Source organism: Leifsonia aquatica H1aii, assembly GCF_000633535.1.
GTDB lineage: Bacteria > Actinomycetota > Actinomycetes > Actinomycetales > Microbacteriaceae > Leifsonia > Leifsonia aquatica_A.
Window position 1 is genome coordinate 448,677 of sequence record NZ_AYMR01000009.1, and the last position, 189,781, is coordinate 638,457.

General features: G+C 70.4%; 191 protein-coding genes, 3 tRNA genes, 1 pseudogene and 1 riboswitch (1 of these 196 running past the window's edge). Of the genes and pseudogenes, 133 read left to right on the plus strand and 62 right to left on the minus strand.

Annotation, left to right across the window (positions count from 1 at the left end; genetic code table 11):
- On the minus strand, positions 1 to 158 hold the 5' end (the start) of the coding sequence (locus tag U870_RS0110750) for a DUF1684 domain-containing protein (protein WP_025157393.1). Its footprint begins 676 nt before the window's first position; the window shows 158 of its 834 coding nt (coding positions 1-158); the start codon lies at positions 156 to 158; its stop codon lies off the left edge, out of view.
- 138 nt (positions 159 to 296) lie between these two features.
- Here U870_RS0110750 and U870_RS0110755 point away from each other — a divergent pair, with 138 nt between their 5' ends.
- Together U870_RS0110755 and sufU are read left to right on the plus strand one after the other, a co-directional pair.
- Positions 297 to 1,574 carry a SufS family cysteine desulfurase gene (locus U870_RS0110755; protein ID WP_025157394.1) on the plus strand — a complete coding sequence of 426 codons (1,278 nt, stop codon included), beginning with the start codon at positions 297 to 299 and terminating at the stop codon, positions 1,572 to 1,574.
- The gene (sufU, locus tag U870_RS0110760) at positions 1,571 to 2,014 is read left to right on the plus strand and encodes a Fe-S cluster assembly sulfur transfer protein SufU (RefSeq protein ID WP_025157395.1); all 444 of its coding nucleotides are present in this window, start codon (positions 1,571 to 1,573) and stop codon (positions 2,012 to 2,014) included. The genes U870_RS0110755 and sufU overlap by 4 nt, the downstream gene beginning before the upstream one ends.
- Positions 2,015 to 2,121: 107 nt before the next feature.
- Here the strand turns inward: sufU and U870_RS0110765 are convergent, their stop codons facing one another.
- From U870_RS0110765 to U870_RS0110785, 5 genes are all read right to left on the minus strand, one after another.
- A complete protein-coding gene (locus U870_RS0110765) occupies positions 2,122 to 2,403 on the minus strand; it encodes a hypothetical protein (RefSeq protein WP_025157396.1) in 282 nt (93 codons plus the stop codon).
- 113 nt (positions 2,404 to 2,516) lie between these two features.
- Positions 2,517 to 3,536, minus strand: a complete 1,020-nt coding sequence (locus U870_RS0110770; protein ID WP_025157397.1) for a transporter substrate-binding domain-containing protein — start codon at positions 3,534 to 3,536, stop codon at positions 2,517 to 2,519.
- Between the two features lie 45 nt (positions 3,537 to 3,581).
- Positions 3,582 to 4,340: an amino acid ABC transporter ATP-binding protein gene (locus U870_RS0110775; protein WP_025157398.1), complete on the minus strand. Its 759-nt coding sequence runs from the start codon at positions 4,338 to 4,340 to the stop codon at positions 3,582 to 3,584.
- The gene (locus U870_RS0110780; RefSeq protein ID WP_025157399.1) at positions 4,337 to 5,362 is read right to left on the minus strand and encodes an amino acid ABC transporter permease; all 1,026 of its coding nucleotides are present in this window, start codon (positions 5,360 to 5,362) and stop codon (positions 4,337 to 4,339) included. The genes U870_RS0110775 and U870_RS0110780 overlap by 4 nt, the downstream gene beginning before the upstream one ends.
- Positions 5,359 to 5,877 (minus strand): GNAT family N-acetyltransferase, encoded by a 519-nt coding sequence (locus U870_RS0110785; RefSeq protein WP_025157400.1) that lies wholly within the window; start codon positions 5,875 to 5,877, stop codon positions 5,359 to 5,361. The genes U870_RS0110780 and U870_RS0110785 overlap by 4 nt, the downstream gene beginning before the upstream one ends.
- Positions 5,878 to 6,032: 155 nt before the next feature.
- Between U870_RS0110785 and U870_RS0110790 the strand changes: the two genes are divergently transcribed.
- Entirely contained in the window at positions 6,033 to 8,036 is a 2,004-nt protein-coding gene (locus tag U870_RS0110790; protein ID WP_025157401.1) for an FAD/NAD(P)-binding protein, read from the plus strand.
- 590 nt (positions 8,037 to 8,626) lie between these two features.
- On the opposite strand, the gene U870_RS0110795 is transcribed toward U870_RS0110790, so the two are convergent.
- Positions 8,627 to 9,136, minus strand: a complete 510-nt coding sequence (locus U870_RS0110795) for a MarR family winged helix-turn-helix transcriptional regulator (protein ID WP_025157402.1) — start codon at positions 9,134 to 9,136, stop codon at positions 8,627 to 8,629.
- A 39-nt stretch (positions 9,137 to 9,175) separates the two neighbouring features.
- Here U870_RS0110795 and U870_RS0110800 point away from each other — a divergent pair, with 39 nt between their 5' ends.
- Positions 9,176 to 10,093, plus strand: coding sequence for a DMT family transporter (locus U870_RS0110800; protein ID WP_025157403.1), 918 nt, complete (start codon positions 9,176 to 9,178; stop codon positions 10,091 to 10,093).
- On the opposite strand, the gene U870_RS0110805 is transcribed toward U870_RS0110800, so the two are convergent.
- Positions 10,003 to 10,971 carry a Dyp-type peroxidase gene (locus U870_RS0110805; protein WP_025157404.1) on the minus strand — a complete coding sequence of 323 codons (969 nt, stop codon included), beginning with the start codon at positions 10,969 to 10,971 and terminating at the stop codon, positions 10,003 to 10,005. The genes U870_RS0110800 and U870_RS0110805 overlap by 91 nt on opposite strands.
- A gap of 322 nt (positions 10,972 to 11,293) precedes the next feature.
- Between U870_RS0110805 and U870_RS0110810 the strand changes: the two genes are divergently transcribed.
- Together U870_RS0110810 and U870_RS25105 are read left to right on the plus strand one after the other, a co-directional pair.
- Entirely contained in the window at positions 11,294 to 12,643 is a 1,350-nt protein-coding gene (locus U870_RS0110810; RefSeq protein ID WP_043709862.1) for a quaternary amine ABC transporter ATP-binding protein, read from the plus strand.
- On the plus strand, positions 12,640 to 14,355 hold the full coding sequence (locus U870_RS25105) for a glycine betaine ABC transporter substrate-binding protein (RefSeq protein ID WP_025157406.1): 1,716 nt from the start codon (positions 12,640 to 12,642) through the stop codon (positions 14,353 to 14,355). Before U870_RS0110810 ends, U870_RS25105 begins: the two co-directional genes overlap by 4 nt.
- Here U870_RS25105 and U870_RS0110820 read toward each other — a convergent pair.
- The gene (locus U870_RS0110820; RefSeq protein WP_240183672.1) at positions 14,345 to 15,541 is read right to left on the minus strand and encodes an alpha/beta fold hydrolase; all 1,197 of its coding nucleotides are present in this window, start codon (positions 15,539 to 15,541) and stop codon (positions 14,345 to 14,347) included. The genes U870_RS25105 and U870_RS0110820 overlap by 11 nt on opposite strands.
- Positions 15,542 to 15,588: 47 nt before the next feature.
- Here U870_RS0110820 and U870_RS0110825 point away from each other — a divergent pair, with 47 nt between their 5' ends.
- Positions 15,589 to 16,464 carry a metal-dependent hydrolase gene (locus tag U870_RS0110825; protein ID WP_025157408.1) on the plus strand — a complete coding sequence of 292 codons (876 nt, stop codon included), beginning with the start codon at positions 15,589 to 15,591 and terminating at the stop codon, positions 16,462 to 16,464.
- Positions 16,465 to 16,480: 16 nt separating this feature from the next.
- Here the strand turns inward: U870_RS0110825 and U870_RS0110830 are convergent, their stop codons facing one another.
- The gene (locus U870_RS0110830) at positions 16,481 to 17,242 is read right to left on the minus strand and encodes a nuclease-related domain-containing protein (RefSeq protein ID WP_240183673.1); all 762 of its coding nucleotides are present in this window, start codon (positions 17,240 to 17,242) and stop codon (positions 16,481 to 16,483) included.
- 65 nt (positions 17,243 to 17,307) lie between these two features.
- Positions 17,308 to 17,574 carry a hypothetical protein gene (locus tag U870_RS24365; protein WP_025157410.1) on the minus strand — a complete coding sequence of 89 codons (267 nt, stop codon included), beginning with the start codon at positions 17,572 to 17,574 and terminating at the stop codon, positions 17,308 to 17,310.
- 39 nt (positions 17,575 to 17,613) lie between these two features.
- Here U870_RS24365 and U870_RS0110840 point away from each other — a divergent pair, with 39 nt between their 5' ends.
- A complete protein-coding gene (locus U870_RS0110840; RefSeq protein ID WP_240183674.1) occupies positions 17,614 to 17,877 on the plus strand; it encodes a hypothetical protein in 264 nt (87 codons plus the stop codon).
- 51 nt (positions 17,878 to 17,928) lie between these two features.
- On the opposite strand, the gene U870_RS0110845 is transcribed toward U870_RS0110840, so the two are convergent.
- Positions 17,929 to 19,311 carry a cryptochrome/photolyase family protein gene (locus U870_RS0110845; protein ID WP_025157412.1) on the minus strand — a complete coding sequence of 461 codons (1,383 nt, stop codon included), beginning with the start codon at positions 19,309 to 19,311 and terminating at the stop codon, positions 17,929 to 17,931.
- Entirely contained in the window at positions 19,308 to 19,946 is a 639-nt protein-coding gene (locus tag U870_RS0110850; RefSeq protein WP_025157413.1) for an MBL fold metallo-hydrolase, read from the minus strand. Before U870_RS0110850 ends, U870_RS0110845 begins: the two co-directional genes overlap by 4 nt.
- A gap of 112 nt (positions 19,947 to 20,058) precedes the next feature.
- Between U870_RS0110850 and U870_RS0110855 the strand changes: the two genes are divergently transcribed.
- The 3 genes from U870_RS0110855 (at position 20,059) to U870_RS0110865 (ending at position 23,407) form a co-directional block, all read left to right on the plus strand.
- Entirely contained in the window at positions 20,059 to 22,257 is a 2,199-nt protein-coding gene (locus tag U870_RS0110855) for a copper-translocating P-type ATPase (protein WP_025157414.1), read from the plus strand.
- 91 nt (positions 22,258 to 22,348) lie between these two features.
- Positions 22,349 to 23,251, plus strand: a complete 903-nt coding sequence (locus U870_RS0110860; RefSeq protein ID WP_025157415.1) for a diacylglycerol kinase family protein — start codon at positions 22,349 to 22,351, stop codon at positions 23,249 to 23,251.
- 80 nt (positions 23,252 to 23,331) lie between these two features.
- Positions 23,332 to 23,407 (plus strand) — tRNA-Glu (locus U870_RS0110865).
- Positions 23,408 to 23,498: 91 nt separating this feature from the next.
- On the opposite strand, the gene U870_RS0110870 is transcribed toward U870_RS0110865, so the two are convergent.
- Entirely contained in the window at positions 23,499 to 23,711 is a 213-nt protein-coding gene (locus U870_RS0110870; RefSeq protein WP_025157416.1) for a KTSC domain-containing protein, read from the minus strand.
- Positions 23,712 to 23,922: 211 nt separating this feature from the next.
- Between U870_RS0110870 and U870_RS0110875 the strand changes: the two genes are divergently transcribed.
- From U870_RS0110875 to U870_RS0110920, 10 genes are all read left to right on the plus strand, one after another.
- Positions 23,923 to 25,044, plus strand: coding sequence for a TerC family protein (locus U870_RS0110875; RefSeq protein WP_025157417.1), 1,122 nt, complete (start codon positions 23,923 to 23,925; stop codon positions 25,042 to 25,044).
- Positions 25,010 to 25,783: a PP2C family protein-serine/threonine phosphatase gene (locus U870_RS0110880; protein ID WP_025157418.1), complete on the plus strand. Its 774-nt coding sequence runs from the start codon at positions 25,010 to 25,012 to the stop codon at positions 25,781 to 25,783. Before U870_RS0110875 ends, U870_RS0110880 begins: the two co-directional genes overlap by 35 nt.
- 120 nt (positions 25,784 to 25,903) lie before the next feature.
- Complete coding sequence (gene leuC / locus U870_RS0110885; RefSeq protein ID WP_025157419.1) at positions 25,904 to 27,394, plus strand: 3-isopropylmalate dehydratase large subunit; 1,491 nt, start codon at positions 25,904 to 25,906, stop codon at positions 27,392 to 27,394.
- The gene (gene leuD, locus U870_RS0110890) at positions 27,394 to 27,993 is read left to right on the plus strand and encodes a 3-isopropylmalate dehydratase small subunit (RefSeq protein ID WP_025157420.1); all 600 of its coding nucleotides are present in this window, start codon (positions 27,394 to 27,396) and stop codon (positions 27,991 to 27,993) included. The genes leuC and leuD overlap by 1 nt, the downstream gene beginning before the upstream one ends.
- Positions 27,990 to 29,360 carry a UDP-N-acetylglucosamine 1-carboxyvinyltransferase gene (gene murA / locus U870_RS0110895; protein ID WP_025157421.1) on the plus strand — a complete coding sequence of 457 codons (1,371 nt, stop codon included), beginning with the start codon at positions 27,990 to 27,992 and terminating at the stop codon, positions 29,358 to 29,360. The genes leuD and murA overlap by 4 nt, the downstream gene beginning before the upstream one ends.
- A gap of 31 nt (positions 29,361 to 29,391) precedes the next feature.
- Positions 29,392 to 29,628, plus strand: coding sequence for a type II toxin-antitoxin system Phd/YefM family antitoxin (locus U870_RS0110900; protein WP_025157422.1), 237 nt, complete (start codon positions 29,392 to 29,394; stop codon positions 29,626 to 29,628).
- Between the two features lies 1 nt (position 29,629).
- The gene (locus tag U870_RS0110905) at positions 29,630 to 30,034 is read left to right on the plus strand and encodes a type II toxin-antitoxin system VapC family toxin (RefSeq protein ID WP_025157423.1); all 405 of its coding nucleotides are present in this window, start codon (positions 29,630 to 29,632) and stop codon (positions 30,032 to 30,034) included.
- 44 nt (positions 30,035 to 30,078) lie between these two features.
- Positions 30,079 to 30,867 (plus strand): lysophospholipid acyltransferase family protein, encoded by a 789-nt coding sequence (locus tag U870_RS0110910; RefSeq protein ID WP_025157424.1) that lies wholly within the window; start codon positions 30,079 to 30,081, stop codon positions 30,865 to 30,867.
- The gene (locus U870_RS0110915) at positions 30,860 to 32,008 is read left to right on the plus strand and encodes an NAD(P)H-dependent glycerol-3-phosphate dehydrogenase (protein WP_029947477.1); all 1,149 of its coding nucleotides are present in this window, start codon (positions 30,860 to 30,862) and stop codon (positions 32,006 to 32,008) included. Before U870_RS0110910 ends, U870_RS0110915 begins: the two co-directional genes overlap by 8 nt.
- A complete protein-coding gene (locus tag U870_RS0110920) occupies positions 31,905 to 33,002 on the plus strand; it encodes a D-alanine--D-alanine ligase family protein (protein ID WP_025157426.1) in 1,098 nt (365 codons plus the stop codon). The genes U870_RS0110915 and U870_RS0110920 overlap by 104 nt, the downstream gene beginning before the upstream one ends.
- 254 nt (positions 33,003 to 33,256) lie before the next feature.
- On the opposite strand, the gene U870_RS0110925 is transcribed toward U870_RS0110920, so the two are convergent.
- Positions 33,257 to 33,781 (minus strand): DUF3515 family protein, encoded by a 525-nt coding sequence (locus tag U870_RS0110925; protein ID WP_115644429.1) that lies wholly within the window; start codon positions 33,779 to 33,781, stop codon positions 33,257 to 33,259.
- A 26-nt stretch (positions 33,782 to 33,807) separates the two neighbouring features.
- On the opposite strand from U870_RS0110925, the gene thiL reads away from it, so the two are divergent.
- Positions 33,808 to 34,809: a thiamine-phosphate kinase gene (gene thiL, locus U870_RS0110930; protein WP_025157428.1), complete on the plus strand. Its 1,002-nt coding sequence runs from the start codon at positions 33,808 to 33,810 to the stop codon at positions 34,807 to 34,809.
- A gap of 96 nt (positions 34,810 to 34,905) precedes the next feature.
- On the opposite strand, the gene rsmD is transcribed toward thiL, so the two are convergent.
- A complete protein-coding gene (gene rsmD, locus U870_RS0110935; RefSeq protein ID WP_025157429.1) occupies positions 34,906 to 35,478 on the minus strand; it encodes a 16S rRNA (guanine(966)-N(2))-methyltransferase RsmD in 573 nt (190 codons plus the stop codon).
- Positions 35,479 to 35,556: 78 nt separating this feature from the next.
- Here rsmD and U870_RS0110940 point away from each other — a divergent pair, with 78 nt between their 5' ends.
- From U870_RS0110940 to U870_RS0110990, 11 genes are all read left to right on the plus strand, one after another.
- Entirely contained in the window at positions 35,557 to 36,297 is a 741-nt protein-coding gene (locus U870_RS0110940; protein WP_025157430.1) for a hypothetical protein, read from the plus strand.
- Positions 36,294 to 38,510, plus strand: a complete 2,217-nt coding sequence (locus U870_RS0110945; RefSeq protein WP_025157431.1) for an ATP-dependent DNA helicase RecG — start codon at positions 36,294 to 36,296, stop codon at positions 38,508 to 38,510. The genes U870_RS0110940 and U870_RS0110945 overlap by 4 nt, the downstream gene beginning before the upstream one ends.
- A 55-nt stretch (positions 38,511 to 38,565) precedes the next feature.
- The gene (coaD, locus tag U870_RS0110950) at positions 38,566 to 39,048 is read left to right on the plus strand and encodes a pantetheine-phosphate adenylyltransferase (protein ID WP_025157432.1); all 483 of its coding nucleotides are present in this window, start codon (positions 38,566 to 38,568) and stop codon (positions 39,046 to 39,048) included.
- Positions 39,049 to 39,061: 13 nt separating this feature from the next.
- A complete protein-coding gene (locus U870_RS0110955; protein ID WP_025157433.1) occupies positions 39,062 to 40,123 on the plus strand; it encodes an AAA family ATPase in 1,062 nt (353 codons plus the stop codon).
- A 4-nt stretch (positions 40,124 to 40,127) separates the two neighbouring features.
- The gene (locus tag U870_RS0110960) at positions 40,128 to 41,435 is read left to right on the plus strand and encodes a DUF58 domain-containing protein (RefSeq protein WP_025157434.1); all 1,308 of its coding nucleotides are present in this window, start codon (positions 40,128 to 40,130) and stop codon (positions 41,433 to 41,435) included.
- Positions 41,428 to 43,692: a transglutaminaseTgpA domain-containing protein gene (locus U870_RS0110965; RefSeq protein WP_025157435.1), complete on the plus strand. Its 2,265-nt coding sequence runs from the start codon at positions 41,428 to 41,430 to the stop codon at positions 43,690 to 43,692. Before U870_RS0110960 ends, U870_RS0110965 begins: the two co-directional genes overlap by 8 nt.
- 77 nt (positions 43,693 to 43,769) lie before the next feature.
- Positions 43,770 to 44,267 carry a YceD family protein gene (locus tag U870_RS0110970; protein ID WP_052357689.1) on the plus strand — a complete coding sequence of 166 codons (498 nt, stop codon included), beginning with the start codon at positions 43,770 to 43,772 and terminating at the stop codon, positions 44,265 to 44,267.
- A gap of 2 nt (positions 44,268 to 44,269) precedes the next feature.
- Positions 44,270 to 44,473, plus strand: coding sequence for a 50S ribosomal protein L32 (gene rpmF, locus U870_RS0110975; RefSeq protein WP_021759817.1), 204 nt, complete (start codon positions 44,270 to 44,272; stop codon positions 44,471 to 44,473).
- 13 nt (positions 44,474 to 44,486) lie between these two features.
- Positions 44,487 to 45,215: a ribonuclease III gene (rnc, locus tag U870_RS0110980; RefSeq protein WP_025157437.1), complete on the plus strand. Its 729-nt coding sequence runs from the start codon at positions 44,487 to 44,489 to the stop codon at positions 45,213 to 45,215.
- Positions 45,193 to 46,104, plus strand: a complete 912-nt coding sequence (mutM, locus tag U870_RS0110985; protein WP_025157438.1) for a bifunctional DNA-formamidopyrimidine glycosylase/DNA-(apurinic or apyrimidinic site) lyase — start codon at positions 45,193 to 45,195, stop codon at positions 46,102 to 46,104. Before rnc ends, mutM begins: the two co-directional genes overlap by 23 nt.
- 11 nt (positions 46,105 to 46,115) lie before the next feature.
- Positions 46,116 to 46,877 carry an ATP-grasp domain-containing protein gene (locus U870_RS0110990; protein ID WP_029947480.1) on the plus strand — a complete coding sequence of 254 codons (762 nt, stop codon included), beginning with the start codon at positions 46,116 to 46,118 and terminating at the stop codon, positions 46,875 to 46,877.
- Between the two features lie 147 nt (positions 46,878 to 47,024).
- Here the strand turns inward: U870_RS0110990 and U870_RS0111000 are convergent, their stop codons facing one another.
- Positions 47,025 to 48,026: a GNAT family N-acetyltransferase gene (locus U870_RS0111000; RefSeq protein WP_025157440.1), complete on the minus strand. Its 1,002-nt coding sequence runs from the start codon at positions 48,024 to 48,026 to the stop codon at positions 47,025 to 47,027.
- A gap of 309 nt (positions 48,027 to 48,335) precedes the next feature.
- On the opposite strand from U870_RS0111000, the gene U870_RS0111005 reads away from it, so the two are divergent.
- From U870_RS0111005 to U870_RS0111035, 7 genes are all read left to right on the plus strand, one after another.
- Complete coding sequence (locus U870_RS0111005; RefSeq protein WP_025157441.1) at positions 48,336 to 49,556, plus strand: branched-chain amino acid ABC transporter substrate-binding protein; 1,221 nt, start codon at positions 48,336 to 48,338, stop codon at positions 49,554 to 49,556.
- Between the two features lie 113 nt (positions 49,557 to 49,669).
- Positions 49,670 to 50,677 carry a branched-chain amino acid ABC transporter permease gene (locus U870_RS0111010; protein ID WP_025157442.1) on the plus strand — a complete coding sequence of 336 codons (1,008 nt, stop codon included), beginning with the start codon at positions 49,670 to 49,672 and terminating at the stop codon, positions 50,675 to 50,677.
- A complete protein-coding gene (locus U870_RS0111015) occupies positions 50,674 to 51,915 on the plus strand; it encodes a branched-chain amino acid ABC transporter permease (protein WP_025157443.1) in 1,242 nt (413 codons plus the stop codon). The genes U870_RS0111010 and U870_RS0111015 overlap by 4 nt, the downstream gene beginning before the upstream one ends.
- Positions 51,912 to 52,844 (plus strand): ABC transporter ATP-binding protein, encoded by a 933-nt coding sequence (locus tag U870_RS0111020; protein WP_025157444.1) that lies wholly within the window; start codon positions 51,912 to 51,914, stop codon positions 52,842 to 52,844. The genes U870_RS0111015 and U870_RS0111020 overlap by 4 nt, the downstream gene beginning before the upstream one ends.
- Complete coding sequence (locus U870_RS0111025; RefSeq protein ID WP_025157445.1) at positions 52,831 to 53,544, plus strand: ABC transporter ATP-binding protein; 714 nt, start codon at positions 52,831 to 52,833, stop codon at positions 53,542 to 53,544. The genes U870_RS0111020 and U870_RS0111025 overlap by 14 nt, the downstream gene beginning before the upstream one ends.
- A gap of 102 nt (positions 53,545 to 53,646) precedes the next feature.
- Positions 53,647 to 57,207 (plus strand): chromosome segregation protein SMC, encoded by a 3,561-nt coding sequence (smc, locus tag U870_RS0111030; RefSeq protein ID WP_025157446.1) that lies wholly within the window; start codon positions 53,647 to 53,649, stop codon positions 57,205 to 57,207.
- Positions 57,208 to 57,223: 16 nt separating this feature from the next.
- The gene (locus U870_RS0111035; RefSeq protein ID WP_052357661.1) at positions 57,224 to 57,586 is read left to right on the plus strand and encodes a hypothetical protein; all 363 of its coding nucleotides are present in this window, start codon (positions 57,224 to 57,226) and stop codon (positions 57,584 to 57,586) included.
- Between the two features lie 6 nt (positions 57,587 to 57,592).
- Here the strand turns inward: U870_RS0111035 and U870_RS0111040 are convergent, their stop codons facing one another.
- Entirely contained in the window at positions 57,593 to 58,363 is a 771-nt protein-coding gene (locus U870_RS0111040) for a CHAD domain-containing protein (RefSeq protein ID WP_025157448.1), read from the minus strand.
- Between the two features lie 30 nt (positions 58,364 to 58,393).
- Between U870_RS0111040 and ftsY the strand changes: the two genes are divergently transcribed.
- From ftsY to ffh, 3 genes are all read left to right on the plus strand, one after another.
- Positions 58,394 to 59,269: a signal recognition particle-docking protein FtsY gene (gene ftsY / locus U870_RS0111045; protein WP_025157449.1), complete on the plus strand. Its 876-nt coding sequence runs from the start codon at positions 58,394 to 58,396 to the stop codon at positions 59,267 to 59,269.
- A 9-nt stretch (positions 59,270 to 59,278) separates the two neighbouring features.
- The gene (locus U870_RS0111050; RefSeq protein ID WP_025157450.1) at positions 59,279 to 59,779 is read left to right on the plus strand and encodes a DUF2004 domain-containing protein; all 501 of its coding nucleotides are present in this window, start codon (positions 59,279 to 59,281) and stop codon (positions 59,777 to 59,779) included.
- Between the two features lie 79 nt (positions 59,780 to 59,858).
- Entirely contained in the window at positions 59,859 to 61,430 is a 1,572-nt protein-coding gene (gene ffh / locus U870_RS0111055) for a signal recognition particle protein (protein WP_025157451.1), read from the plus strand.
- A 10-nt stretch (positions 61,431 to 61,440) separates the two neighbouring features.
- Here the strand turns inward: ffh and U870_RS0111060 are convergent, their stop codons facing one another.
- From U870_RS0111060 to U870_RS0111070, 3 genes are all read right to left on the minus strand, one after another.
- The gene (locus U870_RS0111060; RefSeq protein WP_025157452.1) at positions 61,441 to 62,145 is read right to left on the minus strand and encodes an SGNH/GDSL hydrolase family protein; all 705 of its coding nucleotides are present in this window, start codon (positions 62,143 to 62,145) and stop codon (positions 61,441 to 61,443) included.
- 86 nt (positions 62,146 to 62,231) lie between these two features.
- Positions 62,232 to 62,939: an SGNH/GDSL hydrolase family protein gene (locus U870_RS0111065; protein WP_025157453.1), complete on the minus strand. Its 708-nt coding sequence runs from the start codon at positions 62,937 to 62,939 to the stop codon at positions 62,232 to 62,234.
- Between the two features lie 84 nt (positions 62,940 to 63,023).
- Entirely contained in the window at positions 63,024 to 64,160 is a 1,137-nt protein-coding gene (locus U870_RS0111070) for a glutamate--cysteine ligase (RefSeq protein ID WP_025157454.1), read from the minus strand.
- Between the two features lie 182 nt (positions 64,161 to 64,342).
- Here U870_RS0111070 and rpsP point away from each other — a divergent pair, with 182 nt between their 5' ends.
- From rpsP to rimM, 3 genes and pseudogenes are all read left to right on the plus strand, one after another.
- Complete coding sequence (gene rpsP, locus U870_RS0111075; RefSeq protein ID WP_025157455.1) at positions 64,343 to 64,819, plus strand: 30S ribosomal protein S16; 477 nt, start codon at positions 64,343 to 64,345, stop codon at positions 64,817 to 64,819.
- A 4-nt stretch (positions 64,820 to 64,823) separates the two neighbouring features.
- Positions 64,824 to 65,054: an RNA-binding protein gene (locus U870_RS0111080; protein WP_025157456.1), complete on the plus strand. Its 231-nt coding sequence runs from the start codon at positions 64,824 to 64,826 to the stop codon at positions 65,052 to 65,054.
- 1 nt (position 65,055) lies between these two features.
- Positions 65,056 to 65,688 (plus strand): annotated as a pseudogene (rimM, locus tag U870_RS22555) (ribosome maturation factor RimM); the annotation flags it as partial.
- 178 nt (positions 65,689 to 65,866) lie between these two features.
- On the opposite strand, the gene U870_RS0111090 reads toward rimM, so the two are convergent.
- Positions 65,867 to 66,529: a GntR family transcriptional regulator gene (locus tag U870_RS0111090; RefSeq protein ID WP_025157458.1), complete on the minus strand. Its 663-nt coding sequence runs from the start codon at positions 66,527 to 66,529 to the stop codon at positions 65,867 to 65,869.
- A gap of 121 nt (positions 66,530 to 66,650) precedes the next feature.
- Between U870_RS0111090 and U870_RS0111095 the strand changes: the two genes are divergently transcribed.
- Together U870_RS0111095 and trmD are read left to right on the plus strand one after the other, a co-directional pair.
- Complete coding sequence (locus tag U870_RS0111095) at positions 66,651 to 67,871, plus strand: MFS transporter (RefSeq protein ID WP_029947487.1); 1,221 nt, start codon at positions 66,651 to 66,653, stop codon at positions 67,869 to 67,871.
- A 10-nt stretch (positions 67,872 to 67,881) separates the two neighbouring features.
- Positions 67,882 to 68,592 (plus strand): tRNA (guanosine(37)-N1)-methyltransferase TrmD, encoded by a 711-nt coding sequence (trmD, locus tag U870_RS0111100; protein ID WP_025157460.1) that lies wholly within the window; start codon positions 67,882 to 67,884, stop codon positions 68,590 to 68,592.
- Positions 68,593 to 68,631: 39 nt separating this feature from the next.
- On the opposite strand, the gene map is transcribed toward trmD, so the two are convergent.
- Positions 68,632 to 69,396 (minus strand): type I methionyl aminopeptidase, encoded by a 765-nt coding sequence (gene map, locus U870_RS0111105; protein WP_025157461.1) that lies wholly within the window; start codon positions 69,394 to 69,396, stop codon positions 68,632 to 68,634.
- Positions 69,397 to 69,551: 155 nt separating this feature from the next.
- Between map and U870_RS0111110 the strand changes: the two genes are divergently transcribed.
- The 5 genes from U870_RS0111110 (at position 69,552) to U870_RS0111130 (ending at position 72,427) form a co-directional block, all read left to right on the plus strand.
- Positions 69,552 to 70,046 carry a hypothetical protein gene (locus U870_RS0111110; protein ID WP_025157462.1) on the plus strand — a complete coding sequence of 165 codons (495 nt, stop codon included), beginning with the start codon at positions 69,552 to 69,554 and terminating at the stop codon, positions 70,044 to 70,046.
- Positions 70,047 to 70,230: 184 nt separating this feature from the next.
- Entirely contained in the window at positions 70,231 to 70,578 is a 348-nt protein-coding gene (gene rplS / locus U870_RS0111115; protein WP_025157463.1) for a 50S ribosomal protein L19, read from the plus strand.
- An 87-nt stretch (positions 70,579 to 70,665) separates the two neighbouring features.
- Complete coding sequence (gene lepB, locus U870_RS0111120; RefSeq protein ID WP_025157464.1) at positions 70,666 to 71,412, plus strand: signal peptidase I; 747 nt, start codon at positions 70,666 to 70,668, stop codon at positions 71,410 to 71,412.
- Positions 71,412 to 72,074: a ribonuclease HII gene (locus U870_RS0111125; RefSeq protein ID WP_025157465.1), complete on the plus strand. Its 663-nt coding sequence runs from the start codon at positions 71,412 to 71,414 to the stop codon at positions 72,072 to 72,074. Before lepB ends, U870_RS0111125 begins: the two co-directional genes overlap by 1 nt.
- Positions 72,075 to 72,103: 29 nt before the next feature.
- Positions 72,104 to 72,427: a DUF2469 family protein gene (locus U870_RS0111130; protein WP_018190696.1), complete on the plus strand. Its 324-nt coding sequence runs from the start codon at positions 72,104 to 72,106 to the stop codon at positions 72,425 to 72,427.
- Between the two features lie 30 nt (positions 72,428 to 72,457).
- Here the strand turns inward: U870_RS0111130 and U870_RS0111135 are convergent, their stop codons facing one another.
- Positions 72,458 to 72,646, minus strand: coding sequence for a hypothetical protein (locus U870_RS0111135; RefSeq protein ID WP_025157466.1), 189 nt, complete (start codon positions 72,644 to 72,646; stop codon positions 72,458 to 72,460).
- A gap of 150 nt (positions 72,647 to 72,796) precedes the next feature.
- Here U870_RS0111135 and U870_RS0111140 point away from each other — a divergent pair, with 150 nt between their 5' ends.
- From U870_RS0111140 to U870_RS0111155, 4 genes are all read left to right on the plus strand, one after another.
- The gene (locus U870_RS0111140) at positions 72,797 to 73,153 is read left to right on the plus strand and encodes a YraN family protein (RefSeq protein WP_025157467.1); all 357 of its coding nucleotides are present in this window, start codon (positions 72,797 to 72,799) and stop codon (positions 73,151 to 73,153) included.
- The gene (locus U870_RS0111145) at positions 73,153 to 74,694 is read left to right on the plus strand and encodes a YifB family Mg chelatase-like AAA ATPase (RefSeq protein ID WP_025157468.1); all 1,542 of its coding nucleotides are present in this window, start codon (positions 73,153 to 73,155) and stop codon (positions 74,692 to 74,694) included. The genes U870_RS0111140 and U870_RS0111145 overlap by 1 nt, the downstream gene beginning before the upstream one ends.
- Entirely contained in the window at positions 74,691 to 76,004 is a 1,314-nt protein-coding gene (gene dprA / locus U870_RS22560) for a DNA-processing protein DprA (RefSeq protein WP_025157469.1), read from the plus strand. Before U870_RS0111145 ends, dprA begins: the two co-directional genes overlap by 4 nt.
- Before the next feature lie 277 nt (positions 76,005 to 76,281).
- Complete coding sequence (locus tag U870_RS0111155; RefSeq protein ID WP_025157470.1) at positions 76,282 to 77,187, plus strand: tyrosine recombinase XerC; 906 nt, start codon at positions 76,282 to 76,284, stop codon at positions 77,185 to 77,187.
- A gap of 23 nt (positions 77,188 to 77,210) precedes the next feature.
- Here U870_RS0111155 and U870_RS23685 read toward each other — a convergent pair whose 3' ends face one another.
- Entirely contained in the window at positions 77,211 to 77,795 is a 585-nt protein-coding gene (locus tag U870_RS23685) for a murein hydrolase activator EnvC family protein (protein ID WP_240183675.1), read from the minus strand.
- Between the two features lie 326 nt (positions 77,796 to 78,121).
- Between U870_RS23685 and U870_RS0111165 the strand changes: the two genes are divergently transcribed.
- The 10 genes from U870_RS0111165 to U870_RS0111210 all read left to right on the plus strand — a co-directional run bounded on the left by U870_RS0111165 (position 78,122) and on the right by U870_RS0111210 (position 86,628).
- A complete protein-coding gene (locus tag U870_RS0111165) occupies positions 78,122 to 79,621 on the plus strand; it encodes a sugar porter family MFS transporter (RefSeq protein ID WP_081815256.1) in 1,500 nt (499 codons plus the stop codon).
- Positions 79,622 to 79,874: 253 nt separating this feature from the next.
- On the plus strand, positions 79,875 to 80,810 hold the full coding sequence (rpsB, locus tag U870_RS0111170; protein WP_025157473.1) for a 30S ribosomal protein S2: 936 nt from the start codon (positions 79,875 to 79,877) through the stop codon (positions 80,808 to 80,810).
- Positions 80,811 to 80,853: 43 nt separating this feature from the next.
- Entirely contained in the window at positions 80,854 to 81,684 is an 831-nt protein-coding gene (gene tsf / locus U870_RS0111175) for a translation elongation factor Ts (RefSeq protein WP_025157474.1), read from the plus strand.
- A 127-nt stretch (positions 81,685 to 81,811) separates the two neighbouring features.
- Positions 81,812 to 82,525 (plus strand): UMP kinase, encoded by a 714-nt coding sequence (gene pyrH, locus U870_RS0111180; protein WP_025157475.1) that lies wholly within the window; start codon positions 81,812 to 81,814, stop codon positions 82,523 to 82,525.
- A gap of 81 nt (positions 82,526 to 82,606) precedes the next feature.
- Complete coding sequence (gene frr, locus U870_RS0111185; protein ID WP_025157476.1) at positions 82,607 to 83,161, plus strand: ribosome recycling factor; 555 nt, start codon at positions 82,607 to 82,609, stop codon at positions 83,159 to 83,161.
- Between the two features lie 2 nt (positions 83,162 to 83,163).
- Complete coding sequence (locus U870_RS0111190; RefSeq protein WP_081815257.1) at positions 83,164 to 84,162, plus strand: phosphatidate cytidylyltransferase; 999 nt, start codon at positions 83,164 to 83,166, stop codon at positions 84,160 to 84,162.
- Positions 84,163 to 84,174: 12 nt separating this feature from the next.
- Positions 84,175 to 84,714 (plus strand): DivIVA domain-containing protein, encoded by a 540-nt coding sequence (locus tag U870_RS0111195; protein ID WP_025157478.1) that lies wholly within the window; start codon positions 84,175 to 84,177, stop codon positions 84,712 to 84,714.
- A 71-nt stretch (positions 84,715 to 84,785) separates the two neighbouring features.
- Entirely contained in the window at positions 84,786 to 85,493 is a 708-nt protein-coding gene (locus U870_RS0111200) for a lytic transglycosylase domain-containing protein (RefSeq protein WP_025157479.1), read from the plus strand.
- Between the two features lie 35 nt (positions 85,494 to 85,528).
- Positions 85,529 to 85,840, plus strand: coding sequence for a hypothetical protein (locus U870_RS0111205; RefSeq protein WP_025157480.1), 312 nt, complete (start codon positions 85,529 to 85,531; stop codon positions 85,838 to 85,840).
- Between the two features lie 50 nt (positions 85,841 to 85,890).
- Entirely contained in the window at positions 85,891 to 86,628 is a 738-nt protein-coding gene (locus U870_RS0111210) for an alpha/beta hydrolase (protein WP_025157481.1), read from the plus strand.
- A gap of 19 nt (positions 86,629 to 86,647) precedes the next feature.
- Here U870_RS0111210 and U870_RS0111215 read toward each other — a convergent pair whose 3' ends face one another.
- Complete coding sequence (locus tag U870_RS0111215; protein ID WP_025157482.1) at positions 86,648 to 87,685, minus strand: AI-2E family transporter; 1,038 nt, start codon at positions 87,683 to 87,685, stop codon at positions 86,648 to 86,650.
- 20 nt (positions 87,686 to 87,705) lie between these two features.
- Positions 87,706 to 90,474: a hypothetical protein gene (locus U870_RS0111220; RefSeq protein ID WP_025157483.1), complete on the minus strand. Its 2,769-nt coding sequence runs from the start codon at positions 90,472 to 90,474 to the stop codon at positions 87,706 to 87,708.
- 300 nt (positions 90,475 to 90,774) lie between these two features.
- On the opposite strand from U870_RS0111220, the gene U870_RS23155 reads away from it, so the two are divergent.
- From U870_RS23155 to U870_RS0111240, 4 genes are all read left to right on the plus strand, one after another.
- Entirely contained in the window at positions 90,775 to 91,197 is a 423-nt protein-coding gene (locus U870_RS23155; protein ID WP_025157484.1) for a hypothetical protein, read from the plus strand.
- 159 nt (positions 91,198 to 91,356) lie between these two features.
- Positions 91,357 to 93,246 carry a hypothetical protein gene (locus U870_RS0111230; protein ID WP_025157485.1) on the plus strand — a complete coding sequence of 630 codons (1,890 nt, stop codon included), beginning with the start codon at positions 91,357 to 91,359 and terminating at the stop codon, positions 93,244 to 93,246.
- Positions 93,243 to 94,229 carry a tetratricopeptide repeat protein gene (locus tag U870_RS0111235; RefSeq protein ID WP_025157486.1) on the plus strand — a complete coding sequence of 329 codons (987 nt, stop codon included), beginning with the start codon at positions 93,243 to 93,245 and terminating at the stop codon, positions 94,227 to 94,229. The genes U870_RS0111230 and U870_RS0111235 overlap by 4 nt, the downstream gene beginning before the upstream one ends.
- 50 nt (positions 94,230 to 94,279) lie before the next feature.
- Positions 94,280 to 95,080 (plus strand): SDR family oxidoreductase, encoded by an 801-nt coding sequence (locus tag U870_RS0111240; RefSeq protein WP_025157487.1) that lies wholly within the window; start codon positions 94,280 to 94,282, stop codon positions 95,078 to 95,080.
- On the opposite strand, the gene glgB is transcribed toward U870_RS0111240, so the two are convergent.
- Together glgB and U870_RS0111250 are read right to left on the minus strand one after the other, a co-directional pair.
- Complete coding sequence (gene glgB / locus U870_RS0111245) at positions 95,064 to 97,271, minus strand: 1,4-alpha-glucan branching protein GlgB (RefSeq protein ID WP_025157488.1); 2,208 nt, start codon at positions 97,269 to 97,271, stop codon at positions 95,064 to 95,066. The two genes, U870_RS0111240 and glgB, sit on opposite strands and share 17 nt — an antisense overlap.
- A 41-nt stretch (positions 97,272 to 97,312) precedes the next feature.
- A complete protein-coding gene (locus tag U870_RS0111250; protein WP_025157489.1) occupies positions 97,313 to 99,442 on the minus strand; it encodes an alpha-1,4-glucan--maltose-1-phosphate maltosyltransferase in 2,130 nt (709 codons plus the stop codon).
- A 58-nt stretch (positions 99,443 to 99,500) separates the two neighbouring features.
- On the opposite strand from U870_RS0111250, the gene glgP reads away from it, so the two are divergent.
- Positions 99,501 to 102,074, plus strand: a complete 2,574-nt coding sequence (glgP, locus tag U870_RS0111255; protein ID WP_025157490.1) for an alpha-glucan family phosphorylase — start codon at positions 99,501 to 99,503, stop codon at positions 102,072 to 102,074.
- A gap of 64 nt (positions 102,075 to 102,138) precedes the next feature.
- Here the strand turns inward: glgP and U870_RS0111260 are convergent, their stop codons facing one another.
- The 3 genes from U870_RS0111260 to U870_RS0111270 are packed head-to-tail and all read right to left on the minus strand — an operon-like array spanning position 102,139 to position 106,243.
- Complete coding sequence (locus U870_RS0111260; RefSeq protein ID WP_025157491.1) at positions 102,139 to 102,675, minus strand: hypothetical protein; 537 nt, start codon at positions 102,673 to 102,675, stop codon at positions 102,139 to 102,141.
- Positions 102,672 to 104,726: a primary-amine oxidase gene (locus U870_RS0111265; RefSeq protein WP_025157492.1), complete on the minus strand. Its 2,055-nt coding sequence runs from the start codon at positions 104,724 to 104,726 to the stop codon at positions 102,672 to 102,674. The genes U870_RS0111260 and U870_RS0111265 overlap by 4 nt, the downstream gene beginning before the upstream one ends.
- 14 nt (positions 104,727 to 104,740) lie before the next feature.
- Entirely contained in the window at positions 104,741 to 106,243 is a 1,503-nt protein-coding gene (locus tag U870_RS0111270; RefSeq protein ID WP_025157493.1) for an APC family permease, read from the minus strand.
- A gap of 201 nt (positions 106,244 to 106,444) precedes the next feature.
- Here U870_RS0111270 and U870_RS0111275 point away from each other — a divergent pair, with 201 nt between their 5' ends.
- Together U870_RS0111275 and U870_RS0111280 are read left to right on the plus strand one after the other, a co-directional pair.
- On the plus strand, positions 106,445 to 107,944 hold the full coding sequence (locus U870_RS0111275; protein WP_240183676.1) for an APC family permease: 1,500 nt from the start codon (positions 106,445 to 106,447) through the stop codon (positions 107,942 to 107,944).
- Positions 107,941 to 108,615: a helix-turn-helix domain-containing protein gene (locus U870_RS0111280; RefSeq protein ID WP_025157495.1), complete on the plus strand. Its 675-nt coding sequence runs from the start codon at positions 107,941 to 107,943 to the stop codon at positions 108,613 to 108,615. The genes U870_RS0111275 and U870_RS0111280 overlap by 4 nt, the downstream gene beginning before the upstream one ends.
- Positions 108,616 to 108,640: 25 nt before the next feature.
- Here U870_RS0111280 and U870_RS0111285 read toward each other — a convergent pair whose 3' ends face one another.
- Genes U870_RS0111285 through glgX form a run of 3 tightly spaced genes read right to left on the minus strand, consistent with a single transcriptional unit; the run spans position 108,641 to position 111,770 of the window.
- The gene (locus tag U870_RS0111285) at positions 108,641 to 109,174 is read right to left on the minus strand and encodes a GNAT family N-acetyltransferase (RefSeq protein ID WP_240183677.1); all 534 of its coding nucleotides are present in this window, start codon (positions 109,172 to 109,174) and stop codon (positions 108,641 to 108,643) included.
- A gap of 23 nt (positions 109,175 to 109,197) precedes the next feature.
- The gene (ybaK, locus tag U870_RS0111290) at positions 109,198 to 109,695 is read right to left on the minus strand and encodes a Cys-tRNA(Pro) deacylase (RefSeq protein WP_025157497.1); all 498 of its coding nucleotides are present in this window, start codon (positions 109,693 to 109,695) and stop codon (positions 109,198 to 109,200) included.
- Positions 109,695 to 111,770, minus strand: coding sequence for a glycogen debranching protein GlgX (gene glgX, locus U870_RS0111295; RefSeq protein WP_025157498.1), 2,076 nt, complete (start codon positions 111,768 to 111,770; stop codon positions 109,695 to 109,697). Before glgX ends, ybaK begins: the two co-directional genes overlap by 1 nt.
- Positions 111,771 to 111,839: 69 nt before the next feature.
- On the opposite strand from glgX, the gene U870_RS0111300 reads away from it, so the two are divergent.
- From U870_RS0111300 to U870_RS0111355, 12 genes are all read left to right on the plus strand, one after another.
- Entirely contained in the window at positions 111,840 to 113,018 is a 1,179-nt protein-coding gene (locus U870_RS0111300) for a cysteine desulfurase family protein (RefSeq protein ID WP_025157499.1), read from the plus strand.
- A 197-nt stretch (positions 113,019 to 113,215) separates the two neighbouring features.
- Positions 113,216 to 114,316, plus strand: coding sequence for a tRNA 2-thiouridine(34) synthase MnmA (gene mnmA, locus U870_RS0111305; protein WP_025157500.1), 1,101 nt, complete (start codon positions 113,216 to 113,218; stop codon positions 114,314 to 114,316).
- Positions 114,317 to 114,443: 127 nt separating this feature from the next.
- Positions 114,444 to 116,822: an NAD-dependent DNA ligase LigA gene (gene ligA, locus U870_RS0111310; protein WP_052357695.1), complete on the plus strand. Its 2,379-nt coding sequence runs from the start codon at positions 114,444 to 114,446 to the stop codon at positions 116,820 to 116,822.
- Between the two features lie 192 nt (positions 116,823 to 117,014).
- Entirely contained in the window at positions 117,015 to 118,274 is a 1,260-nt protein-coding gene (locus U870_RS0111315; RefSeq protein ID WP_043709981.1) for an alpha/beta hydrolase, read from the plus strand.
- A 110-nt stretch (positions 118,275 to 118,384) separates the two neighbouring features.
- Entirely contained in the window at positions 118,385 to 120,142 is a 1,758-nt protein-coding gene (locus U870_RS0111320; protein WP_025157502.1) for an alkaline phosphatase family protein, read from the plus strand.
- Between the two features lie 62 nt (positions 120,143 to 120,204).
- Positions 120,205 to 120,501, plus strand: a complete 297-nt coding sequence (gene gatC / locus U870_RS0111325) for an Asp-tRNA(Asn)/Glu-tRNA(Gln) amidotransferase subunit GatC (protein WP_025157503.1) — start codon at positions 120,205 to 120,207, stop codon at positions 120,499 to 120,501.
- A gap of 2 nt (positions 120,502 to 120,503) precedes the next feature.
- Positions 120,504 to 122,051 carry an Asp-tRNA(Asn)/Glu-tRNA(Gln) amidotransferase subunit GatA gene (gene gatA / locus U870_RS0111330; RefSeq protein WP_025157504.1) on the plus strand — a complete coding sequence of 516 codons (1,548 nt, stop codon included), beginning with the start codon at positions 120,504 to 120,506 and terminating at the stop codon, positions 122,049 to 122,051.
- On the plus strand, positions 122,051 to 123,550 hold the full coding sequence (gatB, locus tag U870_RS0111335; protein ID WP_025157505.1) for an Asp-tRNA(Asn)/Glu-tRNA(Gln) amidotransferase subunit GatB: 1,500 nt from the start codon (positions 122,051 to 122,053) through the stop codon (positions 123,548 to 123,550). Before gatA ends, gatB begins: the two co-directional genes overlap by 1 nt.
- A gap of 111 nt (positions 123,551 to 123,661) precedes the next feature.
- Complete coding sequence (locus U870_RS0111340; protein WP_025157506.1) at positions 123,662 to 124,219, plus strand: YbaK/EbsC family protein; 558 nt, start codon at positions 123,662 to 123,664, stop codon at positions 124,217 to 124,219.
- Positions 124,216 to 125,163 (plus strand): oxygenase MpaB family protein, encoded by a 948-nt coding sequence (locus U870_RS0111345; protein ID WP_025157507.1) that lies wholly within the window; start codon positions 124,216 to 124,218, stop codon positions 125,161 to 125,163. Before U870_RS0111340 ends, U870_RS0111345 begins: the two co-directional genes overlap by 4 nt.
- Before the next feature lie 81 nt (positions 125,164 to 125,244).
- Positions 125,245 to 126,978, plus strand: coding sequence for an APC family permease (locus U870_RS0111350; protein WP_025157508.1), 1,734 nt, complete (start codon positions 125,245 to 125,247; stop codon positions 126,976 to 126,978).
- A 53-nt stretch (positions 126,979 to 127,031) separates the two neighbouring features.
- Entirely contained in the window at positions 127,032 to 127,466 is a 435-nt protein-coding gene (locus U870_RS0111355; protein ID WP_081815272.1) for a PaaI family thioesterase, read from the plus strand.
- A gap of 5 nt (positions 127,467 to 127,471) precedes the next feature.
- Here U870_RS0111355 and U870_RS0111360 read toward each other — a convergent pair whose 3' ends face one another.
- Positions 127,472 to 129,157 (minus strand): long-chain-fatty-acid--CoA ligase, encoded by a 1,686-nt coding sequence (locus U870_RS0111360; RefSeq protein WP_025157510.1) that lies wholly within the window; start codon positions 129,155 to 129,157, stop codon positions 127,472 to 127,474.
- Positions 129,158 to 129,167: 10 nt separating this feature from the next.
- Positions 129,168 to 129,833: an SDR family oxidoreductase gene (locus U870_RS0111365; protein ID WP_025157511.1), complete on the minus strand. Its 666-nt coding sequence runs from the start codon at positions 129,831 to 129,833 to the stop codon at positions 129,168 to 129,170.
- 86 nt (positions 129,834 to 129,919) lie between these two features.
- Here U870_RS0111365 and U870_RS0111370 point away from each other — a divergent pair, with 86 nt between their 5' ends.
- The 5 genes from U870_RS0111370 to U870_RS0111395 all read left to right on the plus strand — a co-directional run bounded on the left by U870_RS0111370 (position 129,920) and on the right by U870_RS0111395 (position 132,817).
- Positions 129,920 to 130,225 (plus strand): DUF6412 domain-containing protein, encoded by a 306-nt coding sequence (locus U870_RS0111370; protein ID WP_025157512.1) that lies wholly within the window; start codon positions 129,920 to 129,922, stop codon positions 130,223 to 130,225.
- Positions 130,226 to 130,291: 66 nt separating this feature from the next.
- Positions 130,292 to 131,065, plus strand: a complete 774-nt coding sequence (locus U870_RS0111375; RefSeq protein WP_025157513.1) for a YidC/Oxa1 family membrane protein insertase — start codon at positions 130,292 to 130,294, stop codon at positions 131,063 to 131,065.
- A gap of 183 nt (positions 131,066 to 131,248) precedes the next feature.
- Positions 131,249 to 131,569 carry a hypothetical protein gene (locus tag U870_RS0111385; protein ID WP_240183678.1) on the plus strand — a complete coding sequence of 107 codons (321 nt, stop codon included), beginning with the start codon at positions 131,249 to 131,251 and terminating at the stop codon, positions 131,567 to 131,569.
- Position 131,570: 1 nt separating this feature from the next.
- Positions 131,571 to 132,107 (plus strand): DUF1697 domain-containing protein, encoded by a 537-nt coding sequence (locus tag U870_RS0111390; protein WP_025157515.1) that lies wholly within the window; start codon positions 131,571 to 131,573, stop codon positions 132,105 to 132,107.
- 50 nt (positions 132,108 to 132,157) lie between these two features.
- The gene (locus tag U870_RS0111395) at positions 132,158 to 132,817 is read left to right on the plus strand and encodes a hypothetical protein (protein WP_025157516.1); all 660 of its coding nucleotides are present in this window, start codon (positions 132,158 to 132,160) and stop codon (positions 132,815 to 132,817) included.
- 26 nt (positions 132,818 to 132,843) lie between these two features.
- On the opposite strand, the gene U870_RS0111400 is transcribed toward U870_RS0111395, so the two are convergent.
- Positions 132,844 to 133,848, minus strand: a complete 1,005-nt coding sequence (locus U870_RS0111400) for an aldo/keto reductase family protein (protein WP_025157517.1) — start codon at positions 133,846 to 133,848, stop codon at positions 132,844 to 132,846.
- A 43-nt stretch (positions 133,849 to 133,891) separates the two neighbouring features.
- Here U870_RS0111400 and U870_RS0111405 point away from each other — a divergent pair, with 43 nt between their 5' ends.
- A complete protein-coding gene (locus U870_RS0111405; RefSeq protein WP_240183679.1) occupies positions 133,892 to 135,178 on the plus strand; it encodes a DNA polymerase IV in 1,287 nt (428 codons plus the stop codon).
- On the opposite strand, the gene U870_RS0111410 is transcribed toward U870_RS0111405, so the two are convergent.
- Positions 135,175 to 136,092, minus strand: a complete 918-nt coding sequence (locus U870_RS0111410; protein WP_162819135.1) for an endonuclease/exonuclease/phosphatase family protein — start codon at positions 136,090 to 136,092, stop codon at positions 135,175 to 135,177. The genes U870_RS0111405 and U870_RS0111410 overlap by 4 nt on opposite strands.
- Before the next feature lie 105 nt (positions 136,093 to 136,197).
- Here U870_RS0111410 and U870_RS0111415 point away from each other — a divergent pair, with 105 nt between their 5' ends.
- The 6 genes from U870_RS0111415 to U870_RS0111440 all read left to right on the plus strand — a co-directional run bounded on the left by U870_RS0111415 (position 136,198) and on the right by U870_RS0111440 (position 140,523).
- The gene (locus U870_RS0111415; protein ID WP_025157520.1) at positions 136,198 to 136,527 is read left to right on the plus strand and encodes a GerW family sporulation protein; all 330 of its coding nucleotides are present in this window, start codon (positions 136,198 to 136,200) and stop codon (positions 136,525 to 136,527) included.
- A 14-nt stretch (positions 136,528 to 136,541) separates the two neighbouring features.
- Positions 136,542 to 136,652, plus strand: a riboswitch (TPP riboswitch).
- Between the two features lie 35 nt (positions 136,653 to 136,687).
- Positions 136,688 to 137,308, plus strand: coding sequence for an ECF transporter S component (locus U870_RS0111420; RefSeq protein WP_025157521.1), 621 nt, complete (start codon positions 136,688 to 136,690; stop codon positions 137,306 to 137,308).
- Between the two features lie 17 nt (positions 137,309 to 137,325).
- Complete coding sequence (locus U870_RS0111425; protein WP_240183680.1) at positions 137,326 to 138,831, plus strand: ABC transporter ATP-binding protein; 1,506 nt, start codon at positions 137,326 to 137,328, stop codon at positions 138,829 to 138,831.
- The gene (locus U870_RS0111430; protein ID WP_025157523.1) at positions 138,828 to 139,607 is read left to right on the plus strand and encodes an energy-coupling factor transporter transmembrane component T family protein; all 780 of its coding nucleotides are present in this window, start codon (positions 138,828 to 138,830) and stop codon (positions 139,605 to 139,607) included. The genes U870_RS0111425 and U870_RS0111430 overlap by 4 nt, the downstream gene beginning before the upstream one ends.
- Positions 139,591 to 140,247 (plus strand): ATP-binding protein, encoded by a 657-nt coding sequence (locus U870_RS0111435; protein WP_025157524.1) that lies wholly within the window; start codon positions 139,591 to 139,593, stop codon positions 140,245 to 140,247. Before U870_RS0111430 ends, U870_RS0111435 begins: the two co-directional genes overlap by 17 nt.
- Positions 140,248 to 140,256: 9 nt before the next feature.
- Positions 140,257 to 140,523, plus strand: a complete 267-nt coding sequence (locus U870_RS0111440; protein WP_025157525.1) for a hypothetical protein — start codon at positions 140,257 to 140,259, stop codon at positions 140,521 to 140,523.
- 51 nt (positions 140,524 to 140,574) lie between these two features.
- On the opposite strand, the gene U870_RS0111445 is transcribed toward U870_RS0111440, so the two are convergent.
- From U870_RS0111445 to U870_RS0111460, 4 genes are all read right to left on the minus strand, one after another.
- Entirely contained in the window at positions 140,575 to 140,928 is a 354-nt protein-coding gene (locus tag U870_RS0111445) for a metallopeptidase family protein (protein WP_025157526.1), read from the minus strand.
- 2 nt (positions 140,929 to 140,930) lie between these two features.
- Positions 140,931 to 141,995: a hypothetical protein gene (locus U870_RS0111450; protein ID WP_025157527.1), complete on the minus strand. Its 1,065-nt coding sequence runs from the start codon at positions 141,993 to 141,995 to the stop codon at positions 140,931 to 140,933.
- Positions 141,996 to 142,053: 58 nt separating this feature from the next.
- Positions 142,054 to 142,824, minus strand: a complete 771-nt coding sequence (locus U870_RS0111455) for a hypothetical protein (protein WP_025157528.1) — start codon at positions 142,822 to 142,824, stop codon at positions 142,054 to 142,056.
- Between the two features lie 317 nt (positions 142,825 to 143,141).
- Entirely contained in the window at positions 143,142 to 144,392 is a 1,251-nt protein-coding gene (locus U870_RS0111460; RefSeq protein ID WP_025157529.1) for an MFS transporter, read from the minus strand.
- 74 nt (positions 144,393 to 144,466) lie between these two features.
- On the opposite strand from U870_RS0111460, the gene U870_RS0111465 reads away from it, so the two are divergent.
- Positions 144,467 to 145,009 carry an ArsR/SmtB family transcription factor gene (locus U870_RS0111465; protein WP_025157530.1) on the plus strand — a complete coding sequence of 181 codons (543 nt, stop codon included), beginning with the start codon at positions 144,467 to 144,469 and terminating at the stop codon, positions 145,007 to 145,009.
- 174 nt (positions 145,010 to 145,183) lie between these two features.
- On the opposite strand, the gene U870_RS0111470 is transcribed toward U870_RS0111465, so the two are convergent.
- From U870_RS0111470 to U870_RS0111480, 3 genes are all read right to left on the minus strand, one after another.
- Positions 145,184 to 145,259: transfer RNA gene (locus U870_RS0111470), tRNA-His, on the minus strand.
- 49 nt (positions 145,260 to 145,308) lie between these two features.
- Entirely contained in the window at positions 145,309 to 145,932 is a 624-nt protein-coding gene (gene orn, locus U870_RS0111475; RefSeq protein ID WP_025157531.1) for an oligoribonuclease, read from the minus strand.
- 10 nt (positions 145,933 to 145,942) lie between these two features.
- Positions 145,943 to 146,761 (minus strand): SGNH/GDSL hydrolase family protein, encoded by an 819-nt coding sequence (locus U870_RS0111480; RefSeq protein WP_025157532.1) that lies wholly within the window; start codon positions 146,759 to 146,761, stop codon positions 145,943 to 145,945.
- Between the two features lie 95 nt (positions 146,762 to 146,856).
- On the opposite strand from U870_RS0111480, the gene U870_RS0111485 reads away from it, so the two are divergent.
- Positions 146,857 to 147,159, plus strand: coding sequence for a thioredoxin domain-containing protein (locus U870_RS0111485; RefSeq protein ID WP_043709868.1), 303 nt, complete (start codon positions 146,857 to 146,859; stop codon positions 147,157 to 147,159).
- Positions 147,160 to 147,249: 90 nt separating this feature from the next.
- On the opposite strand, the gene U870_RS0111490 is transcribed toward U870_RS0111485, so the two are convergent.
- Both U870_RS0111490 and U870_RS0111495 read right to left on the minus strand, forming a co-directional pair.
- A tRNA-Arg gene (locus tag U870_RS0111490) sits at positions 147,250 to 147,322 on the minus strand.
- 253 nt (positions 147,323 to 147,575) lie between these two features.
- Positions 147,576 to 148,880, minus strand: coding sequence for an MFS transporter (locus U870_RS0111495; RefSeq protein WP_025157534.1), 1,305 nt, complete (start codon positions 148,878 to 148,880; stop codon positions 147,576 to 147,578).
- A 170-nt stretch (positions 148,881 to 149,050) separates the two neighbouring features.
- Here U870_RS0111495 and U870_RS0111500 point away from each other — a divergent pair, with 170 nt between their 5' ends.
- The gene (locus U870_RS0111500; protein ID WP_025157535.1) at positions 149,051 to 149,905 is read left to right on the plus strand and encodes a LysR substrate-binding domain-containing protein; all 855 of its coding nucleotides are present in this window, start codon (positions 149,051 to 149,053) and stop codon (positions 149,903 to 149,905) included.
- Positions 149,906 to 149,923: 18 nt separating this feature from the next.
- Here U870_RS0111500 and U870_RS0111505 read toward each other — a convergent pair whose 3' ends face one another.
- Positions 149,924 to 151,141 (minus strand): cation:proton antiporter, encoded by a 1,218-nt coding sequence (locus tag U870_RS0111505; protein WP_025157536.1) that lies wholly within the window; start codon positions 151,139 to 151,141, stop codon positions 149,924 to 149,926.
- A gap of 81 nt (positions 151,142 to 151,222) precedes the next feature.
- On the opposite strand from U870_RS0111505, the gene nadE reads away from it, so the two are divergent.
- Positions 151,223 to 152,065 (plus strand): ammonia-dependent NAD(+) synthetase, encoded by an 843-nt coding sequence (gene nadE, locus U870_RS0111510; protein ID WP_025157537.1) that lies wholly within the window; start codon positions 151,223 to 151,225, stop codon positions 152,063 to 152,065.
- Between the two features lie 124 nt (positions 152,066 to 152,189).
- Here nadE and U870_RS0111515 read toward each other — a convergent pair whose 3' ends face one another.
- Positions 152,190 to 152,903 carry a hypothetical protein gene (locus U870_RS0111515; protein ID WP_025157538.1) on the minus strand — a complete coding sequence of 238 codons (714 nt, stop codon included), beginning with the start codon at positions 152,901 to 152,903 and terminating at the stop codon, positions 152,190 to 152,192.
- 312 nt (positions 152,904 to 153,215) lie between these two features.
- Here U870_RS0111515 and U870_RS0111525 point away from each other — a divergent pair, with 312 nt between their 5' ends.
- From U870_RS0111525 to U870_RS0111585, 17 genes are all read left to right on the plus strand, one after another.
- A complete protein-coding gene (locus tag U870_RS0111525) occupies positions 153,216 to 154,598 on the plus strand; it encodes a recombinase family protein (RefSeq protein WP_081815260.1) in 1,383 nt (460 codons plus the stop codon).
- Positions 154,599 to 154,662: 64 nt separating this feature from the next.
- Positions 154,663 to 155,064, plus strand: coding sequence for a hypothetical protein (locus tag U870_RS0111530; protein WP_025157540.1), 402 nt, complete (start codon positions 154,663 to 154,665; stop codon positions 155,062 to 155,064).
- A 435-nt stretch (positions 155,065 to 155,499) separates the two neighbouring features.
- On the plus strand, positions 155,500 to 155,718 hold the full coding sequence (locus U870_RS25110) for a helix-turn-helix domain-containing protein (RefSeq protein ID WP_345817874.1): 219 nt from the start codon (positions 155,500 to 155,502) through the stop codon (positions 155,716 to 155,718).
- A gap of 400 nt (positions 155,719 to 156,118) precedes the next feature.
- Positions 156,119 to 156,322, plus strand: coding sequence for a hypothetical protein (locus U870_RS24370; protein ID WP_162819136.1), 204 nt, complete (start codon positions 156,119 to 156,121; stop codon positions 156,320 to 156,322).
- Between the two features lie 182 nt (positions 156,323 to 156,504).
- Complete coding sequence (locus tag U870_RS0111535; protein WP_025157541.1) at positions 156,505 to 157,614, plus strand: AAA family ATPase; 1,110 nt, start codon at positions 156,505 to 156,507, stop codon at positions 157,612 to 157,614.
- An 83-nt stretch (positions 157,615 to 157,697) separates the two neighbouring features.
- Complete coding sequence (locus tag U870_RS24375) at positions 157,698 to 157,976, plus strand: hypothetical protein (RefSeq protein ID WP_162819137.1); 279 nt, start codon at positions 157,698 to 157,700, stop codon at positions 157,974 to 157,976.
- On the plus strand, positions 157,973 to 158,269 hold the full coding sequence (locus U870_RS0111540; RefSeq protein ID WP_025157542.1) for a hypothetical protein: 297 nt from the start codon (positions 157,973 to 157,975) through the stop codon (positions 158,267 to 158,269). Before U870_RS24375 ends, U870_RS0111540 begins: the two co-directional genes overlap by 4 nt.
- Entirely contained in the window at positions 158,266 to 158,736 is a 471-nt protein-coding gene (locus U870_RS0111545; RefSeq protein WP_025157543.1) for a hypothetical protein, read from the plus strand. The genes U870_RS0111540 and U870_RS0111545 overlap by 4 nt, the downstream gene beginning before the upstream one ends.
- A complete protein-coding gene (locus tag U870_RS25170) occupies positions 158,729 to 159,163 on the plus strand; it encodes a helix-turn-helix domain-containing protein (RefSeq protein ID WP_081815261.1) in 435 nt (144 codons plus the stop codon). Before U870_RS0111545 ends, U870_RS25170 begins: the two co-directional genes overlap by 8 nt.
- The gene (locus U870_RS0111550; protein WP_162819139.1) at positions 159,164 to 159,523 is read left to right on the plus strand and encodes a hypothetical protein; all 360 of its coding nucleotides are present in this window, start codon (positions 159,164 to 159,166) and stop codon (positions 159,521 to 159,523) included.
- Complete coding sequence (locus tag U870_RS0111555) at positions 159,524 to 160,273, plus strand: hypothetical protein (protein WP_025157545.1); 750 nt, start codon at positions 159,524 to 159,526, stop codon at positions 160,271 to 160,273.
- Entirely contained in the window at positions 160,266 to 160,745 is a 480-nt protein-coding gene (locus U870_RS0111560) for a hypothetical protein (RefSeq protein WP_025157546.1), read from the plus strand. Before U870_RS0111555 ends, U870_RS0111560 begins: the two co-directional genes overlap by 8 nt.
- Positions 160,742 to 161,053 carry a hypothetical protein gene (locus U870_RS0111565; RefSeq protein ID WP_025157547.1) on the plus strand — a complete coding sequence of 104 codons (312 nt, stop codon included), beginning with the start codon at positions 160,742 to 160,744 and terminating at the stop codon, positions 161,051 to 161,053. Before U870_RS0111560 ends, U870_RS0111565 begins: the two co-directional genes overlap by 4 nt.
- A gap of 69 nt (positions 161,054 to 161,122) precedes the next feature.
- Complete coding sequence (locus U870_RS0111570; RefSeq protein ID WP_162819140.1) at positions 161,123 to 163,819, plus strand: hypothetical protein; 2,697 nt, start codon at positions 161,123 to 161,125, stop codon at positions 163,817 to 163,819.
- Between the two features lie 2 nt (positions 163,820 to 163,821).
- A complete protein-coding gene (locus tag U870_RS24385) occupies positions 163,822 to 164,724 on the plus strand; it encodes a DUF342 domain-containing protein (protein ID WP_162819141.1) in 903 nt (300 codons plus the stop codon).
- Positions 164,725 to 164,811: 87 nt separating this feature from the next.
- A complete protein-coding gene (locus tag U870_RS0111580) occupies positions 164,812 to 165,303 on the plus strand; it encodes an ImmA/IrrE family metallo-endopeptidase (RefSeq protein ID WP_025157550.1) in 492 nt (163 codons plus the stop codon).
- Complete coding sequence (locus U870_RS0111585; protein ID WP_025157551.1) at positions 165,300 to 165,824, plus strand: hypothetical protein; 525 nt, start codon at positions 165,300 to 165,302, stop codon at positions 165,822 to 165,824. The genes U870_RS0111580 and U870_RS0111585 overlap by 4 nt, the downstream gene beginning before the upstream one ends.
- Here U870_RS0111585 and U870_RS24390 read toward each other — a convergent pair.
- Positions 165,821 to 166,375: a hypothetical protein gene (locus tag U870_RS24390; protein ID WP_162819142.1), complete on the minus strand. Its 555-nt coding sequence runs from the start codon at positions 166,373 to 166,375 to the stop codon at positions 165,821 to 165,823. The two genes, U870_RS0111585 and U870_RS24390, sit on opposite strands and share 4 nt — an antisense overlap.
- Before the next feature lie 525 nt (positions 166,376 to 166,900).
- Between U870_RS24390 and U870_RS23695 the strand changes: the two genes are divergently transcribed.
- From U870_RS23695 to U870_RS0111625, 7 genes are all read left to right on the plus strand, one after another.
- Positions 166,901 to 167,536, plus strand: coding sequence for a DUF4145 domain-containing protein (locus tag U870_RS23695; protein WP_162819143.1), 636 nt, complete (start codon positions 166,901 to 166,903; stop codon positions 167,534 to 167,536).
- A 363-nt stretch (positions 167,537 to 167,899) separates the two neighbouring features.
- Positions 167,900 to 168,256, plus strand: coding sequence for a hypothetical protein (locus U870_RS0111595; RefSeq protein ID WP_025157553.1), 357 nt, complete (start codon positions 167,900 to 167,902; stop codon positions 168,254 to 168,256).
- A 195-nt stretch (positions 168,257 to 168,451) separates the two neighbouring features.
- Positions 168,452 to 169,003 carry a recombinase family protein gene (locus U870_RS0111600; protein WP_025157554.1) on the plus strand — a complete coding sequence of 184 codons (552 nt, stop codon included), beginning with the start codon at positions 168,452 to 168,454 and terminating at the stop codon, positions 169,001 to 169,003.
- 628 nt (positions 169,004 to 169,631) lie between these two features.
- Positions 169,632 to 169,931: a hypothetical protein gene (locus U870_RS0111610; RefSeq protein ID WP_025157555.1), complete on the plus strand. Its 300-nt coding sequence runs from the start codon at positions 169,632 to 169,634 to the stop codon at positions 169,929 to 169,931.
- A 9-nt stretch (positions 169,932 to 169,940) separates the two neighbouring features.
- Positions 169,941 to 170,468, plus strand: coding sequence for a DUF6993 domain-containing protein (locus tag U870_RS0111615; protein ID WP_052357668.1), 528 nt, complete (start codon positions 169,941 to 169,943; stop codon positions 170,466 to 170,468).
- A 192-nt stretch (positions 170,469 to 170,660) separates the two neighbouring features.
- Entirely contained in the window at positions 170,661 to 172,343 is a 1,683-nt protein-coding gene (gene ettA / locus U870_RS0111620) for an energy-dependent translational throttle protein EttA (RefSeq protein WP_025157557.1), read from the plus strand.
- Between the two features lie 48 nt (positions 172,344 to 172,391).
- Complete coding sequence (locus U870_RS0111625) at positions 172,392 to 172,868, plus strand: acyl-CoA thioesterase (protein ID WP_025157558.1); 477 nt, start codon at positions 172,392 to 172,394, stop codon at positions 172,866 to 172,868.
- Between the two features lie 30 nt (positions 172,869 to 172,898).
- On the opposite strand, the gene U870_RS0111630 is transcribed toward U870_RS0111625, so the two are convergent.
- Together U870_RS0111630 and U870_RS0111635 are read right to left on the minus strand one after the other, a co-directional pair.
- Complete coding sequence (locus U870_RS0111630) at positions 172,899 to 173,411, minus strand: DUF2231 domain-containing protein (RefSeq protein WP_025157559.1); 513 nt, start codon at positions 173,409 to 173,411, stop codon at positions 172,899 to 172,901.
- Positions 173,412 to 173,417: 6 nt separating this feature from the next.
- The gene (locus U870_RS0111635) at positions 173,418 to 173,885 is read right to left on the minus strand and encodes a ubiquinol-cytochrome c reductase iron-sulfur subunit (RefSeq protein WP_025157560.1); all 468 of its coding nucleotides are present in this window, start codon (positions 173,883 to 173,885) and stop codon (positions 173,418 to 173,420) included.
- Positions 173,886 to 174,025: 140 nt separating this feature from the next.
- Between U870_RS0111635 and U870_RS0111640 the strand changes: the two genes are divergently transcribed.
- Together U870_RS0111640 and U870_RS0111645 are read left to right on the plus strand one after the other, a co-directional pair.
- Positions 174,026 to 174,538, plus strand: coding sequence for a sigma-70 family RNA polymerase sigma factor (locus tag U870_RS0111640; protein ID WP_025157561.1), 513 nt, complete (start codon positions 174,026 to 174,028; stop codon positions 174,536 to 174,538).
- Entirely contained in the window at positions 174,535 to 175,233 is a 699-nt protein-coding gene (locus U870_RS0111645) for an anti-sigma factor family protein (protein ID WP_025157562.1), read from the plus strand. Before U870_RS0111640 ends, U870_RS0111645 begins: the two co-directional genes overlap by 4 nt.
- 104 nt (positions 175,234 to 175,337) lie before the next feature.
- Here U870_RS0111645 and U870_RS0111650 read toward each other — a convergent pair whose 3' ends face one another.
- Positions 175,338 to 176,216 (minus strand): acyl-CoA thioesterase, encoded by an 879-nt coding sequence (locus U870_RS0111650; RefSeq protein WP_025157563.1) that lies wholly within the window; start codon positions 176,214 to 176,216, stop codon positions 175,338 to 175,340.
- Positions 176,217 to 176,255: 39 nt separating this feature from the next.
- Here U870_RS0111650 and U870_RS0111655 point away from each other — a divergent pair, with 39 nt between their 5' ends.
- A complete protein-coding gene (locus U870_RS0111655; RefSeq protein ID WP_025157564.1) occupies positions 176,256 to 176,942 on the plus strand; it encodes a hypothetical protein in 687 nt (228 codons plus the stop codon).
- A gap of 40 nt (positions 176,943 to 176,982) precedes the next feature.
- On the opposite strand, the gene U870_RS0111660 is transcribed toward U870_RS0111655, so the two are convergent.
- The 8 genes from U870_RS0111660 to pepN all read right to left on the minus strand — a co-directional run bounded on the left by U870_RS0111660 (position 176,983) and on the right by pepN (position 186,926).
- Positions 176,983 to 178,650 carry an FAD-binding dehydrogenase gene (locus tag U870_RS0111660; protein ID WP_025157565.1) on the minus strand — a complete coding sequence of 556 codons (1,668 nt, stop codon included), beginning with the start codon at positions 178,648 to 178,650 and terminating at the stop codon, positions 176,983 to 176,985.
- A gap of 33 nt (positions 178,651 to 178,683) precedes the next feature.
- Entirely contained in the window at positions 178,684 to 179,091 is a 408-nt protein-coding gene (locus U870_RS0111665) for a globin (RefSeq protein ID WP_025157566.1), read from the minus strand.
- A gap of 1 nt (position 179,092) precedes the next feature.
- A complete protein-coding gene (locus U870_RS0111670) occupies positions 179,093 to 180,346 on the minus strand; it encodes a mechanosensitive ion channel family protein (RefSeq protein WP_025157567.1) in 1,254 nt (417 codons plus the stop codon).
- 43 nt (positions 180,347 to 180,389) lie between these two features.
- Positions 180,390 to 181,067, minus strand: coding sequence for a response regulator (locus tag U870_RS0111675; protein WP_025157568.1), 678 nt, complete (start codon positions 181,065 to 181,067; stop codon positions 180,390 to 180,392).
- Positions 181,064 to 182,509: a sensor histidine kinase gene (locus U870_RS22565; protein ID WP_025157569.1), complete on the minus strand. Its 1,446-nt coding sequence runs from the start codon at positions 182,507 to 182,509 to the stop codon at positions 181,064 to 181,066. The genes U870_RS0111675 and U870_RS22565 overlap by 4 nt, the downstream gene beginning before the upstream one ends.
- Complete coding sequence (locus U870_RS0111685) at positions 182,506 to 183,363, minus strand: ABC transporter permease subunit (RefSeq protein WP_025157570.1); 858 nt, start codon at positions 183,361 to 183,363, stop codon at positions 182,506 to 182,508. Before U870_RS0111685 ends, U870_RS22565 begins: the two co-directional genes overlap by 4 nt.
- Positions 183,360 to 184,271, minus strand: coding sequence for an ATP-binding cassette domain-containing protein (locus tag U870_RS0111690; RefSeq protein WP_025157571.1), 912 nt, complete (start codon positions 184,269 to 184,271; stop codon positions 183,360 to 183,362). Before U870_RS0111690 ends, U870_RS0111685 begins: the two co-directional genes overlap by 4 nt.
- 108 nt (positions 184,272 to 184,379) lie before the next feature.
- Positions 184,380 to 186,926 carry an aminopeptidase N gene (gene pepN / locus U870_RS0111695; protein WP_025157572.1) on the minus strand — a complete coding sequence of 849 codons (2,547 nt, stop codon included), beginning with the start codon at positions 186,924 to 186,926 and terminating at the stop codon, positions 184,380 to 184,382.
- 99 nt (positions 186,927 to 187,025) lie between these two features.
- Between pepN and U870_RS0111700 the strand changes: the two genes are divergently transcribed.
- The 4 genes from U870_RS0111700 to U870_RS0111715 form a co-directional block, all read left to right on the plus strand.
- The gene (locus U870_RS0111700) at positions 187,026 to 187,514 is read left to right on the plus strand and encodes a ribose-5-phosphate isomerase (protein WP_025157573.1); all 489 of its coding nucleotides are present in this window, start codon (positions 187,026 to 187,028) and stop codon (positions 187,512 to 187,514) included.
- Positions 187,514 to 188,506: an Fpg/Nei family DNA glycosylase gene (locus U870_RS0111705; protein ID WP_025157574.1), complete on the plus strand. Its 993-nt coding sequence runs from the start codon at positions 187,514 to 187,516 to the stop codon at positions 188,504 to 188,506. Before U870_RS0111700 ends, U870_RS0111705 begins: the two co-directional genes overlap by 1 nt.
- An 8-nt stretch (positions 188,507 to 188,514) precedes the next feature.
- Positions 188,515 to 189,153, plus strand: a complete 639-nt coding sequence (locus U870_RS0111710; protein ID WP_025157575.1) for an FMN-binding negative transcriptional regulator — start codon at positions 188,515 to 188,517, stop codon at positions 189,151 to 189,153.
- Positions 189,150 to 189,781: amidohydrolase family protein (locus tag U870_RS0111715; RefSeq protein WP_025157576.1), on the plus strand; the 632-nt coding region annotated here is incomplete at its 3' end. The genes U870_RS0111710 and U870_RS0111715, both read left to right, overlap by 4 nt.

Here is a 189,781-nt window from a genome sequence, read left to right on the forward strand (position 1 = left end):
GGCACATCGTCGAAGCGCTCCGGCGCCGACGTGAGCCAGCGGAGGGAGGTGATGGCGAGGAAGCCGTGGGCGTCGGCGCGCGCGGCCTCGTGCGCGTCGTGCCAGTCGGACCACGCGGCCGCGAAGGCGGTGGTGTCGGTCTCGGATGCGATGCTCATGCCGCAGGACGCTACCGGCGGCGCACCGGGCGCGGGCAAGGGTCGCCGACACGCGGCGTAACCCCCGTCATACGGGGTCACGCGGGTTGCATGGCGCACGGCGGGATTGCAGGAGCCGCTTGTATGGTTGAGGACCGTATGCGCACCGACATCCTCGACCCGGCCCGCCTGCGCGCGGACTTCCCGATCCTCGCCCGCGAGGTCAACGGGCACCCCTTCGTCTATCTCGACTCGGGGGCCACCTCCCAGAAACCGCGGCAGGTCCTGGACGCCGAGCGCGCGTTCGCCGAGACCTACACGTCGGCCGTGCACCGCGGCGCCCACACGGTGGCGGGGGAGGCGACCGAGCTGTTCGAGGAGGCCCGCGAACGCGTGGCCCGCTTCGTCGGCGCCCGACCCGACGAGCTGGTGTGGACCTCCAACGCCACCGAGGGTCTGAACCTGATCGCGTACGGGATGTCGAACGCCTCGCTCGGCCGCGGCGGCGCGGCGGCGGCCCGGTTCGGGCTCGGCCCGGGCGACGAGATCGTCGCGACCGAGGCCGAGCACCACGCCAACCTCGTGCCGTGGCAGGAGCTCGCCGCCCGGACGGGTGCGACGCTGCGCATCGTCGGCCTCCACGACGACGGCACCCTGCGCCTGGATCAGGCCGCCGAGCTGATCGGACCGCGCACGCGGCTCGTCGCCTTCGCCCACGTCTCGAACGTGCTCGGCGCGATCGCGCCGGTCGCGGAGCTGGTGGCGCTGGCCCACGAGCACGGCGCCCTCGTCGTGCTCGACGCCTGTCAGTCGGTGCCGCACCTGCCGGTCGATGTCGCCGCGCTGGACGTCGACTTCGCCGTCTTCTCCGGCCACAAGATGCTCGGCCCGACGGGCGTCGGCGCGCTCTACGGCCGCGCCGAGCTGCTGAACACTCTTCCGCCCTTCCTCACCGGCGGGTCGATGATCACGACGGTCACCCTGGAGGGCGCCGAGTACCTCCCGGCGCCGCAGCGCTTCGAGGCGGGCACGCAGCGTGTCTCGCAAGCGGTCGCGCTCGCCGCGGCGGTCGACTACCTCGACGCGGTCGGGATGACCGCCATCGCCGCCCACGAGGAGGCCCTCGGCGACCGCATGCTCGCCGCGCTCGCGGAGATCCCGGGTGTGCGGGTGCTCGGACCGGGCGCGGGCACGCCCCGTGTCGGTCTCGCCAGCTTCGTCGTGGACGGCATCCACTCGCACGACGTCGGCCAGTTCCTCGACGATCGCGGCATCGCCGTGCGCGTCGGCCATCACTGCGCCCAGCCCGTGCACCGCCGCTTCGGCGCCACCGCGAGCACGCGCATCAGCACCTACCTGTACAACACCGCGGACGAGGTGGATGCGGCCGTCGCCGCCGTCGCCGACGCCCGCGCCTTCTTCGGAGTGGCCGCATGACCTCCAGCGATCTGCAGAACCTCTACCAGCAGGTGATCCTCGACCACGCCCGGGAGAAGCACGGCTTCGGGCTGCGCGACGACGCCGCGGCCAGCTCCCACCAGCTGAACCCGACCTGTGGCGACGAGGTCACCGTCGGCGTGCACACGACCGCCGACGGCCGCGTTGCCGCGATCAGCTGGGAGGGGCACGGCTGCTCGATCTCGACGGCCTCGGCGTCGCTGCTGAGCGACCTCGTCCACGATGTCGACCGCGCGCAGCTGGAGGAGGCCGTGGCCGCCTTCCGCGAGCTCATGCACTCCAAGGGCGCGCTCGAGGGCGACGACGAGCTGCTCGGCGACGCGGTCGCGCTCGCGGGCGTCTCGAAGTACGTCACCCGCATCAAGTGCGCCATGCTCCCGTGGGTCGCCCTCGAGGACGCCCTCCTGAAATCCGCCTGACCACGCGGTCGCCAACGGAGGAGATCCCGGCACATCCGTGCGGGAACTCCTCCGTTGCCGGCCTCTGGGCCGTGAGTCTCGCGTGATCTCCTCCGTTGCCCGCAGTGCTACGGGACGGGCGCGAGGTCGACCTCGTCGGCGATGGCCTCCAAGGCCGAGGGGAGCGACGGGAACGTGGTGCCGTAGATGAGTCCGGACGGGCCGGCCGCCGTCCAGGCGGCGGTGCCGCGCTCGACGGTGCCGACGAGGTAGCGCTTGTGGCCGCCGAGCACCTGGCGCTGCGCGATGGGCAGCGTGAGCGGGAACGCGTACACGTCGCCCTGGGGGCTGACCACCAGCTCCCACCGGGCCCTGCCGGGATTGAATTTACTCGTGAAGATGCGCGACATGATCGCTCGTTTCTACCCTCCTGACGGGTGCGGCCGCCATGTTCATGACGACCTGTTGCGAACGGCCCGTCCGCCCGGCGCGATGGCCGGGGCGAGCGGGCCGTCCGCGGTGCTCACTCGTTGCTGAGCGGCAGGCCGGCCGGGTTGACCTCGGAGGTCTCCACGGACTCGTTCGTGAGGTTGTACGCCTTCAGCACCGCCGCATACTGACCGTGCTCGATCAGGTAGTTGAAGGCTGCGGCGACGGGCTCGGCGAGGCCGCTGCCCTTCTTGGAGGTGGCGGCGATCAGACCCTTGACGGTCTCGCCGGCGCCGGAGAAGGTGCCGGCCGTGCGGATCGGGTTTGCGGTCTTCGCGGACTGCGTCTCCTGGTAGGCGACGCCGGGGTTGGGGGAGAAGTAGGCGTCGATCTTGCCCGAGTTGAGCGCCAGGTAGACGGCGTTGGTGTCCGGGTAGTACTTCACGTCGAGGGTCTTGCCCTCGGCCTGGAGCTTCTGCTGCCATTCCAGCAGGATCTTCTCCTGGTTCGTCCCGCGGTCGGTCGCGACGGTCAGACCCGCGAGGTTCTGGTAGTCGCCGTCGAACTCCCACGTGTTCTTCTTCAGCACGGCGAACGCGAGGATGTCCTGCCGGTAGGAGGCGAAGTCGTACTTCTGCTTGCGCTCCTCGGTCACCGTGATGTTCGAGAAGCCGGTGTCGATCGTGCCGTTGTCGATGCCGATGAACAGGTTCTGCCAGGTGGCGTTCTTGAACTCCGGCTTCAGGCCGAGCACCTTCGCGACCAGGCGCGCCAGGTCGGGGTCGGTGCCGGTGTAGGTCTTCTGATCGTCGCCGACATAGGTGATGGGCGGGAAGCCGGAGGGGAGCGCTCCGAGGCCGACGACCAGCGTGCCGCTCTTCTTCACGCTCTCGGGGAGCGTGTCCCGGATGCTGTCGACCTGCTTCACCTCGACGGTGCTCTCGGTGGCGACCCCGTTCGAGTGGGCGCCGATGGTGACGGTGTCGGATCCGCCGCTCGTGCTGCTCGCCGACGCCTGTCCGGAGCAGGCCGCGAGGGAGGCGACGAGGGCGGTGGCGACGAGCGCGGCGGACACGACGGTCCGTCGGCGACGCCGGGGGAGGTGCTGTGACATGGGATCTCCTGGGGTGTGCGGGTGGTGCGTCGGGCGGGTGGATGTTCAGAGCACGCGGCTCAGGAACTCTCTGGTGCGCTTCTCGCGCGGGGCGTCGAGCACCTCGGCCGGGGTGCCCTGCTCGACCACGAGTCCTTCGTCGAGGAAGACGACGCGGTCGGCGACCTCCCGGGCGAAGCCGATCTCGTGGGTGACGACGACGAGGGTCGCTCCGCTGCCGGCGAGGGAGCGGATGACCGCGAGCACCTCGCCGACGAGCTCCGGATCGAGTGCGCTGGTCGGCTCGTCGAAGAGCAGGACGTCGGGCTCCAGCGCGAGGGCGCGGGCGATGGCGACGCGCTGCTGCTGACCGCCGGAGAGCTGGCGGGGGTAGGCCGAGGCCTTCTCGGCGAGTCCGACACGCTCCAGCAGCGTGCGCGCACGCTCCCGGGCGGCGACCGGTGCCAGACCGTGCGCGATCGGTGCCTCGGTCACGTTCTCGAGGATCGTCAGGTGAGGAAAGAGGTTGAAGTTCTGGAAGACGAAGCCGATCCGGGCGCGCTGGGCGAGGATGCGGCGCTCGCTGAGCTCCTTCAACCGGCCGCGGTGCACGGTCACGCCGATCAGCTCGCCGCCGACGACGACGTAGCCCTCGTCGAGCGGCTCGAGATGGTTGATGGCGCGCAGGAGCGTCGACTTGCCCGATCCGGAAGGCCCGAGGATCACGGTCACGGTGCCGGCCTCGATCGTCAGATCGATGCCGCGCAGCACCGGGCGGTCGCCGAACGCCTTGGTCGCGTTGGCGATCTCGATGCCGGCGCTCACAGCGCACCGTCCAGGCGGTTGTTCTCCCGGCCGCGCACCCAGAGCCGCACCCGCTGGAAGGGGGTCGGCGGGAGGGCGCGCACCGAGCCGCGCGCGTAGTAGCGCTCGATGTAGTACTGGATGGTCGAGACGATGCTGGTGAGCACGAGATACCAGATGGTGGCGACGACCAGGAGGGGGATGATGTCGCCGGGGTTCGTGCTCCCGATGCTCTGCACCACCCCGAACAGGTCGAGCAGCGAGACGTAGAACAGCAGCGAGCTCGCCTTCAGCAGCCCGATGATCTGGTTCACATAGGCGGGGACGATCGACCGCAAGGCCTGGGGCAGGATCACCCGGCGGAACTGCCGCCCGCGGGAGAGGCCGAGAGCCTTGGCCGCCTCCTGCTGACCGGGGTCGACGGCGAGCACCCCGGCGCGCACGACCTCGGACGCGTAGGCGATCTCGCTCAGGCTCAACCCGATCACGCCCAGCGTGAGGTCGGAGAGCACGGTCACCGTCGGCACCGTCAGCTGCGGACCGAACGGGACCCCGACCCCGATCGACGGGTACAGGCTGCCCAGGTTGTACAGGAAGATCAGCACCAGGATGAGCGGCACCGACCGGAACAGCCACACGTACAGCCAGCTCACCGAGCGCAGCACCGGGTTCGGCGACAACCGCCCGAGCGCGACCACGACGCCGCCGACGAAGCTCACCACCGCGCTGATCGCCGTCGCCGTCAGGGTGAGCTGCAGTCCGGTCAGGATCGCCGGGCTGAACAGCCAGGTGCCGACCTTCGCCCACTCCCAGGACGGGTTCGTGAACAGCGACTGGCCGGCGTTCAGGAGCAGCAGCAGCACGACCGCCGCGCCCAGCCAGCGGCCGGGGTGGCGCAGCGCGAGCACGGGCCGGTCTGCGAGACGACGCAGTTCGTCGGCGCTCGGCAAGGGTGCCGCCCCGGTGCCCCGGATGGTCGCGGGCGGCGCGGCGCTCGTGGACGCCCCGGCGGTCTCGGCCGGCGCCGTCGTCGTCGCGCTCATCGTCGCACCGCCGCGGGGGTGTGCAGGGTCTTCTCGAACGGGTGGATGCCGACCTCCTCGGCGCTCAGCGCGGTGTCGTACAGCGGGGTGTACCCCGCCGCCAGATACAGCGCCTTCGCCTCCGGCTGCCGCGGGCCCGTCGTCAGGTACACCCGCGTGTAGCCGCGCCGCACGGCCTCGGACTCCAGCTCGGCCACCACTCGGCGGGCGAGCCCCTCGCGGCGATGGGATGCGCTGGTCCAGATGCGCTTGAGTTCGGCGGTCCGCTCGTCGTAGCGCTTGAACGCGCCTCCCGCGATCGGCGCTCCGGCGCGCAGCAGGAGCACGAACGCTCCGTGCGGCACCGCGAAGTCCTCGGCGGGGTAGCGGCTCAGCTCCACCGAGGCGCGCTCGCCGAAGAAATCTCCGTAGCGGGTGTCGTACTCGAGCTCGAGCTCGGCGAGCAGCGGGCGGGCCAGCTCGTCGGTGGCGTCGACGTAGCGGAACTCGTCGGCGAGGACGGGGGATGCGGGCATCGGCGGGCCTCCAATCGGATGGGAGCGGAAGGGATGCCGATGACCGTACGGGCGCCCGTCAAGCGGGCGGGAGCTCCCGTTACGGATTGCGACGCGGCCGTCACACGGCGCAACGGGGGCTTGGTGAACGCGTCCCGGCGGGCGACGCTGCTCGGATGCCGCCCACCGCCGACCTCGCCGCCTCCCCGGTCGCCGCCTCCGTCGTCCGGACCACCGCGGTCGCCGCCTCTGTCGCTCTCGTCGCCGCCTCTGTCGCTCTCGTCGGGGCCGGTCCGCGTGCGGCCGGGTGGCTGGAGCGGTTCGGTGCCGCGCGCTCGATGCGCGCCGCGCCGCCTCCCGTGACGGTGCACCTGATCGACCCGTTCCCGCCGGGTGCCGGCCGTATCTGGCGGCGCGAGCAGTCGCCGCTGCTCAAGCTGAACTCGATGGTCGAGGACGTCACGATGTTCACCGACGACTCGTGCACGCTCGAGGGCCCGGTGCGTCCCGGTCCCTCGCTGCTCGAGTGGATGGAGGCCGTGCGCTCCGGGTCCCTCGACGACGCCCGCATCGTCGATCCGCTCGTGTGGGCCGAGGTCGGCCGTCTGCGGCGGGGCGACTTCCCGACCCGACGGCTGCAGAGCCACTACCTGGACTGGTTCCTGCGCCTGGCGATCTCCGCCCTCGACGACGGCGTGACCGTCGTCGTCCACCGCGACCGCGTGCAGGCGGTCGCGGGCACGCACGGTCCGCAGACCGTGTCCATCGCCGGCGGCGGCAGCCTCGTGGTCGACGCTGTCGTCTATGCGCTGGGCCACGCGGGAAGCGACCCTGCGGGGGAGTCGGCCCGGTTCGCGGGGTTCGCCGCCCGGCATGGCCTCGACTACCTCGCTCCCGCCTTCACGGCCGACGCCGATCTGGACGCGTTCGGAGCGGGTCGCACGGTCGCCGTGCGCGGCTTCGGTCTTGCCGCGGTCGACCTGATCGTGCTGCTGACGGAGGGGCGGGGCGGCCGCTTCGTGCCGGACCGGGGCGGCGACGGTGTGCGCTACCTGCCGAGCGGGCGGGAGCCGCGCCTGCTGATCGGTTCGCGCCGCGGCGTCCCCTACCGGTCGAAGATCTCCTCGCGGCTCGTCGGCGATCCTCCCGCGCTCCGCCACCTGACCCCGGAGGTCGTGGCCGCGCTGGCCGCCTCCACGGAGAAGCTGGACTTCCGCGAGGCCGTGTGGCCTCTGATCGCCCGCGAGCTCGTGAACGGCTACTACCGGGAGCTGTTCACCGGCCATCCCGAACGGGTCCGCATCGCCTGGCCGGAGTTCGTCGCCGAACTCGACCGGGTCGGGCAGGAGGGCGACGGCTACCGCGCTCTCGTCGCGCGCGCCCTCCGGCATCCCGATGACGCCCTGCACCTGGACGCGTTCGACCGGCCGCTCGACGGGGCACGGTTCGCCGACGCCGACGCGGTGCAGGAGGGGGTCCGCGCCCACCTCCGCGCCGATCTGCGTCAGCGCACCGATCCGGACGGCAGCGCGACCCTCGGCCTGTTCACGGCGCTGCTCCACGCCCTCTTCGCGATCGCCCCGCACCTCGCGGGGGACCTCTGGACCGAGGAGTCCCGCCGGCGCGACGTCGTGGGATGGTGGCCCGGCTACTTCAGCTACGTCGCCTCCGGACCGCCCCCGCATCGGCTGGAGGAGCTGATCGCCCTCTCGGAGGCCGGGATCGTCCGCTTCGCCGGCGCCGGGATCGGCGTCACCGCGGACGAGGCCGCCGGCCGGTTCCGGGTCGGCAGTGCGAGCGTCGCCGGCGAGACCGAGGTCACCGCCTTGATCGACGCCTGGCTGCCGGCCGCGACGGCCGAGACGAGCGACGAGCCCGCCCTGCGCGACCTGGTCGCGTCCGGCGCCGGATCGGTGCGCCACGGCCAGGTGCGCGTCTCGGCGACCGATGCCCGGGTGCTGCGCCCGGACGGCTCCCCGCATCCCGCGCGCTGGGCGATCGGCCCCTTCACGACGGCACCCTTCGCCGGCGCCTTCTCCCGTCCGGGCACCGACGCCCTCGCCTTCCGCGAGAACGACCGGGTCGCCCAGGCCGTGCTCGACGTGCTCACCGCGCGCTCGCGCTCGCCGCTCGCGACCCCCGCTCCCGCCCCCGCTCCCGCTCCCGCTCCCGCGAGGTGAGAGTCGTTGCGGGTATTCCGCCCGTTTACCCGCAAGAACTCACCCTTCGCCGGCGGCACCGCACCCCCGCTCCGCGAGGTGAGGGTTGTTGCGGGTATTCCGCGCGTTTACCCGCAACGACTCACCCTTCGTGGTCGGCACCGCCCCCCCCGCCCCCGCGAGGTGAGGGTTGTTGCGGGTATTCCGCGCGTTTACCCGCAATTACTCACCCTTCGTGGGCGCACCGTACCCCGCTCCCGCGAGGTGTGAGTTGTTGCGGGTATGTCGCGCGTTTACCCGCAACAACTCACCCTTCGCGGGCGGCACCGCACCCCCCGCTGCGGCGAGGTGAGGGTTGTTGCGGGTGTTTCGCCCGTTTACCCGCAACTACTCACCCTTCGCGGGCGCACCGCACCCCGCTGCGGCGAGGTGAGAGTCGTTGCGGGTATTCCGCGCGTTTACCCGCAACTACTCACCTTTCGTGGGCGCGCACAGCGCCCGACTCAGGCGAGGTGTGAGTTGTTGCGGGTATGTCGCGCGTTTACCCGCAACAACTCACCCTTCGCGGGCGGCACCGCACCCGACGCCGGGGCGAGCGCGACGCAAGCGGGTCAGGGCTCCAGGGTGCCGAGCCAGCGGGTGAGGATGCGCTCGAGCGCCTGCGCGTCGGTCGGGGAGAGGTCGGCGAGGAGCCGCTGCTCGTTCGCCATGTGCGCGGTGAAGGCGGCGTCGATCGTCGAGCGTCCGAGGGGGGTCAGCGCGACCACCCGTCCGCGGCCGTCGCCGTCGGCGGCGCGGCGCGTCACGAGTCCGGCATGCTCGAGCCGGTCCAGGCGCTTGGTCATCCCGCCGGTCGTGATCATCGTGTGTTCGGCCAGGTCGCCGGGCGTGCGCTCGTAGGGGGCTCCCGAGCGGCGCAGCGCGGCGAGCACGTCGAAGTCGCCTTCGCCGAGGCCGTGCTCGGCGTAGACGGCCGTGAGCTCGTCGGTCAGCCGGGCGGCGACGCGGTGGAGGCGGCCGATGACCCCCTGCGGCGCGACGTCGAGATCCGGGCGCTCGCGCCGCCACTCCTGCTGGATCCGCGCGACGTGATCGGGATGCTCCGGGATGTCCTGCTGCATCCCACCACATTACCTTCCCGAGAAGCTAAACTATCTTCCATGGAAGCTAAATGGGGCTGGATCGCCCTCACCGCCGTCGCCCCGATCGCCTGGGGCTCCACCTACGTCGTCACCCGCGCCGTCCTCCCCGGCGAGCCGCTCTGGGGATCCGTGCTGCGTGCGCTGCCCGCCGGGCTGCTCCTCCTGTTGGTCAAACGGCGGATGCCGCGCGGCGCGTGGTGGTGGCGGTCGGCGGTGCTCGGGGTGCTCACCTCGGGCGGGTTCTTCGCGCTCGTCTACGCCGTGGCCCGGCTCCTGCCGTCCGGCGTCGCGTCCACGGTGATGGCCGCTTCGCCGCTCGCGATGATGGCGCTCGCCTGGATCGTGCTGGGCCAGCGGCCTCGCTTGCTCGCGTTGGCGGGCGGCGTCGCCGGCGCGATCGGGGTGGCGGTGATGCTCCTCGGTGCGGCGACGGGCGTCGATCCGCTCGGTGTCGTCGCGGCCGTGGCGGCGATGCTGCTGTCGTCCGTCGGCTATGTGCTCGTGACGCGGTGGGAGGGGGAGGTGGACGTGTTCTCGGCGACCTCCTGGCAGCTGATCGCGGGCGGCCTCCTGATGCTTCCGCTCGCGCTCGTGTTCGAGGGGGCGCCTCCCGCGCTCGACGGGCCGGCGATCGCGGGCTTCGCCTACGTGACGGTGATCGCGACCGCGGTCGCCTTCCTCGCGTGGTTCTCCGGACTGCGCCATCTCGGACCGGCGACCGTCGGGCTCATCGGCCTGCTGAACCCGGTCACGGGCGTGCTGCTCGGCGCCCTCGTCGCGGGGGAGACCCTGACCGGTCGGCAGCTGCTCGGTCTCGGGATCGTGCTCGCCGGGATCGCGGTCGGTCAGTCGGCCAAGGCGTCGAGAAAACCGCGGGTCGGAGCGAAGAACGTCGTGCCCGTGGCGGCGGTGGAGAAGTCCAGGATGCGGTCGTAGGAGCCCGCCGGGTCGCCGATGAACATCCGTTCCAGCATCCGCTCGATCACCCACAGGGCGCGGGAGTAGCCGATGAAGTAGGTGCCGAACTCGGCCTGACCCGGACGGCCGAAGGGCATGTTGTCGCGCAGGATGTCGTGCTCGACGCCGTCCTCCCCGGTGATCGTCGCGAGCGTCTTGTGCGCCTTGCGGCCCTCCGTCACATCGTCGAGCTCGATGTTCTCGACCTTGGTCCGGCCGATCACGGCCTCCTGGTCGGGCACGGGCAGGGCGTTCCAGGCGCCGAGGTCGTGCAGGTACTTCTGCACGACGACGTAGCTCCCTCCGGCGTGCTCGGGATCCTCGTCGCCGACGATGGCGGCGCCGGGCAGGTCGGACCCCGTCGGGTTGGCGGTGCCGTCGACGAACCCGAGCAGGTCGCGGGAGTCGAAGTACCGGAAGCCCGTGACCTCGTCCACGACCGTCACCGCGTCGCCGAGGGAGGCCAGCAGCAGCCGCTCGAACTCGAACGTGAAGTCGCCGCGCTCGGCCCGGATGTGGAAGAGCAGGTCTCCGGGGGTCGAGATCGCGGTGTGCGCGCTTCCGCGGATCTCGCGGAACGGGTGCAGCTCGCGCGGTGGCGCCACCGCGGTGAGCCGGGGCCAGACGTCGGCGCCGATGGCGACGGTGCAGGACAGGTGCGCGTTCAGATCGCGGAACCCGACGGTCTTCACCAGTCCGGCGAGGTCGCCGAGCACGTCCGTGACGGTTGCGACGGCGTCCGGCGTGTCGCCGACCGTCACGACGAGGAAGACCGCCGCCCGCGAGAGCGGGGCGTCCACGCTCTGCGGGTCGATCGGGACGCGCTGCCAGCTGTGCTCTCCGGAGGTGTCGGGCATGGCATCCACTCTGCCGTATCGCGGCCGTATCACGCATCGGCCGAAGAAGCGATTTGGCATCCGACCCGCGACCGCTGATACCGTCGAAGGCGCCCCGGTGTGCTCCGACAGCACGGAACGGGGCCGTGAACCCAGCCCGCGACCCGGGCGCGCGGCCGTCACCAGCGGCCCGCCCAGGACGTACGGTCGGCTGGGCGTGGGTGCACCCCGATGGTCGCGCCGGCGGTGGTGATTCGCGTGGAAGGTCCGCGCTCGAGTCGCCCGGTTACCGCAGCACGCCCACCACCCGGGCGCAACCACCGGCCGACATCGCGCCTGTGCGATGCGTGCCTGCGGAGAGCAAGTGAGCGAGTCTGTCGCCGTCGAGGCGAGGAACATCTACAAGGTATTCGGGCGCAAGCCCCAGGAGGCGGTCCGCCGCCTCCGGGACGGCGCCACCCGGAAGGAGGTCTCCGGGCAGGGGACCGCGGCCGTGATCGACGCGAGCCTGACGGTCAACCGCGGCGAGATCTTCGTCGTCATGGGACTGTCCGGCTCCGGCAAGTCGACCCTGATCCGCCTCCTGAACGGGCTCCTGGAGCCGACCGCGGGCGAGGTCGAGGTGATGGGGACGACCATCACCGGCCTGACCGGCAAGCGGCTGCGGGAGGTGCGCCAGCGCCACATCTCGATGGTGTTCCAGCACTTCGCCCTGCTGCCGCACCGCACGGTGCTCGACAACATCGCCTACGGGCTGGAGGTGCGCGGCACGCCGAGCGCCGAGCGCCGCGCCCGCGCCGAAGAGGTGCTGGAGCTCGTCGGCCTGGGCGGCTGGGGCGACAAGCTCCCCAGCGAGCTCTCCGGCGGGATGCAGCAGCGGGTCGGTCTCGGTCGCGCGCTGGCCGCCGACACCGATGTGCTGCTGATGGACGAGGCGTTCTCGGCCCTCGACCCGTTGATCCGCCGCGAGATGCAGGAGCAGCTGCTCGAGCTGCAGGGCACCCTCGGCAAGACGATCGTCTTCATCACCCACGATCTCAACGAGGCGATGTTCCTCGGCGACCGGATCGCCGTGATGCGCGACGGCCGGATCGTGCAGACGGGGACACCGGAGGAGATCCTCACCGACCCCGCCAACGATTACGTCGCCAGCTTCGTGCAGGACGTCGACCGGGCCCGCGTGCTGACCGCCGCGAGCGTGATGGAGCCGGCCCGCGCCCTCGTCACCGTCGCCGGAGGCCCGCGGGCCGCCATGCGCACGATGCGCGACCTCCAGACCTCCGCCGCGTTCGTCGTCGGCCAGGGGCGCACCCTGCTCGGCGCCGTGCGCGACCGAGACGTGATGCGTCAGGTGCGCGAGGGGCGCAGCGACTTGCGCGAGGTCATCCGGGAGGACATCGCCTCCGTCGACCGCGACGAGGTGCTGAGCGAGCTCGTCGAACCGTCGGTGGGCAGCGACCTGCCGCTGGCCGTCATCGACGACAAGCAGAGGCTGCTCGGGGTCATCCCGCGCGTCACCCTGCTCGCCGCGCTCGGCAACGTCTCGAGCGACACGATGGAGATCCCCGTCATCGTGGAGCCGCCGGCGACCGTGTCGGTGGACGCGATGACCCTCGCGCTCAGCGAGACCGCGGGCGACGAACCGTCCGGTCGCGACGAACCGTCCGCCCGCGGTGAGGAGGTGCCCGCGTGAACGGCTTCCGGCTCCCGCTCGGCGAGTGGGCCGACCACGTCGTCGACTTCGTGACCACGACCCTCGGCGGCTTCTTCGACATCATCCGGATGATCTTCACCGGCCTGTTCGACGGGATGGACTGGCTGCTGCAGACGCCGCCGTTCTGGGGCATCATCCTCATCCTCGCCGTGCTCGCCGTCTGGTTGCGCGGCTGGATCTTCGGCGTCGGCACCGTCGTCGGGCTGCTCGTGATCGTGAGTGTCGACCAGTGGTCGAACGCCATGGACACGCTCGCGCTGGTGCTCGTCTCCGCGGCCATCGCCATCGCGATCAGTGTGCCGCTGGGCATCCTGGCCGCGCGGTCCAAGACGGCGTCCGCGATCATCCGGCCGGTGCTGGACTTCATGCAGACGATGCCCGCCTTCGTGTACCTGATCCCGGCGCTCATCCTGTTCCGCGTCGGCGTCGTGCCCGGCATGGTCGCGACGATCGTCTTCGCGATGGCCCCGGGCGTGCGGCTCACCGAGCTCGGCATCCGCGGCGTCGACAACGAGCTGGTGGAGGCCGGACGAGCGTTCGGTTCGCCGCCGCGTCGCATCCTGCGCCAGATCCAGCTGCCGCTCGCGATGCCGTCGATCCTGGCCGGCGTCAACCAGGTGATCATGCTCTCCCTCTCGATGGTCGTCATCGCAGGCATGGTCGGCGCGGGCGGACTCGGGCGCGACATCGTCCAGGCGCTCAGCCGGGTGGATGTCGGGCTCGGCTTCGAGGCCGGTGTCTCCGTCGTGATCCTCGCGATCATCCTCGACCGCCTCACCGCGTCGGTCGGCCGCGCCCGCCTGCGCATGCCCAAGCGTGCGCTCGCGGTGCTCGGCGCCGCCGTGCTCGTCGCGGTCGGCGGGACGGCCGTGACCGCCGCCTCCACCGCGTCCGGAGGCGAGAAGGGCACTGTGAAGGTCGCGGTGTTCAACGGCTGGCCCGAGGGCGAGGCCGTGTCGTACCTGTGGAAGCACGTGCTCGAGAAGGAGGGCTACTCCGTCGACTTCGAGTACGCCGACGCCGGGCCCGCTTTCGCCGGCCTCTCCACCGGAGACTACGACATCGCGTTCGACGGCTGGCTGCCGACCACCCACGAGGCCTACATGAAGAAGTACGGCTCGAAGGTCACCGACCTCGGTGCCTGGAACGACGAGGCCAAGCTCACGATCGCCGTGAACAAGGATGCGCCGATCGATTCGCTGGACGAGCTGGCCGCGCACTCCGCCGACTTCGGCAACCGCCTGGTCGGCATCGAACCCGGCGCCGGCTTGACGCAGGCGACGCAGGACAAGGTGATCCCCGGCTATGGCCTCGGCTCGATGGACTTCGTCACCTCGTCCACCCCGGCCATGCTCGCCGAGCTGACCGCGGCGATGAAGAAGGGCGACGACGTCGCGGTGACGCTGTGGCGGCCGCACTGGGCGTACGACGAGTTCGACCTGAAGGATCTGAAGGACCCGAAGGGCGCCCTCGGCGACGCCGAGTCCATCCACTCGATCGGCAGCGCGGACTTCACGAAGAAGTTCCCGGAGGTCGCCGGGTGGGTGAAGGGCTTCCGGCTGGACTCCGACCTGCTCTACTCGCTGGAGAACGTGATGTTCAACAGCGGGGCGCAGTCGTCCGAGTACGACGCGATCGTCACGAAGTGGATGGACGACCACGCCGAATACGTGGAGTCCATCACCTCGTAGCGTCGAGCGTCCCGCTCACTCCGACGGCGTGCAGCCAGTCGAAGAGCGAGCGGAGCGAGCGCAGCGCGACGGTGGCGTGCGTGGCACCGGGGATCCGGTCATACGTCACCGTCGTGCCGTCCGCGCGCGCGGACGCCACGAACGCGTCGGTCGCGGACGGCCGCACGAGCTTGTCGCTCTCGCCCTGGGCGACGAACAACGGCATCGTGAGCGCCGAGCCGCCCGGCGTGTTCTGCGCGAGCAGACCCGACCACGGCTCCGCCGTCTCGGGATCGGACGTGAGGAAGCGCCCCACGAGCGGCTGCGCGATCGTGTGCAGCTCCTTGTTCTGCGAGAGCAGGCAGAGATCGTTCATCGCCGGCAGGGCGGTGATGGCGTGCGGGGTCAGGATGCTGTCGAGCGGTTCGTCGTACACCGTCGCGTACGCCTGGAACGCGTAGGAGCCGATCGTCACGCCCGAGACGTCGCCGATGTCGTCGCGCAGCAGGGACGCCAGGTCGGTGGCCGGCGCGGCGACGGCCGCGGCCCGCACGTCGAGCTCGGGGGCGTAGCTGCGGGCGAGCTGCGCCGCGAAGAGCACGGCCTGGCCGCCCTGCGAGTGGCCCCAGAGCACGACGCGGTCGCTCCCGTTCCGGCCGAGCACGGTGCGGGCCGCCCGTGCGGCGTCGAGCACATTGCGGCCCTCGGTGGAGCCGACCAGGTACGAGTCGGGGCCGGCCGTCCCCATCCCGGTGTAGTCCGTGTAGACGACGGCGTAGCCGCGGTTCAGGAAGTCGGTGAGCCCCTCGACGGTGTCATACGGGTCGAGCGAACGCGACGGCGCGCACTTCTCCGCCGCGCCGGTCGTCGGATGTCCCCAGGAGACGATGGTGCGGCCTCCCGCGGGGGCGGGGGAGTCGGGCTCGACCAGGAGCCCCGAGTTCACGACCGGCCGACCGTGCAGATCGGTCGAGCGGAAGAGGATGCGCGTGGCGACGGCGCCGGCGGGAGCCCCGAGCGTCGGAGCGACCCGGATGATGGCGCCGGGCGCCCCGGAGGGCAGCGGGGTGGGCTGCTCGTAGAATCGCGCGATGGACGGCGAGGAAGCGGCGTCCTCCTCCAGCCGGGCGGCCTGGAACGGCGTGCACGCGGAGAGGAGGCCGACGACGACGAGCGCCGCCACCGCACCTGCCGCTCGTCTGATCACGGCGTCAGCCTAGTGGCAGCTCCACGGCAGCCCCGTACGCTGGAGGGATGACCCTCCCGCGGACCGACACCGTCGTCACCTATCCCGACGGCGACCTCACCTCCACCGGCATCGTCGTGCATACGGCTCCGCTGCCCGACGGGCGCACCGCCGTCGTCCTCGACCGCACGGCGTTCCATGCCGTCGACCCGGTCTGGCCGGACCAGCCCGCCGATGTCGGCACGATCGCGGTGGACGGTCGCGCGCGCCCGATCGTCGACGCGGTGGTCGGTGCGACGGACGGCACCTCCCTCCATGTCGGCGACGCCCCGGTGCGCACCGGCACCGAGGGCTGGTCGTTCGTGGTGTGCCACCTGGTCGACGACGCCGCCGGGCTCGAGCCCGGCGCCCCCGTGACGGTGGAGGTGGACGCGGCGACCCGTCGCGCGCTCTCGGCCGGCCACACGGCGTGCCACCTCGCCTCCCTCGCGCTGAACGAGGCGCTCGCACCGCTCTGGACGAAGGAGGTGCCGGTCGACGGCCGTGGGCGTCCCGACTTCGACCGGCTGGCGATCGTGTCGTCGCGCATCCTCCCCGACGGCTCGCGCGACGAGTACCGCATCGGCAAGAGCCTGCGGAAGAAGGGCTTCCCGGCCGCCGACCTCCCGGCCCGGCTCGACGATGTCGTCCAGGCCGCGAACGCGTCGCTGGCGGGTTGGGTCGCCTCCGGCGCGGCGGTCGCGCTGCGGCGGGAGGCGGACGGCTTGGGCGACCGCCGCTTCTGGACGTGCGCGCTGCCCGAGGGCACCGCGTCCATCCCGTGCGGCGGGACGCATCTGCGGTCGCTGGCCGAACTGGAGGCGGTGGAGATCGCGCTGGAGGCCGTGGAGGCCGACGGGGCGCTGACCGTGGTGATGACCACGACCGCACGCCCGGCCTTCTAGGGGCCCGCTCGTCGTCTCAGCGCGGCAGGAGCGGCATCACCACGGCGAGCAGACCCAGCCCGGCGGCGATCGCCCAGCCGATCCGCACCAGCCGTGCGCAGCGGACCTCGCGCTCGATCGCCGCGAACCGGTCGGCGACGTCGGCGCGGGGCTCGGCCGCGCGCCACGTGCCCGGAGCGTCGGCCAGCCGCGCGACGGCCTCGACCGTCGCGGCATCGAGCACCGCGGGGCGTCGCACCAGCCAGCGCACGAGCGCCTCCCCGCGGACCACGTCCACGGCGCGCGGTCGGGCGCGCACCCGGAGCTCCTTCGCACCGAGGACCGCGACGATCGCACGCACGGGCGCTTCGATGCCCGCCGCCGTCAGCAGCCCACGCACCCGTGAGGTCTCCAGGTCGGCGTTGCGCAGGGCGGCGGTCTTCGTGCCGTTGACGAGCAGCGCGCGGTCGGCGACCCAGACGCGCGCGCCACGGTGGTGCTTGGTGTTGATGACGAAGACGCCGCCCGGACCCACGACCAGATGGTCCAGGTCCGCATCCCCGTTCCCGACGGGCAGCGCGTGGAAGACACGCCACCCGCGAGGCAGGTGGGTGAGGCGGGCGCCGATCTCGCGTTCGCCGAGGGCGCCGACGAACCACGGGACCGTCTCGTCCGCCAGGGGCGTCACGCCGAGGGCGCGCGCGAGCGGAGAGCGGGGCGGGGCGGAGTCGTGCAGGCGCACCACCTGCGCCATGACCGCCGCACCAGGCGCCCGCTCGCTCATCCGTCCGCTGTCCATCGCGCCACGGTATCGAGCGCCTGTGCGGCACCGGCAGTCCCCACTCCGGGCCGCTCCGGGGCGGCCTACCCCTGGTCGGGGGAGCCGTCCCGCGCGGCGTTGAGATCGTCGTCCGGGAGCCGGTCGGCGAGCGACGCGTTGCGCTCGGCCACGGTCTCCAGCTGATCCTCGGCGGTCTCGCCCAGACCGGCGACCGCGTCGGCCAGGGTGTCGGCCGGGGTGGCGCCGTGGGGGAGGGCGTCGGTGTCGGTCTCGGCGTCGGTGTCGGCGTCGGTGGGCGGGGTGGTGCCGGTCGGGTCGTCGTCGGCGGCGGAGGCGTGCGAATCGGTCATGCGGCGCACAGTACGCGCCCGCGGAGTAGCATGCGCGGCATGAGCCGCATCGAAACCGGGATCGTCTCCTACACCCTCTCGGGTGACTACCTCGCCCGCGTCGGCGCCGACTTCGACGTGCAGGCGGTCGACGACGCCATCCTCGCCGAGCTCAACCGCCGCCTCCCGGACGGGGTCGTCGTCGAGCGCAGCGGCCGGGTGCTGGCCGACGAGTCGCGCGCCGACGAGGCGCGTGCGCTCGACTGGACCGCGCTGCTGGCCGGAATCGACGTGGACCAGATCCTGGCCGACCACGGGCGCTGAGTCCGAGGCCGAGCGCTCGGCGCTTCGCCGCGCACACCGCGGCATGACTCCTCAGCGCGCCTTCTTCACCTGCTCGTAGGCCGCCAGCGCGGCCCGTCGGGTCTCGGCCAGGTCGACGATCGGCTCGGGGTAGTCGGAGGTGTCCCACTCGGGCACCCAGCGGCGGACGTAGTCGCCGTGCGGGTCGAACTTCGTGCGCTGCAACTCGGGGTTGAAGACGCGGAAGTACGGCGCCGCATCGGCGCCGCTGCCCGCGACCCACTGCCAGTTGAACGGGTTGCTTGCGGGATCGGCGTCGACCAGCGTGTCCCAGAACCACTGCTCGCCGCGTCGCCAGTCGATCAGCAGGTTCTTGATCAGGAACGACGCGACCACCATGCGCACGCGATTGTGCATGGTGCCGGTTCTCCACAGTTCCCGCATCCCCGCGTCCACGAGGGGGATGCCGGTGCGACCCTGTTGCCAGGCCCGCAACGCCGTGGGGTGCAGGCGAGGCCAGGGGAAGGAGTCGTACTCGCGATGGATGTTGACGGTGGACAGCTCGGGTTGTTCGAAGAGCGTGTGATAGGCGAACTCACGCCATCCCAGCTCGCTGAGGAAGGTGCTCGCGCCGTCGGCGTTGGCGCGGTCGCGGGCGGCGGCGGTCGTGTGCCAGACCTGGTGCGGGCTGAGTTCGCCCCAACGCAGATGCGGGGAGAGCCGAGAGGTCGCGTCGATGCCCGGGGTGTCGCGGTCCTCCCGGTAGCGACCGACGTCGTCCGCGAGGAACGCCGCGAGGCGTCGCCGGGCGGACCGCTCGCCCGGCTCCCACGTCTCGCGCAGGCCCGCCGCCCAATCGGGTCGGGTCGGCAGCAGTCCCAGGCCGTCGAGGCTCTCGCCGTCGATCGGATCGGCGGGCGTCACTCCCGTCGGAGTGGCGAGCGGCCGGCGTGGCGGGGGAGCGGCGAGGCAGGCGCGCCAGAACGGCGTGTAGACGGAGAACGGTGTGCCGGCGCCGGTCCGGATCGTCCACGGCTCGAAGAGCAGGGAGCCGGCGAAGCTCGTCGCCTCGCGGCCGTCCGCGCGCGCGGCGGTCTTGACCGCCTCGTCGATCCGCCGTTCCGCGGCGCCGTACCGCCGGTTCCAGAAGATCGCCGAGGCCCCCGTCTCACGCAGCACGGCGGCGATCTCCCGCTCGGCGGGGCCGCGCCGCAGCGTCAGCGTGGCGCCGAGACGGTCGAGCTCCTCGCCGAGCGCGCCGAGCGAGTGGTGCAGCCACCACCGGGCCGCACCGCCGGGAGCCCGCAGTCCCTCCGACTCCTCGTCCCAGACGTAGAGGCAGAGCACGGGGCGACCGGAATCGGCCGCCGCCCGCAGCGCGGGATTGTCCGCCACCCGCAGGTCGTCGCGGAACCAGACGACGACCGGGCCGTCGGTGCGATCCGTCGCGCTCACAGATCGAGGGTGTCGCCGGGCTCCAGGGCGAAGTGCTCGCCGCCGTTCTGCTCGGTCGCCCACGCGATCCGGGCATTCGACATGTCCTTGCCCGCCCGCGAGAGGACCATCTCGTGAGTCGGGAAGCTGCGCTTCGGCTTGACCGCCAGCACATAGTCCATCACGTCGGCCACCTTCATCCACGGCGCCCCCGACGGGGCGGCGAGCACGTCGACCTCCACGCCCTCCGGGATGGTGAACGAGTCACCCGCGTAGTACAGCTCGTCGTTGATGAGCACGCCGAGGTTGTCGACGGTCGGGATGCTCGAGTGGATCACCGCGTGCACCCCGCCGAAGAAGCGCAGGGTGAACGGGCCGGCCTCGACGGTGTCGCCGGCATGCACGACCGTGACGTCGAAGTCCGCCGCCGCCCGGGCGACGCCCTCGGGGGCGAAGATCTGCGCATCCGGGTTCAGCTCGAGCACCCGGTTCAACTGCTCGGGGGTCCAGTGGTCGGCGTGCTCGTGCGTGATGACGACGGCGACGGTGTTCGCCGTGTCCGTCAGGGGCGTGGTGAAGCTGCCCGGGTCCACGAACAGCTTCTTCCCGGAGTCCTCGAGGAGCAGGGCGGCGTGTTCGAACTTGGTGAGTCTCATGTCACAAGGAAATACCGATCCCGCGGACCGTGCAAGCCGGGGGCGGATGAGCAGCGCCGGATCGATCCGAGGGTGGCGGAATATACCCGGTGGGGGTATCGTTCGAGGTGTCATGGACAGCACGAACGCACACGAGGACCAGCGCACGGCGCACGAGCACGCGTCCGGCGAGCAGCACGCGCACGACCACGGGGGGCCTGGGGGCGACCCGCATGGGGCGGGCGGCAATGATCACGGCGCCCCTGAGCACGGATCGCACGATCACGGTGACCACGATCACAGCGTCCGCGATCACGGCGCTCCTGAGCACGGATCACATGATCACGGCGCCCACGATCACGGCGCGCACGCGGGACACGACCCGGCGATCTTCCGGCGCAAGTTCTGGCTCACTCTCGTCCTGACCATCCCGACGCTCGTGTTCTCGCACGGGCTGCAGGAGATCCTGGGGCTCTCGGGCCCGCGCTTCCCCGGAAGCCAGTACATCCCGGCCGTCTTCGGCATCGTGATCTTCTTCTACGGCGGACTCGTGTTCCTCCGCGGCGCGGTCGACGAACTGCGCACGCGCAGGCCGGGCATGATGACGCTGATCTCCCTGGCGATCGTCGTCGCGTTCGGGTACAGCCTCGCCGTGACGCTGGGGCTGCCGGGGATGGACTTCTGGTGGGAGCTCGCCACCCTCATCCTGATCATGCTGCTCGGGCACTGGATCGAGATGTCCGCGGTGATGGGCGCGCAGGACGCTCTCGGACAGCTCGCCAAGCTGCTGCCCGACACGGCGGAGCGCGTCGCCGACCCGCAGGCGGATCCCGACGTCGTCCCGGTGGGCGAGCTCCGCGTCGGCGACCTGGTGCGCGTCCGGCCCGGCGCGGCCGTCCCCGTCGACGGGGAGATCGTGGACGGCCGCAGCGACCTCGACGAGTCGCTTCTCACCGGAGAATCCAAGCCGGTCGGCCGGGGCCCGGGCGAGCAGGTCGTCGCCGGCAGCATCTCGGGGAGCGGATCGTTGGTGGTCCGCGTGGGCCGCACCGGCGGTGACACGGCGCTCGCCGGGATCATGCGACTGGTCTCCGACGCGCAGGCCAGCAAGTCGGAGACGCAGGTGCTCGCGGACCGTGCGGCGGCCTGGCTCTTCTACGTCGCCCTCGCGGTCGCGACGATGACCCTCGTCGCCTGGGTGATCCTTCGGCCGGGCGATCCCGCCTTCGTCCTCGAGCGGGTCGTCACCGTGCTCGTGATCGCCTGCCCGCACGCGCTCGGACTGGCGATCCCGCTCGTCGCGCAGATCTCCACCGCGATCGGCGCGCGCAACGGCCTGCTGATCCGCGATCGTCACGCGATGGAGGACGCCCGTCGCATCGACGTCGTCCTCTTCGACAAGACGGGCACGCTGACCGAAGGGCGGCAAGGCGTCGCTTCCATCGCGGCGGACGACGACCAGGAGGACGCGCTCCTGACCCTCGCCGCGGCCGTCGAGGCGCCGGCGGAGCATCCGATCGGCCGGGCGATCGTCGCCGCCGCCCGCGAGCGCGGACTCGCCGTCCCGCCCGTGGACGGATTCGAGGCCCTCGGCGGACGGGGAGCGGCCGCCACGGTCGACGGCGAACGGATCGTCGTCGGCGCACCGCGACTCCTCGTCGAGCAGGGCCTCACGGCCGACGGGCGCATCGCCGCCGCGGCGGAGGAGGCCGCCCGGCTCGGACAGACCGTGGTGTACGTGCTCCGGGGCGAGCGGGTCGCCGGGGCGATCGCCCTCGCCGATGTGGTGCGTCCAGAGTCCGCGGAGGCCGTCCGGGCACTGCGTGATCGCGGGATCCGCGTCGCCATGCTCACCGGCGACTCGCGCGCGGTGGGCGAGGCCGTCGCCGCCCGGTTGGGCATCGACGAGGTCTACGCCGAGGTGCTGCCCGGAGACAAGTCCGGGACGGTCGCCCGGCTCCAGAAGGACGGGTCGCGCGTCGCGATGGTCGGAGACGGCGTGAACGACGCACCCGCGCTGGCTCAGGCCGACGTCGGCATCGCGATCGGGGCCGGGACCGACGTGGCGATCGAGTCCGCCGGGATCGTGCTCGCCTCCAGCGATCCGCGGGGCGTGGCGAAGGTGGTCGAGCTGTCGCGCGCGACCTATCGCAAGATGCTCCAGAACCTGGCGTGGGCGACGGGGTACAACGTGATCGCCCTCCCGCTCGCGGCGGGTGTCGCCACGGGGATCGGCGTGGTCGTCTCGCCGGCGTTCGGCGCCGTGCTCATGTCGGTCTCGACCATCGTTGTCGCCCTGAACGCGCAGTTGCTGCGCCGCGTGCGGCTCTAAGCGGGGCAGCAGCGTCCGCGCGTCCGCGCGTCCGCGGGGCACCCGATCGGGGTCCCCGCGGACGCGCGCGCGTATGGGATCATCGTGCACTATGGCCGCACCCCAGAGAACCGTCGTGGTCGCGGTCAACCCGATGGCCTCGTTCGGGCACCGGCGCGAGGTGGGACCGCTCGTCGTCGAGCGCCTCCGCAGAGCGGGTTACGCCGTGGTCGCCGTCGACGAAGCCAACATCGAGCTCCTGCGGCGCGAGACCTCCCGGGCCGTGGCGGAGGGAGCCGACGCTCTCGTGGTGGTGGGCGGCGACGGGATGGCCAACCTGGGCATCAACATCGTCGCGCAGACCGCTCTGCCGCTCGGCATCGTCCCGAGCGGCACCGGCAACGACCTCGCCGACGGGCTCGGCATCCCGGTCGGCGACACGGAGGCCGCGATCGCCCACCTCCTCGCCGCACTCGAGCGCGAACCGCGCACCGTCGACGCCGGCGTGGTGCGTCACGGCGACCTGTCCACCTGGTTCGGCTCGGTGCTCTCGGCCGGCTTCGACGCCACCGTGAACGAGCGGGCCAACCTGATGACGCGACCACGCGGCCGCAGCCGGTACATCGTCGCGCTGTTCCGCGAGCTCGCGACGCTGTCGCCGCGCCCGTACCGGATCGTCGCGGACGGCGAGACGCTCGACGTCGACGCCATGCTGGTCTCCGTCGCCAACAACCGCTCCCTCGGCGGCGGCATGCGCATCGTCCCGCACGCGTCCATCGACGATGGCCGGCTCGACCTCTTCGTCGTCGGACGGATGTCGCGGATGCGCTTCCTGCGGGTGTTCCCGAAAGTGTTCCGCGGCGAGCACACCGAACTCCCGGAGGTCTCGTTCCGGTCGTTGACCAGCGTGCGGATCGAGGCGGCGGACGTCGTGGCCTACGCGGACGGCGAGCGGATCGGCCCCCTCCCGGTCGAGGTCGCGGTCGTTCCCGGAGCCCTCCGGGTGCTCGCCTGACCGGCGCGACACACCCGGAATCCGGGCTCGTTTTGGAGGATGCATCAGAACTGTGGCATGATCATTGAGTTGTAAAACACGGCCCCATCGTCTAGCGGCCTAGGACGTCGCCCTCTCACGGCGGTAACGCGGGTTCAAATCCCGCTGGGGTCACCACTCAGAAGAAGCCCTCTCGGACCATGTCCGGGAGGGCTTCGTCGTTGCTGCGGGCCAGCCTCCCCGCCGGACGCCTGCCGGGCGGGCGACCTCAGGGGAGCCACTCGGTGGGGAAGTGGTCCCGGATGCGCTCGCTGAAGTACTGGCCGGCGGAGGGCGCGGAGCGGAACTCCCGCCAGACCCGGTCCGACACGAGGCGGTACCGGTAGCGCGCACCCGACATGAAGACGATCTCGAGGATGTGCTCGCGGTTGTCGAACCCCGCCGCCGCCACCACCGCGCTCTCGAACTCGACCCAGTCCACGCGGCGAACTGTACGCGCGTGCACGACGGCTCGGGGAGTCCGGTAGAATAGGTCTTCGCGAAGGGGAGTATCCCGGACGGCCGCGGTCATGCACCGCCGCCGGCGCTGTGAACGTCATCACGGTCCGTTCAGGACCCGGGCACGGCGGCACCCGTCAGGGTGCGGGAGAGACTTTCGGCTCTTTGTCGACGCCCCTTCCGAAAGGTCCTTCATGGAACTCGCCCTCCCGCTCTGGTTCGAGATCGGCTCGATGGTCGTGCTGCTGCTCGTCCTCGCCTTCGACCTGCTCATCGTGTTCAAGCGGCCGCACATCCCGAGCCCGAAGGAGTCGGCGCTCTGGGTGTCGTTCTATGTGGCGCTCGCGCTGGTGTTCGCGCTGCTCATGCTGCTGATCGGAGACGCGGAGCACGCAGGACAGTTCCTGGCCGGCTGGCTGACCGAGTACAGCCTGAGCATCGACAACCTGTTCGTCTTCGTGATCATCATGAGCAGGTTCGCCGTCCCCAGGAAGTACCAGCAGGAGGTGCTCATGGTGGGCATCATCCTGGCGCTGATCTTCCGCGGGATCTTCATCGTCCTCGGCGCGAGCCTCATCGCCAGCTTCAGCTGGATCTTCTACATCTTCGGCGCCTTCCTGCTCTGGACGGCGATCAACCAGGCCTTCGGCAACCACGACGACGAGGGGCAGAACGACAGCTGGTTCATCCGCTTCACGCGCCGGCGCCTGAAGGTGTCCGACCAGTACGAGGGCAACAAGCTGCGCACCACGGTCAACGGCCGGCGCATGTTCACGCCGCTCATCATCGTGTTCGTCGCCCTCGGCACCACGGACCTGCTCTTCGCACTCGACTCGATCCCGGCGATCTTCGGCATCACCCAGAGCCCGTTCATCGTGTTCACCGCGAACGTCTTCGCCCTGATGGGCCTGCGCCAGCTCTACTTCCTGCTCGGCCACCTGCTCGACAAGCTGGTGTACCTCAAGTACGGGATCGCCTTCATCCTCGCGTTCATCGGCGTGAAGCTGGTGTTCCACGCGATGCACGAGAACGAGCTGCCGTTCATCAACGGCGGCGAGCACATCGCGTGGGCGCCGGACATCGACACGTGGACCTCGCTCGCCGTCATCGTCGGGTCGATGGTTGTCGCTACCATTGCAAGTCTGGTGAAGCTGCGGATGAGCGGCTCCACCCTCGCCGAGGCGATCCACGGCGATGATGAGGACGACGAGGCCGCCGAGGCCCCGGCGGCCGGGACCGGTGCGGTCGCGGCCCCGCGCGATCAGCAGGAGGACCCCGCACATGACCTCACACGTCGGAGTGAGCGCCCGGAGTGACATCGGGGCGGTGCGCCACGTGAACGAGGACGGCTTCCTCGCGGAGGACCCGGTCTACGCGGTCGCGGACGGCATGGGCGGCCACGCCCGTGGCGACCTGGCCAGCCGGACCGCGCTGGAGAGCCTCGCCCGCACCCTGCAGCCAGGGACCCGGCCGACGCCCGACGAAGTGGTGGCCGCCATCGACGAGGCGAACGCCGCGGTGCGGGCGCTCTCGGGAGCGGACGAGTCCGGTGCCGCCGTCGCCGGCACCACGCTGACCGGCGTCGTGCGCGTGCGCGTGCCCGAGCGGGCCGCAGAGCAGTGGATGGTCGTGAACGTCGGCGACTCGCGCGTCTACCGCTGGGACGGCAGCACCCTCGCCCAGCTCACCGTCGACCATTCCGCCGTGCAGGAGCTCGTCGACGCCGGACTGATCACGCCGGCGCAGGCCGCCGTCCATCCCGAGCGCAACGTGATCACACGGGCGCTGGGCGCGGAGGACTTCGTGGACACGGACGTGGAGGTGCTGCCGGACGCGGCGCACCAGGTGTTCCTGGTCTGCTCCGACGGGCTGACCCGCGAGTTGAGCGACGACCGCATCGCCGCGATCCTGGCGGAGCGGCCGGAGGACCCGGCGGGCGCCCTCGTGGACGCCGCGGTCGAGGCCGGCGGCCACGACAACGTCACCGTGCTCGTCGTCGAGGCGGACGACACCGCGGCCGCGGATGAGGCCGACGGACCGTCGGTGATATCCTGACAGGCGTGTACGCGGGTCGTCTCCTCCTTAGCCGCCGCGGCGAGTCCTAGCTCTCAGGCCACTCTCGCCGCGGAGTCCGTCGACGGCTGATCCGCACGCAAGCTAAGGAGTACGAGAACAATGACGACCGAAACCGATCGCTCTCCGCTGACTCTCGCAGAGAAGGTCTGGCGGGACCATCTGGTCGTGAAGGGCGAGGACGGCTCGCCCGACCTGATCTACATCGACCTGCACCTCGTCCACGAGGTGACCAGCCCGCAGGCCTTCGACGGGCTGCGGATGGCGGGCCGCCCGGTCCGCCGCCCCGACCTCACGATCGCGACCGAGGACCACAACACGCCGACCATCGGCATCGACCGGCCGATCGCCGACCTGACCAGTCGCACGCAGATCGAGACCCTGCGCCGCAACGCCGAGGAGTTCGGCATCCGCCTGCACTCGCTGGGCGACATCGAGCAGGGGATCGTCCACGTGGTGGGACCCCAGCTCGGTCTGACCATGCCGGGGATCACGGTGGTCTGCGGAGACTCGCACACCTCCACGCACGGCGCGTTCGGCGCGATGGCGTTCGGCATCGGCACCAGCGAGGTGGAGCACGTCATGGCCACCCAGACGCTGCCGCTGAAGGCGTTCAAGACGATGGCGATCACCGTCGAAGGCGACCTGCGCCCCGGCGTGACCGCGAAGGACATCATCCTGGCCGTCATCGCCAAGATCGGAACCGGCGGAGGCCAGGGCTACGTGCTGGAGTACCGCGGCAGCGCCATCCGCGCCCTCTCGATGGAGGGCCGCATGACGATCTGCAACATGTCGATCGAGGCGGGCGCCCGCGCCGGCATGGTCGCCCCCGACGAGACCACGTACGCGTACCTCAAGGGCCGTCCGCACGCTCCGGAGGGCGCCGACTGGGACGAGGCCGTCGCCTACTGGGACACCCTGGCCAGCGACGAGGACGCGGTGTTCGACGCCGAGGTCTATCTCGACGCGGCCGACATCGAACCGTTCGTCACCTGGGGCACCAATCCCGGCCAGGGCGTCTCGCTCAGCCAGTCCGTCCCGGACCCGGCGCAGATCGCCGACCCGAACGCCCGTGCCGCCGCCGAGCGTGCGCTGGAGTACATGGATCTGGAGGCCGGGACGCCGATGAAGAGCATCCCCGTCGACGCGGTGTTCATGGGCTCCTGCACCAACAGCCGGATCGAGGACCTCCGCGCCTTCGCCTCCCTGATCAAGGGCCGCACGAAGGCCGACAACGTGCGCGTCATGGTCGTGCCCGGCAGCGCCCGCGTGCGGATCGAGGCCGAGGCCGAGGGGATCGACAAGATCGTCGAGGAGTTCGGCGCCGAATGGCGCTTCGCGGGCTGTTCGATGTGCCTGGGCATGAACCCGGACCAGCTGGCTCCGGGGGAGCGGTGCGCCTCCACGTCGAACCGCAACTTCGAGGGCAGGCAGGGCAAGGGCGGACGCACCCACCTGGTCTCGCCGCTCGTCGCAGCGGCCACCGCGATCCGCGGAACCCTGTCCAGTCCCTGGGACTTGGATAACGATGGCGGCGACACGCCGGGGACCGGCGACGCGGACACCCGCGCGGGAGAGAAGGTGAACGCCTGATGGAGAAGTTCGAGACCGTGACCGGCGTGGCCGTCCCGCTGCGCCGTTCCAACGTGGACACCGACCAGATCATCCCTGCGGTGTTCCTCAAGCGTGTCACCAAGACCGGTTTCGAGGACGCCCTCTTCCACGGCTGGCGCCAGGATCCGGACTTCATCCTCAACCAGGAGCCCTACCAGGGCGCCTCCGTGCTCGTGGCCGGTGCCGACTTCGGCACGGGATCCTCGCGCGAGCACGCGGTGTGGGCGCTGCGCGACTTCGGGTTCCAGGTGGTGCTGAGCCCCCGATTCGCGGACATCTTCCGCGGCAACTCCGGCAAGCAGGGTCTGCTCGCCGGCCAGATCTCCGAGGAGGACGCGGAGCGCCTCTGGGCGGCCATCGAGGCCGAGCCGGGAATAGCGGCCACGGTCGATCTGGTTGCCAAGACTGCGACGATCGGTGAAGTCCAGGTGTCTTTCGACATCGACGATTACACTCGCTGGCGTTTGCTCGAAGGGCTGGACGACATCGCCCTCACCCTGCGCGACGAGGCGCGCATCTCCGAATATGAAAGCGGCCGCGCTGGTTGGCGGCCCACGACACTCCCGGTGAAACTTTGAACTCACTTCTTCAGGACGCTCAGGCAGCAGGAGCGCGCGTCGGCCTCAAGGGCGACCGCATCACGATCAACGGCGGCATCCCCCTGCGGGGCCGCATCGAGGTCCGTGGCGCCAAGAACTTCGTCACCAAGGCGATGGTGGCCGCGATCCTGGGCGAGGGCCCGAGCGTCCTGCGGAACGTCCCCGACATCAGCGACGTCCGCGTGGTGCGCGGGCTGCTGGAGGTGCACGGCGTCAAGGTGACCGACGGCGCCGAGGAGGGCGAGCTGCTGCTCGACCCGAGCGCCGTCGAGTCCGCCCACATGGCCGACATCGACGCGCACGCCGGCTCCAGCCGCATCCCGATCCTGTTCTGCGGGCCGCTGCTGCACCGTCTCGGCGAGGCGTTCATCCCCGACCTCGGCGGCTGCCGCATCGGCGACCGTCCGATCGACTACCACCTCGACGTGCTGCGCCAGTTCGGCGCCGTCGTCGACAAGCGCCCCAGCGGCATCCGGCTGAGCGCTCCCAACGGCCTCCACGGCGCGAAGCTCTCGCTTCCCTACCCGAGCGTCGGCGCGACCGAGCAGGTGCTGCTCACGGCCGTCCGCGCCGACGGCATCACCGAGCTCTCCGGCGCGGCGATCGAGCCCGAGATCATGGATCTGATCAACGTCCTGCAGAAGATGGGCGCGATCATCTCGGTCGACACCGACCGTGTCATCCGCATCGAGGGCGTCTCGAAGCTCGTCGGCTACAGCCACACGGCCCTGTTCGACCGCAACGAGGCCGCCAGCTGGGCCGCCGCGGCGCTCGCGACGAACGGCGACATCTACGTGGGAGGCGCGCGCCAGCCCGAGATGCTGACCTTCCTCAACGTCTTCCGCAAGGTCGGCGGCGCCTTCGAGATCCACGACGACGGCATCCGCTTCTTCCACCCGGGAGGCCCGCTCAAGCCCGTCGTGATCGAGACCGATGTGCACCCCGGCTTCATGACCGACTGGCAGCAGCCGCTGGTGATCGCCCTGGCGAAGGCCGAAGGCGTGTCGATCGTGCACGAGACCGTCTACGAGCAGCGTTTCGGCTTCGTCGACGCGCTCATCGACATGGGCGCGAAGATCCAGGTGCACAAGGAATGCCTCGGCGGACACGCGTGCCGCTTCGGTCAGCGCAACTTCAACCACTCCGCGGTCATCATGGGCCCGACGGAGCTCAAGGGCGCCGACATCGAGATCCCCGACCTGCGCGGCGGCTTCAGCCACCTCATCGCGGCACTCACCGCCGAGGGACGCTCGACCGTCAGCAACGTCGGCATCATCAGCCGCGGCTACGCGAACTTCATCACGAAGCTGGAGCAGCTCGGAGCGGACTTCGTCCTCGAAGGGTGACGCCGGTCTCACCGGTGATACACTCCCTTTCATGAGCACGGTCAGCGTTCGTGAACTGCGCAATCACGGCGGGGAGATCCTCGATCGCGTGGCTCGCGGCGAGCACCTGACGGTGACGCGGGACGGTGCGGAGGTCGCCGAGCTCGCTCCGATGCCGCGACCGCGACGGAGCCTGGCGGTCCTCATCGCTCGGCGCCGCGCGATCCCGGCGGTCGACCCGCAGCTCCTGCGCGCGGACATCGACGACGTCATCGATCAGGCCATCTGAGATGACCGTCGGGCTCCTCGATACGTCCACCCTGATCCTGTTGGCCCGCATCGACGATCCGTCGTCGCTGCCGGACGAGCCGGTGATCAGCGCGATCACACTCGCGGAGCTCTCTGTCGGACCGCTCGTGGCGAAGACGGAGGAGGAGCGCGTCGCACGACTCGCACATCTCCAGCTCGCCGAGGCGGATTTCGAGCCGATACCGTTCGACGAGCAGGCCGCGCGAGCGTTCGGCCGGGTGGCGAGCGCGCTCCGGGCGGCGGGTCGCAAGCCGTCTGCGCGGGCGTTCGATGCGCTGATCGCCGCGACCGCGATCTCACGCGACCTCCCGCTGCACACCTGCAATCCGTCGGACTTCGCCGGGATCCCGAGCCTCGATCTCCGACCCGCGACGGCGACTCCGTGAGACGTATGCAGTCCCCGGAGGGTGACGGCACGGATAATAGGGGTGTGTCACATCCCGAAGATCCCGCCGTCCCGCATCCGCCGACGAAACGCCAGCGCTCGGAGAAGAGCCGTCCGTCGATCTTCTGGGTCCTCGCCGGTCTGATCGTCCCGATCGGGAGCCTGATGGCCCGGTTCCGGATCGTCGACCGCGAGAAGATGCCGCGCCACGGCGCGTACATCGTCGCCCCGAACCACTACAGCGAGATCGACCCGGTCATGGTCGGCATCGTGCTGTGGAAGCTGGGTCGGCTCCCGCGCTTCCTCGCCAAGGACAGCCTGTTCCGCATCCCGGTCGCGGGCTGGTTCCTGCGCAAGTCCGGCCAGGTGCCGGTCTCGCGCGGGGGAGCGGCCCGCGGGTCGGCCCCGCTGGAGGCCGCCCAGAAGATCATCGAGGAGGGGCGCATCGTCGTCGTCTACCCGGAGGGCTCGCTGACCCGCGATCCCGACATGTGGCCGATGCGCGGCAAGACGGGCGCGGCCCGGATGGCCCTCGAGCACGGCATCCCGGTGATCCCGATCGCGCATTGGGGAACCCAGCAGGTCATGGCCCGGTACTCCAAGAAGATCAGCTTCTTCCCGCGCAAGACGATCGACGTCAAGGTGGGCGACCCGGTCGACCTGTCGGCGTTCGAGGGCCGCAACCTGGACACGGCCACGCTGGCCGAGGCGACCGCCGTCATCATGCAGGCGATCACCGCCCTGCTCGAAGACCTCCGCGGCGAGCAGGCCCCCGCGGAGCGCTGGGACCCGACACAGCACAACCAGAAGGAGACCGGCCGCTTCGATGGCTAAGACGGCTCGTAAGGCCCCGCCCACCCCGCCCCGCCGCATCGCGGTGCTCGGCGCCGGCAGCTGGGGAACCACATTCGCGAAGATCCTCGCCGACGGCGGCTCCGACGTCGTGCTCTGGGCCCGTCGGCCCGAGCTGGCGCGCGAGATCAACGAGGTGAAGCGCAACAGCGACTACCTGGAGGGGATCAACCTCCCGCGCACGCTGCGTGCGACCTCGAAGCTCGGGGAGGCGATGCGCGACGCGGAGGTCGTGTTCGTCTCCATCCCGAGCCAGACGCTGCGGGACAACCTGGAGGCGATGAAGCCGTACCTCGGGCCGTCCACGATCGTGGTCAGCCTGATGAAGGGCGTCGAGAAGGGCACCGGCCTGCGGATGAGCGAGGTGATCGCGCAGGGCCTGCCGATCGAGCCCGAGCGCATCGCCGTCGCCTCCGGACCGAACCTGGCGCTGGAGATCGCCCGCGAGCAGCCGACCGCGGCGGTCGTCTCCTCGGCGAGCCTGGAGACCGCGCAGCTGGTCGCCATGGCCGCCACCAACCGCTACTTCCGCAGCTTCGTCAACACGGATGTGATCGGCACGGAGTTCGGCGGCGTGCTGAAGAACCTGATCGCCGTCGCGATCGGCATCGTCGACGGCGTCGGCTACGGCGAGAACACCAAGGCGTCGATCATCACGCGCGGTCTGGTCGAGATGACCGACTTCGCGGTGGCGTACGGCGCCGAGGCCCAGACCCTCTCGGGGCTCGCGGGCCTCGGCGACCTGATCGCGACCTGCGAGTCGTCGCTCAGCCGCAACAACACCGCCGGGCGACTGCTCGGCCAGGGCTACAGCTTCACCGACGTGGTGAAGCAGATGAACCAGACGGCGGAGGGGCTGGCCTCGGTCGCCCCCGTGCTGAGCCTGGCAGAGGCGCGCGGGGTGGAGATGCCCATCGTGCGGCAGGTGAGCCAGGTGCTCGCCGGCACGCTCGATCCGAAGGACATCGCGCCGCACCTCACCACGGACTCGGACGAACCGCAAGGCGAAAGGACGACGGATGACGGACACGGCCACGGTGGCTCTTCTCTTCGGGGGGCGTTCAAGCGAGCACTCGATCAGCTGCGCAACGGCGGCCGGGGTCCTCGCAGCGATCGACCGTGATGCGTACCGTGTCATCCCGATCGGGATCACCCACGACGGGGCGTTCACGCTCCAGCCGGACGACGCCGCCCGTTTCGCGCTGAACGCGGACGCGCTGCCGCAGGTCGAGGACAACGGCACGCGCATCCACTGGCCCGAGAGCGTGGCCACCCGTGCGCTGACCGTCACCCACCCGGACGGCTCTGTCGAGTCCCTGGGCGACATCGACATCGCCTTCCCGATCCTGCACGGACCGTGGGGCGAGGACGGCACGATCCAGGGCATGCTCGAGCTCGTGGGCCTGCCCTACGTCGGCAGCGGTGTGCTCGCCAGCGCCCTCGGGATGGACAAGCACTTCACCAAGTCGGTCCTGCTGCAGGCGGGCATCCCCGTGGCGCCCTGGCAGACGGTCACCGCACATCAGTGGCGGACGGCCCCGGACGCGGTGCGCGCCGCCGCGGAGGCGCTGGGACTGCCGGCGTTCGTGAAGCCGGCGCGGGCCGGCTCGAGCGTCGGGGTGACGAAGGTCTCGGATCGGGCGGACCTCGGCGCGGCGATCGAGATCGCCCTGGCCGAGGACGATCGCGCCCTCATCGAGTCGGCGCTGGTCGGGCGCGAGGTCGAGATCGCCGTCCTCGGCGGACGGCCGGGCGAGCCGTCGCGCGCCTCCGTCGCCGGCGAGGTCGTCGTCTCGGGCCGCGACTTCTACGACTTCGCGGCGAAGTACCTGGACGCGCCCGGCATCGACCTCATCTGCCCGGCGGACCTGAGCGAGGCGGAGCTCGCCGACATGGCGGACCTCGCCGTGCGCGCGTTCGACGCGATCGGCGGCGAGGGACTGGCCCGCGTCGACTTCTTCCTCACCGCGGACGGCTTCGTCGTCAACGAGATCAACACGATGCCCGGCTTCACGCCGATCTCGATGTTCCCGCGCTGCTGGCAGGAGTCGGGGCTCTCGTACCCCGACCTCATCGACGAGCTGATCCAGGTGGCCCTGGCCCGCGCCGCCGCCTGACCGCCTCCGCAGCCGCGGCCTCGCCGCGTCTCGCGTGGGGGCGAGCGCTGCGGTTCGGGACGAACGCGGCGCGGCGCCCGACCGCGCACGTCCCGTGCGGCCGCGCACGTCCCGAGCGGCCGCGCACGTCCCGTGCGACCGCGGTCGCCGTGCTGTGGCGATTGGGGGCGGTCAGCGAGCGGCGGGTAGGCGGCCCGGTGCGCTGCGGTTCGGGACTTACGCGGCGCGGCGGCGCGTCGGCGACGCGGCGGCGGTCAGCCGGCCGGGGTGCTGGTGGGCGCGGGCGTCGGGGTCGCGGTCGGGGTGAGGCTCGTGTCCAGCGTGGAGAGGCACTGGCGGGTCTGCTTGATCGTCGAGACGGCGGAGGCGAACTCCGGCAGCACCGACGAGTCGGAGGCTCCCGAGACGTGGTCGATCACGACCTCCGTCGCCGGGGTGCGGCCGAAGGTCTGGTAGACGACGGTCTTGGCCGTCGGCTCGGTCATCAGGACCCAGTCCACGCCGTTCACGTTGACGCACGGTTGCGTGGTGGGGCCGATGGGAGGGACCCCGCAGCGCAGGATGACGGCGGCCGGGTCGCCCCAGGCGCCGGTGGCCTGGGCGTCGGTCACCCGCTTGTCCTTGCCGGCGACGGAGTCGGGCAGGCGCACGCTGATCTCCGCGCAGCCGGGGTCGTTGGCCGCGGCTCCGGGCTCGAGCGAGACGGTGGGCGCGCAGCCCGCGAGGGCGAGGGCGGCGGCGGCGAGGACGGCGGCGAGGGCGGTGCGGCGTACGGACACAATGATTCAGGCTAGCGTTTCCAGACATGGGAATGTCTGAGAGCACGGCGACCGGCGGCACGATCGGGGAGGCCTCCGAGCGGGAGGCGCTGCGCCGCATCTTCCCGCGGCTGCCCGGGTCGGCGGCGACGCTGGTCGGACCGGGGGACGACGCGGCGGTCCTGGCCGCTCCGGACGGACGGTACGTCGTGACGACGGACATGATGGTGCACGGCCCCGACTTCCGGCTGGCCTGGTCGTCGCCGGAGGATCTGGGCTGGAAGGCCGCGGCCACCAACCTGTCCGATGTCGCAGCGATGGGCGCCGTGCCGACCGCGCTCGTCGTCGCCATCGCAGCCCCGACCACGATGGCCGTCGCCGACCTGGAGGCGATCGCTGACGGGCTCCGCCTCGCCTGCGAGGCACTCGCGCCGGGCTGCGGGGTCGTGGGAGGCGACCTGTCGGTCTCGGAGACCCTGACCTTCGCGGTGACGGCCTTCGGCGACCTCCAGGGTCGTCCGCCGGTCCTGCGCAGCGGCGCACGCCCGGGAGATGTGGTCGCGGTGTCGGGCACGCTGGGCGCCGCGGCGGACGGACTGCGGCTCTTGTTCTCCGAGGCCGTCGACGGGCAGGGGGTGCCCAGCCGGGAACGGTTCCACGCGGTGGCGGCCGAGCATCCCGAGGCCGTCATGGCCCAGCTGCGCCCGCGACCGCCGATCCTGGACGGGCCCCGGGCGGCGGAGGCGGGGGCGACCGCGATGCTCGACCTCAGCGACGGCCTGGCGCTGGACGCCCGCCGGGTGGCCGAGGCGAGCGGCGTGGCCATCGATCTCGATCCGACGCTGCTCGGGGGAGCCCCCCGTGCGGCGCTGACCGGGGGAGAGGACCACAGCCTCTTCGCCGCCTTCCCGCCCGACGCCGTGCTCCCGGGCGGCTTCCGGCGCATCGGCACGGTGCGGGAGGGCGCGGGCCTCCTCGTCGCCGGCCGACCCTTCGACGAGCGAGGCGGCTGGGACCCCTATCTCGAATGGGACGGCGCGGCCGGCTGACCGCCGGCTCACCCCTGCCCGCTCGTACGGCGGGGGCGCAGTTCGTCGCTCGGGCCCCGTCTGAGCGACGGTTCGCGACCCCGCGGCTGCGCGCGGCTACGCCGCGACGGGCTCCAGCCAGAAGAGGACGGTCTCGCCGTAGTCCTTGCGGCGCACCAGCTCCAGCCCCGTGGGGAGCGACGGCTCGCCGGTGCGGGAGCTGCGCTCCACGCAGACCGAGGCCTCGGGGGCCAGCAGCGGGACGAGCGCGGTCAGGACGCCGAGCAGCTCGGCGTCGTCCACGTCGTACGGCGGGTCGATGAAGACGAGGTCGAACGGGCCGGAGGCTCCGCCGAGGTACGACTGCACGCTCGTCGCGCGCACGTCGACCCTCGGGCGGGCGGAGGCCGGCGCGGCCGCGGTGACGGCGGCGGCATTGCGCTTGCACACCTGGGCGGCCGCGGGACCGCGCTCGACGAGCGTCACGGCGACGGCGCCGCGGCTCGCCGCCTCGAGGCCGAGGGCGCCGGAACCGGCGTAGAGGTCGAGCACGCGTGCGCCGTGCACGGCCCCGCGTGCGTCCAGTGCGGAGAAGGCGGCCTCGCGCACCCGGTCGCTCGTCGGCCGCGTGCCGCTCTTGGGCACTTGGAGGGTGAGGGAGCCGGCGAAGCCGGAGACGATGCGGGTCATGGCATCCCGAGCCTAGCCGCACCGGATACGACCATCGCGCACTGGTCAACGGCGGGTGGTGCCACCAAGATAGGGGCCATGGTGGAGCGCCTCGATCAACCCGAGCTCGACGCGTTGTGGGACTTCGACGACCCGGTGGGGTCCGCGGAGCGGTTCGCGACAGCCGCGGCCGAGCCGGACCGCGCGGAACTGCTCCGTGCCGAGCTGGAGACCCAGCGGGCGCGGGCCCTCGGGCTGCAGGGCCGGTTCGCGGAGGCCGATGCACTGCTCGCCTCGCTCGAACCGGCGACCGGGACGCTCCAGGTGCGGATCCTGCTGGAGCGAGGCCGGCTGCGGAACACGGAGGGGCGCACGGCCGAGGCGACGGAGCTGCTGGAGGCGGCGCTCCATGCCGCGCGACGGGAGGACGAGGTTTTCCTCGCGGTCGACGCGGCGCACATGCTCGCCATCACCGACCCCGGCCACGGCGAGCAGTGGACGGAGGAGGCCGACGCCGACCTCGCGCAGACGGCCGATCCCCGCACCCTGCGCTGGCGGGTCGCGCTCCGCAACAACCGCGGCTGGGCGCTCCTGGACGCCGGTGAGCCGCAGGCCGCGCTGCGCGAGTTCGAGCGAGCCCGGGAGGCAGCGGTCGAATACGGCACCGCCGATCAACGTTTCGCGGCGCGGTGGGCGGTGGGCCGGGGACTGCGCGCAGCCGGGCGGGGGGACGAAGCCCTCGCCGTGCAGCGCCGGCTCGCCGTCGAACGCCCCGGCGACCCGCACGTCGACGCCGAGATCGCCGCGCTGACGGGGGCTGCGCCTACGATCGAAGCATGACCAACGCCTCCGTCCCGGCCGCCGAGGGCGCGATCACGCTCGACTCGCGGCTCAGCGGCGTGCTCGGCGGGCGCACCGCCTCCGCGTTCGAGAAGGCGTTCGGGATGCGCACGGTCGGCGACCTGCTGCACCACTTCCCGCGGCGGTACGCGCGCCGCGGCGAGCTCACCGCGCTGGCCAACCTCCCGCTCGACGAGAACGTGACCATCATCGCCGAGGTGCTGCGCGTGCAGGAGCGTTCGATGCGCGCCCGGCGCGGGTCGATCCTCGAGGTGAAGATCTCCGACGGCGAGGGGATCCTGACCCTGACGTTCTTCAACCAGTCCTGGCGGTCGAAGGACCTGGTGCCCGGCGTCCGCGGGATCTTCGCGGGCAAGGTCTCGGCCTACCGCGGGGCGCTCCAGCTGGCGCATCCCGACTACGAGCTGTTCGAGCCCGACTCCGACAACGCCGTCGACCCGGGCAGTGCGGCGGCGAAGTCGTGGGCGCAGACGCCCATCCCGATCTACCCGGCCACGGGCACGGTGGCGAGCTGGCAGGTGCAGAAGGCGGTCGAGCTCGCCCTCGATGCGCTCGACGCGGCCCCCGACCCGGTGCCGGCGTCCGTCGCCGCCGAGCGCGGCCTGGTGTCGTACCGGGACGCGCTCGAAGGCATCCACCGCCCGCAGAAGGATGCGCAGTGGCAGCGCGCCCGCGACGCGCTGCGCTTCCAGGAGGCGTTCGTGCTCCAGGCCGCGCTGCTGCAGCAGCGGGCGGCGGCCCGGGTCGTGGCCGCGACGCCCCGACGGGCGCAACCGGGCGGTCTGCTGGAGCGCTTCGACGCGGCGATGCCGTTCACCCTCACGGACGACCAGGCCCTCGTCGGCAGCGAGATCAGCCGCGACCTGGACGGCACGGCCGCGATGCATCGCCTGGTGCAGGGCGAGGTCGGCTCCGGCAAGACCCTGGTCGCCCTGCGCGCGATGCTCGCGGTCGCCGACTCGGGAGGCCAGTCGGCGCTGCTCGCCCCGACCGAGGTGCTCGCCGCGCAGCACCTGCGGTCGATCGCGGCCATGCTCGGCCCCGACCTCTCCGCCCAGCTCATGCCGACCCTCCTCACCGGGCAGCTCGGCGCGGCCGAGCGCAAGCGGGCGCTGCTGCGCACCGTCTCCGGGCAGGCACGCATCGTGATCGGCACGCACGCGTTGCTGGGTGACGCCGTCACCTTCTTCGACCTCGGTCTCGTCGTGGTCGACGAGCAGCACCGGTTCGGCGTCGAGCAGCGCGAGGCGCTGCGCGCGAAGGGCGGCACTCCGCCGCACGTGCTCGTGCTGACCGCCACGCCCATCCCGCGCACGGTGGCGATGACCGTGTTCGGCGACCTGGACGTCTCCACGATCGCCCAGCTTCCCGCCGGGCGGCAGGGGATCGAGAGCTTCGTCGTGCCGCTGGCGGACCGCCCCGGCTGGGAGCGCCGGATCTGGGAGCGCGCCTCGGAGGAGATCGCCAAGGGGCGGCAGGTCTTCGTGGTCTGCCCGGCGATCACCGGCAAGGAGGCCGAGGACGACGGCGAGGGCCAGGAGACGGACGATGCGGGCGCCGCCGACGGGCCGCCGCGCGCGGTCGCCAGCGTGGAGGCCGTGGCGGCGCAGGTGCGTGCCGATCCGCTGTTCGCCGCGTCCCGCATCGGCGTGCTGCACGGCAAGCTGCCGAGCGAGGCGAAGGACGAGGTCATGCGGGCGTTCGCCGCCGGAGACCTCGACCTCCTGATCGCGACCACCGTGATCGAGGTCGGCGTCAACGTTCCGAACGCCTCGGCGATGGTGGTGCTCGATGCCGACCGGTTCGGCGTGTCCCAGCTGCACCAGCTGCGCGGCCGGGTCGGCCGCGGCGACGTCCCCGGGCTCTGCCTGCTGGTCACGGCAGCGGAGGAGGGCTCGCTCGCCCGGGAGCGCGTGGAGGCGGTCGCGGCCACCCTCGACGGCTTCGAGCTCGCGAACGTCGATCTCGAGCTGCGCCGGGAGGGCGACGTGCTCGGGAGCCGGCAGTCGGGCGGGCGCTCGTCGCTGCGGCTGCTGCGGGTCGCCTCCGACGGAGACCTCATCGGCGAGGCGCGGGTCGCCGCCGCCGAGACGCTCGACTCCGACGGCGGCCTCGCCGGCCACCCCGCCCTCCAGGCCGCGCTGGCCCGGCGGCTCGACGAGGCCGAGCGCGCCTATCTCGGCAAGTCGTGAGAAGGTAACGGATTCACAACGAAATGACGGTTATCGCGGGATAGTCTGGTGCCCTATGAACAGGATCGCCGTAGTCCCTGGATCGTTCGACCCGGTCACCCTCGGTCACCTCGACGTGATCGAGCGCGCCGCTCGGCTCTGGGACGAGGTCCACGTGGTGGTGGTCCACAACCCGGACAAGTCGGCCCTGCTGCCCATCGCGCAGCGCGTCTCGCTGCTGGAGCGGTCGATCGAGGAGGCCGGGATCGCCGGCACCATCGTGGTCGCGTCCTGGTCGATGGGCCTGCTGGTCGACTACTGCACGGACGTGGGGGCGCACGTGCTGGTCAAGGGCATCCGGTCGCAGGTCGACGTCGCGTACGAGACGCCGATGGCGATCGTGAACCGCCACCTCGCCGACGTCGAGACGGTCTTCCTGCTGCCGAACCCCGCCAACGCGCACGTGTCCAGTTCGCTGGTGCGTCAGGTCTCCGCGCTGGGTGGCGACGTCAGCCCGTACGTCCCGCCCGCAGTCTTCGAACTGCTGTCATCGAGATGAGAGTGCAGGAGCCATGAACAGCTATGCGACGCGTCAGCCCACGGAGCCCTCGGTCGCACCGGAGGAGGATGACGGCCGCGTCGCGCCGACCATGGGTCTGACCGAGCTGCGCCGTGCCGCCGAGCAGATCACGGCGAACGTGGAGTCCGTGATCGACGGCAAGCACGACGCCGTGCGCACCGCCCTGGTGGTGCTGCTCGCCGAGGGCCACCTCCTGATCGAGGACGTCCCCGGGGTCGGCAAGACGATGCTGGCGAAGTCGCTCGCGAAGTCGGTGGACTGCACGGTCAGCCGCATCCAGTTCACGCCCGACCTGCTGCCGAGCGACGTGACCGGCGTCTCGGTCTACAACCAGGCCGAGCGGCGGTTCGAGTTCAAGCCGGGCGCGATCTTCGCGAACATCGTCATCGGTGACGAGATCAACCGCGCCAGCCCGAAGACCCAGTCGGCCTTGCTGGAGTGCATGGAGGAGCGGCAGGTCACCGTCGACGGGTCGACGTATCCGCTCGCCGCGCCCTTCATCGTCGTCGCGACGCAGAACCCGGTGGAGATGGAGGGCACCTACGCCCTTCCCGAGGCGCAGCGCGACCGCTTCATGGCGCGGATCGCCATGGGCTACCCGGACGAGGACTCCGAACTGGCCATGCTCACCACGCGGGACACCTCCAGCCCGCTCTCGCGGATCGGGCCGGTGGTGACGTCCGAACAGCTGCGCTCGATGATGACCACGGCGCGCAGCGTGTTCGCCTCGGCCCCCGTCAAGCAGTACGCGGTGGACCTCGTACGGGCGACCCGTGAGGATCGCGACCTGCGGCTCGGGGCGAGTCCGCGGGCCACCCTGCAACTGGTCAGGGCGGCGAAGGCGCTCGCGGCGCTCGACGGCCGCGACTTCGTGCTCCCGGACGACATCGACGCACTCGCGGTGCCGGTGCTCGGGCACCGGCTGCTCCCCACGAGCCGCGCGCTGGGCCACCACCACGAGAGCGCGCCGGTGATCGCGGACATCGTCCGGCGGATCGTCGCGGCGACGCCGGTCCCGGTGGGCTCGGGCGCGATCGGTGCGGGCGGGCGGTAGCGGCGTGCCGGCGCGCGGCCGGGCCTCCAGCCCGCTGACCAAGCCGCGGCCCACCGCGCGCGGATGGACGCTGGGCGCCGTGGGCGTCGTGGCGCTGGTGGCCTCCGCCGTCCTGGGACGCACCGACGTGCTGTTCGTCGGCGTCTTCCTGACGGTCCTCCCGCTGGCGGCGATGATCTCGGTGACCTGGGACCGTCCGCGCCTCGGCGTGTCCCGGAGCTTCCACCCCGACGTCGTCGCGGTGGGGGAGCAGACGACCGTCGTCACGACCGCGCGCAACCTCGTCGGGCGCCCCAGCCCGGCGGCCCGGTGGCGGGAGTTCGCCCCGGCCGGCATCGAGGTGCAGCGGAGGGCGCCCTTCCCCCGTCTCGGCCCGCACGAGCCGAGCGGCATGCACGGGCGCGACACCGTGGTCCTCCGTCAGGACGTGGTGGCCGAGAAGCGCGGATCGCACCCGATCGGCCCGCTGGTCATCAGCCGCACCGACCCGTTCGGGATCGCCTACGCGGAGTATGCGCTCGGCCAGCCGCGGTCGCTGCTGGTCACGCCGCGGGTCGTGCCGCTGACGCGCGGGGAGCTCGACATCGCGCACAGCGAGGGCACCGAGCACGAGCTGCTGCGGCACAGCATCCCGAGCGCCGACGAGCTGATCGCCCGCGAGTACCGGCCGGGCGACCCGCTGCGCCGCGTGCACTGGCGGGCCACGGCGCGCCACGACCAGTTGATGGTTCGGCAGGAAGAGCAGCGCAGCAACCCGGAGGCCTGGCTGCTGCTGGACACCCGCGGCGGTCTCGCCGGCGAGGCCGCTGTCGAGGCGCAGATGGATCTGGTCGCCTCGGTGGGCGTCCACCTGCTCGACGAGGGCTTCGCGGTCAACGTGGTCGAGACCGCCGAGCGTCAGCTGAACGGCCGCAGCGGCGCCGGTCGCACGGGGACCCTCGGGGCGACCAGCCCCACCTACGACCTCGGCGGGGCGGACCGCCTGCTGCTGGCGGACCTCGCGGGCGTGGAGGCGGGCGTGGCCCCGCGCGACGACGCCGTCGCCGAGCTCGCGACCGGGCTGCGGCGCGCCGGCCGTTCCGTCCCGGTCTTCGCCTTCTTCCTCGGCGGCACGGGGGAACTCGGATCCCTCGCCGCGCTGCGTTCGATGGGGGACCCGGCCGTGGCCTTCCTCGCCGCCTCGACGCCCGCGGACGTGGAGGAGGTGCTGGTGGATGCCGGCTGGCTCTGCGTCCCGTACGCGCCGGACGACGACCCGGCGGCCTGCTGGCAGCGGGCGCTGGTGCGGCAGCGGGCGGTGAGCCGTGGCTAGCGAGTCCGTCGTCCTCCCCGCCTCCCGCACGATCCGGCGTCGTGTCGGCTATTGGCGGCTCACCGGGGCCATGATCCTGCAGATGCTCGCGGTGTCGGTGGCGCTGGTGGGGCTCATCCAGGGCGTGGGCTGGTGGTTCGCGCTCATGCTGACCGCCGCCTTCCTGCTCGTCGCCGGAGCGGGTCTGCGCACGCTGGGCGTGCACCGGGGCCTGGTGCCCGTGCTGGAGATCGTGCTGGGCGGGTTCGTCATGACGGCGGTCTTCGGTGGCGGGACGGGTCTGCTGGCCGTCGTGCCGACGCCGGCGACGTTCGCGCACTGGTGGAGCCTGCTGCAGCAGGCGATGCTCTCGATCTACCAGCAGGGCACCCCGGCGGACAGCCTTCCCGAGTTCCTCTTCCTGGTGACCGGCGGGGCGTGCCTCATCGCCGTCATCCTCGACACGGTCGCCGTTGCGATCCGGGCGCCCGCCTTCACCGCGCTCGGGGTGGGGGCGGTGCTGGTGGTCCCCGGTGCGCTGCTCGGCGACGGCCTCGATCCGAGCGCCCTGGCGCTCTCCGCCATCGCCTACCTCTGGCTGCTGCGGGCGGATGTGCGCACGCGGCGCCCGGGTTCGCCCCGACCGGGCGCTGCGCTCGCGGTCGGGGCCTCCGCCACGGTGGTCGCCCTGCTCCTGGCGGCGACGGCCCCGGGATTCGACCGCGGCGGCGCGGCCTCCTTCACCGCGGGCGGCATCAACATCGGGGGCACCGTCACCCCGCTGATCGATCTCGGCAAGGACCTCCGACGCCCGACCGCGGTGCGGGCGCTGACCTACACGACGACCGCGCCCACCGGCCAGTACCTGAAGCTCGCGTCGCTCGACCAGTTCACCGGCTCGGTCTGGAAGCACCGCGAGCGCGACACGAAACGCCTGGCCGAGGGGATGCCGATCGGTCCGGTCGCGGGGCTGTCGGCCGCCGTGCCGACCACCAAGATCACGACGACGGTGTCGATCGACAACATGCAGAGCCGTTGGCTGCCCGTGCCCGCACCGGTGCAGTCGATCAAGGGTCTGACCGGGACGTGGTCGTGGGACCCGGACGATCTGACCATCGGCGGCATCAACACCACCACGTCGGATCAGAAGTACACGGCGACCAGCCTGCTGCTGCAGCCGACCGCCGAACAGCTCAAGGAGGCGGGCGGAGTCGTGCCGGAGGACGTGCAGCGCGACCTCTTCCTTCCGCCGAACATGCCGGCGATCATCCAGAGCACGGCGGTCGCCGCGACGGAGGGGGCGACGTCGGAGTACGAGCAGGCCGTCGCCCTGCAGGACTACTTCCGCGACAACGGGTTCGTGTACTCCACCCAGACGCCGCTCAAGCAGGGCTACGACGGCGACGGGGCCCGCGTGATCGCGGCGTTCCTGGAGGCGAAGAGCGGGTACTGCGTGCACTTCGCGTCGGCGATGGCACTGATGGCCCGTTCCCTCGGCATCCCGTCGCGTGTGGCGGAGGGATACCTCCCCGGTGCGACAGGCGGCGGCACCGCCAACAACCCGGGCGAGTACACCGTGACCAGCGACGATCTGCACGCGTGGCCGGAGCTGTACTTCGCCGGTGTCGGCTGGGTCCCGTTCGAGCCGACGGTGGGTCGGGGCACCATCCCGAGCTACACCCGGGCGGACACCGCGGCCGCCGCGCCGACGTCGGCCCCGAACTCCGGGGCCACCTCGGCGCCGAAGCGGATCGTGCCGACCGATCCGGCCCAGTCCTCCGGTGCGGCCGCCGTCTCCACGCCTTCGCCTCTGCAGCCCGTGCTCTCGGGCGTGGGCATCGCCGTCCTGGTGATCGCCGTGCTGCTCATCCCCGCGATCGCTCGCCGGGTGCGCCGCCGGCATCGGTTGAGACGACTGTCCGAGGCGTCGGGCGGTGCCGCCGTCGTCTGGGCGGAGCTGCGCGACACCGCGCGCGATCTGGGCTGGAGTGCTCCGGAGACCGAGACGCCGCGCGCCTTCGCGGGCCGGCTGGCCGTGGCCGTCGATGGGTCGCCGGGGCAGGAGGCCGTGCTGCGTCTGCTCGCCGTGCGGGAACGCGACTCGTACGGGCCGCCTGTGCGCGGATCGACGGTCGGCCTGCGCGACGATCTCGAGCGCGTGCTCAGTGCACTGGAGGAACGTGCCGGGCCCGGCCGGCGGCTGCGTGCGGTGCTCCTGCCTGTGTCCTTGCTGCCAGCAGGCTGGCCGGTCCCTGCGAGCCCGGGAAGCGCCGCGTAGACTAGCGGACCGTGACCACGTTCAAGAAGACTCCGTACACGGTCAATGTGTACGACCTCGTGCACAAGCCGGGGGCCATGCGCGAGCAGGAGCTGGCCATCCCCGTGCGGGAGAAGCTCGGCGAAGGACTGCTCGCGGTGCCGGAAGGGGCGAACCTCGATCTCGACCTGCGACTGGAGTCCGTGCACGAGGGGATCCTCGTCACCGGCGAGGGCTCGACGACCGCCACGGGTGTGTGCGGACGCTGCCTGATCGACATCGAACGGCCTGTCCAAGTCGATTTCCAGGAACTTTTCGCGTATCCTTCTGGAGAAGCTTTCGATTATGAGGTTCACGACGACCACGTGGATCTTGAACCTCTGATCAGGGACACGGTAGTGCTGTCACTGCCGTTTCAGCCGGTGTGCCGGCCGGATTGCCCAGGTCTTGACCCCGAGACCGGCGAACGGCTGGCGGATGTACCGGACCGGGAGCCCACCCAGCCCATCGATCATCGTTGGTCTGCGCTCGCGGCTTTCCAGGCTTCCGACACCGATGAATCCACCCCGTCCACCGGGAACACAGAAGAGAGATAGTCATGGCCGTTCCGAAGCGGAAGCAGTCTCGCGCCAACACCCGCGCCCGTCGTTCGCAGTGGAAGGCCGAGGTCCCCACGCTCGTCAAGACGGTCGAGGGTGGCAAGGTCACCTACAGCCTCCCGCACCGTGCGAAGGTCGTCGAGGACTCGGCGGGCACCGCCCTCTTCCTCGAGTACAAGGGCCGCAAGGTCGCTGACGTCTGATCGTCCCTCAGCAATGAGAGGGCACAGCGTCGTCGGGGAGAACTCCGACCGCACTGCACTCATCGAGAAGCTCGGAGTCGACATCGACCCCGAGCTTCTCGGGCTTGCGCTGACCCATCGCTCCTACGCGTACGAGCACGGCGGCATCCCGAACAACGAGCGCCTCGAGTTCCTCGGCGACTCGATCCTCGGCCAGGCCGTCACGGTCAAGCTGTTCCGCGAGAATCCCGACCTCGATGAGGGGGAGCTCGCCAAGCGGCGGGCCAGCCTGGTCAGCTCGGTCGCGCTGGCGGAGGTCGCCCGTGGCATCGGCTTGGGGGAGTACCTCCTGCTGGGCCGAGGCGAGAACCAGAGCGGAGGCCGCGAGAAGGCCTCCATCCTGGCCGACACGGTCGAGGCGATCATCGGCGCGGCCTACCTCGATGCCGGCGGCACCGAGGCGACGGCACTCGTGCTGCGCCTGGTCGAGCCGCTGCTGGGCGACCCGGCCCGCTTCGGTGCGGCGATGGACCCGAAGACGAGCCTGCAGGAGGCGGCCGCGCACCGCGGAGCCGGCCTTCCCGTCTACACGGTGACCAGCACCGGGCCGGACCACTCCAAGCTCTTCCACGCCTCCGTGGCGGTCGGCGAGCTCGTCACCGCCGAGGGCGAGGGGACCAGCAAGAAGCAGGCCGAGATGGCCGCCGCCCTCAACGCCTGGACCGAGCTGACGAGACGTCGTGCCCGAGCTTCCCGAGGTTGAGGTCGTCCGTGCCGGGCTCGCTCCCGCGGTCTCCGGTGCGACCGTCCTCGGCGTCGAGGTGCTCGAACCACGCTCGCTGAAGAGGCACGACCCGGTGGCGGGAGAGTTCGAGGCGCTGCTCACCGGCCGCGTGATGCGCACGCCTGCCCGTCGCGGCAAGTTCCTCTGGATCCCGTTGGACGGCGAACCCCGTCAGGCGATCGTCGCCCACCTCGGCATGAGCGGGCAGATCCTGCTGCGCGACCCGGGTGCGGTGGAGTCCGGCCTGCTGCGCATCCGGCTGCACCTCGAGACGGCTCCCGCACCCGACGGATCCCGTCGCGAGCTGTGGGTCCACTTCGTCGACCAGCGGATCTTCGGCTCGATGGCCGTGGACGCGCTCGTCCCCACCGCGGACGGCGCCCCGGCCGGTCTCGGCACCGACGAGCCCCTGGTGCCGACGCAGGTCGCCCACATCGCGCGCGACCCGCTGGACCCGGCGTTCGACGACCGTGCCTTCGCCGCTGCGCTGTCCCGCAAGAAGACCGGCATCAAGCGCGCCCTGCTCGACCAGACGCTGGTCAGCGGCATCGGGAACATCTACGCCGACGAGGCGCTCTGGGCGGCGCGCATCCACTACGCGCAGGAGGCGTCGACGCTGAGCCCGGCGAAGGTCCGCACCCTGCTCGCCGAGGTGCGGCACGTGCTCGAGAAGGCGCTGGCCGAGGGGGGCACCAGCTTCGACGCCCAGTACGTCAACGTCAACGGCAACTCCGGCTACTTCGCCCACAGCCTGAACGCCTACGGACAGCAGGGCAAGCCGTGCCCTCGCTGCGGGACGCCGATCGTGCGCGAGAACTTCATGAACCGCGGGAGCCACTTCTGCCCGCGCTGCCAGCGGGTGCGGTGAGCGACGTCGTCATGGCCAGAAGCCTGCTCCTCCCGCCGGATCTCACCCCGTCGGCGCGTCGGGTCCGCGACGCCGCGACGCGGCGCGGCCTGCTGGTCCGGCAGCCGGCACGGACGGACGACATGGGGCCGGCCGCCCACCACGTGCACGCCGGCCCCACCTTCGCCGACGCCGTCGCGCCACGGCACGGCATCGCGCTGCTCGAGCCGCCGATGACGTGGCTGGCCGAGCTCCCGCACGCGATGCTGGGGCGCGAGATCGCGGCCATGCCGATCGCGGAGGCCTGGCGACTGCGGTACCCGGCGTTCATCAAGTCGCCGAACGACAAGTCGCTGCGCGCGATGGTCTATACGGACGGCACGCGCCTCCCGGGGGCGGACGCCGTCGACCCGGCGACGATCGTGCTGGTCAGCGGAGTGGTCGCCTTCACGGCCGAGTACCGCTTCCACCTCCTGGACGGAGGGGTGCACGCGTCGAGTCAGTACAGCGCCGACGGCGGGCAGATGCTCGGGCCGGTTCCCGAGAGCATCGCCGGGCCCGCGGCCGCGCTGCTCGCCGAGGTCGCCGCGACGCTTCCCTCGGGAATCGTCGTCGACCTGGGAGTGCTGGACGGCCGGCTCGTGGTGATCGAGGCCAACGCCGCCTGGGCCAGTGGCATCTACGCCGCCGATCCCGAGAAGGCTCTCGACGTCATCCTGCGCGCGTCCTGCCCCGCCGACGAGGTGGCCGCGCGGGACCGGCGGTTCCTCCGGCCGGCCGCCGGTCCCAGCTGACCGGTTGGCGCAGATGCGTGCGATACGGCATCGGCACTCGTCTCGTCTTCTCCATCGCCCGTGCCGACGGTGTCGACGTGATCCGGATCCTGCACCAGCGGATGGATCCGACGTTCCACGTGTGAGCGGGTCCTTCGCTCGTCCGCCTCAGCCCAGCCGTTTCTGCCACGTCCCGGTCAGAGCGTGCGGGCGGAAGCCGAAGGCACGGTTGATCGCGATCATCGGCGCGTTCTCGTCGGCATTCCAGGTGAGCAGGCGTGTGATGTGCGGAGCGCGGTGCCCGAGCTCGTGGATGTTGTGGAGCTTGACGAGCGTGCCGAGCCGGTGGCCGCGATGGTCGGCCGCCACCAGGGTGTCGTACTGCTCGGCCTTCACCCCGTCCGACGGCACCGCGATCTCGGTGTACGCGGCGAGGTCGCCGCTCGCCTCGCACTGCGCGACCGTCACGAGCAGCGGCTCGCCGCGGGCGGCCAGCTCACGTTCCTGGGCGCGTACCCGGTCGCCGGTCCAGGCCTCGCGGTCGATGGCGATCCCGCTCTGCGGGACGTCCACCGCCATGCGCTCCTTGAGCGCGGCGAACCCGTCCAGCAGTTCGTCGGGCGCCGAGCCGAACCAGGAGACCACGCGGTAGCCGTCGGCCGTGGCGGCGGTGCTGGCGAGGGCGACCTCGCGCACAGCCGCCAACGGGAGCTCGAGCTGGCTGGAGCGCTCGATCTGGCCGAGCCGATAGCCGTGGCGCAGGGCGAAGCGCACGCCGGGGTCTTCGGCGGGCAGGCCGGCGGTGCCGACCGGCGCGTGCACCCAGGCGCCCTCCTCGGGCAGCGAGCGCACGGGGTGCTCGGTGTAGGTGCTCACGATCGTGCGGCCGCCGTCGGCCGCGAGCTCCTCGCCGGCCGCGAGCAGCGCCGACCCGATGCCGCGGCTGCGCAGGGCCGGGACCACGTCCACGAGCAGGGACACGGTCTCGGCGTCCTCGTCGAGGGGGAAGTCGGCCTCCACCCGCCCGACGATGGCGCCCTCGTCCATCGCGACGAGGATGATCTTCTCGTGGTAGTCCTGCTCGCGGAGGGCGGCGAGCGCCTCCTCGGCCGTCTCGACGAAGTCGTCGTCGCCCCAGAGCCGGTAGACGATGCCGTTCAGGACGCCCACGAGTTCTTCGAACGCGGCGGACTCGGGCGTTCCGAGCCGTTCGGGAGGCGGCAGCCGTCGGATCTCCAGCGCGCATCACCTCCGCCTCACGGGTCGTCGGGCAGCAGCGCCCGGCACCGGAACCACCCACCCTAATCCGCTCCAGGCCGCGTGTGAAGACGGGGGACGCGTTTGATTTCGATCGTGTAAATCCCGCCCGACGACCCGGTTGCAAAAGCTTGCATTGCATGTAGTCTCAGCACACATATTCGTGGTGCGACGTGGCAACTACGCCACGTTCGTGACGCATTTCACGTCGAGAGGCAGAAGATGTTACGAAACAGAGTCACCATCGGTGCGGCCGTTGCAGCGTCGGTCGCACTGCTCCTCGCAGGGTGTGCCAATCAGCCGTCCAGCGGGGGATCGACCGATTCGAACTCGAAGGTCGACATTCCGGCGATCACCTCGATCGACACCCCGAAGGACGCGGTCCTCCCGGCCGGCGACGGCAAGGCGACCTGTCCCGCGGGCCTGACGATCGGCTACGTCGGGGCGGAGACGGGTCCGAACGCCCAGCTCGGCATCAACATCTACAACGGCATCCAACTCGCCATCAATCAGCACAACGAGGCGAACAAGGACTGCCAGGTCGGCTTCAAGAAGTTCGACACCGAGGGCGACCCGAACAAGGCGACTGGCCCGGTGACCCAGGCGGTCAACGAGGCCGACATCGTCGGGGTCGTCGGCCTGCCGTTCTCGGGCGAGTCCAAGGCCACGGGCAACATCTTCGAGCAGCAGGGCCTGGTCCACATCACGCCGTCGGCCACCAACCCCGGCCTGACGCAGAACGGATGGAAGACCTTCTTCCGCGGCCTCGGCAATGACGCCGTGCAGGGCCCGGCGGCGGCGAAGTTCCTCACCGGCCAGCTCAAGGCCAAGAAGGTCTACCTGGTCCAGGACGACTCCGACTACGGCATCGGCCTCGGGACCCAGACCTCGCAGGCCCTGGGCGACGCTCTGGTGGGCACCGACAAGGTGACCACGGGTCAGAAGGACTTCTCGGCCGTGGTGTCGAAGATCCTCAACGCCAAGCCGGACGCGGTCTACTACGCCGGCTACTACGCCGAGGGCGCCCCGTTCGACCAGCAGCTGGTCAACAAGGGCTTCACCGGCACGTTCGTCGGCCCGGACGGTGTGAAGGACGACCAGTTCATCAAGCTGGCCGGCGACGCGTCGAGCAATGCCTACTTCACCTGCCCGTGCATCCCGGGTGAGCTGATCCCCGACTTCGAGTCCGCGTACAAGAAGCTCGCCAACGCCGAGCCGGGCACGTACTCGATCGAGGGCTACGACGCCACCACCGTCCTGCTCGCCGGCATCGACAAGGGCAAGACCACCCGTGCCGACCTGCTCGACTGGGTGAAGAACTACGACGCCGACGGTCTGAGCAAGCACTACAAGTGGGACGACAAGGGCGAGCTCCAGGCCCCGACCGTCTACGGCTACAAGGTCGACGGCGGAAAGATCGTGCCGATCGGCACCATCGGATAGCGCGACACCGTGAGGATGCCGCGGGCCACCGTGGCCCGCGGCATCCTTCATTCCCACTGTCCGCACCGAAGGGGATCGACGGCGATCCCTTCACGATGGATCTGGATGCCTGAATGCTCGAAACCCTTGTCCTCCACCCGGTCATCGACAATTCCTGGATCAACTTCGACGTTCCCTCGCTCATACAGAACTTCTGGGGCGCCACCTTCGACGGGCTCACGTTCGGCGCCATCTACGGCCTGATCGCCGTGGGCTACACCCTCGTCTACGGTGTGCTGAACCTGATCAACTTCGCCCACTCCGAGGTCTTCATCGTCGGCGCGTACGGCGTCGTCATCACCCTCACCTCGCTGGGCTTCGGACCGTCGATCCCGAACCTCTCGTTCGCGGCGATCGTCGGCGACATCCTGCTGGCCCTGCTGGTCGGCATGCTGGCGTCGGCGGCGACGGCCTTCCTGCTCGAGCGCATCGCTTACCGGCCGCTGCGAAAACGGAACGCCCCGCGATTGGCGTTCCTCATCACCGCCATCGGGGCCTCGTTCGCCATCCAGTCGCTGATCTTCGTCATCCGCGGGGCGAACGCCGAACCGGCGGTGACGATGTTCCGGCCGGTCGCCGTCTTCGACGTGTTCGGCACGATCATCAACAACCAGTCGCTGATCATCGTGATCGCGGCGGTCGTGCTCATGATCGTCACCGACATGTTCATCCGGCGCACCCGCACCGGTCGCGGGATCCGCGCCGTCGCACAGGACCCGGACACCGCGACGCTGATGGGCGTGAACAAGGAGCGGATCATCGTGATCACGTTCGTGCTCGGCGGCATCCTCGCCGGCGCCGCGGCCCTCTTCTACGTGATGCTGGTCCCGTCGGGGGTCATCTACACGGGCGGCTTCGTGCTGGGCATCAAGGCGTTCGCGGCGGCGGTGCTGGGAGGCATCGGCAACGTGCGCGGCGCCCTTCTGGGTGGACTCCTGCTCGGATTGATCGGAAACTACGGACAGATCCTGCTGGGCGACTCGCAGTGGACCGACGTCATCGCCTTCGTGGTGCTGGTGCTCGTCCTGCTGGTGAAGCCCACCGGAATCCTCGGTACCTCGCTGGGGAGGAGCAGAGCATGAGCACGACAGACGGACCGAAGGTCCTACCCGACGCGCGCAGCGCGCAAGCGACCGATGCGGCGGAGGCCCGGCGTACGAAGGGGGGACCCCTGCAGGGCTTCCGCGACCGCTGGAACCGGCTTCCCCGGCCGGTGCAGTGGCTGTGGATGCTCATCGTGGTCGCGCTCGCGTTCGCGTTGCCCTACCTCAACTTCTTCCCGCTGACCACCGAGCCGGGCAACGACTGGCCGCTGGCCTGTTTCAGCATGGCGGTCTACGCGCTGATCGCGGTGGGCCTGAACGTGGTGGTCGGCTACGCCGGGCTGCTCGACCTGGGCTATGTGGCGTTCTTCGCCGTCGGCTCGTACACCGCGGCCATGCTGACCAGTCCGGACTCGCCGTTCGTCAAGATCCCGTACCTGTGGACCATTCCGGTGGCCATGGTCGTCGCGATGATCTTCGGCGTGGTGCTGGGTGTGCCGACGCTGCGGTTGCGCGGCGACTACCTCGCCATCGTGACCCTCGGCTTCGGTGAGATCGTCCGCATCCTGGCGACGATCATCCCGGCGCTGAAGGGGCAGGTCGGCTTCCAGAACGTGGGTCACCCACCGGGGGAGGACGCCAAGGGCGTGCCGATCTTCTCCAACTCCAACGGCGTGCCGTGGTATTGGCTGACGCTGGTGATCATCATCATCGTGCTGCTGCTGGTCGGCAACATGGAGCGCAGCCGCGTGGGCCGCGCATGGATCGCCATCCGGGAGGACGAGGACGCGGCCGAGATCATGGGCGTCCCGACCTTCAAGTACAAGGTGTGGGCGTTCGCGATCGGCGCGGCCGTCGGCGGACTCTCCGGCGCCCTGTTCGCCGGTCAGGTCGGCTTCGTGAACAACCAGAAGTTCGACGTGCAGACCTCGATCCTCTTCCTCGCGGCGGTGGTCCTCGGCGGGACGGGCAACAAGGTCGGCGCGCTGCTCGGCGGTGCGATCGTCGCGTACATCCCGTTGCGCTTCACCGCCATCGCCGACTACAAGTACCTGATCTTCGGCGTCGCCCTGGTGGTGCTGATGATCTTCCGTGCGAAGGGCCTCGTGCCCGCCAAGCAGCGGCTGCTCGCCTACGGCCGGAACGCGTACAAGTACCTGGTGAGCAAACCGACGCCACCGCCGACGACCGGGAGCACCCCCTCCTCGTCGCCGACCCCGCCGGCGCCACCCGCTCCACCGAGCACCCCTGTCACGCCGAACGGAGGCGCATCATGACCGACGCCCGCGACGAGTCGCCCGAGGGTGCCGCCCTGCCCGAGGGCGCCGAGCTGCCCGAAGGCGCGGACCCCGAAGCCCTGGCCGACCTCGACGTCGACCTGGAGGTGGCCGCGGCCGCCGCTCCCGACCGCGAGATCGCGGTGGAGGTCGGCGACAAACTGGTGGAGGTGAAGAACCTCACCGTGAAGTTCGGTGGTCTGACCGCCCTCGACGACGTGAGCTTCGACATCAAGCGCGGCGAGATCCTCGGCCTGATCGGGCCGAACGGGGCGGGCAAGACCACCTGCTTCAACGCGATGACCGGTGTCTACAAGCCCACCAGCGGCGACGTGCTGCTGGAGGGGACCTCGATCAAGGGGCAGAAGCAGCACCGGATCACCCGGCTCGGACTCGCGCGCACGTTCCAGAACATCCGCCTGTTCGGTGAGATGAGCGCACTGGAGAACGTGGTGGTCGGCCTGGATGCCCGGCACCGCACCAGCGTGCCCGGCGCGCTCGTACGCTCCCCGCGGCACATCCGCGAGGAGAAGTCGTCGATCGAGCGCGGGATGGCGCTGCTCGAGTTCGTCGGCATCGCCGACCTCGCCAGCACGGCGTCGCGTCAACTGCCCTACGGGTACCAGCGCAGGCTGGAGATCGCGCGCGCCCTGGCGACCGACCCGAAGGTGCTCTGCCTCGACGAGCCGGCCGCCGGCTTCAACCCCGCGGAGAAGGAGGACCTGATGGACCTCATCCGCACCATCCGCGCCGACGGCTACACCGTGCTGCTGATCGAGCACGACATGCGGCTGGTGATGGGCGTCACCGACCGCATCGTGGTGCTGGAGTTCGGCCGCAAGCTGGCCGACGACGTCCCGACCGCGATCCGCAACGACCCGCGCGTGATCGCCGCCTACCTGGGGGAGCCCGAAGATGACGTTGCTTGAACTGAAGAACGTGAGCGTCTCGTACGGGCGCATCGAGGCCATCCACGACATGTCGTTCTCCGTCGAGGAGGGCGAGATCGTCAGCCTGATCGGTGCGAACGGCGCCGGCAAGTCGACCACGATGAAGACGATCTCGGGCATCCTGAACCCGTCGCAGGGCACGATCCACTTCGACGGCCAGGACATCACCAAGATGAAGGCGCACATCCGCGTGGTCCGCGGCATCTCCCAAGCGCCGGAGGGCCGGGGGATCTTCCCCGGCATGACGGTGATGGAGAACCTCGACATGGGGGCGTTCGGCCGCAAGGACCGCAGCGGGATGTCCGCCGACTTCGAGCGCGTCTTCGGGCTCTTCCCCCGGTTGGCGGAACGCAAGACGCAGGTCGGCGGCACCATGTCCGGCGGCGAGCAGCAGATGCTCGCGATCGGCCGTGCGCTCATGTCGAGCCCGCGGCTGCTGCTGCTGGACGAGCCGTCGATGGGGCTCGCGCCGCAGTTCATCAAGCAGATCTTCTCGATCATCTCCGAGATCAACCAGCAGGGGACGACCGTGCTGCTGGTCGAGCAGAACGCCAACCAGGCGCTGGCCAGGGCGAACCGGGCGTTCGTGCTGGAGACGGGGAGCATCACCCGCTCGGGGACGGGCAGGGAGCTGCTCGCCGATCCTGCCATCAAAGAGGCCTACCTGGGTGTCGGCTGACGCCCGGGTGCGGGTCGTCGCGTGGCCGCCGCCCGGCGGCCACCGCGGCGACTCACGCCGTGCAGCGCGGCGCAGCGTGGCCGTTACGGTAAATTCACCTGCGTGTATCTGAAGAGTCTGACGCTCAAGGGCTTCAAGTCGTTCGCGCAGCCGACGACGTTCGCCTTCGAGCCCGGCGTCACCTGCGTGGTGGGGCCGAACGGCTCCGGCAAGTCCAACGTCGTCGACGCGCTGGCGTGGGTGATGGGCGAGCAGGGCGCCAAGACGCTTCGCGGCGGCAAGATGGAGGACGTCATCTTCGCCGGCACCTCGACCCGCGGCCCGCTCGGCCGCGCGGAGGTGCAGCTGACCATCGACAACACCGATGGCGCCCTGCCGATCGAGTACTCCGAGGTGACCATCTCGCGCACCCTCTTCCGCAACGGCGGAAGCGAGTACGCGATCAACGGCCAGTCGTGCCGGCTGCTCGACGTGCAGGAGCTGCTGAGCGACTCCGGCCTGGGCCGCGAGATGCACGTGATCGTGGGGCAGGGGCAGCTGGACGCCGTCCTGCGCGCGAGTCCGGAGGAGCGCCGCGGCTTCATCGAGGAGGCCGCCGGCATCCTGAAGCACCGTCGGCGCAAGGAGAAGACCCTCCGCAAGCTCGACGCGATGCAGGCGAACCTGACCCGGCTCAGCGACCTGGCGGGGGAGGTGCGGCGCCAGCTCAAGCCGCTCGGCCACCAGGCGGAGATCGCCAGGGAGGCGCAGACGATCGCCGCCGTGGTGCGGGACGCCCGCGCCCGCCTCCTCGCCGACGAGGTCGTGGGACTGCGCCGCGTCCTCGACGTGCACACCCGCTCCGAGGCGGAACGGCACACCGAGCAGATCGTCCTGCAGGAGCAGCTGGAGCAGAAGCAGCTGCGGCGCGCCCGTCTCGAGCAGGCGCAGATCGGCGACGCCGTCGACGCCGCTCGCAGCGTCGCCTTCGCACTGGAGTCGGTGCAGGACCGCCTCCGCTCCCTCTACACGCTCGCCACCCAGCGGCTCGCGCTCCTCGGCAGCCAGGCCGAATCCACCGACGAGGGCCCGCGGGTCAGTCCGCAGATGGTCCAGGATGCGCACGAGGAGACGGAGCGTCTGCGCGCCGTCGTCGGCGAGGCCGAGGCGGCGTGGACGGCCTCGCAGGCCGCCACCCGTGCCGCGCGGGAACGGCTCGACGCGGTCGACGACGAGATCGCCGCACAGAGTGCGCTCGTCTCCCGTCACGACCTCGAGATCTCCAAGCTGAGCGGTCAGGCCGACGCCGCCGCCCAGCGGCTCGCCGCTGTGCGCGGGGAGGTGCTCCGCCAGCAGAACGCGCTCGATGCCGCCGCCGAGCGGCTGTCGCAGGCGCAGCTGGCCTTCGATCAGCGTGAGGCCGAAGCGGAGGAGTCCGATCTCGGCGAGGGATCCCTCGACGAGGCGTACGAACTCGCTCAGGCCGACGTCTTCGAGGCGGAGGGCGAGATCGAACGCCTCCGCGAGGAGCTGCACACGCTGGAGCGCGAGCGCGACGCGCTCGCCGCGCGAACGGGCGCGCTGTCGCTCGCCCTCGATCAGAAGGACGGATCGGCCGCCCTCGTGGCCGCCCGTCTCACGGGCGTCCGCGGGCTCGTGGCCGAGCACATCCGGGTGCACCCCGGCTACGAGGCGGCCATCGCGGCCGCGCTCGGCTCCCTCTCGGACGCCGTGCTGGCGGAGGATCGCGATGCGGCGTTCGACGCGGTCGCCCACGCCGCCTCCGACGACCTCGGCCGGGTGGAGGTGGTCCTCGCCGAGGCCGTGGTGCCGGAGGTCGACCTGAGCGGTGTCCCCAGAGTCGTGCCGGCCCGCAGCGTGGTGGACGCGCCTCCCGGGGTGCTTGGCGTGCTCGCCTGCACGGCGGTCGCCGACGACCTGGAGTCGGCGCGCACCGCGGCGGACGCGTTCGCCTCGCGCGATCTCGGCGGCCCGGTCACCCTGATCACCCGGGCAGGGGACGTGCTCACCCGATTCGTCCTGCGCGGGGGGTCCGGCGCCAAGCAGAGCCGCATCGAGCTCATCGCCGAGCGGGATGCCGCCGCCGACCGCCTGGGCGAGGTCACCTCGCTGATCGAGCGGGCCGGGTTCACCCTGGCCGAGCAGCGCGGCGTGCTGCAGGTGGCGAAGGAGCAGTCCCAGGCGGCGCTCGCCGCCCTCCGCGAGTTCGACGCGAAGCTCGCGGCGCGCACCGAGCAGCTCAACCGGGTGAAGGTGCAGCTGGAGGGGGCGCTCGCCGAGTCGGAGCGCCTCGGTCGTGCGCACGATCAAGCCGCCGAGCGCGTCGCCGAGGCCGAGGCGGCCGCTCAGGCGGCGTCCGCCGAACTCGAGACAGCACGCTCCCGCCCCCGGCCCATCCTCGACGTCAGCGCCCGGGACGCGCTGTCGGCCGAGCTCGACTCGGCTCGCGAGTCGGAGGTCGAGGCGCGACTCGGCGTCGAGACCGCCAAGGAACGCGTTCGTGCCGAGCAGGCGCGCGGGGAAGCGCTCGCCCGTCAGCTGGAGGCCGAGCGCGCCGCCGCCGAGGAGGCCGCACGACGCGCGGTGATCCGTCGCCGTCAGCTCGACGCCGCGCAGGGGGTCGTCGACGCGCTGCCGCCGGTGCTCGCCTCCGCCGACCGTTCCGTCGCTCAGGCCCGGCTCGAGCTCGCGACCGCGGAGGCCGAGCGCGCCAGCCAGAACGAGGAGCTCACGACCGTGCGCCGTGAGGAGAACGCCCTGCGGGAACGTCTGCACGGCGTCACCGAGAGCGTTCACGGTCTGGAGCTGCAGATCTACGAGAAGAAGCTGCACCTGTCGAGCCTGCTCGAGCGCGTCGGCAGCGAACTCGGTCTGGTGGAGGACGTGCTCGTCGCCGAGTACGGCCCCGAGGTGGGCATCCCGGTGGAGCGCGACCCCGACGGCGCCCGGGACGCGGCCGCCGGACCCGGCGCCGACGACGAGCCGCCGACCGTGCCGTTCGTCCGGGAGCAGCAGCAGAAGCGGCTCGCTGGGGCCGAGCGCAAGCTGGCGCAGCTCGGGCGGGTGAACCCGCTCGCCCTGGAGGAGTTCGCCGCTCTCGAGCAGCGGCACAAGTTCCTCACCGAGCAGCTGACCGATCTGACCAGCACCCGCACCGATCTGCTGACGATCATCGAGGAGATCGACGAGAAGATGCAGTCGATCTTCGAGTCCGCCTTCGCCGACACCAAGGAGGCGTTCGGCCGGGTCTTCCCGATCCTCTTCCCCGGCGGAACCGGCAGCATCGCGCTGACCGATCCGGACGACCTGCTCACCACCGGGATCGAGGTCTCGGTGAAGCCCGCCGGCAAGAAGATCGAGCGTCTCTCGCTGCTCTCCGGCGGTGAGCGGTCGCTGGCGGCGGTGGCCCTGCTGATCGCGATCTTCAAGGCGCGTCCGAGCCCGTTCTACATCATGGACGAGGTGGAGGCGGCGCTCGACGATGCCAACCTCGGCCGGCTGCTGACGATCTTCGAGGACCTGCGTGAGAGCAGTCAGCTGATCGTGATCACGCACCAGAAGCGCACGATGGAGATCGCGGACGCCCTCTACGGGGTGTCGATGCGGCAGGATGGGGTTTCGGCGGTCGTCGGCCAGCGCGTCGCGCAGGAGGAGGCGTCCTGACGGAGAGGGGGGCGCGATGCTGCGTCCGAGAGTCGTGCTGTGGTGGGGGATCGGCCTGACGGTCGCGTCCACGGTGATCAACGCGGTGGTGCCCGCCATCGTCTACGGGGCGTGGGCGGGCGGAACCGGGGCGACGGGATTCGATCAGGGCCTCGCCGTCACGGTGCAGACATTCCTCCAGGTCGTGACCGGAGCCATGCCGGTGCTCGGTCCGGCGCTGATCGCGGCGGCGATCGTGATGGCCTATGTCGGCCGGCTGGTGGTGCGCTCCCCGGAGCACGCCTTCCGGCTCGGACCGCACGGGGACGGTGTCTCCGGGCAGGACGGGCGTCCCGGTCCGGCCGGACAGGACGAGAGCCGGCGCGACGTCACCCGCTGAGTCCGGTCAGACGTCGATGGCGGCGAGGCGCTCGTCGAGGCCGTCGAGCGCTGCCCGTGCGCGCCGATCGCAGCGCAGCGCCGCCGCCTCGAAGCCGTTGCTGCGCAGGAACTCGGCGAGCAGGGTGTCGTCACGGTGGGCGCCGAGAGCGTCCTGGACCGCCTCGGCGGCGGCCGCGAGACGCACGGCGTCGCGGCCCAGGTCGTCGGCCACCGCCTCCGCCGCGTAGCGCAGCCGCCGGGCGGCCTTGCGCGTCTCGTGCCGCTCGTCGAGGGAGTCGCCGCGCTCGGCGTGCACCCGCCGCACAGCCCTCCGCAGCCCGTGCCGCGTGAGGCGCCGGGGGTGCCGGCGCCCCGCCTCGCTGAGAGGAGGATCAGCGGCGAACCCCTGCAGATCCGCCAGCAGGCGGCGGTGCGACCGTCTGCGCAGATGCTCCAGCAGTGCGGCACGTTCGCGGTCGTGCAGCGCGCGGGAGTCGGCGGCCAGAGCCTCCACCCCATCGACGAGCACAGGGTCGTCGTCCGCCTCGAGCACGCCGTCGAGCGCCGCCGCCCGCACCTCGGCGTCGCGCACGACGCCGAGTCGGTCTCCCAGAGTCTTCAGCCGTGCGCGCAGGTGCTCCGTCTCCGCGGGCTCGAACGCCCGCCGGTAGACGCCGAGCACGCTGCGCAGACGACGCACCCGCGTCCGTGCCTGGTGCACGGCGTCGTCCCCGTCGGATTCGATCGCCACCAGCTGCTCGGCGAGCTCGGCCGACACCGCCACGAGGGAGAACATGGCCCCACGCTAGCAACTAGTCTGAGTGGCATGGCAGACCGCACACCCTGGTCCTTGTCGGGCGCCCTCCGCGGGCTGTTCGCCAAGAAGACCATCGATGAGAACACCTGGGACGACCTGGAGGCGGCACTCATCACCGCCGACTTCGGGCCCGACGTGACCGAGGCGATCATCGACGACCTCCGCGCCAAGGTGGAGCGCTATCACACCACCGATCCGGCCGACCTGCAGCGCATGCTGCGGGAGACGCTGGAGGAGCGGCTGTCGAAGCTCGACACCACCCTCAAGCTGAGCGAGCGGCCGGCGATCGTCCTGGTCGTCGGCGTCAACGGCGTCGGCAAGACGACCACGATCGGCAAGTTCGCCAAGTTCCTCCGCACGTACGACCGCACCGTCGTCGTCGGTGCCGCCGACACGTTCCGCGCCGCCGCCGTCGAGCAGCTGGCCACCTGGGCGGAGCGCGCGGGCGCGGGCATCGTCCGCCCCCAGCAGCAGGGCCAGGACCCGGCCTCCGTCGCGTTCCAGACCGTCGAGAAGGCCAAGAACGACGGCACCGAGATCGTCATCATCGACACCGCGGGCCGGTTGCAGACCAAGGGCGGCCTGATGGACGAGCTCTCCAAGATCAAGCGCGTCGTCGAGAAGCAGGCTCCGATCTCCGAGGTGCTGCTGGTGCTCGACGCGACCACCGGCCAGAACGGTCTGGCGCAGGCCGAGGCGTTCCTGGAGCATGCCGGCGTCACCGGGCTGGTCCTGACCAAGCTCGACGGCTCTGCCAAGGGCGGCTTCGTGCTGGCGGTGCAGGAGCGCACGGGCATCCCGATCAAACTCGTGGGCCAGGGCGAGGGCATCAACGACCTCACCGGCTTCACCCCGCACGTCTTCGCACAGCAGCTGGTCGGCTAGGGGGAGCGCATGGCGATCGAGCACGACTTCTTCGGCATCATCGACGAGACCGCCTCCGGCGGTCTCGCCTGGTCCGACACCGTGGAGCTGGCCGAGCAGGCCGTCGAGGTGGAGCTGCTCGCCGACGACGAGACCGCCGTCAGCGAGTACGCCCTGGACGCGGCGGCGGCGCTGATCCAGGCGCTCGAGGGCTTCGACGCCCGCGCCAGGGACGCGCTGATCGCCGAGCTCAGTTCGCGGCAGTCGGCGACCACCCAGTACATCGACCAGCACGTCGACCGGATGGGCGAGAGCCTGGTCGACCTGCTGGTCCACAACTCGGGAGACATCGCGATCGACGTGCTGCGGTCGCTGCAGCTGCTGCACGTGGTCCTGCAGCCGGACAACGCCGACGAGGAGGAGGTCTTCGCCACCTTCGACTACTCGATCAGCCCCGACGAGACGGACGCCATCCTGACGGTCTCGTTCGACGTGCGCGGCGACGTGGTGGCGGTCGACACGCAGGGCTGAGCCCGGTCCGCCCACAGCGGACCGACGCACGGCCGACGCACGGCGAGTGCCCGGTGCGGCCCGATAGACTTGTCGGATCATGGCTACTTTCGGCACGCTGTCCGACCGTCTCGCGGACACCTTCAAGAACCTGCGCACCAAGGGCAAGCTGTCGCCGGCGGACGTCGACGGCACCGTGCGCGAGATCCGTCGCGCCCTGCTCGACGCCGACGTCGCACTCGACGTGGTCAAGGAGTTCACCGGCAAGGTCCGGGAGCGCGCCCTCAGCGACGACGTCAACAAGGCGCTGAACCCGGCGCAGCAGGTCGTGCAGATCGTCAACGAGGAGCTGGTGGGCATCCTGGGCGGCGAGCAGCGCCGACTCCAGTTCGCCAAGAAGCCGCCGACCGTCATCATGCTCGCGGGCCTCCAGGGTGCCGGAAAGACCACGCTCGCCGGCAAGCTGGGCAAGTGGCTGGTCAAGGACGGCCACACGCCGCTGCTGGTCGCCGCCGACCTCCAGCGCCCCAACGCCGTGAACCAGCTGCAGATCGTCGGCGAGCAGGCCGGCGTCCCCGTTTACGCACCGGAGCCGGGCAATGGTGTCGGCAACCCGGTGAAGGTCGCGAAGGACGCCCTGAAGTTCGCCGAGACCAAGCAGTACGACACCGTCGTCATCGACACCGCCGGCCGCTTGGGCGTCGACGCGGAGCTGATGAAGCAGGCCGCCGACATCCGCAAGGCCACCGATCCGGACGAGGTCCTGTTCGTCATCGACGCGATGATCGGCCAGGACGCGGTCGCGACCGCCAAGGCCTTCCAGGACGGCGTCGACTTCACCGGCGTCGTGCTCTCCAAGCTCGACGGCGACGCTCGCGGCGGTGCGGCACTCTCGGTGGCCTCGATCACCGGTCGGCCGATCATCTTCGCCTCCACCGGTGAGGGCCTCGACGACTTCGAGCCCTTCCACCCCGACCGCATGGCGTCGCGCATCCTCGACCTCGGCGACATCCTCACCCTCATCGAGCAGGCCCAGGAGGCCTTCGACGAGGAGGAGGCGCGCAAGGTCGCCGAGAAGTTCGCGACCGACAGCTTCACCCTCGACGACTTCCTCAAGCAGATGCAGCAGCTGCGCAACATGGGCTCCATCAAGAAGATGATGGGCATGCTGCCGGGCGCCGGGCAGATGAAGCAGCAGCTCGACAACTTCGACGAGAGCGAGATCGTGCGGACGGAGGCCATCATCCAGTCGATGACGAAGGCCGAGCGCACCACCCCGAAGCTCCTCAACGGCTCGCGTCGACTGCGCATCGCGAAGGGCTCGGGCACCACGGTGACCGAGGTCAACCAGCTCGTCAACCGCTTCGAGCAGGCGGCCAAGATGATGAAGACCGTCGCCAAGGGCGGCGTTCCGAACGTCCCCGGCATGGGCCCGATCCCCGGCGCCGGTTACGCCGGACGCAAGCCGCAGGCCAAGAAGAAGAAGGGCTCGCGCTCCGGCAACCCGGCGAAGCGCGCCGCGGAGAACGCCGCGCTGGCCTCGGGTGTCGACCCGAACGCCACCTCGGCACCGGCCGGAAGCGGCTTCGGCCTGGGCGGCGGGGGAGCGGCCCCGAAGGGCGGCCCCACCGAGGAGGAGCTGGCCTCGCTGCAGAAGTTCCTGGGCCGCTAGGCGCCAGGCGCTAGAGCGTCGCGGCCAGGGGCGCCAGCCGGTTCTCGATGCGCGCGGCCACCGCGCGCTGGCCGGCCGCGTTCGGATGGATGCCGTCGGCCTGCAGCAGATCAGCCTTGCCCTCCAAGGGGCGGCCCAGGTCGAGGAAGTCTCCGCCGACCGTCCGCACGGCCGCTCCGACGATGTCGTCCACCCGGTCCATCGTGGCGGGCTGCGGGTCGGCGCCCCAGATCCCGGTGATGCCGATGATGTGGGCCTTCGGGAAGGCGTCCCGCAGCTCGCCGAGCAGCCGGTCGGCCGAGGCGGTGACCGCGGCGGGATCCTGATCCCGGTCGTTGCGGGTGGCGGCGATGAGGATGTATTCCGGGTGCAGCTTCAGGGCGCGGTCCACCTGATCGCGGTAGGTGGTGCCGTTCCAGCCGGCCTTGATGAATCCCGATCCGGACACCGCCAGGTCGTCGAGCCGCCAGCCGTGCTGCTCGGCGATGAGGGCGGGCCAGGCCTCGCCGGGGCCGACGCCCTTGCCGAACGCGATGGAGTCGCCGATCGCGACCGCGGACGGCCGCTCGGCGGCGGCGGGGGCGGCGGCGGACTCAGCGGCGACCGGCTTCGCGGTCGCGGCGCAACCCGTCAGCGCCGTTGCGGCGACGGCGAGGGCGGCGACGGCGAGGGCGAGGCTCAGAGGGCGTCGCGTGCGGGGGCGGGTGATCTGCACGATGTGAGGATAGATCCCCGATGTTGCGTGAATGCTGAGTGCCGGTCGGCGCGTCCCGAACCCCCGGTCAGGGGTTGATTCGAGGGTCAGCTGTGCGCTGCGTCCGCCGCCGTCGAACGGGCCGCCACGAGACCGTCCAGGTCGGTCAGGGCGACGGCGGCGATCGCCTGCTGCCCGGCGGCGGTCGGGTGTTCGCCGTCGGCCTGGACGAGGCCGTCCTGGTCCCGGTAGGGCTCGCCCAGATCGATCCAGACGCCGCCATCGGCCGTCACGGCGGTCTGGAGTGCGGCGTCCAGAGGCGCGAGGTCGTCATCCGAGGCCGCGCCGCTCAGCGCGTCGTAGCCGATGATCCGCGCGTGGGGGAGCGCGGTGTGGAGCTTTCCGATCGCGGCCGTCATCGCCGCGGTGACGGTCGCGTCGTCCTGGCCGAGATCGTTGTCGGAGGCGCCGATCAGCACCAGCTGCGCGTTGTCGGCGATCGCCGCATCCACCTGCGAGGCGAAGGTGCCGCCGTCGGCGCCGGTCGCGACGAATCCGGCTCCGGACACGCTGAGGTTGTCCAGGCCCCAGCGCCGGTCCACCGCGAGCAGGTCGGGCCATGCCTCGCCGGGTGTGAGGCCGAGACCCGCCTCGATCGAGTCGCCGATCACCGCGACCCGGTAGTGCGGGTTGACCACCGGCGTGCCGAGCGCCACCGGGTCGACCGTGGAGGCGCACCCGCTCAGCGCCGCCGCGCCGATCGTCGCCACCGTGATGGCGGTGGCGAAGGCGGCGAGTGGTCGGTGAGCGAGCATGTCGGAAGCCTACGAGCGGAGGCTATGCCTTTGCTATGCGCCTGTGAGGGCGTCCCTGTGCGCGTGGCAGTGGGGTGGGGCGGTTCATCGCGGGAGGCCGCCGCGCAGCTCGTGGGTCAGCGAGCTGACCACCGCCTGGAGGCTCCCGCCGTTGGCCCCGGCCACCTGGAGCTGCCGCTGATAGCTGGCCCCGCCGTCCAGGATGCGGAGCACATCCTGCAGCTCCTGCGCGCAGCCGAGCCGGTCGGCGACAGGCTCCAACTCGTCCACCAGCTCACGCAGCGCCTCGGAGACCAGCCGTTCGCGCCCGTCGGGGGCGACGATGATCTCGGCGTCGAGACCGTAGCGCGCGGCGCGCCACTTGTTCTCGCGAACGAACCAGGGCTGCAGGGTCACCGGCTCCACGCCGTCGTCGAGGTCGCCCGCCATCCTGTCCGTCAGGCAGTGGATCAGGGCCCCGACGGCGCCGACCTCGTCCGCCGTCGACAGGCCGTCGCAGGCGCGCATCTCGACCGTGCCCCACTTCGGCGAGGGACGGATGTCCCACCGGACCTCGGAGTGGTCGGTGACGACACCGGTCGTCACCAGGTCCTGGACGTACTCCTCGTAGTTGGCCCACGAACCGAACTGCCAGGGCAGCCCGGCCGTCGGCAGCTGCTGGAACATCAGTGCGCGGTTGGAGGCGTAGCCGGTCGCCGCTCCCGCCCAGTACGGGCTCGAGGCGCTCAGCGCCTGCAGGTGCGGGTAGTACGTGAGCAGGCCGTTCACGATGGGCAGGGCCTTGTCGCGTTCGTCGATGCCCACGTGCACGTGCACGCCCCAGATCATCATCTGGCGCCCCCACCACTGGGTGCGGTCGAGCAGACGGTCGTAGCGGTCGTTCGGGGTGACCTTCTGGTCGTACCACTGGGCGAACGGGTGCGTTCCGGCGCAGAGCAGTTCGACGCCGAGCGGATCGGTCACCTCCCGCACCATGCCCATCAGCTCCTGGAGGTCGGAGACCGCCGCCGGGACCGTGCGGTGCACGCGGCTCACCAGTTCCACGGTGTTCAGGAGGAGCTCGTGAGTGATCTGCGGGTGCTCCCGGCCGTCCGGCGTGCCGAGCTCGCGGAGCACCTCGTCGGCGATGTGGACGAGGTCCCCGGTGGCGCCGTCGACGAGGGCGATCTCCCATTCGATGCCGACGGTGGAGCGCTCGGACTCCGAGAATTCGATCTGCAAGGGTGTCGTCCCGTCCGTCCGATTGTTCAAAGCAGGGCAGTATCTGACAGAATAGCTAGTTGAGTTCCGTCGTACCCGACCCTCTATCCGGTTCGGCGGGATACCAAAGACCTCCTGCCGAGTGTGCCCCCACGCTCACGGCAGTCAGTTCGACAAAACTCACTCATCAACACTGGAGAATTGTGGCTGTCAAAATCCGTCTGAAGCGCCTGGGCAAGATCCGCGCTCCGTACTACCGCATCGTCGTCGCCGACTCGCGCACCAAGCGCGACGGTCGCGTGATCGAGGAGATCGGTCTGTACCACCCCACCGAGGAGCCCTCGCGCATCGAGGTCGACTCGGACCGCGCGCAGTACTGGCTCAGCGTCGGCGCCCAGCCGTCCGAGCAGGTCCTCGTGCTCCTCAAGCTCACGGGCGACTGGGGCAAGTTCAAGGGCGACAAGGACGCCGTCTCGACCGTGAAGACGGCCGACGAGAAGGTCGCGTTCGTCGCCGACGAGAAGAAGAAGCCGGTCCTCAAGCCCAAGGCGGAGAAGCCCGCTGCTGTCGCCGCTGAGGCGGAGGCCGTGGTCGAGGCCGAGGTCGAGGCCGAGGAGGCCGCCGAGGCCGAGGTCGTCGCCGAGGCCGAAGAGATCGTCGCCGACGCCGAGAAGGCGTAACACCTTGCTCGCACCCGCGCTCACGCACCTGGTCAAGGGCATCGTCGACCACCCGGACGACGTGCACGTCGTGGCCAAAAGCTCCCCGCGTGGAGAGGTCCTCGAGATTCGTGTGAATCCCGAGGACCTCGGCCGGGTGATCGGCCGCTCCGGCCGCACCGCCAAGGCGCTCCGCACGCTCGTGTCCGCGCTGGCCGACGGCCGTCGCGTCCGCGTCGACGTCGTCGACGACTGAGGTGGCCGACCACAAGCTGCCCCGCAAGGACGTCGCACCGCGACCGGATCAGACCGAGCTCCGCGTCGGTCGGCTCACCAAGGCCCACGGGCTGAAGGGGGCCCTCAAGCTGGAGCTGTTCACCGACGAGCCGGAGAAGCGGTTCGTCTCGGGCGCCGAGTTCACCCTCCAGGTCCCCACCGCCTCCAAATGGCACGGCAAGACCCTCCGGCTCAGCGAGCTGCGCTGGTACAACGGTCACGCCGTCGGCTTCTTCGAGGGAGTGGACGACCGGGACGAGGCCGAGACACTGGTCAAGGCCATCCTCTGGGTGAGCCAGGATGTGAAGGAGCTCCCGGAGGAGGCGGACGCCTGGTACGACCACCAGCTGGTCGGCCTGAGCGCCGTCCGTGACGGGCACCCCGTCGGCACGGTCGCCCGGGTGGATCATCTTCCGGCGCAGGACCTGCTGGCGATCAAGACCGTGACCGGTGAGGTGCTCGTGCCGTTCGTGAAGGCGATCGTGCCCGAGGTCGATCTGGCCGCCGGGACCGTGACCCTGACGCCGCCGACCGGGCTCTTCGAGGAGATCCCGGAGGACGACGCCGCGTCCGACGAGGCCGGGGCCGTCGAGCCACCGTCCCAGGACGACGCCGCAGCGGACGATGCGGCAGCGGACGATGCGGCAGCGGACGATGCTGCAGCGGACGATGCTGCAGCGGACGACGCTGCAGCGGACGACGCTGCTGCGGCGGCTGTGGAGTCGCCCTCCGCGGACTGATCCCTCCCGCGACGCGAGAAGCCCCGACCTCGCGGTCGGGGCTTCTCGCGTCTCAGCCGACGATCGAGAGCCCGCGCGCCCGGAGCCCGCGCGCGTCGGCGTCGAGTGCCGCGGCGAGCCGCTCGTGGGTGGCGACGATGTGCCGGTGGATGTGCTCGGCGGCCGCCTCGGCGTCCCGGGCGGCGACGAGGTCGACGATGCGGCGGTGCTCCTGCCAGGCGGTGCGCCGGGACTCCTCGCTCCGCACCTCCAGCCAGCGGGTGCGCGCGAGCCTGGTCATCGCGGAGTCGACCGCGTCGGCGAAGAAGTGGTTGCCGCTCAGCGCGGCGAGCCGCACGTGGAAGCCTGTGCCGGCACCGACCGCGTCCTCGTGCGTGCGGGCGAGGTCGTAGGCGCCCAGCCGCTCGGCGAGCGCCGCGATGTCCGCGTCGGCAGCGCGCGCGCAGCTGAGCCGCACCGCGGCGGTCTCCAGAGCGTCGCGCAGCTCGCTGAGCCGGGCGATCTCGCCGAGATCGATGGGGGAGACCTGCCACGCGCGGCCGTCGCGCGCGACCAGGCCTTCGCTCTCCAGGCGCTGCAGCGCCGCGCGCAGTGGGGTGCGCGAGACGCCGAGATCGGTCTCGAGCCCGCGCTCGGTCAGCCGCGACCCCGGGACGCGGTCGAGGTCGAGGATCTCGGAGCGCAGGCGCTCGTAGGCGGTGGGCTGCGCGCTCATGGGAGTCCTCTCCTGGCCTGCCGGCCGGTGTCGAGCAGTCGATGCGGACCGGGCCGTGTCGACCAGTCTGGTGCATCCGTGTGGCGGGCCGTTTTGGTATACCACTAGGGTATACCGCATGATGCCCGTCCTCCAACGCTCCGGCCTGCGCCGTCCCCGGCCCTGGCTGATGCTCGGCTTCGGCGTGATCGCCCAGGCGAGCTCGACCGTGTTCGTGTCGACCCCGGCGTTCCTCATCCCGCTCCTGCACAGCGAGCGCGGGCTGAGCCTCGCCCAGGCGGGTCTGCTCGCATCGGCACCGACCCTCGGCCTCGTCCTCACGCTCATCGGCTGGGGTGCGTTGAGCGACCGGATCGGCGAGCGCTGGGTGATCGCCTCCGGGCTCGCCATCACCGCCCTCGCCGGGCTCGGCGCGATGTTCGTGTCGTCCTACCTGGCACTCGGGGCGTTCTTCCTGCTCGGCGGGATGGCGGCCGCCAGCCCGAACGCCGCGAGCGGACGGGTGGTGATCGGCTGGTTCCCGAAGGAGCGCCGCGGCCTCGCCATGGGCATCCGGCAGATGTGCCAGCCGCTGGGCGTCGCCGTGGCCGCGCTCTCGATCCCGCTGCTGGCCGCCGCCGGGGGGATCGGGGCGGCGCTGGTCGTGCCGACCGCGCTGTGCGCCGTCTCCGCGGTGCTCTGCGCCGTCGGCATCGTCGACCCGCCCCGGCCGCCGCGCACGTCGCCAGACGGGGCGGCGCCGCACCGGCAGGCCGCCTGGCGCCCCTACCGCGAGACCTCACTGCTGTGGCGTATCCACGCGGTGTCGATGCTGCTGGTCGTTCCGCAGTTCACGGTGTCGACGTTCGGTCTGGTGTGGCTGGTCACCCAGCTGCACTTCTCTGCGCTGGCGGCGGGCATCGTGATCGGGGTCAGCCAGTTCGCCGGCGCGATCGGGCGGATCGGCGTCGGGGTCCTGAGCGACCGGGTCGGCAGCCACCTGCGTCCCCTGCGGTGGGTGTCGCTGGCGGCGGTCGCGGTCATGCTGCTGATGGCGGTCGCGTCCGCTCTCGGCTCGGCGCCGGCCGCGGTCATCCTGATCGTCGCAGCGATCGTCACCGTCGCCGACAACGGACTCGCGTACACCTCCGTCGCCGAGATCGCCGGGCCGTTCTGGTCGGGTCGCGCCCTCGGCACGCAGAACACCGGGCAGTTCCTCGCGGCCTCCGTCGTGGGCCCGGCGGTCGGTGGACTGATCGGCTGGCTCGGCTACCCGCTGGCGTTCGCGCTCGTCGCCCTGTGCCCGGCGATCGCGACCCCGCTCGTCCCGCGTGACCGGGAGTTGGCCGTCGTGCCCGAATAGACTCGTGTGCATGCGCATCGACATCGTCACGATCTTCCCGACGTTCTTCGATGTGCTGGACATCTCGCTGCTCGGCAAGGCGCGTCAGTCCGGGATCATCGAGCTGGGCGTCCACGACCTCCGCGACCACACGCACGACCGGCACCGCACGGTGGACGACACCCCATACGGCGGCGGAGCCGGGATGGTGATGAAGCCCGAGCCGTGGGGCGAGGTCCTCGACGCGGTGCTGGGTGCGGGGGAGGACGCGCACGGCGCCGACGACTCCGACGGCCCGGTCGTGATCTTCCCCTCGCCGGCCGGCGAGGTCTTCACGCAGGCCATCGCCCGCGAGCTCGCCCAGGAGCAGCACCTCGTGTTCGGCTGCGGGCGCTACGAGGGGATCGACCAGCGTGTCTTCGACGACACCGCGGCGCGGGCGAGGGTGCGGCTGATGAGCATCGGGGACTACGTGCTCAACGGCGGGGAGGTCGCGACGATGGCCATGATCGAGGCGATCGGCCGGCTGATCCCCGGCGTCGTGGGGAACCCGGAGAGCCTGGTCCAGGAGTCGCACGAGGACGGGCTCCTGGAGTACCCGAGCTACACGAAGCCCGCCGAATGGCGCGGGCACACCGTGCCGCCCGTGCTGCTGTCGGGCAATCACGGAGCGATCGCGACCTGGCGGCGCGAGCAGCAGCTGGAGCGCACCCGTCGCGTGCGCCCGGACCTGCTCCCGTAGCGGCTGCGGCTCCCGTCGCCGCTACGGCTCCCGTGGCCGCTACGGAGCGGAGAGGACCAGCGGCCCGTCGTCCGTGATGGCGACGGTGTGCTCGGAGTGCGCGCCACGGGATCCGTCCGCACTGCGCAGCGTCCACCCGTCGGCGTCCGTCACGATCTCATCGGTGGTCTCGAGGAACCACGGCTCGATCGCGACCACGAGTCCGGGCTTGAGCGGGAAGCCGCGTCCGGCCCGTCCGTCGTTCGGCACGTGCGGGTCCCCGTGCATCGTGCGCCCCACCCCGTGTCCGCCGAACTGCGTGTTGATGGAGTAGCCCTCCGCGTGGGCCACCGCAGCGATCGCGGCGGAGATGTCGCCGATCCGGCCGCCCGGCCGTGCGGCGGCGATCCCGGCGGCGAGGGCGCGGCGTGTGGTCTCGATGAGCCGCAGGTCCTCGTCCCGGGCCGCCCCCACCACGAGCGAGACGGCGGAGTCCGCGACCCAGCCGTCGACGCTCGCGGCGAAGTCCAGGCTGAGCAGGTCGCCGTCGCGCAAGCGGTAGTCGTGGGGGAGCCCGTGCAGCACCGCGTCGTTGACGGACGTGCAGATGACCTTGCCGAACGGGCTCGCGCCGAACGAGGGGTGGTAGTCGATGTAGCAGGACTCGGCCCCGCGCGACCGGATGAGGTCGTGCGCGATCCGGTCGAGCTCGAGGAGGTTGACGCCCACCTTCGCGGCGGCGGCGGTCTCGGCCAGCACCTGGGCGACGAAGCGTCCCGCGGGCCGCATCTGTTCGATCTCCGCGGGGGTCCTCAGCTCGATCACGGGTGCGTCCTCCTCCTGTCGCCGCGCGCGCCGTGCACGGGCCGCTCACAGTCTTCCACGCTGCCGCGCGGTGGTTCCAGGCGGTCGGGTCGCGCGGATTCGGCCCACGGCGAACCCGCAGCCGCCGCACAGGCGTCCGCGGTTACGCTGGTCGCGTGATCATCCGCAAGGCGTTCTACTGGTGGCTCTTCCCGTCCGCCGTGGTGCTTCCGGTGTGGCTGCTGATCGGCTGGGCGGCGTTCAGCGCCGGCAGCGGGTGGAGCTTCGTCGGCCTCCTGATCCTGTGCCCGGTGCTCTTCCTGGCCCAGCTCGCGGTCGCGGGCGTGACCGTCGCCCGCCGCAGCGCGCGGGACGTGCGAGCGGTCTCCTGGCCGGACGTCGGCCTGCTCACCGCGTGGCATGCGGCCGTCATCGCCTTCGGCTTCTTCCCGGCCGGCGCGACCGGGTGGCTGGCGGTGGCCGCCGTCGTGTTCTTCCTCGGCACGTTCTGGCTCGTCCTCGGCGAGCTCGTCACCGACATGCGGGCCCGGGTGCAGCAGACCTTCGCCGCCTACGAGCGGGCGGCGCAGGCGCCCCAGGTCCCGCGTCCGGAGCCGCACTACGACAGCGTCGAGTACATCGTCGTCGAGGAACGGCACGACGAGCGCTGACCCGCTTTGGTGATCGCGGGGTCGGCATGGCAGAATTGATGCTTGTGCCGCGGCCAGGCTCTGCCACAGGGGAGCCAGCATCTCTCGCGCACACCCCAACCGAATGAACGGCCGCCACCGCGTGAGCGCGAGGCGGCCCCGAATCCGTCCCCGACCTGTCGGCGGGTACAGAGAGCGAAGAGCCATGCACATCCTCGACCACGTGGACGCCGCGTCCCTCAAGTCGGACATCCCCGCGTTCCGCGCCGGCGACACCGTCAAGGTGCACGTCAACATCATCGAGGGCACCCGCGCCCGCGTCCAGGTCTTCCAGGGCGTCGTCATCGGACGCTCGAACGAGGGCGTCCGCGAGACCTTCACGGTCCGCAAGATCAGCTTCCAGGTCGGTGTCGAGCGCACCTTCCCGGTCCACTCCCCGGTCATCGACAAGATCGAGGTCGTCACCCGCGGTGACGTCCGTCGCGCCAAGCTCTACTACCTGCGCGAGCTGCGCGGCAAGAAGGCGAAGATCAAGGAGAAGCGCGACAACTGAGCTGCCCCGCGCAGCGACTCGCGCGGCCCCTGCTGCCGTCGTCCTGAGCTCCCGGTCCTACACTGGACCGGGAGCTCAGGCGGTTAAATGACGGAAGACACGGTCCCCGCGGGTGCGCAGCCGGCGACGCGGGGCGAGCGCGACAAGCAGCGCTCGGCGCTGAGGTTCGTGCGCGACATCGCGGTGATCGTGGTCGTCGCGCTGCTGGTGTCGTTCCTGGTCAAGACCTTCGTGGTCCGATCGTTCTACATCCCCTCCGGGTCGATGGAGAACACCCTGCAGATCCAGGACAAGATCATCGTCAACGAGCTGCAACCGTCGCTGTTCCCGCTCGCGCGCGGCGACGTCGTCGTGTTCCGCGATCCCGGCGGCTGGCTGCCTCCTGCTCCGCCGACCCACCAGAACCCGATCGGGCAGGCCGTCGACACCGCCTTGACCTTCGTCGGCCTCTCCGCGTCCGACAGCGACGACCACCTGGTCAAGCGCATCATCGGCCTCCCCGGCGATCGGGTCGCCTGCTGCTCCACCACGGGTCACCTCACCGTGAACGGCGTGCCGATCGACGAGCCGTACATCATCGTCCCTCCGGGGCAGAGCAACGCCGCGACCCTGGCCTTCGACGTCACCGTGCCCGCGGGGGAGCTCTGGGTGATGGGGGACAACCGCTACGCGTCGCAGGACTCCTCACGCAACCAGTCGCTGCCGGGCCACGGTTTCGTCCCGCTCTCGAACGTCGTCGGGCGCGCGTTCGTCATCAGCTGGCCTGTCAGCCGATGGACCTGGCTGGACGACTATCCTGAGGTCTTCGCACGTGTGGAGGAGAGCTCAGGATAATGGCCCCGGTGACGCCGACCCTCCGGTTCGAGAAGGCGCTCTACCGCGACGGCGTGACGTCCATCGTCGCGGTCGACGAGGTGGGCCGCGGTGCGCTCGCCGGACCGGTCGCGGTGGGCATGGTGGTGATCGACACCGCGGTCAAGCGCATCCCCGTCGGGCTGCGCGACTCGAAGCTGCTCCCGGAGCCCGCGCGCGAGGCGCTCGAGCCGGCGTGCCGTCGCTGGGCGATGTTCCACGCCGTCGGGCTGGCATCGGCCGCGGAGGTCGACGCGCTCGGCATCATGAAGTGCCTGGGTCTGGCCGGTGCGCGCGCGCTCGCTCAGCTGGAGGAGCAGGGGGCGCAGGTGAACGACAGCACCCTGATCCTCGACGGCAACTACGACTACCTCAACCCGGCGCTGATGCGACCCGCCCGGGTGGTCACCCGGGTGAAGGCCGATCGTGACTGCGCGTCGGTGTCGGCGGCGTCCGTCATCGCCAAGGTGCACCGCGACCGGCTGATGATCCGGCACGACGCCGAGTACCCCGGCTACGGCTGGGCGAACAACAAGGGCTACTCGTCGCGCGAGCACTTCGCCGCGCTGGACGAGCTCGGGCCGAGCGCGCTGCACCGGTTGACCTGGCTGAAGCAGTCCTCGATGCTCGACATTCCGCTTTGAGGCCCGGTCCGGCATAGACTTGACGAACGATGGATGAAGACGAGTTCGACGACTACGACCGCGAGGTCGAGTTGGCTTTGTATCGCGAGTACCGGGACGTCGTCTCGCAGTTCAAGTACGTGATCGAGACGGAGCGCCGCTTCTACCTCGCGAACGAGGTGGAGTTCGTGCGCCGGGACACCGAGCACGACTTCTACTTCGAGCTGACCATGAACGACGTGTGGGTGTGGGACGTCTACCGCGCCGATCGGTTCGTGAAGTCGGTGCGCGTCCTGACGTTCAAGGACGTCAACATCGAGGAGCTCTCGAGCAAGGAGTTCGAGCTCCCCAAGGAGCTCGCGCTCGACGAGTAGCGTTCGGCGGACAGCGCCCGCCGCCGCGGCCTACTCCGGGCGTTCCGGGCGATCGCGGCGCGCACGGAGTCGGGAGAACCAGCCCGACGTGCTGATTGCGTCCGCGACGGTCCCACCGGCCTGGTAGCCGGCCGCGAGCCCCGCGAACGCCGCGAAGCAGTCGTCGCAGAGCACGCTCGTCGCCGTGCGGTCGCCTCGCCGCGGTTCGGTGTGCTGCACTGATCGCACACGGTTCTCATGGGTCGTGCCTGCCGGGGCGCCGGGTTCTGATCCCTCCACAGTCGCGTCGTCGCGTGTCGCTCTCCACCGATCCTCCTCTCCGGCCCCGTGGCGTCGCCCGCCCGTCGATGCTGGGGGCAGGAGGTCGACATGGCAGAGAAGGACGAACTCGGGCGCCGAGGTGAGGCGGTCGCGGCCGGCTGGCTCGAGGCGGCCGGGTGGGTGGTACTGGACCGCAATTGGCGGTGCCCGATCGGCGAGCTCGACCTGGTGCTCGCGGACGGCAGGACGACGGTGTTCGTCGAGGTGAAGACGCGCAGCTCCGTCGCGTTCGGGCATCCGTTCGAGGCCATCACGCCGATCAAGCGGTCGCGGCTGCGGCGCCTGGTGGCCGAGTGGTGTCACGAGCATGGTCCCGTCCGCGGCGAGATCCGGATCGACGCGGTGGCGGTGACCGACGCGTGGAGCAGCACTCCCACCGTCGAGCATCTCGCGGGGGTGGCGTGATGGCGCTCGCGCGCGCGTTCGCGGTGGCGCTGACGGGTGTTCGCGGCGACATCGTCGAGGTCGAGGCCGACATCTCGGCGGGGCTCCCCGCCTTCGTGCTCATCGGGCTCCCGGACGCCGCGCTCGGCGAGTCCCGCAAGCGGGTGAGTGCGGCCGCCGTCAACGCGGGCCGTCCGCTCACGCAGCGCAAGCTCATCGTGAACCTGTCGCCCGCCTCGCTCCGCAAGCAGGGGAGCGGTTTCGACCTCGCGATCGCCATCGCCGCCCTGGCGGCGGCCGGCGACGTCCCTGCGGAATCCGCGGCGCGGGCGGTGCACCTCGGCGAGCTGGGGCTCGACGGTCGCCTCCGGCCCGTGCCCGGGGTGCTCCCGGCAGTGCTCGCCGCACGGGAGGCGGGGTTCCACCGGGTGTTCGTCCCGACGGCCAACGCCGGCGAGGCCGAGCTCGTCGACGGGGTGGAGGTCGTGGCCGTGACCGGGCTGCGCGCCGCGGCGATCGCCCACGGCGCCGATCTGGAGCCCGTCGACGTCGACCCCGTCGAGGGACCGGCACGCGACCTCGCCCCTCCCGTCGAGCCGGACCTCGCCGACGTCGCCGGCAATGATGAGGCGGTGGACGCCCTGGTCGCGGCCGCGGCGGGCGGGCACCATGTGGCCATGGTCGGCCCGCCCGGGGCAGGCAAGACCATGCTCGCGCGTCGGCTGCCGTCCCTGCTGCCCGATCTGACCGGCGACGAAGCCCTCGAGTCCACGTCCATCCGCTCGCTCGCAGGGCTCGGTGTCGGCAGCGGCCTGGTCCGTCGGCCGCCGTTCGAGGCACCGCACCACACAGCGAGCGCCGTGTCCCTGATCGGGGGAGGCAGCGGTCGGATCGTCCCCGGTGCGATCGTGCGCGCCACCAACGGCGTGCTGTTCCTCGACGAGGCCGCCGAGTTCCCGCCGTCCGTGCTGGACGCGTTGCGGCAACCGCTGGAGGCGGGCGCGGTCAGCATCCATCGGGCGAGCGGCGCCGCGACGTTCCCGGCGCGATTCCAGCTCGTCCTCGCCTCCAACCCCTGCCCGTGCGGTCGCTACGGCTCGCTCGATGACGAGTGCACCTGCACGCCCATAGCGCGCCGTCGCTACCTCGCCCGCATGTCGGGCCCTCTGCTGGATCGCGTCGACATCCACCTCACCGTGCGCCGTCTCGGCCTGTCCGCGTTGCGGACCGCCTCGGACGCCGGACCGCCCGGGCGATCGAGCGCCGCGCTGCGGGCGCGGGTGGAGGCGGCACGCCGCGCCGCGGCGTCGCGTCTGGCCGGCACCGGGTGGCGTCGCAACGCGGACGTCGCGGGGGTCTGGCTGCGGACGGGGGCGAGGCGGATCGGAACGACCGCCATCGCGCCGCTCGACCGCGCGCTGGAGCGCGGCGCCATCACGATGCGCGGCTACGACCGGGCGTTGCGGCTCGCGTGGACCCTGGCGGACCTCGACGGCGACGCCTGCCCGACCGCCGACCACATCGGTCGCGCCCTCTTCCTGCGCCGGGGAGTGGGAGCATGACCTCCACGAACGCCTTCGTCGGCGTGCCGCATCGCCGGCTCGCGGCGCTGCTCGCCGCGGTCGAACCACGTCCCGCCGCCGAGGCTCCCGAAAGACGCGCGTCGGCAGCGGCCACGGGCGGTGAGGGGGATGGATCGGGCGCCGCAGGGAACGACCGTGATGCGATGGAGACCGCGTTCGCTCGGGTCGCCCTCGGCACGATGGTCGAACCGGGGGACACCGACGCGGGCGCGCTGGTCGGGGCGCTCGGCCCGGCGGGGGCGCTGCGCTGTCTCGCCGCCGAGCACGACGCGGGCGACATGCTCGCGCGGATCGGCGCGGATGCGTCGAGCGCCCGCCAACGCTCGCGGATGTCGGACGCCTTGAAGCGCTGGCGCACGCGAGGATCGCCGCAGGCGGGCGTCCGTGCCCTGGAGATGGCGGCGCACGTCGGCGCGACGCTGCTCACACCCGAGAGCGTCGGCTGGCCGGCGGGACTCGCCGCCCTGGACACGGGCGCGCCCATCGGTCTCTGGTTGCGCGGCGACGCGCGACGTCTCGCCGCTCTCGACCGCTCGATCTCGCTCGTCGGTGCCCGCGCAGCGACCGGCTACGGCGAGCATGTGGCCATGGAGAGCGCGGCCGGCCTCGGCGACCGCGGATTCGCCATCATCTCGGGCGGTGCGTACGGCATCGACGGCGCAGCGCATCGCGCTGCGGTCGCGAGCGGGCACGTCACCGTGGCGTTCCTGGCCGGGGGAGTGGACCGGCTCTACCCCGCCGGTCACAGCGACCTGCTGCGGCGGGTCGCGGAGGACGGCCTGCTCCTCGGCGAGCTGCCGTGCGGATCCACCCCGACCCGGTGGCGGTTCCTGATGCGCAACCGACTCATCGCCGCGGTGAGCGGTGCCACCGTCGTGGTCGAGGCCGGACACCGTTCCGGCTCCCTCAACACCGCGGGTCACGCCGCCGAGCTCGGCCGTCCGCTCGGAGCCGTCCCCGGTCCGGTGACGTCCCCGGCTTCGGCCGGCTGCCACCGGCTCATCCGCGAGTACGCCGCCACCTGCGTGACCACCGTCGACGAGATGGCGGAACTCGCCGACCCGATCGGCAGCGGGCCCCCGGACGACCCGGACGATGCCGTGACCGCGGGGCAGCACACGAACGACCGTGCGGTCCTGGCAGCGGCCTCCGTGCGTGGAGGCCTCACCCCCGACGCGCTCGCCCGCACGAGCGGCGTCCCGGTGCAGGCGGTCGTCGCCGCGCTGGGACGGCTCGAACTGACGGGCGACGTGCGACTCACCGAGACCGGCTGGGAGGCGACCCGATGAGCTGGTTCGACCCGCACACCGTTCGTCTGCGACGCGCTCATGCACCGCCGTCTCTGGGACCGACATCTCCGGGACCGACGGAGAGACGGAGAGACGGGCAGACGGTCAGACGGACAAACGGACAGCCGGGCAGACGGACAGACCGGCAGACCGGCAGACGGACAGACCGGCAGACCGGCAGACGGACAGCCAAGCAGACGGAGGCAGACGGAGCGGAACCGGGGCTCCCCGAGGGTCGCTGCGCGGGCCGGGGCCGTCGGGGCGGGATGCTGGGAGGGTGCAGTTCACGGACGCGATCGACGGGTACGCGCGCCACCTGGAGGTGGAGCGCGGATACTCGGCGCAGACCGTGCGCGCCTATCGGTCCGACCTGACGGCGCTCGCCGCCTTCGCCGCCGGACGGCAGGTGGACGAATCGCACGGGCTGACCCTCGACCTGCTGCGTGACTGGCTCTGGGAGGGCGCGCAGCGGGGACTGTCCAAAGCGACCCTGGCCCGACGGTCCGCCGCTGCGCGCGGGTTCAGCGCGTGGTCGAGCCGCCTGGCGGGCGAACGAGTCGACCCGGCCGCACGCCTCCGGGCGCCGCGACCCGACAAGACCCTCCCGCGCGTGATCACCCGAGCGCAGATGGACGACCTGCTCGCCGCCCTCGCCGCTCGCGCGACCGACGGGGACCCCGGAGCGCTTCGCGATCTCACGATCATCGAACTCCTCTATGCGACCGGGGTCCGCGTCTCAGAACTGACCGGACTGGACGTGGACGACGTCGACCTCGACCGGCTGACCGTCCGCGTGCTCGGCAAGGGGGCGAAGGAGCGGGTCGTCCCCTTCGGCGTCCCCGCCCGCGCGGTCATCCGCCGCTACCTCGCCGAGGCGCGTCCGGCGCTCGCCGTCGAACGATCGGGGCCGGCACTGCTGCTCGGCACGCGCGGCGGACGGATCGGCACGCGGGCGGTCTACGAGCTGGTCGCCACCCTCCTCGAGGAGATCCCCGGGTCGGGACCGGCAGGCCCGCACGCGCTCCGCCACACGGCCGCCACCCACCTCCTCGACGGGGGCGCCGACCTGCGCGCCGTGCAGGAGATCCTCGGGCACGCGAGCATGGGCACCACCCAGATCTACACGCACGTCTCGACCGAACGCCTCAAGGAGAGCTACCGGATCGCGCACCCCCGCGCCTGAGCGCCCGGCCGTCGACGCGAGTGTCACCTCCCATGGTCCAGCGGAAGCAGCACGGACGGCGGCACGGAATCGAAGAACAACAGCGGCGAGACGTACGCGCCGTCGACCCGGACGCCGACATGGAGGCATGCCCCATCGCAGTGGCCGCCGGCGGCGACCTGACCGAGCGGAGCACCGCGCCCGACAGGATCGCCCGCGCCGAGGGACGTCGACAGCGGCTCGTAGCTCGAGAGCACGCCGCCGCCATGGTCCAGCGTGAGCACGGGGCGGTCCACGACGACGCCGGCGAAGCGCACCCGCGCATCCGACGGCGACGTCACGGGCGTACCGGCGATCGCGGCCAGGTCGATGCCGCGATGCCCGGCCGCATAGGGCGTCGGCGGCGCCGCGAACGGCCCGATCACCCGGGGAGGAGCGACCGGCCAGGACCAGCGCGGCGAGGGCTGCACGACGCGTCCGACGCTCGACGGCGAGGCCGCCGGCCCGGCGGGCGGCAGTCCGCTCGCCGGGGATCGCTCGGGCGACGCGCCGCCCGCGAGGAGGACGCCGCAGCACAGGGCGGCCAGGACCCGGGGAGTACGCCGCCCGTTCCTGGCCCACCCCCTCACCCGCCGACCCTGCGAGCACCCCGCGTTACCGCGACGCCATCCGTGCCATCCATGCCATCCCCGCCACGCATGCCACCTCCGCCATCCGTCCCATACGTGCATCGGCGTCCACCCCCTCCGCGCCGCGCGGCGCCCGCTCCCACTCTCGCGTGAAGCGGATCCGCCGCGGACCCGGGGCCGCGGATCGGTGGGAAACGGGTTTCTGCACATCGGACGCATGTCGACATTGCCCCGCGGCGATCCGGGCGTACCGTGTCTAGCGCCGGTTCGCGCTCGCCCGTCGCGGACGTCGCCGGCGGCGGCACACAACCGAACAAGGGGAAGACATGTCAGGACAACGCAGCGGCACGGATGAGGCCGGGAACGAGGTCGCCCACCAGCCCAGCGGCGCGATGCGGCGCAAAGCGACGGGGCTCGCCATCGCGGCGGCCGTGGGAGGCTTCCTCTTCGGCTTCGACTCGTCGGTCATCAACGGTGCGGTCGACTCGATCGGCACGCACTTCGAGCTCAACGCGTTCGTCAAGGGGTTCGTCGTCGCCGTCGCTCTGCTCGGCTGCGCGCTCGGCGCCTACGTGGCCGGTCGGCTCGCCGACCGGTGGGGCCGGCTCAAGGTCATGTTCCTCGGCGCCGTCCTGTTCTTCGTGAGCTCGATCGGGGCCGGTCTCGCCTTCTCGGTCTGGGATCTGGGCCTCTGGCGCGTGGTGGGCGGCCTCGGCATCGGCATCGCCTCCGTCGTCGCGCCGGCGTACATCGCCGAGATCGCGCCGCGGCAGCGACGTGGCGGCCTGGCCTCTCTGCAGCAGCTGGCGATCACCATCGGAATCTTCGCCGCGCTCCTCTCCGACGCGCTGCTCGCGAACGGCAACCCGTCGCGCGAGATCTGGTTCGGGCTGGAGGCGTGGCGGTGGATGTTCCTGGTCGGCGTCATCCCCTCCGCCGTCTACGGCATCATCGCGCTGACGGTGCCGGAGTCCCCGCGCTTCCTGCTCGCGACCGGTCGCCGCGACGAGGCCCGCAAGGTCTTCGAGACGCTCGTGCCCGCCGCGGACCTCGACCGGTCGATCAAGGACATCGAAGACTCCATCAAGGTGGACAAGGAGGGCCTGAAGGCGACCCTGCGCGGCAATGTGCTGGGGTTGAAGGGCATCGTGTGGATCGGCATCATCCTGTCGGTGTTCCAGCAGTTCGTGGGCATCAACGTGATCTTCTACTACTCGACGACCCTGTGGAGCGCCGTGGGCTTCACCAAGGCCGACTCCCTCACGATCAGTGTGATCACGTCCGTCACGAACGTGGTGGTCACCGTCGTCGCGATCCTGCTGGTGGACCGGATCGGCCGCCGCCCGATCCTCCTGACCGGCTCCGTCGGCATGGCCGTCTCCCTCGGGACGATGGCGCTCGCGTTCGCGTTCGCCGACAAGGGGGCGAACGGCGCGGTCAGCCTTCCCGGCGCGTGGGGGCCGATCGCCCTGGTCGCGGCCAACCTCTTCGTCATCTGCTTCGGTGCGTCGTGGGGCCCGCTCGTCTGGGTGCTGCTCGGCGAGATCTTCCCGACCAAGATCCGCGGCAAGGCGCTCGGGCTGGCAGCGGCGGCCCAGTGGATCGCGAACTTCCTCATCACGGTGTCGTTCCCGCCGATGGCCGACTTCTCGCTGGTGTTCACCTACGGGATGTACGCGCTGTTCGCGGCGCTGTCGTTCTTCTTCGTCTTCTTCAAGATCCCCGAGACGAACGGCATGGCGCTCGAGCAGGCGGAGACCCTGTTCACCAATGCCAAGGGGCGGGCGCGCGGGCCGCAGGTCCGCTCCAGCGGCGACTCCGCGTGACCACGCGTTCCTGATAGGATGTGCGGAGCACTCCGTTCGTCGGAGTGACTACGCGTGCCCGGACACCCGCAGGGTGGGGCGCACTTCCACCGGTCTCCCTCCACTTTCTCCGCGGTATTCCGCGCGGGACGGACAGGGGAGCGGAGGTGCGCGGGGCACCAGGAACGGTGGCCGCCGGCCGCCGTGGACAACCGCACATCGCGCCTGCCCGACGGAGACGTCACGGGCGCGTCAAACACAAGGAGAAACGGCAATGGCCGTCGTCACCATGCGCCAGCTGCTCGACAGCGGCGTCCACTTCGGACACCAGACCCGCCGCTGGAACCCGAAGATGAAGCGATTCATCCTCACCGAGCGCTCGGGCAGCTACATCATCGACCTGCAGCAGTCGCTCACCTACATCGACAAGACCTACGACTTCGTCCGCGAGACGGTCGCCCACGGCGGCACCATCCTCTTCGTCGGCACCAAGAAGCAGGCGCAGCAGGCGATCGCCGAGCAGGCGACCCGCGTGGGCCAGCCCTACGTCAACCAGCGCTGGCTCGGTGGTCTGCTGACCAACTTCCAGACCGTGTCCAAGCGCCTCGCCCGCATGAAGGAGCTCGAGGAGCTCGACTTCGAGGGCACCACCAGCGGCTTCACCAAGAAGGAGCTGCTGATCAAGAAGCGGGAGCTGGACAAGCTGCACAAGTCGCTGGGCGGCATCCGCAACCTGTCCAAGACCCCGAGCGCGCTCTGGGTCGTCGACACGAAGAAGGAGCACCTCGCGATCGACGAGGCGAAGAAGCTGGGCATCCCGGTCATCGCCATCCTCGACACGAACTGCGACCCGGACGAGGTCCAGTACCCGATCCCGGGCAACGACGACGCCATCCGTTCGGTCGGCCTCCTGACCCGCATCGTGGCCGACGCCGCGGCCGAGGGCCTCATCCAGCGCCACCAGAAGCCCGAAGAGGGCACCGAGCCGGCCGAGCCGCTCGCCGAGTGGGAGCAGGAGCTGCTCCAGGGCCAGGCCGAGGTGCAGTCGAGCGCCGAGACCGAGAAGGCCGCTGACGCCGACCTCGCCGAGGCCGAGGCGGACTCCGCCGAGGTCATCGCCGAGGGCGAGGCCGACGCCGAGGTCGCCGCGGAGACCGAGGTCGCTGCGGAGGACGAGGCCGCGGTCGAGGCCGACGCCGAGACCAAGTAGTCCCCACCCCAACCGCTTTCGACAAGAAGGTTCCAGTCAGAACATGGCAAACATCAGCATCGCTGACATCAAGGCCCTGCGCGAGCAGCTCGGCACGGGCATGGTCGACACCAAGAAGGCGCTCGAAGAGGCCGGTGGCGACATCGAGAAGGCGACCGAGATCCTCCGTCTGAAGGGTGCGAAGGGCAACGCGAAGCGTGCCGACCGCTCCACCAGCGAGGGCCTCGTCGCGGCCAAGGAGAACGGCAACGGCTCCGCCACGATGATCGAGCTCGCCTGCGAGACCGACTTCGTGGCGAAGGGCGAGAAGTTCATCGCCCTGGCCGACAAAGTCCTCGACGCGGCCGCCGCCGCCGGTGCGACCACGGTCGAGGAGGCCCTCGCGGCCCCCGCCGGCAGCCAGACCGTCGCCGAGCTCATCGGTGACGAGGCCGCCATCCTGGGCGAGAAGGTCGAGCTGCGCCGCGTGGCCTCGGTCTCGGGCGAGCACTTCGCGATCTACCTGCACAAGACCTCCAAGGACCTGCCGCCGCAGGTCGGTGTCGTGGTCGGCTACGCCGGCGACGACGCGGAGACCGCCCGCAGCATCGCGCAGCACATCTCGTTCGCGAACCCGACCTACCTCACCCGCGAGGACGTCCCGGCCAGCGAGGTCGAGAACGAGCGTCGCATCGTCGAGGAGATCTCGCGCAACGAGGGCAAGCCGGAGGCCGCGCTCCCGAAGATCATCGAGGGCCGCCTCGGTGCGTTCTTCAAGCAGGTCGCCCTGCTCGAGCAGGAGTACGCCCGCGACAACAAGCTGACCATCTCCCAGGTGTTGAAGGACTCGGGTCTCACCGTGTCCGGCTTCGCCCGGTTCAAGGTCGGCGCCTAAAGCACCGATGAAGGAGTCCGGATCGCCACAAGCGATCCGGACTCCTTTTCTGTGCGCCCACCCATAGGCGCACGAAGCACCACGCACTACCGTTAGAACCCCAAACAGTCGGAAGGACTATTCACGCATGTCGGCAGCGAGCACAAGACGCAGGGTCCTTCTCAAACTCTCGGGCGAGGCGTTCGGCGGAGGCCAGCTGGGAGTGAATCCCGACATCGTCAGCGGCATCGCCCGCGAGATCGCCCAGGCGGCCGAGGACGTCGAGATCGCGATCGTGGTCGGCGGCGGCAACTTCTTCCGTGGCGCCGAGCTCTCACAGCGCGGCATGGACCGGGGACGTGCCGACTACATGGGCATGCTCGGCACCGTGATGAACGCGCTCGCGCTGCAGGACTTCCTCGAGCAGGCCGGAGCGGAGACCCGCGTCCAGTCGGCCATCGCGATGACGCAGGTCGCCGAGCCCTATATCCCGCGGCGCGCCGAGCGCCACCTCGAGAAGGGCCGCGTCGTCATCTTCGGCGCCGGCGCCGGACTGCCCTACTTCTCCACGGACACGGTCGCCGCCCAGCGCGCCCTCGAGATCAGCGCCGACGTCGTGCTGGTCGCCAAGAACGGCGTGGACGCGATGTACGACTCCGACCCGCGCACCAACCCCGAGGCTCGCAAGATCGACCACATCAGCCACCAGGAGGCGCTGCAGCAGAACCTCAAGGCCGTCGACTCGACCGCTCTGAGCCTGTGCATGGACAACGGGATGCCGATGCGCATCTTCGGCATGGAGCCGGCCGGCAACATCACGGCCGCGCTGCTGGGGGCCGAGATCGGCACGCTGCTCGGCTGACCGGCGACGGCGCTGCCCGCCGCCGGGCGCGGAGCCGGGGCTCTAGACTAGACACCGATTGACCGATCTGAAGGAGACACCGTGATCGCGGATGTGATGACCGACGCCCGCCAGCGCATGAGCAAGACCGTGGAGGCGGCGAAGGAGGACTTCGGCACCGTGAGCGCGGGCCGCGCCAACCCGGCCCTCTTCCAGAAGGTGCTCGTCGACTACTACGGCTCGCCCACGCCGCTGGCCCAGCTGGCCGGCCTGCAGAACCCGGAGGCGCGCGTCCTCCTCGTGACGCCGTACGACAAGTCGGCGCTCAAGGAGATCGAGAAGGCCATCGTCAACATGCCGAACCTCTCCGCGAACGTCGGCAACGACGGCGAGATCGTCCGCGTGACCCTGCCGGAGCTCACCGAGGACCGCCGTAAGGAGTTCGTCAAGATCGTCCGCGGCAAGAGCGAGGACGCGAAGGTGGCCCTGCGCAACATCCGCCGCAAGGCGAAGGACGACCTGGACGCCCTCAAGGGCGAGGTCGGCGACGACGAGGTGTCCCGCGGCGAGAAGGAGCTGGAGGCCCTGACCCGCACGCACGTCGACGCCGTCGACGAGGCGTTGAAGCGCAAGGAAGCCGAGCTCCTCGAGGTCTAACCATGAGCGAGGGGAGCGGCACCGGCGCGCCCCGGACGCCGGACACGGGCAGGCGGGGCAAACCGCGGTCTCGTGAGGAGTTGCGCGCCCAGGTGCAGGCGACGCGTGCCGACTTCGAGCGGCAGGTTCAGGCGCGCAAGGCGCAGCTGGACGCGACGAACGAGCTCATCGAGCAGCGCACGGGCCGCAACCTCATCCTGGCGATCCTGATCGGCCTCGGCGCCGGCGTGATCGTGGTGGGGACCCTGGTCTTCATCAAGGAGCTGTTCATCCCCTTCGGGATGGTCATGGCCGGGTTCGCGGCCTTCGAGCTGACCCAGGCGTTCCGCGGTGCCGGCCGGCACATCCCGCGCATCCCGACGGTCGCGGCGGCCGTCGCGATCATCCCCGCGTCCTTCTGGTTCCACGCCGGCGGGCAGCTCGTCGCACTCGCGGCGGGCATCGCGCTCGTCGTCGTCTGGCGGTTGATCGAGGAACTCGCCGTCCCCGCGCGTCGTGCCGGCGCGGCCGCCCTCGGCCGCGACCTGACCTGGAGCGTGCTGGTGCAGCTCTACGTCGGTCTGCTGGCCAGCTTCGTCTTGCTGCTGCTGGCGGAGCCGGGCGGCGAATGGTGGGTGCTGGCCTTCGTCATCGTCGTGGTGGCGGTCGACACGGGCGCGTACGCCGCCGGCCTGTCCTGGGGCAAGCACCCCATGGCGCCGACCATCAGTCCCAAGAAGACCTGGGAGGGCTTCGCCGGTGCGACGGCCACCGCCATCATCGCCGGAGTGCTGCTGTCGCTGTTCATGATCGACGAGCCGTGGTGGTTCGGTGTGATCTTCGGCGTCGTGCTGCTGCTCACGGCGACCGCGGGAGACCTCGCCGAGTCGCTGATCAAACGCGACCTCGGCATCAAGGACATGAGCTCGTGGCTGCCCGGGCACGGCGGGTTCCTGGACCGGCTCGACTCGATCCTGCCGTCGGCGGCGGCCACCTACGTGCTGTTCCTCATCTTCCGATGACAGAATGGGGGAGTGAGCACCTTCCCCCGCACCCCGAAGAAGCAGGGATACGACGTCGAGCAGGTGGACGCCTTCCTGCAGACCGCCCGGCGCGCCTACGATGACGACGCCTCCGCGCCGCTGACGTCGGCGGACATCCGTCGCACGGCCTTCTCGATGCAGAAGGGCGGCTACTCGACCACCCACGTCGACGCGGCGCTGGAGCGCCTCGAGGACGCCTTCGCCCAGCGCGAGCGCGAGCAGGCGCGAGTCGCCGCGGGCGACGAGGCCTGGTTCGCGGAGGCCCGCAGCACGGCGCAGGTGGTTCTGAACCGTCTCGACCGCCCGGTGGGCCACCGGTTCGACCGGGTGAGCGTGCTGACCCTCGGCTACAACAGGCAGGACGTCGACCGGTTCGCGAACCGGCTGGTGAAGTACTTCCAGGACGGCCGGCCGATGAGCGTCGAAGAGGTGCGGACCGTCACGTTCCGCGAGCAGCGCGGCGGGTATCGGGAGGTGCAGGTCGACCTGCTCCTGGACAGCGTCACGGACGTGATGCTCGCGGTCCGCTGAGGCTGGTCATTGGCTGAGCGGAGGCGCGGTTTCTTGGATTGTCCGCCGAAGTCCGTTATGGTCTTGTGATCGTGGGTAGACGAGAAACAGCAGAGATCGTTCCGCTGACACCGGCCAACCCGGTCGGAGTCGCGTTCCGGCGATCCCGACGACCGCACATCCGATCGCGCGCCCTGCTCTGGGGCTTCGCGTTCACAGCCGCCGTCGGATTCGCCCTGGTGAACGTCGTGGACCCGTACTCGGGCTCCACCGCGGCCCCGGCGTACGCGGACACGCTGCCGGCCCCGCAGACCACCTCGCGGTTCGGCGGGGCGCCGACGCAGACTCTGACCGCGCCGGACGCGGCCGCGACCACGGTCGAGCGCGACACCGTCAGCGTCAAGGCGAAGCCCACGCCCACGCCCACTCCGACGCCCACCGCGTCCAGCAGCAGCAAGTCGTCGTCGGCCTCCGCTCCTGCGGTCGGCACGCCCGACCCGGGCACCGCCCAGGCGATCGCGTACGAGATGCTCCAGGCCCGCGGCTGGGGAGACGATCAGTTCAGCTGTCTCGTCGCGCTCTGGAACAAGGAGTCGCACTGGAACGTGTACGCGCACAACGGCAGCAGCGGCGCCTACGGCATCCCGCAGGCCCTGCCGGGGAGCAAGATGGCCTCGGCCGGCGCCGATTGGGAGACGAACCCCGCGACCCAGATCACCTGGGGCCTGGGCTACATCACGGGCCGTTACGGCACGCCCTGCGGTGCCTGGGGCCACTCGCAGTCCTCCGGCTGGTACTGACCCGGACGTTCGCCCGCTCGGTTTAGACTGGTTCGATGCCGCGCAGCAACCGTCACCGAGGCCGTCAGGGCCACGGTCGCGGGCATGCCGTGGAACGGCAGGACGACGCGCTCGACCGGCTCATCGCCGGCTGGCGCCGCACGGAGACCCGTCGCGGGGTGACCTGGAACGTGCAGCCCGTCACGGCCGTCCAAGCGCAGAAGACCTATGTGTGCCCGGGCTGCGGCCGTGACATCGGTCCGGGCGTGGCGCATCTCGTCGCCTGGCGTGCGGACGGCGTGCTCGGGGACACGGCCGACCTCGCTGCGCGACGGCACTGGCACGAGGCGTGCTGGCGGATCGGTTGACCGGGCCGGGCGCCGATCCGGGCGCCGATGAGAGAGACGAGAAGGACACCGTGACCACCACCCCCGCCGCGTCGGTCGAGATCCGCGGAGGCATCGAGCTGCCCGCCCGTCGCGAGGACATCGAACTGCACACCCGTGACGGCCTCACCCTGGTCGGGGAGCTCGCCAGTCCGCTCGACCATGAGCCCGTGGCGACGCTCGTCACCCTGCACCCGCTGCCGACCGCGGGCGGCTTCATGGACTCCCACATCCTGCGCAAGGCCGCGGGGCGGCTCCCCGCCCTGGCGGACATCGCCGTGCTGCGCTTCAACACACGCGGGACGGTGTCGCCGCGCGGTCGCAGCGAGGGGGAGTTCGGGCACGGTGTCGACGAACGCTATGACGTCGAGGCGGCGATGGCGTTCGTCGCCGAGCGCGGCCTACCGCATCCGTGGCTCCTGGGCTGGTCGTTCGGAACGGAGCTTGCGCTGATGCACGGCCGCGAGTTCCCGGTGGACGGCCTGATCCTGCTCTCTCCGCCATTGCACCGGGCGAAGCCGGAGCACCTGGCCGCGTGGGCGGGGGACACCCGCCCGATCGTGGCGCTCATCCCGGAGCACGATGACTACCTGCAGCCCGCCGAGGCGGCCCGCCGGTTCGCCCCGCTGCCGCAGGTCGAGCTCGTCGCCGTCGCCGGCGGCAAGCACCTGTGGGTGGGGGAGAACCAGACCCGGCGCGTGCTCGACGAGATCGTCGCCCGGGTGAACCCGTCCGCGCTGCCGCTCCCGACCGAGTGGACCGGAGCGTAGGAGCGCCTCCCTCGCCGAGCTAGAGCTCGTTCTGCCGGGGGATGACCACCTGCTTGATGATGAGCAGGAGAGCCGCCGCGAACGGGATGGCGACGAGTGCGCCCAGGATGCCGAGCAGGGTGCCGCCGGCGAGCGCGGCGACGACGACCAGCGCGCCGGGGACGGCGACGGCCCGGTTCATGATCCGGGGGCTGAGCACGTACGCCTCGACCTGCATGTAGACGATGTAGTAGATCGCGGCGGCGATCGCCGTCGGCGGGCCGGACAGGATGCACACCGCGACGATGATGACCGAGCCGGTGATCGTGCCGACCAGCGGGATCAGCGAGAAGAAGAACGCGATGAAGGCGAGCAGCACCGGGAACTTGGCGCCGATGATCGTCAGGAAGATGGCGCTCAGCACGCCGTTCACGAGTGCGAGCGAGACCTGGCCCATGACGTACTTGCCGACAGAATCGGTGATCTGGTCGCCCAGGTCGGCGAACCGGGAGCGACGGGAGGCCGGGACGAGCTGGTACGCGGCCCGCTTGATGCTCGGCAGCGACGCCGTGAAGTAGATCGTGAGGATGATCACGATGACCACTCCGAACGCGCCTTGGACGATCCCGGAGGCCGTCTGCAGGACCTTCGAGGTGATGTCGGGCAGGTTCTGCTGCAGCCACTGGGTGACCGCATTGATGTTCGAGTCGTTGATGACCGACGGGAACTGATGCTGCAGGCTCTGGAACCAGTCCTCGGCGCCTCCGCTGTTGACCCAGGTGATCGTGTTGTTGACCAGCTGGGTCGCCTGCGAGATGGCGACCGGGACGATCGCCCAGATCAGGCCGACGAAGGCGCCGATGATCACCACGAGCGTGATCACGAGGGCGAGCCAGCGCGGGAACCGGCGGCGCTCGAGGAACGAGATCAGCGGCTCGATGCCGAGCGCGAGGAAGAGCGCAGCGCCGATGTACGTGATGATCGTCGCCAGGCTGACGATGGACGTCAGGATCAGGATGCCCAGTCCGACGCCGAGCGTTCCGATCAGCCCGGCGCGGAAGGCGTTCTGGATCTTCATGGTTCCCCCGGATCGGTCGTTCAGTCGCGCTCGGACGAGACGCTCTCGGCCTGCTGGAGCACGCCGCGCAGGTTCTCGAAGTAGCCGGCGACGGCCTCGCGCTCGATTTTGATCTGCGCCAGCCGCTCCTCGGCGTCGGCGACGAGCCGCTTGGTGCGGTCCTCCGCCTCCTCGATCTGGGCGGCGGCGCGCTCCTCGGCGTCGCGGAGGATCGCGGCTGCGGTCTGCTCGGCGTCCTTGCGGGCCTTCTTGACCGTCTCGCGGGCCTCGGTCTCGAAGGCCTCGCTCTCGGACCGTGCCTGCGCGGTGCGCTTGGTGGCGTCCTGGAGCTGTGCGTTCGCGTCGTCCAGGTACTTCTGGGTCTGGGCCACGGCCTCCTGGTGGCGGGCGAGGTACTCCTTCGCGGCCTCGTCGCGGCGGGCGCGGAGCTCGACGTCGAGGTCGATGCGCGCCTGTGCCACCTCGTGGGTGCGGGCGTCGAGCTCGGCGAGCGTTGTCGTCCGCAGCGCGGTGAGCTCGGACTCCAGCGCCGTGCGGGCGTCGGCGGCCTCGTGCTCGAAGGCGGCGGTGCGCTCGGCGATCTCGGCCGCGAGCGCGGTGCGGGCCTCGGCGACCTCCGCCGCGAGGACGGTGCGGGCCTCGCCCGAGTCCTTCTCCAGAGCGACCCGGGCCTGCTGGGTCTCGTCGGCGAGGGTGAGGCGCACCTGCTCGGCCTCGGTCTCCAGCGCGATCCGCTGCTGCTCCCGATCGTTGGCGAGCTCGTTGGCCGTCGACGCGCGCAGGTCGGCCAGCTCCACGGACGTGCGGCGCACGTCCTCCTCGAGGGTGGTGCGGGTGCGCTCGGTCTCCTCGGCGATCCGGGACCGGGCTTGCTCCGCCTCGGCGGCGAGAGAGGATGTGGTCTGCTCGACCTCGGCGGCGAGGGCGGCCTTGGTGGTGGCGACCTCGGTCTCCAGTGCGGACCGGGCCTGCTCGGTGTCGGCGGCGAGAGCGGTCGTCGTCTGCTCGACCTCGGCGGCGAGAGCGGACCTGCGCTGCTCCTCCTCGGCGGCGAGCGCGGACGTCTTCTGCTCCACCTCGGCGGCGAGAGCCGACGTCGTGGTGGCGACCTCCGTACGCAGCGCCGAGGTCGTCTGCTCGACCTCGGCGGCCAGGGCGGCGCGAGTGGTCTCGACCTCGGCGGCGAGCTGCGCCTGGGTCGAGGCGACCTCGGCCTGCAGCGTGCTTCGCTCGCGGGACAGCTCATCGGCGAGGGAGGTGCGGGCGGCGTCGACCTCGGCCGCCAGGTCGGCGCGCAGCTGGGTGGCTTCGGCGTCGAGCTCGCGGCGTCGACGGTCGGTCTCGGCCTCCAGTGCGGCGCGGGCCGTCTCGGCCGCGGCGGCGAGCTCGCTCGCACTGCGCTCGCGGTCGGCGGCCAGGGCAGCCGTGGTGGAGGTGCGCTCGGCCTCCAGTGCGGCGCGGGTCTCGGTGGACTCCCGCTCCAGCGTCGTCCGCGTCTGCAGGGTCTCGTCGGCCAGTCGCTTCGTGGTGCTCTCGACCTCGTCGGCCAGCTGCGCCTTCGTGCGGGTGACCTCGTCGGCGAGCTCGGACTTCGTGCGGGTGACCTCGTCGGTGAGAGCCGACTTCGTGCGGGTGACCTCGTCGGTGAGAGCCGAGGTCGTCCGGGTGACCTCGTCGGCGAGCTCGGTGCGCGTGCGCCCGGACTCCTCGGCGAGTGCCGATCGGGTGGTCGTGACCTCGTCGGCCAGCGCCGAACGGGTCTGTTCGGCCTCGGCGGCCAGGGCCGCCTTCGTCTGCTCGACCTCGAGGGCGAGCGCCTTGGACGTCTGCTCGACCTCCGTCTTCAGCGAGAGCCGGGTGGTGGCGTCCTCGTCGGCGAGGTCGGCGCGGGTCTGGGCGGATTCGGCGGCGAGCGCGGCGCGCTGCTGCTCGACCTCGGCAGCGAGGTCGGCGCGGGTCTGGGCGGCCTCCGCCGCGAGCTCCGCCCGCAGGCGAGCCTCGTCGGCGGCCAACCGGTCGGCGGTCTCGGCCGTCCGGCGGTCGAGATCGAGGCGGATCTGGGCGGCTTCGCGCTCGAACGCGGCGCGGTCCTGGGCGAACGCACCCTCCAGTTCGCCGCGGCGCGCCTCGATGGTGCGCTCCAGCTCTGCGGCCTCGGCGCGCGCGGCTTCGGCCTCACGGGACGCCACGGCCTTGAGCTCGGCGGCCTCGCGGTCGGCCTCGGCACGCACGGCGGCAGCCTCGCGTTTGCTGGTCGCGCGCAGTTCGGCGGCCTCGGTGGCGACGGCGCCGCGGATCCCGGCGGCCTCCCGCATCGCGTCGGTGAGCAGCGTCTCCTTGTCGGTGCGCGTCTTCGCCAGCAGCTCGCTGGACTCGATCTGTGCGTCCTCGAGCGTGGTGGTGGCGCGGGCCGTGGCGTCGGCGATGATGCGCTCGGCCTGCTGGGCGGCGGCCTTCTTGATCTTCTCGACCTCGCCGGCGATGCCGGCGCGCAGCTTCTCGGCGTCGATGTCGGCCTGCGCGATCAGGCGCGTCGACTGCTCCTCGGCCACCCGCAGGGTGTTCTCGAGCTTGGTGCCGAGCCCGGAGTAGGTAGGGCTGCCGACCTCTTCGATCTCGGCGTTCAACTCCTCGATGCGCAGCTGGAGGCGCTTGACCTCCTTCGACGAGTCCGCGGACTGGGTGTTCGACTTGATGAGCTCACGCCGCAGGTCCTGGACCGCTTTGTCGACCTCATCCTTGTCGTACCCGCGGAAGACCTGCGTGAAGTTCGATTCATCCGTGGCCACAGTCTTCTCTCCTGAACTCTCAAAGCAAGCACGGCCCGGCGAACAGGCCGAACTGATCCTACATTTCGTTCGTGAAGGGCGCATGCGAGAGCGCCGGTGGCCGCACGGGAGCATGTGCCGGGGTGAGGTGGCAATACGACCAATGTCGAATTGTCCTGGCCTGCGGCATCCCGGCAGTGTGCATACGGACCCGCCGGGACGGCGGCCGTGAGCTCGCCGATGGTCGAGCCTGCACGGCACGGACCGGCGGCCGCCGCAGCGCCGAGCGCTGCGGTTCGACCGAATCAAGGGGGAATGGCAATGAAGTCGAAGTCGTCGAAGTCCGGCCGCGCCACCGGGCGAGCCGTCGTGGGCACGCTCGCGGCGCTCGGGGTGGCCGCGAGCGTCGCGCTGACGGGGATCCCCGCTCAGGCGACCGGGGCGAACGCGTTCGAGATCTTCTACTCGCCCGACTGCCAGGGGGCGTCGCGCGGGTACGAGAAGTCGAACGGCAAAGAGCCGTGGATCAACGACACGTTCAACCGCAACGCGCACGGCAGCGCGGGATACGGTCAGGGCATCTACAAGAACGCCGCCTCCGTCTACCTGCGGGGCACCACACCCCTGGCGATCTGGGGGCCGTCGAGCTCGATGACCTGGGCGCTCAGCAGGTTCGACAGCGGAGCCTGCTACAACCTCGGTGCGCTGCGCAATCAGAACATGTACTTCCAGTTCAACGGGTGACCCGGACGCTTTCCGCTCCGAGGCACTGAGCCCGGCCCACCCGCGGGTGGGCCGGGCTTCCGTTCTGTCCAGGGAATCGTTGGCGGGCTCCCAGGCGGATCGACTAGTGTGTGGTGACTGTGCCCGCCCGTGACCCGGGGCAACACAGAAGGAGCTTGTTTGCGTTTCGTACTCGCCATCGTCGCGTTCGTGGTGGCCGCCGTCATGATCGTCGCCGGCATCGCCCAGCGGACGGTGTTCGCACCTCCCACGCAGCTGACCGCGAGCGCGACCGTGACGGGCGACGCGCGCTATGTCGTCATCGCCGGCTCGGCCCTGAACGCGCACAGCGGCCAGCAGACGCTCTCCGTCAGCGGGGCCCCCGACGTGAAGTCCCAGGTGGTCGCGATCGGCCGCACCGCCGACGTGATGGCGTGGCTGGGCAGCGAGAAGTACGTCGCCGTCGGATACGACTCGGCGGCGGACACGCTGACGACGCGCTCCGTCACGCCCAAGGCCTCCAGCGACAGCTCCGACTCGACGTCGACGCCGTCGCCCACCTCGACGGAGGCCGCCGGGTCGACGACGGAGAACTCCGCACCGCAGAAGTCCGAGGCCGGCCCCAATCCCACGGGCTCGGACCTGTGGCTGGAGGAGTACGACGGCGAGGACGCCCAGGTCACCCGCATGAGCATCCCGGACGGGGTGAGCGTGCTGGTCGCCTCAGACGGCATCAAGCCCGCCCCGTCGATGATCCACATCACCTGGCCCGTCGACTCCAGCACCCCCTGGGCGTTCCCGCTCATCATCGGCGGCCTCGTCCTTCTCGTCATCGGAATCGCCCTCTACCTGTGGGGGCTATACACCCACCGCAAAGCGCGCGGACCGCGCCGGAAGAGCGGACCCAAGATGCCCAAACTCCCCAAAGCCCCGAAGTACAAGCCCAGCGCCGACGTCGAGACCACGTCCCGCGGGCGTCGCTCCACCCGCCGGACCCGGGTGATCGCCCCCGCGGTCCTCGTGGGCGCGCTGACGCTGTCCGGGATCGGTGCGGGCGCCGCCTTCGCCGACGACACCCCGACCCCGACGCCCACGCCGACGTCGGCCCCGACCTCCACGACGACGTCGGTGCCGAAGGCCGCCAACCAGCTGCCTCCGGCGGTGACCGTCCCGCAGCTCGAGCGCATCATCAAGCGCATCTCCATCTCCGCGGCGAACGCCGACGCGAAGGCCGATCCGAACCTCGCCAAGGAGCGGTTCACCGGCGCGGCCCTCCAGCTGCGCGAGGCGAACTACGCGATCCGGGCGAAGAAGGCGGACCAGCCGGCGCTGCCGGCGATCCCGGCCGACCCGATCGTGCTCTCGCTGCCCCAGGCGACCACATCGTGGCCGCGGACGGTCGTGGCCGTGATCGAGATGCCGAAGGACGCCGAGGGCAAGGACCAGGCCCCGCAGGCCCTCACCCTCGTCCAGGACACCCCGCGCGACAACTACCTGGTGTCCTCGGCGGTCTCCCTGGAGCCCAACGCCAAGGTGCCCGACCTCGCCCCGGCGAGCGTGGGCGCCGCCGTCCTGCCGCCGAACTCGAAGCTCCTCCGGCTCCCGCCGAACGAGGTCGCGGCCGCCTACGGCGACATCCTCCTCAACGGCGACGACAGCAAGTACGCGTCGCTGTTCCAAAGCGAGGGCGACACGCTGCGTACCGCCGTCGGCCTGCCGTACAAGAACGAGCGCAAGGCGAATCTGTCCTCGACGGCGTCGCTGTCCTACACGAACCAGGTTCCCGCCGACTCGACCGTGGCGATGGCGACCAACGACTCGGGCGCGATCGTGTGGACCAACCTGGACGAATTCGAGACGACCAAGGTCACCGAGGCCGGAGCCGAGATCACCCTGCAGCCCCCGGGAGGCGCCACCGCGGCGCTCCTCGGCGCACCGGGCAGCAAGACGGGCGTCGAGAGCACCTACAGCTACCAGCTCGCCTTCTATGTGCCGCCCGCCGGTTCGGACGCAAAGATCACCCTCCTGGGCTTCGCCCAGGGCCTCGTCGCCGTGAAGGAAGTGCAATGAGCCAGATCCCTCCCGCACCCGCCAACCTGCGTGGCGCCGTCGATCTGAGTTCGCTGGTGGACCGCCCGAATCCGTCTGCGCCGGCCGCCCCGGGCGCGCCGGGCGCCGCCGCCGGATCGAGCGAGGCGCTCGCCCTGCCGAGCCTCTACTTCGAGGGCACGGACGCCAACTTCAACGACTTCATCGACCTGTCGATGCGGGTCCCGATCGTGGTCGACCTGTGGGCCGAATGGTGCGGCCCGTGCAAGCAGCTCAGCCCCATCCTCGACCGGGTCGTCGCCGAGTATGCGGGCCGGGTCGTTCTGGTGAAGGTCGACGTCGACGCGAACCCGCAGCTCACCCAGGCGTTCCAGGCGCAGTCGATCCCCGCCGTCGCGGCGCTGGTCGGAGGCCGCCCGGTGCAGCTCTTCGTCGGGGCGCTGCCGGAGCAGGAGGTGCGCGACGTGTTCGCCCAGCTCCTCGAGCTGGCCGCGCAGAACGGGGTGACCGGCACGGTGACGGTCGAGGGCGACGCGGGCCCCGCCCCCGAGGGCGAGCAGACCGAGCAGCCCGAGCCCGAGCCCGAACCGCTGCCGCCGCACCACGCCGAGGCCTACGAAGCGATCGAGCGCGGCGATTACGACACCGCTATCCAGGAGTACAAGACGGCGATCGCCCAGGATCCCCGCGACGCGATGGCGGTGGCGGGCCTCGCCCAGGTGAGCCTGCTGTCCCGGCTCGCGGGCAAGACGCTGGACGCCATCCGCTCCGCCGCGGCCGCCGATCCGGGCGACGCCCAGGCACAGCTCGACGTCGCCGACCTGGACCTCTCCGGCGGTCACATCGAGGACGCCTTCGATCGGCTGCTCACGCTCTTCCCGACGCTCGACGCGGCGGGCAAGAACACGGTGCGCACCCGGCTGCTCGACTATTTCGAGATCGTCGGTGTGGAGGATCCCCGCGTCGGCAAGGCGAGGGCTAGGCTGACGTCGCTGCTGTACTGACGTCCTCGACGCGGTAGGCGGCGCCACGACCCCCTCCCGAAAGGCAGCGCATGCCCCGTGTGCTCGTCGTCGGCGGGACCGGCCTGGCCGGACGCGCCGTCACCTCCGCCGCGATCGAACACGGCCACGACGTCATCGTGGCCTCCCGCCGCGTCCCGGACGATGACGCTCCGGCGTTCGTCGAGGGGGCGCAGTACGTCACGGCCGATCTGATCGGTGGAGGCGGTATCGAGGAGGCGGTCGACGGGGTCGATGTGCTGATCGACGCGAGCAACGGCACGGGGCGACAGGCTGCGCAGCTGTTCGTGCACGGCTCGGGCAACCTCCTGCACACCGCCGCCCGCTTCGGTGTCGGCCGTGCGGTGCTGCTGTCGATCGCGGGCGTCGACGGGTCGCGCTACCCGTACTATCGCGCAAAGCTCGCCCAGGAGCAGGTGTACGCCGAGTCGCCGCTGTCGACGCATATCGTCCGCGCGACCCAGTTCCACGACTTCGTCACGTCGATCTTCCAGCGGGGCCGCCCCTTCGGCGCCCTGTTCGCTCCCGCCGGCACGCGGTTCCAGCCCATCGCCGTCGAAGACGTCGCGCGCGCGCTCGTCGATGCCGCCGAGACGACCGGTGCGGAACCGACCGGCTCGGGGAACACTGTGCGCACCATCGGCGGTCCGACCGTCGAGTCCGCCCGATCGCTCGCCGAGCAGTGGAAGGCCGCGAACGGGTCTCGCCGACCGATCCTCGCGGTGCGGTTGGGTGGGGGACTGGGCGCCACCTGGCGTGCCGGGCGCAACCTCGCCCCCGAGCACGCCGTCGACGGCGCGGACTACGCCGCCTGGCTCAGCGCCGGGGCCTGAGCCACAGCGCACCCAGCGGGGGCAGCGTCAGCACGGCCGACGCGGGTCGCCCCATCCAGGGCTCGTCCACGGCGTTCACTCCGCCGAGGTTGCCGACGCCGGAACCGCCGAAGTCGTCCGCGTCCGTGTTGAGCAGCTCCTCCCACTCCCCGGCGAAGGGGAGCCCGAGCCGGTAGCCGTCGTGCGGGGCGCCGGAGAAGTTGAAGACGGCGACCAGCGGGGAGCCGTCGCGGTCCTTGCGCACGAACGCGATGACGTTCCCCGCCGCGTCCGAGCCGTCGATCCACTCGAAGCCGGCCGGCTCGTTGTCGAGCGCCCACAGCGCCGGCTGCGCGCGGTAGACCGCATTGAGCTGGGCGACCAGGTTCCACAGCCCCTGGTGGGCCGGCTGGTCGAGGATCCACCAGTCGAGGCCGCGTTCCTCGCTCCACTCGGACGGTTGCCCGAACTCCTGGCCCATGAACAGCAGCTGCTTGCCCGGGTGCGACCACATGAACGCCAGGAAGACCCGCACGTTCGCCAGCTGCTGCCAGTGGTCGCCGGGCATCTTGCCGAGCAGCGACCCCTTGCCGTGCACGACCTCGTCGTGGCTGATCGGGAGGAGGAAGTTCTCGCTCCACGCGTACACGAACGAGAACGTCAGCTCGTTGTGATGGTACGAGCGCCACATCGGGTCCTCGTGCATGTACTGCAGTGCGTCGTGCATCCAGCCCATGTTCCACTTGAGGCCGAAGCCGAGCCCCCCGGAGGAGGTGGGCGCGGTCACCCCGCTGTAGCTCGTCGACTCCTCGGCGATCATCACGGTGCCGGGGTTGCGCTTGTACGCCGTCGCGGTGACCTCCTGCAGGAAGCCGATGGCCTCGAGGTTCTCGCGCCCGCCATGGATGTTGGGCTCCCACTCGCCGGCGTTGCGCGAGTAGTCCAGGTAGAGCATGGACGCGACCGCGTCGACACGGAGCCCGTCGACGTGGAACTCCTCGAGCCAGTACAGCGCGTTGGCGACCAGGAAGTTGCGCACCTGCGAGTTGCCGTAGTCGAAGATGTAGGTGCCCCAGTCCTTGTGCTCGCCACGTCGCGGGTCCGGGTGCTCGTACAACGCCTCGCCATCGAAGCGGGCGAGCGCCCAATCGTCCTTCGGGAAGTGCCCGGGGACCCAGTCCATGATCACGCCGATGCCGGCCTGGTGCAGGCGGTCGATCAGGTGCTTGAGGTCGTCGGGCGAACCGAAGCGGCTGGTCGGGGCGTAGTAGCCGGTCACCTGGTAGCCCCAGGAGCCGCCGAACGGGTGCTCGGAGAGCGGGAGGAACTCGACGTGCGTGTAGCCGAGGGCGACGACGTAGTCGATCAGCTGGTCGGCTGCCTCGCGGTATCCGAGGCCGGGACGCCAGCTGCCGAAGTGCAGCTCGTAGATGCTCATCGGGCCGGCGTGGGGGTCGTTCGCGGCGCGGGACCGCATCCACTCGCCGTCCTGCCAGGGGTGCCGGGAGGTGGTGACGACCGAGGCGGTGGCCGGCGGGACCTCGGCGGCCTGGGCCATCGGGTCGATCTTGCGCACCCAGGCACCGCCCGGGCCCAGGATGTCGAACTTGTAGAGCTCGCCGTCGGCGATGCCGGGGACGAACAGCTCCCAGACGCCGGAACGTCCCATCGTGCGCATGGCGTGCTGCGTGCCGTCCCAGCCGTTGAAGTCGCCGACGACGCGGACCGCCTTGGCCCGGGGAGCCCAGACGGTGAACGCGGTGCCGACGACGCCGCCGAGGTCGCGGACGTGCGCGCCCAGGGCGGTCCAGAGCTGCTCGTGGCGACCCTCCCGGATGAGGTGGAGGTCGAGCTCGCCGATCGTCGGCGCGAACCGGTACGGGTCGTCCGCGGTCCAAGTGCTGCCGTCGGCGTAGCGGGCCTCGATCTCGTAGGCGCCCGGGCCGACGATGTCGACGCCCTGCCAGATGCCGTGCGCCAGGTGAGCGAGCTCCAGGTGAGCCCCCGTCGGGAGGAGGGCGAACACCTCCGTGGCGAGCGGGCGGAGGGCGCGGACGACGGTGACCGGGTCGGCGATGCCGGGAGCGCTCACCTGGTGCTGCCCCAGCACGGCGTGCGGGTCGTGGTAGGCGCCGGTCGCGACGGCGAACAGCAGCCCGTCGTCCAGCGTCGGCAGATCGACGGCGGCTGCACCTTCGGGGATCGGGCTCATCGGACTCCTTCTCAGCGGGCGGTCGGCTCGGGCCGGTGGGCTCAGAGCGGCTTGACGACCAGGATGTGCACGGGCTCGGTGAACGCGTCGAGGCGGACGTAGTTGTCGGCTCCCCACGTCCAGCGCTGGCCGGTGACGACATCCTTGACCTCGAACGACGATCCGGGCTCGAGCCCGAGCGCGGCGACGTCGAGGTGGACGATGGTCTCCCGCACCGAGTGCGGGTCGACGTTGGCCACCACCAGCACGGTGTCGGCCTTGCCGCTGCGGGTGAACGCGCCGGGCAGGTGCTTGGAGTAGACCAGGATGGCGTCGTCCTCGCTGGCGTGCACGTGCAGGTTGCGCAGCTGGCGCAGGGCGGGGTGCTCGCTGCGGGTCCGGTTCAGCAGGGTCAGGTAGGGGGCGAGGGAGCGTCCGAGGGTCTGCGCCCGGGTGTAGTCGCGCGGGCGGTACTCGTACTTCTCGTTGTCGATGTACTCCTCGGCACCGGGGCGTGCGACGTTCTCGAACAGCTCGAAGCCGGAGTAGACGCCCCAGGTCGGGGCGCCGGTCGCGGCGATCGCCGCGCGCACCTTGAAGGCGGCCGGCCCGCCGAACTGCAGGTACTCCGTGAGGATGTCCGGGGTGTTCACGAACAGGTTCGGTCGCAGGAAGTCGGCCGTCTCGGTCGCGAGCCCGGTCAGGAACTCCTCGAGCTCCTCCTTGGTGTTGCGCCAGGTGAAGTACGTGTACGACTGCTGGAACCCGGCCTTTGCGAGCGTGTGCAGCAGCGCGGGGCGGGTGAACGCCTCGGCGAGGAACACCACGTCGGGGTCGGTCGCGTTGACGGTGCGGATCAGCCACTCCCAGAAGTGCAGGGGCTTGGTGTGCGGGTTGTCGACGCGGAAGATCCGCACGCCCAGCGACATCCAGTGCCGCACGATCCGCAGCACCTCGAAGCGCAGGCCGTCGTAGTCGTTGTCGAAGTTGATCGGATAGATGTCCTGATACTTCTTCGGCGGGTTCTCGGCGTACGCGATGGTGCCGTCCGGGAGGGTGGTGAACCATTCCGGGTGCTCGGTGACCCACGGGTGATCGGGGGAGGCCTGCAGCGCGAGGTCGAGGGCGACCTCGAGTCCCGCCTGCTTGGCCTTGCCCAGGAAGTGCGCGAAGTCCTTCTCGGTGCCCAGGCCGGGGTGGATGGCGTCGTGGCCGCCGTCGGCCGAGCCGATCGCCCACGGCGAGCCGGGGTCGTTCGGGCCGGCATCGAGGGAGTTGTTGGGTCCCTTGCGGAAGGTCCGGCCGATGGGGTGGATCGGCGGCAGGTAGACGACATCGAAGCCCATCGCCGCGACCTCCGGCAGGCGTTTGGCCGCCGTGCGGAACGTGCCCGACTTCCAGGAGCCGTCGGCGAGCTTCTTCGCGCCCTCGGAGCGCGGGAAGAACTCGTACCAGCTGCCCACCCCGGCGCGCGTGCGCTCGACCTGCACCGCGCGGGTCTCCGACAGCGAGGGGAGGCTGACCACCGGGCGCTCCGTGAGGATGCGCACGATGCGGTCGTCGATCGCCGCGGCGAAGCGGGCGTCGACCGGCTGCGCGGCGTCGGCGACGACCTTCGCCGCCTCGCCGAGGTGCCGGCGTTCGGCCGGGCTGCGTCGCTTGTCGGCGGCGGCGCCGGCGAGCAGCTCGTGGCCCATCCGGAGCATCAGGTCGACGTCGATCCCGGCGGGGACCTTCACCTCGGCGTTGTGCTTCCACGTCGCGTAGTCGTCGGCGTAGGCCTGCACGCGGTAGCGCCACAGGCCCTCGGTCTCGAGCTGGACCTCCACCTCCCACCGGTCGGTGCCGGGGGCGATGGGATGCATGTGGTGCTCGGTCTGCACGCCGGTCGGGTCGAGCAGGAGCAGGTCCACGCCGATGCGGTCGTGACCCTCGCGGAAGGAGGTCGCCCGGAACGGGACCACCTCGCCGCTGAAGGCGACGGCCGGCCAGTGGCCCTCGTCGACCTGCGGCGAGAGGCCGAGGATCGGCAGCCGGGTCAGCAGGGGCTCGTACTCCGGGACCGGCTCGGTCCCGGGCGAACCGGCCGCAGGGGTCCCGGCGGCCGGCGTCGTCACCTCCTCAGGGAGGTGGTCGACGGTGGCCTCCGGTGCCGCTGCGGCTGCCGGCTTGGTCGCTGCGCTCTTTCCCACAACCCCGACCGTACACTCATTAACCTGCTCGACATGAGGCTCCCGTAGGGTGGGGCGAGTGAAGGCCATCCGTAGATTCACCGTCCGAGCCGTCCTGCCCGAGAACCTCTCCGCCCTGGAGGAGTTGGCGGGCAATCTCCGCTGGTCGTGGCACGAGCCGACCAAGGAGCTCTTCGCCCGCATCTCGCCGGAGTTGTGGCACCAGGTCGAGCACGATCCGGTCGCGCTCCTCGGCGCCGTCGACCCCGGCAGACTGGCCGAGCTCGCCTCCGACCAGGGCTACGTCGACTGGGCGAACCACACCCGCGACGAGCTGCGGGCCTATCAGCACGATCCGCGCTGGTACCAGTCGCTGGGCGAGAGCGCACCGCGCACGATCGCGTACTTCTCCCCGGAGTTCGGGATCGCGGCGGCCCTGCCGCAGTACTCGGGCGGCCTGGGGATCCTGGCCGGCGACCACCTGAAGGCGGCCAGCGATCTCGGCGTGCCGCTGGTGGGCGTGGGGCTGTTCTACCGCGCCGGATACTTCACCCAGGCGATCACCCCCGACGGCTGGCAGCAGGAGACCTATCCGGCCCTGGACCCCGACGGCCTCCCGCTGAGCGTGCTGCGCACCCCGGACGGCACACCCGTCGAGATCTCCCTCGCCCTGCCGGACGGCGTGCTGCACGCCCGGGTCTGGCAGGCGGCGGTGGGCCGGGTGCGGCTGCTGCTGCTCGACACCGACATCCCCGAGAACGAGGAGCGGCTGCGCTCCGTCACCGACCGCCTGTACGGCGGCGGCGGCGAGCACCGGCTGCTGCAGGAGCTGCTGCTCGGCATCGGCGGTGTGCGGGCACTGGAGGCGTGGTCCGAGCTGACCGGTGCTCCGGCCGCCGAGGTCTTCCACACCAACGAGGGCCACGCCGGCTTCCTCGGCCTGGAGCGGATCGCGAACCTGATCGGCGACGGTCTCAGCTTCGACGAGGCCCTGCAGGTGGTGCGCGCCGGCACCGTGTTCACCACCCACACACCGGTCCCGGCCGGCATCGACCGGTTCGACCGTCCGCTGGTCGAGCGCTACTTCTCCACCTCCCTCCTGCCGGGAGTGGACGTGCAGCAGGTGCTGGCGCTGGGCGCGGAGGACTACCCGGGCGGCTCACCGGACGTCTTCAACATGGCCGTCATGGGCCTGCGCCTCGGCCAGCACGCGAACGGCGTGTCGAAGCTGCACGGCGAGGTCAGCCGGCAGATGTTCAACGGCCTGTACCCGGGGTTCGACCCGCAGGAGGTCCCGATCGACTCGGTCACCAACGGAGTGCACGCGCCGACCTGGACCGACCCGATGCTGCGCGCGCTCGCCCTGGAGCGCCTCGGCACCGACGACACGACCCATGCCGACTGGGCGAACGCGGGAGCCGTCGGCGACGCCGACCTGTGGTCGGTGCGCAACCGGATGCGCGAGCAGCTGGTGCAGGACGCGCGTCAGCGGCTGCAGGCCGCCTGGGAGGAGCAGAACCCCGGCGGTGTCGCCCCGGCCTGGATGAACGACCTCCTCGACCCGAACGTGCTCACGATCGGCTTCGCCCGGCGCGTGCCGACCTACAAGCGGCTCACCCTGATGCTGCACGACCCGCAGCGGCTGCGGAACATCCTGCTGCACGCCGAGCGCCCGGTGCAGTTCGTGATCGCGGGCAAATCGCACCCCGCCGACGACGAGGGCAAGCGACTCATCCAGAAGCTGGTCCAGTTCGCCTCGGAGCCCGAGATCCGCAGCCGGATGGTGTTCCTGCCCGACTACGACATCGGGATGGCGCAGCTGCTCTACCCGGGAACCGACATCTGGCTGAACAACCCGCTGCGTCCGCTGGAGGCCTGCGGCACCTCCGGCATGAAGGCTGCTCTGAACGGCGCGCTCAACCTGTCGATCCTGGACGGCTGGTGGAACGAGTTCTACGACGGCGAGAACGGCTGGGCGATCCCGTCCGCCGATGCCGCAGGCGACGGGGCGGAGCGGGACGCGCTGGAGGCCGAGGCCATGTACGACCTCATCGAGCACCAGATCGCGCCGCGGTTCTACGACCGGGACGGCGACGGCGTGCCGACGGCGTGGGTCGGGCAGATCCGCCACACGCTCGCCACCCTGTCCCCGTCGCTGAGCGCGGAGCGGATGGTCCGGGAGTACGTCGAGCGGCTCTACATCCCGGCGTCGGGGTACGAGGAGCGGCTGAGCGCCGACGGCTTCGCCGCCGCCCGCGGGCTGGCCGCCTGGAAGGACCGGGTGCGCGCGGCCTGGCCGGGCGTCAACGTGGCCCACGTCGACGCGGGCGGGGTGGACGCCGTGCCGCAGGTCGGCGATCAGCTGCACGTGCGCGCCCTGGTGCACCTGAACGGGCTGAAGCCCGAGGACGTCGAGGTGCAGGTCGTCTTCGGCCGCAGCGTGGACGGCGACGACCTCGTCGACGTGCGGCACCAGCGGCTCGAACTCGATCACGGCGTGCCCGGCACGGACGACCCGGCCGTCGCGCGGGAGTACGTCGGTACCGTCACGCTCGCCTGGGCGGGATCGTTCGGCTACACCGTGCGCGTGGTCCCGGTGAACGACCTGCTGCTGTCGACCGCCGAACTCGGACTGGTCTCCGTCGCCTCCTGAGCCGCCCGAGGTTCACGTCGTCGCCCCCATTCCGGCGGAATGGGCGCAACGACGTGAACCTCGGCTAGGCGGCGAGCAGGGGGAGCGCCATGAGAGCGGTCGCGGCGGCGCCGAGGGCGGCCTCCGCGCGCGGGAGCGGCGGCAGCGGGCGACGCAGTGCGATGAGCGCCGACCCCGCCGCGAACGCGAGCGACGCGATCCCGAGTGCGAGGAGCACCGGCAGCGCGTGGGCGGCATGGGCTCCGCCCCCCGCTGTGCCGGAGTGGTGGGTGCCCGTCGTGGCGACGAGACCCGCCATGAGCACGGCCTGGAGAGCGCGATGCACGGCCATCGCCCGCGACGGATGGGCCGGGCTCCGCTCTGCCGGCGGCGTGCGCAGGCGGCCCGCCAGCGCGGTTGCCAGCGCGACGAGCACCAGCACAGCGGACCAGGCGATCGGTGCGAGCACCGGGTGCGGCAGCAGCATGGTGTCGGCCATCGCCGCGAGCATCGCCACCATCCCGGACCAGGCCAGCGGCGAGCGGCGGTCGGCGCCACCCGCGACGCAGCATGCTCCCAGCGCGGCCGGGAGCATGCTGCCGAGGTGGAGGGCCTCGATCATCCGTGGTGGGCGTGGTCGCCGTGGTGGGCGTGGTCGCCGTGCGGGTGTCCGCCATCCTGCTGGCGCGCGTCGTGCGTGTCGTTCGCGTGGGCGTGCTGGCCGGGCGCGCAGTGTGCGGGAGCCTCGGCGGGCACGTTGAGGGCGGGGTTGCGGCCGAAGAACCCGTACGGCTTCAGCGTGAACCGCGCACGGTCCACGGGCATGACCGGCCAGTCCTCGACGCGGGGGAAGTGGGTCGGGCCGAACGTGTGCCAGAGCACGATGTCCTCGCCGTCGAGCGAGCGGTCGGCGGCCATGTAGGCCGGCAGGCCGTCGCCTCCGGGATTCTGGTTGACGAACTCGCCCGCGGGGTAGCGCTCGTCGCTGGCGTACTGGGTCACCCAGACCTGCTTGGTCGTGAAGGCCGCGCGGGCGGTGACCCTGGCGGACGGGTCGGCCATCAGCGTCGGGTTCTGCTCGGCGTGCAGCACATACCCGGTCGGCTGCCCGAGCCGGTTGGTCTTCTCGGTGTTCACGATGTGCCAGGTGCGGCCCACGGAGGCGTCGGCCAGACGGGCGCCGTCCGCTTCGCTGGCGATGCGGGTCGCCTTCCGGGTGAAGGCGTTCCCGTACGGGTTCGTCGCGCTGATCGGCAGCCGCACCGCGTCCACCTCCTCGACCGCGTTGGCCAGCCCGTCCACCATCATGTCCAGGCGGGCCGAGAACAGGTGCTGGTGGTAGGGCGCGCCGAGTCCGGGCGCGACCTGGCTCGCCGTCGCCGACCCGTCGACGTAGGCCGAGGTGAACAGGATGCCGGTGAGCTTGGCCTCGCACTCGATGGTGCCGTCCAGGTAGAGGTACCAGTAGAAGCCGTAGTCGTAGTTGCCGACCGTGGTGAAGAACGAGACGACGAGCCGCCGCGATCGCCGCACCTCGTCGGCCGAGGTGAACAGGTCGGTGTGCTTCCAGAGCGTCCCGTCGTCCTCCTCGTGCAGGCAGATCGCGTTCTCGATGGTCTTGGGCCGGCCGAACTCGTCGGAGAGCACCGCGTCGAAGTACCGGATCTCGCCCAGGCAGTCGCAGCCGAGCGTGAGGGAGTTCGCGAACCGGCCGAACAGGTACTCGCCGGTGTCGAAGTAGTTCTGCCAGTACCGCGTGGGCGACGGGTCGGCGTACGGCACGACCATCTCGGCGATGGAGGCGCGGTAGATCACGGGGCGCACCTCGCCGCCCCGATCCGGGTCCGCGAAGGCGATGTCGCGCAGGATCAGCCCCTCGCGAGCGTCGAAGCCGAGGGAGAACGACCAGTTCGCCCACGTGACGGTGTCGCCGTCCACCGAGAAGCTCGGTCCCTCCGGCTGCGTGATGGAGATCGGCTTGAGCGAGTCGAGCGGTGCGGGCCGCTCGGCCTCCAGGTGGAAGTTGCCCGGCTCCTCCGGCACCGGCAGCTCGAACGCGTCCACCACCTGGGTGACCTCGCGGGCGATCACGTCGACGTAGGCGCAGAGACCGTCGACGGGGTGCGCCCACGGGTGGTCCTCGGCGTGGTCCATGCGGAAGGCGAAGACGCGGATGATCCGCCGCCCCTCTTCGCCCGGGAGGTCGTACGACCCGGGGGAGAGCGGGGCGTAGACGACCTGCTCGGCGGTCAGGCCGCGCTTCTGCAGGGCCGCCAGCCACCCGGCGTCGGCGACGAGGATCCCGCCGATCGCCTCGAACTCCTCCTCGAGGATCGGCACCTGGCCCCGCGAGCCGTCGATGGGGACGAGGGCGACGACCTCCCCGCGCGTCAGCGAGACGGCCGCGTCGACGCTGGCACCGGTCGCCACGTCGAGCAGCAGGAGTCGCGCCTCGCGATCGGGCGCCGGGGCGTCACCGGCCCGGGCGGCCAGCACGTCGGCCTTGTCGGGTTCGAGGAGGCCGACGTAGACGAAGCGCGTGGTGTCCGTCACGGCCCCGGCGTCGCGGAGGATGCGCACCGCAGCCTCGATCTCGGCGGCGGTCAGGCTGGAGAGCGGGCCGGAGGCCGCTGTGTCGTCGTCGGGCAGGGTCAGGGGAAGCTCGGTGGTCATGGTGCTCACGTCTCCTAAGCGCTGATGGTGTCGATGATGTTCTCGTAGGCGTCGCGCTTGCTGCGGCGCAGGACGAGGGCCTGCACCACGCCGATCACCGGGAAGGCGAGCATGGCGGCGAAGAAGACGATGGAGAGCGGCCCGAGCACCGGAGTGCCCTGCGCATCCACATCGCCGATGAGGAGGGGGAAGTTGTCGACGATGATGATCGTGACGCCGATCAGTCCGATCAGCCCGATCACGGGAGCGATCACGGTGCGCCAGAGACCGGCGCCGGTCTTCTTCCTGCCGAAGTAGACGATCACCGCCAGGCAGGTCAGCGCCATCAGGACGACGATCGCCAGCGTCGCGATTCCGCTGAACCAGGTGAAGACCTGCAGTACAGGGTCGAGCCGGAAGAGCGCGAACACGACGATCAGCACCGCGGCGGTCGCGGTCTGCACCAGCGACGAGACGTACGGCGACGAGTGGGTGCCGTGCACTCGGCCGAGCCGGGCCGGGAGCACCGAGGCGTTCGACATCGAGTGCTGGTAGCGGGTGACGACGTTGTGGAACGACAGCACGCAGGCGAACAGGCTCGTGATCAGGAGCACGTTCACGATCACGCCGCCCACCGACCCGAGGTAGTGCACGGCGGTGTTGACGATGAAGCCGCCGGTGTCCTTCGCCACCACGTCCACGATCTGCGCCGGGCCCCACCCCATAACGAGCGCCCAGGAGGCGAACGTGTAGAAGACGCCGATCGCGATGACGGCGATGTAGGTCGCCCGCGGGATGGTCTTCTCCGGCTCCTTCGCCTCGTCACGGAAGATCGCCGTCGACTCGAAGCCGATGAAACCGGCCAGGGCGAACATCAGGCCGATGCCCGGCGAGCCGGAGAGCACGGTGCTCGGCTCGAACGGCGCCGCCGACAGTCCGTCCGCCCCGCCCGTGCCGATGATCACCACGCTGAGCACGATCACGATGCCGACCTCGGCGATGAGCAGGACTCCGAGCACGCGGGAGCTCAGCTCGATGTGCCGGTAGCCGAGCACGCCGACGAGGGCGACCATGGCCAGCGAGTACAGGTACCACGGCACGTCGGGTCCGTGCAGCGCCACCACCGACGACGCCAGAGTCGCCCCCAGATAGCCGTAGACCGCCACCTGGACGGTCGTGTACGTCAACAGGGCCAGATACGCGGCGGCGAGACCGAGCGGACGCCCCATCCCGTAGCCGACATAGGTGAAGAAGGCCCCCGGGCGCGGGATGAACCGGCTCATCGCGCTCAACCCCACCGCGAAGAACAGCAGGATGATCGCACCGATCGCGAACATGCTGGGCACACCGGCGCCGTTGCCGAGCAGGACGGCGACCGGGAAACCGCCGCCGATCACCGTGAGGGGAGCGGCCGCTGCGACCACCATGAAGACGATCGAGCCGACGCCGAGCCGGCCCGAGAGCTGCCGCGACGCACCCGCGCCGCGGACCGCGAGCGGATCGCCGAGCAGAGCCTGAGGCTCCTGTGCTGCGGTCATGAGTTCCTCCAAGGGGGAGAGGGGAAGAGGATGGGTGCGGCCAGTCTCGCCACGGGGTGTTGCGCCGTCGTTCCGCCCGCGTGAAGGTTCGGCGCTCGCCGAATGGGACGACGGTGTCGCATTCGGCGGTCACGATCCCGTGACGCGGCGGAAACCCGGGCGCAACACGCGCGACGTAGCCTCGCGAGCGAGGAGCATCCCGTGACAGCACAGCCACCCGTGACGGCCCTGAGCCGGGCGATCGCCGATCCGCGACCGGTCGACGGACTCGCCGTGCGCTCGCCGATGTCCGGCCTCGACCGACGGAGCCTGGGTTTCGTCGACGTGCTCGCGCAGTCCGTCGGCGCGGTGGCCCCGTCGGCCGCCGCGGCGACCTGCCCCGTGCTCGTCGCGGCGCGGGCGGGATCCGGGACGCTGCTGGCCTTCCTGCTGGCGGCCGTGCTGATGGCGCTGGTCGCCCACGCCGTCAACCAGTTCACCCGGCGGATGGCGGCGACAGGGTCGCTGTACACGTTCGCGGCGCGCGGGCTCGGAGTGCGCACGGGCTTCGCGACCAGCGTCGCGATGATCGTCGGCTACGGCTTCGTGGCGATGTTCGCCCTCCTCGGCGCCGCGTACTACACGCTCACCCTGCTGTCGCACACCTCCCCGGGCCTCGCGGGCTCGCGCGGGCTCGTCCTGCTGCTGCTCGTCGCCTTCGGGGGGCTCTGCCTTCTCGTGCTCTGGCGCGGCATCCGGCTCTCCACCCGGGTCACGCTCGTCATCGAGCTGCTGTCCATCGCGGCCATCCTGGTGCTGATCGCGGTGCTCCTGGTGCGCGTGCCCGGCACGTCGTTCTGGAGCGTCGCGCTGCCCAGGGACGTCGGCCTCCCTCAGCTCGCCGCGGGCACCACCGTCGCCGTGACCGCGTTCGTCGGGTTCGAGAGCGCCGCGACGCTCGGAGCGGAGTCGCGGCGGCCGTTCGCCACCATCCCGCGCACCATCCGCTGGACCGTCATCGCCGCCGGGGTGCTCTACCTGCTCTCCGCGTACACGCAACTCGCGGGCTTCGATGCCCTCGGCGGTGAGCTGGCGTCCAGCGCGAGCCCGGTCAACGACCTCGCCGCGCGCGCCGGGGTCGAGTGGATCGGCCTGCTCCTCGACGGCGCGCTCGCCTGCTCGTTCCTCGCCTGCGCCCTCGCCTCGACGACGGCTCTCGCCCGGGTGCTGTTCTCGCTCGGCCGCGAGGGCATCGCGCCCCGGGCGCTCGGCCGCACCCATCGCCGCTTCCGCACCCCGCACATCGCCCTCGCAGTCGGGCTCGGCGCCGAGGTGGCCGTGCCGGCCGTCCTCGTCGCCGGCGGGATGGGCGCGTGGCAGGCGATGGGCGTGATCGTGGTCTGCGCCGCGGCCGGCTACATGACCGCGTACGCCCTCGTCTGCGTCGCCGCGCCGTTCTTCCTGCGGCGGATCGGCGAGCTGACCGCCGGGCCCGCCGTGACGGCGGGGATCGCCGCCGCCGGCCTGATCGGGGCCCTCGGGCTCGATCTCGGGCTGGAGGCGGCAGGCCCGCGGGCGCTCGCGGTCGTGCTGCTCGCGGTCGTCGCGGTGATCGCTGTCGCGCTCTTCCTGGTCTGCCGGCGGAGGCGGGCAGAGGCACTCAGCCGGATCGGGCTGTACGACGAACCGACGACGGGGGACGTGCTCGGCGGGGCACCATGAGCGCCATCCCCGAGCTGAGCGGCCGCCAGCCCGGCGCGGTGCACAGCGCCCTCGCCGTGCTCGAGGAGGTGGCGCGCTCCGGGCCGGGGATCACCGCCCAGCAGATCTCGGTGCGCCTGGGGCTGCCCCGGGCGACCGCGTACCGGCTGCTCAACCTGCTGGTGCAGGACGAGTACCTGGTGCGCATGCCGGACCTGCGCGGGTTCGCCCTCGGCCGCAAGGTGGCCGAGCTCGCCGATGTCGCCCAGGCGCAGGACGCGGCAGCGACCGCGCGGGCGGCCGTGACCGACCTGCGCTCCCACATCCGTGGCGGTGTACACCTCGCGGTGTATCGGGACGGCCGGGTGGTGCCGGTCGACGTCGACCCGGACTTCCCGCTCTCCGACCCCAAGCGCATCGGCAGCGATCTGAGCGTCTCGGCCCTCGGCCGGCTGCTGCTGGCGGAGCAGGCCGCGCGCACCGTCCCGTCACCCACCCGCTACACGACCCAGGAGGGGGAGCTGACGCCGGGCTTCGGCTGCCTGGCGGTGCCGGTGCGAGGCGAGGACGAGCGCCTCATCGCCGGGCTCGCGCTCGCCCTGCCGGCTGCCCGGCTCGCCGACCGCGACGGCCTGGTCTCGCTCGTCGCCGACACGGCGGTGAGGCTCGGCTCCCTGCTGCAGCGGGTGTGATGCGGAGACCGCAAACGCGTGCGGCTCAGCGCCTGCGGACCAGCCGCACGACGTCCACCGCGACGTCGCCGATCCGTTCGACCTTCGACCCGCCGTCGGCGGTGAAGCCGTTGCGGCGGTAGAACGCGTACGCCCGCGGGTTGTCGGCCATGACCCAGAGGTAGGCGTCCGCTGCGCCGACGGCTGCGTCGAGCAGGAGCTGACCGGCTCCCGAGCCGTGCGCGCCGGCGAGCACGTAGATGCCCTCGAGCTCCAGCGACACCGGCGCGGAGGCGTCCCGCCCGGAACCCGCGGACGCCCAGCCGATGATCGTCCCCGCGGCTTCCGCCACCCACACCGCCGTGCGCCCGGACTCGATCAGGGCGGCCCAGCCCGCAGCGCGCCGCTCCTCGTCGAGACCGGCCAGGAGGTCGGCGGGCAGCTGCCGGGCGTACGCCTCCCGCCACGCGGCGACATGGACGTGCGCGATGCCGACGGCGTCGGCCGCCGTGGCGCGCCGCACGGTCACGGGCGCCACGATGCCGACGGCGTCGGCCGCCGTGGCGCGCCGCACGGTCACGGGCGCCCGCTCGGCCCGCCCGGTCAGGACGACGCCTTCGCGATCGCCGCATACGACCCGTCGGTCGCCGCCAGGAGGTCGGCCGGCGCGAGTTCGAGGTCGAGCCCCCGTCTGCCGCCCGAGACGAAGACGGTGTCGAAGAGCTGAGCGGTCTCGTCCACCACCGTGACGTGCCGGTTCTTCTGGCCGATCGGGCTGATCCCACCGACCACGTAGCCCGTCCGACGCTCGGCGACGGCCGGGTCGGCCATGGAAGCCCGCTTGGCGCCCACCGCGCCGGCCAGCGCCTTGAGGTCCAGCAGCCCGGTCACGGGCACGACGCCAACCACCACGCCGAGCTCGGTGTCGGCGAGCAACGTCTTGAACACCCGCTCCGGCTCGACTCCGAGCGCCTCCGCGGCCTCCAGCCCGAACGAGGCGGCGGCCGGATCGTGCGTGTAGGGATGCAGCGTGAAAGGCAGCCCGGCCCTCGTCAGCGCGGCCGTCGCCGGCGTGCCGGCGGCGGCCTTCTGCTTCGCCATCAGTCGGCCGGCCCGGTCACGCGCGGTCCGTTCGCCCGGAACAACTGCATGGACGTCCCGCCGACCAGCCGCGTCGAGCCGGGCGCCAGCAGCGCCGGGTCCTCCGCGATCGGGACCTCGGTCGCGCTGTCCCAGAGCAGCTGGTACGACTCGACCCCGGGGGCGGCCGGAAGCGAGACCTCCACGTCGTCCTCGACCCCGTGGACGATGAGGAGCACCCGGTTGAACTCCTCCGTGTCCGGGGTGGAGGCGACCAGGTACTGCAGCGTGCGGTTCTCGGGCGAGTTCCAGTCCACGTCGTCCATCCCGGCGCCGGTGGCGTCGAACCAGTCCATGTGACTCGCGTTGGGTGTCGTCTCCCCGTAGACGGCGTAGCGGCTCGGCCGCAGGGCGGGGTTCGTGCGCCGCAGTTCCAGGAGGCGCTTCGTCGTCTCGTGGAACTCGCGCTGCTCGCGCGTGCGCAGCCAGCTCAGCCAGGTGAGCTCGCTGTCGTGGCAGTACGCGTTGTTGTTGCCGCGCTGGGTGCGGCCGTACTCGTCACCGGCCGTGATCATCGGCACGCCGGCCGAGAGCAGCAGGGTCCCCATCAGGTTGCGCATCGCCTTGCTGCGGCTCAGCAGCACGCTCTCGTCCACCGTCGGCCCTTCGACACCGTGGTTGAACGACCGGTTGTTGTCCGTGCCGTCGCGGTTGTCCTCGCCGTTGCCGAGGTTGTGCTTGACGTCGTAGGCGGTGAGGTCGGCCATGGTGAAGCCGTCGTGCGCGGTGACGAAATTGACCGAGGCGAGCGGCCCGCGCTCGGGGGAGAAAGTGTTCGAGGAGCCCGCGAGCCGGGTGGCGAAACCGCCGATGCCCACCGGCGCCTGCCCGTTCCGCCGTGCCTCCGCGACGTCGGCGAGCCAGAAGTTGCGCACACGGTCGCGGTAGCGGTCGTTCCACTCCGACCAGCCGTCGGGGAAGTTGCCGGTCTGCCACCCGCCCAGGCCGACGTCCCACGGCTCGGCGATCATCTTCACGCCCTGCAGGCCCGGGTCGTCGAGCGCCGCGTGCAGCAGCGGGTGCTCGGGGGAGTAGGACGCGTCGGCGCCGCGGCCGAGCGTCGCCGCCAGGTCGAACCGGAAGCCGTCGATCTGCATCTCGTTCGCCCAGTACCGCAGCGAGTCGAGCACGAGCCGCTGCGGCACGGGCCGGCCGAAGTCGACGGTGTTGCCGCACCCCGTGACATCGATGTAGACGCCGTGGTCGTCCTGCCGGTAGTAGGTGGCATTGTCGATTCCGCGCAGACTGGTGCGCGGACCCCCGATACCCTCCTCAGCGGTGTGGTTGTAGACCACGTCGAGGATGACCTCGATCCCGGCCAGATGGAGGAGCTTCACCATGCCCTTGAACTCGGCGATGACCGCCTCCGGGCCGGCCGCCTGAGCCGCCCGCGACGCGTACGGCGCGTGCGGAGCGAAGAAGTTGAGGGTGTTGTACCCCCAGTAGTTCGTCAGCCCCTGCTGGATCAGCCGCTGCTCCGAGACGAACGTGTGCACCGGGAGCAGTTCGACCGCGGTCACGCCGAGGTCGCGCAGGTAGCCGATCGACGACTCGTGGGCGAGACCGGCATAGGTGCCGCGCAGCTCCTCCGGAACGTCCGGGTTCACCTTGCTGAAGCCGCGCACGTGCGCCTCGTACACCACGGTCCGGTCGAGCGGGGTCGCGGGCTTGCGCGCCTCCCCCCAGTCGAAGCCGTCGGCGATCACGACGCCGCGCCAGTGATCGGAGCCGGCGCGCACCAGACCACGGGCGTACGGGTCGAGCAGCAGCGTCTCCGGGTTGAAGGTGTTCTGCGGCGACGCCGGACCGGAGACACGGATCGCGTAGCGGCTGCCGATCGTCAGGGAGCGGGAGCGCACCGAGAAGACGCCGTTCGCATCCCGGGTCATCGGCCGGGTCTTGACGAGCCAGTTGGGGTCGCGCTCGTCGAACAGGCACAGCTCCATCGCGTCGGCATTGGCGGAGAACACCCGCAGCTCGCCGCCGTTCGGCCCGACACGGACGCCCAGATTGCGCAGAGGATCGGCGGAGGTCATGCGATCTAGAGTAGTGAGTGGCGCCCGTGCTCCCGCCCGGCGCCGCACCCGCACATCGAGGAGGTCCCGGTGCCGGTCTATCTCGACCACGCCGCGACGACCCCCATGCGCCCCGAGGCGATCGCCGCCTTTGCCGACGCGATGGGTGTCGTCGGCAACCCCTCCAGCATCCACAGTCAGGGCCAGGAGGCCAAGCGGATGCTGGAGGAGGCGCGCGAGTCCGTCGCGGCCACGCTGGGCTGCGACCCGATCGAGGTGGTCTTCACCTCGGGCGGCACGGAGGCGGTCAACCTGGCGGTCAAGGGACTGTACTGGGCGCGCAACGCGGGGGCCGCCCGTCCGCGTATCCTGCTCCCGGGCGGCGAGCATCACGCGACCACCGACGCGGTGGACTGGCTGGAGCGGGCGGAGGGCGCCCGGCCGCAGTGGCTCGACCTCGACGCCGAGGGACGGATCGTCCCCGCGCCGATCGGCGAGCCCGCCGAGACGGCGCTGCTCACGTTCCTCGCCGTGAACAACGAGGTCGGCACGATCCAGCCGATCGGCGAGCTGGTCGGCGGTGCGCGCGAGGCCGGCGTCCCGGTGCACGTCGACGCGGTCTCCGCCTACGGGCACCTGCCGATCGATTTCGCCGCGCTCGGCGCCGACGCCCTCAGCGTGTCCGCCCACAAGATCGGCGGCCCGGTCGGCATCGGCGCACTCGTGCTGAGCCGGACCTCGACCGTGGTCCCGCTCATCCACGGCGGCGGCCAGCAGCGCCAGGTGCGCAGCGGTACGCAGGATGTCGCCGCCGCCGTCGGGTTCGCCGTCGCCGCGCGGGCGGCGGAGGCGGAGCGGGAGTCGGAGGGCCGGCGCCTCGCCGCGCTCCGCGACCGCTTGATCGCGGGAGTGCGCTCGGCGGCGCCGGAGGCCGTGCTGAGCGGTCCGACGCCCGAGAGCGGGGAGCGGGTCGCCTCCAACGCCCACTTCGTGTTCCCGGGAGCGCAGGGCGACTCGCTGCTCTTCCTGCTCGACCTGGCCGGGCTGTCGGTGTCGACCGGCTCGGCCTGCACCGCGGGGATCCCGGAGCCGTCGCAGGTGCTCCTCGCGATGGGCCGGAGCGAGCTCGACGCCCGCAGCGCGCTGCGGTTCACCCTCGGCCGCACCTCGACCGAGGACGACGTCGACGCGCTGCTCGCCGCCCTGCCCGGCGCATACGCCCAGGCTGCGCGTGCCGGCCACGCCGAGCGCGCCACGCGGCTCGCCTGAGCGCCCGCCGCGGCCGCCGTGCCCACCGCGCTCGCCGCGCCTGCCGTGCTCGCCGCGCAGATGACCGTGCGGGGTCGCATTCCGTCGCTGTGGGGCGGGCGGAGCGACAGAGCGCGACCCCGGCGCGGCGAGCCGCGGGGCGGAGGGACGGCGGTGGACGGAGCGGGCGTCCAGCCGGGGCGGCGTAGAATCCCGGGGTGAAGGTTCTGGCAGCGATGAGCGGGGGAGTCGACTCCGCAGTGGCGGCGGCGCGCGCCGTCGAGGCCGGTCACGACGTGGTCGGCGTGCACCTGGCGTTGAGCCGGATGCCCGGCACGCTGCGCACCGGCAGTCGCGGCTGCTGCACCATCGAGGACTCGATGGATGCGCAGCGGGCCGCCAATATCATCGGCATCCCCTACTACGTGTGGGACTTCTCGGAGCGCTTCAAGCTCGACGTCGTCGACGACTTCATCGCCGAGTACGCCGCCGGCCGGACGCCCAACCCGTGCATGCGCTGCAACGAGCGGATCAAGTTCGCCGCGCTGCTCGAGAAGGCGCTCGACCTCGGCTTCGACGCCGTGTGCACCGGGCACTACGCCGCGATCGTCACCGATGAGAACGGCGACCGCGAGCTGCACCGGGCCAGCGCCTGGGCGAAGGACCAGTCGTACGTCCTCGGAGTGCTGACGGCCGACCAGCTCGCGCACGCGATGTTCCCTCTGGGAGCCACGCCGTCGAAGGCGGAGGTGCGGGCGGAGGCCGCCGCGCGCGGACTCAGCGTCGCCAACAAGCCCGACTCCCACGACATCTGCTTCATCCCGGACGGCGACACCCGCGGCTGGCTCGCCGAACGCGTCGGCGCCGAGACGGGCGACATCCTGGACCGCGACGGCAACCGGATCGGCTCCCACGAGGGCGCCCTCGCCTTCACGGTCGGCCAGCGCAAGGGCCTCAACATCGGCTACCCGTCGGCCGACGGGCGCCCCCGGTTCGTGCTGGAGGTGCGGCCGAAGGACAACACCGTGGTCGTCGGCCCGAAGGAGGCGCTCGACATCGCGGAGATCGCGGGGTCGCGGTTCACCTGGGCAGGGCGGGCGCCCGAGGACCCGGAGACGCCGTTCGACTGCGACGTGCAGATCCGCGCGCACGCCGATCCCGTGCCCGCCGTCGCTCGGGTGGCCGACGGGGAGCTCGTGGTGCGCCCACGGACGCCGCTCGACGGCGTGGCGCCCGGGCAGACCGCCGTCGTGTACGTCGGCACCCGGGTGCTCGGCCAGACCACGATCGACCGCACCGTCTCCGCCGTCCCCGTCTGACGGGCGGACATTCGTCACGAATGTCGACTCCTGCGCGCGGTATCGCGCGATTCGTGACGAATGCGCGCGCGGCGGAGGGGCTCGCGGCGCTGTCGGCGGCGCTGCCTAGACTTGGTCCGTGAGCGAGATCTCTGAGACGAGTGACACCCCGGTCGAGTTCGGCGACCTCGAGTTCGGCGACCTCGACTTCGAGGCGGCCCGCACCGAGGCCGATCGGCTGGCCGAGCGCATCGAAGGGGCCCGCCTCGCCTACTACGGCGATGGCGACTCGGCGCTCTCCGACGCCGAGTACGACGCGGACTTCCACCGGCTGGAGGCGCTCGAGCGCGCGTTCCCCGAGCTGGCGGGGCAGGACAGCCCCACCCAGCAGGTCGGCGCGGCCGTCGCCTCCATCGGCTTTCCCGAGCACGAGCATGCCGAACGGATGCTCAGCCTCGACAACGTGTTCTCGATCGACGAGTTCCGCGAGTGGGCCGCCAAGACCGCCGCGGCGGCCGGGCGCTCGGTGCGCTGGCTCACCGAGCTGAAGATCGACGGGCTCGCGATCAGCCTCGCCTACAGCGACGGCGTGCTCGAGACGGCGACCACGCGCGGCGACGGCCGGGTCGGGGAGGACATCACGGAGAACGTGGACTGGATCCCCGCCATCCCGCGCGAGCTGAGCGGCACCGGGTACCCGTCGTTCTTCGAGGTGCGCGGCGAGGTCTTCCTGCGCACCGTGGACTTCGAGGCGCTCAACGATCGGCAGCGTGAGCTCCAGGCCGCGTACGAGGCGGACGAGCGGGCGAAGGGCAAGCCGGAGGACGCGATCAAGACCCGCTTCCCGGAGTTCGCCAACGCCCGCAACACCGCCGCCGGCAGCCTCCGGCAGCGCCGCGAGAAGAAGAACGCCCTCGAACTGGAGCTGATGCGCGAGCGCCTCGGCCGGCTCTCCCTGTATCTGCACGGCATCGGCGCGTGGCAGCATCCCGATGTCGCGGCGCAGTCCGAGATCTACGGCCTCCTGGCCGGGTGGGGCCTGCCGGTGTCACCGCACTCGCGGGTGTTCGACGGCGTCGAGGAGGTCGCCGGCTACATCGCCGACCGGGGTGAGCACCGGCACGACGTCGAGCACGAGATCGACGGCATCGTGGTCAAGGTGGACGAACTCGAGCTGCACGTCGAGCTCGGTGCGACCAGCAGGGCGCCGCGCTGGGCGATCGCGTACAAGTACCCGCCCGAGGAGGTGCACACCACCCTCCTCGACATCGTCGTGGGCGTCGGCCGCACCGGCCGCGCGACTCCCTACGCCGTCATGGAGCCGGTGAAGGTCGCCGGCTCGACCGTGCGACAGGCGACGCTCCACAACCAGCAGGTGGTGCGGGCGAAGGGCGTGATGATCGGCGACACCGTGGTCCTGCGCAAAGCGGGCGACGTCATCCCCGAGATCCTGGGCGCCGTCGAGCAGCTGCGCGACGGCTCCGAGATCGAGTGGCACATGCCGGAGGTCTGCCCCGAGTGCGGCACCCCGCTGCGCCCGATGAAGGAGGGCGACATCGACCTCCGCTGCCCGAACGCGAAGTCGTGCCCGGCCCAGGTGCGCGGCCGGGTCGAGCACATCGGCTCCCGCGGAGGCCTCGACATCGAGGCACTCGGCGAGGTGACCGCTGCCGCCCTGACCCAGCCGCTGGTCCCCGCCACGCCGCCGCTCGTCACCGAGGCGCGGCTGTTCGACCTGCAGCTGGACGAGCTGGTGCCCGTCGAGGTGGTCGTGCGCGACGCCGAGACGGGTGAGATCAAGCTCGACGAGGTCACCGGCGAACCCGTGCGCCGGTCGCCGTTCCAACGGCTCGGCGCCAAGACCTATCCGCCCGGCACCGAGGAGCTCGACCCGGCCGAGCGCCGCCGGAGGGGGATCCGCAAGGACCACCAGACGGTGCTGCCGTCCGAGGCGGCGACCAAGCTGCTCGCCGAGCTCGAGAAGGCGAAGACCAAGCCGCTCTGGCGCATCCTCGTCTCGCTCAACATCCGGCACGTCGGCCCGGTCGCGGCCCGCGCCCTGGCCGACTACTTCGGTTCGCTCGATGCGATCCGTGCCGCGACCCGTGAGGAGCTCGCCGAGGTCGACGGGGTCGGCGGCATCATCGCCGACGCCGTCATCGACTGGTTCGGCGTCGACTGGCATCTCGACATCGTCGAGCGCTGGACGCAGGCCGGAGTGCAGTTCACGACACCGGGCCACCCCGGGCCGGGCGCCGCGGCCGAGGCGGGAGGCGTGCTCGCGGGTCTCACCGTCGTCGCCACCGGCTCCCTCGACGGGTACACCCGTGAGGGCGCCCAGGAGGCGATCATCGCGGCGGGCGGCAAGGCGGCCTCCAGCGTCTCGAAGAAGACCGATTTCGTCGCTGCGGGGCCCGGCGCCGGGTCCAAGCTGACCAAGGCCGAAGAGCTCGGCCTGCGCGTCCTCGACGCCGCGCAGTTCCGGATCCTCGTCGAGCAGGGTCCCCAGGCCCTCGATGAGGCCTGAAACTGTCAGTCAAAGCGCGGACAGGATCTCAAGTCTCCCCCTGAATCGGGGGTAGAACGTCCTGCCGACGTCCATGTTTTCCCCGATAGCATCGAGGAGTGCGCTCGCCCAGGGTGCACTGCAAGGGCTTAGCTCGCTCGCTCTCGGAGGGACCCGGACGGAGTGCTGGTCGGCTTTGCAGCTGTCGTCACCGTGACCTCGGTAGTCTCCGGACTCACCGGGGCCTTCGTCGTGCCCGCCGACGCCGCCGCAGCGGCCCCGGTCGCGTCGACCGTGGCGGTCGCCGGCATCACCTCGGACGCTCCCGTCGCGGGGGCCTCCACGGTCGCGGCATCGTCCACGCTCGGACGCATCGCCGGGGTCAGCGCGTCCGCGCTGCCCGCCTACCTCAGCGGCCACCGGGCCGAGATCGACAAGCTGATCTCCGACCCGCCCGCCGCCAGCGACGTCAGCCGCGTCTGGTCGATCCTGGACGGCAAGCAGCAGGCGGTGCTGCTGAAGGAGGCCCCGCACCTCATCGGCAACCTCGAGGGAGTGCCGTACAGCGTGCGCGGCCGGGCGAACGCCCTCGACCTCAAACGCACCATTGCCGCAGCGAAGAGCGATCTGAAGACCGAGCGGGGCAAGACCGAGCGCCTCACCCTCCAGCGCCAGTTGACCACCCTCGGCAATGTGAAGGCCGCGCTCGCGAAGATGGACGGCGTGACCCGCACCCTGGTGTCGCTGGACACCTCGGATGACGCCAAGGCCGCCATCGTGGTCGGGGATCTCAGCACGGCGAAGTACGTCAGCGTCCTGGTCCCCGGCATGTACATGTCCGTCGGCGAGCAGATCGAGGCCTGGGCCGCGGTCGCGCAGGACCTGCACGACCAGCAGACCGCCTTCCTCGGTCGGATCCTCGGGCCGCGCAGCGGGACCAGCCCTCCCGGAGTCGCGGTCGTCGCGTGGATCGGCTACCAGACGCCGGTGCTCACCAACATCGGCGGCCTGGCGCTCGCGCAGCAGGGTGCGGACAGCCTGGAGCGCACGCTCGAGGGGATCAAGAGCCTCCGCGCGACGGACCCGCCCTACCTCAGCGTCTTCGCCCACTCGTACGGCTCGACCGCAGCACTGCTCGCGCTCGAGCGGGGGACCGTGGAGGTGGATGCGCTCGCGCTGATGGGATCGCCCGGCAGCGACGCCCAATCGGTGAAGGACCTCTCGGTGCGCGGCGGCAACGTCTGGGTCGGCGAAGCCCCGATGGACCCGATCGTCGACAGCGCGTTCTTCGGCAGCGACCCCGGCTCGCCGTCGTACGGCGCCAAGAAGATGGGTGTGGGCGGTGCCGTCGATCCGTTGACGCACCGCACGCTGGCCGGGTCGACCGGGCACAACGAGTACTTCACCGCAGGCACGGAGTGCATGCGCAACCTGGCGATGATCGGCATCGATCAGGGACGACTCGTCCTCTGACCGTTCGGGTCTGATCCGTGTGCGAGCCGCACGCGTCCGTGAGCCGCACGCGTCCGTGAGCCGCACGCGTCCGTGAGCCGCGCGTGTCCGTGAGCCCCATAATGGACGGGATGGGATCGGACGACGAGCAGCAGGGGCGACGCGGGTCGTCGCGCCGCGACTTCCTCAAAGGCGCGGGTCTCGTGGCCGCGGGTGCGGTCGCGGGCGGCGCCGGGGGAGCGGCCGCGGGTGCGGCCGCGGGTGCGGCGTTCGCCTCCCGGCCGGACGAGACACCGCGGGCGGAGCCCGGCGAGGAGTACCCGCCGCTGCCGCCGCAGGCGCGTCCCGGGTTCGACCACCTCGTGGTGCTGATGTACGAGAACCGCTCGTTCGACAACCTCCTCGGCTGGCTGTACGACGAAAAGTCCCTTCCGGAGGGCAAACGCTTCGATGGGCTGGCCTTCGGCGCGTACAGCAACCCCGATCCGAACGGCGGCCCCGACATCCCGGTGCACGCCTACGAGGGCACCACCGACTTCGTGATGCGCCAGCCGTCGCCCGACCCGGGGGAGGTGTACCCGCACGTCAACACCCAGTTGTTCGGGATCGTCGATCCGCCGTCGAACGCGGACGCCCTGGTGAAGGACATGCTCCCGCCCTACAACGCGCCCCGGCCCGGCCAGAAGCCCGGCATGGACGGCTTCGTGCGCGACTACATCGGCGTGCTGCGCAAGGACACCGGGCAGGAGCCCGGGATCGACGACTACCGCCGCATCATGGGTGCGTTCACCCCGGACATGCTGCCCGTGTTCTCGACGCTCGCGCGGCAGTTCGCCGTCTACGACGACTGGCACTGCGCGGTGCCGTCGCAGACCTTCTGCAACCGGTCGTTCTTCCATGCGTCGACCTCCCACGGCTACGTCGACAACGGCGGCGACGGAGGGCTGCGCAAGTGGTTCGATCCGGCCAACGACGCGCCGACGATCTTCAACCGGCTCGAGGAGGCCGGTCGCACCTGGCGGGTCTACTACGACGACCGCCAGCTGATCTCGCTGACCGGCTTCATCCACGCACCCGCGCTGGAGCCCTTCTGGCGCAGCAACTTCCGGACGATGTCCCACTTCTACAAGGACGTCGAGGAGGGCACGCTCCCCGACTACGCGTTCGTCGAGCCGCGGCTGCTGTACGACCACAACGACATGCACCCGCCGGGCGGCCCCGCGACCGAGGAGGATGTCGCAGGCGACGTGATCGTCGGGGGCGCCATCTCGGACGTCCGCGCCGGGGACCTGCTGCTGCACGAGGTGTACTCCGCGATCCGGTCGTCCCGCAGCGCGTCGGGCTCCAATGCCCTCAACACCATGCTGCTGGTCACCTTCGACGAGCACGGCGGGACGTACGATCACGTGCCGCCCGGACCGGCGACCCCGCCGGACCAGAGTGGCCCGGGGGAGAACGCCTTCCTGTTCGACCGGCTCGGGCTGCGGGTCCCCGCCATCGCGATCTCGGCCTACACCGCGCGCGGGTCGATCCTCCACGAGGAGATGCACCACGCGGCGGTGATCGCCACCCTGTGCGAGAAGTACGGGCTGCCGCACCTGACCGAGCGGGATCGCGGCGCGCGGACGCTGCGCGACGCGATCAACCTGACGACGCCGCGGCAGCCGGGGACCTGGCCGGACACCCACCCGCAGTACCTGCCGGCGAACCCGGAGGCGGACGCCCCGGCGGCGGGAGAGCAGGACCGCCCGCTGAGCCCGCCCGGCATCGGGCTGGTGGGCCTGCTCACCGCGCGCTACGGTCTGCCGGGCGACGCCATCCCGGAGACGTACCAGCAGGCGTACGACGCCGTGCACCGGCTCGGCCTCGGGCTGTTCGGCGAGCAATAGAATCGACGTAGGCCGCCGGGCGCACCCGCGGCACCTCAACACACCAGCACCGACGGAGACGTATGTCCGAAATCAGCGCAGAACAGGTCGCGCACCTGGCGAGTCTCGCCAGGATCGACCTCAGCCCGGAAGAGATCGAGAGCCTCACCAGCGAGCTCGGCCAGATCGTGGAGTCGGTCGCCAAGGTGCAGCAGGTCGCCGGACCGGACGTGCCGGCGACCAGCCACCCGCTGCCGCTGACCAACGTGTTCCGCCGCGACGAGGTCGTCCCGTCCCTGACGGTCGACCAGGCGCTCTCCGGCGCCCCCGCACGCGACGGCGACCGTTTCAAGGTCGCCCCGATCCTGGACGAGGAGTGACCATGACGGACCTGACCAGAATCAGCGCCGCCGCCCTGGCCGACCTGCTCACGGCGGGCGAGGTGTCGTCGGTCGAGGCGACCCGTGCCCACCTCGAGCGCATCGAGGCCGTCGATGCGGACGTGCACGCCTACCTGCACGTCGCGGGGGAGAAGGCCCTCCGCACCGCCGCCGAGATCGACGGCCGTCGTGCCGCAGGCGACGCCCTCGGGCCGCTGGCGGGTGTGCCCGTCGCGATCAAGGACGTGCTGGCGACGAACGACATGCCGTCGACCTCCGGATCGAAGATCCTCGAGGGCTGGTTGCCGCCGTACGACGCCACGGTCGTCCGCAAGCTGCGCGAGGCGGACCTGGTGCCGCTCGGCAAGACCAACATGGACGAGTTCGCGATGGGATCCTCCACCGAGCACTCGGCGTACGGCCCGACCCGCAACCCGTGGGACCTGGAGCGCATCCCCGGCGGCTCCGGCGGTGGATCGGCCGCGGCCGTTGCCGCGTTCGAGGCGCCGTTCGCGCTCGGATCCGACACCGGCGGATCGATCCGCCAGCCCGCGGCCGTCACGGGTTCGGTCGGCGTCAAGCCGACCTACGGCGGTGTGAGCCGCTACGGCGCGATCGCGCTGGCGAGCTCGCTGGACCAGGTCGGCCCGGTCTCGCGGACCGTGCTCGACGCGGGACTGCTGCACGACGTGATCGCCGGGCACGACCCGCTCGACTCGACCTCCCTCACCGACACCTGGCCGTCGATGGCCGCCGCTGCGCGGGCCGGCCTCGCGGAGGGCGCCCTGCGCGGCGTCCGCGTCGGCGTCATCAAGGAGATCGCCGGCGAGGGCTTCCAGGCCGGCGTGAAGCAGCGCTTCGACGAGGCCGTGGCCCTCCTGGAGGGCGCGGGAGCCGAGGTCGTGGAGGTCAGCGCGCCGAGCTTCGAGTACGCCGTCGCCGCCTACTACCTCATCCTCCCGGCCGAGGCGTCCAGCAACCTGGCCCGCTTCGACTCCGTGCGGTTCGGGCTCCGCGTCGACCCGCAGGACGGTCCCGTCACGGTCGAGCGCGTGATGGCCGCCACCCGCGACGCCGGCTTCGGGCCGGAGGTGAAGCGACGCATCATCCTCGGCACGTATGCGTTGAGCGCCGGCTACTACGACGCGTACTACGGCAGCGCCCAGAAGGTCCGCACTCTCATCCAGCGCGACTTCTCGGCCGCGTTCGAGAAGGTCGACGTGCTGGTCAGCCCCAGCGCGCCGACCACGGCGTTCAAGCTCGGCGAGAAGCTCGCCGATCCGATGGCGATGTACCTCAACGACATCACCACCATCCCGGCGAACCTCGCCGGCGTGCCCGGCATGGGACTGCCCATCGGCCTCGCGCCGGAGGACGGCCTGCCGGTCGGCATGCAGCTGATGGCTCCGGCCCGCGCCGACGCCCGGCTGTACACCATCGGCGCCGCCCTGGAGCGGCTGCTGGAGGAGAAGTGGGGGCGCACCCTGCTGAGCCAGGCGCCGGACCTGGCCGCCACCGAGATGTTCGCGAGCGAAGAGGGAGCCGTCTGATGGCCGGAGCGGAACTGATGGACTTCGACAAGGCCCTCGAACTGTTCGAGCCGGTGCTCGGCTTCGAGGTGCACGTCGAGCTGAACACCAAGACGAAGATGTTCTGCGGCTGCGCGAACGAGTTCGGCTCGGGCGCCAACACGAACACCTGTCCGACCTGTCTGGGTCTGCCCGGCGGACTGCCCCAGGTGAACGAGAAGGCGATCGAGTCGAGCATCCGCCTGGGCCTCGCCCTGGGCTGCGGCATCGCCGAGTCGAGCCGCTTCGCGCGCAAGAACTACTTCTACCCGGACACCGCGAAGAACTTCCAGACCTCGCAGTACGACGAGCCGATCGCCCACGACGGCTCGGTCACCATCGAGCTGGAGTCCGGCCGCGAGGTCACGGTGCTGATCGAGCGCGCGCACATGGAGGAGGACGCAGGCAAGCTGACGCACATCGGCGGCGCCACCGGGCGCATCCAGGGTGCGGACTACTCGCTCGTGGACTACAACCGCGGCGGCGTGCCGCTCGTGGAGATCGTGACGCGGATGATCGAGGGCGCCGAGCACGACGCCCCCGAGATCGGGCGCACCTACGTGCGCGCGATCCGCGACATCGTGAAGGCGCTGGGTGTGTCGAACGCGCGGATGGAGGAGGGCAACGTCCGCTGCGACGCGAACGTGTCCCTGCGCCGTCGCGGCTCCGACCAGCTCGGCACCCGCACCGAGACGAAGAACGTGAACTCGCTGCGCTCGGTCGAGCGCGCCGTGCGCTACGAGATCCAGCGGCAGGCCGCCATCCTCGACGCCGGCGGCACGATCACCCAGGAGACCCGCCACTGGCACGAGGACACCGGCACCACCAGCGCCGGCCGTCCGAAGAGCGACGCGGACGACTACCGGTACTTCCCGGAGCCCGACCTGGTCCCGGTGGCGCCGAGCCGCGAGTGGGTCGAGGAGCTGCGCGGCACGCTGCCCGAGCAGCCGTCCGCGCGCCGCAAGCGCCTCGCCGCCGAGTGGGGCTTCACCGCCCTGGAGTTCCAGGACGTCGAGAACGCCGATCTGCTCGACGAGGTGGAGGCCACGGTCGCCGCCGGTGCGCCGGCCGCCGCGGCCCGCAAGTGGTGGACCGGTGAGATCGCCCGACTCGCGAACGCGTCGAACCTCCCCGCCGGCACGCTCGTGAGCCCGGCCCACGTGGCTGAGCTGGCCGCGCTGGTCGAGGCGGGCACGCTCACCGACCGGCTGGCCCGCCAGGTGCTGGAGGGCGTCGTCGCCGGCGAGGGTCGTCCGCAGGAGGTCGTGGACGCCCGCGGTCTCGCGGTCGTCTCGGACGACGGGGCGCTGATCGCCGCCATCGACGAGGCGCTGGCCGCCCAGCCCGACGTGCTGGCGAAGATCCGTGACGGCAAGGTGCAGGCCGCCGGCGCCGTCATCGGCGCGGTGATGAAGGCCATGAAGGGTCAGGCGGACGCCGCACGCGTCCGCGAGCTGGTCCTGGAGCGCGCCGCCCAGTAGTCGCCCGGACGATCTGTCACGACACGCCGTGCGAGCCTCCACTCGCACGGCGTGTCGTGTCAGGTGGATGCGCGCGTGGACAGCGCGGGCGCCGCGAGGCAGAGTAGATGCATGGGCGTCTTCACTCTGGGCGGGTTGACCTCGGTCCCCGCCGCCTCCCGCACCGATCTGCTCGCGCCCGCCGCGCTCGACGCGCTCACCGCCCTCGGCTGGCTCGAGGAGGTCGGCGTGGTCGAGATCGACCCCGACGTCTCGGACACCGCGGCCACCCGTGACGAGTTCGGGTTGGACGCCGCGACGCTCGCGAACTGCGTGGTCGTGGGCGGCAAGCGCGAAGGCGTCGAGCGGATCGCCGCGTGCGTCGTGCTCTCGACGACCCGGGCCGACGTGAACAACGTCGTCAAGCGGTTCCTCGACGTGCGCAAGGCATCGTTCCTGCCGATGGACCGGGCGGTCGAGTTGACCGGGATGGAGTACGGCGGCATCACCCCGATCGGCCTGCCGGAGGCGTGGCCGGTGCTGGTCGACGGGCGCGTCGCGGAGGCGGAAGTGGTGATCGTGGGCTCCGGTGTCCGCCGCTCGAAGATACTCGTGCCGGGCCGTCTGCTGGCCGCGCTGCCGGGAGCGCAGGTCGTGGACGGACTGGGGCTGGAGATCCCCGCCGGATGACCCGCCTCCTCGCGCCCGTGCGCTCGCGGCTGATCGAGACGCTCGCGGGCCGGTCGGACGTGGTGCCGGAGTGGATCCTCGAGCTCGAGCACGGCGAGGACGAGGGCTTCTTCGGTCCCGGGAGCGCCGCGTGGGTCGTGCACGGCGGGATGCCCACGCTGGTGGCCGGCATCCGGGCACTGCTGCTGCAGGCGCTGCACCCCGGAGCGTTGGCCGGGGTGCGGGAGTTCTCCCGCTACCGCGAGGACCCGCTGGGTCGGTTGGCCGGGACCATCCGCTGGATCCACACGGTCAGCTACGGGAGCACGGACCAGGCGATCGCCGGCTCCGAGTGGGTGCGGTCGCTGCACGCCCGGGTGGCGGGAACCTTCGTCGACGGGCACGGGGTGTCGCGCCCCTACTCGGCTGACGATCCGGAACTCGCCTCGTGGGTGCACCTGGCGTTCACGGACGCGTTCCTGACCGCGCACGAGCGCTGGGGAGGCGCGATTCCGGGAGGCGCGGACGGCTACGTCCTGGAGTGGACGCGGGCCGCACGGCTGATGGGGGTGGAGGACCCGCCGACGACGGCCGCCGGGCTGCGCGCCGCGATCGCCGCCGTCACCGATGCGGGGGAGCTGCGCGGCGGGCCGGAGGTCGAGGAGATCGTGCACTTCATCCGCCGCCCGCCGCTGCCGCGCGTGCTGCGGCCGTCGTACCGGGTGCTGTTCCGCGCCGCGGTCTCGACGCTGCAGCCGCGGCACCGGGAGCTGCTCGGGCTCCGCGCGCCGTGGAGCGAGCGGTGGGTCGAGCGGCTCGTGCCCATGGATCGCGTCGCCGCGGCGGTGCTCGCGGGGGCCGGAGCGCTGCTCGGCCCGCGCACGCAGGCGGAGCTGGCGGCACGGCGGCGGTTGGACCGGCTGGCGGAGCTGAGCGGACTGACAGAGGAGCAGAACCGCGCATAGCGGCGTTTCCGGCCCGATCGGCGTTACGCTGAGTCCTGCGCCCGCTCGGAGATGAGCGGACCTCATGTTATGGAGGTGCTCATGACCGCGACAGTTCCCTCGAAACCCGACGATGTCGAGTCCAAAGGTCTGAAGGACGGGGCGCTCGGACTGGTGTCCAGCGTCGTCGTCGGAGTCGCATCCACCGCCCCGGCCTACAGCCTGGCCGCGAGCCTCGGGTTCATCGTCGTCGGCGGCACGCTGGCCGCGGGGGTGAAGGCGCCGGGGATCGTGCTGTTGGCGTTCATCCCGATGTACCTGATCGCGGTGGCCTATCAGGAGCTCAACAAGGCCGAGCCCGACTGCGGCACCACCTTCACCTGGGCGACGCGCGCGTTCGGCCCGGTCACCGGATGGATGGGCGGCTGGGGGATCATCGTCGCCGACGTGATCGTCATGGCCAACCTGGCGCAGATCGCCGGGTCGTACTCCTTCACGTTCGTCGGCAGCTTCGGGCTGCCCGCCGTCTCGGCGCTGGCGACGAACGTGGTGGCGACGACCATCGCCGGCCTCATCTGGATCGCGCTCATGACCTGGATCTGCTACCGGGGCATCGAGATCTCCGCTCGTCTGCAGTACGTGCTGCTGGGCTTCGAGGTGGTCATCCTCATCTTCTTCGCCGTCTTCGCTCTGGTGCGGGTCTACACGGGCAACGCCGAGCCGTACTCGCTCATCCCGCAATGGGACTGGTTCAACCCGTTCACCCTCGACTTCGCCAAGACGATCGCCCCCGCGATGCTCACCGCGATCTTCATCTACTGGGGCTGGGACACCGCGGTGTCGATCAACGAGGAGACCAAGGACCCGGGCAAGACCCCGGGCCGCGCCGCCGTCATCAGCACCCTGCTGCTGCTGGCCACCTACGCGGTCGTCACGGTGGCGACCGTCGCCTTCGCCGGGGTGGGGGAGAAGGGCATCGGACTGGCGAACCCCGCGAACTCGGGCGACGTGTTCTCGGCGATCGGCCCGACGCTGTTCGGCGGGGGTGTTGTCGGGGGGATCCTGATGGCCCTGCTGGGGTTCTCGATCCTCACGTCGGCGTCGGCGTCGACCCAGACCACGATCCTCCCGACTGCGCGCACCGCGCTCTCGATGGCCGCGTACAAGGCCATCCCGACGCAGTTCGCCCGGATCCACCCGAAGTTCCTCACCCCGACCTGGGCGACCATCGGGATGGGTCTGGTCTCGGCGCTGTTCTACCTGATCTTCACCTTCATCAGCGCCACCCTGCTGACCGCCCTCATCGGCTCGATCGGCCTGATGATCGCGTTCTACTACGGTCTCACCGGGTTCGCCTGCGTCTGGTTCTACCGCAAGACGCTCTTCCGGTCGTTCCGGGACATCGTGATGCGCGGCCTCTTCCCGTTCGTCGGCGGCGTGATGCTGCTGGCCGTCTTCGTGTACGGACTGATCAGCTTCTCCGCGCCGGATTGGCTGACCGATGAGAACGGCAAGAACGTCACCATCTTCGGGATCGGCGCCGAGGCCGTGGTGGGCGTCGGCGGTCTGGTCATCGGGGCCGTGCTGATGCTGATCTGGTGGTGGCGCAAGCCCGACTACTTCCGCGGCGAGACCCTGCCGATGCGCTCCCACGCGCTCGTGCTCGCCCCGGCCGGCGTGCCCACCTTCGGGCTGCCCGACTCCACGCCGGCCCGCACCGTGATCGCACCGGACCGCTCGAACCTGCCCCCTGGGCAGATCCCGCTGAATGCTGAGACACTGGAGCCGGTCGAGTCGGCCGACGACCCGACGGCTCCACGAGAGGACGGCACGTGACGGAACGCCAGCGCATCGTCGAATGGGAGGACCCGGCGCCGGGAGTGGCGGTGATGCCCACCCTGAGCGGCCTCGACTACCTGAGGGCCATGATCGATGGAGTGCTCCCGCCGCCTCCCATCGCGCGCCTCATGGACATGACGCTCGTCGATGCGGGGCCGGGCACGGCGACGTTCGTCTGCGAGCCGGACGAGTCTCACTACAACCCGATCGGCACGGTGCACGGCGGCCTGGTCTGCACGCTGCTGGACTCGGTGCTCGGCTGCGCGGTGCAGACCACGCTGCCGCAGGGGCAGGGCTACACCTCGATCGAGATCAAGGTGAACTACCTGCGCCCGGTGCTGGCGGACTCCGGTCCGCTGACCTGCGTCGGCACCGTCACCAAGCCGGGCAACCGGGTGGCGTTCGCCGACGGGGTCGTGACGGACGCCTCCGGCAAGGTCGTGGCGACCGCGACCGGGTCGTTGCTGGTGTTCCCGATCGGCTGAGGACGTCAGCGGTCCAGCAGCTGGTCGCGCACCTTGCGCCGGATCACCTTGCCGACGATGGAGCGCGGGAGGTCGTCGACCTGGACGACGGACTTCGGCACTTTGTAGGCGGTGAGGGTGTCGCGGGCGTACGCGCGGATGGCGGCCTCGTCGAACGACGTCCCCGGCTGCATGACCACGGCCGCCACGACCTTCTCGCCGCTGTGGGCGTCCGGGAGGCCGACCACGGCCACGTCGGCGACGCCCTCGAAGGAGCGCAGGGCGTCCTCCACCTCGGTCGGCGCGATGTTGAAGCCGCCGGAGATGATCAGCTCCCTGATCCGGTCCACGATGCGGACGAAACCGTCCTCGTCCATGGTCGCGATGTCGCCGGTGCGGAACCACCCGTCGGCGGCGAACACCTTGGCGCTCTCGTCCGGCTTGCGCCAGTAACCCGAGAACACCTGCGGCCCGCGGGCGAGCAGCTCGCCCTCCTCGCCGAACGCGCGGTCGACCTCGGGGTCGTCGGGGTCGGCGATCCGCAGCTCGGTGCTGGAGAGGGGGAGGCCGACGGTGCCGGCCTTGCGCCCGTCGCTCACGGGGTTGGCCATGAGGACCGGCGAGCACTCGGAGAGTCCGTAGCCCTCGACGAGGTAGCCACCGGTGCGCTGCTCCCATTCGCCCACGACGTCCTGGGGGAGCGCCATGGCGCCGGAGATGGCGATGTCGATGCCCGCCAGGGAGACAGTGCGCTTGTCCGCCGCCTGCACCAGGCGGTCGTAGATCGGGGGCACGGCCGGAAGGAAGGTGGCCGGGCGCTTCTTGACCACGTCGAGCACCAGCTCCGGGTCGAACTTGGGGAAGAGCACCAAGCGCGCGCCCATGCTCATCGCGAACGTGAGGCAGAGGGTGAGGCCGTACGCGTGGAACAGCGGGAGCACGGCGTACACCACGGACGTGCCGCGCTCGACCGCGGGCACCCACGCCCGTGCCTGCGCCGCGTTCACCGTGAGGTTGGCGTGCGAGAGCATCGCCCCCTTCGGCAGCCCGGTGGTGCCGCTCGTGTACTGGATGAGCGCAAGGTCGTCCGCCTGCGGCCGGGGCGAGGACGCCTTCAGCCGGCGCCCGGAGACGAGCTGCTCCCAGGTCACGGTGCCGGAGACCTTCGTGGTCAGTGCCTCGCGGGCCTCCCTGGCCTTCCGGATCGGCAGGCGCAGCGCGAACCGCTTGCCGGCCGGCATCGCGGTCGTCATGTCGACCGAGATGACGGTGGTGACGCCGAGGTCGGCGGGGAGGTCCTGAACGGTCGCGGCCACCTTGTCCCAGACGATGGCGACGGTCGCGCCGTGGTCTTCGAACTGGTGTCGCAGCTCACGCGGCGTGTAGAGCGGGTTGTGCTCGATCACGATCGCGCCCAGGCGCAGGGCCGCATAGAACGCGACGACGTGCTGCGGGCAGTTGGGCAGCACCAGCGCCACGCGGTCGCCCTTGCGGACGCCCCGCTTGCGGAGGCCCTCGGCGGCACGGGCGATCTGCTCGCCGAGCTCCGCGTACGTCGTGGTCGCACCGAAGAACTCGAGCGCCACATGGCTGCCGTAGGTCTTCACGGACTCGTCGATCAGGTGGGCGAGGGAGCCGGCGGGGACGTCGACGTCGGCCGGGACGCCCGGTGCGTAGCTCGCGATCCAGGGGCGTTCGCTGTAGATGCTCACGCGCGCAAGCCTACGCGGGAGCGGCGAGAGCCCGCACGGCCTGCTCGATCGGGGTGTCGCCGGCGACGACCTCCCATGTCTTCCCGATGCTGCCCGGCTCGCCCAGGCAGGCGGCGATCAGACGGGCGACGTCCTCGCGCGGGATGGAGCCGCGCTCGACCGACGCGCCCAGGGTCACACCGCCCGTGCCCTCGTCGAAAGTGAGCGCGCCCGGGCGCAGGATGGTCCAGTCCAGCCCGGACTGCCGCAGGGCGGTGTCGGCGTCCCGTTTGGCCTCCACATAGGCACGCCAGTCGGGCGTCGCGTCGACGGCGACGGGGGAGTCGACACCCCACGCGGAGACCTGGACGAAGCGCCGGATGCCGGCGGCGGTGGCGGCCTCGGCCGACTTCACCGATCCGGCGAAATCGACGGTCCGTTTGCGGTCCACGCCCGAGCCGCCGCCCGCGCCTGCGGCGAAGACGACCGCGTCGCACCCGGCGAAGGCCGCCGCGAGAGCGTCGGAGTCCGCATACTCGATGTCGAGGAGCACGCCCTCCCCGCCCAGGCGGTAGACGTCCTCGGCGTGCTCGTCGTTGCGCACGACGCCGACGAAGTCGTCCCCCTGGTCGTAGAGGACCCGCATGAGCTGCTGGGCGACTTTTCCGTGGGCACCGACGATCGCTACTCGAGACATGTCTCCATCTTGCTCCCTCTCGGGGTGGGTGCGCTCACGGCGAACGTACACAGACATCCGGCGTGTTCTTTGTTAGCGTCGGCACCATGTCGGCCGTCCTGGAGCTCCTCGCGCATCTCGTCGCGTCCGCTCTGGGCACGGCCTGGAGCGCGAGCTCACCGGGCGGCCTCCTCGCCGCCGCCGGCGTGGCCGGTGCGGTCGGCCTGATCGCCGCCGTCGCCGTCGCCTCGGTGCGCTCGGTCGCCGCCCTCGCGGCCTCGTTGCGCGAACGCGCGGTCTGGTCGCGCCCCGCCGAGCCCGATGTCGACGGGCTCGCCGAGAGCCAGTCCCACCCCGACACCGACGGGCGCCCGCGCCCGCGAGCGCCGGGATCCCCGCTGCCGGCCGCGTAGCCGGGGCGTTCGCCCTGCGCACGGCCAGACGACTCCACGTCCGTCCGACAGCAGGGAAACACACTCATGGACCTCTTCTCCTGGCCGCCCATCGCGGCCGTCCTCGACGCGGCCTACCGCCTCGTCACCGGCCTCTCCGCCGCGATCGAGCCGCTCGCCGGCACCGCGGCGGGCGTCGTCGCGATCATCGTGCTCACGATGCTCGTGCGCGCCGTCCTCCTCCCCGTCGGCATCAGCCAGGTGCGCGCCGAGTTCACCCGTCGCCGGCTCGCCCCGCAGCTGGCCGACCTGCAGAAGAAGCACGGCGCGAATCGCGAACGGCTCGCGGAGGCGACGATCGAGCTCTATCGACGCGAGCGCACCTCGCCGTTCGCCGGGATGCTGCCGCTGCTCGCGCAGATCCCCGTCATCTCGCTCGTGTACGCCGTCTTCACCCACCCGATGATCGCCGGCCACGCCAACGACCTGCTCGGTGAGCGGACGTTCGGGGCGCCCCTCGGCACCAGCTTCGTGGGACTGACCGGAGCGGGCCCGGTCTGGCCGGCCATCGCGGTCTACCTGACCGTTCTGGCGCTGATCGCGGTCGTGACGACGGTCTCGCGCCGGGTGCTCGCGCTGCCGCAGCCGGAGGGCGCCGCCACACCGACCGGCATGCTGCGCGCGCTGTCGTTCCTGCCGTACGTGACCGTGGTGTTCGCCGCCTTCGTCCCGTTGGCGGCCGCCGTCTACATCCTCACCACGACCACCTGGACGGTGGCGGAGCGCTGGCTGCTGCGCCGTCTGCTCGATCCGGCGCGCAAGCGCCCGCAGGGAAGGACGACACCGTCGATCTCGCACTGACACCCGTCCCCGAGCCGGCGACCGAGCGGCTCACCGGCACGCACGCGACGTTCCCGCGGGAGGGGGTGGCGGCGTGGCCGGCGGGCCTGGCCACCGCCGCGGACCCTGCGGACTGGGCGATCCTCCGCGCGGAGTACGGCGAGCACGAGGGGATCGACGCCCTGGTGATGGGATGCTTGTCGCATGTGGAGACGCAAGACCAGTCCTGACGGGCGGGGCCCGCACGAGGACGCGGCGGCCGGCGGCGCCCTCGGCGTGGGCGTGCAGGTGTACGTCCGTGAGAGCGACCCGCCCGCCGGAGACGACTGGGTCGGCGAGCCGACCGGCGTGATCGTGGCGCCGGGCGAGCGCAGCCTGCGCAGCGTGTCGTTGCCGGCCGACCGGTTGACGACCTGGGTGGTCGCCTTCAGCGAGCCGCAGTATCGTCGCGACGGGCGCGGGCCGGCCGAGACCGCGACGGTCCCGGCCTCCCGCCTCGTCGCCGCCGAGCCCGTGGAGGACTGACGTGCTCGCCGTCGGACTGGTGCGCGGGATCAACGTCGGGGCGTCGACCAGGGTCGCCGCGGGCGACCTGGCGGCGGCGTTCCAGGATGCGGGTCTGCGCGACGTGGTGACGCTGCTGCAGAGTGGCAACGCCGTCTTCGTCGCCGACGAGGAGCCAACGGCCTCCCTGGCGGCGCGCGTGGAGGAGGCGCTGCGCGCCCGTTCGGGCGTCTCCGCCCGGGTCGTGCTGCTGCCGGAGGAGCGGTTCCGCGCCGTGGCGGCGGCGAACCCGCTCGTCGCGGTGGCGGACGACGACGCGCGGCTGGTGGTGACCTTCCTCGACCACGAGCTGCCGGAGGGCGTGGAGCTCCCGGCCGACGCGGAGACCGTGCCCGAGCTGATCCGGGCGGGCGAGCGCGCCCTCTACCAGTGGTGTCCGCTGGGCGTCTCCAAGTCCGTCGTCCCTGCCGCGTTCTGGCGCGCGGTCGGCCCCGTGGCGGCGGCGCGGAACCAGCGCACGGTGGCCCGGCTCCTCGCCGAGCTCGATCGGCGCGGTTGAGGGCCACGCGAGCACTGTTCCGGCGCGCCCGGCGAACCTACAATTGCGGCATGTTCGTCGAGGGCACGCTTCGATGGCAGGTCACCGAGGACTGTCCCTGGGACCTGCTGATGGCCCTCGCCGTCCGCGACCTCGCCGGGCTGGGGGAGGCCGGCGAGCCGGCGCTGCCGCGACTGACCCCGGCGCTCGCGCCGGTGCTGCGGGCCAACACGGGCGCGCATCCCGCGGTCCCGCGGGCGGCATCCCGCGCCGGGCACACCGGAGCGGCGGTGGGGGAGCCCGGCACCCTCGCGCAGCAGTGGCGCGCGTGGTTCGACGTCGCCGTCGACCGGGAGCGACGGCCGCTCGGCGGGATGCTGCGCCCGCCGCACTTCCCCGTCTTCGACCGCGCGATCGAGCTTCAGGACGTCGTGATCGCCCACTACGACGCGGCGGCGGACTGGGCGCACCAGCGCCACGCCGAGTACGTGCAGGCGAGTCTGCTGAACCACGCCCGCCGCGCCGCGGACATCGTCGACGTGGTGCGCGAGCGCGAGCACGAGTTGCGCCGCCAGGCAGGGTACTTCCGGCTCGACCTCGACGTGCTGCCGCTCTCGAGCTCCGGCGCGTGGATCGTCGGGCCGCATACCGTGGTCGTCAGCGCGAGCCTGCGCGACGACTCCCCGGCGTTCCGGGACTGGTTCCGGCCCCTGGTGTCCGCGCTCGTCTGAGGCGGCCGCCAGAGGCCGGGACGCCGTCAGGCCGGGCGCTGGGCCGGCGAGATCGTCTGGGCGGGGTCGGTCTCCGCGACATCCCCGATCGCCTCGTCGATGCGCGCGAGAACCTCGCCGGACAGGCGCACGCCCGCCGCGGCGGCGTTGGAGGCGACCTGCTCGGGACGCGAGGCGCCCACGATCGCGGCGGCCACGTTCGGGTTCTGCAGCACCCACGCGACGGCGAGCTGGGCCATCGTGATCCCGAGCTCGTCGGCGATGGGCTTCAGGCCCTGGACGGCCGTGAGCACGTCGTCGCGCAGGAAGCCCTTGATCGCGTTCGCCCCGCCCTTCTCGTCCGCCGCACGGCTGCCGGCCGGCGGCTGCGCGCCCGGCGCGTACTTGCCGGTGAGCACGCCCTGAGCGACGGGCGACCAGACGATCTGCGAGATCCCGAGCTCGGCCGACGCGGGCACGACCTCCTTCTCGATGACCCGCCAGAGCATGGAGTACTGCGGCTGGTTCGAGATCAGCTGGAAGCCGAGCTCCTTCGACAGGGCGTGACCGGCGCGCAGCTGCTCGGCGTTCCACTCGCTCACACCGATATAGAGGGCCTTGCCGGCGCGGACGACATCGGCGAACGCCTGCATCGTCTCCTCGAGCGGAGTCTCGTAGTCGAACCGGTGGGCCTGGTACAGGTCGACGTAGTCGGTGCCCAGACGCTCGAGCGAGCCGTCGATCGACTCGAAGATGTGCTTGCGGGAGAGCCCGACATCGTTGTGGCCCTTCGGGCCGGTCGGCCAGTACACCTTCGTGAAGATCTCGAGCGAGGCACGGCGCTCACCCGCGAGGGCGTCGCCGAGAACCTTCTCGGCCGCGGTGTTCGCGTAGGCGTCCGCGGTGTCGAACGTGGTGATCCCGGCGTCGAGCGCGGCCCGCACGCTGCGTGCGGCGATGTCGTTCTCCACCTGGGAGGCGTGGGTCAGCCAGTTGCCGTAGATGATCTCCGAGATCTTGAGCCCGGAGTTGCCGAGGTATCTGAATTCCATGCGATCACGCTACCCGTCGCGGACGCTGTCAGGGGACGGTGGCATGCTGGACCCTGTGGGACGTGCGGACGGCAGCGATCGGCGGGTGACGACCGCGGACGTCGACGACTCCGCGGCCACCGTGCTGCACGTCGACATGGACGCCTTCTTCGCCTCGGTCGAACTCCTCGACCGCCCCGACGCCCGGGGCAAGCCCGCGATCGTCGGGCACGCGGGAGGCCGCGGCGTGGTGACCAGCGCGACGTACGAGGCGCGCCGCTTCGGCGTCCGCAGCGCGATGCCGATGTCGCAGGCGCTGCGACTGTGCCCGACGGCGATCATCCTTCCCCCGCACTACCAGAAGTACACCGAGTACTCCGCGCGCGTGATGGAGATCTTCCACGAGGTCACGCCGCTCGTGGAGCCGCTCAGCATCGACGAGGCGTTCCTCGACGTCGCCGGTGCGCGGCGCCTGCTCGGTTCGCCGCGCAGGATCGCCGAGCTCATCCGCTCGCGCGTTCAGGAGGAGACCGGGCTCACGTGCTCGGTGGGTGTGGCCGGGACCAAGTTCATGGCGAAGCTCGCCTCCGGACGCGCGAAGCCCGACGGCCTGCTCGTCATCCCTCCGGCGGAGACGATCGCCTACCTGAGGCCGCTGCCGGTCGGCGCGCTCTGGGGCGTCGGCGCGAGCACGCAGGCGTCGCTGGAGCGGATGGGGATGCGCACCGTCGCCGACCTCGCCGACGCGCCGATGGCGGTGCTGCAGCGAGCGGTGGGCGATGCCGGCGCGCGCCGCCTGCACGACCTGGCGAACGGCCGGGACGCACGACGGGTGGTCACCGAATCGCGCGAGAAGAGCGTCGGCCACGAGAACACGTTCAGCGCCGACGTGGACGACCCGGACATCCTCCGCCGCGAGCTGCTCCGGCTGTCCGGAAGGGTGGGGGAGCGCCTGCGCACTCACGGTCTGGAGGGGCGCACCGTCGCGATCAAGGTGCGGTTCTCCGACTTCCCCACGATCACCCGCTCGCGCACCCTCGCCGAACCGACGAACGTCGGGCGGCGGCTGTTCGAGGAGGCCTGGCAGATCTTCGAGGCGCTCGACCTCGACGTGCGCACGACGCCCATCCGCCTCATCGGCGTGCGCGCCGAGCAACTGCTCGACGCGGGTGGCGACGCGTTGGCGCTCTGGGACCCGGACGAGGAGTGGCGCGAGACCGAACGCGCCCTCGACGCGGTGAGCGCGCGATTCGGGCGCGGGATGATCGGCCCGGCCTCCCTCGTCCGCCGCACCCGCGAGGCGGACGACGAGGCCCGCGACGGCCGCAACCCGCGCTGGGTCAGCGACTAGCGCAGCCCGACCGCGATCCCGCGGTGGTCGCTGCCGTTGTCCGGGAGGACTGTGCTGCTGACGGTCGAGAGGCCGCGGACCAGCGCGTGGTCGAGGCGCGCGACGGGGAACGCCGACGGCCAGGTGAAGCCGAGGCCGAGCTCGCTGTCCGGCTTCTCGCCCAGTTCGGCGAAGAGCGGGGCCAGTGTGCGGTCCGTGGTCGCGGTGTTGAAATCGCCGACCACCAGGAGGCGGACGGCATCGTCGGAGGCCACCGTGTCCGTCAGCTCCCGGAGCATCTCGTCGCGCGTCGCGCTCTCGCCCGGCCGGACGGACGCGAGGTGGACCGCGTAGACCCGGGTGGTGCCGCCGGGGGTGTCGACGTCGACGCTGAGCGCGCGCTCCCAGCCCAGGCCGAGATCCAGCCGCTTCTCGTCGTGGAGAGGGTGGGAGCTCCAGAGCCCGACCGTCCCGACGATCGCGTGATACGGGTAGTCGGCGTCGAGAACGCCGGAGACGGCATCGCGGTTCGTCGCGTCGAGCTCCTGCAGGGCGATCAGGTCGGGATCGCGGCCGGCGAGGTCGCGCGCGATCTCCGCCGCCTTCGGGTTCGCAGCGTGGAGGTTCTCGCTCACCACGGTGAAGTCCGGTGCGCCCACGGACGCGGCGGGCAGCAGGGCGCTGCCGAAGAGCGACCACCACACGGCCGCCGCGGCGGCCACGCCGAGCCCGGCGAAGAGGGAGAGCCGGAACAGCGCCGACAGGCCGAGCAGGGCGATGAGGGCGGCGGCCCAGGGCAGGAAGGACTCGACGAGGGACGCGGCTCCGCCGACGTCCGGCAGCATCCCGTGGCAGAGCAGGAGGGCGGCGACGGCCAGCGCCGCGATCCCCGTCAGCACGCCTCGGGGGCGGCGGCGGGATCGGCTCGGTGACACCCGATCGATTATTCCGACCCTGTCGCTGAGAACCCGCCGCGAACGCCGGGAGGAGCCTGCGAACCGGCCTGGTCATGCTGGGAGCGCGGCGGGTACGGTGAAGGCATGACCAATATCTCGCTCAAGCTCGCCGAGACCGTCAGCGCGTCCGGCATCAAGTCCGTCTACGGCGAGCCGGTCGTCATCGACGGCACGACCCTCGTCCCCGTGGCCGCCGTGCAGTTCGGCTTCGGAGCCGGCAATGGCTCCGAGAGCGAGGACGGCCCCGGCGGTGGCGGCGGCGGTGGCGTGGCCATCCCGTTCGGCGCGTACGTGAGCGATGCGGCGGGCGTCCGGTTCCGGCCGAACCTGATCACCCTGCTCGCGGTCGCCATCCCGTTCGTCTGGGTGGCCGGGCACGCGTGGTCGCGCGTCATCCGTGCGCTGAAGAAGTGATGTCGCACTAGACTGGTCGCGAACACGGGAGTCCGGTGAGCCGGGCTGAGAGGAAGCTTCTCCAAGCTTCGACCGTCGAACCTGATCTGGATCATGCCAGCGCAGGGAGGCCATCTCTGAATCCCGTGCCCTCTTTTCCCTGAGCGAAAGGGCACGAACAGTGCACGCAACCATCACCTCGTCCGAGACGCGCCCCGCGCGCGTCCTCCGCTGGCGCGTCGTCGACATCGTCGTCGCGAGTGTCGTCGCCGTCGCCGCCGGCGTCGTCTTCTGGGTCTGGGGACAGGTCCAGAACCCGATCTCCGGCCCGGTCAGCGCCGTGCTGCCCGGCTTCCAGGGTCTGCTCAACGGCCCGTGGCTGTTCGCCGGAGTGCTGACGGCGCTGATCGTCCGCAAGCCGGGCGCCGCCCTCTACGGCGAACTCGTCGCGGCCGTCGTCTCCGCCCTGATCGGCACGCAGTGGGGCTTCGCCACGCTGCTCTCCGGCGCGGTGCAGGGGATCGGGGCGGAGATCGTCTTCGCCCTGTTCCTCTATGCGAACTGGAGGATCGTGCCCGCCATCCTCGCGGGGGCAGGCGCCGGCCTGGCCGAGTCGATCCTCGACCTCCTCTACTGGTACCCGGGTGCGAAGCCGGAGTTCGCCGTGGTCTACACGATCACCACGACGGTGTCCGGTGCGCTGGTGGCCGGTCTGCTGTCGTGGCTGCTCGTGCGCGCCCTCGCGAAGACGGGAGCGCTGAGCCGGTTCGCGGCGGGGCGCGAGGCGACGGGACGGGTCTGACCATCGCTCACGATCCCGTGACCCAGGGACCGCCGGTCCCGGCCGCCGTTCGGGTCGGCGGCTGGGGCTGGCGCTATTCGGGGCGCGCGGCGTGGGCCGTGCGTGATCTGACGCTGCGCATCGAGCCGGGCGAGCGGGTGCTCCTGCTGGGCGCCTCGGGCGCGGGCAAGAGCACCGTCCTCGCCGGGCTCGCCGGCGTGCTCGGAGGCGACGACGACGGTGAGGCGGAGGGCACGCTGGCCGTGGCCGGCCGATCGCCGGCCGAGGCGCGCGGCACGGCCGGACTGCTGCTGCAGGACCCCGACGCGCAGGTGATCCTGGCGCGCGTGGGCGACGACGTCGCGTTCGCCTGCGAGAACCTCGGCGTCCCCCGTGACGAGATCTGGCCGCGGGTGCGGGCCGCGCTCGACGCGGTCGGCTTGGCCGTGCCCCTCGACCACCCCACCACCCAGCTGTCGGGAGGGCAGAAGCAACGGCTCGCGCTGGCAGGCATCCTCGCCATGCGACCGGGCCTCCTGCTCCTGGACGAGCCCACGGCGAACCTCGACCCGGACGGCGTGCGCGAGGTCCGGGACGCGGTCGCCGCCGCCGCGACGGAGAGCGGGGCGACCCTCGTCGTCGTGGAGCACCGCGTGGCCGTGTGGCGGGAGGTCGTCGACCGGGTGATCGTGCTGGCCGCCGACGGCGGCGTCCTCGCCGACGGGACGCCGGACGCCGTGCTCGCCGACGCCTCCAGCGCCCTGCGCCGGGCCGGCGTGTGGCTGCCGGGCGAGATGGTGGCGGAGGCGCAGGCCGTCTCCCTCGGCGCACCGCTCCTCACCGCGCGGGAGCTCGCCTTCGGCCGCGGGCCGGCCGTCGCCCGGCGACGCCGTCGTGCCAGGGCCGCCGCGGTCGGGGCGCTGCCCGAGCGCGTCTCCCTCGACCTCGCCGAGGGGTCGGCGGTCGCTCTCACCGGGCGGAACGGTGCGGGCAAGTCGACGCTCGCCCTCACACTCGGCGGCCTGCTGCCGGTGCTGGGCGGGACTCTGCGAGCGGAGGCCACGCTGGCGGCGGGTGCCGACCCGGCCCCGCAGGCATGGCGCTCGCGCGAACTGCTGACACGGATCGGCAGCGTCTTCCAGAACCCGGAGCACCAGTTCGTCGCGTCGACCGTGCGCGACGAGCTGACGGCCGGTCCGCGCGCGCTCGGTCTCGGGGACGCCGAGACCCGGGAGCGGGTCGACGAGCTCCTGGAGCGGCTGACGCTGACAGCGGTCGCGGACGCCAACCCGTTCACCCTCTCGGGCGGGCAGAAGCGGCGGCTCTCGGTCGGTACCGCCCTGGCCACCCGGCCGCGGCTCCTCGTGCTGGACGAGCCCACCTTCGGCCAGGACGCCAACACCTGGCGCGGGATGGTGCGCACGATCGCCGGACTGCGTGCGGCCGGGCATGCGATCGTCACCGCGACCCACGACGCCGAGTTCGTGTCGGCCATCGGTGCGGCGACGCTCGCGCTGGGGTCGGAACGGGAGGTGGCGGCATGACGTTGCTGGAACCCGTCCGCACGGGGCCGCTCGCCACGCTCAACCCCGTGGCCAAGCTCGGTGCGGCGCTGATCGTGACCGCGGTGCTCCTGATCTCGATCGACCCGGTCTCCGCCGCGGTCGCCCTCGCCCTGGAGCTGCTCCTCGTGGCCTTCTCGGGCCTCCCGGCGCGGACGCTCGCGCTGCGGACGGCCCCGATCTGGATCGCGGCGCCGCTCGCCGGGTTGACGACGACGCTCTACGGCCGCACGTCCGGGACGGTCCATCTGCAGTGGTGGGCCGTGGAGGTCAGCGACGGCTCCCTCCAGCTCGGCCTCGCGACGATGCTGCGCATCCTGGCCATCGGCCTTCCCGCCGTGCTGCTGTTCATCACCATCGACCCCACCGATCTCGCGGACGGCCTCGCGCAACTGCTGCGCCTCCCGGCGCGCTTCGTGCTCGGCGGACTCGCCGGGCTGCGCCTCGTCGGGCTGTTCGCCGAGGACTGGCGCGCGCTGACGCTGGCCCGTCGTGCCCGGGGTGTCGCCGAGAGCGGGGCCCTGCGCCGGATGCTGGGGCAGGCGTTCTCCCTCTTCGTGCTCTCGCTGCGCCGCGGCAGCAAGCTCGCCACCGCGATGGAGGCCCGCGGCTTCGGGTCGTCGGCCACGCGGACCTGGGCCCGGCCCTCGGTGTTCCGCGGCCGGGACTGGGCCGCGCTGGCGGTCGCCGCCGTCGTGGCGGGCGTGTCCGTGGCCGTGGCCGTGGCAGTGGGGAGTTGGAATGTCCTGGGCCGCTGAACCGGCCGGGCCCGCGGACCGCACGCGCCTCGACGCCGCCATCCGGGCCGCCGTCGACCGGGCGTGCGCGGGAGATCCGCGCGATCCCGCGGCCTCCCGCGCGCACACTCCCGTCGTGCTGATCGACGGTCCCAGCGGTGCGGGCAAGAGCTCGCTGGCCGACGACCTGCTGCGCGACTGGCCGGCGGCGGGGGTGCCGCGCCTGGTCAGGATGGACGACCTCTACCCGGGGTGGGACGGCCTGGATGCGGGCAGCGTGGCACTCGGCCGCGACCTGCTGGTGCCGCTGCGCCACGCCGGCTCCGGCCGCTGGCAGCGTTGGGACTGGGCGCTCGACCGTCCCGCCGGCTGGACGGAGGTGCACGGCACCGAGCCGCTCATCGTCGAGGGCTGCGGGACGCTGGCCCGGGCGAACGTCGCCGCAGCGGACCTGGCGCTCTGGCTGGATGCCGACGACACCCTCCGCAAGCGCCGGGCGCTCGACCGAGACGGCGAGACCTTCGCCGAGCACTGGGACCGCTGGCAGGCAGAGTTCGAGGCGTACCTCGTGCGGGAGCGTCCGCGGGCGGCGGCGGTCCTGCGGCTCGATGTGACCGACTGGCCGCTCGGTGGGGAGCGGCTGCGCGTCGGGGAGGACTAACGTGGCGTCATGAGCGATTCACAGGCCCACGATCCCGAGTACATCGTCGAGTACGCCGACGGCCCCCTGGCCGGCACCGCCGAGCGCCGGTACCTCGTCGGCGGCGCGGTGGACGAGCGGATCGGCGCCGTCGCGGCGGTCGAGGGGCTCGAGTCCCTGTTCTGGTACGTCGCGGGCGACGAGCGCGTGGTCAACGGCGAGAAGCACGTGAGCTACCGTTTCGACGCGCCGGACAGCGATCCGGTCGAGGCGGACAAGGACGAGGAGTCCCTCTAGCACCGAACCGTGGCGGCCGGGAGCGCCGAAGGCTCCACGCCGGCCCGGTCGCTACGCCCAGCCGAGCTCGTGCAGGCGCTCGTCGTCGATGCCGTAGTAGTGCGCGATCTCGTGCACGAGTGTGATGTGGATCTCGTCGCGCAGCTCGTCCACGGTGTCGCAGATCGCCAGCAGCGGCTCCCGGTAGAGGATGACGCGATCCGGCATCTCGCCGAACCCGTACGCGTCGCGCTCGGTGAGGGCCACGCCGTCGTACAGGCCGAGGAGGTCGAGCGAGCCGTCCTCCGGGCGGTCCTCGACCACGAAGACGACGTTGTCCAGTCCGTCGATCATCTCGTCGGGCAGCTCGTCGAGCTCATCGGTGACGAGCGCCTCGAAGGCATCGGCATCGAGCTGCAGGCCCACGGTCACCACGCCTCCGCGACGGCGGCGTGCAGGTCGAGCAGGCCGGCGGTGCGCTCACTCGGGCCGCGGCCGAAGCCGCACTCGGTCGCGACACCGAACGCAGGCTGCGCCGTTCCGGCGGCGGCGATGCGTCGTGCGGCTCCCTCGGTGCCGTCCTCGTGGTGCAGGAGGCCCAGGTAGAGCTCGGTCCCGTCCGGGATCCGGACGTCGGCCAACGGCGCGAAGTAGGCCTCGTCGTCGCGCTCGATCGGCACCGGCAAGTGGACGAAGGCGATCGGGCGGCCGGCCCGGTCGAGGATGCCGCGGGTGACGGCGGCGAGCCACCCGGCGTCGGCGGGCTGCACGAAGTGCGACTCCTCGACGTCCCCGTAGCAGAGGTGGTATCCGACCTCGACGTCGGACGGGACGGCCTGCGCCTGGCGGACCGCTCGCTCGACGACCCCGTCGAGGACATCGTCGAACCAGGGTTCGATGCGCCCCTCCAGCAGCCCGAACTCGACCGCCGTATCCCACTGGACGGCCAAGCGGTCGTGCGGGATGCCGGCGACGATGCGGTCGAGCTCGGCGAGCAGCGCCCGCTCGTACGCCGGCTCGAAGGCGGCGCGGTCCTGCGGGACCACGAACGCGCCGGCGATCGCGGCGGGCGTCGGCAGCGAGACCTGGAAGCGGGTGCCGGGCGCCAGGACGCCCTCGTCGGCGAGCCGCGCGAAGGCGGCATACGACTCGAGCGCAGCGGTCGCGTAGCCGAGGTCGGGGAAGACGAGGTCGTCCGCCGTCACTCCGGCGTCGAGCTGGAACGGCCGCGCGTCGAAGCGATCGCGCAGGTAGTACGGCTCGGTCGGAATGCGGGAGATGCCCGCCATCGTGTCGAAGCGGGCGGTCTGGAACTGGATCCAGTAGAACCGCTCGCCGACCTCGCCGTCCGGGATACGTCGCATCCGGTCGCCCAGATGCTCTGAGACGGTCCGCAGGACCGTCTCGGCATCGGGCAGGTTGACGCTGCCGACGAGGTGGGCGCCGCGGACCTCCGGGGCGCTCGGGGCGGGGTGCGGGGGAACGGTGCTCACCCGCGCGAGTCTACCGGCGTCGCGCGGGTGAGCCGGGGCGAGCGGCCCCAGGGGCGGTTCAGTACCAGTTGACGGACTGCGAGTGCGACCACGCCGAGCAGGGCGTGCCGTAGGCGCGGGAGATGTAGTCGAGGCCCCACTTGACCTGTGTGCTGGCATTGGTGGCCCAGTCGGTGCCGAACGAGGCCATCTTGCTGCCGGGGAGCGCCTGGGGGATGCCGGTCGCGCCGCTGCCGCCGTTGGAGGCCTGGTAGTTCCAGTTCGACTCCTTCTGCCACAGGTTGCTGAGGCACTGGAACTGGTCGGCGCCCCAGCCGTACTGCGAGGCGGAGACCGAGCGGGCGGTCGCCTTCGCGCCGTCGGGAGTATTGGCCGCCGCCGCTGCGGCGGCGGCCGCCTCGGCGGCGACGCGGTCGGCCTCGGCACCGGCCGCGGCCAGAGCCGCGGTCGCTGCCTTGGTGGCGTCGATGGTCGAGCGCAGCGTGCTGTCGTCGAGCTTCGTGTAGGCGCCGAGACCGGCGATCTCGGTCTTCGCCGCGGAGGCGTCCGTCTTGGACTCGTTGGCGGTCACGGTCGACTGCGCGGCGGCGAGCGTCTGCGTCGCCTCCGCTTCGAGCCGGTCGCGCACGATCTTGTCGTAGATGGAGAGCTGCTCGTGGTGCAGGCCGGTGGAGGAGGAGAGCTCACGGGTGGCGGCCTCGCTCTTCTGCTGAGCGCTGATGGCGGGGCCGATGAGGCTGGCCGACATGAGGACGGCGGCGGCACCGGTGACGATGCGGCCGAAGGGGATGTCGGTCTTCTGGATGGCGTTGCGAAGGGTGCTGAGCATTCGGTTCCTGGGTCGGGCTTCCCCGCCTGGCGGCCTCCCGGGTGCTCCGGGCAGACGTGACCGTGCCGCGCGGGGGCGCGGACGGGCGGGCTGGAACCCGCGTCGGAACGCACGGAAGCCTCAGCTGGACCCGTGGTCCGGAAGGGCGCGGCGTGCGGCGCGGGGTGTGCCACGCGTCGAAGCGGCGTCCCGGGTGTTGGGGGCTGGGGGAGGACGCGCGCAGCGTGGCACGGGCGGCCTTCGATGCCGCCGACAGGCCACGTTAGGCCCCGATTCTGGACGGTTCGGGTACGACCCCTGGCAAAGTCGTGTACGTGTCACCTATCGGCGGTGCCGGCCGTGGACTCCTCGACGGCCGACTCCGCCGCGTCCATGCGCCGATCCGTCACCCAGATCATCCCTGTGAGGAGGCACACGACGACGACCCCGGCGCCCAGGAAGACCGCCTGCAGGCCGAACACCTGCGCCACGATCCCGCCCGCCGCCGCCCCGAGAGGAATGGTGCCCCAGGCCAGGAGCCGGTAGGCGCTGTTGAGGCGGCCCAGCAGATGATGCGGGGTCACCCGCTGGCGCAGCGAGACGGTGATCACGTTCCAGACCGACACCATGACGCCCCCGATGAAGAAGGCGGCGCCGATGATCCACGGGCTGGCGGTGAATGCGGGCGTCGCGACCGTGAGCACGGAGCCGAGGATGGAGATGGTCAGCGCGCGGGAGCGGCCGAGCAGCCGCTCCGCGCCTTCGGCCAGGAAGGTGCCCAGCACGCTGCCCAGAGCGGAGGCCGTGAGCAACGCACCGTAGGCCGGGTCGTCCAGTCCCATCGCCGAGTTCGCCCCGACGGCGTAGAGCACGAAGACGGTGAACATCGCGTTCGTCGCGAAGTTGAAGCCGCCGACCATGAAGGCGAGCACGCGCAGCAGGGTGCTGCTCCAGAGGAAGCGCAGCCCCTCGGCGATGTCCGCGCGGATCGTCGTGGTGCCGGTGCGCTCGGCGCGGAAGCCGCCCCGCAGGAGGAGGAGCAGCGCGATCGCGACCACCCAGAGCACCGCGGGAGCCCCGAACGCGAGCCCGATGCCGGCCGCGACCAGGAAGCCGCCGAGCGGCGGGCCGATGAACTGGTTCGCCGTGAGCTCGGCCGCGTACAGCCGGCCGTTCGCGCGCGAGAGGGCATCCCTCCCGACGAGCTGCGGGAGGATCGACTGGGAGGACGTGTCGTAGACCGTCTCTGCCGTGCCGACCAGCACCGCGGCGACGTAGAGCAGCCAGATCGAGCCGACGCCCGCCACCGTCGCCGCCGTCAGGACCGCGAGGAAGGCCGCGCGGGCGACGTTGGCGCCGATCATCAGCCGGCGCCGGTCGAAGCGGTCGGCCAGTGCCCCAGCCGTGAGTGCGAAGAGCAGCCAGGGCAGCGAGAAGGCGAACGCGAGCCCGGCGATCAGCAGCGGCGAGTCGGTGAAGCGGACCGCCACGAGGGGGAGGGCGACCTTCATCACGCCGTCGGCGAGGTTGGAGAATCCGGCGGAGCTCCACAGCGTCCAGAACGGTGCACCGAGTCGTTTCGAGGTCACGCAGGCCAGCATCGCACAGGGATTGAGAGAATTCAATCGATGCGAAGGAACTCGATCATCGGTAGTCTGTGCCCATGGAACGCGACCCGAGCATCGATCCCGACGCGAAGCGGCGCCCGGCGACCGTCAAGGAGATCAAGGCCATGTCGCATCCGCTGCGGGTGCGCATCCTGCGCCTGTGCGGCGACAAGGAGCTGACCAACAAGCAACTCGCCGACCGGCTCGACGTCGACCCGGGTACCGTGCTCTATCACGTCCGGCAGCTCGTCGACGCGGGCTTCCTCGAGCCGGTGGCCGTGCGCACGGGGGAGAGCGGCGCCCTGGAGAAGCCCTACCGGTCGACCGGGCGCACCTGGTGGCTGTCGGTGGGGGCGGACGCGTTCGCCGGCAGCGACGGCTACGCGCCGATCGACGCCTTCCAGCAGGAGCTCGCGGAGGCCGGCCCGGCCTCGATCGCCACCTACGCGCGCTTCGCCCTCCATCTGTCGGACGAGGATGTCACCGAACTCGACCGGCGCATCGTCGCCGTCATCGACGAGTTCGTCGAGACCGACGCCGACCGCGCCCATCTTCCCCTGCACGGCGGCCTCGTCGTCCTGCACCGCTCCGCCGAGTAGCGCGCTGCGCCGGGCCGCTTCGCGCCCGGCGACCGCGGCGTTTCGGGACGACCGCGGTGCTTCGGGACGACCGCGGTGCGGCGCCGCACCGCGGACGTCCCGAACGACAGCGGTCGCTCGGGACGAGGGCCGTGAAAGCGAGAAGCCCCGGTCTGTTCGACCGGGGCTTCTCTGTGGGGTGAGTAACGGGGCTTGAACCCGCGACCTCCTGGACCACAACCAGGCGCTCTACCAACTGAGCTATACCCACCATGTCCTGCGACCGTTTCAGCTGAACCGGCCGAGGCAACTCATCGATTCTAGTACATCCGCGGCGCCCATTTTTCCACTACGGCCGCCGAGACCTCCTGGACCTGCTCGGTGGTGGGTCCCGGGTCGCTCACGAAGGCGGCGGAACGGTAGTAGTCGAGCTCGCGGATGGACTCCAGGATGTCGGCGAGTGCGCGGTGTCCGCCGTTCTTGCCGGGGGCGTTGAAGTAGACGCGGGGGAACCAGCGGCGGGCGAGCTCCTTGATCGACGAGACGTCCACGTTGCGGTAGTGCAGGTGGTTGTCGAGGCGGGGCATGTACTTGGCGAGGAACATGCGGTCGGTGCCGATGGTGTTCCCGGCGAGCGGCGCCGAGCGAGCGTTGGGCACGAACTTCAGGACGTATTCGAGCACCTCGTATTCGGCCTCGCCCAGGCTCTTGCCGTCCGGGATCTCCTCGATGAGTCCCGAGGTGGTGTGCATGTCACGCACGAAGTCGTTCATGTTCTCGAACGCGGACGCGTCGGGCTTGATCACGATGCTGAGTCCGGGGTCGAGCACGTTCAGCTCGAAGTCGGTGATGACCACGGCGATCTCGACCAGCTCGTCGACCTCGAGGTCGAGTCCGGTCATCTCGCAGTCGATCCAGACCAGTCGATCCGAGGAGTTAGACATGCCTTCGAGTCTAGTGCGGCCCTCCGACCACCCGCGGCACGGGCTGGGGCACGGGATGCTTGGGGTCCATCCCGTCACCGGCCGAGATGTGACGCAGCCGCCGCCCGGCCCACGGGATCGCGTACACCCGCAGCCAGGTGCGGAACGGGATCTCGTCGGGCGCGGCCTCGGGGGGTGTGTCGGCGGGGGAGGCCGCCTCGCCGAACAGCGGGGTCGTCTCGGTGTACGGGATGCCGAGGGTGTGCGCCGCCAGGCCGGCGAGGACACGGTGGCCGCGGGAGCTGAGGTGGACCCGGTCGGACGCCCACATCCCGGCCTCCCGGAACTCTCGCACGCCCCACACATCGAGCACGGTGGCCTGCTGGTCGCGCGCGATGCTCCAGATGTTGGCGTTGAACACGGCCGCGCGCCCCCGGAACGGTTTGAGGAAGAACGCGAACTGCGGGTCGAAGAGGTTGGCGAGCAGCACGGACGATCCGGCGGCACGGAGGGCGCGGATCCCGCTCTCGAGTTCGGCGGCGAGTGCGTCGGGGTCGGCCGTGGGGCTCATCAGGTCGTTGCCGCCGATGAGCACCGACACGAGGTCGGGCTTCATGGCGACCGCGTGCGGGACCTGGTCGTCGACCACGTCGGAGATGCGGCGGCCGCGCACGGCGAGGTTCGCGAACTCGAGGCTGCGGCCCGCGAGCCGCGCGTCCCCGTCGAGGATGCCCGCCAGCCGGTCGGCCCAGCCCAGCCACGCGCCGTGCCTGTTCGGTGTCGCGTCGCAGAGCCCTTCGGTGATCGAGTCTCCGAGGGCGACGTACCGAGAGAAGCTGGACCGGCTCACGGGGCGATTCTGAGCGCCGCGGGTGACCTGCGGGTGACATCGCGCCGACGGTGGCCGGATCGTCGTCCCGAGTTCGCCGGACGTACACTGACAGCGTGGATCCGTCACCGTCCGTTACCCGGGATGTCACGGGAGGCATCGCCCTCACGCTGTACACCTCGGCGTTCTGCGAGCCCTGCATGCAGACCCGCGCCGTGCTCGCCGAGGCCGTGCGCCTGGTCCCGGCGATCACCGTGACCGAACTGGACGTGACCCGCGCCCTCGACCGCGCGGAGCGCGACGGGATCCGCTCCACCCCGACGGTCATCGTCACCGGCGCGGACGGCCACGAGGTCTTCCGGGCGGAGGGCGTGCCGACGCTGCAGCAGGTGCTCGTCGCGGCGGCGAAGGCGGTCTAGCGGGCGGTTCGCCGGTATCCGGCGTGGCCGTTGTGGCTCGCGGTCGCTGTGGCACAGGGTCGCTGGTGCACTACCGCTGTGGCACGCGGGTGCCCCCGGCAGGAATCGAACCTGCGACCAAGAGATTAGAAGGCTCCTGCTCTATCCGCTGAGCTACGGGGGCGCGACGTCAACGATACCGCAGGTGCCCTCCCTCCCCGCCGACCGCCGCCGAGCGCCGTGAGTGGGCGCGACGCGCCCTGGGGGGACGTGAGCGGTCGCGAAAAAGGGCGTGTCGCGGCGTCTCAGCGGCGACACGCCGGTGCGGCGATGAGCGCCCTTGTTTGGGACGTGCGCGGTGCGGCGCCGCGCAGCGGACGTCCCGAGACGTAGCGCTCGCACCGAGAGCGGTGCCGCGCCGCGCCGCACCGCGGCCGCTACAGGGTTGCGCCGCTCTTGCCCGCGCGGGTGACGATCGCGATGACCGGGCGGCGGCCGCGGAGGCCGAAGCGGAGTCGGAGGCTCGCCTGGCGGGCGATGAGCACGCCGACGATGACGGCCGCGACGGCGGGGACGATGCCGGAGATCATCATGGCGCTGTGGGGGCCGATCGCCTCGACGAGCCAGCCCATGACGGGTCCGCCGATCGCCTGGCCGCCCAGCAGCACGAGGATGTAGAGGGAGATGACGCGGCCGCGGATCTGCACGTTGGACGACATCTGCACCAGCGAGTTCGCGGCGGTGATGAAGAGCAGGTTGCCGACGCCGATGCCGACGAGGAGGATGCTGAACGCGATCTCGGCCGGGGCCAGGCCTGCGAGGGTCTGCACGATGCCGAGCGCTGCGGCGGTGCCGACGACCATCGAGAGGCGGACGCTCGTGCGCCGGGTGGAGGCGAGCGCACCGGCCAGGGCGCCGGCGGCGACGAGGGCGTTGAAGAGGCCGTAGCCCTGGGCTCCGACCCGGTAGACGTCGTTCGCGAAGGCGGCCAGGAAGACCGGCATGTTGAACGCGAAGACGGCGGTGACGGCGACCATCACGATGGTCCAGAAGATGACCGGCTTGCGACGCACGTAGCGCATCCCCTCGGTCAGCTGCCCCTTGGTGCGGGGAGCCGGGGGAGAGTGGTGCAGCTGATCGGTGCGCAGGGTGCAGAGCGCTCCGACGACGGCGAGGCAGGCGGCGGCGTTGATGACGAACGACCAGCCTCCGCCGACTGCGGTGATGAGCAGGCCGGCGGCGGCCGGGCCGATGAGGCCGCCGAGCTGGAAGATCGACGAGTTCAGGCTGATCGCGTTGCGCAGGTAGGTCGGACCGACGAGCTCGTTGACGAAGACCTGGCGCGCGGGGTTGTCGACGACGGTCACCAGACCCAGCAGGAACGAGATCAGGTAGACGTGCCACACCTGCACGCTGCCGGTGAGGGTCAGGATGGCCAGTGCCGCGGCGAGGGCGGAGGCCGCCGACTGGGTGATGATCAGCAGCCGCTGCTTGGAGTAGCGGTCGGTGAGCACGCCGCCGTAGAGGCCGAGGACGAGCATCGGCGTGAACTGCATGAAGACGGTGATGCCGACGGCCGCGACGCTGCCCGAGAGCTGGAGCACGAGCCAGTCCATCGCGATGCGCTGCATCCAGACGGCGGTGTTGGCGACGAGGTTGCTCGCGGCGAAGATGCGGTAGTTGCGGACGCGGAGCGAGACGAAGGTCTCCCGCCACGGGGGTCGCGTGCTGAGCACGGGCATGGGGCCGGTGGGCGGGGCTGCTGCTGTGGGGGTCGCCACGTGTGTCCTTGCGTGTGTATCGAGTGGGTCTGGTTCCGTATCTGCGGGCTCCTTCGACCATACGTCGGGTCGGGGTATTGTTTGGTGCAATCGAAGCTATAACTCCTATTGACTTTCCGAATGGATGGGCGATGTTCGATCCCGTGCTGCTCCGCACCTTCCTCGCCGTGGCCGACACCCGCAGTTTCACGCGCGCCGCGGGCCGCCTCGGCATCAGCCAGCCGACCGTCAGCCAGCATGTGCGACGGCTGGAGGAGGCCGCCAAACGACAGCTCGTCGCCCGGGACACCCGTGAGGTGCGCCTGACCGACAACGGCGACGCGATGGCCGGCTTCGCGCGGACGATCCTTGCGGCGCATGCCGAGGCGGACCGCTACTTCAGCGGGTCGGCGATGCGGGGCCGGCTGCGCTTCGGGGCCGCGGACGACCTGGCGATCACGACGCTGCCGCGCATCCTGCGCCACTTCCGGCAGCAGCATCCGCAGATCAATCTCGAGCTCACGGTCGATCAGTCCGGGCCGCTGCACCGGCGGCTGAAGGCGGGCCACCTCGACCTCATCTTCATCAAGCAGAACCCCGGCACGACGGAGGGCACGGTGGTGGCCACCGACGAACTGGTGTGGATGGGGCAGGAGAAGAGCGCGTTCGATCCGGCCCAACCGTTGCCGCTGATCGCCTACCAGGGCACCAGCCTCAGCCGCCAGATCGCGATCGATGCTCTGGAGGAGGCGGGCCGCACCTGGCGGATCACCTGCAACACGCGCGAGGTCAACGGTGTGCTCGCGGCGGTGCGGGCAGGGATCGGCGTCGCCGTCTTCCCGCGCTCGCTCATCCCGACCGATCTGGTGAAGGTCACGAACCGGTTCGCGCTGCCGGAGCTGGGGCACGTGGACTTCACCCTGCTGTCGAACCCGGCGGCGCCGACCGAGCCCATCGAGGCCCTGACGACCGCGATCCTGGCACGGGCCGTGACCCGCGTCCCGTAGGTCGCGATTCCGTGCGGGTCAGCCGACGATCGGGACCTGGTCGGGATCCGCGGGGCGGCGTCCGCCGTCGGACGAGCGCTTGCGCAGCACGAGCGCCAGCAGAGGGAAGAGCAGGACGGAGAGCATCCCGGCGCCGACGAGCGCCGTCGCGGTGCCGCTGCTGACGTCTCCGGCGGCGACGCCGATGGAGGTGACGGCGACGATGATCGGCAGACCGGTGGCGCTGAACAGAGTGAGCGACGCGCGATCGGCGAACGTGGACCCGGGAGGAGCGGCGAGCGAGCCGGGCAGCCCACGGACCACCAGCAGCAGGACGAGGAAGATCGGCAGCAGCAGGAGGGCGTGCGGATCGGTGACGAGCGCCTTCAGATCGAACCCGATCCCGGTGCTGATGAAGAACACCGGCACGAGCACGCCGAAGGCGACCGCCTCGAGCTTGCCCTCGATCAGGTGGGCGTCCTCTTCGTCGGCGCCGGCCAGCAGCACGCGGCAGATCACCCCGGCCGCGAACGCCCCGAGCAGCATGTCCAAGCCGAGGGCCAGGCTGAGCCCCACCAGGGCGGCGATCACCAGGACGACGAAACGCACGGCGAACTGGCCGCTGGTGTGCAGGGTCGCGCGCACCAGGCGGTGGAAGCCGCGGTGCGCACCGCGGGACGCGAACCAGATGGCGGCCCCGGCGATGATCGCGAAGCCGATCAGCACGATCGCGGCGCCGAGCGGCCTGCGCCCGCTGAGGAACAGCGAGATCGCCAGAAGGGGCCCGAACTCGCCGATGGCGCCCACGGCCGTCACGGCCCGGCCGAACGGGGTACGCAGCTCGCCGGCGTCCCGCAGGACCGGCATGAGGGTGCCGAGGGCGGTGGAGGTGAGGGCGATCCCGACGTAGACGGCGGTGACGAACGAGGGGGAGAGTGCGAACGCGATCAGCACGCCCGCGACCAGGGAGATGATCCAGCCCAGGGAGGCGCGCCGCAGCGGTCGGCCCGCGATCGCCGCGAAGTCGATCTCGTTGCCCGCCATGAAGAAGAGGAAGGCGAGTCCGAAGTTGGACACGGCGTCGAGAGCGCCGCTCGTCGGCACCCAGCCGAGAACGCTCGGGCCGACCAGGAGGCCGAGCACGATCTCGAACACGACGAGGGGGATGGCGGCCACTCGGCCGACGAGTCGCGCCAGGATCGGCGCCGCCACCGCCAGCAGCGGGACGAGGACGATGGTGGCGACGTCGGGGGACATGGGCCGATGCTAGCCGCCGGGTGCACGGCTCTGGAAGGGGGCGTTCACACGACCGAAACGCGCCGGGGATATCGTGGGGGCATGCGCGAACTGCAGGCACGGATCATCGACGAACTCAACGTCAGCCCCACCATCGACCCCGCCGCCGAAGTGGAGAAGCGGGTCGACTTCCTCACCCGCTACCTCGCCGTCACCGGCGCCGCCGGCTTCGTCCTGGGCATCAGCGGCGGGCAGGACTCCTCCCTGGCCGGGCGGCTCTGCCAGCTGGCCGTCGAGCGGCTCGGCGAGCGCGGCACCGCGGCCGAGTTCATCGCGGTGCGGCTGCCCTACGCCGTGCAGCACGATGAGGACGACGCCCAGCTCGCGCTCTCGTTCATCCGCCCGCAGCGCGTGGTGACGTTCAACATCCAGCGGGGCACCGACGGTGTGCAGGACGAGTACGCGGACGCTGTCGGCGACGCGATGACCGATTTCACCAAGGGCAATGTGAAGGCGCGCGTGCGGATGGTGGCGCAGTACGCCATCGCTGGTCAGCGGCGGCTGCTGGTGGTCGGCACCGACCATGCCGCCGAGGCCGTGACCGGGTTCTTCACCAAGTACGGTGACGGCGGCACGGACGTGCTCCCGCTGACCGGTCTGACGAAGCGGCAGGGCAAGGCTCTGCTGCAGCAGCTGGAGGCACCCGCACGGCTCTACGAGAAGGCGCCGACGGCGGATCTGCTCGATCACGACCCCGGACAGACGGACGAGGACAACCTCGGGCTCAGCTACGCGATCATCGACGCCTTCCTGGAGGGACAAGACGTGGCGGCCGAGGATGCGGCGGCGATCGAGGCGCGCTATCTGGCGACGGAGCACAAGCGTCGCGTGCCCGCCAGCATGTTCGACACGTGGTGGCAGGGACGCGGCGACTACAGCGTCTGAGATCGCGTCCGCTCTGCCGGCTCCCGGCCTCGGGCGGGCGACGAGCCACGCGAAACGCGAGAAGGGGGCGCCGGCGCGAAGCCGGCGCCCCCTTCCCGTTCGGGTGGTGACGCGTCCGCGAGGCTCAGACCGGCTGGCCCAAGCGCGTGGTCGGTGCGGTGTCCGAGCTCTCGCCGGAGCCGGCGGGAGTGGTCAGGATGCCGAGCGGGCCGCTGTCGGCGACCGGTCGCTCCGTCGCTGCCGGAGCGGCGGCCGCGGAGCCGGCAGGGGCCGCGTACTGGTCGTGGTGCTGCTGGGCGACCCAGGCGTCCTGCTGCTGGATCAGGCTGCGGTCGGTGTCGGTGTTCTCGAACCGCCAGCGCTCGAGGTCGCTCTGGAAGATCTTGCGGGCGCGGCCCGGCTTGTTCTGCCACTCGATGAGGCGGTCGCGGAACTCCGCCACCGCCGGGTCGAGTTGGTAGCCGAAGGTGGCCGATGCCCGCTTCATCTCGGCGAGCTGGTGGCCGGCCCAATTGGCGGCGACCCCGGAGCCCTTGATGGGCAGCAGGCGCACCAGGATGTCGGCCTGACCGACGGCGCGGTCCGAGAGGACCTGCTCAGCCGGGGTGAGGGAGTTCCAGACGGAGGCCTCGGTCGCGGCATCGACGAGCGCCGCGATCGCGGAGGCCTTCTGCTGGCGGTCGGTGCGCGACAGCAGGCCCCGCAGGGCGCCGCGCGCGATCCACGCCGCGAGGAGGCCGGACACGATGACGGCGACGGCGAGGACCGCGCCAGAGAAGATCACCGGGCGCGTGGCCGGTGCGAGGAGCCAATCGACGAAGTCATTCCACCACTGCATGCGCCGATGGTAACCGCGGGGGCGGCGTGCGGAGCGCAGCCGCCGCGCTGTGTCGCACATCCGCACGTGGGCCGACCTGTGATGCACACGGATCCCTCCCCAGGGCGGCGAACCGGGCCGGCGTGCACAGATCCGGAGACGCGGCCGCGCCACGGCGGGTGGGCGACCAGGCTGGACGTGCGGACCGCATCCGGCGGACGCGGGGAGGAGTAGGGATGGAAGCGACCGTCACAGTGCGGGGGATCGTCGCCGGACGACCGCGGCACGTGGTCACCGCGGAGGGCACGGTGGTGTTGTGACTACTATTTCGCCATGAGCAGTGCAGCGATCTACGCGAGACAGTCTCTTGACCGGTCCGGTGAGGGGACTGCCGTCTCACGTCAGCTCGATGATTGCCGATTCTTGGCTCAGCGGAATCAGCTCACGGTCGTTCGAGAGTACGTCGACAATGACGTCTCGGCCACGAAAGGTGTTAGGCCTGAGTTTCAGCGATTGATGCGGTCGATCCGTGATGGCGAGATTGACACCGTCATTGTGTGGCATGTCGATCGTCTGTATCGGCGGTTGCGGGACCTAGTCGAGCTTGTGGAGCTTGCCGAGAAGAATTCCGTGAAGATCCTGACGGTACGTGCCGGGACAATCGATCTGGGAAGTCCGGCTGGGCGGATGATGGCGCAGATGTTGGGCGCTGCGGCCCGGTATGAGGTCGAGCAGAAGGGCGCGCGTCAGGTCGCTGCAAACGTACAGCGAGCTAACCGCGGCGAATGGCAGTTTTCGACCAGACCGTACGGCTATGAGCGTGCGGGAGGTGAGATTCGTATCGTGCCCGAGGAGGCCGCTGTGATCCGTGAAGCGGTTGGCCGCTACGTCGCGGGGGAGTCTTGGTACGGAATTGCCGCCGACTTCAAGAAGCGCGGGATTCTCGCGAACAATGGAAAGCCGTTCAGCTACCAGAACCTACGGTTAAGGATGACTAAGCCTGCGCTGGCCGGCATTCGTACCTATCGGGGTGAGGTGGCCTCTGAGCAGGGCATCTGGGAGCCGATCATCGATCGCGAGACGTGGGAGCGGCTTCAATCGTCGATTGCGAGCAGGAGCCAGACGCAGGACTGGTCGCGCGCTGTCAAGTATCTGGGCACGAACGTTTACCGGTGTGGCAAGTGTGGCGGTCGCATTCGGGTGGTCCGCGACTACAACCACGGGCGGGCATCGCATCCCCCGGTTTACGTGTGCGAGAACCATGATCTGCGACGCAACCTGGCAAAGGTTGATGAACTGGTTGAATCGGTGGTCGTTGATCGCCTCAGCAGCCCTGACGCTCGCCGCCTGTTGACGCCTAGCGAGGATGCGGCAGCGCTCGCGTCCGAGTCGCGAGATATTCGACAGCGCATTGACGGACTTGCGGAGCTCTACGCGGAGGGTGTGCTGACCTCGGTGGGAGTGAGGACGCAGCGGGAGAAGTTGAATCGGCGGCTTGAGGAGTTGCAGGCGCGGTTGAGTGCGATGCAGGGCGGGTCGTTACTTGGCGAGCTTGTCGGTGCGGCTGACGTAGAGGACTTTTGGCGCCACCACGTTTCTATTCAGAACAAGCGACGTGTTGTTGCTGCTCTGTTGGATGTGGTTTTGATGCCGACTAAGCGTGGTGGGGCTAACGCCTTCCGCCCGGAGGACGTCCATATTTCGTGGAAGTCCTGAAGTTGGTCCCGTCGCCGGGTCAACGGGACGGGACCAGATCAACGCCAAGGTAAGGACAAGGAATATGAACTCCAAGAAGGCTACCCGACCCGCTGCCGCCGACATCCGCGAAGACTCGGATCTCGATGCCCACCTCGCGACGATGCGCAGGGAGTACGCGGCCGCTAAGTCCACTCCCTGCGACTTCCCCGGATGCGACGGCAGCTACCACGAGCCGGGTGTAGACCCGGCCGAGTGGGCGCATCACACTGGCGACGTCGAGTTCGACAGTGGAGAGATCGTAATCGACATCGTACGAAATGGCTCGGCCGCTCCCCTCGGACAGGTCTGGCTCGCAGGCAACTACGAAGACCTCACACCGGAGTCGCTCCGTGCCTTGGCGGCAGTGTACGAGGGCCTTCCCGCGCTGATGCGGGAGCAGGCTGAGCGTCTTGAGCAGATCATTCGCGAGGTAGTGGCACGCTGATTATGCCGACCGTCCCCATGTTGCTGCGACACGAGACGGTCACACCCACGGTGCAGGTGTTCGGATCGGAACACCTGCACCGTCGGTGCGTTCAATCGTGTCGTTCCTCGTACGTGCCCGAAGTGCGACACACCCACGGTGCAGGTGTCGGTGGGAGGCCGTAGAATGGCATCGCTCGGCATTAGTGCGCCCACAACGCGTGGGCGCTTTTTCTAAGTCGACACGCCGACGCGCGAATGTCGGCGGCGCCTGCTAGATTGATAACACGCAGTACAAGTGCGCCCACAGTTCGTGGGCGCTTTTTCTTTTAGCCCTCATAATGACAGGGTGCGACTCCGCCGAACTTTGCGGAACTTGACGTCCTGTTGACCACCTAGCCCCGGAGCACACCGCCCCGGGGCTTTTCGCATTTAAAGGCGTCATCTGGCTGAGCAGATGACGCCTTTCGTGTTTAAGGAGGCAGGAGTGTTTGACCACAGTTGGGGAACGATCGCTGACGCGGCGGTCATGCGCGACGTGAGTACCCGCACGATCAGGCGGTACATCGACGCTGGGCTGATCGAGGCAGTCAGGTTTGGGCCACGCCTAATTCGCGTCAACCTACAGAGTCTCGATAACGCCAATTCGCCGGTCGAGAAGGGGTCAGCAGCATGATCCGTGTGCAGATGCCGAAACCGCCTGAGTTCACTGATGCGCAGCGTGATGTGATCCGCGCCGCATTCGGCGGCTTTGGGCCTGTGAGGCCGCCCCGGTGACACGCTGGGCTGACGGTCCAGGGAAGGGGTTTGACAGCGATTCAACCTTGGTTGACGCGCACCGGCCCCCACCAACTTACGGCGACCCGACCGGCGAACAAGCCGCGGCGTTGCTGCCGTGGGAGGTCACCTTTGCCTCAAAGTACGCGAGTAGCCGCCATCTCATCCCGCGAGTGATCTACATGTCTGAGGACACCAAATGCGTCCTCGAGGCAATCGCATTCACAGAAGGCCGCTCCAGGAGGAAGCGCAGGTGGTTGCCAACGTTTCACTGCGCCATCGGATGGGAGGAAGCATCAGTGGCAAAACGGGCAGACGGTATCTCGATCGTCGTGTCGGCTGCCGCTATGTTGGCGGCGCTTGCCCACTGGTGCGTCGTGGCTGATGCGTCCTGGGAAAGGGCTCCCGGTGAAGATCATCCCCAGACGGCTCGCCTGAACAAAGCGGCAATCGAACGCTGGCAAGAAATTGAGCATCAGAACGAAACAAAGGCCCGGCGCTAGACGGGAATCTCTGCCGGGCCTTCCAAAAACTCCGCGTGGGAGCTTTGACCTGATTCTATTCTAGGTCAGATCCGTGTCTCCTGCTTCACTCAGACCGCTCTCCGGAGCGGTCTCTCGCGTTAATGCGACTGAGAGAGAGAAGTACATCACTTGGTTGAAATCAACCGCCTCGGAGCGGCCAGATGATGGTCCCCGATGATTTGCGAGAATTTGACCCACTGACCGACATGCACGCCCGCGAGAAGGAGGAAGAGCGGGCGCGCCGCGTTGATGTAATGGCTGAAGAGATTCGATTGAGGAGGGCCGCTCAGCGTCGGGCGGACGAGCTGGAACCGGCGTCGCCCCTCAACGTACTCACGCGGCGAGACGTTGCCCGTATGACGCCACCACAGCCGATTGTGCCGGGCCTCATCTACACGGAAACTATCGCCACTATTGCTGCAACCGGAGGACTCGGCAAATCAGCGCTCATGATCGATGTGGCTGCGTGCGCGGCCACCGGTTTGCCATTCCTAGGGCGTGAGGTGCGACAGGGCCGAACGCTCTTCATCGCTGGGGAAGGCATCGCCGCGATGGAGCAGCGTTTGCGGGCATGGGAAATGGCTCGCGGGGTTACCTACGGCACCGTGACTGGCGTCGATTTTCTAAGTGGCGTCAGTCTCAACGCTGCAACCCTTCAGAGCCTCGGCCGGCTTCAGCGGGAGCAGCGGTATCAAATGATCGTCGTCGACACGGTTGCAGCCAACGTTCCCCTGAAGAACGAGAACGACAACACCGAAGTCTCCGCGTTCATCAAAGCTTTCCGCAAGGAGGTTCAGTCGGCACCACAGGCGACCGGCGTTCTTCTTCACCACGTCACGGAGAACGTTGACAGTCGCGGGCGCAAGTCGACTAAGTCGCGGGGCGCTAGCGCATTCCGCAACGACAGCGACTCACTGGTCATGATGCTCGGCAGCTCAGATGAGTTCGTAATCACGACTGCGACGTCCAAGGGTGGAAAGCAGCGCGACGCCGCCTCGATCACCATCCCGGGGCTCTGTCTCCGTACGTCCGGTCCTCACGTCGTGCTCACTGAAATGACAAAGCAGGAGCAGGTTGATCACGACGCGGAGGTGCACCGTCTCGTGCAACTGATGGTTCCAGGCAACGGCTACACAAGTACCGAGCTTCAGGGCAAGTGGGGCCTCTCATCGAACAAGGGGCGATACCAGGCATTGAGGACCGTGGCTCTGGATCTGGGCCTGATCACGAAGGGAGACAGCATACGTGACCCGTACATCCGTATCAAATGAACGGTCGTGGGAAACGGTCTCCCCTAAGAGGGGGAATGACCGCCACGACCATTTGAGTGCACGACCGTTCATGGAGGTGCATCGTGGTTGATTTCGAATCGCTCACACCGGACGAAGCCGTCATCTGGGCTGCCGGATATACCGCGGCACTGGAGGACCACCGACCGCATTGGGAACGCATTGCGGTCGACTCTGCAGCGCAGGCCCGCCAGCTCGTGCAAGCCGAAGCAGATGCCGCCCGGTATTACCACGCAGCATTCTGCGGTTGCGAAAAGGCCACCGTGGCCGCCGTTGTGCGGGGGATTGATACACGACAGAACCGCGACGCCTGGCGCGCCAAATATGGAATGGACGCAGCATGATCGACGACTTCGGACCCGGAGCCATGGACAACCTCTTGCAGATGGTCGATGGCCAGATCGCCAATGCGATCGCAGACCCGCAGTGCCCCGCAATGCTCGAGATCTACGCGCAAGCGAAGCCGGCCGGCAACGCTGAGGACATTTTGCTTTTCGCGGCCATGCACTTCGTGCGCGAGTACGCGAAGCTCGCCGTGCTGCATTTCGGCAGCCGTGAAAAGGCGCTGGAGGTCTTCAACACCCGCACCACGCTGTCGACGCTGAGGCGGATCGAGGAGGAGGGCGATTCCCTGTGAACCCGCTCCCGGAGAAGAAGGACTGGCAGCGACCTCCGTTCGAACCAGGAAATAAGCTTGCGCAGACCCACGGCGCGTTCACGCCCTCAGTCATTGAGCCGTTGGCGGCCGAACTACGCGAAACGATCCTGACCGACCCCGACTCGGCATACCTCCAATCGCCGCGCTTCGCCAAGCGTTTGCTGTCGTACTGCCAGACCGAGGCTCGTGTGATGCGCATTGAGTCGTGGGTCGGTGGCATGACGGACGAGGAGGCGGCCCGCAGCGATAAGGGTCAGACGAGCCCGCTCGAGTTGCTGCGCAAATGGAAGACCACAGCGGCGAACGAGGCGAACAAGTTGGGACTGGATCCCGTCTCGTGGGCGCGCATCCGCAAGGACTATGCGGTGACCCGGCACCACGACGCCGCGACGTTCTTGACCGCCCAGAGGCTGCGGGCGGAAGGGGTGACCGAGGGTGATGAATGAGACGGGAACCCAGGCTGACGCGCGCCGGCTGAGTGTGCTTCTGCGCCGGGATGGCGTTGTGCTCGTACCGCCTCGCCTCGCGCCGTGGATCCGCTCACTGGCAGTACGTGACGTTGGCGATCTCCGGAGAATCACGAACGGTAGCGGTAACGACATTCTTGACCTCCTTGACGCCCTGTCCACAGCGCCTCAGCACGTGTCCGTCGACGGACATATCACACTGCCAGAGAGTAAAATTCTATTAGGTGATGCACCGGGGACAAGCGCCCCAGTTTCCACTCGAGCTGCCGCAGAGCGGATGGGGCTCTCAGAGCGAACGGTCACGCGCATGTTGGTCGCGGATCGCTTGTTCGGGTGGAAATTGGGGCGCGTCTGGGTCGTCCCGGAGTCATCGATCGAACAATTCTTGAATGGGAAAGGGGCCTGAATGGCACGCACGAGTATTGCGGCGACGACGATCGCACCAACAGGGGTGGTGGCCGCGTCGACCTCGATTGATCAGCCGAATGGGATGAAGGTGCCGGCGAATCCGGCCAAGAGCAACACGGTACTGCAGGTGACGAACACCGACACCAACCCGCATACGGTCACAGTTCGTGCGAGCGACCGAGTTCTGGGGTTGATCGCGTGGCCGGATCTGACGTTCTCGGTTCCGGCTTCGTCGACCAGGTGGTTGGGGCCGTTCGAGTCGAATCGCGTGTATCAGGACGACGGCACGGTGTCCGTCGATTTTCAGGTTGGTCATAGCGGCACGATCGCCGCATTGCGGATCCCGAGGGTGGCGTAAATGGCAAAGGGACAGACGTTTGAGAAAGTCACGGCGGCTGATGTGGCGGCTGCGCAGGTCGCGCTCGATGAAGGTCGGGAGCGGCTTGAACAGCTTCACAACGCCTTCGTGGACGGTCGAGGCGAATGGCAGGACTACATCGATCAGAAGGCTGTGATCGAGTTCGCTGAGGCGCAGGTGCTTCGAGTCGCTGCGGACAAGCGAAAGTACGACGAGCAGGTTCGTCAGGTCGCGTTGGCCGATCTCCGTGAAGAGATTGACGCCTACTCCCTCAAGTCAGGGGACGTCCTTCTGGAGGGATTTGAGGCAGTGGAGTCTGCCCTGGGCGCCTTCCGCAAGCTCTTCGATGACCGTAACGCAGTCGTGCGCAAGTGGTCCCAGTCGATGAAGGATCTGGATGTTCCCCTCTTGGACGTAACCCGCCTAGTGCCGCCCGCCTCCGAGCACGGACTCGGGTGGCGCGATGGGGCCGGCGACATGTCGATTCAGGCTGGCGAGCGCCAATTCCAGCTCATCTTTCCGGACCGGTACTTGGCGGATCTGTTCAACGGGGCCAGCCATCTTGATGTGCTCAAGACGGAACTGAAGGAAATCGACCATGAGTTGCCTGGGTACCCGGACGACGCCCTGTTCTTCCGCAAGCACGATGGCGCCCTGTTTGTCACTAGCCCCAGCAGTCCGTTCTCGCCCGAGATCATGCAGCGTGACGGGCTCGAGCAGATCACGCGCGAGGAGGCGCTGAATGGTTGAGCAGCGAAGCGCTGGTTGGGTCGCCAAGGCCACCCCTGACCAGATACACGAAGCCCTTCACGCGGGCGAACTGGCGGTGTACATGGGTGGCAAGACGGACTCCGAGAGCGCACAGGAAGCCCACGTGAAGGGGACACCGGATCGTCTCTACGCTGAAGCGTTTGGGTTCGATTCGTACGCACAGATGAAAGCCGTGGTGAACGCACACGGCTCAACCATGGTCACTGCGATTCGGCAGGGCATGTCGCCGGATCAGTTGGCGAAACTCGACTGGTTGGAGTCGGCGTCTCCTGAGGAGGCATACGCGGCTGAGAAGGCCGGCGAACTGAATCTGCTGCTGGGCCGGGGTAATCACAAGGGCACTGAGGGTGACGGAATCATCCGTTCGGCGGGGAGCGCCGCATCCAATTCCGACATCAGCGAGGTCGAAGCGTCCGCCGAGTACCAGGCTGCGGTGGCGGGCGACCAGTGACGGCGATCCCCACCGATCAGGTGATCGCGGAGCTACTCAATTCGGTCATCATGTCGGTGAACGACCCGGACCGCTCGCAGGCGAATCGGCTGCGGCAGTGGTCGGCGCAGCAGAAGGATCCCGCAGAGTTTCGGATGCTGCTCCTTGAGGGTGCGGTCGAACTGTTTGCGGACACGCTGACACAAGCTATCGGCCGCGCAGAGGCCCTCGAAATCCTGAACGTCTATCGGGGGCGAGTCGAGGCGCTTATCCTCGAGCGCCAGCTGCTCGGGCAGGACGTCGTGCGCGACGGCTGGTCGCTCGCCTAAATCACAGAACTACGAAGCATTTACATAGCCGCTCTTCGGGGCGGCTTCTGCATTTAGAGGGGAGTTTAGATGGCGGCGGAAGGCCCAACGACTGCCGGCAGCATCAAGGGGACCCTGAAACTTGATGCGTCTGACTGGTTTGACAAGTTGGCGGCGGCGGATGCTGCGGCTCGCAAGCTGGGTTCGGTAGATCCGACTGTTCGGGTTGGTGCGGATACTGCTGCTGCGGATTCGAAGTTGGCGGCCACGCAGGCGACTGCGAACCGGTTGGGGGCTTCGTCTCCGAAGATCAGCATTGATGTGAATGCTGCTGCGGTGGCGGCGAAGCTGGCGGCGGTTGAGGCTGCAACACGGAAGCTTGCAATTGCAAATGAGGCTACCCGGCTTTCGTATAGTCGCCTGGACGCGATTCAGGGTCGTGAGGGTGTGTCGGCGTTGCAGGTGGCTGCCGCTCACTTGGCTGCATCGCGTGCTGAGGAGACAGAGAAGAACGCGACAGATCGTCTTACTGCTGCTAAGGCGGCGTTGGCGGCGACTACCGCAGCGGCTGCGTCGGCTACTGGTGATGAGACGGCTGCGGAAGAGAAGTCGGCGGCGTCGAAGAAGCTCAGCATCCAGCGTTGGCAGTTGATCGCTGGGGCGATCGCAGCTTTGATTCCGTTGCTTGCCCCATTGGCTGGCTATGCGGTTGGCGTGGCCGGTGCGCTGGCCGGTATGGGCGCCGCCGGGGCGCTGGCGATCTACGGCATCGTGAAAGCGGTCAAGGACGGCACGGCTGCCGGAATCGAGTACAAGTCGGGCCTCGACTTGCTTAAGGGCTCGCTTGATCAATTGGGGAACACGGCCGCGCTCGCCATGCTCGGGTCCTTCCAGCGAGCCGTCTACGCGATCACGGTGGCGATGCCGTCTCTGAATTCGCAGATCGACACGTTCTCGCGGATCCTCGGTAATGCCGGAGTCGCTGTCCTTTCCGGGGTCATCAACGCGTTGCGGATCCTTAACCCGTTGTTCGTTGAGGCGTCGGCGTACATCCTTCAACTGGCGCGAGGGTTCCAGTCGTGGACGCACGACGGTGGCTTGCAGAAGTTCACCGACTACGCGCGCACACAACTCCCGGTGGTTGCCACCATGCTGGGTTCACTCGCCTCAGCCGCACTCCACATTGTTGAGGCGTTCGCCCCACTGGGAACGCTCGTCGTTCAAGGCCTGACAGCTTTGGGTGGCGCGATCAACGCCATCCCGCTACCGGTGCTCTTGAGCGTGGTGACGGGTGCTGCCGCAGCATTCGCGGCCTTCAAACTCTGGGGAATGATCGCTCCGATTCTTGCCGGTGTCGCTACTGCGATCGGCAACCTCGGTGTCGCCGTGCAGCTAGCAGAGGGTCCGATCGGTTGGATCACCGCTGGCGTCTCGGCGCTGGCCGCTGTGCTGGCAGTGAGCGTCACTACGACTCAGGATGCGGCGCAGGGTGCCGTGGATTATGCGAACGCGTTGAAACAGGACAACGACGCGATCGGAGAGAACGTTCGCCTGCTGGCCGTGAAGAACCTCCACGACAGCGGTGCTCTCAAGTCGGGCCACGAGCTGGGGCTTTCCACGAAGACCCTGACAGAGGCTGCGATCGGGAACGCTGCGGCCATGTCGAAGGTCAATGCGGTGCTGTCTCAGGTGAAGGGCACCACTGGGGCCGTCGGGTCTGCCACGGGTGGTCTGTCGCAGGAGCAGTACAAATTGCAGGGTGCCGCTAACGATGTGCGCAACGTTCTGGGTCAGCAGAATGATGAGCTTGCGTCGGCGAAGATCCGGAACCAGGAGGCGAAGGATGCAACGGCTGGTTCGACGGCGGCGACGTTGGAGAACGTGGACGCGGTTACGGCGTTGAAGAATGCCACGGATGCGGCGTCGGCGGCGACCGACAAGTTTGCCAAGCAGCTTGCTGGGATCGGTCAGGTCAACATGGATGCGTCGCAGGCGAGCATTGCGTACAACCAGTCCGTTGCTGACGCTGCGGCTGCCGCGAAGCAGTACGGCAAAGGGCTGGATGAGACGACGGAGGCTGGTCGACGCAACATGTCGGCCCTCAACGGGATTGCATCTTCGGCCATCCAGTTGGTGTCTGCGCAGGCTCAGGCCGGCGCATCCTCCGACCAGCTCACCGCGAACATGGGGACTGCCCGGCAGGCCTTCATCAACGCCGCTCAGGCTGCCGGCGCTACAGCCGATCAGGCGGCACACCTTGCTGATCAGTACGGGTTGATTCCGGGCAACGTCTCGACGGCGTTCCACACCTCCGGTGCTGACGCTGCCGTGGAGGCAGCGAATGACGTGCAGGCTGCTTTGGCTGCAATCGACCGTTCGATCACTATCCGGGTGAACACGATCAACACGAATGCCACGAACCCGAATGTTGGGTTCGGTTTGGGTGACGGTCACCGTGACGGTGGCACCATCGGTGCCGCTAACGGGATGACCGTACCCGGAGTGGGGTCACCACACCGGGACTCCGTGCGAGCCATGCTGGCAGCCTCTGAGGAGGTCATCTCGAACCGGTTTGGGCAGGCGTCGAACAATCGCACTTTGTTGAAGCTGATCAACAAGGGTGCAAACCCGAGTCAGATTGCCGCGTATGCGAACGCCAAAGCGGGTCGCGACGCAGCTCCGGCCGTCACGAACATTACGCACAATCACACATGGAACGTGACCGCGTCGGATCCGACGCAGCTTACGCAGTCGGTTGCGATGCGTCTCAACGCAAGGAAGGTCTAAAGATGCCGAACGGTCCAGGAAACCTGTCATGGTCGATGCCGCCTCGAGAGGATGACGGAGTCCGCGCGCAACGTGACCTTGAGCGTGCTCAGCGGGAGGCTAATGCGGCCCAGTCTGGTCAGGCGATGCAGGTTGGTGCTGGCGGCATTCTCGTCAACAATGGTGGCTCGATAACCATTCAGGGCACCGGTTCGTTGAACACGAATGGTGCGATCAACACCACCGGTTCAATTAGCGCATCGACAACGGTGACTGCCGGTACGAACATCACTGCTGGTGGTTTCATTCAGGCAGGCGGGAACATCAGCACGACAAGCGGTGCCCTGTCTTGTACCGGGAACATCACGTCAACGGGTGGCGCTTTGACTGTCTCGGGTACGGCGACGGCTGGCGGGTTCAGCACGGGCGGTTCTGTTGGCGCAGCATCTGTAAGCGCTAGCGGTGGGGTGTCAGGGAGTTCGGGCACGTTCTCGAGCAGCCTGAACAGTGTGGGGGCCTATAACACTGATGTCAGCTCGTTGCCTGGCGCACGTCAGACGGTGTGGCAGCACAACTCGGGTGTGTATGGGTTTGCTCCGTCGACGCGTGAGGCGAAGGTGAACCTGTCGGATCTGCCATTTACGGCGGTGGATGCTCGAGCGGTGCGCGGCTACCTGTTCCAGTACAAGGGGCAGCAGGCGATCCGGGACGACCCGGAGAATGCGAACTATGACCCTGCTTACAAGGTGCCGTGGGATGTGGGTTTGATGGCGGAAGACCTCATCGCACACAACATGGCCTGTTTCGTCGTGTTCGAGGAGGACGGGGTGACGGCGAAGACGATCAACTACGACCTCTTCGGTGCCATCGTGCCGCTGGTCTTGGACGCCGACACCGATCGCCGGCTTCGGGAACTGGGCGCGTGAGTTCAAATGACGGTGGGTCATGACAGGCTAAATCGACATCCCAAGCACTCGCTGAAAAGACGCTACTATCGCGAAAGGGAGGGCAAATTGCTCGTAAAAGATGCGGCACGAATCGCTGCCGAAAATGCTCTCGCTGAGCATTGGAATGGCAAGTTTCCTGTCGACCCAGTTGCGATTGCCGAGGGCTTCGACATTACCGTCTGGCTAGACGCGCTGGATGACGATATTTCTGGGGCGATTGTCGCTGACGGCGAGAAGGTTCAGATATTTCTGGCTGAGGACGAGCCTTTCGAGCGCCAGACCTTTACCTGCGCCCACGAGATTGGCCACTACTTGGAGCGCACGGCCGCGCGAGACGACGACTACTCCTTCAAGGACACGCGGAGTCCTCATGGCTATGACCTCCACGAGTTCTACGCCGACGAATTCGCAGGGAACCTTCTCATGCCGGCGGAGAAGTTCGTTGAGCTGTACGAGCAGGGAATGAGCACCAGCTTGCTCGCCGACTTTTTCGGTGTCAGCCGTCCGGCGGTAAGGAAGCGTGTCGAACGCCTCCGGAACGATGGCAGACTCGGGTGACCGAAAAGGGTGACTCGGGGGGCGACGCAGATGAAGGCGGCGATTTCGATCAAGCGCAGTTCAGTCGACTCAATTCGATTGACGTTCAACGCAAGTACCAAGTTGGGGACATTATTCGACTTGGCGTCTCCTCAGGTAGCCGTGTTGCTTCTGACGCTAGACGCAGTGAGCAGATCGATGCTGAGCAGCAATCGAGAAAGATTGAGCTTGAACTTCACGAGAAGCAGCTTGACAAGCTTCAGCAGATGCAGGATCAGCGGCGGCGGTTCTTTCTATGGGCCATCATCGCGATTTCTGGCGTGCTTACCTTCAGCGCTTTCGCGTTCGTCTGGTATCTCGTGGCCAAGGGGAGCGAAATCGATTCGGCCGTCATGATCGCATGGCTTTCGACGTCACTCCTGGAGACTTTGGGACTCGGGTACATCATTGCTAACTACCTATTCGAGGGGAACCTACGTCCGTCGAGCAGCCTCGCCCGCCGTGCTCAGAACACCACAGGCGGGAAGTCTGGTACCGATTAAGGCTTGAACGGCGTCTCGCACTGCGGGTAGCTCGGATCAGGCAGTTGGATGTGGAAGCAGATTTCCGGCAGGCATGACGTGTCGTTGGGGCCGTCGCCGCTGTTGGCTTGACTCCCGGCAGGGCATTTGATCGGACCGGTTGGGGCAGCGTCATCTGAGGTTGACGGCTGATCGGCTGCGGCTTGGCGGTTGGCTTCTTCTTGGGCGGCCTGTTGTGCGGCGAGTGCGGCTGCGACTTTTGCTGCGGCAGCCTGTTCGGCAGCAACACGTGCTGCTTCCTGTTCGGCGACGATAGCAGCAATGTGCTTCACCTGACTGGCCTGCACCGCGGATTCGTTCAACGCAGCATCATCGGCTGCGGCTGTGGTGAGGGTTGCCCCAACGGTTTTCACCTGGGACATGAGCTGTTGGTGGGCTGCGGCACCGGCTTGAGCGTTGGCAACGATTGCGTATCCGCCAACACCCAGTCCGGCGAGAAGCACGGCGGCGATGCTGCCGCCGATGATGCGCGCCTTGAGGCTGGTGGGTCGTTCCCCCTGAGTGTTGCTCATGTCTGGCATCTTAAAAGCCGGTCAACTGCATTAAAAGCTCAGAGAAGTTATTAATTCGCGCGGCAGCCCAACTTCGTCCCGGCGTAGGCTGGCGTCGCTCCCCGGGTGGGTGAGGAGTGTCGGCAGATTAGCGCCGCGATCCCGCTACTCGGGGAGCCCCATCGTCTGATGGTGATACCTGGGGTATCACCTGTGGGAGTGCGACTAGCCGGCAGGGTGCGGGTTGGGTGGCCCACTCCAATACCCCTTGGGTGATCCACCGTCATATAACACAAGACTGTCGGCACGCTCGAGCGAATCACACACCGCCATCAGGCGGCGATCTGCCGGGTCTAGATCCCACCGGATCAGCAGGTACTGGTCTTTGCCGCTCTTGTCTGTGTACCGGCGTATGACCGCTTTGGGGATCACTTTGTCGTCGCGCATCACCAACCAGGTGTCCCGGTCGTAACGGATAGGGCGAGGGCGCGTCACGCATTCATTAGAACATATGTTCGATTGCGTACCTATGCCAGTATGACTGGCATGGCATCGACCACGTGCGCGTTCTGCGGAGCATTCAGCCACATGACACCCCGCTGGGGCGACAGCTTTCAGAAAGATGACCGCAGGATTGGGGTACTCGCCTCTACTTGCGATCAATGCGGCTTTATCAACATCGTGACGGGCGTGGTCGAGTACACGGGCCTCGCAGCCATCAAGCTTGACGAACTCATCGACAAAGGCGCCATGAAGTCGGCCAGATGGTTGCCGCGTAGCGTCAAAGAAGAACAGTTCAGTGATGTTCCTGAGCACATCTCTCAGGCCGCAGGTGAAGCCGTCTCCTGCCAGAGTGTTGGAGCGAATCGTGCAGCAATTCTGATGGCGCGGACCGTGATCGAGGCGACGGCGAAGGAGAAGGGGGTCACCTCGGGAAGTCTGGTAGCCAAGATCGACAATCTGAAAGAACTGTCTCTCATTCGCCCCGATATCGCGGAGGCTGCTCACGAAATCCGCCTTATCGGCAACGACATGGCGCACGGTGATAATCTCCAAGGCGTAACGAGCGAAGAGGCCGAGGAGGTTCTCGAACTCATGTCAGAGGTGCTCGCGGAAGTCTTCCAGGGACCGGCGCGCCTCGCAGCCAGAAGAGCGAAGCGCTTAGCAGCTGCCTCGGACTAAGCCATGGTCGAACGTTTTTGGATACCCGTCGCCGGCATTGCGCCAGTGCTCGCCTTGGCCTTCGTTCTTGAGGCCCGGTCCAACTCGCGATTGTGGCGATTCGATGATCGACTAGGGCGTTGGGCCCAAGCCGCATCCTGGACCGTTTTGGCCGCGCTACTAACGCTAATAGAGGCCAGTGCGATCATCGCAATGGCTACCGGGAACGAACAAATAAGTTCGGTGCCCGTCGCTATGTACGGGATCCTTTTCTGCATGCTCCTAGTTGTGATGAGTCCTGTCGTCGCATTGGCACGACGCGCCTATGCCGACCTCCCGCCCCTCGCGCAACGAGCCAACCCATTCGGGAAGACACGACGCGCAATGCGCAAGTTCAACAAAGACCTTGCGGCGAGCGAGGCGAGCATTCAAGCGATGGCCGCTCGGATCACACACGAAGCCGACGAAATCGCCAAGCTTGAGAACGAGTTGGACTCCTACATCCCCCTGCTCAGTGATGCACCAGCCGACATTCTCACCCAATACAACGAAGTCCGCCAAGAACTAGACGAACGCAAAGCCCACAACGCCGAAGTAGGCAAATCCATGAGTGAGTATCGCGCGAGCCTCGCCCTCAACATCGAAGCCACCCGCCAGAACGTGCAGAGCCTTGCTGGCCTCACCGAAGCTGAAGTGGCATATCTGAAAGCGCGAATCGAACGACCATCAGCCGAGTCGTGATCGTCCCGTCCGCGCGGCCCTGTTCATCCCCAAAAACCCCGCGCGCGTAGACCCCCATGTCGTCTCATAAACGATGGCTATTTGAGACGACCAGCGACGTCAGCGGTTCCGCGTGATTTCGGGGATCTCTGTCTTGTAATCCCGTCTCATTTGACCTAGGCTCACCGCAACGGCTTTATGAGACAGGAGACGGTCATGGCGATCATCGGGTACGCCCGCGTTTCCACGGCAGAGCAGAAGCTAGACCTTCAGGTGAACGCGTTGCAGGATGCCGGCGCCGAACGGATCTTCACCGACCACGGCTTGTCTGGCGCGTCCACTGATCGGCCACAGCTTGCGGCTGCTATCGACCACCTGCGGCCTGATGATGTGTTCACGGTGTGGAAGCTCGACAGGCTGGGCAGGAACACCCGCCACGTACTCGAGGTCATCGACGAGCTGAGAGCACGTCAGGTGGGCTTCAGGAGCCTCACTGAGGGCCTAGACACGACCGGACCTATGGGTGTGGCCATGCTCACCATCATGGCCGCATTCGCCCAGCTGGAGCGCGACACGATGATTGAGCGCACGCGCGCCGGTCTCGCTGCTGCTGCACTCAACAACAGGCACGGTGGTCGACCACGCAAGGTCAACGACAAGGCAGCAGCAAAGGTGCGCAAGCTGAAGCAGCAGGGACTAGCGGCAGCAGAGATCGCACGTGCCGTGGGTGTCTCGAGAGCAACCGTGTACCGGTACCTCAACGACTGACCTAGCACCCGGGGGTGGGCCCCCTTTTGCGACGAGAGGCGCCCCCGCTATACCCCGAAAGATGTGCGAGGTGTTTTTGAAACTCAGTTTGTATTTCAGTCGGGAACGGTCGTGGTGAACGGTCTTCCCTTAGTAGGGAAATGACCGTCGCGACCGTTTGTGGCTACGACCGTTTGCCGAGTGTGGGTACTCCGGCGCTGGTGGCTCTGACGGAGCGGCGCTTTTTGCTTTTGCGGGCTTTGGTTCTCATAGCGTCGGTGGGTGTGTTGCCGTTGGTGCACCATTGGCCGTTTTTTGGGTTTTGGTGGGCTTGGCGTTTCCCTGTGGGGGAGTGGGGTGCCCATCCGTCGCATTGTTCGCACCAGTTGGCGGGGTTGTGCGGGCGCACTTTGGGTTCACGGCGTCGGATCTCGCGGTTGTGTTCCCGGACCGCCGAGAGCGCTGTGCGCTCGCGTTCTTTGGCTGCGGCGAGTTCTTCGGTGAGTCGGCGTACGTCTTGGATAGCGTTGGAGAGTTCGGAGCTGAGCCGGCGTCCTTTGGCCTGATTTGATTCCCGCACATCTGTGACGTTATGGAATCTAGAGGGTCGATTCGAAAAGGTTGTCTAGGAACTATTGCGGGGCTCGCGGTGACGAGCTTCCGGCTGCTGGCCGCGACGGCGACGCGCGACCGGAGCTGGTACATCGTCCGTGCCGTCGACCGCTTGGCCGTGAGCGCAGCCGGATCCCTGACGATGGGAGATGCGGTGCTGGTGGCCGGTCGGCTGGCGATCCGGGAGTGGGGAGGCGAGGCCCCCGGCGCCGCCGCCGAAATCGAGGCCGGAGCGATCGGGCACGACCTCGGCCCGGCCGCCGATCCCGGCGTGGGCGAGTCCATCCGGTCCATCCGGGGCGCGCCTCCCGACGCATCCCCAGCGAAGGATCGATAACGTGGACCCATGACGCGACGCCCCGTTCTCCGCAGCCGGCCCACCCAGCGCCTGCGGAGCCTCCGGGCGGCGGCCGCCGGGGCGCCGGTGATCGTCGCGGCGGTCCTGGCGCTCGCGCTGGCCGGCTGCACGCCGGGCGCGAAGCCGTCCGCCACCCCCTCGGCGACGCCCACCCCGACGTCGGTGGCCAGCGGCGAGCCCGCCCCGCACCTGATCGCGGGTGGATCGGCCGAACAGAACCTCCCCTTCTTCGACCATGTGAACCGGGCGACCCTCGCCGCGAACCCCGATGCCAAGGGTCGCGACTTCATCGACGCGCTCGTCGCCGCAGGCTTCGCGAAGGCCGACATGCAGGTGACAGCCGACACCACCACCATCGGATTGAAGGCCAACAGCATCCAGTTCTCGGTCAAGCTGGGGGAGACCTGCCTCATCGGACAGAACGGCGCGGACGCGGGCGGCTACAACAGCGAGGTGACGCCGGTGCTCTCCACCGGCGCCTGCCTCGTCGGGCAGACGCGGGCGATCGACTGGTAGCAGACTCGATCGACGGGATTCACGCGCGATCGTCCGAGTCACGCGGGATCGCAGGCGCGATCCGGCCGAAGAGGGTGCACGATCCGGGCCGAGCGCGGCCTCCGGGGTGCGGTAGCCGGTATCCTCGTACAGGGCGCCGATCGAGATCATTCCGGCGTGCGCCCAGCGGACGACAGGGAGTTAGAGAAGAACGTGGCCGAATACATTTACTCGATGGTGCGCGCCCGCAAGGCGGTCGGCGACAAGGTCATCCTGGACGACGTCACCATGGCGTTCCTGCCGGGCGCCAAGATCGGTGTGGTCGGCCCGAACGGCGCCGGTAAGTCCACGATCCTCAAGATCATGGCGGGGCTCGACACGCCGTCCAACGGCGACGCCAAGCTGAGCCCCGGCTACAGCGTCGGCATCCTGATGCAGGAGCCGCTGCTCGACGAGAGCAAGACGGTCCTGGAGAACGTGCAGGAGGGCGTCGGCGAGATCAAGGGAAAGGTCGACCGCTTCAACGAGATCTCCGGCCTGCTGGCCGACCCGGACGCGGACTTCGACACGCTGCTGGCCGAGATGGGCACCCTGCAGGAGCAGATCGACGCCGCCGACGCGTGGGACCTCGACTCGCAGCTGGAGCAGGCGATGGATGCCCTCCGCTGCCCGCCGGGGGACTGGCCGGTCAACACGCTCTCCGGTGGCGAGAAGCGCCGCGTCGCGCTCTGCAAGCTGCTGCTCCAGAAGCCCGACCTGCTGCTCCTCGACGAGCCCACCAACCACCTCGACGCCGAGAGCGTGCTCTGGCTCGAGCAGCACCTGGCGAAGTACCACGGCGCCGTGCTCGCCGTGACCCACGACCGGTACTTCCTCGACCACGTGGCCGAGTGGATCGCCGAGGTCGACCGCGGACACCTGTACCCGTACGAAGGCAACTACTCGACCTACCTGGAGAAGAAGCGCGAGCGCCTCGCCGTCCAGGGCAAGAAGGACGCGAAGCTGGCCAAGCGCCTCACCGAGGAGCTCGACTGGGTCCGCAGCAACTCGAAGGGCCGGCAGGCCAAGTCCAAGGCACGTCTGGCGCGCTACGAGGAGATGGCGGCGGAGGCGGAGCGCACCCGCAAGCTCGACTTCGAAGAGATCCAGATCCCGCCGGGCCCGCGCCTCGGCCAGATCGTCATCGACGCGAAGAACCTGCAGAAGGGCTTCGGCGACCGCGTCCTCATCGACGGCCTGACCTTCACCCTGCCGCGCAACGGCATCGTCGGCGTGATCGGCCCGAACGGTGTGGGAAAGACCACGCTGTTCAAGACGATCGTCGGCCTCGAGCCACTCGACGGCGGAGACCTGAAGGTCGGCGAGACCGTCAAGATCTCGTACGTCGACCAGACGCGTGGCGGCATCGACCCGAACAAGAACGTCTGGGAGGTCGTGTCCGACGGCCTCGACTACATCCAGGTCGGCAAGACGGAGGTCCCCTCGCGCGCCTACGTCTCCACCTTCGGGTTCAAGGGACCGGACCAGCAGAAGAAGTCGGGCGTGCTCTCCGGTGGTGAGCGCAACCGCCTCAACCTGGCCCTCACGCTCAAGCAGGGCGGCAACCTGCTGCTCCTCGACGAGCCGACCAACGACCTCGACGTCGAGACCCTGTCGAGCCTGGAGAACGCGCTGCTCGAGTTCCCGGGCTGCGCCGTGGTCATCACCCACGACCGGTGGTTCCTCGACCGCATCGCGACCCACATCCTCGCCTACGAGGGAACCGACGAGAACCCGGCCAACTGGTACTGGTTCGAGGGCAACTTCGAGGCGTACGAGGAGAACAAGGTGGAACGACTCGGCCCGGACGCCGCGAAGCCGAACCGCTCCGCGTACCGCAAGCTGACCCGCGACTAACGCTCGGCCGCGGGCGACGGGCCGCGCGACGACGACGACAGGAGACCCATGAGACTGCACGTGCCGATCAAGCTCCGCTGGAGCGACCTGGACGCGTACGGGCACGTCAACAACGCCGAGATGCTGCGCCTGCTCGAGGAGGCGCGCATCGAGGCGTTCTGGGTCACCGACGACGCCGAGGCGGCGGTCGGGGGTTCGACCGCCGTCCTCGACGGGCGCCCCGGCGCCGACACGCTCACCCTGATCGCGCGCCAGGAGATCGAGTATCTGGCGCCCATCCCGTACCTGCGGCCCCCGCTGGACGTCCAGCTCTGGATCGGCCGCCTCGGCGGGGCGAGCCTCGAGGTCTGCTACGAGGTGTGGTCGCCCGAGGGCGCTGAGACGCGCACCCTCTTCACCCGCGCCGCGACGACCATCGTCCTGGTGGACGCGACGACCCAGCGCCCGCGCAGGATCAACGACACCGAGCGGGCGGCGTGGACGCCCTACCTCGACGAGCCGGTGCAGTTCACCAAGCGCGGCTGACGACCGGCTCCGCTCGCGCCCGCTGCCGGACTAGGGCGTCGGAGTCGTCGTCGGCAGCGGCGTCGGCGAGAACGAGTTCTGCCAGATCGCGCGCGACCCGGCCTCACCGATGAGCACCACGTCGACGATGGTGCCCGCGGCCAGCACCGCGGCGATCACGGCCAGGACCACGATCACCGTCGTCCGGACAGCCCTCGACGGACGACGCTCCCGGCCGGGCCGGTCGACGAAGAAGAACCAGGCCCATTGCAGCGCGCTGAAGACGAACAGCGCGATCACCCACGGGTAGAGCCCCTGGCCCAGCGCCGCGTGTTCCCGGATCAGCGGCGTCGACGGCACCCGCGCCTCGAGCCATTCGCCGGCGTCCGTCACGATCGGCACCAGCACCACGTTCGCCAGCGCGAGCAGCGGGGTGACGATCCCGAGACGGCGGCGAGCGGCCGGCCAGAGCGGCACCGCCAGGGCGCACAGCGCGGTGAGCGGCACCAGCACCACGACGAAGTGCACCAGGAGGACGTGCAGCGGGAGCCCGTTGACCTCCATGAGCGGCTAGCTCGTCACCGTGACCGTGTCGCCGCTCACGGTCGCCTTCAGCTGGGGCAGCGGGTCCCGGGCCGGCCCGTTGATCACCGCCCCGGTCGCGGCGTCGAACGTCGAGCCGTGGCAGGGGCAGTCGAACTCCTTGCCCTGCGGGGCGACTGTGCAGCCCTGGTGGGTGCAGACCGCGCTGAATGCGACGACCTTGCCGGCGGACGGCTGCGACACGACGATGGGCGCCGACCCGATCGACGCGGAGACGGCGCTGCCGACGGGGATCGACGAGAGGGCGACGGTGGTCGTCCCGCCGCTCCCGGAGCCCGACCCTCCCGAGCCCGACCCTCCGGAACCGGAACCGGAACCCGATCCGCCCGCACCGCCTGGGGTGCAGGCCGCGAGCAGCAGTGTGCCGGCGCCGGCGGCCGTCACACCGCCGATCTGGAGGAGGGTGCGACGGGTGAGGGGTGTGGCGTCGTTCATGCGTGGTCCTCTCGGTCGGCGTAGCGTCTTCTTCACCATAGGCACGGATGCGCGTGCAGGATGGTTCATCCGATTTGCGGATCCGTGAACTTTCCGCACGCGCGCGTCGTGTCATCGGTGAGCAGGAGTGGAGGTGAGGCATGCCGGACGATGACGCGCGTCTGCTGCGTGAGCTGCACGAGCAGCACTCGCAGGCCGTGTGGCGCTACGTGGTGCACCTCACCGGCGACCGAGCGCTCGCGGACGACGTGGTGCAGGAGACGCTGCTGCGTGCCTGGCGCCGGCCGGCCGTGCTCGACCAGTCGCAGCATTCGGCCCGCGCCTGGCTGTTCACCGTGGCGCGCAACCTGGTGATCGACACGAAGCGCAGCGCGCACGAGAAGCATGAGTTCGGGACGGACACGCTGCCGGAGGTGAGCAGCACCGCCAGTGAGTCCGACGCGGTGCTCGACGCATGGCTGGTGTCGGACGCGCTGGCCGAGCTGTCGACCGAGCATCGGGCGGTGATCGTCCATGCCTATTACGGCGGCCGGTCGATCGCCGAGATCTCCCGGGAGCTCGATGTGCCCGAGGGCACGGTGAAGTCCCGCCTCCACTATGGTCTGCGGGCCCTGCGGCTCGCCCTGCAGGAGAGAGGAGTGACGGAGCGATGACGACGCACGACGAGTTCGCGACGTGGGACGCCTCCTACGTGCTCGGCGCGCTGTCGCCGGCGGACCGGCGCGCCTACGAGGAGCACCTGCGGGAGTGCGACCGGTGCGCGGCCGCGGTGTCGGAGCTGGCGGGTATGCCCGGCCTGCTCGGTCTGCTGCCGCGCGAGGAGGGCATGGCCGCGCTGGCGGCCGACGTCCCCGAGACCGGTGGCGTCGGCGCCGACGTCCTCCCGCTGCTGGTGGCGCGTGCCCGACGGCAGCGCCTCCGTGCGCGGTGGCTCACCGCCGGTCTCGCGGCGGCGGCGGCGGTGCTGCTGGTCGGCGTGCTCGCGTTCGTGCTGCCTCCGGTGCTCTCCTCGTCGCAGCCGGAGGCGAAGGCGATCACCATGGAGCAGGTGGAGCCGAGCGCCCTCACCGCCGACCTCCGGCTGACGGCGGAGCCGTGGGGCACCCGGATCGAATCCCGGTGCAGTTACGCGCAGGTGGGCGACGACCACGGCGTGCACACGTGGACCTACGCGATGGTGGTCACCGATCGTCAGGGGCGGCAGACCCAGGTGTCGACCTGGACGGCGGAGGAGGGCACGACCGTGGTACCGACCGCTACGACCAGCGTCGCGGTCGCCGACATCGCCTCCATCGACATCCGCGCGGCGGGCGACGGGACGGTGCTCCTGCGCAGCAGCTTCGGGTGACGCCGCGCAGCAGCTTCGGGTGACGCCGCGCAGCAGCTTCGGGTGACGCCGCGCAGCAGCTTCGGGTGACGCCGCGCAGCAGCGTCGGCTGACGCCGCCGCGGCTCAGTCGCGGTGGTCCGCCGGCACCCGCACCATCGCCTCCTGGGCGACCGAGGCGACGAGCTGCCCGTCGCGGGTGAAGATGCGCCCCTGTGCGAGCCCGCGTCCTCCGCTGGCGCTGGGCGACTCCTGCACGTACAGCAGCCACTGGTCGACGCGCGCCGGCCGGTGCCACCACATCGCGTGGTCGAGGCTCGCTGCCTTGAGGCCGTCGGTCGCCCAGGCGACGCCGTGGCGGCGCATGATCGACTCCATGATCGTGTAGTCGCTGGCGTAGGCGAGCGCCGCACGGTGCAGGGCCGGGTCGTCCGGGAGCTCGCCGATCGTCCGGAACCAGACCGCCTGGTGCGCGACGTGCTCGCCCTCGACGCTCAGATAGACGGGGGAGGTGGTGTGGCGCATGTCGAAGGGGCGCTGGCTCGCCCAGTACTGGGCGACGGGATGCCGGACCTCCTCCAGCGAGTCCGCCGAGGAGGGCAGCGACTCGGGCTCGGGAAGGCCTTCCGGCATGGCGACCTGGTGCTCCAGCCCCTCATCCTCGTCCTGGAACGACGCGATCATCGACAGGATGGGCAGGCCGTTCTGGTACGCCTGGGTGCGTCGGGTCGAGAAGGAGCGGCCGTCGTGGATGCGGTCCACCGAGAACGTGATCGGCAGGTTCACATCGCCCGGCCGCAGGAAGTAGCCGTGCATCGAGTGGATGCCGCGGTCATCCGTGACGGTCCGCGTCGCCGCCACGATCGACTGCGCGAGCACCTGCCCGCCGAACACCCGGCCCAGCGGCATCCACTGTGATGGGCCGGTGAAGATGTCCTCGCTCGTGCGGGCGCCGGTGTCGGTGAGATCGAGCGCCGTCAGAAGAGATGCCAGGGGCTCGCTCACAGTGTCTCCATCCGATGTCTCTAGTAGTTTAGAGGTCCGATGAACCAGTCATTCTCCCTCGTGGACAGCCTCGCCGTCGCCGACCTCCAGACCTATCTGTCGAGGGCGGCCCGAGTCGAGGAGGGCTCCGTGCGCCTGATCGCCGGCTCCGGCGTGCTGGCGGTGTACACCGCCATCCTCTATCCGCGCGGTCTGCTCGACCAGACCCCGACGGTGCTGGGCCTGCGCACGTTCGCGACGCGCGGCGACGTGACGTTCGACGCGGTCGTCCCGATCCGTTCGCTGCTCGACCGGCTGGCCCGGGTGAGGGAGGCCGCGGAGGCCGAGGACGCACCGGCCGGCCCGGTGGAGGTGCGCCTCCCGCTGGAAGTCTCCACCGTCACCTGGGCGGGCATCTCGCCGCCGCGGGGAGGCTGGCGACCGGTCGGCGAGACGACCTACGATCTGCTGGAGTCGACCGCCCAGGCCGGTATCGCCGAGGTGGCGGAGGCCGTTCCGACGGGGACGGGCGAGCAGCTCGTGCAGCGGGTGCGTGCCGAGGTCTGGGGCCGCCCGATCGACGGGATCGAGTATATCCCGGCCGGTGCCGCCTTCGCCGCCGAGAGCCTCGGCTTCCTCGACCCGGCCGAGCCGGTGTCCGTGCTCGAGACCGGCACCTGGACCCGGCTGACGACCCAGCGCGGCCACACCCTGATCCGCCGCCAGGCGTGGTCGCTGCGGATGTAGCCCCGCCTCGTCGGCGTGGCCGCGTGGTTCGCCGGCCGGCTCAGACGGCGCGGGCCGCCGCCCGCCCCGCGGTGCGACCGGAGAACAGGCACCCGCCGAGGAACGTCCCTTCCAGGGCGCGGTATCCGTGCACGCCGCCGCCGCCGAAGCCGCTCGCCTCCCCGGCCGCGTACAGTCCGGAGATCGGCTCGCCGGCGACGTCCAGCACGCGGGCGTCGAGGTCGGTCTCGATGCCGCCCAGGCTCTTGCGGGTGAGGATGTGCAGCTTCACCGCGATCAGCGGTCCCGCCTTCGGGTCGAGCAGCTTGTGCGGGCTCGCGACGCGGATCAGCTTGTCGCCGCGGTACGCCCGGGCTCCGCGGATGGCCGCGAGCTGGAGATCCTTGCCGAAATCGTTGTCCAGCTCCCGATCGCGCTCGTGCACGTGCCGGGTGACCAGGTCGACGTCGAGCGGTACGTCGCTCAGGCGCTGCATGCCGGCCAGCAGTTCGTCCAGGGTGTCGGCGACGATGAAGTCGGCGCCCTTCTCCTTGAACGCCTCGACCGGGCCGGGCGCTCCGGGGCCCACCCGCTTCGCCAGCAGGCGCACGTCCTTGCCCGTGAGGTCGGGGTTCTGCTCGCTGCCCGAGAGTGCGAACTCCTTCTCGATGATCTTCTGGGTCAGGATGAACCAGCTGTAGTCGGAGCCGGTGCGACGCAGGTGCTCCAGGGTGCCGAGCGTGTCGAAGCCGGGGAAGAGGGGAGCGGGGAGCCGCTCTCCGCGCGCGTCGAGCCAGAGCGAGGACGGGCCGGGGAGGATGCGGATGCCGTGCTGCGCCCAGACCGGGTCCCAGTTCTGGATGCCCTCGGTGTAGTGCCACATCCGGTCGCCGTTGATCAGCCGGGCGCCCGCCGCTTCCGTGATGCCGAGCATCCGGCCGTCGACGTGGGCGGGAACACCCGACAGCATCGACTCCGGCGGGGTGCCCAGACGCTCGGGCCACGCGGCGCGCACCAGCTCGTGGTTGCCGCCGATGCCGCCGCTGGCGACGATGACCGAGGGAGCGTGCAGCTCGAAGTCGCCGGTGACCTCGCGTGTGCTCGCTGCGCCCCGGGCGGCGGTGTCGGGGGCGAGGACGGCGCCGCGCACCCCGGTGACACGGCCGTCCTCGACGATCAGCTCGTCGACGCGGTGACGGTGGAGGAGGCGCGCGCGTCCGGTGGCGATCCCGGCCTGCACCCGCGTGATGAACGGCTCGACGACCGCGGGCCCGGTGCCCCACGTGATGTGGAACCGCGGGACGGAGTTCCCGTGGCCTCCCGATGTGCCGTCGCCGCGCTCCGCCCACCCGACGATGGGGAAGAAGCGCACGCCCTTCTCGTGCAGCCAGGCACGCTTCTCGCCGGCAGCGAACTGGAGGTAGGCCTCCGCCCAGCGCCGTGGCCAGTGGTCCTCGTCGCGATCGAACCCGGCGGAGCCGAACCAGTCCTGCCTGGCGAGGGCGAGGGAGTCGTGCACGCCCATCCGGCGCTGCTCCGGCGAGTCGATCAGGAAGAGCCCGCCGAACGACCACCACGCCTGGCCGCCGAGGGAGGCGGCGGGTTCCTGCTCGACGATCGTCACGCGCCGGCCGGCGTCGAGCAGCTCCGAGGCGGCGACGAGACCGGCGAGGCCGGCACCGACGACGATCGCGTCGGGCTGGGCGTGCGTGTCGGGTTCAGACGGCATGGCGTGTCTCCTTCGGCACGTCGGGCGGGAGGGCTACTCCTCGAATGTGTTGACCATAGCGAACGCGGCCCGCTCCAGATAGCTCCAGAGCGTCTCCTCCTGCAGCGGCGGCAGATCGAGCTCGTCGACGGCGGTGCGCATGCAGGCCAGCCAGCGGTCCCGGGCGTCGGGGTTGACGCGGAACGGCATGTGCCGCATGCGCAGGCGCGGGTGACCGCGCTCGGCGCTGTAGGTGCCCGGGCCACCCCAGTACTGCTCGAGGAACAGGGTGAGGCGCTCCGCAGCGGGGCCGAGATCCTCTTCGGGGTACATCGGCTTCAGGACGGGATCGGCGGCGACGCCGCGGTAGAACGCGTCCACGAGGCGGCGGAAGGTGTCGTGGCCACCGACCTGCTCGTAGAAGGACGGCCCGGAGGGCGGGCCGACGGGGATGGTGGTCATGTCACTCCGCGGGAGGCTCGGTCGGGGGTTTCGGGGCGCTGCGCGGCTTCGGCGGCGTGTCTGCCGCGAGGCGCTCGGCGCCGGGTGCCGCCTTCTCGGCAGCGGGTGCCGCCTTCTCGGGGGGCGTCGCCTTCTCGGCGGGCACCGCCTTCTCGGCAGCAGGCGGCTTCGGCGTGCGCGGTGGCACGACGGCCGCGGAGGCTCCCGGCGTGATCCGGATGGCATTCGGGTTCGCGGCGGCCTTCTTGGCCGCGGCACGCGCCTTGCGCCCGGTGAGCGGCACCTCCGGTACGGCCTGCACCGGACGGGTGCGCGGGGGCTTGGCGCCGCTGACGCTGCCCGCGCTGTCGAACCCGCTGAGCACGACGGCCGACAGCGACGGCAGCTTCACGCCCATCTCGTCGAGGGCGTGCTTGAGCTGGGCGCGCAGCTCGCGCGAGACGTCGTCCTTCGCGGTCGTCCGCGTCTTGATCACGACCCGGATGACGATGGCGTCGGCGGAGATCGACTCGATGCCCCAGATCTCGGGCTTCTCCAGGATGCGCGAGCGCCACTTCGGGCTCGTCGCGAGCGCCGTCGCCGTGGCCAGCATCTTCTCCTGCACGGCCTCGACGTCGGTGTCGTACGGCACCGCGAGATCGATCACCACGCGGGACCAGCCCTGGGACATGTTGCCCACGCGCAGGATCTCGCCGTTGCGCACGAACCAGAGCGTGCCGTTCACGTCGCGCACCTGGGTGATGCGGATGCCGACAGCCTCCACGACGCCCGTCGCCGAGCCGAGGTCCACGATGTCGCCGACACCCAGCTGATCCTCCATCACCATGAACAGCCCGTTGAGCACGTCCTTGACGATGTTCTGGGCGCCGAAACCGAGGCCGGCGCCGATCGCGGCGGTCAGCAGGGCGAAGGAGCCGAGCACCTCCGACGCGTACACGTTGAGCACCAGGATGATCGCGATGATCCCGATCGTCACGTTGACGATGTTGCTGAGCACGGAGCCGAGGGTCCTGGTCCGCTGCACGACGCGCACCGCGGCCAGCGGGGACGCCACCAGAGCCTGCGTGTCCGTGACGTTCTGACCCTTCTTGACACCGGAGACGATCTGTTTCACGACCCGGCGGATCAGGACCCGCAGCAACCAGCTCAGGGCGATCGCGCCGACGACGATCAGCGCCGCGCTCAGGGTGTTCCATCCGGCCTGCGCCGCCCAGGTGCCGAGGTCGGTCCAGAATGTCGTCTTCAGAGTTCCCATACCCGACCGAGCCTAGCGAGACGCGCCTTGGCGTGGGCTGGATTCACCGGTCGACGAGCCCGTTGTCGTAGGCGAAGATCACGGCGTGCACGCGGTCGCGGAGGTGCAGCTTGGCGAGCACCCGGCCGACGTGCGTCTTCACCGTGGACTCGGTGAGGAAGAACTTGGCGCCGATCTCGCCGTTGGTCAGGCCGTCGGCCATCGCGAGCAGGATCTCGCGCTCGCGCGGGGTCAGGGCGGACGCGGCGTCGCCGTCGTCGGAGGCGCTCGTCGCGTTCTGGGGCAGCCGGTCGGCGAAGAGCTCGAGCATGGAGCGGGTCACCCGGCCGGAGACCGCGGCGTCGCCCGCCGCCACGGCCCGGATCGCGGCGATCAGATCGTCGGGTCGGGCGTCCTTGAGCAGGAACCCGCTCGCGCCGGCGCGCAGGCCGCCGAACGCGTACTCGTCGAGGTCGAACGTGGTGAGGATGATGATGCGGGCGTCCGGGTTGGCCGCGACGATGCGCCGGGTGGCCTCGATGCCGTCCATCGACGGCATGCGCACGTCCATCAGGATCACGTCCGGGCGGACCTCGACGGCGAGGCGCACGGCCTCGACGCCGTCGGCCGCCTCGCCGACGACGCGGAAGTCGGCCTCGGCCTCGAGGACCATCCGGAAGCCGAGACGCACGAGCGACTGGTCGTCGACGAGCAGGATGCGCAGGGGAGCGGTGTCGGTCACGGGGTCTTCTCCTCGGTGGTCGTCGGGGTCGGGGTCGGAGTCTGGGGCGGAGCGGGCTGTGGAGCCTCGGCCTGCGGAGTCTCGGCCTGCGGAGGCTCGGCCCGCGGAGGCTCGGCCCGCGTAGCGTCGGCCCGTGCAGTCCGGGCGTGCAGGGCCTCGGGCGTGGCGGACGCGGGGGGCGACCCCGCCGGGGCCGCCGGTCGCACGGCGTCGAACTCGGCGTGCAGCCGCCAGCCGGCCGGGACGCGCGGGCCGGCGTCGAGGGTTCCGTTGTAGAGCGCCACCCGCTCGCGCAGTCCTATCAGGCCGCGGCCGGAGCCCTCGGTGGCGTCGCCGCGCATGGCGGCGTCGTCCTCCACGGTGATCGCGATCCGGTCCGGACGGAAGCGGATGATGACCTCGACGGTGTCGGCGAGCCGGCCGTAGCGCAGGGCGTTGGTGAGCCCCTCCTGCACCACGCGGAACACCGTGAGCTGCTGCCCCACGTCGGTGGGGGGATCGCCGGTGACGGTGACCCTGACCGACATCCCGGCCGCCCGGAAGCGCTCGATCAGCTCGCCGAGGTCGCCGACGCCGGGCTGCGGCTGGTGGTCGGCGCCCAGCTCCTCGCCCGCACGGAGCACTCCGAGCAGCCGGCGCATGTCGCCGAGGGCGGAGCGTCCCGTCTCGGCGACCATGCGCATGGTGTCGGCCGACCGCTCCGGTGCGGTGTCGGCGAGGCGGGCCGAGCCCTCGGAGAGGGTGATCATCACCGTGAGGCTGTGCGAGACGATGTCGTGCATCTCGCGGGCGATCCGGCTGCGCTCCGCGGCGGCCGCGATGACCGCCTGCTGGTCGCGTTCCCTGGCCAGTTGGCGGGCCCGGTCGATCAGTGCGGTGAGGTAACGGCGGCGGCCGCCGATGTTGTTGCCCATCAGCACGGCGACCAGCGAGAACGCCAGCACGGTGAAGGTGGAGGTGGCCGGCTCGGTGTGGTCCGCTCCGTAGAAGCCGGCGTGCTCCAGCAGGGAGAGGGCCCAGAGTGCGCAGACCGTGACGGCGGCCGTGATCGCGAAGCCGATCCAGGCCGAGCGCGTGGACCGGTAGACGGCGAGGGCGTAGAGCGCCACCAACGCGGGCAGGAAGTCGACGATCTCACCCGTGACCGTGCTGGACGCGAGCACGAGCATCGCGACGGCGAAGACGACGCGCGGGCGGTGGCGCCGGAAGTAGAAGGATCCGCTCGCGACGACGACGAGCGCGATCGCCAGGGCACCGCCGACCGACGGCGTCATGATCTGGGTGACCACGGTCACCAGGATCGACGGGACGAAGTAGGCAGTGACGAGCGCCGTGTCGACCAGGAGCGGGTGCGCGGCGAGGAAACGACGGATGACCCCGGGCGGCCTGGGGAGTTCCAGGCCGCCCGGGGTCGGGTCCGTCGACGGGAGGGACGGGGTCATGCGTCCCGACGCTGGAGCAGGATGGCACCGACGACGAAGGCGACGCCGGCCCAGGCCAGCACGGTCACGACGTTGGCCCACGGTTCCAGAGTGCCGTTGGTCACTCCCGCGAGCCCGGTGCCGGCATTGCTGATCAGGTAGTGGCCGGCGTCCTGCACCCACTGCGTCTTCGTCAGGCCGGCGACGAGGTTGGCGATGATCGGGAGCACCAGAAGTGCGCCGAGGGCGGCGGCGATCCCGCCGGCGGTCGACTTGAGGATCGCGCCGACGCCGAGGGCGAAGACCGCGACCAGCCCCAGGTACGCGCCGGCGCCGAGGATCGCCCAGAGGGTGTCGGAGGAGAGCAGGTCGCCGGGGTACCCCTTGCCGTTGAGGATGGGCAGCGCGACCGCCCACGAGGCGGCGGACGAGATGAGCCCGATGACGAACGAGACGACGAACAGCACGAGCGCCTTGGCCGCGAACACGGGGAAGCGTCGCGGGACGGCGGCGAACGACGAGCGGATCATCCCCGTGGAGAACTCGCCGCTGATGACCAGGACGCCGAGCACTGCGATGACGAGCGCCGCGAAGGTGAGCCCGGCGGTCGAGGCGCTGGTGGCGAACTCCGCCGCCTGCGCTTCGACGCCGGCGCGCTGGGCCTGGGGGACCTCGCCGAACAGGACGGACTTCTCGGGGATGGCCGTCGCGACCAGGGCTGCGATGCCGACCACGAGGACGACCACGCTGGCGAGCGTCCAGAACGTGGAGCGGAGGGTGCGCAGCTTGATCCACTCGGAGCGGACGACCCGCGGGAAGCTGAGGCGGCCGAGCGTTGCGTGCTCGTGCGGGCGGGCGGGTGCTGTCGTGGTCACTTCTCGACCTCCGTGCGGTATTCGACCTCGTCGTGGGTGAGCTCGAGGTAGGCCTCCTCGAGCGAGGCGCTCAGCGGGGTGAGCTCGTGCAGCACGACACCCGAGCGGGCGGCGGCCTCGCCGACCTGGGCCGCGGTGAGGCCGGTGACCTCGATCAGCTGCGACTCCACACCGGTCACGGTGACGTCGGCGGACGCGATCGCCCGGGCGAGCTCGTCGACCTGCGGAGTGCGCACGCGCACGGCACTGCGGGTGGCTCCCGCGAGGATCTGGTCGACCGGGGCGTCGGCCAGGATGCGTCCACGACCGAGCACGATGATGTGGTCGGCGGTCTGCGCCATCTCGCTCATCAGGTGCGACGAGAGGAAGACGGTGCGGCCCTGCGAGGCGAGGTGCCGCGCGAACTGACGCACCCAGAGCACGCCCTCGGGGTCGAGCCCGTTGACCGGCTCGTCGAGGATGAGCGTGGCCGGGTCGCCGAGCATGGCGGCGGCGATGCCGAGCCGCTGGCCCATGCCGAGCGAGAAGCCGCCGACGCGCTTGCTCGCGACAGAGTCGAGGCCGGTCAGACCGATCACCTCGTGCACCCGGCTCTTCGGGATGCCGTGCGTCGCCGCCATCGCCAGCAGGTGGCTGTACGCGGTGCGGCCGGTGTGCACGGCCTTCGCGTCCAGCAGGGCGCCGACCTCGGTCAGCGGGGAGCGCAGGTCGGCGTATCGCTTGCCGTTGACGGTCGCTCCGCCGGAGGTCGGGCGGTCGAGTCCCATGATCATGCGCATGGTCGTCGACTTGCCGGCGCCGTTCGGGCCGAGGAAGCCGGTGACCTTGCCGGGCTGGACGGTGGCGGTGATGCCGTCGACGGCCGTCTTGGGGCCGAACCTCTTGGTGAGGCGGTCGAGTTGAATCATGAGTCCAACGTAGAGGGAGGGACCCCCGTCCGCCATCGGCCCGTAGTACCAGGCCGGGTCGGACGAGGGTCCCTTCTCCGTGCGGGGGCGCGTCGTGCGCCGGCGGGACTACGCGCGGGCGTCGCGCTCCTGGGCGGCCAGGGCGCGCTCGACACCGGCGAGGTTCTCCACCACGAGGCGGCGCAGTGCGGCCGGCTCCTGGGTGGCGTCGAGCCAGGCACGGGTCGCGTCGCGCAGGGCGGTGTCCGCCAGCGGCGCCGGGTACATCCCGGCGACGAGGTACTCCGCGATCTTGTAGGTGCGGGAGGCCCAGACCTCCTGCAGCGCCGCGAAGTACGGGGCGACGAAACCGGCGAGCACGTCCTTGTCGGCCGCCCGCTGGAAGCCGAGGCCGGTGAACCGGACGATCGTGTTCGGCAGGTCGTCCGAGCCGAACACCGAGTCCCAGGCCGCCTGCTTGCCCGCGGCGGTGGGGATGCTGGCCCGCGCCTGCGCGGCGAACTGGCCGCCGTTGGCGGTGTTGTCCGCGGCGAGGGCGGCGTCGATCTCGTCCGTGCCGGCGGCACCGCCCGCGGCCAGCGCGATCAGCAGCTCCCAGGCCAGGTCGGTGTCGACCGTGAGCCCCTCGAGGGTCTGCGTGCCGTCGCGCAGCGCCGCGATCTCGGCCAGCTGCTCGTCGGTCGACGCGTACGCGGCGAAGAACTTGACGAACTGGAACTGCGCGTCGCTGCCGGCCTCGGCCTGCTTCGCGAGCTCCCACAGCGCGGTCGCGACCGCCTGCACGGTCTCCTTCTGGCGCTCCGGGGCGACGTAGCTGCCCGCGGCGAGGCCGAGCTGGCTCAGCGTCGTGCGGAGGGTGGTCGACTCGGTCTCGGACGCGATGTTCCCGAGCACCAGCCGCACGTAGTCGCTCGCGGACGTCTCGGCGTCGCGGGTCGCGTCCCAGGCCGCACCCCAGACCAGGGAGCGGGCGAGCGGGCTCTCGATCTCGCCGAGGTGCTCGATGGCGACGGCCAGCGAGGCGTCGTCGAGACGGATCTTGGCGTAGGCCAGGTCGTCGTCGTTGAGGAGCACGAGGGCCGGGCGTGCGCGGCCGACCAGCTCGGTGACCTCCGTGCGCTCACCGTCCACGTCGAGTTCGACGCGGTGGTCGCGCACCAGCCGGCCGTCGCGCAGTTCGTAGAAGCCGATGGCGAGCCGGTGCGGGCGGATGGTCGGGTAGTCGGCGACGGCGCTCTGCAGCACGGCGAACGAGGTGATGACGCCGTCCGCGTCCACCTCGATCTCGGGGCGCAGCGTGTTGACGCCCGCGGTCTCCAGCCACTTGGCCGACCAATCGCTGAGGTCGCGGCCGCTGGTGGCCTCCAGCTCGACCAGGAGGTCCTTCAGCTCGGTGTTGCCATGCGCGTGCTTCTTGAAGTAGGCGGAGACGCCCGCGAGGAAGTCGTCCTGCCCGACCCAGGCCACCAGCTGCTTGAGCACCGAGGCGCCCTTGGCGTAGGTGATGCCGTCGAAGTTGACCTGCACGTCCTCCAGGTCGTTGATCGTCGCGACGATCGGGTGGGTCGAGGGCAGCTGGTCCTGCTTGTAGGCCCAGCTCTTCTCCATCGCGGCGAAGGTGGTCCACGCCTCGTGCCATTCGGTCGCCTCGGCGGTGGCGAGGGTGGAGGCGTACTCGGCGAACGACTCGTTCAGCCAGAGGTCGTTCCACCACTTCATCGTCACCAGGTCGCCGAACCACATGTGGGCGAGCTCGTGCAGGATCGTGACGACACGGCGCTCCTTGATAGCGTCGGTCACCTTGGACCGGAACACGTACGTCTCCGTGAAGGTGACCGCTCCGGCGTTCTCCATCGCGCCCGCGTTGAACTCGGGGACGAACAGCTGGTCGTACTTCTCGAACGGGTACGGGACGTCGAAGCGCTCCTCGTAGAACGCGAAGCCCTCGCGGGTCTTCTCGAAGATGTAGTCGGCGTCGAGGAACTGCGCCAGGCTCGCGCGGGCGTAGACGCCGAGCGGGATGGTGCGGCCGTCGCTGCTGGTCAGCTCACTGTGCTCGGAGACGTACGGTCCGGCGATGAGCGCCGTGATGTACGAGGAGATGACCGACGTGGGAGCGAACGTCCACGTCTTCGCTCCCGCGCCGGCCGCGACGGGCTCGGGGGTGGGGGAGTTGCTGACGACGACCCAGTGCTCGGGGGCGGTCACGGTGAAGGCGAAGGTCGCCTTCAGGTCGGGCTGCTCGAACACCGCGAACATGCGGCGGGAGTCCGGCACCTCGAACTGGCTGTAGAGATAGACCTCGCCGTCCACCGGGTCGACGAAGCGGTGCAGGCCCTCGCCGGTGTTCGTGTAGATCGCGTCGGCGTCGACGGTCAGCACGTTCTCGGCCTGGAGGCCGTCCAGCCGGATGCGGACGCCGTCGGCGACCTGCGCCGGGTCGAGCTCGACGCCGTTGAGGACCACCGAGTGCACGGTGCGGGTGATGGCGTCGATGAAGGTCGACGCGCCCTCGGTCGCGGAGAAGCGCACGGTGGTCGTGCTGCGGAAGGTCTCCGGGCCGGTCGTCAGATCGAGGACGACATCATAGGCGTGGGTGCGGACGAGCGACGCGCGCTCCTGGGCTTCGATGCGTGTGAGGTTTTCTCCGGGCAACGGTGACTCCTTGAAGACGAGATTCGCGTGGATCGTGTCCACCGCATCCACCTTATCGACCCGCGCGCCGGGGTCGGCGGCCTTCCCTAGACTTGGCCCATGCGCATCCACATCGCCACCGATCACGCCGGCCTCGACTTCAGCCGGCACCTGCAGGATCACCTCGCGGCCGCGGGGCACGAGGTCGTGGACCACGGACCGGCCGAGTACGACCCGATCGACGACTACCCGGCGTTCTGCATCAACGCGGCGAAGGGTGTCGTGCGCGACCAGCAGGCCGGCGTGCAGGCCCTCGGCGTGGTGTTCGGGGGCTCCGGCAACGGCGAGCAGATCGCCGCCAACAAGGTGCTGGGCGTGCGTGCGGCCCTCGTCTGGAACGACAGCACGGCGCAGCTGGCCCGACAGCACAACGACGCGAACGTGATCTCGATCGGCGCCCGCCAGCACACCGTCGAGGAGGCGACCCGCTTCATCGACCTCTTCATCGCCGAGCCGTTCTCGCTCGAGGAGCGCCACGTGCGCCGGATCGCCCAGCTCGCGGAGTACGAGGCCACCGGCGACATCGCGGGCAAGAACGTGGACCGCTGATGCCCGAGGGCCACTCCGTCCATCGCATCGCCCGGCAGTTCGCGACAAACTTCGTCGGCCACCGGGTGGCGGTCTCGTCGCCGCAGGGCCGCTTCGCCGAGGGCGCCGCGCGCATCGACGGGCAGGTCATGACGGCAGCGAAGGCCGTCGGCAAGCAGATGTTCCTGGAGTTCGAGAGCGGGCTCTGGCTGCGCATCCACCTGGGCATCTACGGGGCGTGGGACTTCGCGGGCGACATCAGCGTCGACCCGACGATCGCGTCCGCCAACGGCCGGATGGGACAGACGAACCAGCGCGGCACCGACGCCGACGCCGCCCGGGTGTTCGACGATGCGGGGGAGAACTCCCTGCACTCGATCGGGGCGCCGCGGCGCACCCGGCTGCGCATGGCGGAGTCGGAGAAGCTGGAGGCCGAGATCACGTCCTTCCCGCCCGATCCGGTGGGACAGGTGCGGGTGCGGCTGCTGACGGACACCGCGGTCGCCGACCTGCGCGGACCGACGGCGTGCGAGGTGCTCGATCCGGCCCAGGTGGACGCCGTGATCGCCAAGCTCGGGCCCGACCCGATGCTCGACGACGGGCCTGAGGCCGAGGAGCGGTTCGTGTCGACCGTGCGCCGCAAGCCGACGGCGATCGCCCTGCTGCTGATGGACCAGAGCGTCGTGAGCGGCATCGGCAACGTCTACCGCGCCGAACTGCTGTTCCGCGCCCGCCAGAACCCGCACACCCCGGGCAAACAGGTCCCGGAGGACACCGTGCGGGAACTCTGGCACGACTGGGTGCGGCTGCTGCGCATCGGTGTCGCGACCGGCCAGATGATGACGATGGACGGCCTCGACGACGAGGCGTACCGCAAGGCGATGGCGAGCCGGGACGACCGGCACTGGGTCTACAAGCGCGAGGGCCTGCCCTGCCGCGTCTGCGGGACCCACATCGTGATGGAGGAGCTGGGCGGCCGCAAGCTGTACTGGTGCCCGAAGGATCAGGCCTAGGAGGCGGCATGCGGCAGAACCCGAGTTTCACCCTCACCGGCGCGGAGGAGCTCAAGCGACTCGTCCGCGAGAACCCGTGGGCGACGTTCGTCAGCCACACCGCCGGCGGCCTGGTGGCCTCCCACTATCCGGTGATCCTCGACGACACCCGGGACGGGATCAGCCTGCTGAGCCATGTCGGCCGCCCCGACGAGCAGCTGCACGAGCTGGGCGAGCACGAGCTGATGATCATCGTGCAGGGCCCGCACGGCTACATCTCGTCGGGCTGGTACGACGACAAGCCCGCGGTGCCGACCTGGAACTTCATCTCCGCGCACTTCTCGGGCGTGCCCGAGATCCTGAGCGACGAGGAGAACCTCGAGGTGCTCGCTCGCCTGGTCGACCACTTCGAGCGCGAGCTCCCGGAGCCGCGGCAGATGGCCGGCACGGAGGCCGATTCCGCGTACGCCCAGCGGATCTCGTCCGGGACCGTGGGCCTGCGCCTGACCCCCACGACGATCTCCGCGAAGCAGAAGATGAGCCAGAACCGCCCCGACCACATCGTCGACCGCATCCTCCTGGAGCTGGCCGGCCACGGGCCGTACGCCAGCGAGGGCCTGCTGCGCGAGATGACGATCGTGCACGACCGCCGCCGCGCCGCTCGATGAGCCTGCTGCTCACCGGCGCCCGCCTGCCCGGGTCCGAGGGCCTGGTCGACGTGCGCCTCGACGACGGCCGGATCACGGCGGTCGACCTCGCCGGTCGCCTCGACCGGGCCGGAGCCGAGCCGCTCGACCTCGATGGCCGCTGGCTCGTGCCCGGCCTCTGGGACCAGCACGTGCACTTCACCCAGTGGGCGCAGACCGCCCGGCGGCTGGACGTGTCGCGCGCGGCGTCCGCGGCGGAAGCGGCGGAGTTGGTACGCCGTCGTGCGGCGGAGGCTCCCCGCGACGAGGTGCTCGTCGGCTTCGGCTTCCACGACGCCCTCTGGCCCGACGTGCCGACCCGTGCCCTCCTGGACGCGGCGGCGGGGGAGCGGCCGGTCGTCCTGATGTCGGGCGACCTGCACTGCTCCTGGCTGAACACGGCCGCGGCCCGGCTCCTCGCTCCCGGGACCGACGACGCCGTGGTGCGTGAGGATGCGAGCTTCGCGGTCACCAGCCAGCTCAGCGCCGCCGACGACGCCACCCTGGACCGCTGGGCGGCGGAGGCGGCCGGAGCCGCGGCGCGGCGTGGCGTCGTCGGGATCGTCGACCTCGAGTACGGCTGGAACCTCGGGACCTGGGTGCGGCGGTT

Coding starts and splice junctions, on each gene's coding strand:
- U870_RS0111270 (WP_025157493.1), bottom strand. CDS start 106,243: ATGACCGCAGCACAGGAGCCTCAGGCTCTGCTCGGCGATCCGCTCGCG.
- U870_RS0111435 (WP_025157524.1), top strand. CDS start 139,591: ATGTCCTGGGCCGCTGAACCGGCCGGGCCCGCGGACCGCACGCGCCTC.
- U870_RS0111125 (WP_025157465.1), top strand. CDS start 71,412: ATGGCCCCGGTGACGCCGACCCTCCGGTTCGAGAAGGCGCTCTACCGC.
- U870_RS0110855 (WP_025157414.1), top strand. CDS start 20,059: ATGGACAGCACGAACGCACACGAGGACCAGCGCACGGCGCACGAGCAC.
- U870_RS24365 (WP_025157410.1), bottom strand. CDS start 17,574: ATGACCGATTCGCACGCCTCCGCCGCCGACGACGACCCGACCGGCACC.
- ffh (WP_025157451.1), top strand. CDS start 59,859: ATGGCTACTTTCGGCACGCTGTCCGACCGTCTCGCGGACACCTTCAAG.
- U870_RS0111265 (WP_025157492.1), bottom strand. CDS start 104,726: ATGACCACCGAGCTTCCCCTGACCCTGCCCGACGACGACACAGCGGCC.
- U870_RS0111035 (WP_052357661.1), top strand. CDS start 57,224: ATGCTGCGTCCGAGAGTCGTGCTGTGGTGGGGGATCGGCCTGACGGTC.
- U870_RS0111280 (WP_025157495.1), top strand. CDS start 107,941: ATGAGCGCCATCCCCGAGCTGAGCGGCCGCCAGCCCGGCGCGGTGCAC.
- U870_RS0111665 (WP_025157566.1), bottom strand. CDS start 179,091: ATGACCACCATCCCCGTCGGCCCGCCCTCCGGGCCGTCCTTCTACGAG.
- U870_RS0111240 (WP_025157487.1), top strand. CDS start 94,280: ATGCCCCGTGTGCTCGTCGTCGGCGGGACCGGCCTGGCCGGACGCGCC.
- U870_RS0110830 (WP_240183673.1), bottom strand. CDS start 17,242: ATGGACAGCGGACGGATGAGCGAGCGGGCGCCTGGTGCGGCGGTCATG.
- U870_RS0111010 (WP_025157442.1), top strand. CDS start 49,670: ATGCTCGAAACCCTTGTCCTCCACCCGGTCATCGACAATTCCTGGATC.
- U870_RS0111645 (WP_025157562.1), top strand. CDS start 174,535: ATGACGACGCACGACGAGTTCGCGACGTGGGACGCCTCCTACGTGCTC.
- tsf (WP_025157474.1), top strand. CDS start 80,854: ATGGCAAACATCAGCATCGCTGACATCAAGGCCCTGCGCGAGCAGCTC.
- coaD (WP_025157432.1), top strand. CDS start 38,566: ATGAACAGGATCGCCGTAGTCCCTGGATCGTTCGACCCGGTCACCCTC.
- U870_RS0111710 (WP_025157575.1), top strand. CDS start 188,515: ATGCGGCAGAACCCGAGTTTCACCCTCACCGGCGCGGAGGAGCTCAAG.
- leuC (WP_025157419.1), top strand. CDS start 25,904: ATGACGACCGAAACCGATCGCTCTCCGCTGACTCTCGCAGAGAAGGTC.
- U870_RS0111570 (WP_162819140.1), top strand. CDS start 161,123: ATGGCGGCGGAAGGCCCAACGACTGCCGGCAGCATCAAGGGGACCCTG.
- U870_RS0111555 (WP_025157545.1), top strand. CDS start 159,524: ATGGCAAAGGGACAGACGTTTGAGAAAGTCACGGCGGCTGATGTGGCG.
- U870_RS0110970 (WP_052357689.1), top strand. CDS start 43,770: ATGCGCGAGCAGGAGCTGGCCATCCCCGTGCGGGAGAAGCTCGGCGAA.
- U870_RS0110880 (WP_025157418.1), top strand. CDS start 25,010: ATGACCTCACACGTCGGAGTGAGCGCCCGGAGTGACATCGGGGCGGTG.
- U870_RS0110920 (WP_025157426.1), top strand. CDS start 31,905: ATGACGGACACGGCCACGGTGGCTCTTCTCTTCGGGGGGCGTTCAAGC.
- trmD (WP_025157460.1), top strand. CDS start 67,882: ATGCGCATCGACATCGTCACGATCTTCCCGACGTTCTTCGATGTGCTG.
- U870_RS0111455 (WP_025157528.1), bottom strand. CDS start 142,824: ATGCTCAGCACCCTTCGCAACGCCATCCAGAAGACCGACATCCCCTTC.
- U870_RS0110860 (WP_025157415.1), top strand. CDS start 22,349: ATGGCCGCACCCCAGAGAACCGTCGTGGTCGCGGTCAACCCGATGGCC.
- U870_RS0111260 (WP_025157491.1), bottom strand. CDS start 102,675: ATGATCGAGGCCCTCCACCTCGGCAGCATGCTCCCGGCCGCGCTGGGA.
- U870_RS0111430 (WP_025157523.1), top strand. CDS start 138,828: ATGACGTTGCTGGAACCCGTCCGCACGGGGCCGCTCGCCACGCTCAAC.
- U870_RS0111065 (WP_025157453.1), bottom strand. CDS start 62,939: ATGCTCGCTCACCGACCACTCGCCGCCTTCGCCACCGCCATCACGGTG.
- gatB (WP_025157505.1), top strand. CDS start 122,051: ATGGCCGGAGCGGAACTGATGGACTTCGACAAGGCCCTCGAACTGTTC.
- U870_RS24390 (WP_162819142.1), bottom strand. CDS start 166,375: ATGAGCAACACTCAGGGGGAACGACCCACCAGCCTCAAGGCGCGCATC.
- U870_RS0110900 (WP_025157422.1), top strand. CDS start 29,392: ATGAGCACGGTCAGCGTTCGTGAACTGCGCAATCACGGCGGGGAGATC.
- U870_RS0111655 (WP_025157564.1), top strand. CDS start 176,256: ATGAACCAGTCATTCTCCCTCGTGGACAGCCTCGCCGTCGCCGACCTC.
- U870_RS0111165 (WP_081815256.1), top strand. CDS start 78,122: ATGTCAGGACAACGCAGCGGCACGGATGAGGCCGGGAACGAGGTCGCC.
- rnc (WP_025157437.1), top strand. CDS start 44,487: ATGAGAGGGCACAGCGTCGTCGGGGAGAACTCCGACCGCACTGCACTC.
- U870_RS0111415 (WP_025157520.1), top strand. CDS start 136,198: ATGACCAATATCTCGCTCAAGCTCGCCGAGACCGTCAGCGCGTCCGGC.
- dprA (WP_025157469.1), top strand. CDS start 74,691: ATGACCTCCACGAACGCCTTCGTCGGCGTGCCGCATCGCCGGCTCGCG.
- U870_RS0111375 (WP_025157513.1), top strand. CDS start 130,292: ATGGACCTCTTCTCCTGGCCGCCCATCGCGGCCGTCCTCGACGCGGCC.
- U870_RS0111090 (WP_025157458.1), bottom strand. CDS start 66,529: ATGAGCGCGCAGCCCACCGCCTACGAGCGCCTGCGCTCCGAGATCCTC.
- rplS (WP_025157463.1), top strand. CDS start 70,231: ATGCACATCCTCGACCACGTGGACGCCGCGTCCCTCAAGTCGGACATC.
- U870_RS0111405 (WP_240183679.1), top strand. CDS start 133,892: ATGCTGGACCCTGTGGGACGTGCGGACGGCAGCGATCGGCGGGTGACG.
- U870_RS0111635 (WP_025157560.1), bottom strand. CDS start 173,885: ATGAACGACGCCACACCCCTCACCCGTCGCACCCTCCTCCAGATCGGC.
- U870_RS0110805 (WP_025157404.1), bottom strand. CDS start 10,971: ATGCCCGACACCTCCGGAGAGCACAGCTGGCAGCGCGTCCCGATCGAC.
- U870_RS0111205 (WP_025157480.1), top strand. CDS start 85,529: ATGCCGCGCAGCAACCGTCACCGAGGCCGTCAGGGCCACGGTCGCGGG.
- U870_RS0111550 (WP_162819139.1), top strand. CDS start 159,164: ATGGCACGCACGAGTATTGCGGCGACGACGATCGCACCAACAGGGGTG.
- U870_RS0111525 (WP_081815260.1), top strand. CDS start 153,216: ATGAGCAGTGCAGCGATCTACGCGAGACAGTCTCTTGACCGGTCCGGT.
- U870_RS0110990 (WP_029947480.1), top strand. CDS start 46,116: ATGGCCAGAAGCCTGCTCCTCCCGCCGGATCTCACCCCGTCGGCGCGT.
- U870_RS0110810 (WP_043709862.1), top strand. CDS start 11,294: ATGCGTGCCTGCGGAGAGCAAGTGAGCGAGTCTGTCGCCGTCGAGGCG.
- U870_RS0111560 (WP_025157546.1), top strand. CDS start 160,266: ATGGTTGAGCAGCGAAGCGCTGGTTGGGTCGCCAAGGCCACCCCTGAC.
- U870_RS0110940 (WP_025157430.1), top strand. CDS start 35,557: ATGGTGGAGCGCCTCGATCAACCCGAGCTCGACGCGTTGTGGGACTTC.
- U870_RS0111145 (WP_025157468.1), top strand. CDS start 73,153: ATGGCGCTCGCGCGCGCGTTCGCGGTGGCGCTGACGGGTGTTCGCGGC.
- U870_RS0110780 (WP_025157399.1), bottom strand. CDS start 5,362: ATGAGCGCGACGACGACGGCGCCGGCCGAGACCGCCGGGGCGTCCACG.
- U870_RS0111370 (WP_025157512.1), top strand. CDS start 129,920: ATGTCGGCCGTCCTGGAGCTCCTCGCGCATCTCGTCGCGTCCGCTCTG.
- U870_RS0111020 (WP_025157444.1), top strand. CDS start 51,912: ATGACCGACGCCCGCGACGAGTCGCCCGAGGGTGCCGCCCTGCCCGAG.
- U870_RS0111340 (WP_025157506.1), top strand. CDS start 123,662: ATGGGCGTCTTCACTCTGGGCGGGTTGACCTCGGTCCCCGCCGCCTCC.
- glgX (WP_025157498.1), bottom strand. CDS start 111,770: ATGACCTCCGCCGATCCTCTGCGCAATCTGGGCGTCCGTGTCGGGCCG.
- U870_RS0111615 (WP_052357668.1), top strand. CDS start 169,941: ATGACGCGACGCCCCGTTCTCCGCAGCCGGCCCACCCAGCGCCTGCGG.
- sufU (WP_025157395.1), top strand. CDS start 1,571: ATGACCTCCAGCGATCTGCAGAACCTCTACCAGCAGGTGATCCTCGAC.
- U870_RS0111400 (WP_025157517.1), bottom strand. CDS start 133,848: ATGGAATTCAGATACCTCGGCAACTCCGGGCTCAAGATCTCGGAGATC.
- U870_RS0111705 (WP_025157574.1), top strand. CDS start 187,514: ATGCCCGAGGGCCACTCCGTCCATCGCATCGCCCGGCAGTTCGCGACA.
- U870_RS0110955 (WP_025157433.1), top strand. CDS start 39,062: ATGAACAGCTATGCGACGCGTCAGCCCACGGAGCCCTCGGTCGCACCG.
- U870_RS0111535 (WP_025157541.1), top strand. CDS start 156,505: ATGATGGTCCCCGATGATTTGCGAGAATTTGACCCACTGACCGACATG.
- U870_RS0111440 (WP_025157525.1), top strand. CDS start 140,257: ATGAGCGATTCACAGGCCCACGATCCCGAGTACATCGTCGAGTACGCC.
- U870_RS25110 (WP_345817874.1), top strand. CDS start 155,500: ATGACGCCTTTCGTGTTTAAGGAGGCAGGAGTGTTTGACCACAGTTGG.
- U870_RS0111215 (WP_025157482.1), bottom strand. CDS start 87,685: ATGAAGATCCAGAACGCCTTCCGCGCCGGGCTGATCGGAACGCTCGGC.
- U870_RS0111320 (WP_025157502.1), top strand. CDS start 118,385: ATGGGATCGGACGACGAGCAGCAGGGGCGACGCGGGTCGTCGCGCCGC.
- U870_RS0111235 (WP_025157486.1), top strand. CDS start 93,243: ATGAGCCAGATCCCTCCCGCACCCGCCAACCTGCGTGGCGCCGTCGAT.
- gatC (WP_025157503.1), top strand. CDS start 120,205: ATGTCCGAAATCAGCGCAGAACAGGTCGCGCACCTGGCGAGTCTCGCC.
- U870_RS0111630 (WP_025157559.1), bottom strand. CDS start 173,411: ATGGAGGTCAACGGGCTCCCGCTGCACGTCCTCCTGGTGCACTTCGTC.
- U870_RS0110915 (WP_029947477.1), top strand. CDS start 30,860: ATGGCTAAGACGGCTCGTAAGGCCCCGCCCACCCCGCCCCGCCGCATC.
- U870_RS0110785 (WP_025157400.1), bottom strand. CDS start 5,877: ATGCCCGCATCCCCCGTCCTCGCCGACGAGTTCCGCTACGTCGACGCC.
- U870_RS0111140 (WP_025157467.1), top strand. CDS start 72,797: ATGGCAGAGAAGGACGAACTCGGGCGCCGAGGTGAGGCGGTCGCGGCC.
- U870_RS0111595 (WP_025157553.1), top strand. CDS start 167,900: ATGCGCAAGTTCAACAAAGACCTTGCGGCGAGCGAGGCGAGCATTCAA.
- thiL (WP_025157428.1), top strand. CDS start 33,808: ATGGGAATGTCTGAGAGCACGGCGACCGGCGGCACGATCGGGGAGGCC.
- U870_RS0111540 (WP_025157542.1), top strand. CDS start 157,973: ATGATCGACGACTTCGGACCCGGAGCCATGGACAACCTCTTGCAGATG.
- U870_RS0110945 (WP_025157431.1), top strand. CDS start 36,294: ATGACCAACGCCTCCGTCCCGGCCGCCGAGGGCGCGATCACGCTCGAC.
- U870_RS0111355 (WP_081815272.1), top strand. CDS start 127,032: ATGCCCACCCTGAGCGGCCTCGACTACCTGAGGGCCATGATCGATGGA.
- U870_RS0111040 (WP_025157448.1), bottom strand. CDS start 58,363: ATGTTCTCCCTCGTGGCGGTGTCGGCCGAGCTCGCCGAGCAGCTGGTG.
- U870_RS0111015 (WP_025157443.1), top strand. CDS start 50,674: ATGAGCACGACAGACGGACCGAAGGTCCTACCCGACGCGCGCAGCGCG.
- U870_RS0111465 (WP_025157530.1), top strand. CDS start 144,467: ATGGAACGCGACCCGAGCATCGATCCCGACGCGAAGCGGCGCCCGGCG.
- rpmF (WP_021759817.1), top strand. CDS start 44,270: ATGGCCGTTCCGAAGCGGAAGCAGTCTCGCGCCAACACCCGCGCCCGT.
- U870_RS24385 (WP_162819141.1), top strand. CDS start 163,822: ATGCCGAACGGTCCAGGAAACCTGTCATGGTCGATGCCGCCTCGAGAG.
- ftsY (WP_025157449.1), top strand. CDS start 58,394: ATGGCAGACCGCACACCCTGGTCCTTGTCGGGCGCCCTCCGCGGGCTG.
- U870_RS0111625 (WP_025157558.1), top strand. CDS start 172,392: ATGAGACTGCACGTGCCGATCAAGCTCCGCTGGAGCGACCTGGACGCG.
- U870_RS0111395 (WP_025157516.1), top strand. CDS start 132,158: ATGTTCGTCGAGGGCACGCTTCGATGGCAGGTCACCGAGGACTGTCCC.
- U870_RS0111500 (WP_025157535.1), top strand. CDS start 149,051: ATGTTCGATCCCGTGCTGCTCCGCACCTTCCTCGCCGTGGCCGACACC.
- nadE (WP_025157537.1), top strand. CDS start 151,223: ATGCGCGAACTGCAGGCACGGATCATCGACGAACTCAACGTCAGCCCC.
- U870_RS23155 (WP_025157484.1), top strand. CDS start 90,775: ATGAAGTCGAAGTCGTCGAAGTCCGGCCGCGCCACCGGGCGAGCCGTC.
- U870_RS23695 (WP_162819143.1), top strand. CDS start 166,901: ATGGCATCGACCACGTGCGCGTTCTGCGGAGCATTCAGCCACATGACA.
- glgB (WP_025157488.1), bottom strand. CDS start 97,271: ATGAGCCCGATCCCCGAAGGTGCAGCCGCCGTCGATCTGCCGACGCTG.
- U870_RS0110905 (WP_025157423.1), top strand. CDS start 29,630: ATGACCGTCGGGCTCCTCGATACGTCCACCCTGATCCTGTTGGCCCGC.
- leuD (WP_025157420.1), top strand. CDS start 27,394: ATGGAGAAGTTCGAGACCGTGACCGGCGTGGCCGTCCCGCTGCGCCGT.
- rpsB (WP_025157473.1), top strand. CDS start 79,875: ATGGCCGTCGTCACCATGCGCCAGCTGCTCGACAGCGGCGTCCACTTC.
- U870_RS0111350 (WP_025157508.1), top strand. CDS start 125,245: ATGACCGCGACAGTTCCCTCGAAACCCGACGATGTCGAGTCCAAAGGT.
- U870_RS0111640 (WP_025157561.1), top strand. CDS start 174,026: ATGCCGGACGATGACGCGCGTCTGCTGCGTGAGCTGCACGAGCAGCAC.
- U870_RS0110850 (WP_025157413.1), bottom strand. CDS start 19,946: ATGAGACTCACCAAGTTCGAACACGCCGCCCTGCTCCTCGAGGACTCC.
- U870_RS0111025 (WP_025157445.1), top strand. CDS start 52,831: ATGACGTTGCTTGAACTGAAGAACGTGAGCGTCTCGTACGGGCGCATC.
- U870_RS0110755 (WP_025157394.1), top strand. CDS start 297: ATGCGCACCGACATCCTCGACCCGGCCCGCCTGCGCGCGGACTTCCCG.
- U870_RS0111050 (WP_025157450.1), top strand. CDS start 59,279: ATGGCGATCGAGCACGACTTCTTCGGCATCATCGACGAGACCGCCTCC.
- U870_RS0110770 (WP_025157397.1), bottom strand. CDS start 3,536: ATGTCACAGCACCTCCCCCGGCGTCGCCGACGGACCGTCGTGTCCGCC.
- U870_RS0111505 (WP_025157536.1), bottom strand. CDS start 151,141: ATGTCCCCCGACGTCGCCACCATCGTCCTCGTCCCGCTGCTGGCGGTG.
- U870_RS0110875 (WP_025157417.1), top strand. CDS start 23,923: ATGGAACTCGCCCTCCCGCTCTGGTTCGAGATCGGCTCGATGGTCGTG.
- U870_RS0111690 (WP_025157571.1), bottom strand. CDS start 184,271: ATGATTCAACTCGACCGCCTCACCAAGAGGTTCGGCCCCAAGACGGCC.
- U870_RS0110795 (WP_025157402.1), bottom strand. CDS start 9,136: ATGCAGCAGGACATCCCGGAGCATCCCGATCACGTCGCGCGGATCCAG.
- U870_RS0111670 (WP_025157567.1), bottom strand. CDS start 180,346: ATGGGAACTCTGAAGACGACATTCTGGACCGACCTCGGCACCTGGGCG.
- U870_RS0111515 (WP_025157538.1), bottom strand. CDS start 152,903: ATGCAGTGGTGGAATGACTTCGTCGATTGGCTCCTCGCACCGGCCACG.
- U870_RS0111345 (WP_025157507.1), top strand. CDS start 124,216: ATGACCCGCCTCCTCGCGCCCGTGCGCTCGCGGCTGATCGAGACGCTC.
- U870_RS0110840 (WP_240183674.1), top strand. CDS start 17,614: ATGAGCCGCATCGAAACCGGGATCGTCTCCTACACCCTCTCGGGTGAC.
- U870_RS0111495 (WP_025157534.1), bottom strand. CDS start 148,880: ATGCCCGTGCTCAGCACGCGACCCCCGTGGCGGGAGACCTTCGTCTCG.
- U870_RS0110790 (WP_025157401.1), top strand. CDS start 6,033: ATGCCGCCCACCGCCGACCTCGCCGCCTCCCCGGTCGCCGCCTCCGTC.
- U870_RS0111190 (WP_081815257.1), top strand. CDS start 83,164: ATGAGCGAGGGGAGCGGCACCGGCGCGCCCCGGACGCCGGACACGGGC.
- U870_RS0111365 (WP_025157511.1), bottom strand. CDS start 129,833: ATGTCTCGAGTAGCGATCGTCGGTGCCCACGGAAAAGTCGCCCAGCAG.
- U870_RS0111385 (WP_240183678.1), top strand. CDS start 131,249: ATGTGGAGACGCAAGACCAGTCCTGACGGGCGGGGCCCGCACGAGGAC.
- U870_RS0111530 (WP_025157540.1), top strand. CDS start 154,663: ATGAACTCCAAGAAGGCTACCCGACCCGCTGCCGCCGACATCCGCGAA.
- U870_RS0110800 (WP_025157403.1), top strand. CDS start 9,176: ATGGAAGCTAAATGGGGCTGGATCGCCCTCACCGCCGTCGCCCCGATC.
- U870_RS0111095 (WP_029947487.1), top strand. CDS start 66,651: ATGCCCGTCCTCCAACGCTCCGGCCTGCGCCGTCCCCGGCCCTGGCTG.
- pyrH (WP_025157475.1), top strand. CDS start 81,812: ATGTCGGCAGCGAGCACAAGACGCAGGGTCCTTCTCAAACTCTCGGGC.
- U870_RS0111700 (WP_025157573.1), top strand. CDS start 187,026: ATGCGCATCCACATCGCCACCGATCACGCCGGCCTCGACTTCAGCCGG.
- U870_RS0111660 (WP_025157565.1), bottom strand. CDS start 178,650: ATGCCGTCTGAACCCGACACGCACGCCCAGCCCGACGCGATCGTCGTC.
- U870_RS25170 (WP_081815261.1), top strand. CDS start 158,729: ATGAATGAGACGGGAACCCAGGCTGACGCGCGCCGGCTGAGTGTGCTT.
- U870_RS0111005 (WP_025157441.1), top strand. CDS start 48,336: ATGTTACGAAACAGAGTCACCATCGGTGCGGCCGTTGCAGCGTCGGTC.
- U870_RS0111130 (WP_018190696.1), top strand. CDS start 72,104: ATGGATGAAGACGAGTTCGACGACTACGACCGCGAGGTCGAGTTGGCT.
- gatA (WP_025157504.1), top strand. CDS start 120,504: ATGACGGACCTGACCAGAATCAGCGCCGCCGCCCTGGCCGACCTGCTC.
- U870_RS22565 (WP_025157569.1), bottom strand. CDS start 182,509: ATGACCCCGTCCCTCCCGTCGACGGACCCGACCCCGGGCGGCCTGGAA.
- lepB (WP_025157464.1), top strand. CDS start 70,666: ATGACGGAAGACACGGTCCCCGCGGGTGCGCAGCCGGCGACGCGGGGC.
- U870_RS0110765 (WP_025157396.1), bottom strand. CDS start 2,403: ATGTCGCGCATCTTCACGAGTAAATTCAATCCCGGCAGGGCCCGGTGG.
- U870_RS0110825 (WP_025157408.1), top strand. CDS start 15,589: ATGACCCTCCCGCGGACCGACACCGTCGTCACCTATCCCGACGGCGAC.
- ybaK (WP_025157497.1), bottom strand. CDS start 109,695: ATGGCGAAGCAGAAGGCCGCCGCCGGCACGCCGGCGACGGCCGCGCTG.
- rsmD (WP_025157429.1), bottom strand. CDS start 35,478: ATGACCCGCATCGTCTCCGGCTTCGCCGGCTCCCTCACCCTCCAAGTG.
- U870_RS0111600 (WP_025157554.1), top strand. CDS start 168,452: ATGGCGATCATCGGGTACGCCCGCGTTTCCACGGCAGAGCAGAAGCTA.
- orn (WP_025157531.1), bottom strand. CDS start 145,932: ATGTCTAACTCCTCGGATCGACTGGTCTGGATCGACTGCGAGATGACC.